A 224,749-nucleotide genomic window follows, 5' to 3' on the forward strand; every position below is an offset into this window, starting at 1 on the left:
TACGTCCAGCCATGTCCTTCAGTGTCCCTTCCAGCCCTGGTCAGGGCCAACAAGGACTCTAGAACGGGGTGGCCTCATTCACCGGGGACAGGCCAGGATCGTTTCGATATGGTGCTCGATGCCATCGAGTCCGAGGGGGAGTGGGTAACCAATCGGGTGCGGCCGGGGAAGCTGATACTCGGACGGCTGGGCGATATCGAAGCAGGTGTTCGGCAGCTGATTCGCGCGCGGCCACTGGAGACGGCCATCGTCGAGCTTCCGTCGGGACGTGAGTTGTGTGTGCCGACAGTCGCGGAGACGCTGCGTATCAAGGCCTTCCTCATAGTGCGGCGCAATCAAACACGTGACTTTCTCGACGTTGCAGCACTCACCGACGCGATGGGAGTCTCCGAGGCGGCTACCGTGCTCGCGGACATCGATGCGTACTACGCCGATCAGCGCATCGCCGGGGTTCCGGTTTCCTCGCAGGTTGCGCGTCAGCTGGCTGATCCGCGACCCGCCGATTCGTCGGTAACCCAGCAGTTGTCGGCGTATCGCAATCTCGATCGCAAGTGGCACGATTGGAGCATGGTCCGGGATCGATGCCGGGAAGTGGCGATCGCGCTCGCAGGAGGTGATGATGACGCTTCAGTTCCGTAACTTGAATATTTCGCCGGAAGCGCCGGTGGCGGAGTGGCCGACCGAAGCGGTGCAGACCGCGTTGGAGCGGGGCGATCTCGACGATTGGCGCCGGATCGGTCAGGAATTGCGCCGTGACCCATGGGGGCGCATCGCACGCAGGCTGGAAGAGGTGCTGTCGCACAGTCGCCCTTACGGCGTGGCCGAGTTGATGGAAGGCCTGCTCGAGCGTGCTCGGGAGCGCGCAGAGGCCGCCGAGCGCAAGGAGGTCGCCGACGAAGTGCGGCAGGCGGTCGCCGACTCCGGTTTGACCAGTGCTGAATTCGCGGCCGCTATCGGCACTTCCGGCTCTCGCCTCTCCACTTATATGACCGGCAAGGTTGTCCCGTCCTCGACATTGATGGTGCGGATTCGTCGCGTTGCCGATCGATATCGATCCGTTGCCTGAGCTCGATGCCGCCCCGTGGTGTCGGGGCGGCACCGAAATCCGGCTATCGGGTGAGCGCCGAATGTAGCGCCACCCACTGCTCAGGGTGGACGTAGGCGACAACGGTGTCGCGGGCGATGCCCGCGTCGGCCAAAGCTGTATCCACTCCCTGGTAGCGGGTGTGCAGCGACGCGCGCACCGTGCCGCCGATCCCCGAGAATCCGGCGCGCACCAGGTCGGTGTAGGAATCCCGGTGTGTGACAAGCGGTTCCGGGCGCCGGTCGATCCGCAGGATGGCGGAGTCGACGGCGGGGACCGGCCGGAAGCTGGTCCGGTGCACCTGTCCGCGCAGGCTCCAGCCGAACCACGGCCAGCTCGTCGTGGTCAGCAGACTCCACCGGCCGTAGTCGCCGGTGCGTTTGCGCGCGTATTCCCGCTGCGTGAGCAGGGTCGCCGAGGTGAGTGCCGGTGCGGCCAGGCACCAGTCGACGATCTCGGCGGTGACCGAGAACGGGATGTTCCCCACCACGGCGAACGGGGTGCGCGGCGCCTTGGCCTTGGTGAAATCGCCACGCACCACGCGGATTCCGTTCTCGGAACGGGTCTGCGCGGAGAGCTTGGCCGCCAGCAGCGGGTCGATCTCGTAGGCGGTGACCTGCGCGCCACGCCCGGCCAGCGCCTGTGTCAGCACGCCCTCGCCCGCGCCCGGTTCGAGCACGGTGCCCGCCGGATCGGCGACCGTCATCATCAGGTCGACGGCAGACCGGTCCACCAGGAAGTTCTGTGAAAGCGTTCGTCTCGCCAGGTCACGCGTGGTCCGGCCGCCGCCGCGCCCGGTGACCTTGCGCTGAGTGTGTGAGTAGTTTCGGTGTGCAAAATCCTGCGCCACGGCAGTTGCCCCTTCGGGTCATCGAGTCGTCTGAATCTCGATGGGCCCTGGGCGCGCCGGTGGACGCCGATGCAGTATCCGCGTCCGCTAGCGGGCCAGAGCCCGGGCGTGGCGGATGCGAATGAACATGTGGCACGACATGCGGCTCACCTTAGGAATCGGGAGATCGGCGGCGCAACCGAATTTCGGCGCCGGGCGGACCTGGCCGGGGCCGATCCGATCGGCGCCGCGCGGAGTCGGCATCGATCGGATCGGGTGAAGGCGTCTAGGCGGGTTCGGTGCTCGGCCGGACGCTGGATCCCTTCCGTACCGCGGCGACCGCCGACGCGGCGGCGGTGAGGGCGCTGTTGATGGAGATCTCGCCACGCATCCCCGGGGCCGCGACCATGTCGCCGGCCAGATACACCCCGTCGCCGCGATCGATGGCGGGCCGGTCCCGCCAGGTGGTGCCCGGCAGGTCGAGCGCGCCGGTGCGGCCCTTCGCGGTCGAGGTCCGGTGGAAGGTGGTACGGGAGCGCCAGTCCGGGACGGTGGCATCGGCGAAACGCTGGAGGCGTCGGTGGGCTTCGTCGCGGGATTCGTTGTCGCGCACCGGCATCTGGAGCTGGAACAGCGATTCGCCTGCGGGGGCGATCGTGTCGTCCTGCGCTGAGTAGCACTCGTGGAAGCCGCCCTCGTCCAGATCGAAGCAGACGAAACGGTCGCGCCGGTCCTTCGTCACGCCGAGGTCGAGCAGCGCGGTGAAACCGCCGGTGCCGTGCAGTGTTTCGTCGCCGAGGAGGCGGCGCGCGGAGTCGAGATCGGTGGCGACGATGACCGGACCGTCGGTCGGTAGCGCGTCCACCCGCGATCCGGTCTCGATGACGACCCCGAGTTCTGTTGCCCGCGCGACCATCCGGTCGATCACCTGTTGCCAGCCGCCACGTATCCACCGGACCCCGGGGATATTCGCGCCGAGCGCGCGCTGGAAGAGGTCCCAGACGAAGGCGGCCGAGAGCCTGCCGGTGTGGGCGTCATAGGTGACCACGCTGATCGCGTTGGCGACCTGGGTGGCGGTGCGCTCGTCCCAGCGGTCCGTGGCCCAGCTGTGGAAGTCGGCGTCGACCGGTGCCTGCAACCACTTGCGTGACTGGGCGCGCAGCATCCCGATCGGCGGCACGTGCCGGATCCGGTCGTCGGCGCGGAAGCCGACCTTCATCGCGTCGGTGATGCCCGGCCAGCCGAGCCCCGCGACGAAGCCACGCTCCTTCAGCCAGGTGTAGTGCGGTCCGTCGGCGTAGAAGACGTGCGCGCCCTCGTGGGCGACGTGCGGTGGCGGGGTTGCCCGCCCGCGCCCGCCCAGCGTCTGGTGCGCCTCGTGCAGCCGCACCGGCACGCCGGTTTCCGCAACGGCGATCGCGGCAGTGAGACCTGCCAGTCCGCCCCCGACCACGGTGATGGGTGTGTTCATCCTCGGTCCTCTCCCTCGGTACCCGCCCGGTCGAGCCGGGCGGCGATCATCTCTGCGGTGGCTCGTAGGTAGCGGTCTTCGTCGACATTCGCCGGATGACCGCCGTCGAAGATGTCGCCCATGATCCAGAAGTGGGCGAGCGCGCCGACGAGTACGGCGGCGGTGGCGTCCCAGTCCTGATCGCGCACCCGGTCACCGGCGAGTTCGGCCAGTCCACGGGTGACCGCCGGCATCACCACCGCGTACTCCCGCTGCCGGAACACGTCGAGCAGGTCGGCGGGGATCGAGTTGTCCCGCAACAGGATCCGGGTCACATCGCGATCGTGGTCGAGGCGGTCCAGGCCGATCCGGCACAGCGCGACGATCATGTCGACGGTGGATCCCCCGCCGGTGACCAAGTCCAGCGCGGCGGCGAGGTCGAACTCGGGCGACAGGAACTGGTCCCACTCGGCTCGATCCTCGAGCCGGCTCGCCACGGACTGCACCAGCAGTTCGTCCTTGGACTTGAAGTGCCGATACAGCGCCCCCGACCCCCCCGACAGCCCGGCCGCCTGCTCGATCTGGGCGACCGAGGTCTTGGCGAAACCCTGTTCCCCGAACAGGCGCAGGGCCTCGGTCATGATCCGGTCGCGCGATGTGGGCGCCACGTCACCTCCATGAAAGTAACCACTTACTTACACGATGACCGAGGCCGCCGCGATGCGCAAGACCCTGTTCCAGCTGGCAGTCCTACGGTCCCATCACACCCGCGCATTCCGCTCGAATTGTGTTGAGCGCAACCATGGTCGAGTGGCGCATCACACTGCTGGACTGACGAGCATGGGCACCGAACGCCGCAAGTTGAAGACCGTCACGGGTGTGAGCGGGTCGCGCGATGTGTACGCCGCCGCACTCGATCCGACCCGCTCCACCCTGGACGAGGCGGTGCGCATCGCCAGGATCGCCGAGGACAACAAGATCGGCGCGCTGTTCGCGGCCGACCTGCTCGCCTTCGGCGCCCAGGGCGCGATCGGCGCGCAGGAACCACTCATCCAGCTGGCCGCGCTGAGTGCGGTGACCACCCATGTCGGGCTCATCGCCACCGTCACCACCACGTTCCACCACCCGTACAACCTGGCCAGGCTGTTCGGCACCCTCGACCACGTCAGCAACGGCCGCGCGGCCTGGAACGCGGTGACCTCCTCGCTCGGCGAGGAGAACTACGGCGACCAAGAGCTGCCGAGTCCGGAGCAGCGCTACGACCGCGCCACCGAGGCGCTCACCGTGGTCAACGCGCTGTTCGACAGCTGGCGTCCGGGTGCGCTGCGGATCGGCGGCGCCGGTGGCGTGGTGCTCGACGAAACGCTCGTGCCGCCTATCGACCATGCGGGACAGCACTTCTCGGTGCGCGGTCCGCTGAACATCCCGCGCCTGCCGCAGGGCAGACCGGTGCAGTTCCAGGCCGGTCAGTCGGCGGGCGGCATCGAACTCGGCGCGCGCTTCGCCGAGGTGGTGTTCACCTCGCTGCCGACCCTCGACGACGCCGTCACCTACACGAAGAAGATCCGGACCCGCGCCGCGGAGCGGGGCAGGGCCGACGGGCTGCCGCTGATCTTCAGCTCCTTCCACGCGACCTACGGCGCGACCGAAGCCGAGGCGCGCAGGCTGGTCCGCGAGGCGGCCGAGTCCACCGACTTCGACGCGGGCCGCCGCCAGCTGGCCGACATGCTCGGCGGCGGAATCGACCTGTCCGAGCTGCCGCTGGACAAGACGATTCCGGAAACGCTGCTCCCACAGCTGGATTCGGTACACCGCAGGCGCGGCCGGGTCGAGATCTTCCGCAAGCTGGCCGCCTCGGGCGCCACCCTGCGCGAACTCGTCGTCGCCGCCAAGGACACCGGCCACTGGGCCGCCGCCGGCACACCCGAACAACTCGCCGACGCCATCGAGGAGCGCTACCGGGCGAACGTGCTCGACGTGATCTCACTCGGTGGCCTTGCCGACGAACGCACCGCCGATTTCGTCGTCAACGGACTGCTGCCCGAACTGCGCGGGCGCGGGCTGGTCGACACCGACTACCTGGGCGGCACCTACCGGGAGAACCTGGAACTGCCGCCGCTCGGGTGAATTCCGGTCAGAACGGCACTTCGGTGCTCAGCAATCCGGTATCGCTCGCCCGGCCGGACAGGATGCGGCAGAACTCGATCGCGTCGAGCTCGATCGGGGGCGCGTCGCCGCTGTTCCACGTGCCGCCCGCCGGACCGTGCAGCGTCAGCCGGTACGGCTTGCCGTGGCGCTGTGCCCATTCGTGGACCACATCGTCGACGATGCGCCCGTCGTGGTCGGCGGTGAGTTCCAGTGGACGCCCGGTCGCCCGGCTCAGATCGATGCGGTGCATCCACGGGTCGCGGGTGAGGATCACTTCGGTCAGGAATCCGACCGTCCACCGCTCGTCGACACCGTTCACCCGCTCGCAGCCCGGCATCGTCAGCTTGCGCAGGAACGCGGGCACCCTGCGCCGGGCGGCCGCGGCCCGGGGACCGAGGCGACCGATCAGGGCACGCAGTTCCTCCGGCGAATGGACGCTGTAGCGGGCGACCTGATAGCCGGTCAGCGCATCGATGCGCTGCTCCTCGCCACCGGGCCGCCGGTCGGCTACCCGGTTCTGCCGGATCATCTCGGTAATCGACGCCGTCATCGCCGCCATCCCGACGACGTGCGAGATCATCTGGTGCACAGTCCACTCCGCGCAATCGGTCGGCCGGCTCCAGTCGGCCGGGTCGAGTGCGGCGAAGGCACTGGTGACGCGTTCGTATTCGGTCGCGGCCAGAGTCATCGACTCGGGGCGCGGGATAGCGCTGCGGCGCGGCTCGGTCGGCGCCGGGGTCGTCGTGGTCATGGGGGGTCCCTCGGTTCCGGGGGCAGGCCGACGCTGTCGGCCCACATGGTCATCGCGCGTTCGATCAGCCTGCGCCTGCTGTCGCCGGCCGGATCGTTGGCGAGTTGCTGGTCGATGAGGCCGCCGATCAGGCTGAACCAGATCTCGATGTCACCCCGATCGGTGACACCTGCCTCGGCGAACATGGTGACGGCGTCGCGCACCACCCGCTTCGATGGCGCGAACGCCGCGGGCGACGGCTCGAATCCGGGCACCGTGCGCTGGTTCATCAGCTGGTAGCGGGCCAGATCCGCCACCGCGAAGTCGAAGAAGCCGTAGGCCAGCGCCAGCAGCCGGGCGCGCGGCGCGGTGGGCAGGATGGCGGCGACACGCGCCGCGTGCTCCTCGTATTCCGCCCACGCCTGCTCGAACATCGCGTCGTAGATCGCGTGCTTGGCCGCGAAATGTGTGTAGAGGGAGGGCGCGCGCATGCCGACCCTGGCGGCGACATCGCGCAGGGTGATCTGGGCCAGGCCGTTCTCCCTGGCGAGTTCCCACGCGACCTGCAGAATCTCCCGCCGTGTTGCCTCACGGCGTTCGGCTTGCCTATCGCGAGTAGTTTCGCCTAACACAGTTAGAATTGTGACGCAGATCACTGTGTGAGTCAAGGGTTAATCGCTGGTCGCGAGGGGCGGCGGAGTTGCGCGAACGGGGCGCCCGGTGGATTCTGGGCGGGCAGGACCGACGTTAGACAACTTTTGGCTAACCAGCACGGCGAGTGAAGGGGCCCGCAGTGGACGTCACCGAACCGGCAATCCGACTAGTCGGAATGAGTCCGGTAATTCCGGCTGTCGCAGGATATTTCGCACGCGAAGGGGTCGGACGTGCGCTGCGGCGGTCGCCGTACGCCCCGCTGCTCGGCAGGCTCGTCGCCGCGATCGTCTGGGGTTGCGGCGGATTGGCCTCCCTGACGGCGCTCGGCATCCCCGCAGCGATCACCGTTCCCATCGCGGCGACGGTCGCGACCGTGGTGGCGCTGACCCTGGCAATCACCTTCGCCTGCGGCCTGATTCGGCCCGCACCCGTTCCCGGTTCCAGGGCAGGTGTGCCGGTCGGCGGCTGAACCGACCGGCGCGCCTCGAACTACCGAAACGCGTTGGCGTCGGTAAGCGCCTTGCCCAGCACCAGCTGATGCACCTCGGCGGTGCCCTCATAGGTGAGCACCGACTCCAGGTTGTTCGCGTGCCGCAGCACCGGGTAGTCGAGGGTGATTCCGTTGGCGCCGAGGATGGTTCGGCACTCGCGGGCGATGGCGATGGCCTCGCGGGTGCTGTTCAGCTTGCCCGCGCTGATCTGCTCGCCGGTGATCTCGTGCCGGTCCTTCAACCGGCCGAGGTGCAGCGCCAGCAACTGCCCCTTGCCCAGTTCCAGCGCCATATCGGCGAGCTTGGCCTGGGTGAGCTGGTAGGCGGCCAGCGGCTTGTCGAACACCTCGCGGGTGCGGGCGTAGTCGATCGCGGCGGCCAGGCAGTCACGCGCCGCGCCGAGCGCGCCGAAGACGATGCCGAAGCGGGCCTCGCTCAGGCAGGCCAGCGGTGAACTCAGGCCGCCCGACTCGGGCAGCACGGCGTCGGCGGGCAGCCGCACGTCGTCGAAATCCAGTGCGGCGGTGAGGGACGCGCGCAGCGAGAGCTTGCGGTGGATCTCCCTGGTGGTGAATCCGGGGGTGCCGGCGGGCACCAGGAAGCCGCGCACCCGCGGCTTGTCCTGGCCGGGTTCCTCGGCATAGGCCCAGACGACGGCGATATCGGCGACCGAGCCGTTGGTGATCCACATCTTGGACCCGTTGAGCACCCAGTCGTCGCCGTCGCGCTTGGCCCTGGTGCGCATCCCGCCGGGGTTGGAGCCGAAATCGGGTTCGGTGAGACCGAAGCAGCCGATCACCTCACCGGCCGCCATCGCGGGCAGGTACTGCTGCTTCTGCTCTTCGGAGCCGAAGAAATGGATCGCCGACATCGCCAGCGAGCCCTGCACCGACACCATGCTGCGCACGCCGGAGTCGACGGCCTCGAGTTCCTGGCACGCCAGCCCGTAGGTGGTGGCCGACGACCCCGCGCAGCCGTAGCCCTCCAGGTGCATGCCGAGCAGGCCGAGCTTGCCCAGTTCGGGGGCGATCTCCCTGGCCGGGAAGGTACCGTCCTCGAACCAGTCGGCGATGTGCGGGCGCAGCCTGCGCTCGCCGAATCGGGCCACGGTGTCGCGGATTTCGCGCTCCTCCTGCGACAGCAACGGATCGATCGCGAACAACTCTTCGACAGTCACCATGGCCTCAGCCTAACTGTGCGGTCCACGGCGAATCCGGCACTTCGTGCACGGCCAATACCCCAGCGCTCCGACCCGAATCCGGTCTACTAGCCTGAGCTCATGAGTGAGCTGGGATTCTCGACCAGGGCCATCCACGCCGGATATGAACCCGATCCTCAGACCGGTGCGGTCAATGTGCCCATCTACGCGAGCTCCACCTTCGCCCAGGACGGCGTCGGCGGCATGCGCGGCGGCTACGAATACGCGCGCACCGGCAACCCGACCCGCACGGCACTGGAAGCCAACCTCGCCGCCCTCGAATCGGGCAGCTTCGCGCGGGCCTTCGCCTCCGGCATGGCGGCCACCGACTGCGCGCTGCGCGCCACCCTGCGCCCCGGCGACCACATCGTCATCCCCGACGACGCGTACGGCGGCACCTTCCGGCTCATCGACAAGGTCTTCAGCCAGTGGGGCATCGAGCACTCGCCCGCCCACATCGCCAACCTCGACGAGGTGCGCGCGGCCATCCGCCCCAACACCAAGCTGGTCTGGGTCGAGACCCCGACGAACCCGCTGCTGAGCATCGGTGACATCCCCGGCCTGGCCGACATCGCGCACGCGGCCGACGCCAAGCTGGTCGTCGACAACACCTTCGCCACCCCGTACCTGCAGCAGCCGTTGCTGCTCGGCGCCGACATCGTCGTGCACTCGACCACCAAGTACCTGGGCGGTCACTCCGATGTCGTCGGCGGCGCGCTGATCACCAACAGCAAGGAACTCGACACCGCGTTCGCGTTCCTGCAGAACGGCGCTGGTGCTGTTCCCGGCCCGTTCGACGCCTTCCTCACCCTGCGCGGCATCAAGACGCTGGCCGTGCGGATGGAGAAGCACTGCGACAACGCCGAGGTGATCGCGGAGTTCCTCACCAACCACCCGGCGATCTCGCAGGTCATCTACCCCGGCCTGCCCACCCACCCCGGGTACGAGATCGCGCAGAAGCAGATGCGCCGCAGCGGCGGCATGATCTCGGTGCGCCTGACCGGTGGCCGGGAGGCGGCGCTGAAGTTCTGCTCGCGCACCCGGATCTTCACCCTGGCCGAGTCGCTGGGCGGGATCGAGTCGCTGATCGAGCACCCGGGCGCGATGACCCACGCCAGCACCGAGGGTTCGGCGCTGGAGGTGCCCGCCGACCTGGTCCGGCTGTCGGTCGGCATCGAAGACATCAGCGATCTCCTCGCCGATGTCGAGCAGGCGCTGAGCTGACAGGGACCCCATAGATGACGAAGCGGCCGCATCCGATGTTCGGATGCGGCCGCTTGCGTTCGGGTTCAGGCTATCTGGGCTCGGCGGGGCCGCGCTCAGCCGTGGTACGGCTCCGCGCTGACCAGGGTCACCTTCATGGTGTTGCCGTTGGGCAGCGTGTACTCGCGGGTCTCGCCCACCTTGGCGTCGATCAGCGCACCGCCGAGCGGGGAGTTCGGCGAGTAGGTCTCGAGGTTGGTGGCGCCGAGGCCCTCTTCGCGGGTCGCGATGAGGAAGGTCTCGGTGTCGTCGGAGTCGCCGTCGTAGTAGACGGTGACGACCGAGCCCGGGAGCGCCACACCGGACTTGGTGGGGGCGACGCCGACCTTCGCGTTGTTCAGCAGCTCCTGCAGCTGGCGGATGCGCGCCTCCTGCTGGCCCTGCTCCTCGCGCGCGGCGTGGTAGCCGCCGTTCTCCTTGAGATCGCCCTCTTCGCGGCGCTCGTTGATCTCGGCGGCAATGACCGGACGGTTGGCAATGAGCGAGTCCAGCTCGCCCTTGAGCCTGTCGTGCGACTCCTGGGTAAGCCAGGTCACATTCTCGGTCATCTCGATCACTCCCTAGTAGTTGTTCCCGGCGGACCGGGATTCCCTGAAACCAGCGCGGTGCCCTCCCGCAGGAGGGCATGCACCAGCCCGACGGCTGGAGCGATCCTGGGGGGTGAACCCTTAACCCGCTAACAGCACCGCTGGCCGCCAATGCAGCAAACACGGCTCCGAGCCCCGGAACCGTGTATCAGGCCATTTTAGCATGTCTCATAAATATGCAGGTCAGGCTAGGCGTACCTCCGCATTCGCTCCGGCCGTGCGCAGGTCTTCGGACCGGCTCCGCCGGGCAGCGCCTGATGGGTAGAGGCCGTTATTCCACGCGCAGATAGCCCGGAACTTCCTCGGTGCACCCGTAGATATCGCCCGCCGACGCGCGCGCCGAGGACTTGACCGTGGTGGTCACCTGGACGCTGGTCGAGTCCGATCCGGGGACCAGAACCTCACGCCTGCCGACCTCGGCGCCGTCGCGGTCCATCGCCCGGACGAAGCAGACGACGGCCTGCTGGGGTGAGTCTCTGGTCACCTTCATCCGCACCGTGAGCGTCGAGTCGTCGTCGACCACGTAGCCGAGCTGCTCGGTCTCGATCGCCTTTGGTCCGTACTTCTGGAACCCGAGAAAGGCGACGGCCAGGCCCGCGACCAGCACACCGACGCCGAGCACGACCAGGAGCCACAGCCGACGCACCGGGGGTTTACGGCCGTATCGATCGGCGTGTCGCGCTGCTGCGGCGGCCGAGGTCGCCGCGGAGTCCGGTGCGGGCTCGGTCATCGGTTTCTCGCTCCCGGGGGTGGTCGGAACAAACGGGGGGTCGGATGGAACTATAGGGAACGAAGTTCTGACACCCGCGAGCGAGAGCGATGGTGAGCGAGACGTGAGTGGCCTTCGCCTCATGGCGGTGCACGCCCACCCCGACGACGAATCGAGCAAGGGCGCCGCGACCACGGCCAGGTACGCGGCCGAGGGCGTCGACGTCCTGGTCGTGACGTTGACCGGTGGTGAACGCGGCAGCATCCTCAACCCGGCCATGGACACCCCCGGTGTCCTGGACCGGATCGAGGAGGTCCGGCGCGAGGAGATGGCCGCGGCCGCCCACGCGCTCGGCGTGCGCCAGCACTGGCTCGGCTACGTCGACTCCGGTCTGCCCGAGGGCGACCCGCTGCCGCCGCTGCCCGAAGGCTGCTTCGCGCTGGTGCCGCTCGAGGAGTCCACCGAGGCGCTGGTACGGCTCGTGCGCGATTTCAGGCCGCACGTCATCACCACCTACGACGAGAACGGCGGCTACCCGCACCCGGATCACATCCGGTGCCATGAGGTATCGATGGCCGCCTACGAGACGGCGGGCGACCCGGAGAAGTTCCCGGACGCGGGCGAGCCGTGGACGCCGCTCAAGCTGTACTACGACCACGGCTTCAGCACGAAGCGCCTGGAGGCCTTCGCCGAGGAGTACGAGCGCATCGGCCAGCCGTTCCCGCTACAGGAGTGGCTGGACCGGATGCATCAGTTCAAGCGTGGGGCCACGTGGAGCCGGGTCACCACCCAGATCCAATGCTCCAAATACTTCCCCCAGCGTGACGACGCCCTGCGCGCGCACGCGACCCAGATCGATCCGAACGGGGCGTTCTTCGCGATCCCGTTGGAGATGCAACAGCGGCTCTGGCCGACCGAGGAGTTCGAATTGGCCAAGACGAGGGTGAGCACCGCCATCCCGGAGACCGACCTGTTCGCCGGCATCGAGGACGCCGACCGGTGATGTTGGTCTACCTCGCTCAGAACACCCCGACCGGACCCGAGTTCGGCAAGGCGTCCCCGCTCGGCCTGCTGGTCATCCTGATCCTGCTGGCAGGCACCGTGCTGCTCGTGCGCTCGATGAACAAGCACCTCAAGGGCCTGCCCGAGACGTTCGAGCCCGAGCACCCGGAACCGGACCAGAAGGCCGACGAGGGCACCGAGCCGGGCGCCATCGAGCCCGAACCCGGCGACGGCACCCCGAAGACCGGTTAGGGCAGCCGGGCGATATCGGTCACCAGCTCGCCGACCAGATCCCTGGCGGCAGCCGCGTGCTCGGCCAGCTGCCGCGGCGCCCCGGCCGCACTCAGCTCGATCATCTTGTTCATCAACCCGAAGATGACAACGAGCCTGCGTAGTGCGGCCCGGCGCTCGGCCACGGATAGCTCGGCACTGTGGTTCGACTCTGTCCCCGTCACATGAGAGTGATCGGCCCACCGCCCCACAACGTTTCGCGGAAACCCGTTGATGTGGGACTACATTACGCACCGAGCTGTCCGCGGGCTGGGTACTTACCAGTCGATGAGGTCGAGTTCGTGGAGGCGGCGGAAGACCATCATGGAGCCGGGGGCCACGTGTTCCATGGCGGCGTATTCGCTGACGGTGAAGTAGCGGAATTCGGCGATTTCGCCGGTGGCGTGGGGTTCGCCGGTGAAGTCGGCGAGGAAACAGGTCATGTGCAGGCCGGTGTTCTTACCGTGGCCGAAGGCCTCGGCCTCGAAGATGCCGAGTTCGGCGACGCCGGACAGCCCGACGCCGAGTTCTTCCTCGATCTCGCGATGTAGTGCCTCTAAGGGTGTTTCGCCCGGATCGATCTTGCCACCCGCCATGTAGAACACGTCCTTGCCTTCCGGGCGCGTCTGAATCAGCCTGCGGTCGCGGACATGGGCGAGGGCGGCGGTGCGGATCATGGGCATCACTCTATGGAGCGATCGGCTCCGGTTCACATCGAACGGGCTCCGCGTCGCCCTGGTGTCTGGGTCAGCTCATGGTGTTGGCGCCTCCTGCGGTGTGATGGTCAGGGTTTCGGAGCTGGTGAGCGCGTCGGTGCGGGAGGTGTCTTTGAGGTCGACGCCTGAGCGGCCGAGTTTGCGCGCGCCCGCGACCAGGCCTGCGACTACGCGGGCGGCGTCGGTGTAGGTGAGGCCGTCGGGTGGGTGGATGTTGGAGATGCAGTTGCGTTCGGCGTCGGCGCGGCCGGGGCGCGGGGCGTGGGTGAGGTAGATGCCGAGGCTGTCGGCGACCGAGAGGCCGGGGCGTTCGCCGATGATCACCAGGACGGTTCGGACGCCCATGGCTTCGGCGATGTGGTCGCCGAGGGCGACGCGTGCCTGGGTGGCGATCACCGGTGGGGCCAGGGTGTAGCGGTCGGTGAGTTCGTCGGCCAGTGCGGCGAGCAGGCCGGCGCCGTGGTCGGTGAGTGCGCGGGGGGACAGTCCGTCGGCGAGCACGAAACCGATATCGGCACTGTGGTTTTCGATGGCGGACAGTTCGGCGGGCTGCCTGCCGAGATCGGGGCGGCGTAGGTATTCCGAGCGGTCGGCGGCCAGGCTGGTCACCGTGATCGGGGCGCCGAGGCCCATGCTCGCGATCTGTTCGGCGAAGGTGTCGACGTCCAGCGGCACGTGCACCGCGTCCCTGGCGGCGGCATGCGCGGCCCGGAGCGCGAGGACTTCGGTGGTCGGCAGGGCGTCCCCGGTGCGCCCGAGCCCGATCCTGGCCTGGGTGTTGCGCCGCAGGTCGCGCCAGAACTCCTGCGCCACAGCCGCTTCCGTATTCGATGCCGCGCGCTCTCCCGATGTCGGCTCGCCCACTGCACTTCCTCCCGGCTCGGTATTCGATCCGACGACGCGCAGAATCGGCTTCGTCGCAGTGGATTTCGTCGGCATACCCGCACTCGTACTCATCGGTCAGCCGCCAGCGCGCGCAGCGGTGACGACAGCGGTTCCACCTGCCGTATCCGGCCGTTGGCGTCGAGCATGCCCAGCCGGGACAGCCACGCCTCGAATTCCGGTGCGGGACGCAGGTTCAGCACCTGCCGCGCGTAGAGCGCGTCATGGAAACTCAGGCTCTGATAGCCCAGCATCACATCGTCGGCGCCGGGCACCGCGATGACGAACGCGCAGCCAGCCGCGCCGAGCAGCGTGAGCAGGGTGTCCATGTCGTCCTGATCGGCCTCGGCGTGGTTGGTGTAGCAGACGTCCACCCCCATCGGCAGGCCGAGCAGCTTGCCGCAGAAATGGTCTTCGAGCCCCGCACGGATGATCTGCTTACCGTCGAAGAGGTACTCGGGCCCGATGAACCCGACGACCGTATTCACCAGCAGCGGTCGCAGATCCCGTGCGACGGCATAGGCGCGCGCTTCGAGCGTCTGCTGGTCAACAGGCCGATCACCGACGCCCAGATGGGCATTCGCGCTCAATGCCGAACCCTGCCCGGTCTCCAGATACATCACGTTGTCGCCGACGGTGCCGCGCCCGAGCGAGCGCCCCGCCTCGTTTCCCTCGCGCAGCAGCGAGATGTTCACGCCGAAGCCGGAATTGGCGCCCTCGGTGCCCGCCACCGACTGGAACACCAGGTCCACCGGCGCGCCCGCCTCGATCAGGCCGATGGTCGTGGTGACGTGGGACAGCACGCACGACTGGGTCGGAATGTCGAAGCGCAGACGCACCTCGTCGAGCAGATGCAGCAGATCGGCGGTGGCGTGGGGCGAATCGGTGGCGGGGTTGATGCCGATCACGGCGTCACCACAGCCGAGCAGGAGTCCGTCGAGGGTGGCGGCCGCGATCCCGCGCGGGTCGTCGGTCGGGTGATTGGGTTGCAGTCGCGTACTCAACCGGCCGGGCAGCCCGATGGTGGTGCGGAAACCCGCCGTCACCACGGTCGCCTTGGCGACGGCGATCAGATCCTGATTGCGCATGATCTTGCTGACCGCGGCCACCATCTCCGGCGTCAGCCCGGGCGAGACCGCGGCCAGCGTCGTCGCGGAATCCTCGGTCGCGGCGACCGCGAGCAGCCAGTCGCGCAACCCGCCGACGGTGAGATGCGCGATCGGGGCGAACGCGGCCCGGTCGTGGCTATCGATGATCAGCCGGGTCACTTCGTCGGTCTCGTACGGCACGACCACTTCGTTGAGGAAGGTGGTCAGCGGCACGTCGGCCAGTGCCCACTGCGCGGCCGCGCGTTCGGCATCGGTCTCGGCGGCGCAGCCGGCCAGCTGGTCGCCGCTGCGTTCTGGCGTCGCCTTGGCCAGCAGATCGATCAGACCGTCGAAAGTGTAGGTCGTGGCGCCGACAGAGCTGCGGTACACGGTCATCGGGTGCCGCCTCCTTTCACGGGTTCGGTGAGCGGGTTACTCGAGCTCTTGTTCGGCCTTGGCCAGCGCCGCGAACTCCTCGTCGGGGGACTTGGCGACCAGGTGTTTCCGACTGTAGAAGCCGAAGTAGGCCATGAAGGCGCAGAACACTCCGAGGGTGAACAGCGCCGCCTTCTGATCGACCAGGAAGGTCGCCGCCACCGAGGCCGCCGCGATGACCAGGGCGAACGAGGTGGTGACGATGCCACCGGGCGTGCGGTACGGTCGCGGCATGTTCGGTTCGCGGACACGAAGCACGATGTGGCTCACCATCATCAGCACGTAGCTCACCGCGGCGCCGAACACGGCCATGTTCAGCAGCATCGCGCCCTCACCGGTGAGCGAGAGGGCGAAGCCGATGAGGCCGGGCACGATCAGCGCCAGCATCGGGGCCTTGCGGGAGTTGGTCACCGACAGACTGGTCGGCAGGTAGCCGGCGCGGGAGAGCGCGAAGGTCTGGCGTGAGTAGGCGTAGACGATGGAGAAGAAACTGGCGATCAGACCGGCCAGGCCGATGTAGTTGACCACCCTGGCCGCCGGGCTGTCGCCGAGCGCCTCCACGAGCGGGTTGCCCGAGGCCGAGGCGTCCTGGGCGCCGAGCGCGCCGGTCACCAGGACCAGTACGACCGCGCCGGTGACCACCAGCAGCAGCATCGCCACGATGATGCCCTTCGGCACGTTCTTCTCCGGCTCGCTGGCCTCCTCGGCGGCCAGCGGCACGCCCTCGACGGCGAGGAAGAACCAGATGGCGAACGGGATCGCGGCCCAGATGCCCATGTACCCGAAGGGCAGGAACGACGACGAGCCGGTCGCGGCCGGGTCCGCGGCGATATTGGTCAGATTCGCGACATCGAACCTGCCCACCGCGGCGATCGCGAAGACGACAAGGCCGACCAGCGCGATCGCGGTGATCACGAACATCGCCTTGAGCGCCTCACCCGCCCCGCCGAGATGGATCCCGATGAACAGCGCGTACACCGCCAGATACACCCACCACCCGTCGGTGATCCCGAACAGGTTCAGCGACTCCACATACGCGCCGATGAAGGTGGCGATGGCGGCGGGCGCGATCGCGTATTCGATGAGAACCGCTGTCCCGGTGGCGAATCCGCCCCACGGGCCGAGCGCGCGCCGGGCGAAGGTGTAGCCGCCGCCTGCCGCGGGCAGCGCCGAGGACAGCTCGGCCATGCCGAGGACCATCGCCAGATACATGCCCGCGATGACGATCGCCGCGATCAGCAGACCACCGAAACCGCCCTCGGCGAGGCCGAAATTCCAGCCGGAGTAGTCACCGGAGATCACATAGCTCACGCCGAGGCCGGCCAGCAGCACCCAGCCGGCCGAGCCGGAACGCAGGGTGCGTTTGGCGAGATAGTCGTCGGCGGGCGTGTCCGCACCCGTGGCGGGAATCGCGTCGGTACTCACAGGGGTAGCTCCTCATCAACAAACAAGCGCGTAGCGACGGCAACGGTGATCGTCGAGGGTTGAAGAATGGTCGACGACTGTTACGGCCGTGGATCCCGCAGGTCAGCGGCGCGTATCGAGCGCCGCCGACCTGCGGGAACAGTGTGATAGTGGGTGTTTCACATCACTGTGGAACGGTGTCACCGGTGGGTGGCGGCGGCTGGGATTCCAGCTCGGCCACCTCGTCGTCGGTGAGCAGGCGTGAGCGGATCAGGAACCGCACGCCCTCGGGGGCTTCCAGCGAGAAGCCGCTGCCCCGGCCGGGCACCACGTCGACGGTGAGATGAGTGTGTTTCCAGTACGCGAACTGGTCGGCACTCATCCAGAACGGGGTGTCGCCCGGCAGCTGACCCAGCAGCACGTCCGAGGCGCCGACGCGGAATTCACCGCGCGGATAGCACATCGGGGAGCTGCCGTCGCAGCAGCCGCCGGACTGATGGAACATGACCGGGCCGTGCTGCCCGGTCAGTTCCCGCAGCAGCGTCGCCGCCTGTTCGGTGAGGTCGACGCGCCGCACCATCAGAAGAAGCCGAGCTTCTGCGGCGAGTAGCTGACCAGCAGGTTCTTGGTCTGCTGGTAGTGCTCGAGCATCATCTTGTGGTTCTCGCGGCCGATGCCGGACTTCTTGTAGCCGCCGAACGCCGCGTGCGCCGGGTAGGCGTGGTAGCAGTTGGTCCACACCCGGCCGGCCTTGATGCCGCGGCCGAGTCGGTACGCGGTGTTCATGTCACGCGTCCACACGCCCGCGCCGAGGCCGTAGAGGGTGTCGTTGGCGATCTTCAGTGCCTCGTCGGTGGAGTCGAAGGTGGTCACCGCGACGACCGGGCCGAAGATCTCCTCCTGGAACACGCGCATGTCGTTGCTGCCCTTGAAGATCGTCGGCTCGATGTAGAAGCCGTCGGCCAGCCCGTCGACGCTGCGGACCGCGCCGCCGGTGAGGACCTCGGCGCCTTCCTTCTTGCCGATGTCGATGTAGGACAGGATCTTCTCGAACTGATCGTTGCTGGCCTGCGCGCCGATCATGGTGGCCTCGTCGAGCGGGTTGCCGCTGATGATCGCCTTGGTGCGCTCGACGCAGCGGGCCATGAACTCGTCGTAGATCGAGGAGGCGATCAGCGCGCGCGAGGGACAGGTGCAGACCTCGCCCTGGTTCAGCGCGAACATCACGAAACCCTCGACGGCCTTGTCCAGGAAGTCGTCGTCGGCGGCCATCACATCGGGCAGGAAGATGTTGGGGCTCTTGCCACCCAACTCCAGGGTGACCGGGATGATGTTCTCGCTGGCGTACTGCATGATCAGCCTGCCGGTGGTGGTCTCACCGGTGAAGGCGACCTTCGCGACTCGGGGACTCGAGGCCAGCGGCTTGCCCGCCTCGACACCGAAACCGTTGACCACGTTGAGCACACCCGGCGGCAGCAGATCCGCGACGAGTTCGACGACCTTCATGATCGAGGCCGGGGTCTGCTCGGCGGGCTTGAGCACCACGGCATTACCGGCCGCGAGCGCGGGCGCCAGCTTCCAGGTCGCCATCAGGATCGGGAAGTTCCACGGGATGATCTGCGCGACAACACCGAGCGGCTCGTGGAAGTGATAGGCGATGGTGTCCTTGTCGACCTCGCTGATCCCGCCTTCCTGCGCGCGCAGGACACCGGCGAAGTAGCGGAAGTGGTCGACCGCCAGCGGCAGGTCGGCGGCCAGGGTCTCGCGGACGGGCTTGCCGTTGTCCCAGGTCTCGGCGACGGCGAGGGCCTCGAGATTGGCCTCGATCCGGTCGGCGATCTTGTTGAGGATGTTGGCGCGCTCGGCCGCGGAGGTCTCGCCCCAGGCGTCGGCGGCGCGGTGGGCGGCGTCCAGCGCCAGCTCGATGTCGGCGGCGGTCGAGCGGGCGATCTCGCAGAACGGCTGGCCGTCCACCGGTGAGGTGTTCTCGAAGTACCGGCCTTCGACGGGCGGAACCCACTTGCCGTCGATGAAATTGTCGTACCGCGGCGCGTAGCTGACGATGCTGCCCTCGGTGCCCGGCTTGGCGTAGATCATGTGCGGAGGCTCCTCGCTGATTCCGGTGAAGCGTGACGCCCATCACTATCCGCTGTCAGGGTTGATGAAACGTTGAAGCCGGACCGATCAGGCGCGAAGAGCGGTGTATTCGGCGGCTGGCGCCGCGTGTTCGGGGCCCCCGCCTGCCTCGATTCTTCCCTCCCGCCGGGCACTCCTTCGTCGCACCCTCTGGTCAGTCCAGAATCGAGGCGGGCCCCGAACGGTGCAGCCGGGCCGCGGCGACCGCCCGGCGCGCGTCGCGCGGGGGGAGCAGGGCAAGGGCGTGTTCGTGGACGGCGATGTCGTCGGGGGCGGATTCGCCGTAGGTCAGCGCGTGGTCGGCCTCGGGGCTCGACAGCACGGCGTTGCGCATGGCGACCTCGAGGTAGTCGCGCCATTCGCTGATGCCCGGCGTGTCCGAATCCGGAAGCAGCGGACCGCGATACAGCCGCACGGCGGTGTCGAGGTCGCCCGCTTCCACAGCGCGCAGGACGTCGACGGCGTCGCAGGACAGGGCGGTGGTGAAGCGGTAGACGCGGCTGGTGATGTCGCCGCCGGTGGCGCGGCGCAGGTACGACATCTCCGATTTCAGGGTGCTCGCGCCGACCGCGCGGTCGCCGTAGACGGCGTAGTGCAGGCGCTCGTGGCTGTAGCCGTCGTCGTCGAGGGCGAGCAGGGTGAGGATCTCGAGCTGGCGCGGGCGTAGGCGGATCGGGGTGCCGTCGCGCGTCAACCGGCCGGTGCCGAGGCAGGTCAGCCGCATGCCCGCCGGCGCGGGCATGGCCGCGTGCAGCTTGGACTCGATGGCGCTGGTCATGGTCCGCACGGTCGCCATGGCCAGCGGGTGCGAGCGCTTCCAGGTGGTCGACAGGTCTAGCACGCCGAGCAGGGTGCCGTCGGCGGCCCGGATCGGCGCGCAGTAACAGACCCAGCCGTGCAGGGCGGCGACCAGATGCTCGGCCGAGAACACAGTGTGCGGCTGATCAGTGCGCAGGGCGAGGGAGAGGGCGTTGGTGCCCATGTGCGCCTCGTCCCAGCGGCCACCCGGCGCGAAGTTCACCTGCTCGGCGCGCCTGCGCATGACCGGTCCGCCGTAGGTCCACAGGATCGTGCCCGAGGCATCGGTGACCGCGGCGACGTAGCCCGCGTCCTCGGCGACACTGTGCAACTGTTCCTCGAGCTCGGTCACCGGCCCACGCAGCGGCGATTCCGCCCATCGCGGCCCGATATCGGTCTCGCTCTCCGGCGCGAAGTCCCGCCCCGGGTCCACCGTCCGCAACGACCGCAACCACGACTGCGCCACCTCGGTCCGCACGGCCGAACTACGCCCGAGCGCCGACTCACCCGCGGGCACCCACTGCGCCCACTCCCGCTCCAGCGCGGCGCGCTGTGCCGAGAGCGTCAGCTGCGGTGCCATGAGCGGATTCGCGTCTTCCTGTTCGATTGCACGACGAGGTTTGCACCCTTCATCATGCCGCACACCCAGCTGCTGAGCGGGGGTTTCGACGGTGGCCAGCGCACTGCACGAGGTTGTAGCACTCGTAGCGCGCATGGCTACAGTTCCGCTATGAGGCAGATCAGTCAGCGCGAGCTACGGAACAACTCGGCGGCGATCATGGACGCAGTCGAGGCGGGCGAAACCATCCGAGTGACATGCAATGGCGTCGAGATCGCGGAGGTTCGCCCGGTCGCCCGTCGACGGCGCCGCAGCGCCGAGGAACTGGTCGCACGCCATCGGGCACTGCCGCGGGTCGCCTACGCGTCGATGCGGCAGGAAGCGGACGACTTCTTCGGCTCCGAGGTCGCCATCGCCGAAGACCCGGTCACGCGCGCGGCCCGCTCCGAACAACTCGGCGCCGCGATCGTCGAATTCGACCCGCTGCCGTTCGACGAGGCCGCGGCGACGCGATACGGAACGCTGGTGGCGCTGACGATCGCCGCGAATCGCGACCCGCGCCCGCGGCGGATGGATCTGCTTATCGCCGCGATCGCCTCCGCCAACGATCTTCCGCTCTATACCCGCAATTCCGCTGACTTCAAGGGCTTGGAGGCGCTGCTCGAGGTTGTCGCGCTCTAAGGCTGTCGGCTGCCAGCCCGGTCGGTGGGGCGGGGCGGCAGAATGATGCCGTCAGACTCAACGACCCGCCGGGGGGCAACCGTATGGAACGGGCATTCCAGGTAGATCTGCGTGGAATCGTCGATCTGCTCAGTCATCACCTCTATTCGAGCCCGCAGGTGTTTCTGCGGGAGGTGCTGCAGAACGGGGTCGACGCGATCGCGGCGCGGCGGGTGCTCGACCCACAATGGGCGGGCCGCATCGAGATCGAGACGATCGAGCGCACCGGTGACGGCACGTTGCGGATCCACGACAACGGCATCGGCCTGACCGAGGACGAGGTGCACACCTTCCTCGCCACCATCGGCAACAGTTCCAAGCGCGATGAGCTCGGGTTCACCCGGCAGGAGTTCCTCGGTCAGTTCGGTATCGGCCTGCTGTCCTGCTTCCTCGTCTCGGATCACGTTCGGGTGCTGACCCGGTCTGCGCGCGGTGGACCCACCCTCGAATGGCTCGGCCGGTCCTCCGGCCAGTACTCCGTCACCCGCGCGGCGGTCGAACGTCCGGAGCCCGGCACCACCGTGGTGCTCTCGCCTCGGCCCGATCACAGCAGTTGGTTCGAGTACGCGACGGCCGTCGAGCTCGCGCGGAAATTCGGTGGGCTGCTGCCCATTCCGGTGTCTGTCGCCGGGACGCCGGTCACGGCGGGGGCGCTGCCGTGGCAGGTGCCGTATCGGACGGCGGCCGAGCGTACGGAGGCGCTGTATGCCTACGCCGAGCGGACATTCGGTTTCCGGCCGTTGGATTGCCTCGACCTCACCGTCGCCGAGGCCGGACTGTCCGGCGTCGCGTTCATTCTGCCGATGCCTGCCAATCCCGCTGTGCGCGGCGGACATCGGGTCTATCTGCGCCGAATGTTGCTCGGTGACGAAGTGTCCGATCTGCTGCCGGAGTGGGCATTCTTCGCGCGCTGCGTCGTCGACACCACCGAACTCCGGCCGACCGCGAGCCGTGAATCGCTCTATTCCGACGACCTGCTGGCCGCGACTCGCGTGGCCATGGGCAGCCGGATCCGCGACTGGCTGGTCACGCTGTCGGTGACCGACCCGCCGAAGCTGCACGGCTTCCTCGCCGTCCACCACCTGGGCGTGAAAGCGCTTGCCCTGCACGATGACGCGATGCTGCGCCTGGTCTTCGACTGGTGGCCGATGGAGACCGGCTGGGGTCCGATGACGCTGGCCGAGTTCTGCCGGCGCGGCCCGGTCGTGCGCTACACCTCCACCGCCGACGAGTTCCGCGAACTGGCCGCCGTCGCCGCCGCCCAGGGGATCGGCCTGATCAACGGCGGCTACACCTACGACGTCGCGATCATGAACAGGCTGAACCACCTCGATCCGGCGCTGGTAGCCCGCGGTCTCGACCCGGCCGAACTCACCACCCGGTTCGACGCGGCGCCCGAGCACGATCCACGGCCCGCGTACGTCCTCGGCCACGCGCGGGCCAGGCTGGCACCGCTGGATTGTGTTCCCGTCGTCAAATCGTTCGATCCGCCGCAGCTGCCCGCGCTGTTCCTGGCTGACCGGGATGTCTACCGGTCCAGGGAGCGCAGCGAGACGAAAGCACGGACCGAGGGTCTGTGGGCCGATGTGCTGGCGGCCGTCGAACCGGCCGGCCAAGCCGACGGCAAACACCAGCTGGTCCTGAATCTGCGCAACCCGATCGTGGCCACGCTGCTCGACCTGACCGACCCGCAGCTCATCGGCCTCGCGGTCGAGTCGCTGTTCGCGCAGGCGCTGCTGCAGGGCAGGCATCCGCTCGGCGCCACCGAGAGCGCGCTGATGAACCGGTCGTTCAGCGGACTGCTGCAGTGGGCGATGCGCGGTCAGGAGGCCGCGCGATGAGCTACACCGAGACGGAACTCCAGGCCCGCTATCGCAGCCTGGATTCGGGCTGGCACGACGCCGCCTTGGACGAACTGGCGGAGATCATCGCCCACGCCGAAGCGGGCGGCTACCACCGGCTGGCGTTTCGCGCGCGCCGCGACCTGGCGGATCGCCATTGTGTCTCGGGCCAGTGGGAGAAGGGTTTTCCGCTGTTCGCGCGGTGCCTGGCCGAGTTCGACAGCCGCCCTGAGGACTTCGGCCCGCACGAGGAGTGGTCGCTGCGTTCGTGGTACGTGCGCACGGTGACGACCATGGCGGAGTATCCCGAGATCAGCGTCGAGCAGATCACCGGGCTGCACGCCGATATGCGCCGCCGGTTCGCCGCGCACGGGCACAGTCTCGCCGGATTGCACACGGCCGAGCGATGGTTGGCGTTCGTGCGCGGCGATTGGGCCGCCGAGGAGAACGCCTATCGGCAATGGCACCTGGCCGGTGGACCACGGCCGAACTACATGTGGGACTACGAGAACGAGATCGAACGCCTGGTCCATCGCGGCGATCCCGCGTCCATCGACCGCGCGCTGGCACTCGCCGAGCCGGTACTCGACGGGCGGGTCACGTTCACCGAGACCACGGCGCCGATCGAAGCGCAGATGCTCCCGCACTGGGCGCGCCGTTTGTCGCCGGAGCGGCTCGCCGAGGTATTCCAGCGGATGGACCGCGGGTTCGATGGCGGCGGCCCGTGGCGCTACGAGTATCCGAGCATGGTCATCGAATTCCTCGCGCTGACCGGGAACGAAGAAGAAGCGTTCCAGCGATACCGGCGGCGCATGTGCCACTTCACGATGTTGAGCCGTCCGTATGGCCGCATGGAATTCGCGACGAGTAGCGCGGTCGCGCTCGGGCGTCTGGTGGTGCTCGGCCGGGGTCAGGAACCGGTGCCATGTCTCGGTTGCGATGGCGAGCACCCCACCAGAACCCTGGCCCAACGGCACGCCGAGCTGCGCGCGGAGGCGCTGGCACTGGCCGCGAGGTTCGACACGCGCAACGGCACCACCTGGCACACCACCCGGGCCACGCGCAGGCTGGCCGCGAGTCCGCTGCTCGAGTTCCTGCCGTTGCAACCGGGCGCGCGACCCAAGGCGCACCGGATTCGGCCGATCGGATGTCCGCCCGATGTCGCCGTGCACGCGGCACGCTGGTTGCTCGACCGCGGATTCACCGTCGAGGCGGACCAGTACCTCGCACTGATCGGCGAGCCGGCCGACCCGGCCGTGGCCGCGGGAGTCCTCGAACTGAAGGCACGCCGCGCCGGTGACGACACCACGGTTCCCCTGCTGCGCGCAGCCGCGGCGGCGCACGCGGCGGCGGGCGAACTCGTGCGTGGCGATCTGTGTCTTGTCGCGGCCGCACGCGTGCTGCGCGGCGAGAAGCGCTATGCCGACGCAGTGGAGGAACTGGCGCGACCGCTGGAAAGGCTACGTGCCGAGGCGGACCCGGAATCGGTCGGGCACGCGGAGGTGCTGCAGGCGGATCTCGAATTCATCCTCGAGCGGGAGGGCGAGGGCTTCGCGTTGATCGCGGAAGTCGTCGAGCGCGCGGAGACGATCGCGGACCCGCGCCTGATCGGGGAAGCCCGCAACCAAGCCGGGTGGATGCGGGAGTGCCGGGGTGATCAGGCGGACCTGATCGCCGCTGACTACATCGCCGCGACCTGCGCGCTGGCCGCCGCCGGGGCGGACTTCCGGGCCAGGCAGGCGTTGAATCGGCTCAGCAATTACTTCGGGAAGACCAGCGATTGGGCGGCGTTGGTCGACAGTGTCACCCGATGCGAGAGCGCGTTGCCGCCGCATACCGGACGTCTGGTGATCGCGGGGTTGCGGCGCCTGCGCGGGCAAACGCTGCAGCGCCTCGATCGCAACGAGGAAGCCCTCGTCGAATTGTCCTTCGCCGCACACGAACACGCCGCACTCGATATTCACGGCACCTCGAACCGGGCGGACTGGGTGAAACTCGCCGAACTGTGCGCCACGCTCGGCCGATGGGAAGAGGCCAACCGGCACAGCGAGTACGCGTGCGCGTGGGCGGACCGCGCTCGCAAACGCGGCGCGATCGATGACGCCGTCACGATGGTCACCGGCCGCTACGTCCTGGCCGATTCGTTGCGCGAACTCGGCCGTCTGGATGCCGCCGTCTCCGAATACCACACCCTCGTCGGCGAGGCACTGGCCGCGGATCGCCGGGACTATGCCCGCTACGCCCACGACAAAGCGGGCGACCTCTTGCTGCGGCTCAACCGGCCTGCCGCGGCCGCGACCGACTTCCGCGCGGCGGGGGACCTGGCCGCCGAAGTGGGCAAGAAGCCACGCGAGCAGCGCAGCATCCGGATGAAGGAGGTCATCGCCCACGTGCGGGCAGGCACCGTGGACGCGGCGGAGACCGCGTTGGCGCAGGCGCGGGAGATCGTGGCGACCGACACCGACGACGCCGCGCGCCTCGATCTCGCTACCGCGCACGTGCTGTTCGCGCGGGGGAAAGCCGTCGAAGCTATGACCCACACCGAGCGAGCGCAAGAGGCACTACACGTCACCGGGTATCACCCTGAGGCGGGGATGGCAGCGCTGTTTCTGGCTCAGCAACACCTGGCTACCGCTCGCCCGGACCTCGCGGCGACGGTGCTGCGATCAGCCATCGCACGCTGTCCACAACCGCGCCCGGTCGTCACCGAGATGTCCACGTTGCTGGCCAGCCTCGCCGCCCCCGTTCGCTGACACCGCGGCCGAGTCACGCGCCTCGGCGGTGCGCTGTCATGTCGGGCCTTCGGGTTCGGGCAGGCGGGGGACCGAGGCGATGAGGCGGCGGGTGTAGTCGTGCTGGGGGTTGCGCAGGACCGTATCCACCTCGCCTGATTCGACTATCTGGCCGTCCTTCATCACCAGGACGCGGTCCGCGACGTGGTGGACCACGCCGAGGTCGTGCGAGATGAGCAGTAGTGCGGTGCCGAATTCGGCTTGGAGGTCGGCGAGGAGGTCGAGGATCTGGGATTGGACGGAGACGTCGAGTGCGGAGACCGGTTCGTCGGCTACGAGCAGGGCGGGGTTGGGGGCGAGGGCGCGGGCGATGGCTACGCGTTGGCGTTGGCCGCCGGAGAGGGTGCGGGGGTGGCGGTCGAGGAGGTCTGTGGTCAGGCCGACGGCGTCGAGGATTTCCCGTACGCGCTGCGAGCGGGCCGCGCCCCGCACATCGACAGTGTCGAGGCTTTCGCCGATGACTTGTTCGACGGTGTAGCGCGGGTCGAAGGAGCTGAGCGGGTCCTGTGCGATCAGCTGTGCTGCGCCGCGCAACGGACGTAGCTCGTGCTCGGAGTATTCGCTCCACGGGTGACCGTCGACGACCACGCGGCCGGATGAAGGCGTGATCAGCCGCAGCGCCAGCCGTGCCGTCGTAGTCTTGCCCGAGCCCGATTCGCCCACTATGCCGAGGGTTTCGCCCGCGAACAGGTCGAAGTCGACGTCGTCGACGACCGCACGCGCGGCATGACCGGAACCGTAGGTCTTGCGCAGATTCCGGACGGAGAGCACCACCCGGGTCGCGTCCACCGTGCGCGCTGGCAGCGGTGGCCGATCGCGCTCTGGCTCCTGTCCGGTCTGGTCGGCGAGTGCCCGCCCGCCTGCCGGTAGCGATAGTCTCGAGCCGCGTGAAGCCGCTGACGGGACGGCCGCGAGCAGCTTCTTCGTGTACGGATGGGCCGGGTGGGTGAGGACGTCGAGCGTGGGGCCCTCCTCGACCACCTCGCCGTCGCGCATCACCAGTACCCGGTCGGCGACCTCGGCTACCACCGCGAGGTCGTGGCTGATCAGCAGGAGCGCGGTGCCCTCGGCCTTGCGGGCGCGCAGGAGCTCCAGGATCTGCTGTTGCACAGTGACATCGAGCGCGGTGGTCGGCTCGTCGGCGATGAGCAGGCGCGGGTCACCGGCGATGGCGGTCGCGATGAGCACGCGTTGCCGCAGGCCGCCCGAGAGCTCGTGCGGATACTGCCGCAGGCGCCGATCCGGCTCGGGGACACCGACATCGGTGAGCAGGCGGGTACTGCGCTCGGTGAGCGCCCTGCCGCGGACCTCGGTCAGCGCGCGCTGCACCTCGGCCAGTTGCCCGCCGACCGAGAACAGCGGATCGAGCGAGACCAGCGCGTCCTGCAGCACGAAGCCGATCTCGCTGCCCCGGATCCGGCGCCACTGCCGCTCCCGGTGACCGCGCGCGTCCTGCCCGAACAGGGTGAGTTCGTCGGCGGTGACCCGGGCGGCGGGCCCGGCGAGACCGGCCAGCGCGCGGGCCGTCACCGACTTACCCGACCCGGACTCACCGACGAGGGCCACCGCCTCACCCGCCTCGATCCGCAGATCGATGCCTCGGACGACCTCGCGCACACCGGATTTCGCCGGGAACCCGACCCGGAGGTTCTTGATCGCGAGCAGACTCACAGCGAAGGCCTTCCGTCGTAGTGCCGTTGCCAATGCCGTCCCAGCGAGCTCACCGCGATCACCGTCGCGGTCACCGCCACGCCGGGCAGGACCCCGATCCACCAGGCATTGCGCAGATAGTTGCGTCCCTCGGCGAGCATGGCGCCCCATTCCGGTTCCGGCGGTTGCGGACCCATGCCGAGGAAACTCAGGCCCGCCGCGCCGAGGATGGCGGTGCCGAGACCGATGGTGGCCAGGATCGGGACCTGGGCCACCGCGTGGGGCAGGACGTGCCGCCACACGAGCGTCGCCCGGGTGAGCCCGAAGGTGCGCGCCTGCTCGACATACCCGGATTCCTGGACGACGAGGGTTTGCGCCCGCACGACCCTGGCGAACCGGGGGATCGAGGCGATGCCGAGCGCGAAGATCAGGTTCGTTGTGCCCGGCCCGGTGAACGAGATCAGGACCAGGGCGAGCAGCAGATCGGGAAACGAGGAGACCACATCGAGGAATCGGGTGATCAGTTCGTCGAGCCGTCCGCGGGCCAGCCCGGACAGCAGGCCGAGCAGCGAGCCGGCGACGACCGCGATCGTGACCGCCGTGACCCCGATGAGCAGCGAGTACCGCGCACCGTGCACGACGCGGGTGAACACATCGCGCCCGAGATGATCTGTGCCGAACCAGTGCTCCACGCTCGGCGGCAGCTGAGCAGCCAGGGGATCGGCGGCCAGCGGATCAGACCCGGCGAGCACGTCCGGCGCGATCACCGCGAGCGCGACGAGCCCGACCGTGAGCGCGGCGACCGCGACGCCAGGTGCGATGCTGAAGCCGCTTGCTTGCCAAGGGAGTCGACGTCGAATCGCAGGTATTCGCCGCGATCTGCCGTGGATGATCATCGGCCCGCACCTCGCTGGGAATCGTGGCGCAGTCGGGGGTCGAGGACGAGGTAGAGCAGGTCGACCGCCGTGCTGATCACCACGTAGACGAACGCGGACAGGATCGCCACCGCGAGGACCACCGGAAGATCCTGGGCCAGTACGGCTTCCACGGTGATCCGGCCGAGCCCCGGTCGGCCGAAGACCTCTTCGATGATCACCGCTCCGCCGAGCAGCCCGCCGACCAGCCAGCCGGTCAAGGTCACCGCGGGCAGGGCGGCATGACGCAGACCGTGCCGCAAGCGCAGGGCGGTCTCGCTCACCGACCAGGAGCGCACCGTCACCGCGAACGGTTCGTCGAGTGCCCGCTCCAGACCGTCGCGCAGCACCTGCGAGATCACCGCGCCGAGCGACAGGCCGAGCGCGAGCGCGGGCAGTACCAGGGCCGCGAGCCCCTTGTTCGCCGCGACGGGAAAGACCTTCAGCTGGAAGCTGAACACCGAAAGCAGGACGATGCCGAGCCAGAACGCGGGTGTCGAAACAAGGGCCAGCTCAACAGCATTGGCAACGGCTCGCGCTCGTCGTCGTCGCGCGGTGGTCGTCGCGACGACCACCGCGAACACCAGCGCCACCAGCAACGCGGCCCCGGTGAGCGCCAGCGTCGGCCCCGCCTGCGAGCCGATGACCTCCGCCACCGGCCGCTGCAACACATACGACCGCCCGAAATCGCCCTGCGCCACATGCCACAGGTAGCGGACGTACTGCACGATGGCGGGGCTGTCCAGGCCCCATTCCGCGCGAATGGCCGCCTCGACCTCCGGTGTGCGTGGCTGCTCGCCGAGCAACACGTCGACCGTGTCGCCCGGCGCCAGCCGCACACCGAGGAACGACAGCGTGGCCGCGCCCCACAGCACCCCGATACCGGTGATCACCCGCAGCACGATCCGTGTGGCTGTGCCGGTGCGACCACCGCGGTCGCCGCTCTCGACCGTTGCCACCACGTCCGGCGCGACAGCTTCCGCCGTCATGACCGCCGCACCGAGCCGGACGCGCGCGCCGGGCAACACGCACACGCGCGTTCGGTAGTCCGGCCCACCCGCCACCGGGCGAATCCGCTATCCACGATCGACCCAGATGTCGTACGCGTTCTCCGGAAGCTGCTTGTACGGGCGGTATCCCGCGCCGTACACATGCGCACCCGCGGCGATCTGGTTCTCGGGAATGTAGAGCGGCAGCCCGTAGGCCTTGTCGACGAGCGCGAACCGCTGCAACTGCGCGTACTGCCTGGCGCGTTCGGCGTTGTCGGTGGTCGAGGCGGCGGCCCGCAACCAGGCGGACAGTTCGGGATCGGTGGCGCGGCTGTAGTTCAGCGTGCCCAGCGGTGTCGGCGGGTACCAGTGGTTTTCGATGTCGATGCCGCCGGTGATGGTGTCGGAGTTGGCGATCGAGCCGAAGGCGTTCTTCTTGCGGAGCTCGCTGTAGGTGCCGAGGTCGACATACGACAGCTTCAGGTCGATGCCCGCGTTCTGCTTGGCCTGCGCCTGCACCGCCTGCAACAGCACCTCGCGCTGGTCACGCACCGTCGACTGCGCCTGCACCAGTTCGATCGTCAGCCGCTGCCCGTCCTTGGTCCGGAACCCGTCGGAATCCTTCGCCGTCCACCCGGCTTCGTCGAGCAGCCGGTTCGCTGCGGCCTTGTCGGCGCCGTAGGTGCCCTCGATGCTCTTGTCGTAGAACAGCGTGTCGACGCTGGAGGCGATACCCCATCCGCGGGTGCGCTGGCCGCGATAGATCGATTGCAGCACCGCGTTCACGTCGACGGAATTGTTGAGCGCCTTGCGGACCTTCTCGTCGGTGGCCGGGCCGAAGGTGGCGTTCCAGTACAGCGTGTAGGGGCTGCCGTTGTTCAGCGCCGTCGAGTACGTGAAGTCGGGGTTGTCGCGGAACAGCGAGGCGTCGTTGCCGGGGACGCCCTCGATGAGGTCGACCTGACCGGAGGTGAGCGCGCCGGTGCGCACCGACGACTCGGGCAGGAACCGGTAGGTCACCTCGTCGAGGTAGGCCGGACCCTGATGCTTGGCGTTCTGCGGTGCCCAGTTGTAGTCCGGGTTCTTCCGCAAGTGCAGTTCCTGCCCCTTCACATAGCGGTCGATGATGAACGGACCGGTGCCCGCGATCTCGGGTCCACCCGCCTTGAGCTGCGGCTTGTCCCACGCGGCTGAGGAGATGATGGGGAATCCGGCGGCGAAGTCGAGGAACGGCGCGTACGGATCCTTCAGGGTGAACACCACGGTGCGTTCGTCGCGCGCGGTCACCGCGGCCAGGTGCGACAGCGGCCCGGCGGACCACCCGCCGGAATAGGACACGTCCTGCATGGTGGTGAAGTTGCGGGCTACGGCGGTCGCGGTCAGCGGGTTGCCGTCGGTGAACTTGACGCCATCGCGCAGGGGGAAGGTGTAGGTGAGCCCGTCGGGCGAGATCTCCTGGCCGGTGGCCAGCCACGAGACGAAGCCGCCGTCGGTGGTGCGCGCCAGCAGCGACTCGAAGACGTTGCGCAACATCAGGTGGGTGTTGCTCTGCCCGTTGAGGTGGGGGTTGAGCGTGGTCGGCTCGGTCTCCACACCCCAGGTCAGCGAGCCACCGCTGCGGGGTTGCGCCGATTCGCGTGCGGCGGTGTCGGTTCCGGCGCACGCGGTCACCAGCACGGCCGTCGCCGCGATCAGAGCTGTCAGTAGTCGGCGTGTCCGCATCACAGCGCGGCGCCCCTCTCCTCGATGAGAAACAATGGTTGATCCGTGGTGACCACCGCGCCTTCCGCGGCGTTCACCGTGACGATTCCGGCGTGCGATGCCGTGAGTTCGTGCTCGAGCTTCATGGCCTCCACCACGCCGAGCAGCTGTCCCTCCTCGACCGGTGCGCCCGATGCGACATGCAGTCGCACGAGCGTTCCCGGCATGGGCGAACGGATTTCGGGATCGGCCGAGGCGCTGCCGAGCGTGCGGTACTCGGCGTAGCGCACCTCCCGGGTGACCCCGGCGACCTGGCACTCCCAGCCCCCGCCCCGCCTGCGGACCACGCTGGGGATCGTGTCGACGGTGACGGTGCCGCCGTCGACGCGGACGCGGTGCGCCGCGACCACGGGCGCGCGGAGCAGAACCGTGTCGCCGTCGTAGCCACGCACCCGCACGGTGAACGGGCGCCCGTCGACCGCCAGGTCGATGCCACCGAGATCACCGTCGACGGGGTCGAGCCAGCCGCGATCGCCGGTGGGCGCACCGGGTGACCAGGGCGTCGCCCGGTCGGGTGCGCTCAGCACCCCGCCCACCGCGAGGGCGGCGACCTCGTCCGGATCGCCGAACTCGGTGACCGGGTCGATGCGGTCCAGGTAGGCCGTGTCGTGCTCGGCCGCCGCGACGATCGGGGCGGCGAGTACCTGGGCGGCGAAGCCGAGGTTGGTCGAGATGCCGGTCCAGCGCAGGTCCAGGCTCGCCTGCCGGGCGGCGGCCAGCGCTTCGGCCCTGGTGGCGCCGGTCGCGACGAGCTTGGCGATCATCGGGTCGAACCCGCCGGTGACACGCAGGCGGCGGGTGAACGCCCGCTCCACCCGCACGTCCGGCCAGTGGGTGACCTCGAGCTCGCCGGGGCACGGCAGGAACGACCGGAACGGGTCCTCGGCGTACATCCTGACCTGGACCGAAGCGCCCGAGTACGTGATGTCGTCCTGCCCGGCGGGCAGCGGTTCGCCCGCGGCGACCCGCAACTGCCACTCCACCAGGTCGACGCCGGTGATCTCCTCGGTGACCGTATGTTCCACTTGCAGACGGGTATTCATCTCGATGAAGAAGAACTCGTCGCCGACGAGCAGGAATTCGAACGTGCCGGCCCCGACGTACTGCAAGGCTTTCGTGCCTTGCACCGCCGCGGCGAACATCGCCGCCCGCACCGCCTCGGGAATCCGCGGCGCGGGCGCTTCCTCGATCACCTTCTGATGCCGTCGTTGCAGCGAGCAGTCGCGATCGAAAAGATGGACGGCCCCGCCGTATTCGTCACCGAACACCTGCACCTCGATGTGGCGAGCGCGCTCGACATAGCGTTCCAGGTGCAGACGGCCGTCGGCGAAAGCCGCTGTCGCCGTGCGGGATGCCGAGGCCAGTGCCTCACGCAACCCGGCGGCCGAGCGCACCACCGACATCCCCTTGCCGCCACCGCCACCGGCGGGTTTGACGATCAACGGGTAGCCGATCTCGGTGGCCGCGGCGACCAACGCGTCGATGTCCTCGCCTGCCTGTGCCGTGCCGGGGAGCACGGGCACCCCCGCCTCGGCCATCACCTGTCGCGCCGACGCCTTGTCGGCCATGGTCTCGACGACCCTCGAACTCGGGCCGACGAACACCAGTCCGGCCGCGCGGACCGCCCGCGCGAACCCGGCGTTCTCGGACAGGAAGCCATAGCCGGGATGCACCGCGTCACAGCCGGTTTCGGCGGCGGCGCGGATCAGCGCCGATGCGTCGAGGTAGCCGCCCGCGGGTAGCTGGACCGTCGCCACCGCACCGGCGTGGCCGGTCAGCTCACGGTCCTCCTCGACCGACACCGTCACGTACTCGATGCCGAGGCGGTCGCAGGTGCGCGCGATCCGGGCGGCGACCTCGCCCCGGTTCGCGATGAGCAGTCGCGTGATCACAGCCGCAACACCCCGAAATTCGTGGGCGCCGGTTCGGCCCGGTCCCAGCGTTCGTGCGCCAGCGACAGGCATTGCGCCAGCCACGACCGCGTGTCCTCCGGCTCGACCACGGCATCGATCCACATGCGCGCGGCGATGTAGGTCGGCAGGGATTGGCGTTCGAAACTGTCGATGATCGGCTGTTTGATGGCGGCCTCGTCCGCGGCGCTGAGCTCCTTGCCCTCGCGGCGCAGCCGGTCGCGCTTGAGGATCGCCATCACCGCGGCGGCCTGCTCGCCGCCGACGCCGGTGGACCGGGCATTGGGCCACATCGCCATGAACTGACCGCCCATCGACCGCCCCGACATCGCGAAGTTGGCGGCGCCGAAACTGCCGCCGATCACCAGCGAGATCTTCGGCACCGTCGCGCAGGAGACGGCGTTGACCATCTTCGCCCCGTGCTTGGCGATCCCGGCCCGCTCGTACTCCTCGCCGACCATGAACCCACTCACGTTGTGCACGAACAACAGTGGGATGCGGCGCTGGTTGCAGATCTGGATGAAGTTGGTGGCCTTGAGCGCGCTGTCGGGGAAGATCACGCCCTGATTGGCGATGATGCCGACCTCGTAACCGGCGATCCGCGCGGTCGCGCAGACGATGGTGATCCCGTAGTCCTTGCGGTACTCCACCCACGAGGTGGCGTCGACGACGCAGCGCAGGATCGCGCGGACGTCCATCTCCTTCTTGGTGGTCGCCGGAATGAGGTCGGGCAGCCGCGCCGGATCGCCGGCGGGCTCGAGTGCCGCGAAGGCGGGCGGACGCACCCGGTCGCCCGGGGTGCGCGCGACGATGTCGCGGACCATCGCCAGCGCCTCTAGCTCGTCGACCGCGAGATGGTCGGCCACCGCCGTTTCGCGCACGTGCAGGTCGGCACCGCCGAGGGTCTGCGCGTCGACGACCACACCGGTGGCGGCCTCGACCAGCTGTGGGCCGCCGAGGAAGACGGTGCTGAGGTCTTTGACCATCACCGTCTCGTCGCTCATCGCCGGGATGTAGGCGCCACCGGCGGTGCAGATGCCGAGCACCGCCGAGATCTGCGGCAGGCCGAGCGCCGACATCTCCGCGATATTGCGGAACATCTTCCCGAGGTGTTCCTCGTCGGGAAAGATCTCCTCCTGCAACGGCAGGTAGATGCCGCCCGAGTCGGCCAGGTAGACGCAGGGCAGCTTGTACTCCCTGGCCAGTTTCTGGCCGCGCAGATGCTTCTTGATGGTCAGCGGATAGAACGTGCCACCTTTGACGTGCGGGTCGTTGGCGAACACCATCACCGGGCGGCCGTGGATGGTGCCGATCCCCACGATCAGGGCGGCGGCGGGCAGGTCGGTGTCATACACCTCGTGCGCGGCCAGGCGGCCGATCTCCAGGAACGGCGTGCCGGGGTCTAGGAGGCGGTTGACCCGCTCACGCACAGGCAGTTTGGCGTCGCCCTGGCGTCGGCGCGGTGCGACGATCTCGGCGGTGTGCTCGCGCAGCAGGGCGCGCTGGGCTTCGAATCCGAGCGTGTTCTCGATGGTGACGGTCATGCGGGAAGCTCCGCTCGCTCGTGATGTGCGGTCAGGCTCGCGCTCAGCGTGTCGGCGAAGCGGCGGATGGTGTCGGGCTCGAGGTCGGCCCGCAGCATCAGCCGCAGGCCCGCGCTGCCGCGCCGGATGATCGGGAAGAACACGGGGGAGGTGTAGAAACCGGCCTCGAGCATGTCCCTGGCGACGGCGACGGTGACGTCCTCGCGGCCGATGCCGACGAACCGGATGGGCAGCCCGTCACCGGCGAGCTCGGTGTCGACGAGCGAATCGAACAGGCTGACCCGCTCACGCAGCGCGCGCTGGCGTTCGTCGACCGTGCCGTCGTCGTGCAGGTCGCAGGCGGCGACGATGGCACCGAGTCCGGCGGTATTGACGCGCTGGGACCACATCAGCGGCCCGCTCGTGCGCAGCAGGGTCGGCTTGCGCGAATCGTCGCCCGCCGCGCCGAAGAAGATCACCCCGCCGCTGGCGCCGAATCCCTTGTTGAGCGAGGCGATCACGAGCGTGCGCTCGCGCCAGCCTTCGTAGGCGCCCAGGACATAGCCGCGCCCGCCGCGCCCGATCGTCGAGATACCGTGCGCCTCGTCGAAGTACAGGAACAATCCGTACCTGTCCTGCAAGCGGTGCAGCTCGGCCAGCGGCGCGCCGCCACCGGTGCTGTAGACGCCGTCGGCGACGTAGGCCACGGTGGAATGCGTCCGGCACAACGCTTCCAGCGCGGCGATGTCGTTGTGCTCGATCGTCACCAGTTCGGTCTCGTCGGCCACCAGCGGTTTCATCGCGTTCAGGCAGAAGTGCGCGTTCTTGTCGAACACCACCAGCGGTGGCCTGCCGTCGGTGAGCTCGCCCGAGGCCAGCAGCGGCAGGGTGGCCCAGGCCGCCGCCGCACACGACGACACGGTCACCGCTTGTGCGCCGAAGGTGTGCGAGAGACGCTGTTCGGCCTCTTCCAGCAGGGACAACCGGATGCGCATCCGGGAGATGGCGGAATTGATCGTCGCGGTCTCGTCGAGTCCGCGATGCGCGCCCGCGACGATGCGCGGGTCGCTGTCGAGGCCGAGATAGGAGTACGAGGAGAAATTGACGATCGTGCGGCCGTCGCGGTCGTGCACCTTCCCGTCCCGCATGTCCGTCGCGATGATGTCGACCAGTCCGTCGGCGGTGCTGTCGTCCCAGAAGGTGTTGCTCAATTGCAGCTGTCGGCGGATATTGGCGAATTGGTGTGTGCCCATTCGGTTATTCCTTCGTTGGCGATGGAGCGGGTGCCACGGCGAGCACGACGTTCGCCGCGGCGAGCAGGGTGAGGACGAGGGACCAGGCGAGCAGCCCGGTGAGTGCGGGACCGGCCAGTGCGGCGATGCCGGCCAGGCCCTGCTGGATCAGCGCGCACCACGAGACGGCGATCGCGGCACCCGTGGCGAGATGGCTGACGGCGTGCGCCGCGCTGTTGGGAAACAGGGTCGACTGACCGAAGGTGGTCGTCACGTAGCCGGCGAGGAAGATCGGCAGCGCGATCGCCCGTGGCAGCTCGACCACCCAGGCGGCGGTGATCAGAACGCAACCGGCCAGCATGATCCACGAGCCCTGGCCCATCATGGCCCGCGCGCCCACCCGGCGCACCGAGTGCCGCACGTAGGTCGCCCCACCCAGGTAGGCAGCGCCGTAGAGCACGCCGAACAGGCCGAAGACCCAGGGTGGCAGCGCGAATCGGTCGACGAAGATGAAGGCGGATTTCTGCTGGATCATCACGATGACGGCGAATCCGATACCGCCCGCGACGGCACTGGCGAGGAAGACCCGGTCGGCGAAGAGGCGCCGAGCCGTGCCCCGCGCGCTCGCCCGCACCGCCGGTCTCGGCAGCGAGATGCGCAGCGCGAAGACGACCGGGATCGCGGCGAGCACCGCCAGCACGACGAATCCGTACCGCCACCCGATCGTGGAGGTGACGATGCCACCGATCACCTGTCCACCGCCGAGGGCGACGACGAACGCCATCGACAGCAGCGCGAGTTGCCGCGCGAGCTCGGCGCCCGCGAAGAGGTCTTTGATCATCATCCGCCCGACGACGGCGATCCCGCCCGCGCCGATCGCCTGCGCCACGCGCAGGCCGAGCAGCTCCGGCGCGCTGGTGATCAGCGCCAGCGCGGCACTGGCCAGCACGAAACACAGTCCCGCCGCGACGAAGGCGGGCACCCGGCCGAACCGTTCCGCCGCCCGGCCCCACGCGACGACGGGCAGCGCCGCGAACACCACGAAAACCGCCACCGACAGCTGCAGGGTGCTGTCGTCGGCGCCGATGTCGGCGCCAAGCGCGGGCATGCCGGGAAGGTAGATGGTGGTAGCCATCTGGGCGACCGCGACGGCGCCGCACGCCGTGGTGACCACGGCTCGCCGGGTCGCCGTCGGCGACGGCGCAGCGCCGGTTTCGTGCGGCACGATCACTGCATTCCCCCGCTCATCCGAACAGCTCCGCGACAGCGCGCGCGGCACGTGATTCCGGGTTACAGATATACGGACTCATGCGGCGCCCCGACATGGTTGGAATCAGCCTGATTTCTCGCGGCTTACGGTTTGCCGCAAGGCCTTTCGTGACTTATGCCCGGATTCCGGGAGTCCGTGGGCGGGCGGTCGTGCGCGGGCGGTCGCGGGTGTTTTGGTCACTTTCCGGCGACACCCGGTAACAAATGGGCACCCTGTTACCCCGTTGTGTTACCCCGCGGCTACCCTCTGTACCGAATCTCGATGCTGTATCCGGTTTTCTCGATGTCAAGGGTTTCCCGAAATCGTAGGAGGATCGAATCGTGAGGAGTCGAGCCCGCAGCTTGACCACAGCGTTGGCCTGCACCCTGGTGGTCGCGGGCGGCGCTTTCTGCGCTCCACAAGCTTGGACCGAACCGGCCGCCGCGGTCGCCGGTGCGGATTTCTATCTGCCACCCGTTCCGCTTCCTGGCGGAGCGCCCGGCACCATCATTCGCACGGAACCGTCGCGCCTCGCGCTGTCGGCGCCGGGACAGACCGGCACCATCCCCGCGGAAGCCACGCGGATGATGTACATCAGCAGCGATACCCACGGCGGTGAGACCGCGGTGACGGGTACGTATCTGGAGCCGTCGCAGCCGTGGACCGGCCCGGGCCCCCGCCCGCTGGTCGCCTACGCGGGCGGCACGAAGGGGCAGGGCGATCAGTGCGCGCCCTCGAAGCTGCTGGCCGAGCTCGTCCAGTACGAGCCGCCGATCAACGTGATGTTCGAATACGACGTCGTCGCGCTGTACTCGTTGCTCGCGCGCGGTATGGCGGTCGTGATGACCGACTATCAGGGCCTCGGCACGCCCGATGTGCACGGCTTCCTGAACCGGAAAGAGCAGGCCCACGCGGTGCTCGATGCCGCCCGCGCTGCCCTTCAGCTGCCTGCTGCAGGCATGAACCCGGACTCGCCCGTCCTCCTCTACGGCTACTCGCAGGGCGGTATGGCCTCCGCGGGCGCCGCCGAGTTGCAGCCCAGCTACGCACCGGATCTGAACGTGCGTGGCGCCTACGTCGGCGGCCCGGTCGTCGATGATCAGTACTTCATCGGCTACAACGACGGTCGCGCCCTCGTGGCACCGGCCTTCGCCTGGATGCTCAACGGCATGGCCGCCCACTACCCCGGGGTCCGCGCGGTCCTCGACGCCGAACTCAACGACACGGGCAAGGCGATCCTGAACGACTCCGCGAGCAGGTGCGCGGTCCCCACCGGGATGGCTCAGAATCACGGGCAGACTTCCCAGTGGACCACCAGTGGCCTGCCGCTCACGCAGGTGATCGACGGGTCTCCCGAGTTGAAGGCGGTGTTCGACGAGCAGCGCGTCGGCACGCTCACCCCGGGGGCTCCGGTGTTCATCTCCTCGGCCCGCAACGACGAGGGCGCACCGTACGTGCCCATTCGTGACATGGCCGCCGGTTGGTGCGGTGGCGGTGTGCAGGTCCAGCTGGACTCCAACGCCGCGATTCCGCCGTTGACCGGTCTCGCCGGCACCCATGTGCTGTCGTTCTTCCCGGCGCTCGAGGCATCGCAGAACTGGATGACCGATCGCCTGGCGAACAAGCCGGCGCCGACCAACTGCGCGGCTCTGCCCTAGTCGCGGTACACCGGCGTGTTCCGGCCCGGGTTCGCCCAGGGTCCGGTCCGCGCCGGTGACCGGCGACCACCACGATCGTGCCTTCGGCGCGGTCGTTTTCCGCGATCACAATTCCGATGGGTGCTGTTTGTTCCGATGGCAGTCTTCGAGCACACAAGAGTCAGCGACCCCAAACGCTATCTCTGGCTACTGGGTCTGATCGCCCCGGCGTGCGCGCTGTTTCCCTCGCAATTGGTGGCATTGTCTGGGCTGCCGGTGTTCTGGTGGATCGGCCCGATCATCGTGTTCGTGGCGATTCCGCTGCTGGACCTGACGATCGGGCGCGATGGGAGCAATCCACTCGACGAGGACTACGAGTCGCTGTCCGACGATCGCTATTACCGCTGGTGCACTTACCTTTTCCTGCCGATCCAATTCATCAGCCTGGTGATCGCGGGATATTTCTGGGCCGGTAGCGAACTGAGCGTCTTCGACAAGCTGGGTCTCGCCGTCACGATGGGGGTTGTCTCCGGTATCGGCATCAATGCCGCCCACGAACTCGGCCACCGGTCCGAGCATCTGGAGCGCAGGCTGGCGAAAATCGCCCTGGCGCAGTCCGGGTACGGGCATTTCTTCGTCGAGCACAATCGCGGCCACCACGTCCGCGTCGCGACTCCGGAAGACCCGGCCAGCGCGCGATTCGGCGAGCCGCTGTGGGAGTTCCTGCCGCGCAGCGCGCTCGGCGGTCTGCGCTCGGCGCTGAGCTTGGAACGAGAAAGGCTGGCGCGCAAGGGGAAACGCTGGTGGTGTCGCGACAATCAGATTCTGCAGGCGTGGTCGATGACCCTGGTGTTGTTCGCGACGATGACCGCGGTCTTCGGGCCTGCGGTCATCCCGTTCCTGGTGCTGCAGGCCGTCATCGGCGCCGGGCTGCTCGAGACGGTGAACTATATCGAGCACTACGGTTTGTTGCGCGCCCGCCGCGCCGACGGCAGCTATGCCCGGTGCTCGCCGCGGGACAGCTGGAACAGCGATCACCTGGTCACCAATGTCTTCCTGTTTCATCTCCAGCGCCACAGCGACCACCACGCCAATCCCAGCCGCCGCTACCAGACCCTGCGGAGCTGCGAGCAGGCACCACAGCTGCCGGCCGGGTACGCCACCATGGTCGTGCTGGCCGCGGTACCCCCGCTGTGGCGTGCGGTCATGGACAAGCGAGTCCTTGCCCACTACGACGGCGATCGGTCACTGGTCAACAGCAAGCACAGGTGACGCGGGTCCGAGGTCGAAGCGGATTCCGGCGCGCAGCATCGTGGTGGCGGACAGGCCGATCATGTCGCGGAAGGACTCGCTGAAATGGGACGGAGTCGCGAAGCCCGCGTCGAGCGCGGAGCGGGTGAGATCGTGGCCGGCCACCGCGCTGCTGACCGCGGAGATCATCCGGTTCCAGCGCTGATAGCCGCGGAAGGTGGTGCCGCAGTGCCGCGCGAACAGGTGCAGGAAATGGCCGGTCGACAACCCCATGTCCGCCGCGATGTGGTCGGCGCGTAGTGCGTTGGCCGGTTCGTCGCGGATCGCGGCGGCGAGCTTCGCGATGCGTGGATCGGTGACGGGGCTCGCGCCAGCGACGGCTCGGGCGTAGACGCGGTCCGGGTCGACGACAGCCGCACGGCACAGCTCGACGAGCTCACCCTCGCGGCGATGACGCAATCCGAAAGCGCCTGCGGCGGCCGTCATCTCGTCCGAAATCAGGGTGGCCGGTGCGCCGGCGGGGTCGACGAACAGCGCCAGGATCCACCCCTCGGTGGCGACGATGCGGTGCGCCGTGCGGGCGGGCGCGAAGGAACTGCTCGTGCGGACGGGTCCGTGCGGGGTGTGCAGGACCAGCGGCCCATCCAGCCCGACGGTGAGCATCGCGACCGACGGGGCATGCGGGTCGACGCCGAGGTCGGGGCCGACATAGCCGATGTGACCAGGGCGGACCCACGCCGTCGGTGTCCGATCCACACTCACCCTTACCAGGGTATCGGCCGGGCCGTCGCACGCGTCGTGTCAGTGCGGACCTGTGGGCCGGATCGGTTCTAGCCGGTCATCGTCGCCGCGCGATTATCTGGCATTGACAAGTGATTCAGGTGAATTGCTGGAATCTAGCTGTTTCAGATTGCTGTCGCCCGGACCTACTGTTCCCGATATCTGACCCCGTGATGATGAGGAATCGGGAATGAAGAAACTAGCCACAGTTCTCTTACTGCTCGGAACCTTCCTGGTTCCGCTGCTGCACGGCAGCCCACCCGCCGAAGCGGAACCGGTCGGCATGAAAGGCCCGCTGAGCACGCGCGGGCGATACATCGTCGACGCCGACGGCAATCGGGTGAAGCTGAAATCCGGCAACTGGCACGGCTCCAGCGGCACCTGGAACGGCAGCGGCGACAAAGAGACCGACGCGAACCACCACGCTGAGGAGAACGGCCACCGCGCCCCACTCGGGCTCGACCGGGTGTCCGTGGCGAAGCTGATCGCGGACTTCAAGGCGTTGGGGCTCAACAGTATTCGCCTGCCCTTCTCGAACGAGATGCTCACCGATCCGGAACCGGTGCTGGGCCTGACCGCCAATCCGGAGCTCAATGGCCTCACGCCGCTCGAGGTGTTCGACCGCGCGGTCACCGTGCTCACGTCCGCCGGATTCGGCGTCATCCTCAACAATCACACCACGACCACCCGCTGGTGCTGCGCGCTCGATGGCAACGAGTTCTGGAACTCCGGCCAATCGTGGGAGAAGTTCATCTCCGACTGGGTGTTCATCACCTCCCGCTACCGTGACAACCCCGGCGTCGTCGGCGCGGATCTGCGCAACGAGGTGCGGCGCACCACCTGGACCAATCCGAACTGGGGTCAGGGCGACAGCAACGACTGGGCCGACGCCGCGCAGGAGGCGGGCGACGCCATCCTCACCCAGGGCAATCCTGATCTGCTGATCGTGGTCGAGGGCATCAACTGGATGGGCATCCCCACCGACATCACCTGGCACGAGCGGCCGATGCTGGAACCGATGAAACGGCTGTCCACCACTCTGGTGCGCTCCAACAAGGTTGTGTACGGGGTGCACTTCTACGGCTATATCGGGCCGAACCACACCGGAGCCACCGGCACGGGCGAGACCCACGACCCACGCTTCCGTGATATGTCGCGCGCGGATCTGTTCAAGTCCATGGACGAGCGCGCGGGATACGTGGCCGGCACACCAGACAAACACTTCACCGCGCCGGTGTGGGTCAGCGAATTCGGTGTCGGCAAGGGTGACAGCGATCTGGACAAGGCCTGGTTCGCGAATATGGTCGACTACCTGGTCGATCGTGACCTCGACTTCGCCTACTGGCCCATCGTCGGCTTCCACGAGAACGACAAGGGCAATCAGTGGGGCCTGCTGCGCTACGACACCTCGGGCGCACTGCGCAATGTCCTCGACGCCGACGACTGGCGGGCGCCGCATGTGCGCCGCCTGTTCGAGGCGAACGGCTTCACCGGCCAGGTCCCCGTTCCGGCCCGCAACTGGTCCATGCTGCAGGGTATTCACGAGGACGACAACCGGTCCCTGCGGGCCGCCGCCGATTGGGACAGCGGTGCGCACAAGATGGTGTGCCCCGACGGTCAGCGCCTGATCGGCGTCAGCGATCGCGGCCAGGGCGGATTGTGCACCGACGCCACTGTGCGCGAGCTGTGGCAGCCCGGCGCCGATGCGGTCAAGGTCGACAGCGAGACTGTTCGCACCGACTGGGCCAACGGGTTCACCAAATACCAGTGCGCCGAAGGCTCGTTCATGATCGGCTACAGCCTCAACGGTGACGCCATGTCCGGCATTCTCTGCGCCCCCGGCAGCAAACCCCTGGCCGGCGCCGGACGCACGCTGTGGTTCGACCGGGGCGACAATCGCCCAGCTTCCGGCGAAGGCGGCGACTGGGCCGAGGGCTACTACAAGGGCCAGTGCAATGCCGACGAGTACGTCGCCGGAATCGCCTTCTCCGGGGCCAACCGTCGCGGCAACCGGCCACAGGCGCTCTACTGCCGCACGCTCTCCTGAGTCCGAGCCGGCGGAGACGCGATCGGTCCGCACCGAATCCGGTGCGGACCGATCGTTTTCCGCACCCTCGCCATCCGCGCTTGTCGATCACAGATGGATCGGCACCGCGCAGTCCTCGAAGTTCGGGTGCTCCAGCTGGTACACCAGATCCGGATTGGCATCGCGGACCCTCCGGGCGATCTCGACGAACGATCGCACCAGCGTGGTGCGGTGATCGGAACGCCAGCCCACGGCGACCTCGTTGGGTTCGGCGTCGATGACCGGGATCAGCCTCACCCGGGGGAAGGAGATCCAGCGGGCGCAGGCGGCCGTGATCACCAGGCCGACGCCGGTCGAGACCTTGTGCAATTCCTCGAGCACGGTGCTGGACCGGGAGACGATGTCGGCCGGTTGCCCGCCGCGATGAACATCCAACTCCCAGAAGGTGTTCCACACCGGATCCGTGCAGGCGGCGCCGAGCAGGCGTTCATGCGCCACGTCGGCGGCCTGCACGGACGCGCGGTTCGCCAACGGGTGGTCGATCGGCAGCATCACCGCCAGGGGTTCGGCGAAGAGGCGCTCGAACTCGAGGCCCTCGTGGACGAAGGGATGCCGCACGATCGCCACGTCCACCGAGCCGGCCCGCAGGCCCGCGGAGGGGTCGTCGTAGCCGAACTGCCGCAGTTCGAGGCTGACCTCGGGATGGCATTCGCGGAAGGCGGTCAGGAGCGGTTCGGTCAGGGTGAGCGCCGCACCCTCCATACACCCCAGCACCAACCGGTCCTGTTCACTGCGATGGACCACACGCGCCCGTTCGGCCGCGGCGTCGAGCCGGGTCAGCCCGTAGCGCACCTCCTTGAAGAACACGGCGCCCGCGGCGGTGAGTTCGACGTTGCGCGTGTTCCGGGAGAACAGCACAACGCCGAGGGTTTGCTCCAGCTGTTTGATCTGTGCGCTCAGCCCCTGCTGCGCCACATGCAACCGGTGCGCGGCGCGGGTGAAGCTCAATTCCTCGGCCACTGCTACGAAGTAGCGCAGTTGTCGTGTGTGCATATCCATGGTGGGCCAGTGTAGGGCGGCGGAGTGCTAACTGAAACGTTTCGGTTTCTTTCTTGTGCCGGCGCGCTGACAGTGCGAATGATGATCCTGCGGATTGTGATCAACAATTGTTTCTTGTCGATTTTCGGGAGTTGGTGTTTTCTGATCCCTTCACCAGTGTCTCCGTGGTGAGCGATAGCTCGAGCGGTTCGGCCGGCTGATCCGAATTTCGCCGCTCCCGCTCGCGCCATCGACACCCTGGTTTCCGGCGTCCTCGTCGGCAGCGTGGATCCCGGCGAGGTGTCCGACCGCGAAATCCCCTCGACACAGATACCGGCCGAAGTGGCGTCATGTGATGGCGTACTACGCTCCATGTGATGGCCCACGAGTCAGCGGTACGGTGGCGGGATACGTGTGCCATCCCGGCAAGTCCGAACCTGCGGGTGGAAGCGAAGCGGCCGAACCGTGTTGTGTGCCGGCTTGACATTGGAGGTTGTTGGGCGTGAACCAATTGGCTACTGCGACATCGCCTTACCTGCGTCAGCATGCCGACAATCCGGTGGATTGGCGGGAGTGGGGTGCCGAGGCGCTGGCCGAGGCGGCGCGGCGGGATGTGCCGATCCTGCTCTCCATCGGGTACGCCTCGTGTCACTGGTGCCATGTGATGGCGCACGAGTCGTTCGAGGACGCGGCGACGGCCGAGCTGATGAACGCGGGGTTCGTCTGCGTGAAGGTCGACCGGGAGGAGCGGCCCGATCTGGACGCGGTGTACATGAACGCCACCGTCGCCATGACCGGGCAGGGCGGGTGGCCGATGACGTGCTTCCTCACCCCCGACGGGGCGCCGTTCTACTGCGGCACCTACTACCCGAAGCAGCCGCGCGGCGGGATGCCGTCGTTCACCCAGCTGCTCAGCGCCATCACCGACACCTGGCGCAACCGGCGGACAGACGTGGACCAGGCGGCCGAGCAGGTCACCGAGGCGCTGCGGGCGCAGGCGACCGGGCTGCCCGATGCCGAATTCGCTGTAGTCCCTGATCTTCTCGACACCGCGGTGCGCGCGATCGCCGCCGACGAGGACCGCGAGCACGGTGGTTTCGGCGGTGCGCCGAAGTTCCCGCCGTCGGCGACGCTGGAAGGTCTGCTGCGGCACTGGGAACGCACCGGTGAGCAGTCGGTGTTCGATCTGGTGGAGCGCACGGCCGAGGCGATGGCCCGCGGCGGCATCTACGACCAGCTGCGCGGCGGTTTCTCCCGCTACTCCGTCGACGCGGGCTGGCTGATCCCGCACTTCGAGAAGATGCTCTACGACAACGCCCTGCTGCTGCGCGCGTACGCCCACCTCGCCCGCCGCTCACCCGCGACGCCCCTGGAATCGTTGCCGCACCGCGTGACTCGCGAGACCGTCGAATTCCTGCTGGCCGACCTCGGCACGGCGGACGGCGCGTTCGCCTCCGCGCTCGACGCCGACACCCAGCTCGAGCCGGGCGGTCCCGGCGTCGAGGGCGCCACCTATGTGTGGACGCCGTCGGAGCTGATCGGCGACCTCGGACCGCTCGACGGCGTCTGGGCGGCAGAGGCTTTCGGCGTCACCACCGGCGGCAACTTCGAACAGGGCACCTCGGTGCTCACTCGCCGCAGCGACCCCGTCGACGCCGAGCAGTCGACCCGCTTCGACCGGCTGCGCAAGAGGATGCTCGAGCTGCGCGCGCAGCGCCCACAGCCCGCCCGCGACGACAAGGTCGTCACCGCGTGGAACGGCATGGCGATCAGCGCGCTCGCCGAAGCCGGTGCGGCACTGGAGGAACCGTCCTGGGTGGCGGCCGCGGTGCGCTGCGCCCGGTTCCTGCTCGACGTCCACCTGGTCGACGGCAGACTGCGCCGCGCCTCGCTCGACGGCGTCGTCGGCACCCCGCCCGGTGTCCTCGAGGACTATGCCTGGCTCACCACCGGTCTGCTCGCCCTCTATCAGGCGACCGGCGAAGCCGACTGGCTCGCGGCCGCACAGGTGTTGCTGGACAGCGCGATCGAGCATTTCGCCGACCCCGAACGTCCCGGTAGCTGGTTCGACACCGCCGACGACGCGGAAACCCTGGTGGCCCGTCCCCGCGACCCGGTCGACGGCGCCACCCCGTCCGGCACCTCGGCCCTCGCCGAAGCCCTGCTGACCGCCGCTGCCGTCGCCGACCCCGAACGCGCCGTCCGCTACCGCGAACTCGCCGACCACACCCTCGGCCGCGGCGCGGTCCTGCTGGCCCGCGCCCCCCGCTCGGCGGGTCACTGGCTGGCGGTCGCCGAGGCCTCGGTCCGCGGACCCATGCAGGTGGCGATCACCGCCACCGAGAAGTCCTCCGCCGCCACCGAACTCCTCGCCGCCGCCCGCACCTGGTCACCCGGCGGCTCGATCGTCCTGGCCGGTCCACCCGACACCGCGCCGCTGCTGGCCGACCGCCCGCTGGTCAACGGTGGCCCCGCCGCCTACGTCTGCCGCGGCTCGGTCTGCGACCTCCCGGTCACCGACCCCACGGCGTTGACCGAAGCGCTGCGCGCCTAGGGCTTTACGGTCGAAGCAGGCTCACCGCCCAGGCGGGACATCGGTCCAGGTTCGGGTGCGCCCGGGGATGCCGCGTAGCCGGAGGTCCTTGTATCGCTTCCAGTGCGCGCGCTCGTGGGGTGTGGCGGCTTGCAGCACCGGATCGCTGACCAGGATTCGCTGGGGCGCTTCCTTGGCCATGGCGGTGAGGCGGGCCGCCTCGTTCACCGCGTCGCCGATGACGGTGAATTCGAGGCGGGTGTCGGCGCCGACGTCGCCGGCGAAGACCTGACCGCGGGCCACGCCGATGCCGACGTCGAGTTCGCCGGTGGCGACCACTTCGTCGCGGATGCGGCGGGCGGCGCGCAGGGCGGGGGTTGCGTTGTCGTGCAGGGCCGAGGGTGCGCCGAAGATGCACAGCGCGGCGTCGCCCGCGAACTTGTTGACCAGGCCGCCGTTGTCCTCGGTGGCGGCGACCACGGTCGCGAGTAGCCGGTTGAGCTTGTGCACGAACTGTTCCGGCGCCATCTCGGCCGACAACTGGACCGACCCGGTCACGTCGACGAACAGCGCCGACACGATCCGCACGTCACCGGTGAGATCGGTGCTGCCCGACAGCGCGCGTTCGGCGACCGTCGAGCCGACATGCCTGCCGAACACGTCCTCGGTGTGCAGCTGGTCCTGCAGTGTCGCGGCCAGCTCGTTGACGGAGTGTTCGAGCCGCCCGATCTCGCTGGCGCTGCCGACGGGCACCCGCACGTCGAGTTCGCCGCGGGTGATCCGGTCCAGCGCCAGGTACATCGTGCGCATCGGGGTGGCGACCGAACGCGCGAGCAGCGCGGTGGCGAGCGCGCCGACGGCGAGGGCGACGAGGGTGAAGATCCAGGCGGCCCGCACCCGGTCCTCGGCCGGGGTGGCCGGGTCGCTGAGCACGACGATGATGATCAGCCCCGGCAGCGCGCTCGACACCGCCCAGGTGACGAGCACGCGCACGAGCACGGTGGAACTCGGATGCACGGTGGGCCCGAGTACGGCCGCGATGATCGGGACGGCGGGACGGATCAGGCGGTCGAGGATCAGGTAGGTCGCGCCCGCCGATTCCAGCGCACCGAGCGCGAATCCGGCGATCACCACCGCGTCGTTGTCGTAGTCGGTGAACCGGTCGACCAGCCAGACCGTCAACGCGATGCCGGGTATCCACAGCACGATCGCGCGCACAGTGATCGCGGCGGGCAGCGCGATCAGGCGGCGCGCTTCCTCCGGTGTCGGTTTGCGTCCGTCATCGAGCCAGCGCAGGTATCGGCGCCGGTCGTAGACGGCCAGCGCGATGCCGATGCCGACGGCGAACGCCGGATAGATGGCCAGCAGCGACGCCGCTTCCCGCCAGTTCGGCCCGACCCGGCTGAACACGCCGTCCGCCCAGGCGATGAGGAAGATGGCGCCGAGACCGACCAGGTTGGCGGTGATGACCACCAGTCCCAGCCCCCAGTAGCTGCGCAGCGCCCAGCGGACCAGTCGATTCATCGCGCACGCCAGAACCCGGAGCGCCGAAACACCCGGGTATCACGAGCTGCGCTGACGGGTGACACGAATATCGAGCATAGAAGGCCGGGTCGCGCCGATCGCGCGCACGCGCCGGTCAACCGAGCAGCACCAGCCAGATCGCGATGTAGTGGAACACCGCCGCGACCACCGTCGCCGCGTGGAAGAACTCGTGATGTCCGAAGTGCTCGGGCCAGGGATTCGGCCATTTCGTCGCATAGAGGATCGCCCCCGCGCTGTAGATCACGCCGCCGATGGCGAGCAGCACCAGTGGCAGCACTCCCACGTTGTGCAGCAGTTCCGGCGCGACCGGCACGATCGCCCAGCCGAGCAGCAGATACAGCGGGACCCCCACCCACCGTGGCGCGGTCGGCCACAGCATCTTCAACGCCACCCCGGCCAGCGCCCCCACCCACACCACGATGAGCAGCACCCGCCCCGTCGAGCCAGGCAGCCCGAGCAACGCGAACGGCGTATAACTCCCCGCGATGAACAGAAAGATCATCGAATGATCCGCCCGCTTCATCCGCACCCTGGCCCGCACGCTCTGCCAGGTCACCCGGTGATACACCGCACTGATCCCGAACAGCGCGCACACCGCCACCCCATAGACCAGCGTCGACCACCCGGCAGTAGCCGAATCCCGAAACCCGAACACGACAAGCACCGCCACCGCGACAGCGGCAACCCCCACCGCCCACGTATGAATCCACCCCCGAAACCGCGGCTTCCCCAAAATCCCCGGCTCCCCGACCCCCACGGCAACAGCCTCCACGAAACCTCCCATGCCGAAAACCTACGGTACCGTAAGTTACCGCCAACGCTACGTCAGCACCACCCCCCACCACCACAAACGTGCCAACAACCACACCACCGATCACCCAACAGCCAGCCCACTGATCTCGCAAGCACATGGGTAACTCCCCAACCACCTCCCACCTACCCCGCCCCTCACCGCATGCCCGATGCATGACGGGTTTCCTCCCAAAGACCGGCCGAAGTCTCGGAGAGGCGGTCCAGGCGTAGGGTGCTGGGGTGGAGTTTCTCGGGCGGGTGCGTGGTCTGCCGTACCGCATCTACGAAGCCAGACTGTCCAAGCAGCTGGCCGACAAGCAGCATCCTCGCCATGTTGCCGTGATGTGCGACGGCAATCGCCGCTGGGCGCGCGAGAACGGTTTCACCGATGTCAGCCACGGTCATCGGGTCGGCGCGCTGAAGATCGCCGAGCTGGTCGGCTGGTGTGCCGACGAGGGCATCGAGATGGTCACCGTCTATCTGTTGTCGACGGAGAATCTGCGCCGCGATCCGGAAGAGCTGGAGACGCTGTTCGAGGTCATCACCGATGTGGTGGAGGAACTGTCGGCGCCGGAGCAGAACTGGAGCGTGCGGATCGTCGGCTCGCTGGCGGGTTTCCCGGAGCTGATCGCGAAGCGGCTGCGGGTCGCCGCGGAGCGTACGAGCGGGCGTGACGGCGTGCATGTGAATGTCGCGGTGGGTTATGGCGGGCGTCAGGAGATCACCGACGCGGTGCGTTCGCTGGTGCGTCAGGAGATCGCCGCGGGTGAGTCGGGCGAGGATCTGGTGCAGTCGATCACCGTCGACGCGATCGGCCAGCACCTTTACACTTCGGGTCAGCCCGACCCGGATCTGGTCATCAGAACCTCTGGTGAGCAGCGGCTTTCGGGTTTCCTGTTGTGGCAGAGCGCCTATTCGGAGATCTGGTTCACCGAGGCGTACTGGCCGGAGTTCCGGCGGGTCGACTTCTTGCGCGCACTACGGGATTACGCCGCGCGGCACCGCCGTTTCGGCGTTTGATGTCAGCGGGGTCGCGTACTCTGCGGGCAGCGGACCCCGAACAGCGGATCCCCGAGGCATTCGGTGAACTCACCGGCGCGGCTTTCGATTTCGGTCCGATCGGGGTCGGGCCGGGTCGCCTCGCCAAGGTGACGGCGCAGGTCGAGCTGGGGCAGCCACGGATCACGATCCCGTTGCATGTCGATCTGGTCGTGGATCTCGCGGTCGACCGGTCCCGGTTCCAGGTCGACGGCACCGTGCACCTGCTCGACGCGGCGTGGAAGTTGTAGGAGAGTCGCCCTGTCCCCGGCGATGTGCGGGCTAGGCGTACCTGCGCATTCGCTCCGGCCATGCGCACGTCTTCGGGCGGCTGCGCCGACAGCGTCGATTAGGCTGCTGCGCGAGACAAAGCCCGACGACACGTGCAGGGGTGTGCTGTGGGAGTTGCGAGGAAGCCAGGACCGAGCCGGATCGCGGCGATCGGGGTGGTGTCGAGTGTCGTCGCGCTGCTCGCGGGGTGCGGTGCCGACAAGACGGCGCAGCCGCGGGTCACACCGACCGAACAGCAGGATGCCGCGGGTTCGGTGTTCGCGTACCGCACCGCCGATGAACTGGTGGTCGTGCGTGGCGCGGGGACGGTGCGCGCGCCCGGTAGTTTCGGGTACTCCTCGGCCGCGGTCGGTTTCACCAGAGACGGGCAGTTCGCGTTCTCGGTGGAGACGAGTTCGAAGACGCTGGTGGCGTTGAGCGTGCGCGACGGTTCGATATCGCGGACCGAGTGTGACTGCACCGACGCGGTGGCCGTGCGTGGCGCGGTGCTGGCCTGGTGGCGGGAACCGGGCCAGATCATGACCCTGGATCTGTCGGGCACCGCACCCGCCGCGCCCGAACAGGATGTGGTGCTGCCGGATTCGCCGAGCCCGCTCTCGGGCGGCAGCTGGGACGGCGCCAGGCTGGTCGCGGCCACCGACGACTACCTGCTGCTGGCGAGGGTCGAGTCGCGCGGACTGTGGTGGGAGAAGAACCACCTCTACGCGATCGGCGCCGACGCCATCCTGCCGCTGGGCCGCGTGCCCGGCATCGACGCCCACCTCTCGGCGGCCGCCGGACCAGACGGCCACACCTTCGTCCTCGCCGGCGCGACCGCCCGCAGCGCCACGTGCGGCACCGGCCACGTCGCGACCATCGACGCCACCACCAATGCCGTCCAGGAACTGCCCGCGCTGCCGGGTGAGTGCTCGGCGGCCTACAGCCCGCGCTGGGGCGGTGACGCCACGATCACCGTGGCCACCCGGAGATGGGCCGACCTGGCGGGCGCGCCCAGCGCGGTCGACCGGCTGCAATCGGCGGCGCAGGGCTGGGCGCCGGTCGGCGAGAACCCGGTGGTCGACATGTTGCCGCGCGCACAGGAGTCCGTCGTCCAGGTGGTCGCCGGTGACCCGACCGACATGCGCGACACCCCGCACGGGGTACTGGTCGTGGAGAAGGGCGGCGCGCGAACCGAGCTCGCCCAGCAGGTCGTTTCCCTCGGTGCGCCCGCGGCCACGAATGGATAGATCGGCGATCGAACCGATACGGCGCGCGCTCCGTATACCTCGGCGCCGGGAAGGTTCCCGGTCGATCGGTGCCGCGCAGGGGCGGCGCTGATGGGGGAGCGCCGGAGGTAGTGATGCGAAGCAGTGGGATACGGATGGTCGTCGCGGCGGCGGTCGGGCTACTCGGGGCGGGCTGCGGTACCGCGCTGCCGCAGGGTCCGCAGATCGTGACGGCGGCGCCGTTGTCGAACCAGATGTTCGCGGTGCGCACGACGATCGGGATGGGCGTTGCCGACGCGACCGGTATGCGCGGCGACCGCGTCGGCGACTACTGGGAAATCGGTTTCAGCCAGGACAATTCGCTCGCCTACGCGATCGACACCGACGGCGTGGTGTCGTCGATGGAGACCGCGGAACTGCTGGTGTCCTCGGGCCGCGTCGACTGCCGCTGCACCCGGGTGTTCCCGCTGTACGACGCGGTGATCGGCTGGTGGCGTGACGGCGCGATCATGCAGGCCGACCTGCGCACTCCCGACCCTGTTGTGCTGCGCTCGATTTCGCTGCCCGCGCCGCGTGATTCAGTGGGCAAAGGCGCCACGCTGACCGGCACCGAGTTGATCGCGCTGGACCGGAATCGGGCCGTGCTCACACGGATCGAAACGTTCCCCGGCGCGAGCTGGGGCATCAACCACCTCTACGTCGTCGACCTGAATTCCGGTGCGGTGCAACAGTTCGGCCGGATCCCGGAGGTGAATACCGTGTTCCGTCAGGTGGTGATCGCACCCGACGGGCGTTCGGTCGCCGTCGCGGGCTACAGCCGTGACAATGTCGCCTGCGGCACCGCGTCGGTGCACCGCCTCGATCTCGTCGCCGGGACGGTCGATTCCGCCGGACCGCCGTTCCCGTCGTGCAGCTCGATCGCCGATATCCGTAGCGACGGTACGGATATCGTGCTGACCAGGCTGGTCTGGGACCGCGCCGAACCGCAGACGCTCGTCTCGTCGACGGTGTGGCGCTACCGCGACGGCTGGACGCAGGTCGGCGCCGACCCGGCACTGCGCGTCATCACCGCACCGATCGCGCTCGAACTGCGTAACACCGGCCGGGCCTCGCCGTTCGGCGACCTCGCCGGCGACCTGTACGTCGACGGTAAACCGGTGTTGCACAACGTGCTCGAAGTGCGCACACCGCACTGATCAGAGCTTGCGCAGCCGCAACCGGTTGATCGTGTGATCGGAGTCCTTGCGCAGCACCAGCGTTGCGCGCGGGCGGGTCGGCAGGATGTTCTCCACCAGATTGGGCCGGTTCGTCGAATTCCAGATGTCGCGCGCGGCCGCGGTGGCCTGCTCGTCGCTGAACCCGGCGTAGTGGTGGAAGTGCGCGTCGGGGTGGGCGAAGCCGGTCTTGCGCAGCGCGAGAAAGCGCTGCACGTACCAGTTCTCGATGTCCTCGATCCTGGCGTCGACATAGATGGAGAAGTCGAACAGGTCCGAGACCATCAGCCGCGGTCCGGTCTGCAGCACGTTCAGGCCCTCGACGATGAGGATGTCGGGCTGACGCACGCAGTGCGCCTCATCGGGCACGATGTCGTAGGAGACGTGCGAATACACCGGCGCGCACGCCTCTTCGGCGCCCGACTTCACCTCGGTGACGAAGCGCAGCAGCTTGCGGCGGTCGTAGCTCTCCGGGAAACCCTTGCGGTGCATGATGCCGCGGCGGGTGAGTTCGGCGGTGGGATAGAGGAATCCGTCGGTGGTCACCAGATCGACCCGCGGATGGTGGTCCCAGCGGGCCAGCAGCGCCTGCAGCACGCGCGCGGTCGTCGACTTGCCGACCGCGACACTGCCTGCGACGCCGATCACGAACGGCACCTGCTTGTCCGGATGCTTCTCGCCGAGGAAGGTCGCGGTGGCGGCGAACAGCCGCTGGCGCGCGGCCACCTGGAGATGGATCAGACGGGCGAGCGGCAGATAGACCTCGGCGACCTCCTCGAGATCGATCTGCTCGCCGAGACCACGCAGGCCGGTCAGTTCCTCCTCGGTCAGGACCAGCGGAGTCGACTTGCGCAGGGTCCGCCACTGCTTCCGGTCGAACTCCACATACGGGCTCGGCTCGCTCATCCGTGCCACCTACCCGACGCTCCGTCCAGGCGTACACGCACAGCTGGGCTGCCCGTCCAGTGAGATCCGGGATAACTCTGACCGCATGCCGCGATTGTGCTCCGTCTCGGTCGCCCACGCGCAACGGGGGGTTTGGCTACTGGCCGGTAACGAGCGACAACCCCGAGGTAGGGCCCGCTTTTCCGATTCACCCCGTAAGGTCGGGCACTATGGGGTCACATCCACTTGTCACTGAATACCTGCGGCTCGGACTGGCTTTCGACCGGCTCGAAGAAGGCTTCGTCGACGCCTACACCGGCGACCCGCAGTTGCGTCGCGACGTCGAGAACGCACCGGTCCCCGATCCGGCCGAGCTGGTGAAGCGGGCCGTCGAGCTGCGTGCCGGCCTGGCCGACGCGGGCCTGTCGGCGCGGCGCACCGAATTCCTCGACGCCCATCTGGTGGCGATGGAGTGCTCCGCCCGCAAGTTCGCCGGTGAGGAGATCGGGTTCGTCGACGAGGTCCGCGCCTATTTCGACGTCGACATCACCCCCGGCGACCCCGACGACTACCGCGAAGCCCACCGCCTGATGGACGAGGTGCTCGGCGGCGACGGTCCGCTGGCCGAGCGCGCGGCCGCGTACCGGCGCGGCGACGAGATCCCGCCGGAGCGGCTCGCGGTGTGCGTCGAGGCGTTCTCCAGCGCGCTGCGCGAGCGGGTCCGCGATCGCTATCCGCTGCCCGACCACGAGACCGTCACCTACGAGGTGGTCGGTGACAAGCCGTGGTCCGGATTCAATTACTACCTGGGCAATTTCCGCTCCACGGTCGCGATCAACTCCGACCTCAAGCAGCACATGGCGCAACTGCCCGCGCTGATCGCGCACGAGGCCTACCCCGGACATCACACCGAGCACTGCCGCAAGGAGGCCGGGCTGGTCGCCGCGGGCGAGGACGAGCAGACGCTGTTCCTGGTCAACACCCCGCAGTGCCTGATGGCCGAAGGCCTGGCCGACCTGGCCTTGCAGTCCATCATCGGGCCCGGCTGGGGTGCGTGGGCGCAGGAGATCTACGCCGACCTCGGCCTGCGTTTCGACGGTGAGCGGGCCGAACGCTTCTCGACCGCGTCGGCGAAACTGCTGAGCGTGCGGCAGGACGCGGCACTGCTGCTGCACGATCAGCATCGCGGCGACGACGAAGTGGCGGCGTTCCTGCAGCGGTGGAGCCTGGCCACGCCGGAGCGGGCGCGCCAGTCGCTGCGGTTCCTGTCCTCGCCGCTGTGGCGGGCCTACATCAGCACCTACGTGGAGGGCTATCGACTGCTCGGCGGCTGGCTCGACAATGCCGTCGACGCGCAGGATCGGGTCGAGCGGTTCGGTCGCCTGCTCGACGAGCCGCTCACCCCGGGCGCGATCCGGCGGATGCCGGTGTGACCGCTGGATGACGGCGCCGCCGCCGGGTGGAACAGCTGTGAGCTGCGTCTCCCCGGTGGCGGCCGCGTCCGTGTTGCGCTATCCCCGTGCTCGGGCGTCCGCGCGCGGCCCATAGACTGAAGGTCGTGACGCAGACGACCGCTTCGGTGAATACCCAGTCTCTCGGTGAGCTCGATCCCGAGTTGGCCGCCGCGATGGCGGGCGAGCTCGCCCGCGAACGCGACACCCTCGAGATGATCGCTTCGGAGAACTTCGTGCCGCGCGCGGTCCTGCAAGCGCAGGGTTCCGTGCTCACCAACAAATACGCCGAGGGCTACCCGGGCCGCCGCTACTACGGTGGCTGCGAAGCCGTCGACGTGGTGGAAACCCTGGCCCGTGACCGCGCCAAGGAACTCTTCGGTGCCGAGTTCGCCAACGTCCAACCCCACTCCGGCGCCCAAGCCAACGCCGCGGTGCTGATGGCGTTGATGAACCCGGGCGAAACCCTGCTCGGCCTGGACCTGGCCCACGGTGGTCACCTCACCCACGGTATGCGCCTGAATTTCTCGGGCAAGCTTTATGACGTGCACTCCTATGGTGTGTCCAAGGAAGATCACCGCATCGACATGGACGAGGTCCGTGACATCGCGGTCAAGGCCAAGCCGAAGGTGATCGTGGCCGGTTGGTCGGCGTATCCGCGTCATCAGGACTTCGCGCGGTTCCGTGAGATCGCCGACGAGGTCGGTGCTTACCTGTGGGTCGACATGGCCCATTTCGCCGGTCTGGTCGCCGCCGGTCTGCATCCGTCGCCGGTGCCCTATGCCGATGTCGTGTCCTCCACCGTGCACAAGACCCTCGGTGGCCCGCGTTCGGGTCTGATCCTGGCCAAGCAGGAATTCGCCAAGAAGCTGAACTCGGCGGTGTTCCCGGGCCAGCAGGGCGGCCCGCTCATGCACGTGATCGCCGCCAAGGCCGCCGCGTTCAAGATCGCCGCGACCGAGGAGTTCGCCGACCGTCAGCAGCGGACGCTGTCGGGCGCCCGGATCCTGGCCGAACGTTTGACCGGTGCCGACGTCAAGGACAAGGGTGTTTCGGTCCTGACCGGCGGCACCGACGTGCACCTGGTCCTGGTCGACCTGCGTAACTCCGAACTCGACGGTCAGCAGGCCGAAGACCTCCTGCATGAGGTCGGTATCACCGTCAACCGCAACGCGGTCCCGTTCGACCCGCGTCCGCCGATGGTGACTTCGGGTCTGCGGATCGGTACTGCTGCGTTGGCTACTCGTGGTTTCGGTGATACCGAGTTCAGCGAGGTCGCCGAGATCATCGCCGCTACCCTCGCGGGCACCTCGGACACCGAATCGCTGCGGGCGCGGGTGTCCAAGCTGGCTCAGAGTGTCCCGCTTTACCAGGGCCTCGAGGACTGGCGCCTGCTCGGCTGAGCCGAATAAGTTTCGAAACGCCCTCGGTAACCGGACTTCCGGCCACCGAGGGCGTTTTGTTGTTGTCAGGACCCGGTCGCGCGATTGTTGATGTCGCCGCGCCGTACGGCGGGGAGCAGGTAGCGCTCGGGGCGTTCCGGAACGGTGCTGTTGCCGAGCACGAGCACCGGCATGATCACGCCGACCAGCCACACCGCGAGGAGCCTGCGCAGGCGGGGATAGCCGCCGGTGTCGCGGTCGATGACGACGAGCCCGAACACGGCCTTGCCCAGGGTGGTGTGGGTGACCGCTTGGATCAGCACCCGATCGACGAACGAGGCGAGCAGGAAGAAGCCGACCACCATCGCCCAGTTGATCCGCAGGTTCCCCCAGTCCTGCTGCTCCACCGTTTGCCTGCTCGCCGGATTCGCCAGCACACCGATCCCAACGCCGATCGCGACGTGCGCGGTGACGTCGAGAATGTAGGCGAGCGTGCGACGGAGCATGCGGGGCGACGGGAACGACTCGTCGTCCTTCCCACCACGCAACGGGGTTGGCGGCGGCTTCGGTTCGTACCGAGGTCGTTCGGCGCGCGGCGGCGGCCCACCGGGATCGCCGTCGCCGGCGAACAACGTCCGCCCGAATCGCGGTGCCGGATACCACGGTGCCCGATAGGCGAACAGGGTCCGCGCGCCACCGGGCAGCGCGACCAGCCCCGCCTTGCGCGGATCACCCGCGAACCACATCTCCGTGCCGTCGCGATATCCCGAGGCCGAGATCCACCGGCGCAACTTCAATGTGCCGATCAGCTGGTCGTGGTGATCGACCAACTGCACCCACTCCCGCACCCCGCCGCGGAAACGCTGCACGGTCACGACCTGCCACCGTCGGCCTCCTGCCCGCAGCCGCCGAATCGCCGTCCAGCTCATGACGATTCCCGTCACGGTGATCGGCAGGACAGCGAAGAAACACAGGAGCGCCATCCGATCGGCGTTCTCCGCCGTCCGCCCCGACTCCGTCTGCGCTACGTCGACGAAGTAGAAGAACGCCACCGCGCACCCCACGCCGAGCCCGAGCACGACCAGCGCGCGCAGGGTGGTCCAGATGAGCGTCCAGCAGGTTCGTGGCGTGCTCAACGCGCGCGCCGCTCGGCCGTCCGTTCCGGTCACAGCGCGAGCGTGAATTGTGGATGGACAACGGTGTCGAAGGCGATCGAGCCGGCCAGCAGCACCATCATCGCCCCGAAATCGGACCCATACGCCACATCGGCGGTCGACAGCACGGCGACGGCGATACGGGCGCCGTCGTCGGCGACGACGATCGCCTCGATCTGATGGACGGCCCGGCCCGGCGGCTCCGCCTGCGATGAATCGTCGACGACGGCATAGGTTGTCGTCGATTCGATGAACAAGACGGTGCGCCCACCGAGTTCGACCGGCTCGATGTGTGCGCCGCGGCCGTCGGTCGCCTTCTCCTCGGCCAGCTCGGCGATGGTCACCCGGGGGTTCTGGGTGCGTCCGCGATCCAGCAGCGAGATGGTCAGCCACGAGGTCACCGGTGTGCCGTCCGCGGAGGCGTGCTGACCGATCGCGCAGTAACAGGCGTTATTGGTGCGCAGGACGGTGAGCAGGTCGGCGATGGCCGATGCCACTTCGGGAAAATCCCCGGCGACCTCGGCGGGCAGGAACTCGACGATGCTCTCGGCCGACTCGACCGCTTCGTGAATCGTGGCCAGCGGCAGTTCGTGATAGCCGCGCGGCAGGACGACCGACAGCGAGGTGGTCGACCCGGCAGGGGTGGTGTGCGCTGTCAATCTCCCACTCCCTGTGACAGGTCGATCGTCTTGTACGAGGCACCGGTCATCCGCTGCAGAACCGCCAGCGCGGTGGCCGGGCTCTCCTGCATGAAGTGCTTACCCTCGGCCCCGGTGAGCTGCAGCAGCGAATGCACACCGGTGGTCGCGCCGGAGGAGGCGAGCTGGTCGGAGACACCGAATACGTTCTTGTCGGTGAAGACCCGGGCGACGAGACCCGGATCGTTCGCCGCTTCACCCCAGGTCTGCGCCATCATTCCGAACCGGCCGAGATCGTCGGCGCCGTTGCCCATGGCGAACACCTTGCCCGCTTTAAACACCCCCGAGGCACCGGGCACCACGCTCAGCAGGTCACCACCGACGGTCGCGGCGGCGCCGAGCTTCTCGGTCCAGCTGCCGTTGACCAGGTCGTCGCGCAATTCGTCGTTGGTGGCGGTCAGGGCCAGCGCCCCCGCGCCCGCGGCCAACGAGATGCCCAACGCGATCGCGCTGATCGGTGGTGGGGTCACCAGGGCCAGGATGCCGGCGATCGCGGACGTGGTGGACAGCACCTCGTGAATCGCGTCGCGGTTCTCATCGATCCAATCGGTGAGACTGTCCCACCAGCTCTTGTCCGGTTCACTGGGCGCGAAGTTCGCGGCGGCCTCCAGCTCGGTCGCCGTGGTGGTGGCTTTGGCGTTGTGCGCGATCTCGAGATCTTTCGCGCGGGCGATGATCGCGTCGATCGCGCCCTGGCAGTTGTCGACCGCGGTCGACGCCGAGGTCACCTTGGCGTTGGCGGCGTTGAGCCGGGCCTGGGCGTCGGCCAGCTCGGACGCGTCGGAGAACGTCTTGTTGGCCAGGCCGAGGTCGGGATCGGCCTTGGCCTGCTGGAGCGCGGTGACCGCTTGGGCGTGGTTGGCCCTGGCGGTGGCGGCTTCGGCCTCCAGACCTTTCGCGGTGTCCTGGAAGGCCACGAGATCGGTATGCCACGCGGCGATCGCGGTGTTGGCCTGCTGCAGCGAGGATTGGGCGAGACCGAGGTCCTGGGCTAGCGTGGCATCGAAGCCGGCGCGGAAGGCATTGCCCGCCTCACCTTTCCATACCTCGTCGTTGCTGTTGCGAATGCTGGTGAGCAGCGCGTTGGTCTCGGTGACGGCGTCGGCCGCGGTCTTGACCTTCGTGCTGAGGGTGGCGACTTCGGCGGCGTCGCCCGGGGTGGGATTGAAACCGAGATTCGGGTAGGGGTTGTCGGTCACTTCGGGGTGACCGCCTGCGGATCGGTTTGTGCGCCCGCCTGGGCGAGTGCCTGCGCGACCGCGGCGTCGAGTTGCTGGTAGGCGGTGTGGCACTGCGCGATTCCGTCGGCGGTGACGGTCGTGGACTCGCAGATTCGTTCGATGCCGTACTTCCACTTGCTCTGGAAGTTGTCGGCGGCGTCGTTCAGCTTGGCGGTACCGATGTCGGAATTCCCGTCCTTGGACAGCGCGTTCATGGCGTCGGTGAGCACCTGCTCCGTTCCGCGCAGCAATTGGACGGTTTTGCCGAGGACATCGATGTCGACCTGGAGAATTCCGGTCATCTACCCTCCTCTTTTCTCGTTCTGTTCTGTTGGACGCACGAACCGCCGTTTCGGTTCCCTCGGATGCCGTGCACGACACGGAGCGCCGAACGCGTCTTCCGGACCGCCAACATAGCCGCCCCGCGGCGCCGCTGTCGGCACCGCGGGGCGGGCTATTGCTCGGAACGAGAAAAGAAGTGGTCAGCCGACCAGGGGCTTGAGCGCGCGGGCAGCGGCCTCGATGACGCCCGGCTCGTGGCCGTTGGCGATCATGTTGACGATGACGCCGTCGATGCCGTGGTCGAGGACGCGTTCCTGGATCTGCTCGGCGACCTCGTCCGGGGTGCCGACGAACTGGCGGTCGGCGGGGGAGTTGCGGATCTCCTCGGGGGACAGGGCGGACAGGTCGATGCCGAAGCGGGCGAGCATGTCGCTCTGCAGTTTTCGGGCGCGGTCGCCGTCCTCGTCGGCGATAACGAAGGCGAGGAAGCTGGTTTCGAGGGTCGCCGGGTCGCGGTCGGCCTCGGCGCAGCGCTGGTGCAGGGCCGCGACCTTCTGGGGCAGCAGCGAGGCGTTGCTGATGATGTTGAGGTGGTCGGCGAAGCGGGCCGCCAGCGCGAAGGTCTTCTTCTCGCCACCGCCGCCGAGCATGATCGGCAGGTCGTCGCGGATGCGCGGCTCGTTCAGCGCGTTCTCGGTGTGGTACCACGTGCCGTCGAAGGTCGGCCGCTGTCCGTGCAGCATCGGCGCGATGATCCGCAGGGCTTCCTCTAGCCGCTGGAACCGCTCGGTGAAGGTGCCGAACTCGAAGCCGTACTGCTGGTGCTCGAGCTCGAACCAGCCTGCGCCGATCCCGAGCACGGCCCGCCCACCGCTGACCACGTCGAGCGTGCTCACGGTTTTGGCGAGCAGCGCCGGATTGCGATACGTATTGCCGGTGACCAAGGCGGACAACTGGATTCGCTCGGTCGCTGTGGCCAGCGCGCCGAGCGCGGTGTAGGCCTCCAGCATCGGCTCGTCCGGACCGCCGATGCCGGGTAGCTGATAGAAGTGGTCCATCACGAACGCGGCATCGAATCCGGCCGCCTCCGCCGCTCTGGCCTGCGCGATCACCGTGGGGAACAGCTCGCGCACCGAGGACGTGTTGCTGAAATTGGGCATCTGATAACCGAGACGAATGCTCATGGGAGCGACCATAGGACTTGGAGTGCACTCCAAGTCAAGGCACGCCGGGGCGGGGCTCAGGACGCGTCGGTGAGTTCGACGCGGGCCGGATAATCGATCAGGTCGATGTCGTTGGCGGCCTTGTCGCCGTACTTCATCATCAGCGTGAAGCCGCGTGAGCCGAGGAACCAGTTGCGGACCCTGATTCCGAGCGCGGTTTTCGGGGCGAGGAACGGGCCCGCGTTGCTGTTGCCCGCGATCTTGGCGTAGTGCTTCATGATTCGGTCGAAGGCGGCGAACGCGGTGACGTGGTCGCCGTCGGCGATGGCCAGTTCGCCCGCGAGGACATAGGCGCCGACGACGGCCAGCCCGCTGCCGAAACCGGCGAGGGTGTTGCCGTAGGCCGAGTCGCCGACCAGCGCCACGCGCCCGCGGGTGTAGGCGCCGTTCATCCTGACCTGGCTGAGCGAGTCCAGGTAGATGTCGTCGTAACCGGCCAGGTCGGCGAGCATGCGCGGGGCCTGCCAGCCCATGTCGGCGTAGGTGGATTCGATGACGCGGCGGGCGGCGGCGGTGTCGTCGCGGGGGAAATCCAGTGCGGGACTGGCGAACAGGTACATCTGCTGCGCCTTCGGGCCGCCGTCGACGGCGAGCTTGCCGGGGGTGTTGTGGGCGAAAGCGCGTACCCGTTCGCGCGGGGTGCTGGGGTCGCTCCACGGGCTCGCACCGGCCACGCAGTAGTAGTGGCCGAGGTGATGCACGTAGTCGGACTCCGGCCCGAACGCGAGTTTTCTTACCCGCGAATGGATTCCGTCCGCACCGAGCACGAGGTCGAAGGTGCGTGGCTGTCCGTGCCCGAACCGCACCCGCACGCCGTCGGCGGTTTCGGTGAGCGCGGTGATCGTGTCGCCGAAGACGTATTCGACGGCGGCCGAGGTCTTCTCGTACAGGATCTCGGCGAGGTCGCCGCGCAGGATCTCGACGTCGCCACCGGTGAAGTCGCCGGACATGACGGCGAGCTCGCGCCCGTCGTCGTCGACGAACACCGTGTCGGTGGTGCCGGTGCGGCGGGCGCGAACCGCGTCGAGGACACCCATCCGTTCCAGCACGGTCAGGTGCGTCCGGCCCTTGAAGTCGACGGCCTGACCGCCGGCGCGCAGCGCGGGAGCGCGCTCGACGACGGTGACGGTGAAGCCGTAGCGATGTAGCCAGTAGGCCAGCGCGGGCCCCGCGATGCCGGCGCCGGAGATGAGGACGGTGTGGTTGCGCATGGTGTGCTCCTCGGGAGAAATCTGTGTCTGATGGAATCTGTATCTGGTGGACACGAATAAGAGTATGGTAGACACAGTTCTGAGGTCAACAGGAAAGGCGGGACCGATGCCGACCACCGTCGAGCTGCTGTGGGGCACCGCCACGCGCCCCAAACGCGGCCCCAAACCCGCGCTCACCCTGGACGGGATCGTCGCCGAGGCGATCGCGCTGGTCGACGCCGAAGGACTGGCCGCGCTGTCGATGCAGCGACTGGCCGAGCGCCTCGGCTTCACCAAGATGTCGCTGTACCGGTACGTGCCGGGCAAGGAACAGCTGACGGCGCTGATGCTCGACGCCGCGATGGGCGAACCGCCGCGGCCCGGCACCGCGAAGGCCGGCTGGCGCGGCGGTCTGCGGCACTGGGTCGAGGCGATCTTCGAGCGCTACTGCGCCCACCCCTGGATCATCGAACTGGCCCTCGGCATCCGCCCGATCGGCCCGAACGAGATGAGCTGGACCGAGGCCGCGCTCACCGCCCTCGACGGCACCGGGCTGACCGGCCCCGAACGGCTCGACACCATCGTGCTGCTCAACGGGCACGCGCGCAGCCTGGCCCAGCAGGTCGAATCGGTCGGCGGCGGCGATTCGGCGATCCAGTTCGCCGAGCAGTTCACCGCGATGATGAGTGCCGCCGGCGACCGGTTCCCCGCGGTCAGCGCGGCCTTCGCGGAGGAATCGGCGACGGTCAGCGCCTCGGCCGCGCCGGGCGCCGCGTTCGACTTCGGCATCGACCGCATCCTCGACGGCCTCGCCGTGCTGATCGCGAAACGGACGAATCGGTAGCGCCGGGGTCTGGTCTGCCGGGCGCGAACGTCCTAGGCTCGCATCATGACCGACCAGCCGGAACTGCCGGAAAACTCCGCCACCCTCGTGCGCGAATTCTTCGCCGCGCTAGAACTCGGCAGCGTCGACGAGGCGCTCGAGCTGCTGGATCCGGCGATCGTCTGGAAGAACACCGGCCTGCCGACCGTGCGTGGCAAGGATCGGGTCGCGGCGTTGCTGCGCGGCCTTGACCGGCCGCAGCTGGGATTCGCGGCGGACATGCACCACATCGCCGAGAACGGCGACATCGTGCTCACCGACCGCACCGACTACCTGCGCGCCGGCCCGGTCCGGATCGGGTTCTGGGTGAGTGGCACCTTCGAACTGCGCGAGGGCCGGATCGTGCTGTGGGACGACCACTTCAGCATGGGCAACATGGCGCGCGGCGCCGTCGTCGGCGCGGCGCGGGCAATCCTGCGTCGCTGAGCGTCCCCGGCTACTTGTGCTTGTTCAAGTAGTCCAGATACGTCGGCCGCAGGACATCGGCCAGTTTGCCGTCGCCCGCGTGCATGTAGTCATCGATCATCGGCAGCACGTACTTGATGTCGGCCTCGCTCTCGCCGAGGTCGCCCGCCTCGGCCTGGGCGGCGGGGATGGACTTGAGCAGTCGCCACAGGAACTTCACGTCGCCGCGTCGCACAGCCGTCCGCACCGCACGATCGTGCAGTTCCTTCGACGACAGTTTCTCCAGATCCTCGTCTTCGGACATGCTTCGACTCTAGCCCTCGGCGACACCCCTGGGGCAGATCCGAAGCGTCGGCGCCGGTTAACGACAAATTCACGGACACGTCCGGCTGTCCGGCAGCGCGGCGGACAGTTGGGCGGTAGCGTCGGTGATGCGGGCCGCGTCGGTGTGGCTCGTACGGGAGGTCCTGACCGTGACTGAGCTACTCAGTGCGAGAGGGCCGGCACCCGGCCCTCGTGGCGGTTGACCAGCGCGTCACCGCCTACCAGGACGGACCGGTCCAGCGAGATCGTTCGCGCGGGTGCCGTGCGAACACATAAGGAGCCCACCGTGACTGCTGCACGCTCCGTTTCCGCCCCCGCGATGCACACGGCCTCGGCCTCGAAGAAGGGGGCCCGCCCCTCGCGTTCCGGTCGCAAGACTTTCGTCGTCGACACCTCGGTTCTGCTCTCGGATCCCTGGGCTGTCACCAGGTTCGGCGAACACAAGGTGGTTCTACCGCTGGTCGTGATCAGTGAATTGGAGGCCAAGCGACACCACCACGAACTCGGCTGGTTCGCCAGGGAAGCCCTGCGGATGCTCGACGACCTGCGGGTCAACCACGGCAGGCTCGACCAGGCGCTGCCGATCGGCACCGACGGCGGCACACTGCAGGTGGAGCTCAACCACACCGACCCCTCGGTGTTGCCCGCCGGATTCCGTTCGGAGACCAACGATTCCCGCATTCTCGCCTGCGCGCTGAACTTCTCGGCCGAGGGCGAGGAGGTGGTGCTGGTGTCCAAGGACATCCCGCTGCGGGTCAAGGCGAGCGCGGTCGGCCTGTCCGCCGACGAGTACCACGCGCAGGACGTGGTGACCTCCGGCTGGAGCGGGATGGTCGAACTCGACGTCGCGGGCTCCCAGATCGACCAGCTCTACTCCGAGTCGGTGATCGACCTGGACGAGGCGCGGGAACTGCCATGCCATACCGGGATCCGGCTGCTGGGCAGCAGCTCCAGCGCACTGGGCCGGATCACCGCCGACAAGCGGGTCCAGCTGGTCAGGGAGCGGGAGGCCTTCGGCCTGCACGGCCGCTCGGCCGAACAGCGCATCGCACTCGATCTGCTGCTCGACGAGAGCATCGGCATCGTGTCGATGGGCGGCCGCGCCGGCACCGGTAAGTCGGCGCTGGCGCTGACCGCCGGACTCGAGGCCGTGCTGGAACGGCGGACCCAGCGCAAGGTGGTCGTGTTCCGGCCGCTGTACGCGGTGGGCGGCCAGGAACTGGGCTACCTGCCCGGTTCGGAGAGCGAGAAGATGGGCCCGTGGGCTCAGGCCGTCTTCGACACGCTCGACGGGCTGGCCAGCCGCGAGGTGATGGAGGAGGTGCTCAGCCGCGACATGCTCGAAGTGCTGCCGCTGACCCACATCCGCGGGCGCTCGCTGCACGATTCGTTCGTGATCGTCGACGAGGCCCAGTCGCTCGAGCGCAATGTGCTGCTGACGGTGCTGAGCCGCCTCGGCACCGGCTCGCGCGTTGTGCTCACCCACGATGTCGCCCAGCGCGACAATCTGCGGGTCGGCAGGCACGACGGCATCGCCGCGGTGATCGAAAAGCTCAAGGGGCACCCGCTTTTCGCGCACATCACGCTCACCCGCTCCGAGCGCTCGCCGATCGCGGCGCTGGTGACCGAGATGCTCGAGGAGTACGGACCGAACGCCTGATCTCTCGGCAATCGGGCCGCGTCACGGCCTGAATCCGTTTGATTACGGCGAACTGTGGGTATTATCCGCGGCGACACCAATCCAGCAACGGCTCGGCGAACAAATGTTCCGCCGGGCCGTTGCGGATGTCGGCCAGGCTCCATCCGGGGGCGTGCCCCCGGGGGGCCACTCGCGAGAGGATGGATATGAACCACTTCGCTCGACGTACTGCCGCTGGAGGCGCCGCGGTCATCGCCGCCGCCGGATTGCTGCTCGCCGCGGGCTGCGGCGACGACGACAAGGACACAGCCGACGACAAGGTCGGCACCGTCACCTCGGTCATCGGCGGCCCTGGCGCGACCACCACCGCCGAAGGCGGCTACGGCGGGATGACCACAACTCCCGACAGCGACGAAACCACCACCCCCGGCGCGGCCACCACCACCGCGACGGCGGCGGGCGAGTCGACCACCATCTCCACTCCGAACGGTGACATCACCGTCTCCGGTGAGGTGTACAAGAAGTACGTCGCCGTCGGTGGGGCGACCAGCCCGCTCGGTATGCCGGAGGAGGCCCAGGAAGCGGGCCCCGACGGCGGCGAGTACCAGGACTTCGAGGGCGGCACCATCTACTGGAGCAAGGACGGCGGCGCGCACATCGTCTGGGGCGAGATCCGCGAGGCCTGGGAGGACGAGGGCGGCGCCAACGGTCCGCTCGGCTACCCGACCAGCGACGAGAAGGACATCACCGGTGGCAAGCAGAGCGACTTCACCGGTGGCACCATCGTCTGGGTCAACGGCGAGACCACGGTGACCAAGAAGTAACTCGTGTGCCCGGCCGGCGTGGGGACCTGAACGCCGCCTCAGGCCCCGCGCCGACGGCCGAACCGCTAGGTTGTCGGGGTGCAGAAAACTTTGACCGACCGTGAGCTGCTGGATTCGCTCGCTGACGTGGTGGAAACCAACCTGACTCGGCACATCGAGGTGGCCGAGGGCTGGCAGCCGCACGAGTTGGTGCCGTGGGCGGACGGCCGCAACTTCGCTTTTCTCGGCGGCACCGACTGGGCCCCGGACCAGTCCGAGCTGAGCGCGACAGCCAAGCTCGCGCTGACGGTGAGCGTCCTGGTCGCCGACAACCTGCCGTCCTACCACCGTGAGCTCGGCAAGCATCTGCGCACCGGCCCGTGGTGGCGCTGGGTCGGCCGGTGGACGGCCGAGGAGAACCGCCACGAGATCATGATCCGCAACTACCTGATGGTGACGCGCGCGGTCGATCCGGTCGCGCTCGAGCGGGCCCGCATGGCGCACATGACCGCGGGCTTCAACCGTCCTCCGCTGCACCTCATCGACGTGCTGGCCACCTGTGCCTTCGAAGAGCTCGCCGCCGCGATCCGGCACCGCAACACCGCCGCCCTCGGTGAGAACCTGGTCGTCACCGCGATGGCCGAGAAGCTGGCCGTCGACGACGAACTGCAGGCCGAGTTCTTCGCCACCCTCGTCGCCGCCGCCCTCGATCTGGTCCCCGACCAGGCCGTGCGCGCCATCGCCGACCAGGTCGCCGCCTTCCGGGTTCCGCACGTCGACCTGCCCGGCGGCGGTTCCAGCGACGAGGCGCTGGCCGCGGCGGGCATCTACGACCCCGCGAACGAAGCCGAACTGGTCTTCAAGCCGCTGCTGCAGCGCTGGAACATCTTCACCCGCACCGACTTCACCGAAGCCGGCGAGAAGGCCCGCGCCGAACTGGCCCACCTGGCCTGATCTTTCGCGCGAACGGCCGTCACCTCACCGAGGTGACGGCCGTTCGGCGTTTCAGGGCTTGCGGTCCACGTTGGCCATCGCCAGCACGTCGAGCTTGCTGTCGAGCTCCTCGACCGAGAGCTTGTCCGGGGTGAGGCCGCGGTCGATCACGGTCTGGCGGATCGTCTTCTTCTCGCGCAGCGCCTGTTTGGCGACGGCGGCGGCTTCTTCGTAGCCGATGGCGGAGTTCAGCGGAGTGACGATCGAGGGGGAGGACTCGGCCAGGGTGCGCAGGTGCTCCTCGTTGGCGACCAGACCGACGACGCACTTGTCGGCGAAGAGGCGGGAGACGTTGGCCAGCAGGCGGATCGACTCGAGCAGGTTGCGGGCCATGACGGGAATGTAGACGTTGAGCTCGAAGGCTCCGCTCGCCCCGCCGAAGGCGATCGCCGCGTCGTTGCCGACCACCTGCACCGCAACCTGCGTGACCGCCTCGGGCAGAACGGGATTCACCTTGCCCGGCATGATCGAGCTACCCGGCTGCAAGTCCGGCAGCTGCAGTTCGCCGAGCCCGGTCAGCGGGCCCGAACCCATCCAGCGGATGTCGTTGGCGATCTTGGTCAGGCTGACCGCGATGGTGCGCAGCGCACCGGATGCCTCGACCAGCCCGTCGCGCGCGGCCTGGGCTTCGAAGTGGTCGTGTGCCTCGCGCAGCGCGTCGATTCCGGTGCTGCGCACCAGTTCCGCGACGACCTTGGTCCCGAACCCGGCGGGCGCGTTGAGTCCGGTGCCGACCGCGGTGCCGCCGATCGGCAGCTCACCCAGGCGCGGCAGGGTGGCCAGCGCCCGCTCGATCCCCGCCTCGATCTGCCGGGTGTATCCGCCGAACTCCTGACCAAGCGTCACCGGCACCGCGTCCATCAGATGCGTGCGCCCCGACTTCACCACGGTGCGCCACTGCTCCGACTTGTCCAGCAGCGCGATCCGCAGATGTTCCAGCGCGGGAACGAGATCGGTGATGAAGGCCTCGGTGGCGGCCAGATGCGTGGCGGTGGGGAAGGTGTCGTTGGACGACTGCGACATGTTCACGTCGTCGTTGGGATGCACGGTCACGCCATTGCGCGCGGCGATCGAGGCGATCACCTCGTTGGCGTTCATATTGGAACTGGTACCCGACCCGGTCTGGAACACATCGATCGGGAACTGATCATCGTGCAGCCCCTCGGCGATCTCGTCGGCAGCGGCGACAATCGCGTCAGCCTTCCCCGGATCCAGCAGCCCCAAATCCTTGTTGACCTGCGCACAAGCAGCCTTCAGCAGCCCCAGCGCCCGAATCTGCGCCCGCTCCAACCCCCGCCCACTGATCGGAAAGTTCTCCACAGCCCGCTGCGTCTGCGCCCGCCACAGGGCGTCCACCGGAACCCGAACCTCACCCATCGTGTCGTGCTCGATGCGGTACTGCACGTCATCATCAGCCATGTCTCGACCCTAGGACGAGATTCCGCCGAATGGTGCTCCCACACCCGCGGAAAATCCCACACCTGGGTCAGGAATAGATCGGGATGGGGCGCCCTGGTGGGTGCTCACCGCGCATCGATCGGCGCCTTCTGGAGCCGCAGGGGCGCCGAACCCTCGAGGACAGCATTGTCATCCATGACGCCCTTCGGTTCTGCAATCGGCTTGGTGGAGAAGGGCAGTTCGACTATTGCTGTGTCGGGTATATGGCGATCTTGCCTGGGTATAAGCGGATCGCCTGCCCGGGAGTCAGGGCTTCGCCATTCAGTGCCTCTAGGAGGACGAGACCGGGGTGGAGATCGAGGCTGATGACGTTCCCTCCCAGGTTGCCGGCCAGTCGCCGCTCTGTGAGCGGAAGATGCCCGACTTGCCCGTGGCGATATCGGACAGGGGCGTTACCAGCATCGCCTCGATGCTTGGTACATCTGGCGTCTTTCGAAACCATTCGGGCAATGGATCGAGCGTAACCACTTCATCTCGGTCGAAGTCCGTCGTCTGGGCGATTTCGACTGCCGCCGAGATCAGTGCCCGCAATCGTTCGATGTAAATCCGACGTGGTACGGCGGGATGCACTAAGAACATCGCCAGGGTTGCAGTGGGAATGGTCACGGGGCATGACCTGATTCGTGCAAGCAAAACGCCGCGATCTCCGAACGCAACCGCTCGGAATCGATCTCGGCTGCAGACATGCCCGTTGCCCCGCCCGCCCCGGATGCTGTGGGAGCCACAGCAGTGAACCGCTGTGTGGTCAGGCCGCGCGCCAAGGGCGCGCGGCCCAACGCATCACGGCAGTGGCGGGTTCGCGCTGTCGTCGCCGTCGAAGTCGACGGAGGAGTACTCGCGGAGCTTGGTGAGGCGGTGGTAGGCGTCGATCATGCGGACGGTGCCGGACTTGGAGCGCATGACGATCGACTGGGTGGAGGCGCCGCCGCCGAAGTAGCGGACGCCGCGCAGGAGGTCGCCGTCGGTGACGCCGGTGGCGCAGAAGAAGACGTTCTCGCCTGCGACCAGGTCGGTGGTGGACAGGACGCGGTCCAGGTCGTGGCCCGCGTCGATGGCCTTCTGGCGCTCTTCGTCGTCCTTGGGGGCGAGCATGCCCTGCAGTTCGCCGCCGAGGCAGCGCAGTGCGGCGGCGGCGATGATGCCCTCGGGGGTGCCGCCGATGCCGACGAGGATGTCGACGCCGGACTCGGGGCGCGCGGCGGCGATGGCGCCTGCGACGTCACCGTCGGAGATCAGGCGGATGCGGGCGCCCGCGTCGCGGGTCTGCTGGATGATCTCGGCGTGGCGCGGGCGGTCCAGGATGCAGACGGTGAGGTCGGAGACCGAGGACTTCTTGGCCTTGGCGACGCGGCGGATGTTCTCGCCGATCGGGGCGGTGATGTCGATCGAGCCCGCGGCGTCGGGGCCGACGGCGATCTTGTGCATGTAGAACACGGCGGACGGGTCGAACATGGCGCCGCGCTCGGCGACCGCGAGCACCGCGATGGCGCCGGGGGAGCCCTTCGACATCAGCGTGGTGCCGTCGATCGGGTCGACGGCGAAGTCGACCTCGGGGCCCGTACCGTCGCCGACCGCTTCGCCGTTGTACAGCATCGGCGCTTCGTCCTTCTCGCCTTCGCCGATGACGACGACGCCGCGCATGGAGACGGAGCTGACCAGCTGGCGCATGGCGTCGACGGCCGCGCCGTCGCCGCCTTCCTTGTCTCCGCGGCCGACCCAGCGGCCCGCTGCCATCGCGCCTGCCTCGGTGACGCGGACCAGCTCGAGTGCGAGGTTGCGGTCGGGTGCCTCGCGGCGGCTGGGGGCGGGCGATGATGCCGTCATTGCGGAGTGCCTCCTTGGCGTTGGTGTACGGGGGCAATTGTCGCATTCAGAACTGGCACGGTCGTGCACCACCTCCTCGGACGCCCGCTGACAGCCCTGGTCGGCGGCGAGTGGATACTGGTAGCCGTGGCCCAGCAGAAGCACCGGATCTTCAACGACTATCGCGACCTGTTCTGGTCGCTGATCCCGTTGGTGCTGATCGCGATCGTGCTGGCGGGCGCCGCGAGCCAGTGCACGGTGGCCACGAACGGCCCGACGCAAGGTCAGGTGCCGCATTTCGACGCCGACTCGGCGCTGCGCTCCGATGCCAAGTCGCTGCCGTTCCCGATCCGCAACCCGGAGCTCCCGCAGGACTGGGTGTCGAACTCGGGCAGCCGTGAAACCATCGTCGTGGCGGGCGGCGGCCCGGTGAGCACCGTCGGCTATCTGACCCCGCAGGGCACCTACATGCGGCTCTCGCAGAGCTCGGCTTCCGAAGAAGCGCTGGCCAGGCACGTGCTCGGCTCGCGCTACGCCACCGGAACGCAGGACGTGGACGGGCAGAAGTGGGTCGTCTACGCCGAGCCGACCGAGGAATCGGCCTGGATCGCCGACCTGGGCGGTGTTCGGGTGCTGATCACCGGCGCGGGCAACGAGGCCGCGTTCACCACGCTGGCACGGGCTGTCACCACCGCGCAGCCGCTGTCGAAGTGAGCTCCGTAGGCTGAATGCCGGTTGCCTCGGCCTAGCCCCAGCTCACCGGCTGGATGTGGTGGGTCCAGCCGACCGATGGACCTACTCGCCCGCGTCGTCGGCGTGTGACGCGATGGCATCCTCCACGCGCTTGCGCGCACCGGCCAGATGCTGCTCGCAGCGGGTGGCCAGTGCCTCGCCGCGTTCCCAGAGGGCGAGCGAGTCGTCGAGGTCGAGGCCGCCCTGCTCGAGCATCTTGACCACGTTGACCAGTTCGTCGCGGGCGCGTTCGTAGCCGAAGGCGGCGATCTCGGCGAGGGTGTCGGCGGGCTCGGTTCCGGCGTCGGGCACGGTCATTTCCCCTTGTCGTCGGTGGCGGGTGTCAGGCGCTGGGTGCCGAGCGCGGCGGCGGTGACGGCGCCGTCGGCGACGCGGATGCGGAGCTGGCTGCCCGCTGGGGCGTCGGAGATCGCGCGGACCACGTGACGTTCCGGTCCGGCGACGCGCTGCACGACAGCGTAGCCACGGGCCAGCGTCGCGGCGGGACCGACGGCGGTGAGCTTCTCGCGTAAGTGCGCGGCCGCGGTGGATTCGGTGCGCAGTGTCTGCTCGACCGTGCGGCGGGCCGCCAGGCGCAGCCGCTCCACCTCGTCGTGGCGGTGTCGCAGTTCGCGCAGCGGATCGGCGAGGACGGGGCGTGAGCGCAACTGGGCGATGATGTGGGTCTCGCGCTGCACCCAGCCGCGCAGCGCGGCGGCCGAGCGGGCCCGCATCTCGCGCACACCGGCGAGTTCGGCGGCGGCGTCGGGGACGATGCGTTTGGCGGCGTCGGTGGGTGTCGCGGCGCGCACGTCGGCGACGAGATCACTCAGCGGCGCGTCGGGTTCGTGGCCGATCGCGCTGACGATCGGGGTGGTCGCGGCGGCGATGGCCCGGCACAGCGCCTCGTCGGAGAACGGCAGCAGGTCTTCGGTACTGCCGCCGCCACGGGCGAGCACGATCACGTCGACGGCGGGGTCGCGATCGAGCACGGCCAGCGCGTCCAGCATCTGCGACACGGCTGTCGGTCCCTGCACCGCGGTGTTCTTCACGACGAAACGGACTGCGGGCCAACGGTTCTGGGCGACGGTCAATACATCGCGTTCGGCGGCGCTGGCCCGTCCGGTGATCAGCCCGACGGTGCCGGGCAGGAACGGCAGTGGCCGCTTGAGTCGCGGATCGAACAGTCCTTCCGCCGCCAGCAGCGCCTTCAACCGCTCGATCCGCGCGAGGAGTTCGCCGATGCCGACGGGCCGGATCTCGGTGACCCGCAGCGACAGCGTGCCGCGCCCGGTGAAGAACTGCAGCTTGCCGTAGACCACGACCCGGCTGCCCTCGGTCAGCGGAACGGGACTGCGCCGCAACAACTCCGGATCACACGTCACCGACAGCGACATATCCGCCGAGGTATCGCGCAGCACCAGGAACGCGGTGCGCGTGCCGGGCCGCAGATTGATCTGGGTGACCTGCCCCTCCACCCACACACTGCCGAGCCGGTCGATCCACTGCGCGACCTTCACCGCGACCGAACGCACCGGCCACGGCTGCTCCGCCGAACTGCCCGGTGCGCCTGCCTGCGCGGGAGTGCCGGAGCTGTCCTCAGTCATAGGTTAGGTATACGCGGCGCTACCGACACAAACAAAAGCGGCCGCAACCGGCGCCGGTGGCGCGGATTGCGGCCGCATCGAAGTCGGAGGGAGAGCCTCTACTGCGCCTGCACCGTCGCGATGCGGTTGGTCAGCATGGTGACGAAGGGAGCGCGGGCGCGGGTCTGCTGCTCGAAGGCCAGCAGCTGCGCGAGCTCCTCGACGGTCAGCATGCGCAGCCGGGCGCGCAGCTGGGCCAGCGTCATCGCCGGGTAGTCGTAGCGGACGGCGACCTCGGGGGCTGCCACCTCCTCGGACTCCGGCCCGGCGGCGGGCTCCTCGGCGGGCTCGACGGCCTCGGCCTCGGTCTCGAGCAGCAGCAGCGACGCGGGCGCGGCCTTGCCGTTGGCCTGCTCGGCCGGGAGCTCCTCGGTGTACAGGTCGAAGCGGCTGGCGTGGCCGTTGGTGGCGACCGCGGGCTCGGGCGCGATGTCCTCGTCGAAGGTGGCCCACTCCGGCTGCTCCTGCGGAGTCGAACCTAGACGTTCGAACACCAGGTCACCCTTGAGCGCGAGGCTGGTGACGAACTGCTGCACGTGCATGGTCGTCTGCAGCACGCGACTGAGCGCGGTGATCGGGAAATTGACCGCGGCGACGGGTAACCGCCGGGTCTCTTCTAAGGCGTACACGGCGGCACCGGCGGCGACCCTGGCCACGAACGGAGGACGGAACATGGTCCCAGCCTGCCGCAAACCGCCTGTGATGCAAAGGTCCAGGCTGCCCGGATGTGACTTTCGCCCCCCGATCCGCCCTGATCCCGCCCGCGCGACGCACGTAAGCTGTGGATCATGACCTCGGCAATTCCCTTGAACGTCGGTATCACGCGCTCCGCGGGCGCGTCCACTGCCGGTGGCAAGCGCGTGCTGCTGGCGGAGCCGCGCGGCTACTGCGCAGGCGTCGACCGCGCCGTCGAGACCGTGGAGAAGGCGCTGGAGAAGCACGGCGCCCCGATCTACGTCCGCAAGGAGATCGTGCACAACCGGCACGTGGTGGAGACGCTACGTGAGCGCGGCGTCATCTTCGTCGACGAGACCGACGAGGTGCCGGAGGGCGCGCTGGTCGTGTTCTCCGCTCACGGTGTCGCGCCGATCGTGCACGAGACCGCCGCCGAACGGAACCTGCGCACCATCGACGCGACCTGCCCGCTGGTCACCAAGGTGCACCAGGAAGCCAAGCGCTTCGCCCGCGACGACTACGACATCCTGCTGATCGGCCACGAAGGCCACGAGGAGGTCGAGGGCACCGCCGGTGAGGCGCCCGAGCACGTGCAGCTCGTCGACGGCCCCGACTCGGTGGACAAGGTCTCCGTGCGCGACCCGTCGAAGGTGATCTGGCTGTCGCAGACCACGCTGTCGGTCGACGAGACCATGGAGACGGTCCAGCGGCTGCGCGAGCGGTTCCCCACGCTGCAGGATCCGCCCAGCGACGACATCTGCTACGCCACCTCCAACCGTCAGACCGCGGTCAAGGCGATGGCGCCCGAATGCGATCTGGTGATCGTGGTCGGCTCGCGCAACTCCTCCAACTCGGTGCGGCTGGTCGAGGTCGCCCTCGGCGCGGGCGCGCGTGCCGCGTACCTGGTCGACTACGCCCGCGAAGTCGACCTCGCCTGGCTCGACGGGGTGCGGACGATCGGCATCACCTCGGGTGCGTCGGTGCCGGAGATCCTGGTGACCGGTGTGCTCGACCTGCTCGCCGAGCACGGCTTCGGCGAGGTGCAGCCGGTGACGACGGCCAACGAGACGCTGGTGTTCTCGCTGCCGCGTGAGCTGCGCGCCGCGCGTCGCGATGCGGCGCCGCGGGACTGACAGAACCCATAAAGAAGGAATCCCCGTCGCGTGATCGCGGCGGGGATTCTTCGTTTTCCTACACGTTGTCGGGTCGGCGCCGTTCGGTGCGGCCGGTGTCGGCGCGGTCGCGGTAGCGCACGGTCGGCTGTGGGTGCGGCTGTGGGTCCCGTCGGCGCGGCGTGCGCGCGGGCTCGGCCTCACGCGGTGCGGCGCCACGGCCCGCTCGCGGTGTCCTGGCGGCGGCGGGGGCGCGCTTGGGGTCGGTCGCGCGCGGGGCGCGGCGGGCCGGGCTGGCCATGTCGACTTCGGTGACCGGGTCGTCCAGGACGGCGGTGGCGCGGCGGGTGCGCCTGCCACGGCTCGCCTCGTCGAGTGTTTCCGGCCTGCGCCGCTTGACCGGCTTGGCTTCGGTTTTGCGTTCGGTCCGGCGTTCGGTGGCGGGCCGCGCGGTGGCGGGGGCACGCTTGGCGATCGCGATCCGGGCGCCGCCGATCGCCAGCACCAGCACGGTGGCCAGCATCATCGTCGGGAAGCGCTCCACCAGCGGGATGATCAGGTTCATCAGCACGTCTTTGATGGAGGTGGTTTCGCGCCCACCCAGCATCTGGCAGGCCAGCGGCACCGCGACGAACAGCAGCAGCGGCGGCATCACCATGGTGGAGAACAGGCCGCGGAACCGCACGGCGCAGACGGCGAGCACGCAGCCGAGCACATACAGCGCCGAGAACGTACCGGTCGGGTAGGTCTCGCCCCCGAGCCCGTCGATCAGGAACCCGAACATCGTCGTGCCCGCGGCAAGCAGAATCGCGGCCCAGGCGGGGATGCCGGGCACCGAGGGCATGATCGAACGTTGCGGCGCGGGCACCCGGGGTCGCGCACGTTGGGAAGCAGCCACCCTATGACACTAACCGCACAATGCGCCCTCAGGCGCTGCGGCACGGGGATCTCAGCGGCGATCCTCGGCGTCGGCGAAGGCGACGACCCGCGGTCTGGTCTCGGTCAGCCGGATTGCCGGGAGCTCCTGATCGGCGATCCCGAGGTCGTGCATCCGGCGCGCCGTGACCATCACCCGGGACTCCACGGACCCGACGGTCGCGTTGAAAGCCGCTACTGCCTTACCGAGATTCACGCCCAGATTGTCCAGATGTTCGGCAACCTTGCCGACCCGCGTGTAGAGCTCCTTGCCCAATTGCTGCACCGTTGCCATATCGCGTGACAGCGCTTCCTGCCGCCAGCTGAACGCGACGGTGCGCAGGAGCGCGATCAGCGTAGTGGGGGTTGCCAGGATCACGTTCCTGCCGAACGCGTACTCCAGGAGTCCGGCATCGGTGGTGAGGGCGGCGTCGAGGAACGGATCGCCGGGCACGAACAGGACGACGAACTCTGGCGCCGGATCGAAGGCCATCCAGTACGCCTTGTCGGCCAGCTGGTCGACATGGGCGCGCAGATGCTTGGCGTGGCGGGCCAGCAACTGGTCGCGCGCGGCGGGGTCGTCGGTGGTCGCGGCGTCGAGATAGGCCGTGAACGGCACCTTCGCGTCGACGACGATGTGCCTGCCGCCTGCCAGCCGCACCACCAGGTCGGGCCGCACTCCGGCGCGATCGTCGCCACCGGCGCGGTGGACCTGGGTGTCGAAATCACAGTGCCTGGTCATACCCGCCAGCTCGACGACCCGTTCCAGCTGGATCTCGCCCCAGCGACCGCGGACCTGCGGCGCGCGCAGCGCCGCGACCAGCTGACCGGTCTGATCGGAGAGCCGATGCGAGGTGCGCTGCATCCCGGCGACCTGCTCCCGCAATCCCGAGTACGCGTCGATCCGGTGATGCTCGACCTGGCGGATCTGCTGCTCCAACGCGCCGACGGCAGCACGCAGCGGATCGACCATCGCCCCGATCGCGGCCGAATGCCTGCGCGCCGCATCCTCGTTCGCCGCGTGCAGCGATTGCTGCAGCAACCGTTGACTGTCCCCGGCGGCGGCGAGCCTGGCCTCCGCCGCGACGGCGCGTTGCCCGCCCCGGGCGGAATGCCCCAACCAGCCGAGACCGAACCCGGCAGCGAATACCAAGACGAGCGCGACGAGCATCGAGGCGGTCATAGCGGCGATAGTGCCCGAGCCCACCGACAAACTCGCAATCGCCGAGCAACCCGGCGTGGTGACTCGCCGCGCGCCACGCCGATGAATTACACGCGTGTAGTGCGCCGATTGAATTCTGTCGGGGGTGTGGCCTAAGTTTCGCGGCATGCGGATCCTGCACACCTCCGACTGGCACATCGGGCGCACCTTCCACGGTGTCGACCTGTTAGCCGACCAGGCGCGGGTGCTGGCATCGATCGCGGAACTGGTCGCGGCCGAGTCCGTCGATGTGGTCGTGGTGCCGGGGGATGTCTACGACCGGTCCATTCCGAATGCCGATGCCATCGCGGTCTGTAACCGCGGTTTCGAGGCGATCAGGGCCGCGGGCGCGCTGATCGTGGCGACCTCGGGTAACCATGATTCCCCCGCCCGGCTCGGTGCGGGCGCCAGCTTCGCGGCGGCGGGCGGGCTGCACCTGTGCACCCGGGTGTCCGACGCCGATCGGCCGGTGCTGCTCGCCGACGCGCACGGCGAGGTCGCCTTCTACGGCATCCCGTATCTGGAGCCGGAGATCACCCGCGCCGAACTGGGTGTGCCGCAGGCGCGGTCGCACGCGGAGATCCTCGATGCGGCGATGGGGCGTATTCGCGGCGATCTGGACGGCAGGCCGGGCACGCGCACGGTGGTGCTCGCGCACGCGTTCGTCGTCGGCGGGGAGGCGACGGGTTCGGAGCGGTCGATCTCGGTGGGCGGTGTCGAGACGGTGTCGATGTCGGCGTTCGACGGGATCGACTATGTGGCGCTGGGCCACCTGCATTCGCCGCAGACCCTCTCGGAATCGGTGCGCTACAGCGGTTCTCCGCTGCCGTACTCGTTCGCCGAGAACTCCCACCGCAAGGCGGTCTGGATCGTCGACCTCGACGCCGACGGTCTGGCGGCGGTGCACCGCCACGATCTACCGCTGGTGCGCGGGCTCAGCAGACTCTCCGGCACGCTCGATGCCTTGCTCGCCGACGCCGAATTCGCCGACGCCGAACAGCATTACGTCTCGGCCACCCTCACCGACAGCGCCAGGCCGGTCGATCCGATGCGTAAGCTGCGCGAGCGTTTCCCACACGCGGTGCACGTGGAATGGGATCGCCCCGAGGGCAATCCGGAGTTGCATTACCGCGAGCGGGTGCACGGCCGCCGCGATGTCGAGGTGGCGGCGAGTTTCCTGACCGACGTGCGTGGGGAACCGAGCAAGGGGGAGATGGTGTGGGTGGAGCGAGCCTTGGCGGCGGCAGTGCGTGAAATCGATTCGGGGCGTGTCGAATCGGAACGGGATATCGATGGCGCGGATGCCATGGACGTGTCCGCGTGAGCCTTCCGCGCTGTGGAGCTGACCTTCGGCGCTTCGATGCCGTGTCCGGTGCGGTAGCCGGTGGTGCGGCATGAGACTGCATCGACTCGAGATGGTCGCCTTCGGTCCGTTCGCCGACAGCACCGTCGTCGACTTCGACGCGCTCGGCGCCGACGGAGTGTTCCTGCTGCACGGGCACACCGGCGCGGGCAAGACCACCGTGCTCGACGCGATCGCTTTCGCGCTGTATGGGCGCGTGCCCGGCGCGAGGGGTGACAGCAAGCGGCTGCATTCCGATCACGCCGACCCGCAGACACCGCCGAAAGTCACGCTCGAAGCCACGCTGGGTGGTCGGCATCTTCGTCTTACCCGTAGTCCCGCCTTCGAACGGCCGAGTCGCAGAGACAGCACGAAACTCACAGAGGTCAAGGCCAAGGGCACCCTGGAATGGCTCGACCGCTCGGGCGAGAACCTGTCCGGGTTCACTGATATCGGTGACGAGGTGCTGCGCCTGCTCGGCATGAGCGCCGACCAGTTCTTCCAGGTCGTGCTCCTCCCTCAGGGCGACTTCGCCCGCTTCCTGCGCGCCGAGAACGAAGATCGCGAGAAGCTGCTCGAAAAGCTCTTCGACACCCAGCGATTCGGCACCGCCGAACAGTGGCTCGCAGATCGCCGCCGTGCGTCCGAGGCCGACCTCGACACCCGCAAGCAGGGCATCGACCGGCTCATCATCAAGGTCGGTATGGCCGCCGGCTACAGCGGTTCGGAGTCGGTCGGCGTCCTCGACGCGGTCAGCTGGTCGCAAGATCTGCTGGCGGCGGCCCGCACCGAGCTGGCCGAGGCCAATACGAATGCCGAACTGCGCCACAAGGAATCGGCCGAAGCGCGCACCGAGGCCGAGGAACAGCGCCGCGTCGCCGGGCTGCACGCCCGGATGGCGACGGCCCGCGAGGAACTGGCGACCTACACCGCGACCGCCCCCCGCCGTGCCGAGCTGGAACGCGAACTGGAACAAGCCCGCCGGGCCGAGCCGGTGGTTCACGCCATCGACGAGGCACGCGCCGCGGTCCGCGCGCTGCGCCGCGCCGAGGCGGCGACCCACACTGTCGCCGGCGAATTGGCCGTCCAGCTGGGAGCCGAGGCGGCCGCCGACATCGCGGGCGTCGACCAGCTGACCGTTGTGCTCGACGATCCGACCGATGCTGATGCGGACCTTGATGTTTCGGCCACTGGGTCGGGCGGGCAGCCGACGCGGGTTCGGGATGTCGAGGGTGATCTCGACGGGGCGGTGAGTCAGTGGAACGGCCTGCTCGGTGTGCTCGGCGAGGTGCGGGCCGATGCCGAGATCGCCGAGCAGCTCACCGCCGACCTCGCCGCGCACGAAGCCGAAGCCGTCCGCCTGGCCCGGCGGGCAGGCGAATTCGCGCAGCGGCGCGTCGAGTTGCCCGCCGTGCTCGCCGGGGCGGGGGAGCAGTTGCGGGAGGCGACCGATGCGGCCGCCGCACTGCCCGGACTGCGCACCGAACTCGGCAAGTGGCAGGAATCCGCAGCCGCTGCCGTCGAATTGGCCAAGCAGCGACCGGCTTTGGATCGGGCGCGGGCCGAGTTCGATACCGCGCGGCGAAACCATCTCGATGCCAGGGAGCGCGTACTCGATCTGCGCTCGCGCCGCCTGGCAGGCATGGCCGCCGAGCTCGCGGGTGCGCTGGCCGTCGGCGCGCCGTGCGCGGTGTGCGGGTCCGCCGAGCACCCCGAACCCGCGCGCCCGACCGACGACGCGGTGTCCAAGGATGCCGAGGATGCCGCCACCGCTGCCGAGCAGGCGGCCGAAGCGGCCCGCGACCGGATCGCCGAGCGCATCGGCGTCATCGAACGCGAGATCGAGGCACTGACCGCGCGCGGCGGCGATGCCGACCCGGTCGCCCTGGCCGACGGCGTCCGCACCGCCACCCACCGCTTCGACGACGCCGCCGACACCGCCGATCGCGTCGCCGCATTCACCACCCGCCTCGACACCCTGCGCGCCGAGGAAACAGCCCTGCACGAGCAGTCCCGCGACCTCGACGCCCGCCTCGGCACGGTCACCGCCACCATCGCGGCCACCCGCACCCGCCTCGACGAACTCACCCTCCGCCTGCGCACCGCCGCGGGCGCCGACGACTCCGTCGACGCCCGCACCACCCGCCTCGAATCCCTCATCACCGCCGCCACCGCGCTGCGCGCCGCCCGCATCGAGGAATCGGCTGCCCGCGACGCCGTCCGGCAGATCGCCACCCGCGTGGAAAACCTCGCCCGCGCAGCCGGTTTCGTGCCCGAAGGATTAGAGGAGCCCCACCTCCCGAAATCTCTCGTCACGCCCCCCGACGGGAAAGCGGATGCTCCCGTATCCGACGAAGGCACCGGAGCACGCGCCGTCTCAGCGCCCGACATGCCCACGCTGTTCGACCTTTTCGACGACGACCCGGACGACGACCAACCGGAGCCGGAGACCGAACCGGCACCACCGCGCGACGACGTCGCACTCCTCACGGCCTACGCCCAGGTCGTCACCGCCGTCGCCCGTACCGCGCAGCAACAGTCGGCCATCGAGGCCGAACTCACCGCCGCCGACCGGGCCAGGGCCCATGCCGACGCGGTGCTGGCCGAACCGCAGATCCAGGCGGTCGCCGAACAGGTCCCCGGTGATCTGACCGCGCTGGAACAGCGCTTCGCCGAAGCCCAGCGCGCGCTGACCGCGGTGGTCGCCACGCAGTCGGCGGCGGCGGAGCGGGTCGCGCAGCTGGAACAGCTCGGTACCCAGCTGTGGGGTGAGGTCGAGCGGATCGCGCCGAGGCAGCGGGAATTCGACGAACTGGCCACGCTGGCCGAGGTGGTCGCGGGGCGTGGTGCGAACAATCGCCGGATGTCGTTGCGCTCCTATGTGCTTGCCGCGCGCCTCGAGGAAGTCGCGGTGGCGGGGTCGCTGCGGCTGCGCCGGATGTCCGGCGGCCGCTACGAATTCGTCCACTCCGACAAGGCGGGACCGCGCGGTAAACGCGGCGGCCTCGGCCTCGACGTCCGCGACGACTACACCGGCGCGATCCGCTCCGCGAAGACCCTCTCCGGCGGCGAAACCTTCATGGCCTCACTGGCTCTCGCCTTGGGTCTGGCCGATGTGGTCGCCGCCGAATCGGGTGGTCTCGTCCTGGACACGCTCTTCATCGATGAGGGATTCGGCAGCCTGGACGCCGACACCCTCGATGCGGTGATGGGCGTGCTCGACGAACTACGCGCGGGCGGTCGCGTCGTCGGCGTCGTCAGCCACGTCGACGAGATGCGGCAGCGGATTCCCAGCAGGCTCCACGTCGTCCGTGGCCGCTCCGGTTCCCGGCTGGAGGCCACCGTCGCCTGAACCGGTGTCCCGCAGCATCGCGACGGCGAGCACCGAGCCCGCCGCCGCCAGTCCGGCCGCGGCGAGGAACGCCATGGCCAGACCCGTGCGGTAGGCGACGCCGGGTGCGGCCGCCGACGATTCGGTCACCTTCTGGGCCAGCAGCAACAGTGCCGTGACACCGATCCCGGACCCGATCCGGCCCGCCGTGTTCACGATCCCGGCCGCGGTGCCCGCCTCCTTCGGCCCGACCGCGGTGACGGCGGGCTGGGTGACCCCCACGAACGCCGCGGGCAGTCCGATGCCGAGCAGAATCGCCCCCGGCAGCACATCGACGACGTAGCCCGCGTGCTCGGGCATTCGGGCGAACAACAGCATGGCCAGCGCCTGCAGCCCGAGCCCCGCCGCCAGCACCCACCGGGCGCCGATCCGGTCGAGCATCGCGGGCAGGACCGTACGCGACACGACGATATTGACCACCGCGACCGGCAGCACCGCGAGCCCGGACAGCGTGGGGCTGTAGTGCTGCGTGTGCTGCAGATACAGGGCGAGCAGCGCGAACACCGGCACATGCGCGGCCCCGACCAGGAAGTTGACCACCGCGGACCCGCTCACCTGCCGCACACCGAACATCGACACCGGCATCAACGGATGCGGGCTCCGCAACTGCATCAGCACGAACACCGCCAGCAGCGCGACGCCGGCGCCGAGCAAGACGATCGGACGCACACCCTGTTCGGGGGCGCCCAGTGCGCCGATCCCGTAGCCGATCAGCAGCAACGACACGGTGCCGGTGACCGCGCCGGGCAGATCGAGCTGCCGTAGGGCCGTTGCCGCACGTTGAGTGTCGCTGGGCAGCAACCGGATTCCGGCGAGCGCGAGTACCCCGACGGGCACGTTGATCAGGAAGATCGACGGCCAGCCGAAGACATCGGTGAGTGGTCCGCCGAGCGCGGTGCCGAGGGCGGCGCCCGCCGCGCCCATGGCACTCCACGTCCCGAACGCCCGGTTGCGGGCGGCCGGTGTGGTGAAAACGGCGGTGAGCAGCGCGAGCTGGGCCGGAATGAGCAGTGCGGCGCCGACCCCCTGCGCGGCGCGGGCGGCGATGAGCACCGCGGCCGACGGCGCCAGCCCGGCCAGTCCCGAGGCCAGCGTGAACAAGCAGAGCCCGAGCGTGAACATGCGCCGCGCGCCGAGCAGATCGGTGGTGCGGCCGCCGAGCAGCAGGCAGCCGCCGAAGGCGAGCAGATAGGCGTTGGTCACCCAGCCGAGCCCGGACTCGGTCAGGCCGAGATCGGTGCCGATGGTCGGTAGCGCCACATTGAGCACCGTCGTGTCGAGGAAGACGACGAGTTCGACGGTGGTGATGAGCAGCAGGATCAACCGCTCGCGCGGCGACAGAAGGGAACCCGGCATGACCGAACCTCTCGCTAGAGCAATACTCTAGCGAGAATTTCACTGTAGTGAAGCTCTAGTCAAGTAGGATCGAAGGCATGACGGAACGCACCGCCGGGGTCCGCGCGGCCAAGACCATCGCCAATCGCGCCCGGATGCTTGCCGCGGCCAAGGAGTTGTTCATCGACCGTGGATACGCGGCAACCACGATGAAAGCCATCGCCGAGCGGGCGGGGATGGCGGTGCAGACGCTGTACTTCACCTTCGCCACCAAGCGCGCGATCCTGCTCGAGTTGCTCGACACCGAGATCGCGGGCGACGCCGAACCGATCGCGACGATGGACCGCCCGTGGTTCGCCGAGGCGCTCGCCGCGCCGCCCGCCGAGCAGATCCGGCTGCAGGTGGCCGCGGCGGCGCGGATCCACGCCAGGGTCGCGGCCATGCTCGAGGTGGTGCGCTCCGCCGCCGCCACCGATCCGGAACTGGCCGAGATCTGGCAGACCAATCTCACCCAGCGGCTGACCGTACAGCAGCGGCTCGTTACCGAGCTGGCGGCGAAAACCGACCTGCGAGAGGGTATTTCGGTGGAACGCGGTGCCGATATCGCACTCGCGCTCACCGCGCCGGAGACCTACCGGCTCCTGGTCGGCGAGCGGGGGTGGTCGGCGCGGGAGTGGCAGGAATGGGTCACCGGCGCACTGACCGACCAGCTCCTCGGCCGTTAGCGGCCGAGGTTACGCGGCGATCGGCTGTGGTTGCGGCTTGGGGGCGAACCCGGGCAACCACCCGTCGACGTACGGAATCATCACCTGGATCAGTGGCCCGATGCCGAAGGCGTAGACCAGGGTGCCGATTCCCACGCTGCCGCCGAGCAGCCAGCCGGTGATCAGCACCGTGGCCTCGATGCCGGTGCGGACGGACCAGACCGGCCAGCCGGTGCGGGCGACCAGTCCAGTCATCAGTCCATCGCGGGGTCCTGGACCCATGCCCGCACCGATGTAGAGGACGGTCGCGGCGGCATTCACGATCACCGCGACGACCATCGCCAGCACCCGGACCCACAGGGCCTCGGCCGCCGGGATCAGCCACAGGCCGGCGTCGACCGCGATCGCGATCACGACCACATTGCTGACCGTGCCGAGCCCCGGTCTCTGCCGCAACGGAATCCACGCGAGCAGCACGGCGAGGCCGGTCACCGCGGTCACCGCGCCGAAACTCAGCGGCACGTGCGCGGCGACACCCTGGTGGAAGACGTCCCACGGATCGAGCCCGAGCCCGGCCCGGATCATCACCGCCATCGACGTCCCGTACAACCACAGACCGGTGTAGAGCGCGAGCAGGCGACGAGTGAGCATGCGTCTCAGCATCCGGTCCCACTGGACCTCATGAAAGAGCCAATCGCCGGATACTGGCCTGATCTATGGCAACCCTCAACCCTCGTGCGCGAGCAACCACCGCTTCGCATCGAGCCCCCACCGGAACCCGCCCAGCTGACCACCGATCCGCAACACCCGGTGGCACGGCACGAACAGCGCCGCCGCATTACGCGCACACGCGTTCGCGGCAGCCCGGGTCGCGGCGGGCCTGCCGGACAGCCCGGCGAACTCGGTATAGGTGACCGGCTCACCCGCGGGCACCTTGCGCAGGATTTCCCAAGCGTGGGTGAGGAATTCACCCGAGTGCTGACGCACCGGGATCGCGTCGATCACGGTCAGATCGCCTGCGTGATAGTCGATCACCGCCCGGGTGACCTCGCCGAGGGAGTCCCGCAGGCGCAGTTCGGTGGGGCGCAACGAGGAGTGGACGACGCGAGTCAGCTCGGTCGGATCGCCGGTCCAGCCCGAGGCGAGCACCGCGCCGTCGATATCGACGATGGCCGTGAACGGCCCGATCGGCGTCGGCACCGTCGCGACATCGGCGCGGCGAGTGATGGTGGCAGTCATGATGTTTCGCTTCCGGTCGAAGGTTCACGCGTGGACGAGCACGGCGCCGCGGTGCGCGAGCGCCCGCTTCCACAGGTGCATGGACAGATAGGAGCGCCACGGCGCCCACCGGGTGGTGTGCCCGAGATCTATACCCGCCAGCGCCGCGCCTTGGCGGACGACAAGATCGGTGCCGAGCAGGACGTCGGGGTCGGCCAGCGATCGCATGGTGACGTAATCGGCCGTCCACGGCCCGACGCCGTCGAGCGCGAGCAGGTCGTGGCGAAGGTCGGCGGCGGTGCGGCCGGAGTGCAAGACCAGCGCGCCGTCCGCGATGGCGCGCGCCGCGGACACGATAGCCGCGACGCGCCGCGCCGGTCCCGTCAGCACCTCGGCACCGCGTTCGGCCACCACGGCAGGAGTGGGGAACAGTCGCGGGACCGGTCCCTCGATGCGCTCGCCGAGCGCGTCGACCAGGCGCGCGGTATGCGTCGCCGCCGCCTGCACCGAGATCTGCTGGCCGATCATGGTGCGCAGCAACAATTCCGGGCCGTCCAGGCAGCCTGGCACGCGGATCCCCGGCGTGAATCCGTGCCCCGCGCTGCTGCCGTCACCGAGAGTCCGCTGCCCGATCCGCAGCGCGTCATCGATCCCGAGGGGATCGGCATCGAGATCGAGCAGATGCCGCACCCGCGCGACGGTCGGCGCGAGATCGCGCATGTCCCGCAGGGCGAGTTCGGCCCGCACATGTCCCGGCTGGAACGACAACCGGATCGTCGCGTGCCCGTGCGGTGTGCGCAGGCTGCGCGTGTAGACGCCGTCTTCCCACATCTCCATGCCAGGCACGGTGTGCGCCGAGAGGAACCAGGCCAGCCAGCCGGTGTCCAGCGGCTCCCGATACGGCAGCCGCAAGGTCAGCAGGCCGGGCGTGGCCGGGGCGACGACATCCGAGCGCGGGGAACGGCGCGATTCGGTCCGCATGGTCGTCGGGCTCACCGCGAAGACCTCGCGCACGGTGTCGTTGAACTGGCGGATACTCGCGAACCCGGCCGCGAAGGCGATATCGGACATCGGCATCTCGGTGGTCTGGATGAGCAGCCGCGCGGTGTGCGCGCGATGCGCCCTGGCCAGCGCGAGCGGACCCGCGCCGAGCTCGGTGGTGAGCACCCGGGTGAGCTGACGCTGCGAATAACCCAACGTGGCCGCCAGCGCAGGCACACCACCCCGCTCGATCACGCCGTCCCCGATCAACCGCATGGCCCGCGCGGCCAGATCGGCCCGCACATTCCACAGCGGCGACCCGGGTGCGGCGTCCGGCAGGCACCGGCGGCAGGCGCGATAGCCTGCCTGCTGCGCCGCCGCCGCGGTCGGTAAGAACGAGACGTTGGCGCGCTTGGGCGTGATCGCCGGGCACGAGGGCCTGCAGTAGATACCGGTTGTGCGCACCGCCGTGAAGAACTGCCCGTCGAAGCGGGAGTCCCGGGTCGACACCGCCCGGTAGCAGCGCTCGAAGTCCATCGCCGTGATCGTCACGGGTTCCACAATGCCCGCATCCACACCTACGTGCTAGCGGGAATCGGCCACTTATCCCCGGTGCGATGCTGCGGAAATTCGTGGCTGATGAGGGCGCCCGGTCGGCATTCCCGCCGGCCTGTTCACGGTGATCGACGTCTGATGCCTGCCACTTCGGCGAGTGACGAGGCCGGTGATCCCGAGCGCTGTGCACAGGGTGTCGATGCGGACCGGCGGTGTCAGCAGCAGCGGGTGGTCGGATTCCGCTCGGCTTCGTCGTAACGGTCGCGCCAGTACTGGCGTTCGCTGGGCACCGGGCAGCCGGGGTGAGTGCGCCGCAGGTGATCCACGTAGCGCTGGTAGTCCTGACCGCCGTTGATCGCGCTGTACCACCGGGCGACCCCGCGCACGCCCGCCCACAGCCGGGACAACAGCACCCGCGGCGCCGAGGCCGCAGGGGAGTGGACGGCCGATCCGATGAACCGGCCGTCCACCTCCCGCGACGCACTCACGACACGTGCGCCGATCCGGGCGCGGTCACCTTGCCCTCGGCGATCAGCATGTCCCACTCCTTCTGCACGTCCTTCTCCGCGGCGGTGGCGAGGAAACCGCTGGGCGCGAAGATCTTCGACGGCTGTTCCTCGGTTTCGGTGCTCGACACCGTGCCCGAGCGGATCGCCCGCGCGCAGACGATCGCGCCGACCGCGGCGACGATCAGCACCAGCACCGCGAACACGATCGAGAGCGTGCCCTGGATGAAGGTGTTGCGGATGGCGATGTCGACCTGTTCGGGTGTCTTCGCCGTCAAACAGCCCTTTCCGGCGTCCTTGGCTGCCTGGCACAGGCTGTGCTGCTTCCAGTATCCGAGCTTGGGATCTTCGGAGAAGATCTTCTGCCACGACGCGGTCATCGTGACGAGCAGATCCCACGCCAGCGGAACACCGGGAATCCAGGCCCACTTCCATTGGCCGCGCTTGACGATGATCGTCAGCACGATCGTCAGCGCGATCGCGGCGAGCAGCTGGTTGGCGATGCCGAACAGCGGGAAGAGCGCGTTGATACCGCCGAACGGGTCGTTGACGCCCATCAGCAGCACGCCGCCCCAGCCCGCGACGACCAGCAGCGAGCACAGCCACGCGCCGACCCGCCACGACGGATCACGGAACTTCGTGAACCCGCCGCCGAAGTTGCCCAGCGCGTCCGAGACCAGGAACCGCGCGACACGGGTGCCCGCGTCGATCGTGGTGAGGATGAACAGCGCCTCGAACATGATCGCGAAGTGGTACCAGAACGCCTTCATCGACTCGCCACCGAGGAACTTGTGGAAGACCTCGGAGATGCCGACCGCCAGGGTCGGCGCGCCACCGGTGCGCGAGATGATCGAGTTCTCACCCACGTCGGAGGCCGCGTCGGCGAACAGTTCCGGCGTCGCGGGCGGGCCGGACAGGCCGAGCGTATTCGTGTAAGCCGCGGCCTTTTCCGGGGTGCCGCCGGTGAGACCGAGCGGCGCGTTCATGCCGAAGTACAGGTGCTGATCGATGATCGAGGCCGTGATGATCGCCATCACCGCGACGAACGACTCCATCAGCATGCCGCCGTAGCCGATCATCCTGGCATTGGATTCCTTGGCCAGCAGCTTGGGCGTGGTCCCGGAGGAGACCAGCGCGTGGAAACCCGACAGCGCGCCACAGGCGATGGTGATGAACAGGAACGGGAACAGACTGCCCGCGAAGGCCGGACCCGTTCCGCTGTAGGCGAATTCGGAGACCGCGGGCGCCTTCAGCACCGGCATGGTGATCAGGATGCCCGCCGCCAGCAGCACGATGGTGCCGACCTTCATGAACGTCGACAGGTAGTCGCGCGGGGCGAGCAGCAGCCACACCGGCAGCACCGAGGCGAAGAAGCCGTAGGCGATCAGGCACCAGGCGATGGTGGTCCGCGAGAGGGTGAACCAGTCGGCGCCCCACTCGGTTTCCGACACCCAGCCACCACCGACGATCGCCGCCAGCAGCAGCACGATGCCGATCGCGGAGACCTCGCCGACCTTGCCTGGGCGCAGGAACCGCAGATAGACGCCCATGAACAGGGCGATCGGGATGGTCATCGCGATGGAGAACACGCCCCACGGGCTCTCGCCCAGCGCGTTGACGACGACCAGCGCGAGCACCGCGAGCAGGATCGTCATGATGGCCAGGATCGCCACGATCGCGGCCACACCGCCGACCGCGCCCAGCTCGTCGCGGGCCATCTGCCCGAGGCTGCGGCCGCGCCTGCGCGTGGATGCCCACAGCACCAGGTAGTCCTGCACCGCGCCGGCGAACACGACGCCGACCACGATCCAGATCGTGCCGGGCAGGTAACCCATCTGCGCGGCGAGCACCGGGCCGACCAGCGGCCCGGCGCCCGCGATGGCGGCGAAGTGGTGACCGTAGAGCACCCGCCGGTCCATCGGCATGAAGTCTTTGCCGTTGTCGTAGATCTCGGCGGGCGTGGCGACGTCGTCGCGCGGCTTGGTGATCTTCCATTCGATGAACCGCGCGTAGAACCGGTACGCGATGATGTAGGTACAGACCGCCGCGATGACGATCCACACCGCGTTGACCGACTCACCGCGGACGAACGCGATGATCGCCCACGCGATGGCGCCGAGCACGGCGATCCCCGCGAACACGGCCTTCTTGGCGGGCGTGATCGGCGTGCGATCGACGACACCGACCGGAGGTAAGTCCGGATCGGTCCGCAGATATTCGATGGTCGCCATCAGTCAACTCTCCTGGTATAACGCGCAGAGCCTCGGGTGAAACATCGACAACGTAGCCGATCGGCCCAGCGCGCCGGACAGGATCACACACGTCCGCGGCCATTATGAAATTTTGTTCAGGCGCTCATTCGCCGCGATAGGTGCCGAAGCTCCAGAGGTTGCCTTCGGGGTCGGCGGCGCTGAAACCGCGGGAGCCGTAGTCCTCGTCGCGCAGGCCACGGATGATGCGAGCGCCCGCCGCGACCGCGCGATCGTGCAGGGCATCGGGTTCGTCGGTGACCAGGTAGAGCGAGGCGACGCCGGCCGGGCGGGAGCCGAAGGGACTGTCGTCGCGGCCGGTGGAGCCGAACATGACGCCCCCGCCCGCGGGCCAGCGCAGTTCGCCGTGTTCGACGACCGACGCGTCGTCCTCTCTGGCGTAGACCGCCCGTACTTCGAAACCGAAGGCGGTGGTGAGGAATTCGATCATGGCGCGAGCGTCGTCGAAGGCGAGGCAGGGCCACACGGTGGTCTGGGTGTTGGTGGAAGTGTCCATGTCTTCAGCCTTCCGCTGCGGGGGCGTTCGGGTCTTGGACGGATGGAATCTCCTCGGCCAGCCAGGTCGTCGGGGCGCAGCCTGCGAGCTCGGCGAAGTCGCGGTTCAGGTGCGCCTGGTCGTAGTAGCCGCAGGCGGCGGCCACCTGGGCGATGGAGACATAGGACGGCGTGTTCGCGAGCATCCGCCGCGCGCGTTCGAAGCGGATGATCCGGGCCGCCAGTTTCGGGCTCGCGCCGAACTCGGCGGTGAACTTGCGGGTCAGGTGCTGGCGGCTCCAGCCGATCCGCTCGGCCAGCGGGGTGATCTCGCAGGTGCCGCCGGTGCCGACCAGCGTGCGCCACGCCCAGGTGAGTTCGGGGCCCGCGAGGGCTTCGGAGCGCGCGGCCGCGGTCAGCGCGCGATCGCAGGCGGCGAAGCGGCCGGGCCAATCCGGTTGCGACTGCACGGCATCGGCGAGCTGGTCGCCCAATGGTCCACTGGCGTCGGTGCATTCGATCGATACATCCCACAGTTCGCTCGCGGGCATCCCGAACAGGACCCGGCTGCCCAGCGGAGTCAGCTCGATCGCGACACCCTCCTGGAAACCGGTGTGCGCGATCATCGCCGGGGTCGCCTGCAAGCCGCTGAGTACGCAGCGGTAGTTGCCGGGGGCCTGGTGCGGGTCGGTCTGCGCGACGACGTCGATGGTGGGGCCGATGGCGACGATGAAGGTCATGTGCCGTGAGGGCAGGCCCCGGTGCAGGCCGGGCTCGAATCCCGCGAGCCGATAGCCGATATAGCGGTCGATGAATGCCGCGAGAATCGGCGAGGGGGCCGCGGTCACCACCTCCGTGGTCGCCTCCATACGGCAACGCTACGCCGGGATCGGGGGCTGCGGCCATGGCTGTGTGCCCGGCGGTGTGGCGTGACGCACGCGTCCGGGGTGCCGACGCGGGGTAATCATCTTGTGAAGGTGCTCTCCGCACCCGTTGTGCGGCGGTGAGATTTAGCACTCACAGGTCCGTGAGCTGTGGCTACGCGCACTCGGCCGGTTACCGTTGCGCCTTCGCCCAATCTCAGGAGGTGTCATGCGGCGAGTTCGGTACGAGCGCAGCGGTGGTCCGGAGGTGCTGGAGGTCGTCGCGGCCGAGGTGCCGGTGGCTGGTCCCGGTGAACTGCTGGTCAAGGTCGAGGCCATCGGGGTCACCCTGTCGGCGATCCGGCGGATGAGCGGTCCGCAGCAGTTGCGGGCCGAGGTGGCCGGTGAGGTCGTCGCGGTCGGTGACGGGGTGGACGGGTACGCCCCCGGCTACCGTGTCGTCGGCCTGTGCGCCGACGCCTACGCCGAATACGTCGTGCTGCCCGCTGATCAGGCGTCCGCGATTCCCGACGGTGCCTCCGCGGTCGACGCGGTCGCGTTGATGCGCAGCGGTCTGGTCGCGCTCGGCGCGCTCGACACCGCCGCGCCGCGCGAGGGCGAGACCGCCCTGATCACCGCTGCCGCCGGTGGCGTCGGCCACCTGGCCGTGCAGCTGGCCCGCGTCCGCGGCGCGGGCTGGGTCGTCGCCGCGGTGTCCGACGAGACCAAGGCCGAATTCGTGCGCGGACTCGGCGCCGACGAGGTCGTCACCTACGACCAGTTGCAGGCCGCCAAGCAGGCCGACTTCGCCCTCGACGGCGTCGGCGGCACCGGTCTCGGCGCCGCGCTCGGCGCGCTCGCCGAGGGCGGCCGGGTCGTCACCTACGGCACCGGCGGCGGTCTCATCGACACCGAGGATCTGCTGGCCGGCGGCAAGACGCTGTCCGGTTTCCGCATCGGCCGCCTCGCCCAGCGCGACCCAGCCCGCTACGAGGACCTGCGCCAGGAGGTGTGGCAGTTCTACGCCTCCGGCCTGCTGCACCCCGTCGTGCACGCCGAGTTCGCCCTCGACGACGCCGCCGCCGCGCATGCGGTTATCGAGCAGCGCGCCAACCTGGGCAAGGTCGTCCTGGTTCCGTGATCGAACCGCGCCGACCCCGCTCCGGCCGAGGAGCGGGGCCGGGTGGTCGTCATCGCCGGGCGAGGGCCGTCAGATGACCTTCGCCGACGATGTGGTTTCGCATGGTGAAGGTGACCAGCGCGGGCGGAGTCGTCGGCGGCAGACCCAGACTGGGTGTATCGAGGGCCAGGACGCTGACCCGGTAGCGGTGGTCCGGATCGCCGATCGGCGGGCAGGGTCCCAGATAGCCGGTGACGCCCGCGGTGTTGGTGCCCGCGACGGCGCCGACCGGTGCCGGGTCGGTCACGCTGGACGTGGTGGCCGGGATATCCCAGGTCAACCAGTGCCAGAAGCCGGAGCCGGTGGGGGCGTCGGGGTCGAACATGGTCAGTGCGAAGCTTTTCGCCGTCGACGGTGCGCCCGACCAGGTGATAGTGGGGGCCTGATCGGCGCCGGTGCAGCCGAGCGTCGCGGCGAAGCCGGCGGCGGGGAAGACCGAGCCGTCAGGCAGGTCGGCACTGGTGACGGTGAACGTGGGGGTCCCTGGCGGAATATAGGACCGGACCTCGGTCGGCGCCGACGCGTCCGCGGTTGGTGCTGCCGGCGGGTTCGCGTTGCCGCAGGCGGTCGTGAACAGCGCGACGGCGGGCAGTGCGATGCTCGCCAGGGTGCGGGCGATGGTCATGATCGGCTCCTTCGATACGTGGTGTTGCCGCGGACCACGTTCGCGCGGGCAGGAGCCGGCGAGGAGATCGTGTCGAGCCTGGTATGCCCGATGCCACGCTGATTCGCGATCGACTCGGTACCAGGTGATGATCGAACCCATGAGTACCGCGCAACGGAGCAGCGAGCTGGGTGCCTTCCTGCGCGCCGCCCGTGAACGCAGGAGTCCGCAAGCGGCAGGCCTGCCCGAGACCAGCCGTCGTCGCACCCCTGGCCTGCGACGCCAGGAGGTCGCGCAGCTGGCGGCGGTCAGCGTCGACTGGTACATCCGGTTGGAGCAGGGCCGGGCGGGGACTCCTGGATCGGGTGTCCTGGACGGGCTCGCGGACGCACTGGGGCTCGCGCAGGCAGAGCGAACACACCTGCACCTGCTCGCGCGTGGCGAGGCGCCGCCCGTCGCCCACACTCCGGGGCCGGTACGGGCGTCGATGCGCCTGATTCTGGACAGCTTGCCGTGGCCCGGCTACCTCCTGGACCACCGCTTCGAGGTGCTCGCGTGCAACGACGCCGCGGCGTCGCTGTTCGGCGACGCCTTCGGTACCGGAGCCGCGGCCAACAGTGCCCGCATGATCTTTCTGGATCCAGAAGCCCGCGCACTGCAATTGAACTGGGAACAGGTCGCGCGCGAGACCGTCGGGCACCTCCGGCGCAATCGCACGCGCTACCCCGACGACCGTGAACTGGACCGCCTCGTCGATGAACTGCGACGCGGCAGTGTCGAATTCGCTGCCTGGTGGGACGACCACACGGTTCGGGAACGCAGCTTCGGCACCAAAGTGCTCCGTCATCGGGAGGTCGGGGACATCCCCGTCGCCTACGACATGCTGGCCGCACCGGACGGTACCGGTCAGGTGCTCGTGGTGGTGACTCCCGTCGGTCCCGCCGCAGCTCGCGCTCTGCACACCCTCGTCATCGCCCGCGCGGATCGTCTGGGCGCCACCAGGCTGCGCGCCGTCACCGCGTAGACTCTGCTCCTCGTGAGCCTCACCCTCGGAATCGTCGGCCTGCCCAACGTCGGAAAGTCGACGCTGTTCAACGCGCTGACCAAGAACGACGTGCTGGCCGCGAACTACCCGTTCGCGACCATCGAGCCCAACGTCGGCGTGGTCCCGCTGCCGGATCCGCGCCTGGACAAGCTGGCCGAGATCTTCGGTTCCGAGAAGATCGTGCCCGCCGTCGTGTCGTTCGTCGACATCGCCGGCATCGTGAAGGGCGCCTCCGAGGGCGCTGGCCTCGGCAACAAGTTCCTGGCCAACATCCGTGAGGCCGACGCCATCTGCCAGGTGGTGCGCGTGTTCGCCGACGACGACGTGGTGCACGTCGACGGTCGCGTCGACGCCGCCGCCGACATCGAGGTCATCGAGACCGAGCTGATCCTGGCCGACCTGCAGACCCTCGAGAAGGCCATCCCGCGCCTCGAGAAGGAAGCCAAGGTCAAGAAGGACCGCAAGCCCCTGCTCGACGCCGCCAAGACCGCCCAGGAATTCCTCGACGCGGGCACCACCCTGTTCGCCGCGGGCAAGAAGATCGACGCCGAACTGCTGCGCGAACTCTCGCTGCTCACCATCAAGCCGTTCCTCTACGTCTTCAACGCCGACGAGTCGATCCTCACCGACGAGGCCAAGGTCGCCGAACTCAAGGCCGCCGTAGCCCCCGCCGACGCCGTCTTCCTCGACGCCAAGGTCGAAGCCGAACTCCTGGAACTCGACGACGAATCCGCCCTCGAACTCCTCGAGTCCATCGGTCAGACCGAGCCCGGCCTGCACGCCCTGGCCCGCGCCGGCTTCCACACCCTCGGCCTGCAGACCTACCTCACCGCAGGCCCCAAGGAAGCCCGAGCCTGGACCATCCACCAGGGCGACACCGCCCCCAAGGCCGCAGGCGTCATCCACACCGACTTCGAACGCGGCTTCATCAAGGCCGAACTCGTCGCTTACAACGACCTGGTCGAAGCCGGTTCCATGGCGGCTGCGAAGGCCGCGGGCAAGGTTCGCATGGAGGGCAAGGACTACGTCATGGCGGATGGCGACGTCGTGGAGTTCCGCTTCAACGTGTAATTCGTTGCGCCTGGGGTGGATTGAAGGAGCCCCAGGCGCATGAATTGCTTCAGAGGCGACACTGGGGCGTTCCTGATCAGGATACGTCGCCGACCACCTTCCACGGGTTCAGTCGTGGAGAAACGCCGTCAGGCTCGCGATCGCTTGGTGGGCCGCCGCTCGGTCGGGACGTGTTCTCGACCGTTGTCGAGCGAAGTACTCGGCGAGTAGCTCGCGATTGGTGCGCAGCCATGCTGCCGACAACTCCGCTACACGGTTGCTACCGAGAACAGCCGACATCTCCTCGCCGAGGAGATACAGCGACGCGACGTCGACGTCGACTTCGGCCCTCAACAGGAGGTCGGTGCGCTGCCCATACAGTGAGGCACGAACGTCGACGTCCTCCTGATACCAGCTGCATGCGGTTGCGATATCGGCGGCGTCCTTGTACTCGCCATTGATCGATCGGTCGCACCAAGCCTTCAGTTTCAGCGCGGTGTAGCCGGCCGGTGTAGGAATCCGCACCTGGTTGCCGCTCGGCAACTGCACCACTTCTGACAGAGAAAAGACTTCGCGGAAGCCGAAGACATCCAGCGAGTCCTTCCGGCCCGGCAGCACCGTCGTTCCGGTCGGGTCTTCGATTTCGCCGAACGGCACGACATCAACCGAAACACCAGCGATCGAGTAGCGGATTTCGGTGGTCCCTGACGGGGGAAATGCCGAAACGATCCGTTGGTATTCGGCATCGCCGGCAACCGCCACACCGACGTCGATGTCGCTGGTGGAGCGAAGTAGATCGGTGCGTCCGAACGATGCGTGGAGCAAGTCCCGACAGTGCGCGCCGATGACCATGAACGATGTGTCGGTTGCTCCCGAGTTCGACACCAACGCTTCGACCACCCTGTCGACCAGACCCAGTGACTGGATGCCGATGCGCTGAGGGTCAAACAAGTTGGTCCCTCCTCAGAGCGGCCGCGACGTCAGACTGCCGTGGCTCTCTCGAGGCGAGAAGGTCCGCATACACCATCAGCGGTGGGGCCGCGGATTCGGTGAAAGCGCCGTATTGTTCGGGGGCGGTTGCCCATGGCGGCGCATCCCAGAACTTTCGGCGGATCTCGATATTGGGATCATCGGACTTGTGCCAGCCGTTCTGAACGGCCTCGATCGGGTCGAAGTTCTTGACATAGATCGTGAGCGTCTGTGGCTGCCGGATCGTTTCTATGGCGGATTCGCCACTCACCTGCCACCCCGGAGGCGGCGACCAGCTCGCAATGTCCCCCGCGAAGGACGTCTCCCGGATCTTCGGGATCACAGTGCCTCTGTATGCGGCAGCCCAGAGATCGATGAGCTCATCGCGGCGATGGAGTGATCTTCCGATTACGTAGTCGGATTTCTTCATGATTTCCAGCGTCGACTGCGTGATCCCCACCGACGTTCCGGCCGTGTCGGCAATCATGCGAACCGGCCGGTTCACGAGATCTGGCCATGCCAGCAACACGAAGAGGACCTGCATCCGCCGGGCACTGAACAGGTTGGCGTCCGCGGGCCGCCGCCCCCTCTGCGGTGTGAGATCGGGGCGGCCACGGATGTCTATCAGAACCGGGCCGAAGTCCAGATGAGCGTTTCCGGCGTTGTCGATGTAGTCGATGCGTGCTGCACGGAGGGCCTCGGCGGTCCGGCTACTGATGTAAGGGCCCGCGACGAGCAGGCGGTGGGCGTCTTCTTGCCGATCGAGCCGCGAGAGAGCTGACAGGGTGACGTGTGGCAACCAAGCCATCTGATACTTCGTGGTGAAGCCCGTACGGGCTATCTCGACGATCGCGGCCGTCTCCGATGTCCAGTGCTGCAACTCGAAGTCGATCGAGATCGCCGACATTGCCTGGGCCACCATGTGCTGTATGTCATGACGGCGTGTTCGGTCATACACAGCGTTCAGTTTAGTTGAACAGGAAGAAATATTGAACGCCCCGCCGACGCGGTCTTTCTCGACGCCAAGGTCGAAGCCGAACTCCTGGAACTCGACGACGAATCCGCCCTCGAACTCCTCGAATCCATCGGCCAGACCGAGCGCCGAGTATCTGGATTGTCGGCATGGTGCTACCAGCTCGCGAAGATCCATACGAAGAACCCTGAAGTCATCAGAGAACTTGTAGCTGCCGAGGCCAGGGCGATCCTCATGTTCGGTCGAGTGGACCAGAGGACGGCGACGAGGCCGAAGGTCACCGCGAGAGGGACAAGCCAGATGTCGATCAGCCAGGGCGGCGACCAACCGGTGGCGATCTCGAGGTCGAGCGTGCCGAGCAGGGTTGCCCAGTTGATCAGATAACCGGCGGCGGACCCGAGCACGACTTGCGCGATACGGGTACCGATCCGGAATCCCCTCGAACGCACTCGCGCCATCGCCGCTGCTTCGCCTCCGGTGGCTACCTGGTGGTCCTTCACTCGTCCCCCTGTGTGTCCCTTGTGATTCCGAGGGTAGCGGCGGTCGGGGCTGCTGCAGGGTTAGGTGACAACCAAGATGGCTTGCCGAGAGGCAGGTCTGAGAGGATGTCGTAGTGCCCAAGCCGTATCCGAAAGAGTTCCGCGACGACGTCGTGCGGGTCGCCCGCAACCGCGACGAAGGAGTGACGTTGGAACAGGTCGCGGCCGACTTCGGGGTCCATCCGATGACATTGTCGAAGTGGATGCGCCAATCCGACGTCGACGACGGGAACAAACCGGGAACCACGCGCAGCGAATCCGCCGAGTTGCGCGATGCTCGCCGCCGGATCCGGTTGCTCGAGCAGGAGAACGAGGTCCTGCGCCGCGCGGCAGCCTATCTGTCCCAGGCTCAGATCCCGGGAAAAAGCTCTACCCGCTCGTGAAAGAGCTTGCCGCCGAAGGGATCCCCGTGGCGGTGACGTGCCGGGTGCTGCAGCTCGCTCGCCAGCCATATTACCGATGGCTGGCCGATCCGGTCTCGGCCGGCGAGGTCGCCGAGGCGTATCGCGCCAACGCGTTGTTCGACGCGCACCGCGACGACCCTGAATTCGGCTACCGTTTTCTCGTCGACGAAGCCCGCCAAGCAGGTGAATCAATGAGCGAGCGGACCGCATGGAGGATCTGTTCGAACAATCGGTGGTGGAGCGCGTTCGGCAAGCCGCGGCGCGGCAAGAACGGCAAACCGGGTCCACCCGTCCATGACGATCTGGTACAGCGAAACTTCCGCAGCGACGCACCAAATCAGTTGTGGCTCAGTGACATCACCGAACACCAGACCAGCGAAGGCAAGCTGTACTTGTGCGCGGTCAAAGATGTCTTCTCCAACCGAATCATCGGGTATTCGATCGATTCGCGGATGAAGTCTCGACTGGCGGTGACCGCGGTGAACAATGCTGTTGCCCGGCGCGGTGACGTGTCCGGTTGCGTTCTGCACACCGACCGCGGATCTCAGTTTCGCTCGAGGAGATTCGTTCACGTGCTCAACCGTCATCGCATGGTCGGATCCATGGGCCGTGTCGGCGCGGCCGGCGACAACGCCGCGATGGAAAGCTTCTTCAGCCTGCTTCAACGCAACGTCTTGGACCGGCAGCGATGGGACACCCGCGAGCAGCTCCGGATCGCGATCGTCTCGTGGATCGAACGCACCTACCACCGGCGGCGTCGACAGGCCAGGCTCGGCCGGTTGACCCCAATCGAATTCGAAACCATCATGTCCCCAGCAGCCCGACAGGCTGCTTGACCGCTGTCACCCGATCCTGCAGCAGCCCCGTCAGGTGCCACAGGCGGTCGGTTGCTTGTTGCTGATCGGACGGTGGTGTCGATCGCAGTTCCGGCTGGTTCACGCGATCTGGCCATGCCGGCAACACGAAGAGGACCAACTGCGTTGTAGCTCTGAGGAATTGGCCGAACCTGCTGCAATACGGCAGCGAGATCCACGAGCAGGTGCTCAGTCTCATAGGCACCGTCCCGTGTACACCATTCGCAAGTCGTAGTCCTCCGCTGTCACCGATCCGATGTCGGCGGGCATCTGCAGCCGCGATTGCTGCAGAGCGCGGCACCGCCGCGGTGTTGGCTGCGCGATTGCAAATCTGCGCGGAAAGCGACATGAGCGTGTACGGCGTCGCGGCGCCGACGAGGGTTGAACAGCGAGCGCACGTGCCGGACAGGGCATTCGATTCCCCCACGGTGGCAGAAGGCAGGTCGCTCGGTTCCGACCGCCGATCAATACTCTGTTCGTGAAGAAGACCCGTGCAACAGCCAACCACAGCGAAACGGTCGGCCGATCTCTGCAATCGGCCGTGGCCAACGCTGCACTTCTGCTCGAGGAAGCGATGTCGGGTGCCGACCATGCCTTCGGTATCGAACTCTGTTCAGTAACCGCGGTGGATGGTGAGCTTCTCCTCCGCCGTGAACCGCTATCGGATCGCATACGCCGCGTCATAGCGGACCCGATTCTCGATATGGCAGTGATCCAGCCGGTTTCGCGCTGGCCAGAGCACTTCTGAAGTGCCGTCCGGCGGATGGACCCACCGCAAGGATCCGCAGCCCATGAAGCCGCGCTGGACGCCCTGATCGACGATTTCACCCAAGATATCGAGAACCTGCTCGGCACAGTCCGATTCGCGGCACAGGTCGAGACTCGGCCGACGGGTTACTACGCGAACATCTGGGACGATTTCGTCTTGATTTCCCACAGCCGCATAGCTCGTTTGTCTGTGACTGTGACCGATTGACGACTTGTGGGCAAGGTCGACTCGGTCCCCGTACGTGCACTCGATTCGGCACTACATGGCGGTCGGGGCCCTGGCGGCCAGGCGAAGAAGCATTCGAGTACCTGTCAGGTGATTTCGAGGGCTGAGGCGGTCAAGCGCCAGAGGCGGTCGGTCGCTTGCTGTTGGTCGGCGGGGGGTGTCGCTCGGAGTTGTTGGGCGATGCCGTGGCGTAGGCCGCCGATGACGTAGGCGCCTGCGCTGGCGGGGTCGAGGGTGGTGGGGAGTTGGCCGAGGGATTGGCCGTGGCGGATGTTGTCGGCGGCCATGGCGCTCATGGTTTCGATGTGGACGGCTTCGAGTTCGGCGAGGTCGGGGTCGAGGGCGGCGCGGGTCAGCAGGATGGGGGCCAGCGGGTCGGCGAAGTGGTAGGCGACGAACAGGCGGGTGCGTTCGCGTTCGCGGGTGCTCCAGTCGGCGTCGGCGGGGAGGTTGGCGTCGGCGATGGCGTGGCGGAGGCCGTCGTAGAAGCCGTCGTAGATCGCGGCGAGGAGTCCGCTCTTCGAGCCGAAGTGGTGGTAGAGCGCGCCGGTGCTCAGTTTGGCTCTGCGGGTGAGCGCGCTCAGTTCCAGGACGCCGTTGCCGCGGACCAGTTCCTCGCGTGCGGCGGTGAGAAGTTGTTGACGTCCGATCGGGGCACGTGCCATATTCGAAACATAACAGAACTCAGTTATGTTCTAGGAGTCGCCGTGAGCAGCGAAGTGTCCTCGTTGACCGATTTGGGTGGCGATCTGGCCGGCACGTACCGGCGGACCGTGAGCAGTGGGACGACGATCGATCCGGCTCTCGCCGAGGCTGACCTGGCCGCGGTGCTGCGCGACGGGTATGTGATCCTGCCGGACCTGCTCACGCCGGAGCAGCTGGACGAGATCCGCGAATCCGTGGGGCCGCTGCTGGATCGGCACGGCCGCAATCACTTCGAGGGTCACACCACCCAGCGGGTGTACAGCGTGCTGAACAAGACGGCCGGCTGTGATCGCATCGCCGACCATCCGCGAGTGCTGGCGCTGCTCGATCGGCTGTTCCTGCCGAACTATCTGCTGTCGATGCTGCAGGTGATCAACATCCTGCCCGGTGAGCAGGCGCAGATGCTGCACACCGACGACGGCTTCTACCCGATCCCGCGACCGCGGGCCCCGCTCGGCGCGGCAACGATCTGGGCGATCGACGACTTCACCGCCGACAACGGCGCCACCGACATCATCGCGGGCAGTCACCGGTGGGGCGATCGGCTGCCCGCGGAATCCGATCGCGCGCCCGTGGTGATGTCGGCGGGTTCGTGCGTGTTCTTCCTCGGCACCTTGTGGCACGGCGGTGGCGCCAACCGCAGCGATCGGCCGCGCTTGGCCGTGACCGCGCAATACTGTGAGCCGTGGCTGCGCCCTCAGGAGGCGTTCACGCTGTCGACCACCCGGGACACCGCGCGCCGGGTGTCCGAAGACCTTCGGCGCATGCTCGGTTACAGCATCCATCCGCCCTTCATCGGTCAGGTCGACGGCATGCATCCGAAGCGGCTGCTGGAACCCGGCGCCCAAGCGCTGTAATCCCGTGCACCGGAGGTGAATCGGCCTAACGCAATTCGAGTTCGATTGCGCCGGTGAGGAGTTGGCGGGCTCGGGCCAGGTCGAGAGAGCCGCTGTGCCAGCGTTCGCTGAGGCCTTCGACCAGGGCGGTCAGGCGTTCCGCGGAGGCCGTGGCGTCGACGGTCGCGGCGACGGCGCCGAGGTCTTGGGCCTCGCGGATCAAGGATTCGACGTCGGTGTTCCAGGCTTCGGTGGTGGTGCGCAACGGATCTCGGAGATCGGGGTTGAAAGCGGCGCTGGCGCGCAACTCACCCCAGGCGATGCTGGTTTCGCGGACTTCGGGAGTGTCCTGGAGTTCGCGCAGGAGCATGTGTTCGAGCTGGGTGCGTGGGTCGGTGGCTGGGGTGTCGGTGTAGGACTGGGCGCGGTGGTTGATGTGTTCGAGGGCGGCGTGCAGGATGCCCGCGCGGTCCTTGAAGTGGTAGTAGATGAGGGCGGGGGAGACCTCGGCCGCGGTGGCGAGTTTTTCGATACGCAGGCCGCGCACGCCGTCCTGGGCGATGACGCGGACGGCGGCTTCCAGGATCTGGGTACGGCGTTCCGACACGGTTCCTCACAGTAGGGTTCGGGTGCCCGGCGGCGAATCCGCCGGGGTGGCTCAGTCGACGGGTTCCTGCTGAGTGGTGCAGTGGATACCGCCGCCACCTGCGGCGATGCCGTCGATGTTGATCTGCACCACTTCGCGGCCGGGGAACAGTCGCGTGAGAGTGGTCGCGGTGGCGCTGTCGGCGACGGGGTCGCCGAACTCGGGGGCGATGACGGCGCCGTTGCAGACGTAGAAGTTGATGTAGCCCGCGGCGAAATCGTCGTTCTCGAACTGTTCGCGCACCGTCGACGGGCCGGTCAGCACCTCCACCTGCAAAGCGCGGCCGTGTACGTCGGTGGCCGAGCGCAGGATGTCGAGGTGGCGGCGGGTGACGTCGTAGTCGAAGGAGTCCGGGTCGTTGTCGAGTCCGGCGACGACCACGCCGGGGCCGGTGAAGCGGGCGTAGAAGTCGGTGTGGCCGTCGGTGATGTCCTGGCCCGCGATGCCGGGCAGCCAGATCACCTTCTTGATGCCGAGCAGGTAGTCGAGTTCCGCCTCGACGTCGCGTTTCTTCCAGCCGGGATTGCGATTGTTGTTGAGCACGCAACTCTCGGTGATGATCGCGGTGCCCTCGCCGTCGACCTCGAGCGCGCCGCCTTCGAGGACAAGATCGGTGTGCCGGGTTTCGACGCCGGCGCGGGCGGTGACGAACTCCGCGACCTTCGCGTCGGCGCGATACTCCTGCTTGTCGCCCCAGCCGTTGAAGTTGAAATCGACTCCGGCCTTGGTGTTTCCGCTGCGCACGAAGACCGGGCCGGTGTCGCGCATCCACAGGTCGTCGAGATCGGTGGGGATCAGCTCCACGTTCGCGGTGCCGATCAGGCGCTGGGCCTGCGCCATCTCCCTGGCGCGGACCAGCATGGTGACCGGTTCGAAGCGGGCGATCGTGGTGGCGATGGTGGCCAGATTGCGCTGCACCTCGGGCACCAGGTCCGCGCCCCAGATCCGTTCATCGGCCGCGAACGCCATCCAGGTGCGCTTGTGCGGCTGCCCTTCCTCGGGCATGAGCCAGGTCCTTCCGTCGTCGACCGGTGCGCTGGTGCCGTCGCAGCCGGCCCACAGCACACTGCTGAGCGCGGCCATCGTGGTCTGGACGAATGTGCGTCGTCGCATCTGTCTGCTCCTTCCGAGCTGTCGACCACGGTAGACACTGACTGAAAATTTAGTCAAGGTTGCACCTTGGTGGCGTTCTGCACACCCTCAGGGGGAGCGGGTCCAGCACTCTGGGCCCTGCCGACGGCGCCCGATCCGGCGCAGAGTTGATCCTGTCACCGCTCGCCAACCGGAGGTTCCGATGTCGGACATCAGCACCATCGCCCACTCGGCGCAGCGTCGTGTCTCGGTGTCGACCGGTGACGGGGTGGAACTCGCGGTTCGCGAATACGGGCGGCGCGACGCGGACCTGACGATCGTCCTCGTGCACGGGCACTGCCTGCGCACCGCGTCGTGGGCCGCCGTGCGCGCAGCCCTGCTGCGCGACTACCCCGGCGCGCGGGTCGTCTGCTACGACCACCGCGGCCACGGCGACTCGGCCACGGCGTCCAGGCAGACCTACAACCTCGAACAACTCGGTCACGACCTGCACGACGTGCTCGACGCCGTCGCGCCCACCGGGCCGGTCGTGCTGGTCGGTCATTCGATGGGCGGCATGACCGTGCTGACCTACGTCAGCCGATACCGGCACGAGATCGGCACCCGCGTCGTCGGTGTCGGACTCGTCGCGACGGCGGCCAGCGGCCTCGCCGACGCCGGCTTCGGGCGGCTGCTGCGCAACCCGTTCATCTCCGTCTTCCAGACGGCCGTCCGGCGCGCACCGCGCCTGATGCAGCACGCGAAGGTGCTGTCCTGCAAGGTTTTCGCCCCCGTCGTGCGCGCCGCCGAGTTCGGTGATCGCAAGGTCAGCCCCCAGGTGCTCGCGCTGGCCGAGGCGATGCACAACGCGACCTCGATCGTGACGATGGCGAGCTTCCTGAGCGCTTTCAAGGACTTCGACCGCACCGACGCGCTGGCGCTGCTGTCGACCATCCCCACCCTGGTCCTGTGCGGTTCCGCCGACCTGATGACACCCCCGTCGCATTCGGTCGCCATGGCCGCCGCGGTCGACTACGCGGACTTCGTGACGATCGACGGCGCGGGCCACTCGGTGATCCTCGAACGGCCGACGCGGGTCGCCGAGGCCATCGCCCGGCTGGTCGGCCGGGCGAGCGGCGAGCAGGTCCAGATCGCGAGCCTGGCACTCGCCGCCTGACTAGGCGGTGACCCCCAGTGGCGGCCGATGCTGGGCACGGACGAGTTGCAGTTCCCGTATTACCCGCGTTCTGCGGCCGCCAGCGCCTTCAGTTCGGCGAATCGGATGATGTTGCCCGCGGCGCCCCACGTGCCCTCGGGCTGTTCGTGGATGAGCACCCATACGCGCAGCGCGTCGGCCTCGGTGAGTCCGGCGGCGGCGAGGACGTCGTCGGTCACCTGTTTGACCAAGCCCGCTTTGCGGCGATCGGATAGTGCTCCTTCGGGCACGGTGGCGTCGACCCGGAAGCGCGGCAGGTCGTCTTCGGCGGTGCCGAACGCGCCCGCGGGTACCTCGTGGATCAGGCACCAGGCCTGGGCGCGGAAGAACGCGGTGTCCGGTGCGCCTTCCCAGGTGAGCAGGGTCGCGGCGAGCGTCTTCTGCAACTGCTGCCGGACGTCGCCGGTCAGGACGCTTTCGGGCAGCGTGAGCTGGATCATCGGCATGGGGAACACCTCCGTTATAACGACTGTTATAGATTGGCGACGGTACGCTATGACGGTCGTTATGGTCAAGGAGGTGCTGGATGGCGCAGTCGGACGCGCGCGATCGATTGGTGGCCGGTGCGGCCGACATGCTGCGGCGCCGTGGCCTGAACGCGACCAGCGTGCGGGAGCTGGCCAAGCACTCCGGTGCGCCACTCGGCTCGACCTACCACTACTTTCCCGGCGGCAAATCGCAGCTGGCCGCCGAGGCCGTTCGCCTCGCGGACGCGCTCACGGTGCGCAGGCTGACCGCCGAGTTGCGCTCAGGTCCGGTCGACGGCCTGCGTGCCTTCGTCGCCATGTGGCGAAAGATCTTGGTGGACAGCGATTTCGAGGCCGGCTGTCCGGTGCTGGCGGTGTCGGTGGAGGACCAGCCCGCCGACGACGACGAACCAAGGCGCGCGGCCGCCGAGGCCTTCGAGCACTGGACCGACCTGCTCGCCGGATCCCTGCGCGAGCACGGCGCGACCGCCGACGCCGCCGACCGGACCGCGACCCTGATCGTCGCCGCGATCGAGGGCACCGTCGCCATGTGCCGGGCCCAGCGCAGCACCCTCCCGCTCGACCGGACCGCCGAGGCTTTGGAAGGCGTCGTTCAGGCTGTCATCGCGCCCGTTGTGGACTGACGGTGGAGTTACTGCCCGCGTGCGGCCGCGAGCATGGCGTGCGGGCGGACCTCGCCGACGCGCGGGCGTTGCTGCCGTTCGAGTTCGGTGAAACCGGCGGCGCGGAGTAGTTCGGACATTTCGTCGACCGGCCAGCGATAGGCCGATGTCACTTTGTGCGGGAACATTTCCACGTGCTCGGCGCTGTCGAAGAAGCCGATCACCAGTCGTGCGCCCGGTGCGAGAATCCGGCTGAATTCCGCCAGGATTTCCGGTAGTTCGGCCGGGGCGAAGTGGATCAGTGAATACCAGGCGAGTATGCCGCCGATCGTCGCGGCCGGGGCGTCGACGGCGCGCAGTGAATCGACGCGGAACGGCACGTCGGGGTAGTGGGATCGGGCGTGGGCGATGAACTCGGGGACGAGATCGATGCCGGTGGCGGTAAGGCCTGCCTCATGCAGGACATGGGTGAAATGGCCGGGGCCGCAGCCCAGATCCAGGACCGGACCTTCGGCGTCCGCGAGGTGGCGCAGGACGAAGGTGGTGTCGTCGGGATCGAGGTCGGTCGGCCTGCTGAACAGGTCGATGTACAGCTCGTTGATCGCGCTGTAGGCGGTTCGGACGGTGGCGTCGGACACGAGGTAGACCGTAGCGCGCACATCGTCGAGTCAGACACTGGACAGGGCATGCTCCATCCGATGGATCGTTTGTGCCCGCGGGTCCCGGGTAGTCGAATGGGGAGGAGCCGTACGCACTCCCCAGTCGTAGACGAAGGGAACCGACGATGCCGATCAAGCCTGTTCGCCGCGTTGCTCGCACGCTGCTGGCGACGACATTCGTAGCCGGGGGCGTCACCGCGTTGATGAATCCGAAACCCCGTGCCGCGGCGGCGACCGCACTGGCCGACAAGGGCAGGGCCGACCTGCCCGACTCGCTCGCCGCGCGGGTGCCCGACGATCCGAGCCGGTTCGTGCAGATCAATGCCGCCGTGCAGATCGCGGGTGGTCTGTTGCTGGCCAGTGGGCGGGCGCCACGACCTGCCGCGCTGGTGCTGGCGGCGACGGTGGTGCCGGGGACGATCACCGAGCAGGACTTCTGGGCCGAGTCGGATCCGGACAAGAAGGCGGCCAAGCGGGCGGGATTCCTCAAGGATCTCGGACTGCTCGGCGGTCTGTTGATCACGGCGTCCGACACCGCGGGCAAGCCGTCGCTCGGCTGGCGGGCCAGGCAGGCGCTGGCGCGCCGGGAACCGGAGGGCGCTGCCTTCGTCGACGCGGCCAAGGTCCGCGGCGCGCACCTGGCCGAAGTGGCGGGCGAGCAGGGTTCCCATCTGGCCGACGTGGCCCGCGAACGTGGCCCGCAGCTCGCCGAAGCGGCGCGGGAACGGGGAGCGCACCTGGCCGAGGTCGCCAAGGAGCGCGGCCCCGAACTCGCCGAGGCGGCGCGGGAACGGAGTTCGCACCTGGCCGAGGTCGCGAAAGAGCGTGGCCCCGAGTTGGCCGAGGTGGCGCGGGAGCGCGGGGCGCACCTGGCCGAGATCGCGAAGGAGCGCGGTCCGGAGCTGGCCGAGGTCGCACGGGAACGGGGAGCGCATCTGGCCGAGGTCGTCAAGGAGCGCGGACCCGAGCTCGCCGTGGCCGCGCGGGAACGCGGTTGGCACCTGCTCGATATCGCCAGGGCGCGTAGCGCGTACGCGGCCGAGCTGGCGCGGGAACGGGCCGAGCGGCTCGAAGCGGCGGCGCGGGAACACCGGCCCGCCGCTCGCTGAGGATTTCCACTGCCCCGATATCCGTGGTCTGCCGAACTCGGTGACCGCGGCGGAGAATAAACACGGGTCGGGCCGTGTCGCCGAAAAATGCCCTCCGAGAACAGCGCAATGAGGTCAATCCGCGCGAATCGGGCTCGGGGGGTAGTTTCGGCATGAATACTGCATATTCGCAGTGCATTTCGGAGAGTGGGATTCATCTGATGTTGTCCGGTCGTGAAACGTCCAAGCCGTATGCCGTTCGAGTCGCCTTGGTCGGCGTCGCGGTGACGATCGGGCTGCTCGGCGCGGCGGCGCCCGCCTCGGCGCTGCCCGGCTCGGGCTCGGCCACCGGGTCGGCCACCGGATCCGCCGATCTGGCCACGGGCTCGGCCAACGGGTCGTCGGGTGCTGCCGCGGCAGGCGCGGCAAGCGTCTACCTGACCTGGCAGTCGGCGCAGTTCATCCAGAAGACGATCCAGATGCTGCTCGCCGTCCCGCGTAATCAGCCGTAGGACAGCTACTTCCAGGCCCGTTCCCAGCGTTCTGCCGCCCAGTCCCGCACATCGGGACTGAGCGCGATCGCGGGCAGCAGCAGCGCGAAGCCGATGACCAGCACGGCCAGCCGCACCCAGACGCTGAGTTCGCCGAGGGCGCGCAGCAGCGCGGGCAGCACGCAGAGCGCCGCGAGGACGACGAGGATGATCGCCGCGAGATTGCGGCCGGGGCCCGCGATCAGCGCGGCGCAGGTGCCGAAGCACAGGCCGAGGACCAATCCGCCGACGCCGACGAAGTAGTTGTCCCAGGCAAGCCAGCTCGGGCGGGTAGACCGTTGAGTGACCACGCGGCGGAGCTTAGCGCGCTCAGCTCTCCGTGCGCGGAGGTCTGGGCCACGGGTTGTCCTCGATCTGCTCGACCGAGCGATTGAACTTCCGCATGAGCCTGCTCAACTCGCTGACATCCTCGGCGTCCCAGTCGGCGACGACGGCGCCGATGCCCGCGGCGCGGTGCTTCTGATCCGAGGCGAGCGCGGCCCTGCCCTCGGCCGTGGCGCGCACCTTGCGGGCGACACCGCCGTCGGGGTCGGGCACCCGTTCCACCAGTTCCTGCTTCAGCATCGCGCCGACCTGGCGGTTGATCGTGGAGATGTCGAGCTGGAACGCCTCCGACAGCTCGCGCAGGCTCAGCGGTTCGCTCAGCTCCAAGCGGGTGAGGATGAGGAACGCCGAGCGGTCGAGCAGGAAGCCGGGTCGGCGTCGCGCCGTGGCGAGGGAGTGGCGCGAAATCAGGTTCAGCTCGAACACCAGGCGGGTGAACGGGGTGTCGTCGACGGGGCCGGAATCGGACATACGCCAACTATGTCGCGTGGATCACCGCGAATCCAAATTGTGTACGATACACATGATGTGTACGGTGCATAATTGTGTCTGTAACCGCAGCCGACGTCACGCCGGCCACCCCTGAAACCCGCGGCGTCTCGCCTGCCGTGCTCATCGCGGTGCTCAGTACCGTCGGCGTCGTCGTCTCGCTCATGCAGACGCTGGTCATCCCGATCATTCCGTCGCTGCCCGGCCTGCTGAACACCTCGGCGTCCAACGCCTCCTGGGTGGTCACCGCGACGCTGCTGGCAGGCGCGGTCTCCACGCCCATCGCGGGCAAACTCGGCGACATGTTCGGCAAGCGGCTGGTGCTCGTCGCCAATCTCGGCTTCATGATCGTCGGCTCGGTGATCTGCGCGAGCTTCTCCTCGCTGCTGCCCGAGATCGTCGGCCGCTCGCTGCAGGGCGCCGCGGTGGGCGCGATCCCGCTGGGCATCAGCATCATGCGCGACGAACTGCCCGCCGAGAAGGTCGGCGGCGCGATGGCCGTGATGAGCGCGACCCTCGGCGTCGGCGGCGCGGTCGGCCTGCCGTTCGCGGCCGTGATCGCGCAGAACGCGAACTGGCACATGCTGTTCTGGACCGCCGCCGGGCTCGGTGCGGTGTGCGCGGTGCTGGTGTTTGTCTTCGTGCCGGAATCACCGGTGCGCACGCCGTCGAAGTTCGACTTCGGTGGTGCGGCCGGGCTGTCCATCGCGCTGCTCACGCTGCTGATCGGCATCACCAAGGGCGCCGACTGGGGTTGGGCCAGCGCCTCGATCCTCGGCCTGTTCGCCGCCTCGCTGGTGAGCTTCCTGCTCTGGGGCTTCTACGAACTGCGGCAGAGCTCGCCGCTGGTCGACCTGCGGGTCTCGGCGCGCCCGCGGGTGCTGTTCACCAACCTGGCCTCGATCGCGGTCGGCTTCGCGCTCTACGGCATGTCGCTGACGTTCCCGCAGCTGCTGATGGCGCCCACCGAGACCGGCTACGGCTTCGGCTTGTCGATGGTGGCCGCGGGTCTGGCGATGGCGCCGGGTGGTGTGGTCATGATGCTGCTCTCGCCGGTGTCGGCGCGGCTGTCGGCGAAGAAGGGGCCCAAGCTGACGCTGGCCCTCGGCTCGGCGGTGATCGGTCTGGGCTACCTTTTCGCGGTGCTGCTGATGGACAGTGTCTGGCAGATCGTTGTCGCCGGGATCATCGTCGCCGGTGGTGTCGGCCTGGCCTACGCCGCCATGCCCGCGCTGATCATGGGTGCGGTGCCGATCACCGAGACCGCCGCGGCGAACGGCCTGAACTCGCTGATGCGTTCGGTGGGCACCTCCACCTCGGCCGCGGTGATGGGTGTGGTCCTTGCGCACATGACGATGCAGCTCGGCCCGCACGTGCTGCCCTCGCGCGAGGGTTTCCACGCCGCGTTCTACATCGCGATCGCCGGCGCGGTCGCCGCGATCGTGCTGACCGCCTGCATCCCGATCCGCAAGACCGACCAGCGCTGAATCGCGGTCAGCCGATCTGCTTCGGGGCGTAGACGACCAGCGACCATTCCCGGCGCGGGATAAGGGAGGCGCCGAGGGAGTGCACCGTCATGGCTGTCGTCGCGCCGGTTCGCGGGTCGCGGCAGTACATCACCGGGTCGTCGAGGCTGTGCGGCGCGGCCGGGTCGCTGGTCCAGAACTTCGTCCACTCGGGCGCGGTGGCGCAGGCTTCGACGATCTCGGTGATCCGCTGCTGAGATGCCAATCCGGGCCCCATGACCCGGAACCCGTAGACGCACATGTGCACCTGCTGTTCCCAGTCGACCAGCGCGGTCTTGGCGCGCGGGTCGAGCAGCATCCACTCGAGCATCGATATGCCCGTCTCCAGCCCGGGGAAGAACTGCCGCCACGCGGCGTTGGTGGCCACGACGTCGAACGTCGGGTGCATCTGCAGGCTGGCCGGGTGCGTGATCCCGTCGAGCAGCACCTGGTCGGCGGGTCGCACCAGCGGCGGCGACACGGGGTCGTAGCGGCTGGTGATCGTCAGGGAGATCAGGTGATCGCGCATCACCTCGGGGACGGTGAGCGCGTCGAACAGCGCGGTCAGCGCCTCGAGCGTCGGCGGACGGGTGCCCTGCTCGATCTTCTGGATGAGCGCGGGGGAGATGCCTGCCGCTGCGCTGAGCGCGGCACGGGTCAGCCCCGCGGATTCCCGGCGTTCGCGCAGGTAGCGCGCAATCGGCGGATACGGGTTCTCCACTTTCGCGATCCTCTTTCATGGCCTGGGGGCAAAGGGTGATAGGCAGGGCCGGGAAAGAGACTAGGCGGTCGTCTTCGGTACCAGCACAACCATGGACCAGTTGCGGCGTGGCAGTGCGAAATCCAGGTTGTGTATCGCCAGCGTTGTCGGCTCGCCGGTGTCGACATCGCGCACCAGGAGTTCGGGGTCGTCGATGCCGTAGGGCGGCTGCGGCTCGGTCGTCCACAGCCGATCCCACTCCGGGGCGCGGGAGCAGGCCGCCACGAGTTCGTCGATCCGTGCCCGCGGCACCAGGCCCGGGCTGGTCATCCGGAAACTGAAGACACTCGCGTGGATCTGTCGTTCCCATTCGATGACCACCGAGCGGGCCGCCGGGTCGAGCAGCATCCATTCGAGCAGCGTCGTTCCCGGCGCCAGCCCGGGGAACTGCCGCGCCCAGGCGGCGTTGATCGCCAGGACGTCGAAGGTGGGGAACACCTGCAGGCTGGCCGGATGGGCGATGCTGTCGAGGAGCGTGCGCTCGGTCGCGGGGACAGCCGAGTCGACCGGTGCCGGTTTGTCGTATCGATGCGACAGTGACAGCGTCACGAGGTGATCGCGGAACGGGTCGGGGATCGCCAACCCGTCGCACAGCGCGGTCAGTGCCTCCAGCGTGGGGGTGCGGGTGCCCTGCTCGATCTTCTGGATGAGCGCGGGCGAGACGCCGGCGATGGCGCCCAGGGCCGTTCTGGTCAGCCCGGCGGATTCGCGGCGTTCGCGAAGAAAGCGCGCGATCGGTGCGTGCGGGTCTTCCACGCTACTTCCTCTTCCGGGTCGCTGGGACAAATTGGGACAGTCGTCTAGCTTGACCGAGAGTAAAGCGTTCGCAAAAATTCTCACAGCCGGGCGGGCAAAACCGCACGGCTACCAGTTCAGCGCAGCACGGTGATCCAGGCCGACGTCTGTGCTGGTCAGGTCGGTGGGTTCCGGAGCGGTACGTGTTCGAAACCACGTCCGCGCCCCGTGCGTGGACGTCGCCGGAGGGGACGGCACGCACGCTGGATGCGCGCCGAGAGCGCGGTTAGCGAGCCGATACCCGGGTGGCGCAGGGGTCCACCCGGTGATCACGCTCCCAGCCGGCCCGCTCCGGAGCCCACTAACCCGTGACCCGATCCGGGAACCACGGGCGCCCCCGGTTCGTCTTAGAGAGCATAAGACAGAACGAAAGTGGGGGCGATGACGCAAGTACAGGCCGGACCGACCGGCCGCACAGCGCGCTGGTTGCTCGGGATCTCCGGGCTGCTCGCGGCGACGGCCGTGGTGGTCGTCGGACTCGTGTGGTGGCAGCACGATTGGGGCGAGTCGTTCCCCACGCTGGACAGTGAAAACCTCGACGAACAGCAACTCGCCCTGGTAGAGGTGCTGCGCCGCGAGTACGAGCACCCCGGCGACGGGCCGAAATACGCCGAGGGAGTCGAGGAGGCCTGGTGCGCCGACTTCGTCAGCTGGACGATGCGCGCCGCGGGCAGACCGCTGGCCAACCCGAACTCCGGCTCGTGGCGCATTCCCGGCGTCTACACGCTGCAGGAGTACTACCAGCGCGTCGGCCGATTCACGCCGGGCGACGTCGGCTACCGGCCCCGCCTTGGTGATGTGGTGCTCTACGGCCCGTCGAGCCCGCTGGGTCAGCACACCAACATCGTGCTGAAGGTCGACGGCGATTCGATCACCACCATCGGCGGCAACGAGATGGGCTCGGTGCGGGTACGGACGATCGAACCCGCCGAAACCGCCGATCTGGTGGGCTACGGGCGTTTCTGAAATCGATTGTCGCTCAAGACAACTGCCCTGATCCGGAACGGCGGCACTTGGTGAGTACCCGTACGATGGAATCGGTGGCGCCCGGCAGCGCCCCGGCCGACCCCTCCGTCCTGCTTCCCCCTCATCGGCAGGACGGGGGAGTTGTGCCACCAACCGGGGGTTTCCCTTCGTCACGTACCGTGTCCGATGTGCGCGAGAAGGTGGCCGGGGAGGCACGGCGAGACCCGATGTGGATCGAGTATGCCGATTTCGGCGAGCGTTTCGTCACCTACGCGGTGACCGAGGAGCGCATCGCGGCGGCCGTCGCGGGCATGGCAGGCCGTGGCGTGACGATCGGACCGTTCTCGCTCGGCCCAGCCGGACTGGCGGGCTTCGTCGCCGAAGGCACGCTCGGGACACCCGTCGTGACCCGCAACCCCGGTGACGCGCTGACCTTCGGCGTGCGGGTGCCGCTGACGCTGGCCGTCAACCTCGTGCTCGGCGGCCGCAAGCTGGGCCTGGCCGCCGTGGTCGAGATCGGGCTGACGCTGCACGCGCGCACCGCCCAACCGCTGCTGGTGGTGATCGACGTCGCCCCGGTGACCGCAAGGGACGTGAGCTTCACGTTGCGCGCCGAGGCCATCGACTCCGCCTGGGAAATGCTGCTCGACCCGATCGCGGGCCTGGTGCAGCGTGAGGTCGCGAACCGGGTCAACGCCATCGTCGGCGATCCGAAGGTCCGCTCGGAGCGGGTCTTCGACATCGAGGCGATCCTCGACGGCTACCGCTCGCCGCATCGCCACGACACCGTCTTCGAGTGGATCGACTTCCGCGAGTTCGGCCTGCGGTTCTTCGCCGACATCGTCACCAGGGACCGGGTACACGACGTGGTCGCGCAGATGGCGGGCAGCGAGATCGCGGTCGGCCCGCTGTCCGAGGGCCCGCGTGGCGCGGCAACGGTGACCGTGCGCGGCGCGATCGAGCAGCCGCGCGTCATCGATCGCGGGGTGGCGGAGCCGGGTGCCGCGCGCGTGTTCGACATGACGCTGCCGGTGGGGCTCGACATCACCGTCGACGTGCTCAAGGCCAACCACTATCGCGCCGACCTGGAGATTCCGCTGGTCCTCACGGCCAGGGCCGCCGAGCCGCTGCAGATCGTCATCGAGGTGCCGCCGCCCGCGCTCGAGGACATCTCGATGGAGTTCACGTCGAAGGGGCTGCGCGCGGCGACCCTGGCCCGGCTGGCCGGGATCAAGCGGCAGGTGGTGGCGCAGGTCGTCGCCGTGGTCAGCACCGAGCTGGCCGACCCGATGGGCCGCACCATCGACGTGGGCGCCGCCATCGACAGCGCCACCTGACCCCTGTGACTGCTGGGACGAAAGTGATCTTTGGTTCTGGCGGTTCCCCTGGGGTTGTGGTGAAATGAGTGAACGTTCGAGGCTCCCGGCGCGCGAGTTACGGGGAAGGCGCGCCGGGCACGCTGCCGGTTGAAGGTCGGGTTGCGCGAAGGAGTCCTGCGATGCGTTCTGTTCCGGTGACCCGGCGGGAATTCTTCGGATTCACCGCCGCCGCGGCCGCTGTCGGTCTCGGTGTGTCCGCCGCGCCCGCCGCGGCCCAATCCTCCGGCACCCTCGTCGACTACGCCGCGGGCGTGCCGTCCGCCGAGGCGATCAGGGCCGCCGGGCACATCGGTGTGATCCGCTATGTCTCCGACCGCAGGCCGGGCGCGGAATGGATGGAAGGCAAGCCCCTGCTCGCCGCCGAGGTCGAGGACCTGCGGGCCGAGGGGCTGTCGATCGTGTCGAACTACCAATTCGGCAAGGGCCCGACGGCCGACTGGCGTGGCGGACTGGAAGCGGGCAAACAGCACGCCGAACGCGGCTGGGCGCTGCACACCGCGGCGGGCGGCCCCGACACCGCGCCGATCTACGCCTCCATCGACGACAACCCGTCCGAAGCGGAATTCGACGAGATGATCGCGCCCTATATCGAAGGGTGGCAGTCGGTGCTCGGCGCCGAACTCGTCGGCATCTACGCCAACACCCCGACCATCGACCGCGCGCTCGACGCCGGCCTGGGTTCCTGGTTCTGGCAGCACAATTGGGGCACGCCGAAGGGGTACGTGCACCCCGCCGCGCAGCTGCATCAGTTCGAGATCGACAAGCGCGCTATCGACGGCGTCGGCGTCGACCTGAATCGGGTGCTGGCCGAGGATTACGGCCAGTGGTGAACTCGCCACCCCCGGCGGTTCGGCCGGAGGCGGCGAGGTGGCGTCAGTCGACGGCGGTTCCCTCGAGCTCGATCAGCTGGCCGGGAATCGCCAGCCGGGTGACCCCGAGCATCGTGGTCGCCGGCGCCACCCCGGCAGCGCCCAACCGTGCGGCCAGCACGCCATAGTGCTGGAACAGCAGGTCGACGTCGGTGGTGTAGACGTTGAGCCGCACGAGGTTCGCCAGCGTCATTCCCGCTTCTTTGAGCACACCTTCCACGTTGTCGATGCTCAGCGTCAGCTGTGCCGCCATGTCACCGTCGTGCTCGGGCTCGCCCTCGCTGCTCATCGCGGTCTGCCCGGAGCAGTACAGGGTCCGGGTGTGACCCGAGACGAGCTCACCCTGGTTGAATCCCCGCTCCACCGACCACGTCACCGGGTTGACTGCCGTTCGTTCCACTGCCAGCTCCATTCGTTCGAAGTACGTGGTGGTAAGCCTCGCAACGAATCACGACATCCTGTGTCGTGTATTCCCGGTAGATTTTTCGCATGCGTGCGGACCGGTTGGTGTCGCTGGTGCTGCTGCTGCGCCAGCGGGGCCGGCTCACGGCGACCGAGCTGGCCGAGGAGCTGGAGGTATCCACCCGCACCGTGCTGCGCGATATCGAGGCGCTGTCCGCGGCGGGTGTCCCGGTCTTCGCCGAACGCGGCAGGCACGGCGGTTTCGCGTTGCTACCCGGTTTTCGGACCGAGCTCACCGGACTGAATCACGACGAGGCGCTGGCCCTGCTGGTCGCCGGATCACGGCGCGGCGCACAGGCATTCGGCCTCGGTTCGGCGCTGGCTTCGGCGATGCTCAAGGTCGTCGACGCGCTGCCCGACAGCTATCGAGACACCGCGGCCGATGTGGCCGAGCGCCTGCTCATCGACCCGGAGACCGATCTGCTCTCGCGTCGGCTGATCGGCGAGGAAGTGCCGGGCACCATCTTGGCCGAGGTCCGGCGCGCGGTGTTCGCCGGGAAAAAGCTACGCATCCACTACGCGGCCGTCGACCAGGACCCGACGTGGCGCACGGTGGACCCGATCGGGCTGGTCGTCGTTCGCGACCAGGGCTACCTGCTGGCCACGAGATCCGGCGCGGATCGCACCTACCGGTTGTCGCGGGTGCTCGCTGCCGAGGAACTCACCGAACCGGCACAGCGGCCGGACCGAGTCGATCTGGATCTGGCCTGGCAGGAGCGCAGCACGCGGTTCCGGACCGGTGGTGACCAGGTCATCGTGCTCGTGCGGATGAACCCGGCGCGGCGGGAGGATTTGGTGAGCACCGCGCTGGCTGTGCGCACCGAGGAACCCGACACAGACGGGTGGCTGCGGCTCGAGGTGAGTTTCCAAGACGCACGTCACGCCGAATGGGCGCTGTGGCAGCTCGGCACGGACGCCGAAGCCCTGGCTCCGCAGTCGTTGCGCACTGCCCTGCGCGATCGTGCCGCCGCGATCGCGACCCGCTACGCCTAGGTCTGACAGTGGCAGGTCGGCGCGAGCCGCAGTTCCGGTTCGTCGTCGGGGACAACGCGCAGCGTCGGCCTGCCCTCGGGCGCGGCATGCACGCCGAGCCACGACAGCAGCGACCAGCGCGACAGGCCCGACAGCGCCGAACCCAGACTCACGAACGAGCCGGAGGAGATGGCCGACCCGAACGAACCGACCGAGCCGATGGACAGCACCGACCCGACGCTGCCGATCGACAGCACCGAGTAGGCCGAGCCGATCGACAAGATCGAGCCCTCGGACCGGTAAGACAGGATGGAACGGCTGGATCGCCTACTCCGGACAGACCGAGCAGCGCGGGGTGAACCTTGCATGGTCGCCATGGTTCTCGGTCTACCACATCGGGATGCCCGCGGGAACCCGTCGACAACGACAGAGCCCGGCCGGTTCCCGAGGGAACGGACCGGGCTCGGTGCGTCGATGACCTAGACGGTGAAGAAGCCCAGGGTCGGCAGGAAATTGCAGGTGCGGGGAGCGGCGCCCTCGGCCTGCGTGGTCAGCGAACCGGAGACGACGGCGACGACACGGCCGTGGCCGGTGCTCGCGATGGCCGACAGGGTGGCCGGGCCGCCCGGGTTGATCTTGGCCTCGTCGGTCAGCGTCTGCACCGCGGACTGACGGGTGTCGAGGTTGAGCCACTGCACCGTCATCGGCGGGTTCTGCTCGGCGGTCGGCGCCTTGGTGCCGAGCGCGGTGAACACGAAACCGGCCTGACCGGCGCCGACGCCGGGCGGGGGCAGCTGAGCGGGACCGGCGACGGCCAGCGCGGTGCCGACCGAGTCAGCGCCGTCACCGATGCAGCCCTTGCCGATCGTCGGGTACAGGAACTGCGCGATGACCGGGCCGTCCTGCGGGATGTCGGGACCGCCGCCGCCGCTGCCGTCGAGGAAGGTGATGATCCGCTCGAGCGTGGCCTTGATGGCGGGCGGCAGGTTCAGGGTGGCCAGCAGGGCGCGCGCCTGGTCGAGCAGGGCGGTCTGCGGGCTGGCGACGTCGGCGGGGCCGGCGATCAGGCCGGCGACGGCGGGGGCGAAGGCCGCGAGCGCGTCGACCGGGACGCCCTCGGGCACCATCGGAACGCTGATCGGCGCGGCCTGCGGGGCAGGCGCGGGAGCGGCGATGGTCGACGCAGGCGCGGCGAGCATGGCGCTGGCCGCAATGGCGAATGCGGTCGTTGCGATCCGCGATCCTCGGCTACGAAGCACTTGTCCAGCCGTCCTTACCTCGGTGTTGCGATGGGGCGAGGGTGTCGAGCCCTTCGATGTCGGGGTCACTCTAAGGACATGGCTGCCGTGTTGTACAGCCGCCTGGCCCATGGCGGCACACCGACCGAAAACGTGTCCATCGACGCTAGCCCCCACTGCCGTTACCACTGGGGATGTTGATGCAAATGTTACCGATGGTGTCGCGCGCCCCCGCGTCAACCCGTGCGCGTGGCCGCCCGCGCCCGCACGGTTAAGGTGATCGAAGCAACGCGACGCGGCGCCGACGCCACCCATACGACCGAAAGCCTGGCATTGAACCGACACCTCCGATGGGCTCTCGCGCTGCTCGGATTGTCCGTGCTCGCCAGGCTGGGCTGGATGTTGTTCGCGAAGAACGGCCTCAATGTCGTCGATCTGCACGTCTATGTCGACGGATCGGCCGCGCTGCTCACCGACCGGCTCTACGACTTCACCTACGCGGAGAAGACACCGGACTTCCCGCTGCCGTTCACCTATCCGCCGTTCGCCGCGCTGGTCTTCTTTCCGCTGCACTACCTGCCGTTCACGGCGGTCGCGGTCGGCTGGATGCTGGCGACGGTCGCCGCGCTCTACGGCGTCATCAGGATCAGCTTCGAACTGCTGCTCGGCGCCGAACGAGCCAGGCAGACGCGCTGGATCACCGCGGCGGTCGGGTGGACGGCGCTGGGCGTCTGGCTGGAGCCGGTGCGGACCACCATCGACTACGGCCAGGTCAACGTGTTCCTGGTGTTCGGCGCGATGCTGGCGGTGCGCAGTGCGCGCTGGTGGATCTCGGGCACGCTGGTCGGCGTGATCGCGGGCATCAAGCTGACGCCCGCCATCACCGGCCTGTACTTCGTCGCCCGCCGCCGCTGGGCGACGGTGCTGTGGTCGGCGGCGGCGTTCGGGCTGACCGTCGCTGTGAGCTTTCTCATCAACGCGCACGAGGCGCGGCGCTACTTCGGCACGCTGCTCGGTGACGCCGACCGGATCGGGCCGGTCGGCTCGGTGTGGAATCAGTCGCTGCGCGGCGCGCTGAGCCGGATCCTCGGCTACGACGTGCAGTCGGGGCCGTGGTGGATCGCGGCGGTGCTGGTCACGGCGGTGCTGGCGTTCCTCGCCTGGCGCACGCTCGGCCCGGACGACCGGCTCGGCACCCTGGTGCTGGTGCAGCTGTTCGGGGTGATGATCTCGCCGATCTCCTGGTCGCACCACTGGGTCTGGCTGATCCCGACCGTGCTGTGGCTGCTGTACGGACCGCTGCGCGCCGAGCGCACCGCGCGGATCATCGCCGGGTTCTGGGTGCTGACGATGCTGATCGGCGTGCCGTGGGTGCTCTCGTTCGCGCAGCCGACCATCTGGACGATCCCGCGGCCGTGGCCGCTGGCCTGGCTCGGCGCGGTCGACGTCATCGGGGTGTTCGTGCTGCTCGGCTGGCTGGTCTGGCACGGTCGCGACACTCTGCGCACGCAGGCGCGGGCCATCGCCCGCCGGCCCGCGGTCGAAGTTCCGGCGGGCTGAGGCTCAGCCGCCGACGATCTCGTCGATGGTGTGCGCGAGCCCGGTGTCGTTCGCGGTCAGGCCACCGACGGAGTGCGTACTCAAGGTGAAACGCAGTGTGCGCCACCTGATATCGATGTCGGGATGATGATCGGCCGCCTCGGCCGCCATCGCGACCCGGCGGACCAGATCGATGCCCGCCGGGAAAGAGGAAGCCTTGAACGTGCGGGTGATCGCGTCGCCGTCGCGCGACCACTCCGGCAGCGTGGCCAGGGCGATGGTGATCTCGGGGTCGGAGAGCAATGCCGGTTTACCCATACCAGCAGTTCTACGCCTCGTTCGGGCAGCACGCATCGCCCGCCGTCGATGCGCCTCAGGCGGCGCGCGCCTGCTTCAAGGCCTTTTTGAGATCTTTACCGCACACTCCGGCGGCCTCGGCCTTCTTCATTCGCATGATGACGACGGGGCATTTGAAGCACCGAGTCTTCTTCCTGCAGCACTTTTTCTTAGGCTTGAGGCTGGAAACCTTCTTCGCCTTCACCTTGCCCATGCGGGTTAGCGTACCCTAAGTACAAAGCCTGACACGTGCGTGCCACTCCCGTACCGGTACGGTGTAACAGGCCGCGATGCCAGATGAATGCGCGCCAATACACCAACAGCAGGAGGATTGAGGCGTGTCGTCTACACGCGATTTTCGCAACGTCGCCATCGTGGCCCACGTCGACCACGGCAAGACGACGCTGGTCGACGCCATGCTTCGTCAGTCGGGCGCGTTCGCTGAGCGAGCCGAACTGGTCGACCGGGTCATGGACTCCGGAGATCTCGAGCGCGAGAAGGGCATCACCATTCTCGCCAAGAACACCGCGGTGCACCGGCACCACCCCGACGGTTCCGTCACCGTCATCAATGTGATCGATACCCCCGGCCACGCCGACTTCGGTGGCGAGGTCGAGCGCGGCCTGTCCATGGTCGACGGTGTCGTGCTGCTCGTCGACGCCTCCGAGGGCCCGCTGCCGCAGACCCGGTTCGTGCTGCGCAAGGCGCTCGCGGCCAAGCTGCCGGTGATCCTGGTCGTCAACAAGACCGACCGCCCCGACGCCCGGATCTCCGAGGTCGTCGAGGAGTCGCACGACCTGCTGCTCGACCTGGCCTCCGACCTCGACGACGAGGCCGCCGAAGCCGCCGAGCTGGCGCTGGACCTGCCGGTCCTCTACGCCTCCGGCCGTGAGGGCAAGGCCTCCAAGGAGCAGCCCGAGAACGGTTCGGCGCCCGACGCCGAGAACCTCGACGCCCTGTTCGACGTGCTCATGGAGAATATCCCGGCGCCCAAGGGCAACGCGGAGGCTCCGCTGCAGGCCCACGTCACCAACCTCGACGCCTCCGCGTTCCTCGGCCGTCTCGCCCTGGTCCGCGTGCACAACGGCGAGCTGCGCAAGGGTCAGAACGTCACCTGGATCAACGCCGACGGCGCCAAGCAGGTCAAGATCACCGAGCTGCTGCAGACCATCGGTGTCGAGCGTCAGCCGGGCGAGGTCGCCGTCGCCGGTGACATCGTCGCGATCGCCGGTATCCCGGACATCATGATCGGCGACACCCTCGCCGACGTCGACAACCCGGTCGCGCTGCCGCGCATCTCCGTCGACGAGCCCGCCATCTCGGTGGTCATCGGCACCAACACCTCGCCGCTGGTCGGCCGGGTGCAGGGCCACAAGCTGACCGCCCGCATGGTGAAGTCGCGCCTGGACCAGGAACTGATCGGCAACGTGTCGCTGCGCGTGCTCGACATCGGCCGTCCCGACGCCTGGGAGGTGCAGGGCCGTGGTGAGCTGGCGCTGGCCATCCTGGTCGAGCAGATGCGCCGCGAGGGCTTCGAGCTGACCGTCGGCAAGCCGCAGGTGGTCACCAAGACCGTCGACGGCAAGGTGCACGAGCCGTTCGAAGAGCTGACCATCGACTGCCCCGACGAGTACCTGGGTGCCATCACCCAGCTGCTGGCCGCCCGCAAGGGCAAGATGGTGCAGATGAGCAACCACGCCGCAGGCTGGGTGCGCATGGAGTTCATCGTCCCGTCGCGTGGCCTGATCGGCTTCCGCACCGTGTTCCTCACCGAGACCCGCGGCACCGGCATCGCCAACGCCGTCTCCCACGGTTACGCGCCGTGGGCCGGTGAGATCCGCGCCCGCCACACCGGTTCGCTGGTGTCGGACCGCGCGGGCACCGTCACCCCGTTCGCGATGATCCAGCTGGCCGACCGCGGTCAGTTCTTCGTGGAGCCGGGCTCGGACACCTACGAGGGCATGGTCGTCGGCATCAACCCGCGTGCCGAGGATCTCGACATCAACGTCACCCGCGAGAAGAAGCTGACGAACATGCGCAGCGCGACCGCGGACACGTTCGAGACCATGGCCAAGCCGCTCCAGCTCGACCTGGAGCTGGCGATGGAGTTCTGCGCGGGCGACGAGTGCGTCGAGGTCACCCCCGAGGTGGTCCGCGTGCGCAAGGTGGTGCTCGGCGCCAACGAGCGTGCTCGCGACCTGTCGCGCCGCACGGCGCGCGACCGCGCGGTGAGCAACTCCTGATCGAGTTCTGACAGTGGGACGGTACTTCGGTACCGTCCCACTGTCGTTTTCGCAGAGACCGGTGCCGTGATCCGGACAGATGGGCGAGGTAGGGTGCCAGAGTGAGTTCGGGGGTCAGACGCGCAAGGTGGCGCGTGGCGGTGATGGTGATGGCGGCCTCGACGGCGGTCGTCGCCGGTTGTACCGCGAATCCACCGCCGCCGATCGAGAGCACCGATTCGCCCAAGACCACCCAGGCCAAGCCGGGGAAGAACACCGTCGTGGTGGCGATCGACGACATCGGCATCGGCTTCAATCCGCATCTGCGCTCGGATCAGTCACCCGCGACGAACGCGGTGAGCTCGATGGTGCTGCCGAGCCCGTTCCGGCCGGTGCCGAATGCGGTGCTGCCGGGCGTGGTCGACCGGGTGCCCGACACCTCGCTCATCGAGTCGGCGGATGTCACCGCGCAGGAGCCGTTCACCATCACCTACACGCTGCGCAATCAGGCCAACTGGTCCGACGGCGCCCCGATCGCGGCCGAGGACTTCCGGTTCCTGTGGCAGCAGATGACCACCCAGCCCGGCGTTGTCGATCCGGCGGGCTACCGGCTGATCTCGGACGTGGCGTCCTCCGGTGGCGGCAAGACGGTCACCGTGACGTTGACCCAGCCGTATCCGGCCTGGCGCGAACTGTTCTCGAACCTGCTGCCCTCACACCTGGTGAAGGATTCGCCGGGTGGGTTCACCAGCGGCCTGGTCGACCGGATTCCGGTCTCCGGCGGCAATTTCACGATCAAGTCGGTCGACCGCGGTCGCGACGAGATCCTGCTCGAACGCAACGACCGCTTCTGGGGAACCCCGGCCGCGCCCGACCAGATCCTGTTCCGCCGCGGTGGAACTCCCTCGCAGCTGGCCGAATCGCTGCGCACCGGTGACGCGCAGATGGCGCTGGTACACGGCGGGGTGGCGACCCAGGCGCAGCTCGCGGCAATCCCCTCGGTGCGGACCAACATCATGCCGCAGGCCCGTGAACTGCAACTGGCGCTCAACGGCCGCTCCGGTGACCTGACCGACGTGCGGGTGCGCAAGGCGGTGCTCGCCCTGCTCGATCCGGCGCTGCTTGCCACCGTCGGCGCGCAGACCGGCGGGTGGGTGGAACCCGCACGCGCACAGGTACTTCCGCCGTCTAGCCCCGGCTACACCCCGACCGCGCCGCCGCGCCCGAGCACCGACGAGGCGTTCGCGCTGCTGGCCGAGGCCGGTTTCGGGCGCGCGCCGGAGACACCGCAGACCGGTTCGCCGACCTCTCCCGCGCCGCGTCCGCGCTCGGTCGCCCGCAACGGCAAGGGGCTGTCGGTGCGGATCGGCGCCGTCATCGAGGACGCGCAGGCACAGGCCGTCGCGAACACCGCGGCCGACCAATTGCGCAGTGCCGGTATCGAAGCCACGGTCCGCGGCCTGCCCGCCGACGAGCTGTACGGCAAGGAACTCACGGAGTCGGGGATCGACGCGATCGTCGGCTGGGAGCTGGCAGGCGACGATCCGGCGACCGTGCTGGCCTCGCGCTACGGCTGTCCGCCGGTGGAGGTGGCCGGCGCCGACAGCAAGTCGCTGGCCGCCGCCGAGGCGTATCGCAAGGCGCCGAGCAATATCGGTGGCGTGTGCGACCCGGCCCTGCAACCCTCGATCGACGAGGCGATGCGCGGTATCGACGTGCCGCGCATCCTGACCGAGGCCGAACCCCGGCTGTGGGAACTGTCGACCGTGCTGCCGATCGTGCAGGACAATGTCGTCGCCGCGGCGGGCCCGCGGGTGGACGGTGTGTCGCTGTCCGGGGCGATCCAGGTCGGCATCTTCGGAGATACAGCGCAATGGCGGAGGCTCCCGTGACGCAATCCCACCGTGGCACCGGCGGTCTGCTGCTGGTGCACGCCCACCCCGACGACGAAACCCTCACCACCGGTGGCACGATCGCGCACTATCGTCGCCGCGGCGTTCCGGTCACCGTGGTGACCTGCACGCTCGGCGAGGAGGGCGAGGTCATCGGCGAGCGCTGGGCGGGCTTGATCGCCGGCGAGGCCGACCAGCTCGGCGGCTACCGCATCGCCGAACTCACCGCCGCGCTGGCCGCGCTGGACGCGGGCGCGCCGTTGTTCCTCGGCGGCGCGGGCCGGTGGCGCGATTCCGGCATGGCGGGCACGCCGTCGGCCGAGCATCCGCGGGCCTTCGTGAATTCCGGTGACGCCGCGGTCGACGCGCTCGTCGCGGTGCTGCTGGAACTGCGCCCGCGCGTGGTGGTCACCTACGACCCGCGCGGCGGCTACGGCCACCCCGACCACATCCGCGCTCACCAGATCACCACCGCCGCTGTCGCCGCGGCCGCCGAGCAGGGCTGGGACGTCCCCAAGTTCTACTGGACGGTCACCGACGGCGACCTGCTGCGCCAGCACACCGCCGCCCTCGCCCGCCGCACCGTCGACGAGCTGCCCGGCGCGCTGCCCGCGGGCTGGCGGTTGCCGATCGAGGCCGAGCTGGCCGCGATGTCGACCAGTGGGGTGACCACCGTGGTCGACGTGTCCGACGCGGTCTCGGCCAAGCGGGCCGCGATGCGCGCCCACGCCACCCAGGTCACCGTCGCGCCCAGTGGCCGGGAGTTCGCCCTGTCCAACAACATCGCGCTGCCGGTCCTGCCGGAGGAACACTTCACCCTGGTGCGCGGCGCGCGTGGCCCGGTCGGGGCGGACGGGTTCGAGCACGATCTGTTCGCCGGTCTCGAGTGAATAGACTCGCCGCCATGGTGACCGACTCCGATCAGCCCGCAGGTACCCCCACCGCCGTGCTGCGGTCCGTGCGCCTGCCCGCCCGACTCGACCCGGTGATCTCGGGTCTGATCGTCGTCCTGCTGCTCGCCGACGCGCTGATCACCCTGGCGCTCGAGGTGCTGTTCCTGCCGCTCTACCTCGGCACCCTCGCGTTTCCGGTGGCCGCGCTGCTGGCGGCGCCGATCAACGTCGCCCTGGTCTACGGCATGGAATCGGTGACCGACCGGCTGGGCTTCACCTTCGCCCCGATCGTGGTGTGGGTCTTCGGATTCCTCGTCGCCTCCTCGCGCGGGCCCGGCGGCGACGTGCTGCTCAGCAGCGACGGACGCACCCTGCTCCTGCTGGCCTGCGGGGTGCTCGCGCCGCTCGCCTACCTCTACTACCGCGCGAATTTCGGCCTGTTCCGGTCGAACTGAGTCAGCCGCGCCGGGTTTCGGCGCCGTCCAGGATCAGGTCGATGGCCTGGGAGAACCTGCTGACCACCCCGGCCGCCGCTTCGGCAACGACCTGCGGACGCTGGTCGACGTAGCGCCGGTGCAGGCGCGGGTACTTCGTCGACGCGGCGGCGCTGGCGGCCATCACCTGGTCGACCCACTGCTGGGTGGGCAGCCCGCTGCGGGCGACGGTCATCACCATGGCCGCTTCGTTGGCGCAGGCGCCGACGATGAACTGGAAGACCGTGTTGGTGGTGACGTCGACGACCTCGTCGTCGAAGCCGCCCGCCTCCACGATGGCGAGCATCGAGTCGGTCAGCCGCATCATGTTGGGGCCCAGGTAGGTCAGGGCCGCGTTGCTCAGCACGATCGTGATCCACGGGTGCGTCAGCAGGGTCGTGCGCAGGGCGTCGGCCTGCTCGTGCATCGGTGCGCGCCAGTCCTGCGGGTCGGGCCGTGGGACCTTGACCTCTCCGATGACCTGGTCGACGACCAGTTCCAGTAGTTCGTCCTTGTTCGCGACGTGGGTGTAGAGCGAGGTCGCGCCTGCGCCGAGCCGCGCGCCGAGCTTGCGCATGCTCAGTGCGTCGAAGCCCTCGGCGTCGAGCAGGCTGATCGCCTCGGCCACGATCTGGTCCCGGCTGAGGGCGGGCTGATCGCGTCGTTCGCGTGTGGGCCTGGTCCAGACCGATGCGATCTCGTTCGAGTTCGTGCTGGCCGCGGCCATCGCTCGCCTCCTCCGGTGGGTGATCACGTGCACTGTACGGACATCGTACAACGTTCCGCTTGCGAACATCGTGCGTATAACCGTACAGTGTTCGACATGCCCGCACGGCGTGCGGAGAACTTCGAGAGGAGAGCATGGTGCTCACAACGACTTCCGCGGACGAGAAGGTCCGCGATCCCCGCCGCTGGCTGATCCTGATCGTGCTGTGTCTGAGCTCGCTGGTGCTGATCGTGGACAACATGGTCCTCACCGTCGCCATCCCGCAGATCGCCACCGATCTCGGCGCGAGTTCCCAGCAGATCCAGTGGATCATCGACGCCTACCTGCTGGTGTTCGCCGGCCTGCTGCTCACCTCGGGCAGCCTGTCGGACCGGTTCGGCCGCAGGCTGGTGATGGTGATCGGCCTGGTGCTCTTCGGCGGCGCGTCACTGCTGGCCGCCTACGCGGGCAGTGCCGAACTGCTGATCGCGGGCCGGGCCCTGATGGGTATCGGCGGCGTGCTGATCATGCCGAGCACGCTGTCGATCCTGATCACCGTGTTCGACGACGACGAGCGGCCCAAGGCCATCGGCGCGTGGAGTGCGGTGGCGACGGTCGGCATGGTCGGTGGTCCGGTCGTCGGCGGTGTGCTGCTCGATCACTTCTGGTGGGGTTCGGTGTTCGTGATGAACGTGCCGATCGCCGCGGTCGCCATCGTGGCCGCGCTGGTGCTGATGCCGGAATCGAAGGGCCCGTGGCGCAAGCCCGACGTCCCCGGCATGCTCACCTCGATCATCGGCATGACCGCGCTGGTGTGGACCATCATCTCGGTGCCGCACGCGGGCTGGACCGACCGCGGTGTGCTGACCGGCTTCGCCGTGACCGTGCTCGCCCTCGGCGCCTTCGTGATTCGTGAACTGCGCACCGAATCGCCGATGGTCCCGCTGCAGCTGTTTCGCAACCGCACCTTCACCGGCTCCAGCTTCTCGCTCGTCCTGGTGACCTTCGCCAACGGCGGCCTGGTGCTCGTGCTCACCCAGTACCTGCAGTTCGTGCTCGGCTACTCGCCGATGGAGACCGCCCTGGCCTTCACGCCGATGGCGATCACCCTGCTCGTCGCCAACGGCATCGGCGCGGTGCTGGTCGGCAAGCTGGGCGCGCGGATCGTCACCATCGCGGGTCTGGTCGTCGTTGCCGCGGGTTTCGCGGTGCTGGCCACCCTCGACGCCGGTGCGAGCTTCACCCTGCCCGCCGTCGCGATGGCGCTGCTCGGTGCCGGTGGTGGTCTGGCGATGCCCGCCGCGATCGGCGCGCTGATGAGCGCGGTGCCCGGGGATCACGCCGGCGTCGGCTCGGCGCTCAACGACACCATCCAGCAGGCGGGCGCCGCCCTCGGTGTCGCGGTGCTCGGTGCCGTGCTGGCCGGTACCTTCGCCGGCGCCATGCCGGATTCGGCGCCCGCCGCGGCCAGGGAATCGATCGCGGGCGCGGTCGGCACCGGCGACGACACCGTCATCGGGCTGGCCCGGGATGCGTTCTGCACCGCCATGCAGGTCACCTTCGGTGTCGGCGCCCTCGCCTCGCTGGCGGCCGCGGTACTCGCTGTCATCCTGATGCGCGACGCGAAAGCTGTTGCGGGTCGAGAAGAACCGTCGAAGGAAGCCGTCGCGGTCTGATTTCCGCGGTACACGCAACGGCCGGGAGTCATGGACTCCCGGCCGTTCGCCTTTGCCGGTCCCCTCACGGGGAGGCGACCGTCGACGAATCGGATTTCGGGTGCTGCCACGGCCACCGCCCGGTCAGTTCGAGCTGCAGCGAATAGCTGAGGAAGGTTCGCACCAGCACGATCATCGCCAGCACGCCGACGCTGGTGAAACTCGGCGAGATGGCGACCGATCGGATGATGTCGGCGGCGACCAGGAATTCCAGCCCGAGCAGGATGGCCCGGCCGAGCCCACGCCGGTAGGTGTTATACGCGCGGTCGAAGTCCCCGCGACCAGCCACCTCGCGGGCGAATCTGATCGTCCCGACCAGCCCGCCGATGACGATGGCGGCGACACCGGCCGCGTCGAGTAGCTTGCCCGCCGATTCGATGACCTCGGTGAACTCCACGAACCGCCCTCCGTTCGCACCACAACACCTCTTAGGAGGCTACGCCGCGCCCACATCGCCAGCGGGCGGACACTCGGTGCGACCGGCGACCGGCGACCGGCGACCGGCGACCGGCGACCGGCGACCGGCGACCGGCGACCGGCGACCGGCATCCGGCATCCGTCGGCCCGTGACTGGCATCCGGCGTCCGCGTCAGAGCGTGCCGCGATGGCGTCGCTCAGCGTGTGCCGCGCAGGCCGGGCGTGACCGCGTCGATCAGCGCGACGGCCTGGTCGATGGGAACGTCGACCACGTGGTACGCCTTCTTGCCCGCGGCGGTGGCGGCGACCACGGTGGCCAGGCCTGCTCTGCGCTGCCAATAGGTGCGGCGGATGGTCCAGCCGATGATGCCTGGCGCTTCCAGGCAGTCGCGGTTGCGGTCGAGGCTGCCGCGGCGGGTGATCAGCCAGGTGGGGCCGGTGCTGCCGGGCAGTACGCGGTGGCCGAGGCTGCGGTAGCGGTCCTCGGCGAGCACGGCATTGATGACGGCGAACATGGCGGGCACCGACCAGATCCAGGTGGGCAGCGGACCGGTGGTCACGGCGAGGACGATCAGCACGGCGGCCAGCACGCCGACCGGCCACGCGGCCTTCGTATAGCGGCGGCGACGCGCGGCCGGACCGTGCTGGACCAGGTCGATCGTGCCGAGTGTCGCGCCGGTGATCGGCTGCGGCGCATCGATATTCGTGTGCTTCGTCAGCGGCGCCGGCGCGCCCGGGTGCACTGGTTCTGGCTGCACCGACAACGCCCCAGCCTGCTCTCCGCTGCTCTGCCCACCCGGCTTGCGGCGGGTGCGGAGCAGTTCGTCGAGGGTGCGTTCGACGGCGGTGCGTGGCGCCTGGGGCAGGATCTTCTGGCGTGGATTCTCGCCGGTCATGATCATTTCCAGCTGGGCGGCCTTGGCGGCGCGCAGCAGCAGGGGATCGTTGAGTGTCGCGCCGCGGAAGCGGGCAAGGTCGAGGGTGATCTGGCGGGTGGTGAACAGTCCGTGGCGCAGGTGCAGGGTGGCGCCGTTGTCGATGACGCGCAGCCCGAACCAGGTGGCGAGGTACTGGGCGCACGCGGCGGCGCTCACCAGGATCACCGAGAGCAGGATCAGTCCGGAGATGACGATCGCCGCGATCGGCGCGCTCTCGTCGTCGATGTGTTGCACGGCAGCCGATCTCGACACCACGTCGATGAGCCCGTACTGGGCGCCGATGCCCGCGATCGGCGCGACCACCGCGAGACCGGTCAGCGACAGCGGCGCGTAGCGCACCCACGCTGCCTGCCAATGGCCGATCTCGATGCCCACCTCGGCGGTCGATTCCGCGGGTGAGACATGGTGCGCCACACTGGCATCAGTCTGGCCGGGCACGTATTGCCCGGTGTGCGCGAGCAATTCGGCGCGCAGGACGGGGATGCGGCTGATATCGAGCGCGTCGAGCTTGAACTCCTCGCCCTTGTCGGTCTGCTTCCCGGTGCCGATGGCCAGCACCGCCAGACCCAGAATCCGGTGCAGCAGATCGGCTTCCACATCCACCGACCGGATTCGCGGCCGCGGCACCGACAGCGTGCGCCGCTGCACGATCCCGGTGCGCAACTGCACGTGATCGGCGTCGATGCGGTACGAGGTGGTGAACCAGCGGGCGACGCCGTACGCGGCGACCAGCGTCACCGGGATCAGCGTCCACAGCGGGTTGCCGCTGGTGGTGCCGACGATGACCGAGCCGAGCAGCACCGGAATGTATTTCATGATCTCGTTGACCGGATACACCAGCAGCATGCGCGGATCGAGCCGCTGCCAGTCGGTGAGCGGCGTCGCCGGTTCGGTCACGTCGCGTCCCCGCGGTGCTGGGCGGCGATGGTGGCCAGCCGGGCCACGGTCTGCTCGGCGTCCGGCAGATCGAGCGCGCTGATCTTCACCGCGCCCGCCGAGGACGCGGTGGTCACGGTGACGGTGGCCAGCCCCAGCATCCGTTCCAGCGGTCCGCGCTCGGTGTCGACGGTCTGCACCCGCGAGATCGGCGCGACCCGCGACTCCTGATCCAGCCACCCGACCCGCGTGTACACGGCCTCGTCGGTGACCTCCCACCGGTGCACCGCGTACCGCCACAGCGGCACGACGACCACCCCGAGCACCGCGAGCGCCACGATCACCAGCCCCGCCGCCACCTGCCACCCGCGCCGGTCCGCGTCGAGCAGCACCCACACCGCGAGCGCAACGCACAGGATCCCGATCGCAATCGCGTTCTCCAGCGCCCACAGCAGCTTGGCCTTGGAACTCGGACGCCAGGCCGGTTCGGCCAGAATGGTGGAGCGCGGCAGCGACATGGTGCCATGGTTTCATGCGCGGCCGACGAGTTCAGCCTCTCGGGAATATGTACGGTCGTGCGGAGGGTTGTCGTGCGACGAGGACGACAGACGTGTGCCCACTCGGGCCCGCGACCAGCCGACCGTACGTACGGGAGAGAAGTAGCGCATGATCGACGGGGTGACCGACCTTCCGAGCCCGAGCGTTCCCCTACCGCCGCCGAGTCCCGCCGCGATGCGCCGGGCGCTGCGCCGGGCACGCGACGGCGTCACCCTGAACGTCGACGAGGCCACCGTCCTGCTGCACGCCACCGGCGACGATCTCGCCGACCTGTGCGCGAGCGCGGTCAGGGTCCGTGACGCCGGCCTGGAATCGGCGGGCCGCCCCCGCACGATCAGCTACTCGCGCAATGTGTTCATCCCGCTGACCAAGCTGTGCCGGGACAAGTGCCACTACTGCACGTTCGTCACCGTGCCGGGCAAGCTGCGCGCCGAGGGCCACGGCATGTTCCTCGAGCCCGACGAGGTGCTCGAGATCGCCAGGCAGGGCGCGGCGCTGGGCTGCAAGGAAGCCCTGTTCACCCTCGGTGACCGGCCGGAGGACCGCTGGCCGGAGGCCGCGCAGTGGCTCGACGAACGCGGCTACGACTCCACCCTGGACTACCTGCGCGCCGTCTCCATCCTGGTGCTGGAGGAGACCGGCCTGCTGCCGCATCTGAACCCCGGTGTGATGAGCTGGGCCGAGATCGCCCGGCTCAAGCCGGTCGCCCAGTCGATGGGCATGATGCTCGAGACCACCTCGACGCGGCTGTTCACCGAGAAGGGCCAGTGCCACTACGGCAGCCCCGACAAGGATCCGGCCGTGCGGCTGCGTTCGATCACCGACGCCGGCAGGCTCTCGGTGCCCTACACCACCGGCATTCTGGTCGGCATCGGCGAGACGCTCACCGAGCGCGCCGAGTCGATCATGGCGATCCGCAAGCAGCACCGCGAGTTCGGGCACATCCAGGAAGTGATCGTGCAGAACTTCCGTGCCAAGGACGACACCGCCATGCGCGATGCCCCCGACGCCGATGTCGCCGAGTTCCTGGCGACCGTCGCGGTGACGAGACTGCTTCTCGGACCGGATGTTCCGGTGCAGGCGCCGCCGAACCTGGTCTCGCACAGCGATTGCCGCGCCCTGATCGACGCGGGCATCGACGACTGGGGCGGTGTGTCACCGGTGACGGTCGACCACGTGAACCCCGAGCGCCCGTGGCCGAACCTGGACACCCTGCGTGAGATCACCGAATCGGCCGGATTCACCCTGGTCGAGCGCACTTCCGCGCATCCGAAGTACGTGCGGGCCGGGCACCCGTGGATCGATCCGCGCATCGGCGCGCACGTCGCCGCGCTCACCGATCCGGCGACCGGCCTGGCCAGGCCCGACGCGCTGCCGGTCGGCCTGCCCTGGCAGGAACCCGACGAATCGTGGGACTCGGCGGGCCGCGTCGACCTCAACACCGCCATCGACACCGAGGGCCGCAATACCGACAGCCGCAGCGATTCCGGGCTCGGCCAGGAGGTCGTCGGCGCGTTCGGCGACTGGGAGACCATCCGCGAACACGCCCGCGACCTGGCCGTCACCGCGCCGGAGCGGCTCGATTCGGACGTGCTCGACGCCCTGCGCGCCGCCGAGAAGGACCCGGCCGGGCTCACCGACGACCAGTATCTCGCGCTGGCCACCGCCGATGGCGTGAACATGGATGCCATTGCGGCACTGGCCGATTCGCTGCGCCGCACCGTCAACGGCGACGACGTCACCTACGTGGTGAACCGGAACATCAACTTCACCAACATCTGCTACACCGGCTGCCGGTTCTGCGCGTTCGCCCAGCGCAAGGGCGACGCCGACGCGTTCACCCTCAGCACCGACGAGGTCGCCGACCGCGCCTGGGAGGCACACGTCGACGGCGCCACCGAGATCTGTATGCAGGGCGGCATCGACCCCGAACTGCCCGTCACCGGGTATGCCGATCTGGTTCGCGCGATCAAGGCCCGCGTCCCGTCGATGCACGTGCACGCGTTCAGCCCGATGGAGATCGTCAACGGTGCCTCCCGCGGCGGCCAGAGCATCCACGACTGGCTCTCTGCGCTGAAAGAGGCCGGGCTGGACTCCATCCCTGGCACCGCGGCCGAGATTCTCGACGATGAGGTCCGCTGGGTCCTCACCAAGGGCAAGCTGCCCACCTCGGCCTGGATCGAGGTGATCACCACCGCGCATCAGCTGGGCATCCCGTCCAGCTCGACGATGATGTACGGCCACGTCGACAACCCCAGGCACTGGGTGGGCCACCTGCGCGTCCTGCGCGGCATCCAGGACGAGACCGGCGGCTTCACCGAGTTCGTCCCACTGCCGTTCGTCCACCAGAGCGCCCCGCTCTACCTGGCGGGCGCGGCCCGCCCCGGCCCGACCAACCGCGACAACCGCGCGGTGCACGCCCTGGCCCGCATCATGCTGCACGGCCGCATCGACAACATCCAGACCAGCTGGGTCAAGCTCGGCACCGTCGGCACCCAGATGATGCTCACCGGTGGCGCCAACGACCTCGGCGGCACCCTCATGGAGGAAACCATCTCCCGCATGGCCGGCTCCCAGCACGGCTCGGCCAAAACGGTCGCCGAACTCACCGAGATCGCCACGGGCATCAACCGCCCCGTCCGCGAACGCACCACCGTCTACGGAACAGTGGAGGCGAAACCCGTCGCCCTCCCGCTGAGCGTCAGCTAGCGGCCAAAGGTCCGCGCCTGAGGTCAGGATTCGAGGCGGGCTCGGATGGTGGTGAGGCGGGCTTGGAGTTCGTGCTCGTCGATGATGCCGCGTGTCACGAGGGAATGTGCCAGGGCGACGAGCTGGTTTTCGGGGTAGGGGAGGCTGGCGTAGAGGGTTGCCGAGAGCGCGTCCTCTTCGTCGCGCCTGCGCTGGAAACCGGGGATGTCGGCGTCGCATCGGGCGTGGTCGAGGGCGTCGCAGATTCCGTCGAGGCTGGTTTTCCATGGTGGTACGGGGTTGTCGACACCGTATGCGGCGGCCATGCGCGGCCATACCTGGTTGCGTTCGACGATGGCTTTCAGTGGTTCGATGTCGCGGGGCGTACTCATTGACCGCTCCCTTGCTCGGTGACCGGGTGGACAGCCGGGCGGGTAGCGGTGATCACGTTCGTGGTGACGCCTGGCTTGGGCAGGGCGACGCCGATCAGGCAATCGCGGGTAAGGATTTCCGTGAGCTGATCTTCGTCCCAGCCGTCGGTGCCGGCGGGGCGCAGGGGCATCACCATGAAGCGGTGCTTCTGGTTCGAGTCCTGCACGCGTACCGCGACGTCCGCGGGCAGGGCGAGCCCGAACTCGGACAGCACCTGACGTGGCCAGCGCACCATGCGCCGCCGGTAGTTGGGCGTGCGATACCACTCGGGTGAATTGCCAAGGATCGGTCGCGGATAGCACGAACACAGGGCACACACGATCACGTTGTGCAGGGTTGGGGTGTCTTCGAGGATCGAGAACGCCGTGAAGTCGCTCGGTGTGCCGAAACCTGTCGGCTCCAGCCAGTCCACGCCGACTTCCTTGCTCGCGGTCATCGGTTCGGCGAGCGCGAGCGCCTTGAAGCCGGGATCGAGCCAGGACTTGGCCACCAGGCGCGCGGCGGGCGTCGGGCCGATCTGCTCGGCGAATTCGGTGAACCGCCGGTGTTCCTCGGCGGTGAAGATCCCCTTTTCGATGCACAGCTCGCGCAGCGCGATCTCGAGCACTTCGAAATCGGTGATCTCGTCGACCATCGGTGCGACGGTACGTTCGTGATCGTGATCGTGGCCGGTCATGGAGTCCTTTCCCGATCAGGTGTCAGTTCGCCGGAGTGAGCCACCGTTCGGGGATCTCGGTGCGCAGTACGTCCGTGCCGATCCCGGTGTAGGCGTCCCACAGTCGCGACAGATTGAACTCGACGACATAGAACCACTCGGGCTTCGCACCGTGCCGGTCCCACGTCTCGTCCTCGGGTGCCGGGCTTTCGTAGGCGAGCGCGGCGATCTCCCCGACCGCGCCGCGCACGTATTCCGGCGTCCGGGTGTAGAACAGCGCGGGCAGTTCCCGCACGAGCACCTGATCGCCGACCCGGAATTTCGCCTCGCCCGCACGACCCGCGAACACCTGCGGGTCGCCCTTGCCGACCGCGTCGAGGTGATGACGGTTGCGCTTGACCCGCGAGCCGTCCCCCGCGAACTTCGGCTCGGCCGTCGGCGTCCTCCCGGCCAGGCCGCCCTCGTAACGCGCCTTGACCTCGAGCATCCGCTCACTCAGTTCGGTCAGCCCGATGTGCTGCTTCTCGGCCAGCACCCGCGCGACGGCGAGCAGCCACCGGCCGTAGTACGGAAGGCCGAGGTACATGGTGCGTCCGAGGTCGACATTGCCGATCCGGCGCCGCTCCTCGGACAGCCAGATTCCCCGCCAGGCCAGCACCTCGCAGATCACATAGGTGTTGTGTTCCCACATCTCGTACTGCTTGTTCTCGTAGGTGATGGGAGAATCGGGCTCACCGCCCACGTCGTGATCGGTCTTGAGGTACGCCCACAGACGTGCGTGGTCGAGGAGGTCGGGAGCCGGCGCGTCGGGAAGCTCGGGATAGGAGGACTTGAGCCGGGCAACCAGATCCAGCGCGGCCGCACGATCTTCCGCCGTACTCATGGCGAGTCCCTTCGTCGCGCGGAGACAACGAGTTTCTTGCACTAAATCTAGGGCCCCATACTGCGAAGGTAAAGAGTGATCGGCTGATCGGGAGCGCGAGTTAGGGCAGGCTGACCTGGGACTGAGGTGCGGTCTCGGGATAGGGTTTCGGGTGGCGGAGTACCACCGCAGGTGAGGACAGACTAGGAGAACGGCAGTGCCGTACATCATCGCTGAACCGTGCGTTGACGTGAAGGACAAGGCGTGCATCGAGGAATGCCCCGTGGATTGCATCTACGAGGGTGGCCGCATGCTGTACATCCAACCTGACGAGTGCGTTGACTGTGGTGCGTGTGAGCCGGTCTGCCCGGTGGAGGCGATCTTCTACGAGGACGACACCCCGGACCAGTGGAACGGTTACATCAACGCCAACGTCGACTTCTTCGACGAGCTGGGTTCGCCCGGCGGCGCGACCAAGGTGGGGGTAGTCGATTTCGACCCGCCCTTCATCAAGGCGCTGCCCCCCATGGCAGAAGGATGAGGGTCAGCAGTCTGCTGCCCGATTTCCCGTGGGACACGATCGCCGCGGTCAAGGAGAAAGCGGCGGCGCATCCCGGCGGGCTTGTCGACCTTTCCGTCGGTACCCCGGTCGACCCGGTCGATCCGCTGATCCAGGCGGCATTGAACTCGGTCGCCGCGGTGCCCGGCTACCCGACCACGCACGGCACCCCTGAGCTGCGCGCCGCCGCCGTCGCGGCGCTGGCCCGCCGGTTCGGTGTCACCGGCGTCGACGAGGCGGCCGTGCTCCCGGTGATCGGCACCAAGGAGCTCATCGCGGGACTGCCGCGCCTGCTCGGCCTCGGCGCGAACGATCTGGTGGTGATCCCCGAGATCGCCTACCCGACCTACGAGGTCGGCGCGCTGCTGGCGGGCGCGAAGCCGTGGCGCGCGGACGGCCTCACTCAGATCGGCCCGCAGAACCCGGCGCTGATCTTCGTGAATTCGCCGTCGAACCCGACCGGCAAGGTGCTCGGCGTCGAGCATCTGCGCAAGGTGGTCGCGTTCGCTCGCGAGCGCGGCGCGATCGTCGCCTCCGACGAGTGCTACCTGGGCCTGACCTGGGAGGGCGAGGCCCTCTCGATCCTCGACCCGCGCGTGTGCGACGGCGACCACACCGGTCTGCTGGCGATCCACTCGCTGTCGAAGACCTCGAATCTGGCCAGCTACCGCGCCGGCTTCGTCGCGGGCGACCCGGAACTGGTCGCCGAACTGCTCGAGGTGCGCAAGCACTCCGGCATGATGCTCCCGTTCCCGATCCAGGCCGCCATGACGGCCGCGCTGAGCGACGACGAGCACGAGGCGAAGCAGCGCGAACGGTACCGCGCGCGCCGCGAAATACTCCGAAAGGCGTTGCAGGAGGCCGGTTTCCGGATCGATCACTCCGATGCCGGGCTCTACCTGTGGGCTACCCGCCGCGAACCGTGCCGGGTCACCCTCGACTGGCTCGCCGAGCGTGGAATCCTCGCCGCCCCCGGCGATTTCTACGGTCCGCGCTCGCCGGAACACGTGCGCATCGCGCTCACCGCGACCGACGAACGGGTGGCCGCCGCGGCCGAACGACTGGTCTGACCCACCGCTTCCGCAAACCCCGGGCACCGATGTGCCCGGGGTTTCGTTTGTTCGAAACGCGCTTGTTTCACTGCAAGTCTCGGTATAACAGGTTCTCATTGCAGTCTCGATGAGGAGCCGCTCAATGCGTGAATTTTTGTATGAAAAGCCAGGTAGTAGCCGATACACCGGCGGTGTTTCTCGCCGTGGTTTCCTAGCTGCAACAGGTTTCACGCTAGGCGCGGCCGCGCTGGCCGGTCGGGCCATCGCCGCCCCCGCGATCGACGGCGACAAAGTGCCCGCCCTGGTGATCGGCAGCGGGTACGGCGGCTCGGTCGCGGCGCTGCGCCTGGCCCAGGCCGGGGTCGACGTGCTGGTCGCCGAGATGGGGATGTCCTGGACCAAGCCGGGGCCCGACGGCGACATCTTCTGTCCCGTACTGAAACCCGACGGCCGGTCCTACTGGCTGCGTGAGACCACCGATCAGCCGGTCGGCTACTTCCTGGGTGGTTCCTACAACAAGGACATCGACCGCTACACCGGTGTCCTCGACTCCGAGAGCTTCGGCGGCATCCGCGTCTACCAGGGACGTGGCGTCGGCGGTGGGTCGCTGGTCAACGGCGGCATGGCGGTGACGCCCAAGCGGGAGAACTTCGCCGCGATCCTGCCCTCGGTGAACGCCGACGAGATGTATGCCACCTACTATCCGAGGGCCAACAGCGCACTCGGGGTGAACACCATCGACAAGAACTGGTTCGAGTCGGCCGAGTGCTACCAGTTCGCGCGGGTGGGCCGCAAACATGCCGAAAGATCCGGTTTCGGCTGGACTTTCGTGCCCAACGTCTACGACTTCGAGTACATGAAGAAGGAGCAGGCGAACACGGTGCGCCGGTCCGCGCTGGCAGGCGAGGTGATCTACGGCAACAACGCGGGCAAGCGCTCGCTGGACAAGACCTACCTGGCGGCGGCCACCAGCACCGGCAAGGTGACGATCGCCGCCCAGCACATGGTCACCTCGGTCACGCCGAGCGGCAGCGGCTACGAGGTCGAGATGGCCCAGATAGACACCCAGGGCCGCACCACCGCCACCAAAAAGGTTGTCGCGGACCGGGTCTTCTTCGCCGCGGGCAGCGTGGGCACCAGCAAGCTGCTCGTCGCCATGAAAGCCAACGGGCAGCTGCGCAATCTGTCCGACGCGGTCGGCCAGAAGTGGGGCAACAACGGCAATGTCATGGTCGGTCGCGCCAACCACATGTGGGACGCCACCGGCAGTCTGCAGTCGGCCATGCCGTGCCTCGGCATCGACAACTGGGCCGACGCGGGCGGCCCGGCGTTCGCCGAGGTCGCGCCGTTCCCGTCCGGCATCGAGACGTATGTGAGCCTGTACCTGGCGATTACGAAGAACCCGAACCGCGGGAAGTTCACCTTCAACTCCGGCACCGGCAAGGTGGATCTGAACTGGCAGACCGCCTGGGCCCAGTCCTCGATCGACGCGGCCAAGCGGATCTTCGACAAGATCAACAAGAAGGAAGGCACGATCTACCGGACCGACCTGTTCGGCGTCTACAAGACCTGGGGTGACGACTTCACCTATCACCCGCTCGGCGGCTGCGTGATCGACGAGGCCACCGACAACTACGGTCGCCTGCACGGATACCAGGGTCTCTACGTCATCGACGGCGCGCTGATCCCCGGCAACACCAGCGTGAACCCGTTCGTCACCATCACCGCGCTGGCCGAACGCAATATCGAACGCATCATCGCCGACGATCTGGGCTGATCTCGCGTTCCGGCTGCCGGATCGGCTATGGTCCGGCAGTCGGAGCGGTTGAGATCGGAAGGCTCGTCACGGATGCACGGGGTGGAATTCGGCGCGGGCACGGTGTTCGCCGGGTATCGGATCGAACGGCTGCTCGGCCGGGGTGGGATGGGCACCGTCTATCTGGCGGCGCATCCGCGGCTGCCGCGGCAGGTGGCGCTGAAACTGCTGAATCGCGAACTGTATTCGGACCCCGAGGTGCGCGGGCGGTTCGAGCGCGAGGCCGATGTGTCGGCGCATCTCGATCATCCCGGCATCGTGTCGGTCCTCGATCGCGGCGTCGAGGACGGGCTGATGTGGATCTCCATGCAGTATGTCGACGGCACCGACGCGTCGGTGTTCCGCGGCACGCCACTGGATCCCGTCCGCGCTGTCGGCATCGTCGCCCAGACCGCCGAAGCACTCGACTACGCCCACGAGCGCGGTGTCCTGCACCGAGACGTGAAGCCCGCCAACATCTTGCTCGCCGCCGCCCGCACCGGTGACCGCGTCCTGCTCACCGACTTCGGCATCGCCCGCCTGCGCGGCGACGCCCGCCAGCTCACCCGCACCGGTGCCTTCCTGGCGACCCTCGCCTACGCCTCCCCGGAACAACTCTCCGGCGCCCCGGTCGACCACCGCTCCGACCAGTACTCCCTCGGCTGCACCCTGTTCACCCTGCTCACAGGCGAAAGCCCGTTCCCCGCAGACAATCCCGGTGCCGTTGTCGCCGCCCACCTGAGCAAGCCGGCGCCGCGCGCGTCCGCCGCCGTTCCCGCTCTGCCCGCGAGCATCGACGCGGTGATCGCCCGCGCCCTGGCGAAAGACCCGGCCGAAAGATTCGGCAGCTGTGCGGAGTTCGCGGAGGCTGCCCTCGGCGTGATGGGGCCTGCCGCGCACAAACCCGCGCCGCACTCAGCGCTGAACGCGCAGCGAACAACTGCGCAGGGAGTGAACGCTCCGGCACCGAACGCATCGCGACCGAACGCGCAGGCGTCGAACCCATCGGTGCCGCATGCCCTGGCACCGCAGGGGCAAGCGCCGCACGGATCCGTGCCGCAGTGGCAGGTCGCACAGCCGGATTCGATGCCGACGATGGCAACGCTTGTCGCGCCGCCGGATTCGGCACCGCAATTGCCGCAAGTCGGCGCACCCGGGCGGGGTGCGGCCGCCGACAGTTCGGCGCAGCGCGGCTACGGCCCGCAGGCCCCTACGCCGCGCAAGGCGGTGTCGTCGCGCTGGCGGGCGCTGGCGGTGACCTTGCTCGTGCTCGCCATGGTGGGAGGCATCGGCATCGTCGGTGTCGGCGCGATCTACTGGAAGTTCGTGCGGCCCACCCGGGTGCCGCCCGCCCCGACCTGGGGTGCGCACGAGTCGGTCGCGTCGGGCTTCACCGACCTGATCCCGCTACGGCCGGACGGCCGCGGCTGGCGCGACGCGAGCTGTTCGGCGACGCCCTCGCTGGTGGTCCTGCCCGGCGACCCGGCACCGCTGCGCCAGATCACCTGCACCGACGCCAACGGCGTGCTGGCCTGGTACACCGAGTACCCGACCGCCGCCGACGCCGAGGCCTACCTCGCCCGCCACACCACCGAGGACACCATCCGCGAGCTGCACCACACCAGCCTGGCGGTCTACCGCCCCCGCGACCCCGCCGCACCGTTCACCCTGGCCGCCAGGGAGCGCGGCAACGTGTTCAGCGCCAACTCGGTGGTGGAGGTGTCCTGGCCCGGCCACACCTTCGAGGAGACCCGCGACGACTGGTGGCGGCAGGCACCCTTCTGACCGGTCACGCGCCGAGCGACACTCTGATCCGGGCGATCATGGCGCAACGGCGATAGCCTCGGGGTATGGACGCTGTCACGGTGGTTCCGGTGCCCGCGAACGAGCCGGCGCAGTCGTATGCGCCGGGGACGGCGGGACGGGAGCGGCTGCGGGCGCGGTTGGGGGAGATCGCGGGAGAGTGTGTGGATGTGCCGCTGGTGATCGGCGGGGTGGAGCGCAGCGGGGAGGGGGAGCGGCACGGGATCGTGGCGCCGCATCGGCGGTCGCTGGTGCTCGGCACCTATACCGATGCCACGCACGAGGAGGCCAGTGACGCGATCGAGGCGGCCATCGCCGCGGGGCCGCAGTGGCGGGAGATGTCGTTCGACGCGCGGGCCGCGGTCTTCCTGCGGGCCGCTGATCTGATGGCGGGGCCGTGGCGGGAGACCGTCGCCGCGGCGACCATGCTCGGGCAGTCGAAGTCGGCGGTGCAGGCCGAGATCGACGCGCCGTGCGAACTGGTCGACTTCTGGCGGTTCAATGTCGCCTACGGCAGGCAGCTGCTCGAGTGGCAGCCGCAGTCGAGTCCCGGCATCTGGAACCGGATGGACCACCGGCCGCTGGAGGGTTTCGTCTACGCGATCACCCCGTTCAACTTCAGCGCCATCGCGGGCAATCTGCCCACCGCCCCCGCGCTGATGGGCAATACGGTGATCTGGAAACCGTCGTCCGCGCAGACACTCGCGGCGTGGGTCACGATGCAGATCCTGCTGGCCGCGGGACTGCCGCCCGGCGTGATCAACCTGGTCACCGGCCACGGCCGGAATCTCTCGGAGGTCGCGCTGGCCGATTCGCGCCTGGCCGGTATCCACTTCACCGGGTCGACCAAGACCTTCCAGCACCTCTGGCACCAGGTCGGCGCGAATATCGGTGGCTACGACGCCTATCCGCGGCTGGTCGGCGAGACCGGCGGGAAGGACTTCATCCTCGCCCATCCCTCGGCCGACCCGGATGCCTTGGCCACCGCCATGATTCGCGGCGCCTTCGAATATCAGGGCCAGAAGTGCTCGGCCGCCTCCCGCGCCTACGTGCCGCGGTCGCTGTGGCGGAAGATGGGTGAGCAGTTCCTGGCCGCGGTCGAGGAGATCAGCTACGGCGATGTCGCCGATCTCGCGAATTTCGGTGGGGCGGTGATTGATCAGCGCGCCTACGACAAAGGGGTCGCCGCCATCGAGCGGGCCAGGGACGCCGGAATCACCATCGCGGCGGGTGGCACCTACGACGACAGCGTCGGCTGGTTCGTCCGCCCGACGGTCCTGATCGCCGACGACCCGCGCGACGAGGCCTTCAGCACCGAGTACTTCGCGCCCGTCCTGCCGGTGTACGTCTACGACGACGACGCGCCCGACGCCTTCGATGTCATTCTCGCCGAAGTGGATTCGACGTCACCGTACGCGCTCACCGGTGCCGTCTTCGCCCAGGATCGCGCCGTGATCGAAAAGGCCAGCGCAGCACTGCGTTTCGCGGCGGGCAATTTCTACATCAACGACAAGCCGACGGGCGCGGTGGTCGGTCAGCAGCCCTTCGGCGGCGCCAGGTCCTCCGGCACCGACGACAAGGCGGGATCCCCGCTGAACCTGCTGCGCTGGGTCGCCCCGCGGGTGATCAAGGAAACCTTCGTCCCGCCGACCGGCCACCGCTACCCGCACATGGGCTAGTGCGGGCCGACCACCAGGCGCACGATCAGCGCGGGCAGTGCGTCGAGCACATCCGCGGACTGGTCGGCCGGGGTGCCGTAGGTGTGCGCGGCCACCGAGAAGCCGGGTCCGAAGGACGCGGAGGCGACCTCGGGGGCGCCCACATCCGACCAGCCCCACTTGCTGCCCTGCACGCCGGGCAGCTGGGCGGTGCCCCAGTTCTGGGGTGTGCCGTCGGCGGCGGTATTGCTCGCGCCCGCCATCCATTCGAAGATCGGCGAGCCGGGGTCGGTGCGCTGCTTGGCGACCAGGAAGTCGGTGATATCGGCGGTGCTGGTGCTCGACCGGCCCCAGTCGGCGGTGCCGTGGGTCTGGCGCAATCCGTATTCGCCCGCGGTCGCCTCGATGGCCTGCGGATACTTGGCCGCCAGCTGGGTGGCGGCGCCGTCGTCGGAGTCGCGGATCATCCGTTCCGACAGCGCCCGGTCTTCCGGCGAGCCGTCGCCGTGGCGCAGCGCGTAGTCGACGATGTAGAGCTTGGACATCGACAGCGCCGAGCGGGACTCGTGCTCATTGGCTGTGCCCCAGCCGAATCCGCCGGGCGTGCGCAGCGAGATGGCGGTGCGCGGCGGCACCGTGGTCGGGTCCTCGTCGGCATTGGCGGCGGGCGCGGCGATCGCGAGACCGACGGCGACCGCCGCCACGCACCCTGTCAGTGTTCGAATACTCACGAGCATTCCTCCGGTTCTGCGGCGACGGCGATCAGATTGTCGGGAATGAAACCCGAAAGTCGCAGGTCAGCGGGGGAGGCGCGCGGGAGCGTCGATCAGATCAGCGGCTTGCCCCCGCGGTTGCGGCGGCGCATGTCGGCCAGGGTCGCGTTGAACGGGAAGTTACGGATCACCCGTGGCATCCGGGCCGATACCTTGCCGCCCGCGCGCATCAGCCGGTTCAGCGTGCGCTCGTCACGCTCGGTCCAGGTGACGCCGAGTTCGTCGCGGATGTGCCGGGGGAGCAGGCCGGTGGTGAACCAGCGGTGGAACCTGGCGAACGGCAGCCGCAACGGCGGGCTGATCATCTTCAGGTCCAGCAGGTCGTCGAAGTAGGCCTTGATGGTGGGGTCGATGCTGGTCAGCGGCAGATTCGCGGCCCAGTAGGCGTCGAACGCGGCGCGGTCGGCGGGCCACATCGCCTTCGGTACCTGCAAGGTGGTGCCGAGGTGGTGGGCGTACTCGTAGAAGGTGTCGGCGATGTCGTCGTCGACGGGGCCGTAGACGCGGTTCATCACGTCGACCGAGCCCCAGTACAGGCAGGCGGCTACCCACAGCTGCAGGTTCTTGTCGAACGCGTTGTACTTCACCGGGCTCGCTGCGGTGGAGTGGACGTGCTTGTGCGCGCCGTTGATCGCGGTGCGGTAGGCGGCGCGATCGGCGTCGGTGCCCATCAGTGCCACCGACAGATAGGTGAGGGTGGTGCGTGTTCGCTTCACCGGATGTTTCATGATGCTGCCGCTGTGTACTCGCGATTCCGCGACACCGTAGCCGACGGGTGCCAGACTGAGCTGCATGATCACATTGGCGGTCGCGCCCCAGAAGGCGGCCGAACCGTCGACGTAGTCCCGGATGTCGAATTCCGCCGGTTCGAGCCGACCCGAACGTGCGCGAGCAAGGATGGTCATCGTTGACCCCTTCATCGGTGAGAGAACTATATGGAGAATGTCTCATCATGTCGTCGGGGAGTCAACGGACGGCGGCGCGTAGCACCGAAACATCGTCGCGTTAGCGTGGACGGATGCCCTACGGTCCGCCGCTGCTGCTCGCCTCGCTGAATCCGAACGCCATCGCCGCCGGGGCCGATATTCCCGACGCCGTCACCATCGATGATGCCACTCTGTCGCGCTCCGACCTGCTGGGTGCGGCGACCTCGGTGGCCGAGCGCATCGCCCGCGCCGACCGGGTCGCGGTGCTGGCCGAGCCGACCGTGCGCACGGTGCTCGCGGTGGTCGGCTGCCTGATCGCCGGGGTGACCGTGGTGCCGGTGCCGCCGGATTCCGGCGCGGCCGAACTCGAGCACATCCTCCGCGATTCCGGTGCGCAGGCCTGGCTCGGCGCCGCGCCGGAGGGGACCGCGCTGCCGGTGGTGCCGGTGCGGCTGCACGCCCGCTCCTGGCACACCTATCCCGAACCGGACCCCGCGTCGACGGCCTTCATCCTCTACACCTCGGGCACCACCGGGTCGCCCAAGGGCGTGATGCTGAGCCGCGGTGCGATCGCCGCCGGGCTCGACGCCCTCGCCGAGGCGTGGGACTGGACCTGGAAAGACACACTGGTGCACGGGCTTCCGCTGTTCCACGTACACGGGCTGATCCTCGGCCTGCTCGGCCCGCTGCGGGTCGGCAGCCCGGTGATCCACACCGGCAAGCCGACACCGGAGGCGTATGCGGCGGCGGGCGGCAGCCTGTACTTCGGGGTACCGACGGTGTGGTCGCGGGTCGTCGAACAGCCCGAGCTGGCACGGCAATTGGGCAAGGCCAGGCTGCTGGTGTCGGGCAGCGCGCCGCTGCCGGTGCCGGTGTTCGAGAAGCTGACCGAGCTCACCGGGCAGCCGCCGGTGGAGCGCTACGGCATGAGCGAAACCATGATCACGCTGTCGACCCGTGCCGATGGCGAGCGCAGGCCCGGCTGGGTCGGCACCCCGGTCAGCGGCGTGCAGACCCGGCTGCGCGACGAGTCCGGCGCGCCCGTCCCGCACGACGGGGAGAGCATCGGCGCCCTCCAGGTGCGCGGGCCGATGCTGTTCGACGGGTATCTCAACCGTCCCGAGGCCACCGCGGCGGACTGGACCGAGGACGGCTGGTTCCGCACCGGCGACGTCGCCGTCATCGATGCCGAAGGCTTCCATCGCATCGTCGGGCGCGAGTCCATCGACCTCATCAAATCCGGCGGCTACCGCATCGGCGCCGGTGAGATCGAGACCGCGCTGCTCGGCCATCCCGCGGTGGCCGAGGTCGCCGTGGCCGGGCTACCCGACGACGACCTGGGCCAGCGCATCGTCGCCTTCGTCGTGCCGCGCGAGGCCGGTACCGCCGAGCTCGGCGCCGAGCTGATCGCCCATGTAGGCGAGCAGGTTTCGGCGCACAAGCGGCCGCGCGAGGTCCGTTTCGTCGACGCGCTGCCCCGCAACGCGATGGGCAAGGTGCAGAAGAAGCTACTGGGCTGACGTCCGCTTCTCGCTGCCCCTGGCGCTCAGCGCGCGGATCGGCCCGATGAGGCGATGGTAGATCGGCCGCACCACCCGGGCGGGCAGGTAGCGGTGCCGTTCCTCCTCCCAGACCCGCGCCCTGCGGTGCGCGGCGAGGGGTGACCATTTGTCGGGGTCGGCGGGCGGCGCGGTGTGGAATTCGATGCGGCACAGGTGCTTCGTATTGACGAAGCCGTACTGGCGAGGGCTCACCAACCGTATCGGGGCGCCGTGGTCGCTGTTCAGCGGCTTTCCGTCGAGCCGGTCGGCGATGAGCACGTCGTCGGCCATGGCGTCCTCGAGCAGGACGACAGACTGGTAACCGTCGAGACCTTCGAAGACGACATGGCTGATCGTCGCGCCCGGCCGCAGCGCCGGTTCGACCCGCAGTCGGTAGAAGGTCTTGAACGGGGTGCCCTCCCACACCAGGTCGGTGGCCGACCAGCCTGCGACACAGTGGAAGTCGGCCTCCAGTCGCTGCCGCGGCAGCCGCGCGAGGTCGGTCTCGGACAGGGTGATCGGCTCTGTCACCGCGCCGTCGATCTCGATCACCGGGTGTTCGGGAACCGGCGGCGGCGGGTGATGGAGGTGGGTGCCGAAGCGGGGAAAGCCTTCGACGGCGCGCTGGCCGGGTGGAAGTGGCATCGTGCCTCCAGTTATACGGTTCCGTATAAGAGTCGAGCGTACTGCGCGCGGCGGGCGGAGTCGAGTATCGGCTGGATCACTCCGGGATGCGCACGGTCCTGAGCTTGTCGGGGTTGCGCACGCAGTACACCGCCGTGACGACGCCCTCGGTGACCTCGATGGAGGTCACCTGGTCGAGCACGCCGTCGAGGGTCGCGGCGACCGTTGGCATCGCGTTGTAGATGCCGAAATGCACGCCCACCTCGCCCATCCGGCTGCCCTTCTGGAACAGGCCGATGACCAGTCGCGCCACCTTGTCCGGCCCGAACACCGGCCTGCGCACCGCGCTGACCACGCCGCCGCCGTCGCCGATGAAGACCACGTCGGGAGCGAGCACGTCCATCAGCGCCTGCACATTGCCGGTGGCCGCCGCGATCGAGAAGCGCTCGGCCACCGACTGCGCCTCGGCCGGTGTCGCGATCGCGGTGTGGCGCTTCTCGTGCACGCGATCCCTGGCGCGCTGATTCAGTTGCCGCACCGCCGCTTCGGACTTACCGACGGCCGTCGCGATCTCGGCATAGCTGAACGCGAAGACCTCGCGGAGCACGAACACCGCCCGTTGCACCGGGGTCAGGGTCTCCAGCACGAGCAGCATCGCGGTGGTCACCGCCTCGCCGGTCAGCACGTGTTCGACCCCGCCCTCGGACTCCGCGGCCAATGGCTCGGGCAGCCACGGACCGATGTACTCCTCGCGCCGGCGCGCGGCCGAGCGCAGCACGCCGAGCGCCTGCCTGGTGACGATCTGGGCCAGGTAGGCGCGCGGGTTCTCGACGGGAGCCAGATCGACGTCGACCCACCGCAGATAGCTGTCGTGCAGCACGTCCTCGGCGTCGACGACCGAACCGAGGATCTCGTAGGCGATGGAGAACAGCAGCCGCCGGTTCTCGGCGAAGGTCCGCTCGTGCTCGGTGGTCACCGCTTCGGGCCGCTCAACCACACGCTGTTGCCGGTGCGCGCGCTCCACGCGGCGTACCGGACGATGCGTTCCTTGGTGAACGCGGCGCCGCGACCCGCGAACGACACCGGCAGCGGGCTGTCGTCGCGGCGCGAGGACTGGATGACGGCGTCGCGCCTGCCGATGCTCAGCGCCTGGCCGCCGTATCCCATCGAATAGGGCCGTGGCTCACGTCCTTCGATCATCCGGACCAGCGTATCCACCGCGTGCGCGCCCTGCGGTGCCGCCGTCGCGCAGGCCATCCGCGCGCCCGGCACGGCGGCGCAATCACCGATGACGAAGACGCGCGGGTCGGTCACGCTGCGCAGATACGGGTCGACCAGTGCCCTGCCGTCGGCGTCAACGGCGAGCCCGCTGCGTGCGGCCAGGTCGGGCACCCCCGACACCACCGCCCACAGCGTCAGGTCCGACTCGAGCGCGCTGCCCGAGCGCAGCCACACCGTTCCGTTCTCGCTCCGCTCGACCGCGCCGGTGACGATCTCCACGCCCAACCTGCCCAATCCACGCCGCACGCGCCGCTGTCCGCCCGCCGACAGGCTCGCGCCGATCTCGGCCCCCACCAACCGAACTCGCAGATCCGGCCTTGCCTCCGCGACCTCCGCCGCGGTCTCGATGCCGGTCAGGCCGCCGCCGATCACGGTGACGGTCCGGTCCGCGGGCAGTGCGGCCAAGGCCGCGCGCGCCTGCTCGGCGCCCTCCCATGTGCCGACCGGAATCGTGCCTGCCGGCGGCGTCGCCGTGCTACCGACCGCGACGAACAGGTGGTCGAAGTCGAGCGCGGTGCCGTCGTCGAGGGTCACGGTGCCGTCGCCGATCTTGTCCGCGCCCGCCACGCGGGTCGCGACGGCGGGGGCGAGCATGTCGGCGAGTGGGGTCGCGGCCGTGCCCGTTCCGGCCAGTTGCTCGTGCAGCCGGACCCGTTCGACGAAATCGGGCCGTGGGTTGAGCACGGTGATCCTGGCCTCCGGTGCCTTCTTCGCCAGCCGGTTCGCCGCCACGGTTCCCGCGTATCCTGCGCCGATCACCACGATGTCCATCGTCTGCCTCCTGCCGGGAAAATCTGGGTCGACCATGGGATGCGGGAGAGCGCGGGTTTGTGATGGTGATCCGGGTCACACGCGAAACGGCAGCGGCCCCGCACTCGGGTGAGTGCGGGGCCGCCGGGAACGAATCTCAGTCGTTGGCGTGCAGTGCGGCGTTGAGCTCGATGCCGGTGCCCTTGCGCGGGACGACCTCGACAGCGCCGGTGGTGGAGTTGCGGCGGAACAGCAGGTTGTTCTTGCCGGCCAGGGTCGCGGCCTTGACCACGGTGCCGTCGGGCCCGGTGACCTTGGTGCCCGCGGTCAGGTACAGCCCGGCCTCGAGGACGCAGTCGTTGCCGAGCGGAATGCCGAGGCCGGCGTTCGCGCCGAGCAGCGAGCGCTCACCGACCGAGATCACGGTGGTGCCGCCGCCGGACAGGGTACCCATGGTGGACGCGCCGCCGCCGATGTCGGAGCCGTCGCCGACGACGACGCCCGCCGAGATGCGGCCCTCGACCATCGAGTTGCCCAGGGTGCCCGCGTTGAAGTTGACGAAGCCCTCGTGCATGACGGTGGTGCCCGAGGCGAGATGCGCGCCGAGGCGGACCCGGTCGGCGTCGCCGATGCGCACGCCCGACGGCACGACGTAGTCGACCATCCGGGGGAACTTGTCGATGCTGAGCACGGTGACCGGGCCGCGGGCGCGCAGCTTCAGCCGGGTCTGCTCGAAGCCCTCCACCGCGCACGGGCCGTGGTTGGTCCACACGACATTGCTGAGCAGGCCGAACTGGCCGTCGAGGTTCACGCCGTGCGGCCGAACAAGACGGTGCGAGAGCAGGTGCAGGCGCAGGTAGACGTCGTGCGCGTCGACCGGGGCGGCCGACAGGTCGGCGATCGTGGTGCGCACCGCGATCACCTCGACGCCGCGCGCCGCGTCGACGCCGAGCAGCTCGGCGAACTCGGGCACCTCCGCCGCGTCCACGCGCTTGGAGCCGGTCTCGGTGAATGCGCCCAGCTCGGGGCTGGGGTACCAGGTGTCGAGGACGGTGCCGTCCGAGGTGACGTTCGCGATGCCGACTGCAGTTGCTCCCTGAATACTCACGGTGCTCATTTTGCCGGGTCCGCGGACAATTGTGTCGGCCACCCCCGACGCGCACGGGTGCGCGGGCAGAACCGCCCGCGCACCCGTGTGGTGTTCTCGCCTCGGATCAGGGCTGGCCGGTGGCGAAAGCGATGACAGCGTCCAGGAATTCCTGGCCACCCATCACGTAACCACCGATCACCATGCCCGCCGGGATGGTGATGAGCCACAGGAACGGGATGAAGGCACCGATGATGCCGCCGATGACGACGCCGGGCAGGTTCTTGTTGACCTGCTCCATCAGCCGGTCATAGGAGCTGATGTCCTTCAGGCCCGCGACGCTCTGCAGCTTCGTGGTGTCCTCCTGCGTCATCGACGCGGCCAGCTTGACGGTGCGGCCGTCCTCGCTGATCTGCGGGGTGACCGCGATCGGCAGCCCGGCGACCTCGGAGCGCAGCGGCGCCTGGTCGACGGTCACGCCGTCCTCGGTGCGCAGCTGCACCGCGGAGCCGTCCGCGGCGAGCACGAACCGGCCGCTGTCGACCGCCCAGGTGATGGTCTTGTCGGCGGGCGACACCGCGGTGGTGTAGTTGATGCCGTGGGTAACCCCAGAAGTCGCGCCCCCCGAAGCCACTACGGCAGGCTGCTCGGTCGCCACGGCGGGCTGACCATTGGCGGTGGCCGCGGTAATCCCCATCGCGGTGATAGCCAGGAATGCAGCGGTAGTGATCTTTCCGAACTTCATTTCGTGTGAATCCCTCCGTTTCCAGCTGCCCGGATAAAGGCAGCGCGAGAACGCTAGCGCGGCGGAATTCCATTGCCGCGCAAGGGGGTTCATCTTCAAACAATCGTAATATTTGCCATTGGTTCGCTCGGTGGGCCCGCGCCCGTACTACTGTCGAGTGGTGACTTTCGATTTGCATGCCGACCCCATTCAGCTGACGGCCGCCCTGGTCGACGTCCCCAGCGTGTCGCTGGACGAGGCCAAGATCGCGGATCTGGTCGAGCAGGCATTACGGGAGCAGACCACCGGGTTCGAGGTGCTGCGGCACGGGAATGTGGTGCTGGCGCGGACCCAGCGCGGGCTGCCGACGCGGGTGATCCTGGCCGGACATCTGGACACCGTGCCGATCGCCGACAACGTCCCGAGCCGCTCGGACACGGTGGCCGGGGAACCGGTGCTGTTCGGTTGCGGCACCGTCGACATGAAGTCAGGCGACGCGGTGTTCCTGCATCTCGCGGCCACGATCGCCGAGCCGGCGCACGACCTGACGCTGATCTTCTACGACGCCGAGGAGATCGCCGCCGAATTCAACGGCCTCGGCCGGATCGAACGGGAACTGCCGGAGTGGCTCGACGGTGATCTGGCGATCCTCGGCGAACCCTCCGGTGGCTGGATCGAGGCCGGGTGCCAGGGCACGCTGCGGGTGCGGCTGAGTACCGCGGGTGTGCGCGCGCATTCGGCGAGGGCTTGGCTGGGCGTCAACGCGATCCATGGGCTCGCGCCGGTGCTGGCCCGGTTGTCGGCCTACGAGGCGCGCGAGGTCGACATCGACGGCTGCGTGTACCGCGAGGGCCTGTCGGCCGTGCGCGTGTCCGGCGGGGTCGCGGGCAATGTGGTGCCCGATGCCGCCGAGGTGGATGTGAACTTCCGCTTCGCCCCCGATCGCACGGTCGAGCAGGCCGTCGCCCATGTGCGCGAGGTGTTCGACGGACTCGACGTCGACTTCGTGGTCACCGACTCCTCGCCCGGGGCGCTGCCCGGCCTCACCGCGCCCGCCGCGCGCACCCTCATCGACTCGGTCAACGCCCACGGTGGCGGTGGCGTCCGCGCCAAGTACGGCTGGACCGATGTCTCGCGCTTCGCCGCCCGGGGCATCCCGGCGGTCAACTTCGGTCCCGGCGACCCCAATCTGGCCCACAAGCGCGACGAACACGTCCCGCTGAGCCAGATCACCGCTGTCACCACGATGCTGCGCACCTACCTGTCAGCCCACTGACGACTGACCGCGGCGCGGACCCAGTAGCGTGGGGGGTATGTCTACCGATTCCGCTGATCAGGCTGGGAGGGTCAAGCCCACGGCGAAGTTCCGTGGGCCGGTGATGTTCCGGCGCGACCGCAAACCCGGGATGCGGACCGCGGACCGGAACCTGCTCGACACCCGGCAGGACAGCGACTGGGTACACACCGATCCGTGGCGGGTGCTGCGGATCCAGGCCGAATTCGTCGAGGGTTTCGGCGCGCTCGCCGAGGTACCGCCCGCGGTCACCGTGTTCGGTTCGGCGCGCACGCCCAGCACCGATCCCGAGTACGCGGCGGGCAGGGCCATCGGCGCCGCGCTCACCAAGGCCGGCTTCGCGGTGATCACCGGTGGCGGACCGGGTGCGATGGAGGCCGCCAACCGCGGGTCGTCGGAGGCGGGCGGCTACTCGATCGGGCTCGGTATCGAGTTGCCGTTCGAGCAGGGCCTCAACGACTGGGTCGATCTCGGCATCAACTTCCGGTACTTCTTCGTGCGCAAGACGATGTTCGTGAAGTACTCGCAGGCCTTCGTCTGCCTGCCCGGCGGCTTCGGCACCCTCGACGAACTGTTCGAGGCGCTGACCCTGGTGCAGACCCGCAAGATCACCCGGTTCCCGATCATCCTGTTCGGCACCGACTTCTGGTCGGGCCTGGTCGACTGGCTGCGCGATTCGCTGGCGGGCTCGGGGAAGATCTCCCCCGAAGACCTGGACCTGATCCAGCTCACCGACAGCGTCGACGAGGTCGTGCGCATCATCCAGGGCGAGACCGGCAACCACGCGAATATCGAGCGTCTCGGGACCGAGGACAAGTGGTGAGCGCGCCCTACTCCGTCTGCGTGTACTGCTCGGCCAGCACCACCGATCCCGATCTGATCAGCCTGGCCGCGCGCGTCGGCACCGAGATCGCCCGGCGCGGTTGGCAGCTGGTCTCCGGCGGTGGTCACGTGTCGATGATGGGCGCGGTCGCCACCGCGGCCCGCGCCGGTGGGGCGCACACCGTGGGGGTGATCCCGAAACATCTGGTGCACTCCGAAGTCGCCGATGTCGACGCGGGCGAACTGCTCGTCACCGACACGATGCGTCAGCGTAAACAGCTGATGGAGGCCCGATCCGACGCGTTCCTGACGCTGCCGGGTGGGATCGGCACACTCGAGGAGTTCTTCGAGACGTGGACCGGCGGCTACCTCGGTGAGCACGCCAAACCCGTTGTCGTGCTGGACGTGAACGGCTTCTACAGCGGGCTGTTCCGCTGGATCGATGAACTGTACGAACGCGGCATGGTGTCGCCGCACGCGCGCGACCGCCTCACCGTGGCCGCCGACCTGCCCGCCGCATTCGCTGCGCTGAAACCGGCTGTGGCCGGCTAGGAGAGACTCGACGTGAGCAACGACGCCCGCTCGACCGTGAGCGTATTCGACCTGGCCAAGGCGCTGCCCGGGATGGCGCTCGACGCGCCCGGCATGCTGCGCAATGCGCGCGGAATGCTGGTGGGGCCCAAGGCCAAAGCCTCCATCGGCCTGTATTTCCAGCGGGTCGCCCACCGCAGGCCCGACCGCGTTTTCCTGCGTTTCGAGGGCCGCTCCTACACCTATCGCGCCGCCAACAGCGAGGTGAACCGGTACGCGGCAGTGCTTTCCGCGCGCGGTGTGCGGCGCGGCGACGTGGTCGGCGTGCTGATGACCAACCGGCCGGAGACCCTGTTCACGGTGCTCGCCGTGCTCAAGCTCGGCGGCAGCGCGGGCCTGCTCAACTACAACCAGCGTGACCAGGTGCTCGCGCACAGCATCGGCCTGCTCGACAGCGTGCTCACCGTGGTCGGCGAGGAATGCGCCGAGGCGCTGGACTCGCTGCCCGAGCCCGCGGCGAACGTGCTCACCGCCGAGGAACTCGCCGAATCCGCCCGCACCGCACCCGATGCCGACCCGGCCGTGTGTACCGAGGTCACCGCGGGCGAGCGGGCGTTCCTGATCTTCACCTCCGGCACCACCGGCCTGCCCAAGGCCAGCGTGATGACCCACTACCGCTGGACCAAGAGCATGGCCGGGCTCGGTGGCCTCGGTGTCCGGCTGCGGGCGGACGACGGCCTGTACTGCTGCCTGCCGCTGTACCACAACAACGCGCTCACGGTCGCGCTGTCGGCGGTGCTGGCGGGCGAGGCGACCTACGTGCTCAGCCGCAAGTTCTCGGCGTCGGGGTTCTGGGACGAGATCGCCCGCGAGCGCGCGACGGCGTTCATCTACATCGGCGAACTGTGCCGGTACCTGCTCAACCAGCCGGTGCGGCCCGCCGAGAAGAACAACCGGGTCCGCCTCGCCGTCGGCAACGGTCTGCGGCCGGAACTGTGGGACGAGTTCCGCAGGCGGTTCGGGATCGGCCGGGTGGTCGAGTTCTACGGGTCCAGCGAGGCGCCGCTGGCGTTCGTCAACGCGTTCGGCCTCGACCGGACCGCCGGCCTGTGCCCGCTGCCGTACGCGGTCGTCGAGTACGACGACGAGACCGGCAAGGCTCGCCGTGGCAGCGACGGGAAGCTGCGCCGCGTGCGCTCGGGCGGGGTCGGCCTGCTGCTGGCCAAGGTGAACGACCGCCAGCCCTTCGACGGCTACACCGACAAGAAGGCGTCGGAGTCCAAGCTGGTCCGCGACGGCTTCAAGAAGGGCGACTGCTGGTTCGACACCGGCGACCTCGTCCGCGATCAGCACTTCTGGCACATCGCCTTCGTCGACCGGCTCGGTGACACGTTCCGCTGGAAGGGCGAGAACGTGGCGACCACGGAGGTCGAGGGCGCGCTCGACCATGACGAGAGCATCGCCCAGGCCGTCGTCTACGGCGTCGACATCCCCGGCACCGACGGCAAGGCCGGCATGGCCGCGGTCACCCTGCATCCCGGCGCCGAGTTCGACGGTAGGGCGCTGGCGGCGACGGTCTACCAGCGGCTGCCGATGTACGCGATCCCGCTGTTCGTGCGGGTGGTGGCGGAGCTGGAGCAGACCTCGACGTTCAAGAGCCGCAAGGTGGAGTTGCGTAAGCAGGGTTATGCGGTGGATGGGGACAGTCAGCTGTACGTGCTGTCGGGTCCGGCTACCGGGTACGTGCCTGCCTACGACGGGTACGCGGCCGACGTCGCGGCCGGTCAGGCGCCGCGGTAGCAAGGTAACGTCTGATTTCGCATGAACATGGGTAACTCGTCGGGCACGCCCGGACCCCGACCAGACGCACAACCGCCTGCCTGGAACACAAGCAGTAGCGGGACCGAGTTGTCGGCAAAAGGCGCGGAGAGGCGGGACAGCGCTGAGTTGTCGGCAAAAGTCGGGGCCCTGCCTACTTTTTGCGGGCGGCAGGTGGCGACGGATCGTGCCCTGGTGATGGCGATCGTGAATCGCACTCCCGACTCCTTCTACGACCGCGGCGCGACTTTCAGCGACGAGGCCGCCATGGAACGGGTGGCGCGCGCGGTCGACGAAGGCGCCGATCTGGTCGATATCGGCGGGGTGAAAGCGGGCCCCGGCGTCACGGTCGACGCCGTCGAGGAAACCCGGCGGGTTGTCCCGTTCGTCGCGGCGATCCGGGCGAAATATCCCGACCTGTTGATCAGTGTGGATACCTGGCGCAGCGATGTCGCGCGGGCGGCTGTCGGCGTCGGCGCCGACCTCGTCAACGACACCTGGGCGGGCGCCGATCCCGATCTGGTGCACGTGGCCGCGGAAACAGGCGCAGGCATCGTCTGCAGCCACACCGGCGGTGCGGTGCCGCGCACGCGCCCGCATCGGGTCCGCTATGCCGATGTGGTGGCCGAGGTGACGGCGACGGTTGTCGCCGCGGCGGAGAATGCGGCGGCGGCGGGCGTGCGCCGGGATGGCATCGTGATCGATCCCACCCATGATTTCGGGAAAAACACCTATCACGGGCTCGAGTTGTTGCGCGGAATCGACGGTCTTGTAAATACCGGATGGCCAGTCCTGATGGCACTGAGCAACAAGGATTTTATCGGGGAGACTTTAGGTGTCGGTCTGACCGAAAGGGTCGAGGGCACATTGGCGGCGACCGCGTGGTCGGCCGCCGCTGGCGCTCGAATCTTCCGGGTTCACGAAGTCGCCGAAACCCGGCGGGTCGTGGACATGATCGCCGCGATCCAGGGCATCCGGCCCCCCGCACGAACTCTGCGAGGTCTGGCATGAAAATCCAACACCGCGAGCCCGCCTGGGCCACCACCCACACCTGGGACACCCCTGATTGGACGGTCGGCGAGCTCGTCGCCGCCAAGGCAGGCCGCACCGTCTCGGTGGTGCTGCCCGCGCTGAACGAGGAAGACACCGTCGCCGAGGTGGTGGCCAGTATCCGGCCGCTGCTCGGCACGCTCGTCGACGAACTGATCGTGCTCGACTCCGGTTCCACCGACGCCACCGCCACCCGTGCCCGCGCGGCGGGCGCCGAGGTGTTCACCCGCGAGGAAGCCGTCCCCGAACTCGAGCCGGTCCCCGGCAAGGGTGAGGCGCTGTGGCGCTCGCTGGCCTGCACGACGGGCGATCTGATCGCCTTCGTCGACTCCGACCTGATCGACCCCGACCCGGCCTTCGTGCCCAAACTGCTCGGCCCCCTGCTGACCATGCCTGGTACCCACCTCGCCAAGGCCTACTACCGCCGCCCGCTGCGCCAGGGGGAGTCCGTCGACGCCACCGGCGGCGGCCGCGTCACCGAACTCGTCGCCCGCCCGCTCCTCGCGGCCCTTCGCCCGGAACTCTCGCAGGTCCTGCAGCCCCTCGGCGGCGAATACGCGGGTACCCGTGAACTCCTCACCGCCGTCCCCTTCGCCCCCGGCTACGGCGTCGAGATCGGCCTGCTCCTCGACACCTACGACCAGCTGGGCATGGACGCCATCACCCAGGTCAACCTGGGCGTGCGCACCCACCGCAACCGCCCCCTCGCTGACCTCGGCGTCATGAGCCGCCAAATCCTCGGCACCGCCCTCGGCCGCAGCGGCGTCACCGATTCCGGCGCCGCCCTCACCCAATTCCCCCTGATCGGCGGCGAATTCATCCCCCACTCCACCGAGGTCTCCCTCGAAGACCGCCCCCCGATGAAAACCCTCCGACCGGAACAAGTCGCCGCGTAATCGACCCCACCGGGCGCCTCGTCACCTCGACGAGGCGCCCGTCTGCTGCCCGCCGAGGTGATTCTCGCGGGTGGTGAGTGCGGCGGCGATGGCCAGGAGGACCAGCAGGATCGCGGCCAGGAGGACCTGGGGGTGGAGGCCGAACAGGGAGGGGTTGTCGAATCCGGGGTCCTGGATGGCGGTGCCGGGGAACAGGAAGGCGGCCAGCAGGCCCAGCCAGGGGGTGGCGAGGACGGCGCAGGAGGTGCGGACTCGGGATGGGGTGGTGCCGTCGCGGCGGAGCAGCAGGATCAGGGCGAGGACGCCGAGCAGGATGGACATGGCGATGTATTGGGCGTCGTGGAATTTCGCGTGTGGCGGCCAGGCGTCGTTGCGCAGATGCTGGGCGGCGCCTGCGGGAATGACGAAATCGGCCAGTAGTGCGCCGAATACGGTCACGACGGCGACCAGGATGGCGAGCAGGCGGGCGGTCATGTCACGAAGATCCTTGCTGGTGTGGGGTTTTCGTCAGGCGGCAGTGGAGGAAGTCGTCGACGACCGCGTGCACGTAGTCCAGATCGAAGGTGCGGTGGGCGACGAGCCTGCGGAAGAACAGGGGTCCGTGCAGCTGGTCGACGGCCAGGTCGACATCGAGATCGGCGGGCAGGTCGCCGCGGGTGACGGCATCGGCCAGGATCGAGCGCACCACCCGGGTACCCGACCGGTACAGCGACTCCTTGACCTCCGCGAATTTCGGGTCGACAGCGGCTCTTTCGATCAGCACGCGCATCGCCTGCTCGCTGGCAGGCTGGTGCAGCATCGCGCGGGTACCCGTCAGTTCGGTCAGGAGGTCGGCGCGCAGATCACCGGTCGGCGGTGACTGCGCGAGGGCGATGTGCCAGGTGATGGTGGCGTGCACCAGATCGGTCGGTTCCGGCCAGAGGCGATACAGCGTGGCCCGGCTGATTCCGCTGCGCAGCGCGACAGCGCCGTGCGTCAGCCCGGCCAGGCCCTGCTCGACCAGTAGCTCCCTGGCCGAGGCGAGCGCGGCATCGCGACTACGCACGGTCCGCGGATCGGGTGGGCGCACCGGTCCTCCTTGTGAGACAAGATGTTTCATAACTATGAAACAAACTGTATCGAAGTTGGCGCGGCGTGTACAGAGATCCGGGCGGTTCGGGCTAGGAGCGGTGGTGGATCGGGCCGTCGAGCGCGGTCAGCGGTCGGGCGGTAGCGCCGCCGCGATCGGCGAGGATTTGCGCCAGGATGGAGATCGCGGTTTCTTCGGGGCTGTGTGCGGCGAGGTCGAGGCCGAGTGGGCTTCGGATGCGGGAGATTTCGGTGCCGTTCAGGCCCAGTTCGTGCAGGCGCTGGGTGCGGTTGGTGTGGGCTCGGCGGGAGCCGAGGGCGCCGAGGAAAGCGATGGCGGGCAGGCTGAGGGCCGTTGTCAGCGTCGGGATGTCGAATTTGGGGTCGTGGGTGAGGACGCAGATGACGGTGCGGGTGTCGATGCGGCCTGCTTCGTGCTCCGCGGTGAGGTAGCGATGGGGCCAGTCGACGACCACCTCGTCGGCGGCGGGGAAACGGGCTGGGTTGGTGAAGGTTTCGCGGGCGTCGACGACCGTGACGTGGTAGCCGAGCTGGGTGGCCGCCACCGTGAGGGCGCGGGTGTAGTCGTTGGCGCCTGCCAGGATCATGCGGGCGGGGGCGCGGAAGACCTGGACGAAGGTGCGTGGGCGGGTCGCGGCGGCGGGGGTGCAGTCCTGGGCGCCGATCAGGCCGCTGTGGCCTGCGGTGAGGAGTGCGGCGGCGTCCTGGTCGAGGTCGCGCCAAGGCTCGATCCGGCCGGGGTGCAGGAGTTTTCGATCGGGGGTCGATTCGAGTGTGGTGGCGTAGGCGACGGGCTGGTGCGCGGTGAGGGCGGCGTGCAGCGCGCGCAGCAAGGGGAGATCGGCGTGGTCGAGGCGTTCGACGAAGACCTCGATCTCGCCGCCGCAGGGCAGGCCGACGGTGAATTCGTCGTCGTCGGCGAAGCGTTCGGTGCTCGCGTTGCCGTCGCGCAGGACCTGGCCCGCGGTGGTGACGACCGCCGCTTCGACGCAGCCGCCGGACAGCGAACCGATGACTCGGCCGTCCGCGGTGACGGCCATCGCCGCGCCGGTGTCCCGGGGGCCCGCACCGGTCCGGTCGACGATTCTGGCCAGCGCCACCGGCTCACCGGGAAGCAGGTCGAGCACCTGCCCGAGCAGATCACGCATCGCGCACCGGCCTTCCCGCGGCCACTATCCACGGGTCGTGACCGTCGTGACCAGCCTAGCTACGGCACAGCGTCCGCGCGCGGATCAGTCGAGGATCTCGCGGTGCTGCAGCCAACCCGGCACGATCCCGTCGTGGAAGAAACCGCGGCAGATCTCGGCGGCGCGCTCGGCGGTGAATACCTCTTCGGGATAGACGTAGGTGTCGTCGTCACCGTGCGGCACGTACACCGTGGGCAGGCCGAGCCTGGTGCCGGGGAAGCCGAGGGTGTAGCGGCGGGTGACGTGGTCGACCGTCATGCGTAACTGCAGGGTCATCGCGTCGGCCGAGCCCGCGCACTGCAGGGCGAGATCGCCGCGCGCCGCGCTCACCGTCGCGGTGACCTCGGTGGCGGGCATCGGCTCGGGGAGCACGGCCAGATCGAGTGCGTAGCGCTGATGACCGTCCATCCGGCGCAACGGGCGTAGAAAGCTGTCCACGTCCTCGTTCGGGCCGATGAAGACCTTCAACCGGTCGCTGTAGGTGACGCGGTGGGTGGCGACGATGACCTCGGCAGCGGCCGGCTCGGCGTCGAACGGGGGGACGGGCCGTGGATCCGGCGTGCCTGCCGCGCGGACGGGCAGAACCCGGCATGCGCTGGCCTCGGGAGACGAGAACATGTGACGCTCACCTACTCACACTCGGTTACTCGCTAGCAATCTAACCATCGCGGACAGTTTGTGAACCATAACAGTAGCGTGATGGAGATCACAAAGCATGGCGAGTTTAGATCTAACTATGGACGAACCCGGGTCGTAGCCAACCTTGGGTCGGTTTCGTGCCGGTAAACCGGGGTGAGTAGGTCGGCGTCGACAGGTTCGCCGGTGGTGCGGTCGTACCGCACCGCGATGAGGACCGAGAACAAATGCGTGCTCGCCCGCTCGTGCAGGGTGGCAAGCCGGGTCGCCAGCAATCGGATCGCGCCCAGCGAGCCCGGCGGATGCAGGCCATCGATCAGCATGATGCTGCCGCGCCGGTCGGGGCGGGGCAGCCGGGCCAGGTAGGCGATGTCGTGCGGTTCGGTGCCACCGGGGCGGTACACGCGGCGCGCCGCCCTGTCCTCGATGCCACGGCGGGTGTCGCCTGCCCGGGTGACGGTCCGGCGCAGCCGGGGATCGGCGACGACCAGCTGACGCAGGCTGGGGGACAGCTCGGGGCCGCCGAGAATCACCAGGCCGTCGCGATTGAGGTCGATCGGCCTGCCGGGCAGGAAGGTCTCCACGTTCGCCACGAAGCCGAGTTGACGCAGCAGCTCGGCCAGTCGCTGGGCGGCCGCGGGGTCGGGTGCGCCGAGTAGCCTGCCCGCGCGGACCTCGGGAGCGAGCACGGTCAGCGAGCCGTGCCCGAAGAACAGGCCCTCGGGGACCGGTCCCTGCGTGCTCACCTGGTGGATGCGCGCACGGGATAGTCCAGCCGCGGCGCCGATCCGGGCGAACGTCCAGCCTTCGGCATGGAGTTCGCGGATCACGGCGCGCCTGATCCTGGTGAGTTCGTTGATGGTCTGCTGGGCAGCCGCCACCCCGTCGGTGGCTGCTTTGAGTCTCTCGACCTTGTCTTCGATCGCGAAGACTCGTGCCACGTCATCGGCCGACATGTGCGAAGTCTAGACAGCTCGACAGCATTCCGTGTCTATATCGGTTGACATCGAACTGTCTTGCCGCACAACGGTAATGATGTTCATCTTGGCGGCAATCACAATATTTCGAGGTAGCCGAGGATGTGCGGGGGCTCTGCGACCCCGTGGCAAATGCCGACCGTGCGGTGTGTTCTGCCCGTTTACGTGGCGTCGAAGTCGATCGGGGGACGCTCGTTGCGGTCCAGCGGCTTCGACAGCGAGGGTGGCCCCGAAGCGCCGGGCATCCCGCTGCTCGCGCCGAACAGTTGCTGCTTGTCGGGCACCGCGCTCTCCAGATCACGCAGCACCGAATCGTCACCGCCCAGCAGGTGCTTGGTGACCGCCGCCCGCGGGCTCATCCCGCGCAGTTCGTTCAGCTCGGCCAGCGGCTTGCGCAACTCGTCGAACTCCGGCCCCAGTTCCTGCTTCAACTGGGTGGTGGCGCCACTGGCGTAGTCGCGCACCTGGCGCAGGGAACGCGTGGTCCAGCGGACAGCGCCGGGCAGGCGCTCCGGGCCGAGGATCACGAGGGCGGCGACGAGCAGGATCATCATCTCGCTCCACCCGATGTTGCTGAACACGAGCCCAGGTTACCTCGAATCGTTGCCGAGACTGTCGTGAGGCGGCGGAGCCGTTCGCCACAGCAATGCCAGGTGGACGGCGCGGAAATGCCAGGTGGACGGTACGAACACGATGTCCGGCCAGCTTTACCTGGCATCTGCGCCTCAGTCGGACTCGAGGGTGACGGGGACGTCGACCTGGCGGCCGTCGCGAATCAGTTTCACCGTGACTTGCTGGCCGATCTGATTTCGCTGTTCGGCGACGGTGAACTCGTCGGCGCTGGTGACTTCGCGATCGCCGATGCCGACGATGACGTCGCCTTCGACGATGCCCGCGCGCGCGGCAGGACTGCCCACCTTCACGTCGGCCACCTGGGCGCCACTGGTGACCTCGTTGGCCACGGTCTTGGTGCGGACGGTGATGCCCATGGTCGGGTGGTGCATCTGCCCGTCGCGGATCAGGGTTTGGGTGACGGCGGTCATCACGTCGACCGGGATGGCGAAGCCGAGGCCGACCGAGCCGCCGGTCTCGCTGCGGATCGCGGTGTTGATGCCGATCACCCGGCCCTCCATGTCGACCAGGGCGCCACCGGAGTTACCGGGGTTGATCGCGGCGTCGGTCTGCACGGCGTCGATCACGGCATTGGTGTCGCTGCCCTCGCCCGCCAGCTTCACGGGGCGGTGCTGGGCGCTGACGATGCCGGAGGTGACGGTCTTGCTCAGGCCGAGCGGGGAGCCGACCGCCAGCACGTCGTCGCCGACCTGCACCTCGGCGGACTTGCCGAGGGTGGCCACGGTCAGGTTCTTGGCCTCGACCTTGAGCACGGCCAGGTCGGTCTTGGGGTCGCGGCCGACGATCTGGGCGGGCACCCTGGTGCCGTCGGAGAACTGCACCTGGATGGCCGCCCGATCGGACTTGTCGGTCGCGGCCATCGAGATGACGTGGTTGTTGGTGACGACGTAGCCTGCGCCGTCGATCACGACGCCGGAACCGGTCGCGCCGTTGTCGCCGACGGTGACCCGGATCGAGACCACCGACGGCAGAACGGCATTGGCGACGGCGGCGATCCGGCTGTGCGGCTCCTCGATGCCCGCGCTCTGGTCGAGGGTGACCTTGCGTGAGGTCAGCGTCGAGGCGGTCTCGGCGCTGATCCGCCCGACCAGCCCACCGACGACGGCGATGCCGAGCGCGAGCGCGGCCAGCAGGGCCAGCGCCTTGGGCGCGACGCGGGAGCCGAACAGCACCTCGCGGGCGGTCAGCTTGGGGGCGACGGGCAGACGTTCGGGTTCGGGCGTCTCGACGGCGGGCGCACCGAGGCGTGCGCCGGCGGCCGGATCACGCCACGGGTCGACCGGACCGGCGATGCCAGGGCGCGGTTCCTCGGAGCCGGGTTCGCGCTGCAGCAGCTCGTCGGAGCCTTCGGGCCGGGCGAACGCCTCGGCAAGCACGCCGTCCGGCGGCCGCTGGGTGACCAGCTGATCGGCGTGCGGGGCAGTGGCCTGCTGCTGCGGGTCGTGCGGTGCGAACGAGCCGTTCTGGCCGTTCGGGCGGCGGAACGCGCGCGCGATATGGCTGTCGATGTGCGGCCGGTACACCGGGCGCGGGCCGAGGTTCGGCGCGTCCGACGGCCGCAGGTTCCCCCGGTCGGCCGCCGAATCCGCGTGTTCGGTCGATCCGGAATTCGTCGATTCGCCTGTCACGTCCGAGACTCTACTTGCGACGCCAGGTTGTCCACCGGGTCGCGGTGAAGGAATCGGTGATGAATCCGAGAATCGCCTCGTTACGGCGCGGCGGTTCGGGCGAGGTCCCGGGCAGTTCGCCCAGCGGGATGCGGGTCAGGCTGTCGTGCAGGCTGCGCGGCACGGCGACTTCGGCGGCCCGGCGCAGCGCGATGCGCGCCTGCTGCTGGGCATCGACCTCGGCCGCGCATTCCGGGCAGACCGAAAGATGCTGGGCGGCGCGCAGATACGCGTTCATGCGCAGTTCGCCGTCGACATAGGCCGCGATCGCCTCGCTGGCCAGGTGCTCGGTGGGCTGAAAGCGCGGGGTACGACCTGAGGAGGCACTGCGATCCACGCTCATGCGGAGTTCTTCCTTCCGACCGACATCAACCGAGAGGCCCGGCGATACCGAGAACGGCATCACCCTGCGTAGGCGTCAGCGGAGTACCGCTGCTCAGTTCCATTATGCGCAAGGTAGTCGCGCAGTGCCTGCCGCCCGCGATGGATCCGGCTGCGCACGGTGCCCAGCTTCACGCCGAGCGTCGCGCCGATCTCCTCGTAGGACAGGCCCTCGATGTCACACAGGACCACCGCGGCACGGAACTCCGGCGCCAGTGAATCCAGCGCTTTCTGCAGGTCGGGGTCCAGACGTGCGTCGTGGTAGGACTCCTCCGGAGTCGGGCCTTCGGCGGGAACCCGGTCGTAGTCCTCGGGCAGCGCTTCCATGCGGATGCGGTTGCGGCGACGGACCATGTCGAGGAAGAGGTTGGTGGTGATGCGGTGCAGCCAGCCCTCGAAGGTGCCTGGCTGGTAGTTCTGCAGCGAGCGGAACACCCGGATGAAGGTCTCCTGGGTGAGGTCGTCGGCATCCTGCGCATCGCCGGAGAGGCGGTAGGCCAGCCGGTATACCCGGTCGGCGTGTTCGCGGACCAGTTCGTCCCAGGACGGCATGACGGTGCGGTCACCGGTGGCGTCGAAAGCCGCGGTGCCGGTGAGTTCGACTTCGAATTCCGCATCGTCGGCGGCAGTGAGATCGGTCGTGAGAGTCTGGTCGGGCAGTGTGGCGTGACGCGCCGTGTCTACCATCGGGATGGGACACCTCCTACTCGGGACCGCTGGCACGAAACCTCGCCGGTCCGGGTCGACGAACCTTGCTATCGGAATCAACCAGCAACTGTGTGAGGTTGTTCCCGCGTCTCGTGCCCGCCGCGATCGGCTGGCCTTGCGTAGGGCAACTATTTCCTGTCCCGATATGGGTCAGATGTGGAGATCCTGAGTGTGTCCTGAGAATCCTCGCCCGTGCCGACCCTAACCCCGCCGGCAAGGGAAAACCAGCAGTTCCAGGCCTTTCGTGACCTTTCCGCAAACTTCTGGCAATTGTTTGATCTGTGTGCGACACATCGTCGAACCGGCGCATTCGCTGAGTACACAGACCCCTTCGGTGGCCTAGCCTCTTAGCTGTGGCATCGAACGTGGAGCGGAACCTGGCCTATGTGGAGGAGTCCGTCGTCGAGGACGACGTCCTCCTCGATGCGCGCGAGCGGGCCACCGAGCTGGGCGCCGTTCCGGTGCCCGCTTCCGTCGGCGCCGTGCTGAGCATGTACGCGCAGATGCTGGGCGCCCGCGCGGTCGTCGAGGTGGGCACCGGCGCCGGGATCAGCGGGTTGTGGCTGCTCGACGGCATGCGCGAGGACGGCACGCTCACCACGATCGACTCCGAACCCGAGCATCAGCGCGCGGCCAAGGAGGCCTTCCGCACCGCCGAGATCCCGCCTGCGCGCACCCGGCTCATCAACGGCCGCGCGCTCGACGTGTTACCCCGGCTCGCCGACGGCGCCTACGACCTCGTCTTCGTCGACGCGGCCCCGATGGAGCACCCGCTCTACGTCGAGCAGGGTGTCCGGCTGCTGCGCGAGGGCGGCGCGATCATCCTGCACAACGCGCTGCTCGGCGGTCGCGTCCCCGATCAGAGCCAGCGCGATCCGGCCACCCAGGCGGTGCGGGCGGCGACCAGGGCGATCGCGGAGAATCCCGAGCTCACCAGTGTGCTGATTCCGATCGGTGACGGTCTGCTCTGCGCCTCGCGCGGTTGATACCGCGGCGCCAGCCGCCGACTGAGGTTACGAGGGCCCGAACCCGCGGCGCCAGCCGCCGACGGCAGAGCTAACCGACCCAGATCCCCTTGCCGACGGTGACCACGCCACCGTTGCTGACGGCGAACCGTTCGCGGTCGCGGTCCAGGTCGACGCCGATGATTTCGCCCTCGGCGACCACCACGTTCTTGTCCAGGATGGCGTGGCGCACCACCGCGCCCTTGCCGATCCGGACACCGGGCATGAGCACGCTGCCCTCGACGGTGGCGCCGTCGTCGATCATCACGTTCGAGCTGAGCACCGAATTGCGGACCGTGGCCGCCGACAGGATCGAGCCCGCGCCGACGATCGATTCCTGGGCGAGGCCGCCGCGGGCGAACTTGGCGGGCGGCAGGTTCTCCGCGGCGCCGCGGATCGGCCAGTGCTTGTTGTAGAGGTTGAACACCGGATGCACCGAGACCAGGTCCATGTGCGCCTCGTAGAAGGCGTCGATGGTGCCGACGTCGCGCCAGTAGCCGCGGTCGCGCTCGGTCGCGCCGGGCACGTCGTTGTCGGCGAAGTCGTAGACGGCGGCCTTGCCCGCCGCGACCAGCGCCGGGATGATGTCGCCGCCCATGTCGTGGTCGGAGTCGGAGTTCGCGGCGTCGGAGCGGATCGCGTCGACCAGCACGCGGGTGGTGAACACGTAGTTGCCCATCGACGCGAACGTCATGTTCGGATCGTCGGGCGTGCCGGGCGGGTGCGCGGGCTTCTCCAGGAACTGGGTGATCCGGCCCGACTCGTCGGAGTCGATGCAGCCGAACGCGCTCGCCTCGCTGCGCGGCACCCTGATGCCCGCGACGGTGACGCCCGCGCCGGAAGCGATGTGGCTGGCGACCATCTGCTCCGGGTCCATCCGGTACACGTGGTCGGCGCCGAAGACGACGATGTAGTCGGGATCCTCGTCGTAGATCAGGTTGAGCGACTGCATGATCGCGTCGGCGCTGCCGGTGTACCAGCGCGGGCCGAGCCGCTGCTGTGCGGGCACCGGAGTGATGTACTCGCCGGTGAAGCCGGACAGCCGCCAGGTCTGCGAGATGTGACGGTCCAGCGAATGCGACTTGTACTGGGTGAGCACGCACAGGCGCAGATACCCCGCGTTGACGAGATTGCTCAGGACGAAGTCGATCAGCCGATACGCCCCACCGAAAGGAACCGCGGGCTTGGCCCGGTCGGCGGTGAGCGGAAATAGGCGCTTGCCCTCGCCACCGGCGAGCACGATCCCGAGTACGTGCGGCTGGCTCCTCACCCTGTCAAAGTACAGGCTGGGCGCCACCACGGTGGCCCATGTCGACCCGAGGGTCTAATTTGGACCAGTGAGTTTTGGCACCGACAGCGAGCAGGCGCCGGCGGGATCGGTGCGAGTCGCCATGCTGACCCGGGAGTATCCGCCGGAGGTGTATGGCGGGGCCGGTGTGCATGTCACCGAGCTCACCGCCAGGCTGGGGAAGCTGTGTGAGGTGACGGTGCATTGCATGGGCGCGCCGCGCCATGGCGCCGTCGTTCATCGGCCTGATCCCGAGCTCTATGCCGCCAATGCCGCGCTGCAGATGATGTCGGCGCAGTTGCGGATGGCCGATGCGGTGGGTGCGGTCGAGGTGGTGCACTCGCACACCTGGTACGCGGGAATGGCTGGTCATCTCGCGGCGGCGCTCTATGGGATTCCGCATGTGCTCACCGCGCATTCGCTGGAACCGCGCAGGCCGTGGAAAGCCGAGCAGCTCGGCGGCGGATACCGGCTGTCGTCGTGGTCGGAACGCAATGCGATGGAGTACGCCGACGCCGTCATCGCGGTGAGCGAGGGCATGCGCCACGACGTGCTCGACGCCTACCCGGCGATCGACCCGGAGCGGGTTCATGTGGTGCACAACGGCATCGACGCGGGCATCTGGCATCCCGGTCCGCCTACGGGCGAGGAGATGCCGGTCCTGGAGCGGCTCGGGGTGCGCGCCGACCGGCCGATCGTGTCGTTCGTCGGGCGGATCACCCGGCAGAAGGGCGTCGGGCATCTGCTCGCCGCCGCCGCGGATTTCGACCCCGATATCCAGCTGGTGCTGTGCGCGGGCGCCGCCGACACGAGGGAACTCGAACTCGAGGTCGCTGCCGCCGTCGACGGGCTGCAACGCAAGCGCGGCAATGTGTTCTGGGTCAAGGAGATGCTGCCGACCGAGCAGGTCCGCCAGATCCTGGCCGCGTCAGCGGTGTTCGTCTGTCCCTCGGTCTACGAGCCGCTCGGCATCGTCAATCTGGAGGCGATGGCCTGCGCGACCGCGGTCGTGGCCTCCGATGTGGGTGGGATCCCCGAGGTCGTCGACGACGGGGTCACCGGACGGCTTGTGCACTACGACGCCACCGAAACGGAAGAGTACGAATACGGCCTGGCCGCGGCGGTGAACGCGGTGGCAGGCGACCCGGCCCTGGCGCTCCGCTACGGCGAGGCAGGACGGGCGCGGGCGATCGCGGAGTTCGACTGGGCGCGGATCGCCGAGCAGACCCTGGCGGTGTACCGGAGCGTGCTGCGGTAGTCGATCAGGTCGGGACGTAGGCCGACACCGTCACCGACGCGGTGACCTCGGTGATGTCCGGCAGATCCGCGATACGGGGATCGTCGGCGGGGGTGCCGTGGAAGGCGGACGGGCCCATCGCGATGACGTTCGTGACGTCGGCGCGGGCGAGTTTCATCGGGAACTCGACGAGGGTGTGGGTGGTGCGGGTGAAGGAGCCCGAGAGGGAATCGGCCAAACGGCGGTCCTTGTCGGGGTCGACGCGGACCATGTCGAGGGGGCCGACCAGCTCGTTCAGGTGACGGGCGGTGGGGGTGACGACAACGAAGCGGCCGCTAGGCGCAAGGACCCGGGCGACCTCGGCCGGGTTGCGCGGGGCGAAGACCGAGAGGACACCGGCGAGAGCGCCGTCGCGAATCGGGAGACCGCGCCACGCGTCGGCAAGTACCGCGGCCATCCGCGGATGCGCGCGAGCGGCTCTGCGGGCGGCCGGTTTGGCCACGTCCAAGGCGATGCCGGCCGACTCCGGCGCGGCGTCCAGCAGAGCGGCGAGGTAGTAGCCGGTGCCCGCGCCGACCTCGAGCACCGCGCTCGTGTCAGACGGGGTGTGAGCCGCGGCCGGGCCGTTGTGGGGCACTACGGCGCGGTCCGAGCTCATGATGTCCGTGGAGCCCGGGGTCGTGGCGCCGAAAGCCTGGGCGATCGCCGCGGCGATGGGCGCGAAGTGCCCGGCGCCCTGGAAGGCGGCGCGGGCGTCCAGCATGGCGGCGGTGTCGCCGGTCATCTTCGTCGACGCGCCGGTCAACAGCCCGACATAGCCCTGTCGGGCGATGTCGAAGCTGTGTCCGGTACCGCAGCGCAGCGCGCGTTCGCGCGGTTGCAGTTCGTCTCCGCACTCCGGGCAGGCCAGGAGTGCGGCCACCTCGGTGAGTGCGGTCAGCTGGTGACGCTCTTCAGCTCGTCACCGAGCGCCGCAGCCTCGTCCGGTGTGAGTTCGACGACCAGACGCCCGCCACCCTCGAGTGGAACCCGCATGACGATTCCACGACCTTCCTTGGTTGCCTCGAGGGGACCGTCCCCGGTACGGGGCTTCATGGCCGCCATCCTCTGCTCCCTCCAGATCTGCGCGGTCGAGTGCGCACCTGTTCTCTGGCTCGCCGGGTGTTCGGCGGGCCACACCGGTCCTATTCTTCCCTATTGCCGTCTCGGGCGGACACCTGAGTACGAAATGTGACTGCCGAGTCGGTTCCGTTCTGGGCCGCGCGCACCCAGCAAACCTCCAGGTGATCGTCCACCATCCCGGTCGCCTGCATGAGGGCATACGCCGTCGTCGGGCCCACAAAAGCGAAGCCCCGGCGCTTCAATTCCTTTGCCAGAGCAATGGATTCGGGTGTGGTGGCGGGCACATCCGCGATCGCCGCCGGGCGCGGGCGTGGCGCGGGCGCGAAGGACCACAGCAGCTCGTTGAGGCTCACCGGCAGGTCCCGGGCAACCTTGGCGTTGGCGATCACCGCGTCGATCTTGGCGCGGTTGCGGACGATGCCCGCGTCGGCCAGCAGCCGGGCGCGGTCGTCGTCACCGAACTCGGCGACCTTCGCGATCTCGAAGCCGGCGAACGCGGCCCGGAACGCCGGGCGCTTGCGCAGGACGGTGATCCAGGCCAGCCCGGACTGGAACGCCTCGAGGCACAGCCGTTCGAACAGGGCGTCGTCACCGTGCAGCGGCTTGCCCCACTCGGTGTCGTGGTAGTCGCGGTAGAGCGGGGAGCCGGTCGACCACGGGCAGCGGATGAGCCCGTCGTCGAGCTCGGTCACGGCCGGTCCTGACCGGACGCCACCTGAGCCTGCCACTGGCGTACCTGTGCCAGCTCCAGCTCGAGTTCGTCGATGCGCTCGGCCAGCCTGCCCAGCGCCCAGTCGACCTCACCGGCCTTGTATCCGCGCACTACCTGCTGGAACCGCAACGCGCGCACATCGGCCCCCGTCACGGCCTGCGCGGGCAGCACCGTGGCCGTCGTGCCCTCGGGTAACGGGCCGAGTTCCTCTGACCGTCCGAACACGGCGCTCGCCAGGAGGAACAGCATGGCCGCCACCAACCCGACGATGAGCACGTATAGAAGCAGCGTAAGCACCCTGCCAGCCTACTGTTCCGCCTCCCCGAGAATTCAGGCCGGACTCAGGTGCGGGGTCGTTTGTGTCGGCGGCCGGTGGCGAGCAGTCGGGTCGTGTCAGCCCGTGCCCGGTGAGTTACCCATGTGCGGGCGAGATCAGGTGCCGGCCCATGGGCACCCGCTACAAGTGCCGCGTGGTATCGATGCCGAGGGACATGCCCGCCAGGCCGCGCTTGCGGACGGCCAGCTTGTCGGCGACCTCGCGCAGGGCCTTGGCGGCCGGGTTGTCCGGGTCGGTGAGCACGATCGGTTTGCCCTCGTCGCCGCCCTCGCGCAGGGCCTGCTCGATCGGGATCTGGCCGAGCAGCGGCACCGTCGCGCCGACCGCGCGGGTCAGGCGATCCGCGACGACCTGGCCGCCGCCGGAGCCGTAGAGCTCCATCCGGGAGCCGTCGGGCAGATCGAGCCAGGACATGTTCTCCACCACGCCCGCGATCCGCTGCCGGGTCTGCAGGGCGATCGCGCCCGCGCGCTCGGCCACCTCCGCGGCGGCGATCTGCGGGGTGGTGACGACCAGGATCTCGGCGCTGGGGATCAGCTGGGCGATGGAGATGGCCACATCGCCGGTGCCGGGCGGGAGGTCCAGCAGCAGCACGTCCAGGTCGCCCCAGAAGACGTCGGCCAGGAACTGCTGCAGCGCGCGGTGCAGCATCGGACCGCGCCACACCACGGGCGTGTTGCCCTGGGTGAACTGCGCGATCGAGATCATCTTCACGTCGTATGCCATCGGCGGCATGATCATCCGCTCGACCTGGGTCGGGCGGGCGTCGGTGCCGAGCATGCGCGGAATCGAGTGGCCGTAGATGTCGGCGTCGAGCACACCGACCGACAGGCCACGCTGCGCCAGCGCGACGGCCAGGTTGGCGGTGACGCTGGACTTGCCGACACCGCCCTTGCCGGAGGCGACGGCGTACACGCGGGTGAGCGAACCGGGCTGGGCGAACGGGATCACCGGCTCGGCCGAATCGCCGCGCAGCGACTTGCGCAGCTCGGTGCGCTGCTCGTCGCTCATCACGTCGAGGTCGACGGTCACCGCACCGGCGCCGGGCACGTCGGCGACGGCCTTGGTGACGCGCTGGACGATCTCGGTCCGCAACGGGCAGCCGGACGTGGTCAGATACACCTCGACGTGCACATCACCGCTGTCGGCGATGGCGATCGACTTGACCATGCCCAACTCGGTGATCGGCTTGCGGATCTCCGGATCGTCGACCTTCGCGAGCGCCGCCCGCACATCCGCTTCCGTCATCACTGGCATATGCCCGATTTTATGCTGCCGGCAATTCGAGCACGGTCCTGGGGCTGATAGGCGCTGTTCACCGCGTCTCGGCCCGGTTCCGCTCGACCGCGGCGGCGAAATCCGGGTGCGCGGAAACGATCAACTGGTCCGCGTCCTGGTTCATCCACACGTCCGCGAAGAACCCGGATCGGCACCATGCCAGCAAAGCCACCATCAAGGCGAGCGGCATACATCCGGGCACAACGGCGAACCCCAACGGTATGTAGAACTGACTCAGCTCGAGCGACACCGCGGTGACAAGTGCCGCGATCGTCAGCGCCACCACGAGCAGAGCTGCCAGCGTGATCCAGCGGGACCGCCTGATCTCCTGTCGGCAGAATTCGCAGACCGGGCAGGAGAATCTGAGCCTCGCCACTACCGGGTCCTGCTGGAAGAACGGCACCGCGGACTTCACCAGCAGCCGCGCGGTCGGCAATTCCGAGAGTGGCCCGGCGGAATTCACCGCGAAGTCACGATGTCCGATGGCAGGCAGTCCGTGCTCGCTACACACCTCGGGCATCCGCTCGGCCAGCACCAGCTCCATGGGCCCCGGCGTGGTGAAGATCGGTAGCCAGTCCGGGTTGACCTCGGTGTCGAAAACGACCTGTTGCCGGGATGTCATGACAGCCAGCCCCGCTGGTTTCGTTCGCGGAAATACTGGTCGTCGTCGTCCTCGTCATCCGGGGTGACAATGCGCTCGCGGTTGGGCCTGCGGGTTCCGGGAACCACAGTGCTCGCAGCCGGTGCGGGCGCCGATGGGGGCGGCTGGTCCGCGACCGGCTCCGACCCGAGCTCGTCCGCGACCGGCTGCGACCTGAGTCGCAGCAAGTCCGCTTCGCCCTGTTCTGCCAGCCGCTGCCGCTGCTCATCCGACATACCGGCGAACTGAGCCATCGCGGCGGGCATCGTCTGATCGGCAACCCGGTTGAAAGCCTCACTGTGCAGCAGGTCGTGGGCGCTGCCCTTCCCCTCGAGGATCCCGCGCAGCTGATTCTTCAACTGCGGATCCGTGGCGTTGTCCATCAGTACCCGCAGCGCTCTCGACAGCTGCCGTGAGACTCCGATGTCACCGCGGGCCAGGTCGTGAATCGGCTCAGGCGCGTTCACTCAGGCTCCCGGGTGGTCGTAGTTCACGGTGGGCAGTACCGGCAAGTCAGCACTCTCGACCACAGCGACCACGCCGAAACCGACACCGGCGATACCTTCGAGGGCTGCGTACCCGGAGTTGAAACCCTGGACCAGGAGGTTCCATTCCTTGATGACCTGGAGCGTGGTCAGGGTGGCAGCGGCGACCAGGGCCGCGGTCGCGACAATGCCGACGCCGGAGGCGGCGGCGACCCTGACCGCGACCCACTCGATGAAGGCGATGGCGCCGTAGTCCAGCACTGCCTGCAGTGCGTTACTCATCGCTGTCGAGATGTGGTACGCGGACTCGGCGAAACGCTTGATTTCGTCGGCCATGTCCTTCAGCGGATCGACCTGGGCGGAGATAGCGGCCGTGAGCTCGGTGAAATAGGACTGGGCGCTCGTCGCCGCGTTTCCGTCCCACGTCGTGTCGACCGCGGCCGCGGCGGACTTGACCGATTCGGAGAAGGACGAACTGTAGGCGGCGAGGTTCTCCACGGCCTTGCCGGCTTTCTGCAGCGCCTCCCAATCACCGGAGATCTTGCTGGTGACCCACTTGAGCGGGTCGGTGCCGACAACGCTTGCACACCACGTGTTCACCCAGTAGCTCGGGGAGACGGCGTTGGAGGTAATGAGGAACTCGATCTTGTCGCTGAGCGGATCCTCGAGCGCGGGCTCGGTCAGGTGCTCGGCCGGGGCAGTCGTCATGACTGACCACCCGCGGGATAGGTCCGGTCCAGCTCATCGGCCAGCGCCTTGTCGGTGGTGCGGTACACCTGCGCCACCTTGGTCAGTTCGGTCGCCGCGGCCTCGGCGAGTGTGCCCAGTGTGGCGTAGTTCGGCGCCAGTTTGCCGTGCGCCTCGGCGACGGCGCTCAGCCCGGTCCGGATCAGCCCGCCGTCGCCCCACACCGTGTTGTCCAGGACCAGCCACTTCTCCAGATAGGTCGCGACATTCGCGTTGGCTTCGGCGAGTGTCTTCAAACTCGCGGCGAACGTGTCCACCGCGGTGGGATCAACCTTGAAAGTCTCCGACATCGAGCCCCCTGTCCCGGCGGCGAACCTGACGCCGCGCGAATGTCAGAGCACTTTCACATAAGTGGCTCGCGCAGTGCAACCACGCCTTGCCGGGGGCCGACCTGGCCGCCACTCGGCAGCGGCCCTACCGGTGCCTCAGATGCGGGGGAGATCCGACGGTTTGGGAGCGAGCCCGCTCGAGTACGAGCCCGACCACGCCATCACGTTGGCGACGTAGGCCATCGAGTTGTTGTAGCGCAGGATCGCCTTGGACTGCTGGGACAGGTCGCGCATGTTCAGTCCGCCGTCGCACAGGTAGCGGCCCGCGGTGAGGGCGGCGTCGAACAGGTTCTGCGGGTCGGCGACGCCGTCACCGTTGCCGTCGGCGGCGTAGCGGTGCCAGGTCTCGGGCAGGAACTGCATGGGGCCGATGGCGCGGTCGTAGCCGCCGAGGCCGTCGAGCTCGCCGCCGTCGCTGTCGTAGATGACGTTGTTGCCGTACAGGCTGCCGTCGAGGACCGGACCGTAGACGGCCTTGATCGGGTTGCCGTCGGCGTCGGCTTTGCCGTAGGCGTGGGTGGATTCGACGCGGCCGATGCCTGCCAGCAGCGACCAGGACATCCCGCAGTGCGGATTCTCCACGGCCAGTTGCTCTTCGGCGGTCTGGTAGGCGGCGACCGCGATACCGGGAATGCCGAGCGGGCCTGCGGGGAGATCGGAGGAAGCCCGATCATCGCGCAGCGCAACGGTTTTCACCACCGGGTCGGCGGAGGGTGACTGACGAGCCTCCGCGTGCGCGACCTCGGCGATGTCGGCCTGGGGTGCCGAGACGAGCTCGGACGCAACCTCCGGTTCGACACCGGGCAGGTCGTGCTCGACGGCCGCCGTGCTTGCGATGGTCGTCGCGTCGGTGGCCGCGGCGGTAACGGCCACGAGTCCGGCGGGGACCAATCCGGTCAATGCGATGAGCGAGCTACGGCGAACCGTCGTAGCAGGCTGTTTCCGATGACGACCCACTGTGTGGTGCCCTCCTCAACCGTGTTGGATGAGAAGAGATTACCGCACCCGAGACCTTTTTGTTACCCCTCTGTGATCTGAATATCGGTTTGATTTCTACGGGGCTGCCGGGGCGGGCGGCAGCGGGATGACGATGTTGAACGGCAGCGTGATCCCGGGCTGCTGGGTCGGCGCCACGGGGGCGGGCTCTGCGGGCGCGGCCTCGGCGGGCGCGGGCTCCTCGGTCGGCGCGATGCCCGGTTCGGGCGTCTTCTCCGGTTCCTCGGGCGCGGGCGCCTCGGCGGGTGCTGGCTCGCCGGTCGCGGCGGGCGTACACACGGGCGCGGTGGCCTGCTGCTCGGGCTGTGCCGGATCCTTCGGCGCCGCGGCACCGTAGGTCTGCTCGACCGGGCGCTTCTCCTCCACGAGCGGGTTCGGCATCTGGGCGGGCACCGGGTCGCTCACGCAGACCTCGGGCGCCGGGGCCACCGGCGCGGGGCAGAAGATGCCGCAGGGGATCGGCGGCAGGCCGGGCAGCGTGATCATCACCTGCGTCGGCGTGGTGACCTTCGGTGTATTCGGCGGCAGCTGATTGGTCGTCGACGGCGGCGCGGCGGTGACCGGCGCGTCGGTGGCGGCGGCCAGCACGTTGGGCGAGACCAGCGGCGCGCTGCCCGGCGGCACGATGTCGGGGGAGATGGTCACCTGGCTCGGCGCGCCACCGGTCCTGTACGCCGCCGACCAGCTCAGCACATTGGCCGCGTAGGACATCGAGTTGTTGTAGCGCAGCACCGCCCGCAGCTCCTGGGACGCCTCGCGCAGGTTCATGCCACCCGAGCACAGGTACTTGCCCGCGGCGAGCGCGGCGTCGAAGACATTGTGCGGATCGGCCGTGCCGTCCCCGTTGCCGTCGGCGGAGTACAGCGCCCAGGTGCTCGGCAGGAACTGCATGGGGCCGACCGCGCGGACGAATCCGCCGTCGGCTTCCTTGATGATCTCGTTGCCCGGCAGTGTGCCGTCGAGCGCCGGGCCGAAGATCGGGGTGGTCGAGGTGCCCGCCGCGTCGGTGCGGCCGCTGCTGGCGTGCCCGGATTCGATGCGGCCGATGCCCGCCAGCAGGTTCCAGGTGAGCCCGCAGCCCGGCTGCGCGGTCTCCATCGCCAGTTCGGCATTGCGGTAGGCGGCGAGCACGATCTCCGGGATGCCCAGCGCGCCGCTGCCGGCTGGTAGCGAAATGCTGTGCAGCGGAACGGTTCCGGCGAAAGGCGCCAGGTTGTTCGCCGACGGTGTGAGCGCGCGCAGCTTGCGCGGCGCCTCCTGCGCGATCGGCAGCAGGCCGACGATCTCGGACGGATCGGTCGCTGGGGTGTCCTCGGTGGTGCTCGCCGTCGCGGCCAGCAGCGCTTCCGGCGCGGTCGGCGCGGTGCTGGGAGTCGCGGTCTGCACGGTCGACCCGGAGGCGACGAGTCCAGCGACGACAAGGGCCGACATCGTTATCGGAGCAGAGATTCGCACGGCCACACCAACCCTTTACGTCGAAGCAGCGGGCCGCAGAGTCCCCCTCCGGCCCGCCCGGAACAACGTGATCCAGGTTACCTACCGGTCAGGTAGTTGTAGAGCATTTCCGGTTACTCGTCTGAATCACCTGGCGAAACCGGGGCAGGAGAGGGCGTTTGACCGGAGGTTTTCTTGCGGATGGCTTTTCGCTTTTTGTCCGTCTTCGGCGCGCCGTCCGGTGTCGTGACCGCGTCGATCCGGTCGAGCACCTCCTTGATCTCCTCGAGCTCGCGGCGCAGGTAGTCGCGGGTGGCGACATCGCCGACGGCGAGGCGCAGCGAGGCCAGCTCGCGGGCCAGGAATTCGGTGTCGGCCTTGGTCTGTGCCGCCCGGCTGCGGTCCTCTTCCAGGGAGACCTTGTCGCGGTTGTCCTGCCGGTTCTGGGCCAGCAGGATCAGCGGCGCCGCGTAGGCGGCCTGGGTGGAGAACGCCAGGTTGAGCAGGATGAACGGGTACGGGTCCCAGCGCAGCGCGACCACGAACACATTGAGGATGATCCACACGATGACGACCACCGTCTGGATCGCCAGATATCGTCCCGTCCCGAGGAACCGGGCGACCTTCTCGCTGCTGCTCGCGAACGCCTCGGAATCCCAGTCGAGGGAAAAGCGCGAGCCGACCGGCGTTTCCAGCCGCTGACGGGCCGGGTTCTTCTCACTCACGACGCGCCTCCCTCCGCACGGAGCATGCTCGCCTCGGCATGGGCGGACGGTGGCTCCTCTTCTTCGCGCCAGTCCTCGGGCAGCAGGTGATCGAGGACATCGTCGACGGTGACCGCGCCGAGTAGATGATTCTCCGCGTCGACGACCGGACCGCACACCAGGTTGTAGGTGGCGAAGTAGCGGGTCACCGCCGACAGCGGCAGATCCGGTGACAGCGGCGACAGGTCGGTGTCGACGATGCCGCCGACCAGGTGCGCCGGCGGTTCTCGCAGCAGCACCTGGATGTGGACACAGCCCAGATACCGTCCCGTCGGGGTCGCTGTCGGCGGCCGGACGACGAACACCATCGAGGCGAGGGCCGGGGTGAGATCGGGGTCGCGGACCCGGGCCAGCGCCTCGGCGACGGTGGTCGACGGGCTGAGCACGATCGGTTTCGGCGTCATCAGACCGCCCGCGGTGTCGGGGGAGTGCGCCAGCAGCCTGCGGACCGGCTCGGATTCCTCCGGATCCATCAGGGCCAGCAGCGATTCCGCTTCGCTCTCGGGCAGTTCGCCGAGCAGGTCGGCGGCGTCGTCGGGGTCCATCGCCTCGAGTACGTCGGCGGCGCGGCGCACCTCGAGATGGCCGAGCAGATCGACCTGGTCGTCGTCGGGCAGCTCCTGGACGACATCGGCGAGGCGTTCGTCGTCGAAGGCGATCGCCACCTCGATGCGGCGCTTCTCCGGCAGCTCGCGCAACCGGTGGGCGACGTCGGCGGCGCGCAGCCCCTCGAACTGTTCGAGCAGGGTGGTGACGTCCTGACCCGGCCTGCCGACCACGGCGGGTGTTATGCCCTCGACCTGCGACCAGTCGACCACGTGCACGGTGCGGCGGCGCCCGATCCGGCGATGCCCGCGCACGGCGACCCGGCCGACCACCCAATCCCTGGTCCTGGTCTGCTCGATGCCGAGATCGGCCACGTAGACATCGATGCCGTTCAGATCAGGCAGGCCGGGATCGTTCACCCGCACCTGGGAGTCCACGATCTGGGCCATGGCCAGCAGCTCGCCGGGGCGCTGCGCGAATCGCCGCAGGCTCACGGTGCCGGTGTTCAGGGTGACGATGCCCGGCTCGATCGCGGTCACCCGCAGCATCGGCACGAAAATCCGCCGCCGGGTGACCAATTCGACGACCATGCCGTGCACCCGCGGCTGCTGGCGCCCGTGCCGCACGGCCACGACGACGTCGCGGACCCGGCCGATAGACTCGCCGTCCGGACCCAGCACCGTCAGACCGGCGAGCCGGGCGACGTACACCCTGGTGGTTGCCATGACCCTCAGGCTAGGCCACACGAGGAGGAGCCCATGAAGCCCCGCCGATCAGTGCTTGCCGTCCCCGGCAGCAACCCCAAGATGATCGCCAAGGCCAAAGGCCTGCCGGTGGACGAGGTCTTTCTCGACCTCGAGGACGCCGTCGCGCCCGGCGCCAAGAGCGCGGCGCGGGCGAATATCGTCGCCGCGCTGAACGAACCGGGCTGGGGATCGCAGCTGCGGGTGGTCCGGGTCAACGACTGGACCACCGAGTGGACCTACGCCGATGTGATCACCGTGGTCGAGGGCGCGGGCGCGGTGCTCGACGCGATCCTGCTGCCCAAGGTGACCGACGCGAGTCAGGTACAGGCGCTGGATCTGCTGCTGACCCAGCTGGAGAAGGCGAGCGGGCTCGAGGTCGGGCGGATCGGGATCGAACCGCAGCTCGAGAACGCCATGGGCCTGCGCAATATCGACGCCATCGCGACCGCGAGCCCGCGCGTGCAGGCGCTGGTGTTCGGCCCTGCCGACTTCATGGCCAGTATCAATATGCGCACGCTGGTGGTCGGCGAGCAGCCGGAGGGCTACGACGTCGGCGACGCCTACCACCACATCCTGATGACCATCCTGCTCGCCGCCCGCGCGCACGGCATCCAGGCGATCGACGGTCCGTACCTGCAGGTCCGCGATGTCGACGGGTTCCGGCGGGCGGCCGGGCGCACCGCCGCACTGGGTTTCGACGGCAAGTGGGTGCTGCACCCCGACCAGATCGACGCGTGCAACGAGATCTTCAGTCCGCGCCACAGCGATTACGACCGCGCCGAGCTGATCCTGGAGGCCTATGCCTTCCACACGTCCGAAGCGGGCGGCGCGCGCGGCGCCGTCATGCTGGGCGATGAAATGATCGATGAGGCCAGCGCGAAGATGGCGCAGGTCATAGCGGAGAAGGGCCGAGCTGCCGGAATGACGCGCACAACGCGTTTCACTCCGCCACAGCCGGTCCAGAACTAGCAGAATGGGACTATGACGAATCCCTTGGGCAACCCGAATCGCGGACGGCAGGCGTTGCCGACGCCGCCGTCGGGCTGGCCGGTCGGCTCGTATCCGACCTACGCCGAGGCGCAGCGCGCGGTCGACTACCTGGCCGACGGGCAGTTCCCGGTGCAGGATGTGACCATCGTCGGCGTCGACCTCATGCAGGTGGAGCGGGTGCTGTACCGGCTCACCTGGGGCAAGGTCATCGGCGGCGGCGTGGTCTCGGGCGCCTGGCTCGGCCTGTTCCTCGGACTGCTGCTGAGCCTGTTCACCACCACCGGCGGTGCGCTCGGCCCGCTGGTCGTCGGCCTGGTCGGTGGCATCGTGTTCGGCGTGATCACCACCTCGATCCCGTACGCGGCCACCAAGGGCCAGCGCGACTTCGCCTCGTCCATGCAACTGGTCGCTGGCCGCTACGACGTCCTGTGCGACCCGAAGACCGCCGAGCGTGCCCGCGACATGCTGGCCCGATTGGCCCTGTGACGCAATGGATGTGGTGAATTCGGTCCGCACCGCGGTGCTGGACCATTACGGCGTCGACCGTGGGCAGGTCGACTCGGCCTCGGTCACCTTCCTCGGGTTGGAGCCGATCGAGATCCTGCGCATCCCGGGCGATGACGCGATCCATTACGCGACACTGGGCGGATCACGCCATCCGATGGGCGATCCGGCCGACCTGCTCGCCGACCCCGTGCGCGGCCCGCGCGCCGAGCTGGTGCTGACGCTGCTGGCGAGCGCGGGTCCGCAGGCCGGTGTCGCGCGCACGCTGGGCGTCCTGGTCGCGACGCCGTCGGTGGAAGGCGTTGTGCTGCAAGCCGACGCGCTGCTTGACCTGGGCGAACCGCTGTGGCACAACGCCACCTTCACCGCGGTCCTGCTCGGCGAGAGCGACATCACCGAGGTGGCGCTGCCCGAACCCGCCGATCCGGTGCGGTATCTCAGCGTCACCCCGATCACCGCGACCGAGGCCGCCTGGGTGCGGGTGCGCGGTGCGCAGGCGCTGCGCGACGCCTGGTCCGAGGCCGGTATCGATGTGCGCGACCCCGCTCGCGGCGCGGTGAATCTCTAGATCCACTTGTTGCGGCGGAAACTGCGGAACAGCGCGGCGCACAACCCGACCATGATCGCCACCACCACCGGGTACGCCCACGGCTGGTGCAGTTCCCACATGTAGTCGAAGTTCATGCCGTAGACGCCGGCGATCATGGTCGGCACCGCGGCCATGGCCGCGTAGGCCGCGATCTTGCGCATGTCGGTGTTCTGCTGGACGCTGATCTTGGCCAGCGCCGCGTTGACCAGGCCGTTCAGCGATTCGTCGAAGTAGGCGATGTGCTCGGTGACATTGGTGTGGTGGTCGGCGACGTCGCGCAGATAGCGGCGAATCTCCTTGGGCACCGGCAATTCCTGGTTGTGCACCAGCGATTGCAGCGGCAGCCCCAGCGGCGCGACCGCGCGGCGCAGTTCGACCACTTCCCGCTTGAGCTGGTAGATCGCGCCGATGCCGACCTTCGAGGTGGGGGTGAACACCGCCTCCTCCATTTCGTCGATGTCGGACTCGACCGACTCCGACACGTCGACATAGGAATCGACCACATGGTCGGCGACGGCGTGCAGCACTGAGAGCGGACCGAGCCGCAGCTGATCCGGCCTGCCCTCCAGTTCGTGGCGGACCCCGGCGAGCCCGGTGTGCTCGCCGTGGCGCACGGTGATCGCGAAATGCGGACCGGTGAAGACCATGATGTCGCCGGTCTCGACGATCTCGCTGATGGCGTGGATGTCGTGCTCGATATAGCTGACGGTGCGCATGACCAGGAAGAGGGTGTTGTCGTAGCGCTCCAGTTTGGGGCGCTGGCGGCCGTGCACCGTGTCCTCGACGGCCAGCGGGTGCAGGTCGAAGATCTGGGCGACATCGGCCATCTGCCCCTCGTCCGGATCGTGCAGGCCGAGCCAGACGAACCCGTCCTCGGTCTCGGCCGCCTCGGTCAGCGCCTGCTGCGGGGTGAAGTGCCCGGGCAGCCGCCTGCCGTCGACGTAGACGCCGCAGTCGACGATGGCGCGCGCCGTCGGAACGGGGATCCGCGGCCGCGGTGACCCCGGCCTGCTCGGCCCGCGAAACGACGGCATCGGCGGTAGGGAGGGCACGACCTGGATGCTACGGCCAACTGCCGAGTCGGCCCAGGACTGCGCACCCGCCGAGACCGCACTGTAAGACTGAGGGTGTGCGCATCGATCTGCATACCCATTCGACCGCCTCCGACGGCACGGACAGCCCGGCCGAGCTGGTGCGTCGCGCCGCGGCGGCCGGCCTCGACGTCGTCGCCATCACCGACCACGACACCACCGCGGGCTGGGCCGAGGCCGAGGCGGCGCGTCCGCCGGGGCTGACGCTGGTGCGCGGCATGGAGATGTCGTGCCAGGGGATGGGGGAGGACGGCAGGCCCGTCCCGGTGCACCTGCTGGCGTACCTGTTCGACCCCACCGACGCGGGTTTCGCCGGGGAACGCGAACGGCTGCGCGCCGAACGGGTGGCCAGGGTGCGCGCGATGGCCGACAAGATGGTGGCCGACGGCCTGCCCATCGATCCCGACGCGGTGCTGGCCGATGCCGGTCCAGCGGCTGGCCGCCCGCATCTGGCGCGGGCGCTGGTCGCGGCGGGCGTGGTCGAGAGCGTCGACGCCGCGTTCCTGGAACTGCTCGCCCCGCACGGGCCGTACTACGCGGAGAAGGCCGACACCCCGCTGACCAGGGCGGTCCAGCTGATCGCCGCCGCGGGTGGCGTCAGCGTGGTGGCCCATGTGCGGGCCCGCAAGCGTGGCAGGCTGCTCGCGCTCGACGAGATCAGGGAGCTGGCCGCGCTCGGGCTGGGCGGACTAGAGATCGACCACCCGGACCACTCCGACGCCGATCGCGCCGTGCTGACCGATCTTTCGGCCGAACTCGGCCTGCTGCGGACCGGCTCCTCGGACTATCACGGCAGCAACAAGACCATCGAGATCGGTGCCTGCCGGACCGATCCCGAACAGTTCGAGGCGCTGATCGGCAAGGCGAGCGGGGTGCCGGTGATCGCCCCGTGACGCTGCTGCGCGGGCTCAGCGGCATCGTCGCGGGCGGGGTGGTCGTGCTGCTCTGCGTGGTGGCCGGTGCCGCGGTGATCGGTTCGCGCAGGGACTTTCCCGGGCCCGGCGCCGAATCGCTGACCTGGCATGTGCTGGCCGCGATCGTCGTCGTCGGCGCGCAGGTCTACGCCGACCGCAGGCGCGGGCCTGCGACGTTCGCCGGCGCGGCGGTAGTCCTGGTCACGGCCGGTGTATTGCTTTGGACACAATGGTGGGGCTGACGGCCACATAGTGGTTGCGCCCGGGTGAACTGTGCCCGAATATTTCTCTTTGTGAGCAACATCGAGACGGATGTTCTGATCCTCGGCGGCGGACCCGCCGGGCTTTGGGCCGCCGTCTCGGCCGCGGGGGCGGGCGCCAGGGTTGTCCTGGTGGACAAGAGTCGTTGCGGTTCCAGTGGTCCTGCGGTCTACGGCACCACCACCCTGTGGGACATCGCGCCCGGTCAGGCCAGGTCGAACGTGGTCGATCGGGCACTCGCGCGCGGCGGTGGTCTCGGTGACACCGCCTGGCTGCACCGGGTGATCGACGAGACCCATCGGCGCTTGCAGGTCTGGTCCGGTATCCGGCACCGGGTACCCGACACCGCGGGCGATGATCCGGTGGTCCACCTGGACGGCGCGAGCTATCTGCGCAGGCTGCGCCGCGGCGCCCTGGAAGCCGGCGTGCGCATTCTCGATCATCATCCGGCGCTGCATCTGCTCGTTGACCCGGCGGGCACGGTGGTCGGCGCCGCGGGCGTCCAGCAGCACAACAAGTTCCGGCCGTGGACCGTTCGCGCGGGCGCGGTGGTCCTCGCGACCGGTGGTTGCGCGTTCCTGTCCGGCGGAGCGGGCACCGACGTCGATACCGGCGAGGGCCTGCTGATGGCGGCCGAGGCCGGGGCCGAGCTGTCCGGCATGGAGTTCTCCGGCGCCTACGGTCTGGCTCCGGTGCTGTCGCGGGTGCATCCGAACCCGGCTGTCGCCCCTGGGCTCTCGGTGCACTTCGCCGTGCTCTACGACGAGTCGGGGATCGAACTCCCCGGCGCGTACCACCCGGCGGCGCTGGGCGCGCTCGCCGACGGCAGGCGGGTCTTCGCCGCGCTGCACGAGGTGCCCGACACGGTCCGGCACTGGCTCGGCAGGCACGGTGCGATCGACTCGGCGGGGCGGGTGCCCGTGCGCGCGGTGCTGGAGGGAACGGTGCTCGGGGCAGGCGGCCTGGCGTTGTCCGGCGCCGACTGCATGACCACCGTCCGCGGGCTCTTCGCCGCGGGCGCCGTCGCGGGCCGGGAAGTCGTCGCGGGCGCGGCGGGTGTGACCGGCGGCCTGCGCGGTGCGTGGGCGCTGGCCTCCGGAACCTGGGCTGGTGTGGGCGCGGCCGCCTTCGCGATGGTCACCGAGCGCGCCTCCAGCGCGCGCCCGGTGCCGGGAGCCGGCCTCGGTCCGCATGCCCACATCGATCCGCGGTCGGTGATCGGCCTGGTGCAGGAGCACACGCTGCCGCTGCGGCGCAGTTATCGGCGCAGTGCGGGCAGCCTGCGCGACAGTATCGCCGAGCTGGATACGATGTGGCCGGGCGCGCGGTTCGAACTGGGCGGCATCGGCGCTGGGCAGCTGCGGGCCAGGCAGGCGGCGGCCCTGCTCGCGGTCGCGCGGTGGGCGGGCTACAGCGCGCTCGTCCGCACCGAGAGCCGCGGCATCCACCGGCGCATCGACCATCCCGACGTGGTCGCGCACTGGCGGGTCCGGCAGCGCTGTGGCGGGCTCGACGACGTCTGGGTCCGCCGGGCCGATTCGCCCGATCCGTGGGACGGCGAGCTCACCGCGAGCCGACCCGCCGCGGTGTGATTGTTCACCGGATGTTCCGCGCCAGCTGCGAGTTTTCTCTAACGCCATGGCAATTCGGCGCCGTTACCCTCGACACATGACGCTCGACCGGATGACACACGGGACCGGTTTGGCAACTGGTGGGCAGGGCTGGCAGAATGTTGCGGATTCCCTACCCTTGCCACCGCCGGGTTCGGGGAACATGGTGACCCTTCGCCTCGCGACGCACCGTCGCGGTCTGGGGTCGACCCGTTTATCTGCCCGGACCACCCGTCCGGCTCCGCTCGGCGGATCAGTGCCGCGCCGCGCGACCGGTTTTCTCCGGTATTCGCCCTGGCTGCGCACCCCATGAGCGTCATGCAATTCCGTAATCCCGATATACCCGGCGGTAACCGTCCCCCGGTTGAGTCCGACTCGAGCAGGAGTGAAATCGTGTCACCTGTGACTGACGCACCGAATGCCACCGCGGCGCCCCAGGCCGATGACGCAGCGAGCCTTGCTGCCATCACCCACGACGAGATCTTCGCGGGTCACCTCGGCGGCAAGCTGTCGGTCGAGCTCAGTGCCCCGCTCGAGACCCAGCGTGATCTGTCCATCGCCTACACCCCCGGTGTCGCCCAGGTCAGCCGTGCGATCGCGGAGGACGCCGCGCTCACCAAGACCTACACCTGGACCGATCGCCTCGTGGTCGTTGTCAGCGACGGCACCGCCGTGCTCGGCCTCGGCGACATCGGCCCGCGGGCCTCGCTGCCCGTGATGGAGGGCAAGGCCGCGCTGTTCAAGAAGTTCGCGGGCCTGAACTCGATCCCGCTGGTGCTCGACACCACCGATCCGGACGAGATCGTCCAGACGCTGATCCACCTGCGCCCGAGCTTCGGCGCGGTCAACCTCGAGGACATCTCGGCGCCGCGCTGCTTCGAGATCGAGCGGCGCGTCATCGAGGCGCTGGACTGCCCCGTCATGCACGACGACCAGCACGGCACCGCCATCGTGGTGCTGGCCGCCCTCAAGGGCGCGGCCGCGCAGCAGGGCCGGGACATGTCGGCGCTGAAGGTCGTGGTGTCCGGTGCCGGTGCGGCCGGTGTGGCCTGCGCCAACATCCTGCTCGCCGCCGGCGTCCCCGATGTGGTCGTGCTCGACTCCAAGGGCATCGTGAGTTCCGGCCGCGGCGACCTCAACGAGGTGAAGGCCGAGCTGGCCGCCCGCAGCAACCCGCGCGGTCTGACCGGTGGCGCCGCCGAGGCCCTCGCCGGTGCCGACGTGTTCCTCGGCCTGTCCGCGGGCACCATTCCCGAGGAGCTCATCGCCTCGATGGCGCCGAAGTCGATCGTGTTCGCCATGTCGAACCCGGACCCGGAGATCCACCCCGAGGTGGCCGCCAAGTACGCCGCGATCGTGGCGACCGGCCGCAGCGACTTCCCGAACCAGATCAACAACGTGCTCGCCTTCCCCGGCGTGTTCAAGGGTGCGCTGGACGCGGGCGCGCGCCGGATCACCGAGGGCATGAAGGTCGCCGCGGCCGACGCCATCTTCGGTGTCGTCGCCGACGAGCTGTCCGTCGACCGGATCATCCCCAGCCCGCTGGACCCGCGCGTCGCTCCGGCGGTCGCCGAGGCCGTGGCCGAGGCCGCCCGCCGCGAGGGCGTCGCCTAGTCAGCAGTCACCCGGAAGCGCCCCGTTCCCCGGAACGGGGCGCTTCCGCGTTGTCTGGGATCATCGAGTGATGACCACGATCACCGTGCAGCTGCCCGACGAGGTGCACGCCCAGCTCGCCGACGCCGCCGATGCCGATGGCCTGTCGATGAACGCGGCCGTCGTGACGGCTGTTCAGGAGTGGATTCAGTCGCGGGCCCAGCGGATACAGGAGCGCGCCCGGATGCAGCAGGTACTGGCGGCAGATCCGCACTTGCGCGCACTGCTCGGCGACGACTGATCACCGCTCGAGCGGCACGTCGGCAACGGCCCGGCGGACCCGCGCTGATCGGCCTGGACTACTCCGTGACAAGTGCCACGTCGGTGCCGGCGACCGTCCCTCGCGCGAGTCGTCCACTGCCCGGCGCGCTGACCCAGACCGCCGCGGCCAGGATCGCGTCGAGCACCAGCGCGAGCACCGCCACCAGCAGCGCGCCGACCAGTACCAGGTCGTAGCGGTAGAGGCCGATGCCGTCGAAGATGTAGCGGCCGAGCCCGCCAAGGTTGACGTAGGCGGCGATGGTCGCGGTGGCGACCACCTGCAGCGTGGCGCCGCGCAACCCGCCCAGTATCACCGGTAGGGCGTTGGGGATCTCGACCCGGAACAGGATCTGCCGCTCGGTCATCCCCATCGCGCGCGAGGCGTCGACGACATCGGCGGCCACGTTGGCAATGCCCGCGTACGCGCCGGCCAGCAGCGGCGGAACGCCGACGGTGATCAGGGCGAGCAGCGGCGGGATCAGCCCGAGCCCGAGCAGCAGCACCAGGAAGGTGAGCAGACCCAGCGTCGGCAGCGCGCGCATGGCATTGGCGAAACCGACCAGCAGCGCGCTGCCCCGCCGGGTGTGCCCGATGACCAGACCCAGCGGCACCGCGATCACCGCCGACAGCGCGACGGCGAGGAAGCTGTACCAGAGGTGCTGCAGCAGACGCTGATCGATACCGGCGGGCCCACCCCAATTCGCGCCATCGGTGAGATAGCTCCACGCATCGACGAACAGATTCATGGCGCGTCCTCCCGCCCAGCTCTGTCGCGCGCCGTGGTCACGTGCGCTGCCGGCTCCCGCGGTCGTGCCACGCGCGCGTCGGCGCGGGTCCACGGTGTGGCGAGCCTGCCGAGCAGGAATACCAGCCGGTCGAAGATGAGCGCGAGCATGAGCGTGACGATGATGCCCGCGACGATCTGGTCCGGGTAGTCGCGCTGATAGCCCTGGGTGAACAGCTTGCCGAGCCCGCCGACGCCGATCAGCGCGCCCACCGACACCATCGCGATATTGGTGACCACCACGACGCGCAGCGTCGAGACGAACACCGGCAGCGCCAGTGGCATGTCGACGGTGAGCGTGCGGCGCAGCCTGCCGAATCCGATCGCATCGGCCGCGTCGACCACACCGGCGGGCACGGTATCCAGCGCGGTCGGCACCGCGATCAGCAGCAGCGCCGTCGAATACACGGTCAGCGCGATGATGACGTTCAGCGGATCGATCGCCGAGATGCCGACCAGCGGCGGGATGATCACGAACAGCGCCAGCGAGGGAATGGTGTAGGCCAGGCTCGACGCCGTCGTGGTGATCCGCCTTGCCCAGTCGCGGGCGTGGATCACCGCGCCGAACGGGATCGCGATCGCCAGTCCGAGCAGTAGCGGCACCAGCGCGAGCACCAGGTGGGTGCGGGTGATCGCCATGATGCCGGCGAAGTTGTCGATCAGGTATCGCACGGGACATCCTGGTCGAAGAACTCCCGGTTCCGCCGCGCGTCCTCGATGCCACGCTGCTCGGCGAGCTGGGTGAGCACGTCGACGGCCAGCAATCCGCCGCGCACGGCACCCGTGTCGTCGACGGCGACGCCGATGCCCGACGGCGAGGAGATCGCCGCGTCCAGCGCCTGCCGCAGGTCACCGTCCGGGGTGAACAGCGAGCCGCCCGCGGACAGGCTCGCCGCCAGGGACTTTCCGGCGCGGACCGCCTCGACCCCGGTGACATCCACCCAGCCGCCCGGCTTGCCGTCGGCGTCGACCACCAGCGCCCATTCGCCCTGTGCCAGCCGCAATCCGGCGACCCCGTCGGCCTCGACGGTCCGGATCGGCGCCAGCGCGACGGCATCGGCGGTGCGGAACGACAGCGCGCGGTAGCCGCGATCCCGGCCGACGAACCCCGCGACGAAATCGGTGGCAGGCTGGGCGAGGACCCGCTCGGGCGCGTCGAACTGCTGCAACACCCCACCGCGCCCGAACACCGCGATCTGGTCGCCGAGGGTGATCGCCTCGTCGATATCGTGGGTCACGAACACGATCGTCTTGTGCAGTTCGGCCTGCAGCCGCCGCATCTCGGACTGCAACTCCGCCCGCACCACCGGATCGACGGCACTGAACGGCTCGTCCATCAGCAGCACCGGCGGATCGGCGGCCAGCGCCCGCGCCACCCCGACACGCTGCTGCTGACCACCCGAGAGCTGCGCCGGATACCGTTCGGCCAGAACACGATCGAGACCGACCCGGTCGAGCACCGCCAGCGCGGCGGCGCGCGCGGACTTGCGGGACGCGCCGAGCAGCATCGGCACCGTGGCCACATTGTCGATCACCTTGCGATGGGGCAGCAGCCCGCCGCTCTGGATCACATAGCCGATGCCGAGGCGCAGCCGCACCGGGTCGACCGTCGCGATATCGCGGCCGTCGATCGTGACGGTGCCCGCGCTGGGATTCACCATCCGGTTGATCATCCGCATCGAGGTGGTCTTGCCGCAGCCGGACGGGCCGACGAACACGGTGAACGAGCCCGATTCGATCCGCAGATTCAGCGCGCGGACCGCCTGGGTGCCGTCCGGATAGGTCTTCTCGATACCGCGGAATTCGATGTCGGACAAGGGTTCTCCTAGCGCCTCGAGAGCGCCTAGGCGATGGGGGCGTTGAGCCCCTGCGCGGTGATCCAGGCGAGTGCGGCGGCCTTCGGTTCGATCTTGCTGTCCCCCGAGACGGCCGTGTTCAGGGAGATCAGCTCGGTGGTGGTGAGTTTTGCCGACACTGCGTCGAGCACCGCCACCGCTTTGTCGGTCTTCTTGGCGGCATTGAACAGCGGCACCACGTTCTGGGCCGCGAAATTGTTCTTCGGATCGGCGAGGACGACGAGGTTGTTCTGTGCGATCGCGGGGGAGGTGGTGAAGATATCGGCCGCGGTGACCTGGCCCTCGACCAGCGCGCGCACCGTCGCGGGCCCGCCGCCGTCGGCGATCGGCACGAAATCGGCGTCGCCGATCTCGAGGCCGTAGGTCTTCTTCAGGCCGGGCAGGCCGCCGGGCCGCTGCGCGAATTCCGCGGGCGCGCCGAATGTCACGTCGGCCGAATGCGGGGCCAGGTCGGCGATGCTGCGCAGGTTCCACCGGTCGGCGGTCTCGCGGGTGACGACCACCGCGTCGGAGTCCTGGCCGGGGGCCGGCGTCGCGATGGCCAGGTCGCTGCCGAGGGCGGCGGTCAGCGCCGCGTTCACCTCCGGCTCCGCGGTGGCGGTGGCGTCGGAGTCCAGGTACTGCAACAGGTTTCCGGTGTACTCCGGGATGAGCGAGATCGCGCACTGGCGTAATGCGGGGATATAGGCCTCGCGACTGCCGATGTTGAACTTCGTGTCGACCTTGAAGCCGTTGATCCGCAGGACCTCGGTGTAGATGTTGGCCACGGTCTCGGACTCGGGGAAATTGGCCGAGCCGATGATCAGGGCGTCGCTGGCGCAATCACCCTTGGCGGCCAGCGGATCGGAGTTGCCGCACGCGGAGACGATCATGGCGGCGGCCAGCGCGACAGCGGCTGCCAGCACCCGGCCCGCCCGTGCCGCGAGGCGGCGTGCCGGGCGGCGTTGTCTATGCGAAGAGGAGGAGAACGCGGTTTTCACTGGTGTCCTTCCGGCAAAGGCGGGCAGTGCGCTGTGCATGCGACCCGGGGGCCGCAGGTACATTCTGGTTGGTAATACTGCCCGCGTCGCGCCGAATTGCGTGGGTTGACCGCAAATACAGGAAGTTGGTGTCGCGGGATGGTGGCGGGTGCGGTGCGCCGGACAGTCGCTGCGCTACTGGTCACTACCTGGTCTTTCGCCGCCGTTTCCTGTGCGGCTGACGAGGCGCGGACGGTGGTCGCGGTTGGCGCTGATTCCTCGGCCGAATCGATTGTGCTCGCGGAGATCTATTCACAGGCACTGGCTCGGACCGGTACCGAGACCACTGTCGTCCGCGGCTCGACCTCTCCGGCCGCTGATCTCGACGCGGGCCGGATCGCGGTGCTGCCCGCCCGCGACGGTGGACTGCTCGATCGCTGGAACCCGTCCGCGCAGGCGCGCACACCCGAGGCCGTGGTGGCCGCCGTCAATGCCTCGCTCCCGCAGGGTCTGTCGGTCTCCGACGCCGCCGACGGGACCGACCTGCGGTCCCGGCTGTTGGTCACCGAGGAGTTCGCGAGCCGCGACGGCGTGCGCACGGTCGCCGCGCTCGTCCCGCGCTGTGCCGAGTTGAAAGCTGGTTACGCCGAGCTACCCGGACTCGCCGGCGCCGCGCCGTCACCGGGCCTGATCTCCGGCTGCGCTTTCGCCACGACCACGCACTACCCCGATCCGCAGGAGCTGCGAAAAGCTGTGCAGGACGGGGAGATCCAGGTGGGAATCGTCAACGGACCACCGGCCGACGCCGATTCGGCGGGGCTCGTAGTCCTCGACGACCCGAAATACGCGCTGCGCGCCCAGAACCTGCTCGCCGTCTACCGCTCGGGCATCTTCGACCGCGCTCAGCTGAAGAAGCTCAACTACGTCGCCGGTGAACTCACCACCGAGGGCCTGGTCGACCTCGTGCGCCAGGTCGACACCGGTACCGACCCGGCCGCCGCCGCGCGCGCCTGGCTCGACGCCCACGGACTCTAGCCACGCCGACGCGGAACACCGAGCGGACTCAGCGCGTCGGTGTGATCCGGATGTCGAGCTTTCCGGCGAACGTCGCATCCTCGATGGCCACGTCGGCATTGGCCGGGATGGAACACAGCATGGTGACGCCACCTCGGGCCACGTCGATGGTCGCGGCGGTGAGTTCTTCGTCGCTGCCCCGGCGTTCCTGGATGAACTTGGTGATGGTCACCCGCTGGGTATCGGCATCCTGATCCAGGTAATCGTGACAAGACGTGTCGCCCCCACGGTTGAGCGCTCGGTCGATATCGGCGCAGCTCGCGGTCGTTGCGGCGAGTGCGAGCAATGCCGTGGCCGCGGACCGGAATCGATGTGCCCCCACAGTGATCCCCCAAGATCGTCGAACACTCCCAGTGTACGGCCGCTCGGGTCGGGCCCGGCGAAAAATATCGGCTGTGCGGTGAACTCGGCAAGCCGAGCGGGGCGTCGATCACATCGCATCGGTGAGCGAGTAGTCCGTGGTTGCCCGCCCATGTTTCGCGCCGTATATTCCTACTGGAATATTTGGTGTGGAACAGTCCCGCGCGGGGCGTGGGAGTGGAGGTGGAGCTGTGGGGCAGCCGGGACGCAATGCGATGACGCCGTTGGCGATCGCGGTGCTCGCGCTACTCGACGAGCGGCCCATGCATCCGTACGAGATGTATCAGCTGCTGATCGCGCGCCGGGAGGATCTGCTGATCAAGGTGCGACCGGGGTCGCTTTATCACGCGGTGGCCCGGCTTGTGGCGGATGAGATGGTGCGGGCCGAAGGGACCGAGCGGGAGGGGAATCGGCCCGAGCGCACCACGTATCGGATCACCGACGCCGGGCGGGCCGCGCTGCGGGGGCGGATAGCCGAGTTGCTGCGCACGCCGGTGCGGGAGTATCCGATTTTCCCGGTGGCGCTGGCCGAGGCGCACAACCTCCCGCTCGAACAGGTCGTCGCGTTGCTCGGTGAGCGTGTCGAACAGCAGGGCCAGGCGCTGGCCGATATCGACGCGATGATCGAGTGGACGCGGGTCAACGAGGTGCCGCGCCGGCACCGCGTCGTCCTGGAATACATGCGCGCGACGATCCAGGCCGATCTCGACTGGATCCAGCGGTTCACCGCCGAACTCGACAGCGGCGCCGTCGAGTGGGAGCGGTTCGATCCGGTCACCGGCGAGCGGCTCACCCCCGACACCGTGACCGCCAACGAATGGCCGACCCCGCACGCACCCGACCCAGATGGACGGCCGGCGCCGCCCGTAGCTGACGTCTCCCGATAGGACCGAATTCGATGACCACCCAACGTAATCCGTGGCTGGCGCTGTTCGCGCTGGTGGTCGGGTTCTTCATGATCCTGCTCGACATGACGATCGTCGCGGTCGCCAACCCGGCGATCATGGAGGACCTGAACAGCGACATCTCCAACGTCATCTGGGTGACCAGCGCGTACCTGCTCACCTACGCGGTGCCGCTGCTGGTCACCGGCCGCCTCGGCGACAAGTACGGCCCCAAGAACATCTATCTGATCGGCCTGGCGATCTTCACCGGCGCCTCGCTGTGGTGTGGCCTGTCCGGCAGCATCGGCATGCTGATCGCCGCCAGGGCCGCCCAGGGCATCGGCGCCGCGCTGATGACGCCACAGACGATGGCCGTCATCACCCGCACCTTCGCGCCGGACAAGCGCGGCGCCGCGATGGGCCTGTGGGGCGGCGTCGCCGGCCTCGCGACGCTGGTCGGCCCGATCCTGGGCGGTGTGCTGGTCGACACCCTCGGCTGGCAGTGGATCTTCTTCGTCAACGTGCCGGTCGGCATCATCGCGTTCGGGCTGGCCATGTGGCTGGTACCCGCGCTGCCGACCAGCGACCACAAGTTCGACCTCGTCGGTGTCGCGCTCAGCGGTATCGGCATGTCGGCGCTGGTGTTCGGTATCCAGGAGGGCAATGCGAACGACTGGTCGCTGCGGATCTGGCTGCTGATCGGGTTCGGCGCGCTCATGCTGGTGGCGTTCGTGGTCAACCAGGCCAGGAACCGGGGCGAGCCGCTGGTGCCGATGAGCCTGTTCCGCGACCGCAACTTCTCGCTGTCGAACACGGCGATCGCCGCGATGGGCGCCGCGGTCACCTCGATGATGGTGCCCTCGTACTTCTATCTGCAGGCCGTGCGGGAGATGTCGCCGACCGCCTCGGCGCTGGTCTTCGCGCCGATGGCGATCGTCACCGGTGTCACCGCGCCGTTCGTCGGCAAGTTCTCGGACCGGCTGCCGCCCCGGCTGGTGCCGACCATCGGTTTCACGCTGTTCGCCGGCTCGGTCTTCGCCTTCGCCGCGCTGATGACACCGGATTCGCCGATCATCCTGTTCCTGACCGCCGCCGCCGTCGCCGGCCTGGCCAACGCGTGCATCTGGGCGCCACTGGCCTCGACGGCCACACACAACCTGCCGATCGCCCAGGCCGGTGCGGGCGCCGGTGTCTACAACACCACCCGCCAGGTGGGTTCGGTGCTCGGCAGCGCCGCGATCAGCGCGTTGATCGCCGCCCGCCTGACCGCCAACGGCCTCGGCGGTGGCGCCCCGGTCGGCGAGGGCACGGCCACCGGCCCTCTCCCACCCCAGATCCTCGACGAGTTCAGCACCTCACTGTCCCAGTCGATGCTGCTCCCCGCCGCCATCCTGCTCATCGGCGTCATCGCCTCGGCCCTGTTCGTCGGGCACGGGAAGTCCGGCGCTGGCCGGGCATCCGAACCGGCGAAAGCCGACGCGAGCGCCTGATATCGCCGCGCCGTCCGCGGTTACGGCCACCGTCGTACCTTGGCGAGTGCCGTGGCTTCCGCCGGATCGGTCAGCAGTCGCGCAGCTTTCTGGTGGGCTCGATTCGGTGGTTCCGCACGCCCGGCGGCAGGCTGTGCCGCTACTGCACCTGGATGGTGAGGGTGGGGTAGCCGGTGGCGCCGTCCGGGATGACGTCCTGCTGGAGCGCCGTCTGTGGGATGCCGGTGGTGTCGGTGGTGCGGGCGCGGAGGGTGTGCTGGCCGGGGGTGGCGTCCCAGTCGTAGACCCATTGGCGCCAGGTGTCGATGGAGACCTCGGTGGACAGGCGGGCTGGTCGCCAGTCGCCGTTGTCGATCTGGACTTCGACGGCGGTGACGCCGCGGTGCTGGGCCCACGCGACACCGGCGATCGTGGTGCGGCCCTGGGGAATCCGGCCGCGGCCGCGCGGGGTATCGATGCGGGTGCCGGTTTTGATCGGGCCCTGCGCCGACCAGCCGCGGCGGGTCCAGTAGGCGGTGGCCTTGTCGAAGCGGGTGACCTCGAGTTCGGTGACCCATTTGGTGGCCGAGACATAGCCGTAGAGGCCGGGCACGATCAGCCGGGCGGGGTAGCCGTGCTGGATCGGGAGCGGTTCGCCGTTCATGCCGATCGCCAGCAGCGCGTCGCGACCGTCGGTGAGTGCCGTGAGTGGTGTGCCGGCGGTCCAGCCGTCCGCGCTGGTCGAGAGCACCATGTCGGCGTCGGGGAGTGGGCCCGCTTCGGCGAGGAGTTCGTCGAGCCGGTAGCCGAGCCAGCGGGCGTTGCCGATCAGGTCGCCGTTGATCGGGTTGGAGACGCAGGCCAGCGTCACCAGCTTTTCGACCGGTACGCGGCGCGCGAGATCGTCCCAGGTGAGGGTGATTTCGCGGTCGACCATGCCGTGGATGCGCAGCGACCACGAGTCTGTGGACACCTGGGGAACGATCAGCGCGGTGTCGATCCGGTAGAACTCGCTGTTCGAGGTGAGAAACGGAGTAAGGCCGGGAACCCGCAGGTCGGCGTCCGGCGGCAGACCGGGCAGCGGGGTCGCGGGGCCGGGCAGTTCGACGGTCGCCCGCTCGGCTGAGATATCGGTGCGCGCCCCGCCCAGCAGTCGTCCCCCCAGCCCGGCGCCGACGGCGAACAGGCCGGTGGCCGCGATCCCGCCGAGCACTCGTCGCCGCCCGGTGCTTGCCTGGCCGGCGTCTGTCTGACCGGAGTCAGCCTGACCGGCGTCTGTTTGACCCGAGCCGGCGCGCCCAGCGTCGATCTGACCGGCATCGATGGTCCCCGTGCCTGCCGGCCCTGCACTGGCCGACCCGGCAGCCCCTGCACCAGCGGTCCCCGTGCCGGCCGATCTGTCGCTGGTAGCTCCATTCCCCAGCGTTTCCGCTGCGGCGGTGTCGATTCGCCGGGTGAGTCCCCGCAACGCGAGTATCCCTGCGGCAGTACCGATCAGCGCGGGCAACGCCCCGCTGATGCCACCGACCCGGCCGGTCCCGACAACGGCGGCGAGCACCCCGAAGACGCCGAAGACGATCGAGCCGACCGGCCGGGTGGTGCGTTCGACGGCACCCGCCAGACCGGCGACGACCACCGCCACGACACCCATGCACCCGAACAACACGGCCTTGTCGTTCGTCCCGAAGGTCTGGATCGCCCATTCCCGGATCCCGTCGGGCGTGTGGTCGACGACGCTCGCCCCGAGCGCGTACGCGGGCGCACTGCCCGCCCCGGTGAACACCGCGACCAGTTCGGCCACACCGAGGACCAGTGCGGCAGCCACGATCCCGGCCAAGACCCGCAAGAACGCCATGGGGCGAGCCTACTTCCGCCCGCGGTGACCGATTCGTGACGGCCGAACGCCTGCGGGAGCACGTTCCCGAAAACTACACTGCGTAGTAGAACTGAACCCTGCGGCAGGAGAACCCATGCCCGAGACGACAGCACCCGAGACCACCCTGCGCACCGCGACGGCGGTCTTCGCCGTCGCCCTGCTCGTCCACGGCGCCGACCACCTACGGCGCGGAATGGATGTCACGTCGGCGTTGGTGAACGCCCTCGGCTCACTGCAACTGCTGTTCGCGCTGTTCACCGTGTTCCTGGTGATCCGCGGGCACCCGGCAGCGCCACGGGCCGCGGTCCTGATCGGCTTCGCGAGCGCGCTCGGCTTCACCGTCGTCCACCTGCTGCCCGACTGGTTCGGCCCGCTGAGCGACAGCTTCATCGCCGCACCCGCCGAGAACCGCGTCACCGGCTTCTCCTGGTTCGCGGCTCTGTTCGAGATCACCGCCGATCTCGCCATCGCGCTCGCCGCGCTCCGTGTCCTCCGCGAGCGCTCGACGGCCATTCCTGCCTGATCCGAGGTGGCGGGTCGTCCGTACTCCGGTGTCTGTGCGGTGACGGTGAAGTATGGTGAACCGCCGACCGGGAGGCGCGGATCACCGCGATCCGTCGGCGGCATCAAAATACCGGCGACCGGCCGGTTTCTTCTGTTCATTCTTTTCTCACCGCTGGTGACGAATCGCGGTGCCGGTATGGAGATCCGGGCGGATCGGTGATTCGGGTCACCACCCGGCTCGCGGCGATACCCGCGGTGAGGTTCGCGCCACGCGGCAGACGGTTCCGGAACACCCGGTATTCACCTGCCTGCGGAACCTTCGCCGCGTATCCGGATCTCCCCGGGCGCTGAGCAGAGGAACCGAAACCGTGACGTCCCAACGTAATCCGTGGTGGGCGCTGGCCGCGCTGATCGTCGGCTATTTCATGATCCTGATGGACATGACCATCGCCGCGGTCGCCAACCCGGCCATCATGAGCGACCTGGACGCCGACGTCACCGAGGTCATCTGGGTCACCAGCGCCTACCTGCTCGGCTTCGCGGTCCCGCTGCTCGCCGCAGGCCGGCTCGGCGACCGGGTGGGACCCAAGTACCTGTATCTCGCCGGCCTGACTGTATTCACGCTGGCCTCGCTGTGGTGTGGCCTGTCCGGCACCGTCGACATGCTGATCGTGGCGCGCGGCGTCCAGGGCATCGGCGCCGCGCTGCTCGTCCCGCAGACGATGGCGGTGATCGCTCGCATCTTCCCGGCCGATCAGCGTGGTGCGGCGATGGGCGTGTGGGGCAGCGCGGCCGGGCTGGCGACCCTGGTCGGCCCGCTGCTCGGCGGTGTCCTGGTGGACAGCCTCGGCTGGCAGTGGATCTTCTTCCTCAACATCCCCGTCGGCATCCTCGCGCTGGCGCTCGGCGCCTGGCTGCTGCCCGTCCTGCCGACCGGCATGCGCCGCTTCGACCTGGTCGGCGTGCTGCTCAGCGGCATCGGCCTGTTCCTGCTGGTGTACGGCATCCAGGAGGGCGAGAATCAGGACTGGTCGGCCCAGGTGTGGCTGCTCATCGGCGGCGGACTGGTGACGATGGTCGTGTTCGTCATCCACCAGGCGCAGGCCGACGGTGAGCCGCTGGTGCCGCTGAGTCTGTTCCGGGACCGCAATTTCGCGCTGTCGAGCCTGGCCGTCGCGGCGATGGGCGTCGGGTTCAACGCGGCGATGGTGCCCGCCTACTTCTACTTTCAGGGGGTCCGCGGGCTCTCGCCCACCGCGGCGGCGCTGGTCCTCGCGCCGATGGCGCTGGGCACCGTGGTCTGCGCGCCGCTGGCAGGCCGCTTCTCCGCGCGGCTGCACCCCGCTGTCCTGCCCGGCGTCGGTTTCGCGCTGCTGGCGAGCGTCATCGGCGGACTAGCGCTGCTGGTGGCCGACCCTGATGCCCCGCTGGTGGTCTTCGCGGTGATCGCGGCCTTCGGCGGAGTGGCCAACGGCTTCATCTGGGCGCTGCTGCCCGCCATCGCCACCAGGAACCTGCCCGCGCATCAGTCCGGTGCCGGGTCCGGGGTCTACAGCACCACCCGCCAGCTGGGCGCGGTACTCGGCAGCGCGGCCATCGCCGCCCTGATCGCGGCGCGACTGTCGGCGCACGGTTTCGACGGCGAGGCGGATGTGCACGGCGCGGTGACCGGCACCGTGCCGCCGGCGCTGCGGGCCGCGTTCAGCGCGGCGATGAGCGAGGCGATGTACCTGCCCGGGCTCGCCCTGCTGGCCGGGGTGATCGCCTCGACACTGTTCGTGCGCAACCGCCCGGAGCCATTGCCCGCCCCGGCCACCGTGCCCGCCCGGGATCCCGAACTCGTCTCGCTGTGACTCAGAAACTCGAAACGGCCGGTCGCCCTGGCAGGCAACCGGCCGTTTCGGCGGTACGAACTACCCGATCACGAGTAGATCTTGTCGACCTCGCCCGCGTACTGCTTCATGACGACGGCGCGCTTGAGCGACATCTTCGGGGTGAGCTCGCCACCCTCCTGGGTCCAGTCGACCGGGAGGATGCGGATCTTCTTGATCGCCTCGGCCTTGGAGACCTTCTTGTTGGTCTCGTCGACCGCGGCCTGCACCTCGGCGACCAGCGCCGGGTTCTCGATCAGCGACTCGATCGCGGTGTCGGCGGCGACGCCGTTGCGGTCCTTCCAGCCCGGCAGCGCCTCCGGGTCGAGGGTGATCAGCGCGCCGATGAACGGCTGCCCGTCACCGACGACCATGACCTGGCTGATCAGCGGGTGCGCGCGCAGGGAGTCCTCGAGCACGGCGGGGGAGACGTTCTTGCCGCCCGCGGTGACCAGGATTTCCTTCTTGCGGCCGGTGATGGTGACGAAGCCGTCGGCGTCGATGGCGCCGAGGTCGCCGGTCTTGAACCAGCCGTCCTCGAACGCTTCCTCGGTGGCCTCGGCGTTGCCCCAGTAGCCGTTGAACACGACCGAACCCTTGAGCAGCAGCTCGCCGTCCTCGGCGATCTTGGCCGCGTGGCCCTGGATCGGGCGACCGACCGAGCCGACCCGGATGAACTGCGGAGTGTTGACGGTGAACGCGGCGGTGGTCTCGGTCAGGCCGTAGCCCTCGTAGATCGTGACGCCCGCGCCACGGAAGAAGTGGCCGAGGCGAGCGCCCAGCGGGCCGCCACCGGAGACCGCGGCCAGGCACTGCCCGCCGAGGGCCGCGCGCAGCTTGCTGTAGACCAGCTTGTCGAAGACGAAGTGCTTGAGCTTGAGCAGCAGGTCGGGGCCGCCCTTGGTCTCGAGCGCGGTGCTGTAGGCGATGGCGGTCTCGGCCGCGGCGTCGAAGATCTTGCCCTTGCCGCCGTCGTGCGCCTTCTGCTTGGCGGAGTTGAACACCTTCTCGAACACGCGCGGCACCGAGAGGATGAAGTCCGGCTTGAACTCACCGAACTGCTCGACCAGCGTCGTCCAGTCCGAGCTGTGGCGGACGGTCACCTTGGAATCGAAGGCGATCAGCGCGACCGCGCGGGCGAAGACGTGCGCCAGCGGCAGGAACAGCAGGGTCTTCTGGCCCTCGGAGACGAAGGCGGACAGCTCGATGCCGCCCGAACGCGACTCCGCCCACAGGTTCGCGTGGGTCAGCTGCACGCCCTTGGGGCGGCCGGTGGTGCCCGAGGTGTAGATCAGGGTGGCCGGGGAGGCCGCGCCGACCTGCTTGCGGCGGGCGTGCACGACCTCGTCGTCGAGATCGGCGCCGCGCTTGGTCAGCTCGTCGACCGCGCCCTTGTCGATCTGCAGGGTCTCGGCCAGCGCGGGCAGCGAACCGGCTTCGATCTCGTCGATCGTGGCGCGGTGCTTGTCGTTCTCGACGACCAGCAGCTTGGTCTCGGAGTCCTGCAGAATCCACTTGGCCTGCTCGGCGGCCGAGCTGTCGTAGATCGCGACGGTCACGCCACCGGCGGCCCAGATCGCGAAGTCCAGCAGCGACCACTCGTAGCGGGTGGCTGCCATGATGGCGACGCGGTCGCCCAGTTCGATGCCCGCGGCGATCAGGCCCTTGGCGACGCCGGTGACGGCCTTCTCGAACTGTGCCGCCGTCACGTCGTTCCAGCCGCCGCTGCCGTTCGGGACGTTGAACAACACCGTGTTCGGCGTCTCCTTGCCGAAGCGGAAGACGTTGTCGGAATTGTTCGCATCGTCCGGGATGGTGTAGGAAGCCGGAACTTCGAACTCTCGCATCTGTGCCCTTCCAGTGGGTTCTACTCGCCAGTAATCTACGACACGTTCGCGCGGGCCGCGATATCGCCGCCCGAATTGCCCGTCACCAGGCTTTATCGTAAATCGTCGATCGATACCGGCTGAATTGCTTCTCGCAGGAATTCTGCGAGTTCGCTGAGTGCCAGCGCTGCCTCGGTGACCAGCGCGGCCTGCAGTTGCGCGACATGCCAGAGGCCGCGGGTTTCGGTGAAGCGGACGTGCACACCCGCCCCACGCAGGGCTGAAACGAGCTGGCAGCACTGATCGTGTAACAGTTCGCTCACATCGGCCTGCACGTAGGTGGGAGGCAGGCCGAGCAGGTTTCCGGTGAGCGGGGCGTAGCCCGCGTCGGTTGCGGCGCCGTCGCCGAGGTAGTAGGCGGCACACGCTTGCGACCACGCCCGGTTGATCACCAGGTCGCGGGCTTTGGCGGGCACCTGGGTCGGGTCGACCCAGGGTGCGATGAGGCCGAGGGCGGCGGGCGTCATCTCGTGCTGTTCGATCAGCCGCTGGGCCAGCGCCAGCGCGAGGCCGCCGCCCGCCGAGTCACCGGCCAGGCAGATCTGGTCGGGCCGGTAACCGACGTTGTGCACCAGATCCAGGAACGCGGCCTCGGCGTCGTCGAGGCCGGCCGGGAGCGGGTGTTCGGGCGCGAGCCGGTAGTCCAGCGCGTAGACCGCGCACGAGGTCTCCTGCGCCAGGTGCGCCACCAGCGAGCGGTGCGTGGTCAGCGAGCCGACCACGTAACCGCCGCCGTGCAGGTACAGGATCGCGCCGGCGGCACGCTCCGGCGGGACCGCCCGGGTACGCGAACCCGGGATCGCTGTCTCCGCGATGACCCGCTCGGCCGGGCGGCCCCCCAGCTGCAGGTGCTGCACGACGGAACCGTCGGGCACCAGCTGCAGCAGGGAGACCGCGTCGAGCAGAGCGCGCTGCACCGCCACCGGCAGCCGCGCGTTGAGCGTGACCCGGAAGACCGGGTCGAGCAACACGCGGGCGATCGGCAGCGGAATCTTGAACTCGCGCATGGCGTTACCTGAATTCCGCTCGGCTCAGTGCGGCATGAAGCGGCCGTTGACCACGGCCGAGATCCGGTTGTAGCCCGAAGCGAGGAAGCGCACGCTCACGTCCAGCATCTTGGCCTCCCAGCCGATCAGCACGCGGGCGTGACCCTTGCGCACGCCCTCGGTGATGGTCTGCGCGGCCATCTCCGGGGTGTGGATCGCCAGGTACTTGTCGAACAGCGAGGCGGCCTCGGCGCCGTCCATGCCCTCGGCGTAGGTGGCGTTGCGCGCGACGGCGGTCTTGATGCCGCCGGGGTGCACACAGGTGACCTTGACCGGCGCCTTGGAGATCCGCATCTCCTGGTACAGCGCCTCGGTGAAGCCGCGGACCGCGAACTTGGCCGAGTTGTAGGCCGCCTGGCCGGGCACGGTGACCAGGCCGAACAGCGAGGACACGTTGATCACGTGGCCGTCGCCGGACTCGATCAGCATCGGCAGGAACGCCTTGGTGCCGTTGACGACGCCCCAGAAGTCGACATCCATGATGCGTTCGATGTCTTTGAACTCGGTCTTGATGACATCACCGTGGTAGGCGATACCGGCGTTGTTGTAGATCTGGTGCACGACGCCGAAGTGCGCCTTCACCGAATCGGCGTAGACCAGGAAGGACTCGCGCTCGGCGACGTTGAGCCGGTCGGACTTGACCTGCGCGCCCAGTCCCTCGACGATGCGCACGGTCTCGGCGAGGCCCTCGGCGTCGATGTCGGACAGCGCCAGCTTGGCGCCGCGCCGGGCCAGGTTCTCGGCCAGCGCGCGGCCGATGCCGGACCCGGCACCCGTGATCACACAGACTTTGTTCGTGAAGTAAGCATCATTGCTCACTGTGCTGCCACCACTTTCAGTTCGGTGTCGGAGTCGGTCGAAGCAGTCGTGTCGTAGGCCGCGACGTCGAAATTCTTGGTCAGCCTACGGAACTGGAAGGTGAAATCGGGCCACAGTGTGGTGTTGTTGCCGTGCTTGTCCAGGTACCAGCTGGCGCAGCCGCCGTTCATCCAGACGCTGTCGGCCATCTTCGCCTGCAGTTCGGTGTTGTACGCGCGCACGGCCTCGGGACGGACCTCGACGGTGCGCAGGTTCTGCCTATCGATGGTAGCCAGCGCGTCGGCGACGTAGTTGATCTGCGATTCGATCATGAACACCATCGAGGTGTGGCCGAGGCCGACGTTCGGGCCGAGCAGGAAGAACATGTTCGGGAAGTTCTCGATGGTCGAGCCCTTGTAACCGCGCTGGCCGACCTCGTCGAACTGCTCGGACAGCGTCTGCCCGGCGCGGCCGGTGATGGTCTCGAAGGCCGGGGAGTCGGTGACGTGGAAGCCGGTGGCCACGATCAGCGCGTCGATCTCGCGCTCGGTGCCGTCCTTGGTGACGATCGAGCCCGCCTTGACCTCGGCGATGCCGTCGGTGACCACCTCGACGTTGTCGCGGTCGATCGCCGGGTAGTACTCGTTGGAGATCAGCATGCGCTTGCAGCCGATCCGGTAGTTCGGGGTGACCTTGGCGCGCTTGACCGGGTCGCGGACCTCGGCCAGCAGCTTGCCGCGCGAGATCGTCTCGAAGATCTTCATCAGCGCGGGGTACTTGGCCAGGCCGACGACCTGGGTCTCGCGGGCGGCGTAGATGGCCGCGCGGGACAGTCGCTGCACGCCCGGAATGTACTTGAACGCCAGGCGTTCCGGCAGCAGGTACGGGCGATCCATGCGCGGCAGCAGCCACGGCGCGGTGCGCTGGTACAGATCGAGGTGGGCGACCTTGCCCGCGATGGCGGGCACGATCTGGATGGCCGAGGCGCCGGTGCCGATCACGGCGACGCGCTTGCCCGCGAGCTCGACGTCGTGGTCCCAGCGGGCCGAGTGGAAGATCTCGCCCTCGAACTCGTTGATGCCCTTGATGTCGGGCAGCGACGGCTCGCACAGGGCGCCGACCGCGGAGACCACGGTCTCGGCGGTGAAGTCGCCCTTGCTGGTGGTGATGTCCCAGCGGGCCGTCTCGGCGTTCCAGCGCATGCCGAGGACGTCACAGTCGAACAGGTGCTTGTCGAGCACGTTGTTCTTCTCCGCGACGCCGCGGATGTAGGCCTGGATCTCGCCCTGCTTGGAGAACGAGCGCGACCAGTCGGGGTTCAGCGCGAACGAGTACGAGTACAGGTGCGATGGCACGTCGCAGGCGGCACCGGGGTAGGTGTTGTCCCGCCAGGTGCCGCCGACATCGCTGCCGCGCTCGAGGACGAGGAAATCATCGCGGCCCTGCTGATGCAGCCGGATGGCCATACCGAGGCCCGCGAACCCGCTGCCGACGATGATCGTCTTGACGTGGCGGGCGGCGCGGTTGGCGACGACTTTGTCTGTAACCTTGCGACTCATGTAAGGCAGACTACGTCCCTATTGAGCCGGAGTCAACAGCTATTGAGCTGAGTTCAGTAGTGGCTAGGATGGTCGATGTGAGTATCAGGAGTTCGGGAGCGACCAAGCGTGTGCGGCTCAGCCCCGAGGAACGTCGGCTACAGCTGATCACCCTCGGCGCCGAGATGCTGGCCGAGCGGTCGCTCGAGGACATCTCGGTCGACGACATCGCCAAGCAGGCGGGCATCTCGCGCGGGCTGCTGTTCCACTACTTCGCCTCCAAGCAGGAGTTCCACGAGGCGATCGCGCGGTATGTGATCGAGGAGTTCTACACCGCGATCGCGCCGAATCGCGAACTGTCCTTGTTCGACATGCTCCGCGACTCCATCGAGCGCTTCGTCGACTACGTCACCGAACGCTCGGCGTCCTACCGCTCCGTCCTGCGCGGACCGGCGAGCGTCACCCCCGAAATGTCGGGCTACGTCGACAGCACCCGCTCCATCATCGCCGACCTCATCGTCAGCGAGCTCCCGCTGCCCCCGGCCGACCCGGACCTGGCCCGCCTCACCCTGGCCATCCGAGGCTGGATCGCCTTCGTCGAGGAAACCATCCTCACGTGGATGATCGAAAAGCCGGTCACCCGAGAACAATTGGTCGACCTGCTGGTGGAATCGCTTCCCGCACTGGCCCTGAGCCCCGCCCTGATCGCGGCACTGCAGAGCTGAGTCCTATTGCCCGCGAAACTCGAGGTGGACGATGCGGAGTTCGGGGGTGCGCTCGTCGACGACGACTGCACGAATCATCGAATCGCCTTCCTTCGATACGAACATATCTTGGGCCTCCTTGACGCGAGGCGAAGTCGACAGTGGCGGCCCTGCAATTGTCTCATCGTTGTAAACCGGGAGGCCTTCGTCGAACGGTGCGGAAAATTTCGACTCGCTCAGCATCCAGACCAAGCCCTCGGGTGAGACCTCCACGGCCAGTTTGTAATTCGGATCGCGGTGATAGTCATCCTTGCTCAGCAGAACGTTCGCATCAGGCGGTAGCTGCCAGTCGCCGAAATCCAGGGCCGCTTGCGTCAAGGCGGGGCCTTGTGGTGCTTCTGTCTCGTCGACCGTGGCTCGCTGTCCGGGCTCAGCACATCCGGATGCGGCGGCAGCCGCTGCGATCATGGCCGCAAAGAACCCGGTACGGATCGTTTTCGCGCGAGGTGTCATCTTCGTCTTTCCGTGAGGCCGGGTGTGTCCTGCGGCATTTACCTGCTGGGCGGAAGGTTCAGATTTCCTTCCTGCGGCAGATCGCCTTCAAACGTATATATCCATGACGAGCCGAATTGGTTGAATTCCTTGGCGAGTCCAGCTGTGTGGAGTGAACCGAGCTGTGCGTCGGTGACCGTAACTCCGTGAACTGTGGTGCTCTTGTCCCCATCCCAATTATATCTATCGAACATATGCACCATATATTCCATTGATATGCGTGGCTGAGTGCCGCTTGATGGTGAGATGGTGGCAACTCCGGTCGCGGATACCTCTACTGCGGCCATGCCGAGGAACCAGTCCAGACTCTCTTCCTGCGGGATCGCATAGCCCACCCACTCCGAGCTGAACTCGACGGGTTTGTTGTGGTTATCTGCGTTTCTGGCAAGTTTTGTGATCGCAATCGTGACCACTTTGTCCACATGTTCTTTCACGCTGGCAACATCCTGCATGACCACAGTAGGGTCGATCCACATGTCATCGCCGGAGTTGCCGAGGTAATGGCGCATCCCCCGAGCTGCATTGTGTAGCCCAGCAAAATCGGCGACTAACTGTGCGTCCCACGCGAACCGGAAGTACATGAGATCGTCGAAGCGACTGAGGATCCGTTGTGAGCCGTGCACTCCGGCTCCAGGATCTGTGGTTGGTGGTGGCGGCATCGGGGGGATCTGTGGTGCCATCGGAGTCCTTTGTCTCGTGAGCTATCGCTTCTTATCGAGGCGTCCGATCGCCACAGTCGGCGATCTCAGGCGCGATTGTCGACACCCTCCTCCCACCACACCGTGTTCCCGATGCCGAACTTCCTCGAACCAGGGTCTGTCTCCACCTTGTCCGGAACTTCGAAGTCGCTGGCGTTGTAGACCGGCGCGGCGCGTCCGGGTGAATAGTCCACGGCTGTAGACACCTTGTCGATGATGGCCGTGATCGCGTTCCTGCGAGTGTCGGCGGCCACCTTCAACTCTTCTGCGCCCGTGGTGATCTGGGTCTTCAGACCAGCAGGCATCGGGTGGTCCACCTGGCCGGCCCAGGCGCCGAGCGGGAACGATGCTTCGTTGTAGGCGATGCTGCTCAGAGTCCTGCTGGTCAGGTCCATCGCCTGGTTGTAGACGAGCCGCTCGAGGCATATGCCTCCGTTCTCGACGATCTTCGACGTGCTTTCCGAGTCGGTGCTTCGACTGTTCATCGTTTGCCCGAGGGTGCTGGATGTGGTGGTGAACGACGTCGCAGCTTCGCCCGACCAGTCCGAGCTCAGCCAGTTGGATCCGTTGATGACGTTCTGCGCGGCGACATAATCGTTGGTGCCCAGCATGGCGATTCGCCTGCCGATGGTCTCGATCGATTCCCAATCGGCGAGCAGCGGGGTGAGGTATTCCTCGGTCGGTTTGATGCCTATCGCGACACTCAGTGGCTCGTCGTAGGGAGACAGTTGCGAGATGGTCGAGGTCACTAGCTGTTTCAAGGTGTACTGGTCATCGGTAACTTCCGGGAGGCAGGGCAGTTGGAGGCCGCCGAATCGGGTGGGTCCGGTCGTGCCGGAATTTCCGCCGGTGGAGTCTGTCGTCGCGGCCAGCTCGGTCGCGGTTCCGGCGTCGGTGGATTGGTATGAGGTCGCCGCTGTCGACAGGTTCGTGCCGAGGGTGTCCATCGTGGTGGTGTCGGACTGCAGAGCCGCTGCGTGTGCGGACCGGAACTTCTCGAGGGGCGTCGCGAGGTTCGCAATGAGTCCCGACGCGCCCACGGGCAAGGTGATCGCGGAGTTGAATCGGGCGGCGTTCGATGATGCGTTCGCAGCTATGTCCTGCAGGTCGAGCTGGAATCCCTGGAGTCGGGATACGTCAACAGCCAACTCGTTCACAGTGCCTCCGAGGCGTCTCGGCCGGTGCCGCGGCACAGGTGGCCGCAGATTTCCGGCCCGCAGAGGCGGGACTGAATTACATTGTATCGCAATGACACCGGTCCACCCCCCCATGGATCTACTCGGGGTGATACTAACCCACAGAGTGGGTCAGTCGGAGTTCTTGGGGCGGGCGCGGAAGTGGGCTCGTTCGCCCTGTTTGCCGAAGAGGCTGAGGAATTCGACGGGGTGGTCGTCGGCGGCACCGAACCAGTGCGGGATGTGGGTGTCGAATTCGGCGGCTTCGCCGGGGGTGAGGACGATGTCGTTGTCGCCGAGGATCAGGCGCAGGCGGCCGTTGAGGACGTAGAGCCATTCGTAGCCCTCGTGGACTTGGGGTTCGTCCGGGCGGTTGCGGGCGTTGGGGGCGATGATCATCTTGAACGCTTGGATGCCGCCCGCGCGCTTGGTCAGCGGTAGCATCGTCATGCCGTGGCGGGTGATCGCGCGCATGTGGATGCGCGGGTCGCCGGTAGGCGGGGCGTCGACGAGTTCGTCGAGGGTGACGCCGTGTGCTTTGGCCAGGGGGAGCAGTAGTTCCAGGGTGGGCTTGCGCTCGCCGGACTCCAGCCGGGACAGCGTGCTCACCGAGATGCCGGTCTCCGCCGACAGGTCGGCCAGCGTGGTTCGGCGCAGTTTGCGCAGCTCGCGCAGTCGGGGGCCGACCGATTCCAGGGTCTTCTCGAGGTCGTCCATGAATCCCAGCTTGCCATATCGGCAAGAAAGGTTGCCGCGGCGTCGAGGGGTGATGCACGGTATTCGCGAAGGAGGTAGAGATGACCGGAAGGCGTAGGGTGCTAACCCGGTCCTTCAGGGCCGGGTTGGCACATCGATTTCGACCTTCCCGGGGCACGAGGGGAGCGTTGCTGCTGCTCGATGTATTGCCGGACGATCGCGATCGGCGCGCCGCCGCCGGATGCGGCGAAATAGCTGGGAGACCACAGATGCCCGTTCATGCTGTGCTGGTTCACCCAGTACCGGCACTGGTCACGCAATCGGCGAGCCGACACTCTTTTGAGGCTGGTCACCAGTCTGGGTACCGCGACCTTGGGCGGGCACTCGATCAGCAGGTGCACGTGGTCGCGTTCGCCGTCGAATCCGACCAGCCTGTAATCGTCACTGGAAACCGTAGACCAATATGGAACACTCTATCTTGTGCAGCTTCGGTACAACTTTCGCGTCTACCCGACGCCCGGCCAGCGGGTTGCGCTGGCGAAGGCGTTCGGGTGCGCGCGGGTGGTGTACAACGACGCGCTGCGAGCGAGGCAGGAAGCGCATGCGGCAGGGCTCCCGTTTATCAAGGACTCGGCTCTGCAAACGATGGTGATCACCCGGGCGAAGGAGACTCCCGAACGGGCGTGGCTGGCCGAGGTGTCGTCGGTGGTTTTGGTGCAGGCCCTCGGCGACCTGCACAGTGCTTACCGCAACTTCTTCGCCTCGGTCACCGGGAAACGCAAGGGCCCGAAGGTCGCCGCGCCCCGGTTTCGGTCCCGCAAGGACAATCGGCAGTCGATCCGGTTGACCCGAAACGGGTTCTCGTTGCGGCCGAATCGGAAGCTGTATGTCGCGAAGATCGGCGAGTTGAAGGTGTCCTGGTCGCGGGAGGTGCCTTCGGACCCGTCGAGCGTGACGGTCGTGAAGGACGCGGCCGGCCGGTACTTCGCGTCATTCGTGGTCGGGATCGAGTCGCAGGCGTTGCCGCGGGTGGATTCCGAGGTCGGCATCGACCTGGGATTGTCGACGTTCGCGGTGCTGTCGAACGGCACAATGATCGACAGTCCGAGGTTTCTGCGTCGCGCCGAACGCAAACTCCGCATGGCGCAACAGTTGTTGTCACGCAAAGAGAAAGGCTCCGCCAACCGGGCGAAGGCCCGGTCGAAGGTCGCGAGGGCTCACGCCCGGGTGGCCGACACTCGCCGGGATTGGGCGCACAAACAGTCCACGACGGTCATCCGCGACAACCAAGCGGTGTACGTCGAGGACCTGTGTGTCAAGGGTTTAGCGCGTACCCGGTTGGCGAAGTCAGTCCACGACGCCGGATGGGGCATGTTCACCCGCATGCTCGAGGAGAAGGCCGCCCGGTACGGGCGCACGTTCAGCAAGGTGGATCGGTGGTTCCCGTCAACCCGTATGTGCTCGGTGTGCGGCGTCATCGGGGAGCGCAAGCCGCTGCACGTCCGGGAATGGATGTGCGGCTGCGGCGCGGTCCACGACCGCGACCTGAACGCTGCTGTCAACATACTCGCGGCGGGACGCGCCGAGAGTCTAAATGCCTGCGGAGGGACCGTAAGTCTTTCCGCCTAGCGGGAAGCGAGTCCCTGTGAAACAGGAACCCACCGAAGAACCGCAAGGTTCAGGAGGAATCCTTGCCGTTCACGGCCGGGAGGAAGTCAAAGAGTTGAACGACACCTACGACGTGGTGGTCCTCGGTGGCGGCGCGGCCGGGCTGAACGGGGCGCTCATGCTGGCCCGCTCACGGCGCTCGGTCGCCGTGATCGACGGCGGATCGCCGCGCAACGCACCGGCAGATGGTGTGCACGGTTTGCTGGCGCGGGAAGGGATGCCGCCGCTGGAACTGCTCGAGCGGGGTCGCGCCGAGGTGCGCGGTTACGGCGGGCATGTGGTGTCCGGGCAGGTGGTCGCGGTCGAGCGGGTCCGGGATGTCACCGAATCCGCTGCGGGCGTTGGTGATTCGGTGCCGTTGGGGGATGCGGCTGCTGGGGCGGGGAGCCCGGCCGGTCCGGAATCCGAGTTCCGGGTGACACTGGCCGACGGACGCGTGGTGGCGGCGCGCCGGATTCTCGTCGCGACCGGCCTCGCCGACGAACTGCCCGAGGTCGCGGGCCTGCGCGAACGCTGGGGCAACGAGGTCCTGCACTGCCCCTACTGCCACGGCTGGGAAGTGCGTGACCAGCGCATCGGCATCCTGGCGACCGGCCCGATGTCGGTGCACCAGGCCCTGCTGTTCACCCAGCTGAGCGACGACATCGTGTTCCTGACCCATACGGCAGCCACACTGAGCGCCGAGGACGCGGAAAAGCTTGCCGCACGCGGCATTCGGATCGTCGACGGCGAGGTCGTCGAAGTACTGGCGACCGACAAGCTCACCGGCGTCTGCCTGGCCGACGGCACGGTGCTCGACCGCGACGCCCTCGTCGTGGCCCCGCGCGTGAACACCCGCGCCACCTTCCTCACCGACCTCGGCCTGACCCCGCAACCGCACCCGTCCGGCACGGGCGACCACATCCCCGCCGACCCGGTCGGCCGCACCGAGGTCCCCGGCGTCTGGATCGCCGGCAACGCCACCGACCCGTCGGCCCAGGTCGGCGCGGCCGCGGCGGCGGGAGCCATGGCAGGCGCGCAGATCAACGCAGAACTCGTCATGGCTGATACCGAGCGCGCGGTCGCCGCACTCCGGACCGTCCAAGGCGTCGGCGTCTCCGCCTGACCATGTCCTCGGCGTCCGTTCGCTGGGCGCCGAGGACACCCGGCATGCGAGGCTGGGGTTCGAAAGGGCGAACTGGCTGAGGAGGGCACTCATGCAGGATGGACGGCCGTTTCGAGAGCTCGCTGTAGTCGCCATGCACCTGAACGGTGGATTCACCAAGGTTTTTCTCGAGCGGACACACGGCGAGTTCGGTACTGCTTGGGACATCCCCACCGAAATCATTCCCGTTCACCTTCGAGCCATCGGAAGCCGGATGCTCCTCGTCGGTCGATTCCAAGTTCCTGAGGCCGGCGATTCCGGCGAAGACATCAGGCGAGCCCTGCGGCATCCAGAGGTCCTGGAAGTCGACGCCAGATCAAGATGATCTGTACATCCGGCGTGCTGTTCGACATCGATCTGGATCTGTCCCGGGCGGCGGATCCGAAGAGTTCTGTGTCGGCCGGTCCGCGCCGGTGAATCCTGGTCCTGCTCAGCGTGTTCGGGCCAGGGCTTCATCAATCGCGGTGGTCAGTAGGGTGTGGGCGGCTTCCGCTGGGATCTGGCCGAGAGTGACGTGCAATGCCAGGCCGTCGAGGAGGGCCAGCAAGGTGTTGGCCGCGGTCGCCGGGTCCGGGTGGTCGGGCAGCATGCCCGCGATGTGGTCGCGGAAGGCTCGGCCGTTGGTGGCCATGGTTTCGGCGATCTGGGGGCGGACGGAGGCGAAGGCCAGGTAGCCGATGAGGGTGCGGGAGTCGGCGGCCGAGTCGGGGTCGGTGGGGAGCAACGCGGTCAGGATGTGGTGCAGGTCGGGATCGGGGCCCGCGGCGGAGATGCGGGTGGCGATCCGGTCGGCGATGGTGCTCGCCGCGAACTCCATCATCGCGTCCTTGCTGGGGAAATAGTGCTGCACCTGGCCGGGGGAGACGCCGGCTTCGGCGGCGACGTGGCGCAGGCTGATCGCCTCGAGGCCGTCGCGCGCGAGTAGTCGCATCACGGCGTCGCTGATCGTCGCCCGGCGTGAGCTGTGGTCCACCCGTTTCGGCATCGGCCCATCTTTTCACGATGCAGTTGTATTGCTATAACTGCGTCCTCCTCTTTACAATGCAGTTGTATTGCAAAGGAGGGCATCATGCGCCCGATCATGCGGCTCGGACGCCGTTTCGTCCGGCTCGAAATCGACATCTGGGTGAGCCTGGCCAGGGCCGTCGCCCGCAGACCCGACACCGCGGACGGCACACCGATTCGCTACGCAGGCGCCGTCTCGGCCATCATCTGGGCATTCATCGTGGTGAGCGCGGTGGAGATCCCCGCGGTGCACCTGCTCATCCCGTGGCCACCGGTGCGGTTCGCCGCGCTGGCACTGGGCATCTGGGGATTGTTCTGGATGCTCGGCATGCTCGCCGCGCACCACATGTACCCGCACGTCCTCACCCCGGACCGGCTCCGCGTCCGCTACCTGCGCCGCACCGCACTGGACATCCCGCTCGCCGCCGTCCGCAACGTGCGCAACGATCTGCGCGCCTACGACGGCTCGAAGTCGTTGCAGCTCAACGGAAATGACACCCTCGCCCTCTCGGTCGGCAGCTCCACGAATGTCCGGGTGGACCTGGCCGAGCCACAAACCTTCACCACCCCGCAGGGCGAGTACACGGTGCGTGCGGTCGCCTTCTGGGCCGACGATCCGCGCGCGGCGGTCGCGGCGATCCGGGCGGCGGCGCCGAATGAACGCACCGGCGCCGCCTGACCCGTCAGATGCCGGGAACCGGTGCGTCGTCCGGGAAGCGGCGCACGACCTCGATCGTGCCGACGATGTGGCGGTTGAACTCGGCGAGATCCGCTGCGGGAATCCAATATTCGAGAATGTCGCGACCACCGGCCTGCTGCACGTCGTAGTAGTCCAAGTAGTCGGTGCGCACGTCGAAACGTGTCACGTAGCCCGCGCCGGATGCGGGGACGTTCCAGTCGCGGGCGATCAGTACCGCGTAGGCCTCGTTCAGTACCGGGTAGAAGATCGGCTGGTCGGGCAGGCGTGGTGGCCAAGCGCGCCATCCTGATTCGGCGACCAGCGCCAGCTCGTTGGGGCCCGTCGGCCGCCACAGGGTCGTGGTGCGCGGTGCGGTGATCATCGGTCCTCCCTTTCGAGGAAGGCACCGTAACCAAGTGGGATGCGTTGGGTCCAGTGGTTATTCCGGTGGCGCCGCGAAGGTTTCGAGGCCGGTGACGCGGAGCAGGTCGAGGGCGGTCGCGGTGGGGGTGTTCGGGGGCGCGGAGTAGATGATGACGGTCTGGTCGGTGTCGGGAACGTGCATGGCGTCGCAGTCGAGGGTGAGAATGCCCAGGTGTGGATGGTTGATGGTTTTGGTGAGGCTGTGCATCACGCTGGAGCGGCCCGCCTGCCAGAGTTGTTCGAATTCGGCGCTGCCGGTGCGTAGTTCGGCGAGCAGCCGGGTCAGGCCGGGGTCGTCGGGGTAGGTGGCTTTGACCGCGCGTAGGCAGCCGACGCAGGCGGCGGCATTGCTGTCGGCCTCCTCGGGTGTCATGACGACGCGACCCATGCCGGTGCCGAGGAAGCGCTGCCACATGATGTTGCGCTGGGCAGGCGGGATCGCGGAGAAATCGCCGAGCAGCGCCGCCGACAGGGGATTCCAGGCGAGGATGTCGGACTTGGCGGAGAGTACGAGCACCGGCAGGTCGGCCAGCCGATCCAGCAGCCGCTGCACGCTCGGCCGGATGACCAGCGGAATCCGCCCGGCCTGCGGCGGTTCTGACCCGGCGAGCCGATAGACCAGATCGCGGTCGACATCGGTGAGCCGCAGCGCCCTTGTCAACGCGCCGAGCACCTGATCGGACGGCTTCGGCCCGCGTCCCTGCTCCAAGCGCACGATGTAGTCGACACTCACTCCGGCCAGGCCCGCCACCTCCTCGCGCCGCAACCCGGGCACCTGCCTGTGCGATCCGGCGGGCAGGCCGGCATCGGCGGGGGTGAGCCGGGATCGCGCGCCGCGCAGGATCGTCGCCAATTCCGCTCTGTCCACGTTTCTCATGGTGCCGCAGATCCTCTGGCGCGGGGTGGTACCGCGAATCCCATCCGTGCGGCCTGTGTCGCAGACCATGCCGCTGGAACTATACGAATCCGTATAAATGGCCGGTATGCTGCGTCGTATACGCTTCCGTATAGATGTGAGGGGTTCGTGATGGAGCGACAGAGCGTGAATCGGATGATCAAGTGGGCGGGGATGGTGCTCGCGATCATCGGCGGCGGACACCTCGCCATCGGACTGCTGCTCAGCTCGTCCTCCTTCGACGAATGGCTGTCCTTCGAGCTGTGGGGCCACTGGTGGGAAGACACCCCGGCGGCCAACAGCTTCTGGGCCAACCCCGCCGGATTCGGCTGGCCGCTGCTGCTCGTCGGCTCGCTCATCGTGTGGATGGACCGGCGCGGCATCGTTCCGCCCGAATTCCTCGCGTGGGCGGTGCTCGGCTGGGGTGTGGTGTGCGCCGTCATCGTCGAACCGACGCCGGGGCCGGTGGTGGTGATCGCCGCGGTTGTGCTGCTGCGCGGCATCCGCGTCGCCGGTGCGCAAGCCGGGACGCAGGTCCTGGTCCCGTAGGCCCTGGTATCGCCTGTCCTATGCCTAGCCTGCCCTGGAACGCGGCCCGCTGGAGCGCGAATCTGGGTGCATGACAAAGACGATCGCCCTGGTCACCGGGGCCAACAAGGGACTGGGCCGGGAAACGGTCCGCAGGCTGGCCGGGTCGGGCTGGCAGGTGTATCTGGCCGCGCGCGACACCGCTCGGGGCGAGGCGGCGGCGGCCGAATTCACCGCGGCCGGGCTCGACGTCCGGTTCGTCGCACTGGACGTGACCTCCGACGAGTCGGTCGCCGCCGCCGCGGACACGGTGAAAGCCGAGTCGGGCCGCCTCGATGTACTGATCAACAATGCGGGCATCGGCGGCCCGCGCACCGCACCGGGCGACACCAGGCCCGACGACCTGCGCGAGGTGTTCGAGACCAATGTCTTCGGCCCGATCCGGGTGACCAACGCGTTCCTGCCGCTGCTGCGCCTGTCCGAGCATCCGCGGATCGTGATGGTCTCCAGCGGAGTCGGCTCGATCGCCACCGTCACCGACCCGAAATGGGCAGGTCTGCTGCCAGCGGCTCTCGGCTACCCGAGCACCAAGGCGGCGCTGAACATGCTGACCGTCATGTACGCGACTGAACTCGACGGCATGTCGGTCAACGCGGTCGATCCCGGCTACACCGCGACGGACCTCAACGAGCACAGTGGGTTCCAGACCGTCACCGAGGGCACCGATGCCATCGTGGCCATGGCGACGGTCGACCGCCACGGCCCGAGCGGCGGCTTCTTCGACCGCGTGGGCGCCACGTCGTGGTGAAAGCGGGCGCCCTGCTCGCAGCGCTGCTCGTGAGTGTGGGCGTCGTCGTGTACCTGATGAGAACGGAGGACACAGTGGCAGAACAGAATCCGAACGCAGTGCTCTCGATAGGCCTGCACCCCAGCGCCGTCGACTATTCTCACTATCCACAGCTCGACGAGACGACCCTGACCGCCCGCATCATCGCAGGCGAAACCGCCTTGCGGGAAGCCGGTTTCGACCTCGTCAGCTGTCAGCTACCCGCCGACCCCGACGCGGCGGAGGCAAAGCTGCGTGAGTGCCTGGCAGGCAAAGAATTCCGCGTCGCCATGATCGGCGCAGGTGTTCGGATGGCACCCGAACATACCGTGCTGTTCGAGCGCCTGATCAACGTCACGGCCGAGCTCGTCCCGGGAATCCGGTTCTGCTTCAACACGTCTCCGGAAACCACGATCGACGCACTACGCCGCTGGGTACAGCCGAGCTGAGTGCGGTCTCCTACGAAGCGCGGAATCAGCTGGGCCGGATGCGTCGCTGGCGGAACTCGGGTATCGCGCGGGCGATGGTGACGAAATCGGTGTCGTTGTGGATGACGGTGGCGTCGTGGCGCAGCGCGACCGCCGCGATCTGGACGTCGGTGGTCTGGGCGCCACGGCCTGCGCCGATCTTCCACAGCGCGGTGCGGATCTGACGGACCTTCGCCTCCACCATGTCGTCGGCGGGCAGCCAATGGAACACCGAACCGTAGAGCTCGATGAGGAAGCCGAGGTCGGCGTTGTTGCGAGCGCTGAACCGGGCTTCGTCCATGGTCACGGTGGACGAGCACAGCGCCCCGGTGATGGCCAGCTCGTCGATGGCGCGTTCGACGGCGGCGTTCGTCCGGTAGTGCGACATCACCGACTGGTCGAGGAGATATCTCGGACGGACGGTCGTCGCGGTCACCGCGAGTCGCCCTGATCGACCGCCAGCTCGTCCTCGGTCAGGAAGGGGTTGTGGTCCAAGCGCTTGAGCCGGGTCAGCGCCTCACGCTGCCGATAGCCCTGAACGAGCTCGGACATCGCGAGATTGATGACAGCTTTCTTGGTCGGCAATCCGGTCAGCCGCAGGGCTTCGGCTAGGAGCTCGTCCGGAATCTCCACTGTCGTCGCCATAGTGCCTCCATATTTCGATTCTCCGATATTCATAATATCAATGATTCGTAATATTACGCGCTGGGGGCTGCCCTGGTCGGTCGCTATTTGTGGCCGCCGCTGTGGTCGTGGGTGCCGCAGGTGTCGGTGCGCCGGCCGTCGGTGGTGCTCGCCTGGCCTGCGCCGTGACCTTCCAGGGCGGCGAACGGGCCGCACTGGTGCGGGGCGATCCAGACGTGCACCATCGGGTTGCCCGATCCTGGGTTGATCGAGTTGGGCGGGCAATTGCCCTGGGCGTCGGTCACGCCCGCGACCTGGGGGCCGATGTCGCCCGCCTTCCAGCACAGGTTGTCGTGGACGTGCCACTGCATCAGCGAACCGGCGTAGTCGGTGAGGGCGGGGTCGTCGATCTTCTTGCCCTTGGCGATGTACATGGCCGAGACCAGGGTGCGGTTCTGCCCGTCGACCCGGTAGACCAGCGACTCCGGGCGGGTGGCGTCGAGGAAACTGTCGTCGCGGATGTAGCCGGTGTTGACGTAGTGCTCGTAGCCGGAGGCAGAGTCCCCGATGGAACGGAAGCCGAGCGCGCCGACGGTCGTGACATCGGCGAAGGCGGGCAGCCCGGCCATGGTGCTGCGGATCAGGTCGGCCGCGCGCTGCTCCTGCTCCGCGGTCACGCCGGGCACACCGGAGACGTCGATCGGCTGGGCCGGGTCGAACGGGCGCGGCCACGCGTCGCCGGTGTCACCGTGCTCGTCGCCCGCCGCGTGCGAATGTCCGTCGCCGCCTTCGCCGTGACTGTGCACGTGCCCGACACCGTTGAGCATCGCCGCCACCGCCAGCACACCCACCGCGGCCGCCGCGATCCCGGACCGCATCGGCGGCAGGGTCGCGGTGGGCCGGAGCAACGCGACGGTCGCACCGATCACGGCGAGCGCGCCCAGCGTGGCGCAGGCGGTATCGGCAACCCCGGGCGGCTCCGCGGTCAGTCCGGTGACCCACGGGATATCGGCGAAACGGGTGAACGCCCAGACCGCCACCGCGAACGCGTTCACCGCGACCAGCGCCGTCACCACGAGCTTGCGCTCGCTCAGCAACACCGCCAATCCGGTGGCGCACTGGATCGCGGCGAGCACGACCATCAGCCGCGCCAGCGTGGCGTGGTCGGTGTGCATTCCGGCGGCCAGGAAATGCACCGCTCCCGCCCCGACCGACGAGATCCCGCCGAACAGCAGGAATCCGTTTCGTCCGCTCACCTGCGTCACCTCTCCCAGTCGTGTCCGCGGACACTACCGGGGAACCGTGAGGGCCGTGTGCCAGGTGGTTAAGAGGACTCTGTGACCCACGTCTCTCTCGCTACCGGCGGTGCTGTTGCCTCATTGAGACCATTACGGTGGTTAACGATCTCCCGGCGGGCGGCGAATTCCACAACATGAGTCTGAAAAGCACACAACGTCAACGGGTTTCGGTTCAGGTCGGGGTGGCCGCCGCGGCGGCCGTTGCCGCGCTCGTCGGGTTCAGCAGTCCAGCGGCGGCCCTGCCGTCCGATCAAGTCGTCCAGTTCAACCCGACCCTCGCCCGGGTACCGGGGAACGGCTGCGCGGCCATCATCAACGCCGAAACAGTGCCACAGCCACAAGCCGGGCAGCTCGGGGTCCGGGTGAAAATCGTCCAGACCGGGCAGAACTGTGAGGGTTACCGTGTCTCGGTGCGGTGGAAGAACCTCGACACCGGCGTCGCGAACGGCCAGTCCCACAAGGTCGACAGCAACGGCGTCATCGAACACGCTCCCGACGGCGTGATCACCGGCATGGGCATGGCGCCCGGCCCCGGCCGCGTCGAGGCGACCATCGTCGCCACCGCCGACATCTACCCGAACCACCCTGAACTGGAACAACTCTCGGGCCAGGCCTGGATCACGCTCAACAAGTAGGAAGCGGACGAGGGGGTGGATCCTGGGCGGACCCAACCCCTTTCGGCTTCGGTGGTTCCTGTGCGGAGTTCGGGTTGTTGTCGAAGATTTTGCGGGAGTGCGGGATTCGTGGTTTTCTATGCGGTTCCGATCTTCGGGACTGGTTGCAAGAGGAGAACTTTCGGATGAGTTTTGTCGGTAGGGCCTGCGTTGCGGTGGCGACGGTGGGCCTTGCGGTCGGGTCGGTGCTTGGTGCCGGGTCGGCCAATGCGGCGGGGGACCTGTGGGGAGCGATCGGGTTCAGCGAGCAGATGTGGGAGAGCTGGAGCGCGGCGAACTGGGACAGTGCGGAGGGGGCGCAGGGCGCGGTGCTCGACGCCTGTGCCGCCAAGGGCGGGGAGGACTGCGGGGTCATGGCCACCTGGGCCAACGGGTGCGGGGCCGTGGTGTGGAACGAGCAGGGGTGGGTCGCCGCGGCGTCCGGGCCGAATCGGAGTGAGGCCATTCGCAAGGCCATCGACCGGCTCTCCGACGGTGTTCCGATCGCGCGGCTGGCCAGCTTCGGCTCGTCCGATCTGAGCGGTACCAAGGTCATCGACGTGGTCTGTACCCGGAACGCGGGCTGATCCGCCCACCGACCGAAGCGGCGAACGCCGGGTGGATCATCACGATCCACCCGGCGTTCGACGTTGTGCGGTAGCCTTCTAACTTTGTTATTCCAATGATTAGAGGGGATTGACTCAGAAGCGATCGCCACTTCGCTGCTATCCTTGTTCTTGCAAAGATAAATGGTGATCCGCAAAGCGCTTCCGGTAATCCCATTGTTAACTCTGGAATAGCAAAGATTGGAGGCTGATGAGTCGCCCGAAGCCCCGCAGGCGTATTGCTACCGACCCGGGCCCGCTCGCGGAGTTCGGTCGACTACTCTCCGATCGCCGGCGTCGGCTCGGGCTCACCCAACTCGACCTTGCCGATCTCGCTGACGTCGGGGTGTCGTCGGTGCACAATCTGGAGTCCGGTCGGCGTTCTCCGACGTTGGACGTCACCCTGAAAGTGCTCGATGCGCTCGGCCTGACACTTGCCTGTCTGTCCCAAGGTGAGGCAGGCACTGCGGCGGCAACGGTGGTGGCACTACGCTCCCAGAGCGGTGCCGACCTGTGAGCGCGCCCATGGATGTGCCTGATCTGCGTGGCATCGACCGCGCAGACGTCTACAAAGCAGGACGCACTGCCGGGCATCTGCTTCGGGAACAGGACGTGGTGACCTTCGCCTATCGGCAGGACTACCTCGACGATCCGAGCGCCCCGGCCGTGGCGTTCACGCTGCCGAAGTCGTCCGAGCGGTACCGGGCTACTGGTGGCTCGGTACCGCCGTTCTTCGCGGGTCTGCTTCCCGAGGGCGCCCGGCTGACTGCGATTACGACCGCGGCGAAGACCAGCGACGACGACCACTTCAGCATTTTGCTCGCGGTGGGAGCCGACACCATCGGTGACGTGCAAGTGCTCCCCGAGGGGCACTTACCGGTGACCCCATCGCCGGTATTCACCGCGGGCGATTCGAACGACGCCGACTTCACAGAGCTCTTCCAGCAGGCGACGACCTCTGATCCGGTCGATCTCGATCGCACCGGCCTGCCCGGGGTGCAGGTCAAGGTCTCGGCCCAGATGATCTCGACTCGGGTCACCACCGAACGTGGTCCGGCCATCCTGAAACTCAACCCGCCCGAGTATCCGCGTCTGGTCGAGAACGAAGACTTCTTTTTGCGGATGGCGGCAGCCTGCGGAATCGACGTGCCGAACCATCGGCTGGCCACTGACCGGTACGGCCGAGCCGCCCTGTTCGTCGAACGATTCGATCGAATCACCACGCCCCGTGGAATCGAGCGACTCGCGCAAGAGGATGCGTGCCAGGTGCTTGGGCGATATCCCGCCGCGAAGTACCGGATCTCACTGCAGGAAGCCATTATCGGACTGTCGGACGCGGTCCGGACCGGCGCGGGCTCGGCGCCTTTGGCCACGCGGCGAACTCTCGCAATCGCCGCTTTCAGCTATCTCATCGGCAACGGCGATCTGCATGGAAAGAACCTGTCCGTCAGAAGATCGCGCGAAGGCGTCTGGGAAGTGACGCCCGCCTACGACCTGCTCACCACACAGCCTTACCTCGGGTGGAACGATCCGATGGCATTGGCTCTGTACGGCAGGGCCGCGAAACTCACCTATCGGTGGTGGGCGGCTGCGGCCGCGCGGCTCGGCGTGCCGAAGAGAGCGCTCGATCGCGATCTCGCTCGGATTGTCGATGCTGCTGAATCGTGGGACGCGAAGGTACCTTCGATCGGGTTCGACGAACCGACGACCGACCGGCTCACGAAGATGCTGGTAGCACGGCGCGAAGAGCTGAGGCCCACCTAGGCAGGTGTGGAAACGGCTGACGCCGGGTGGATCCTGCTGATCCATCCGGCGTCAGCCGTTGTGCGGTAACCGATTACGCGGTCGGCTCGAAGGCCTCGGCGATGATCTCGGCCTGTTCCACGGCGTGGACCTTCGACGAACCCGAGGACGGGGCCGACATGGCGCGGCGGGAGATGCGGCGCAGTTTGCCCAGGCGGTCGGGGAGGACCTCGGGGAGGTTGAGGCCGAAGAACGGCCAGGCGCCCTGGTTGGCGGGCTCCTCCTGGACCCAGGCGATGTCGGTCGCGTTGGGGTACTTGGCCAGTGCCTCGTTGAGGCGGTACGTCGGGATCGGGTAGAGCTGCTCGACCCGGACGATGGCCACGTCCTCGCGCTTCTGCTTGGCCTTCTCCGCGGCCAGCTCGTAGTAGAGCTTGCCCGAGGTCAGCAGGATGCGCTTGACCTTGGTGGTGTCGCCGATGCCCTGCTCGTAGGTGGGCTCGTCGAACACCGAGCGGAACTTCGACTCGGTGAAGTCCTTGATGTCGGAGACAACGGCCTTGTTGCGCAGCATCGACTTCGGGGTGAAGACGATCAGCGGGCGGCGGATGCCGTCCAGAGCGTGGCGGCGCAGCAGGTGGAAGTAGTTCGCCGGCGTCGACGGGACAGCGACGGTCATCGAACCCTCGGCGCACAGCTGCAGGAAGCGCTCGATGCGACCCGAGGTGTGGTCGGGACCCTGGCCCTCGTGGCCGTGCGGCAGCAGCAGCACGACGTCGGAGAGCTGGCCCCACTTGGCCTCACCGGAGGAGATGAACTCGTCGATGATCGACTGCGCGCCGTTGACGAAGTCACCGAACTGCGCCTCCCACAGGACCAGCGCGTTCGGGTTACCCAGCGAGTAGCCGTATTCGAAGCCCACCGCGGCGAACTCGCTCAGCGCCGAGTCGTGCACCGCGAACCAGCCCGGCTTCTCCGAGCCGATGTTGTGCAGCGGGGTGTACTCGTCGGCGTTGAGACGGTCGATGATGACCGCGTGGCGCTGGGTGAAGGTGCCGCGGCGCGAGTCCTGACCGGTCAGGCGCACATCGTGGCCCTGGTCGATCAGCGAGCCGAAGGCGAGCAGCTCGGCGAAGGCCCAGTCGACCTTGCCCTCGTAGGCCATCTCGCGGCGCTTCTCCAGCACCGGCTTGACGCGCGGGTGCACGTTGAAGCCGTCCGGCGGGGTGTTGAACGCGTCGCCGATGCGCTGCAGGACCGACTTGTCGACCGCGGTCTGCACGGTGGCGGGCACCTTCTGGTCGTCCTCGACGGACTCCGACGGCTCCGGAACGTACTTCTCCAGCTCGCGGACCTCGTTGAACACGCGCTCGAGCTGACCCTGGTAGTCGCGCAGCGCGTCCTCGGCCTCCTTCATGGAGATGTCGCCACGGCCGATCAGCGATTCGGTGTAGGCCTTGCGGACCGAACGCTTGGTGTCGATGACGTCGTACATCTCCGGCTGGGTCATCGAGGGGTCGTCGCCCTCGTTGTGCCCGCGGCGGCGGTAGCAGACGAGGTCGATGACGACGTCCTTGCGGAACTTCTGGCGGAAGTCGACCGCCAGGCGCGCGACCCAGTCGCAGGCCTCCGGGTCGTCACCGTTGACGTGGAAGATCGGCGCGCCGATGAACTTCGCGATGTCGGTGGAGTACTCGGTGGAGCGGCTGTTCTCCGGCGCGGTGGTGAAGCCGATCTGGTTGTTCACCACGATGTGGATGGTGCCGCCGACGCGGTAACCACGCAGGCCACCCAGGTTCAGCGTCTCGGCGACAACGCCCTGACCGGCGAACGCGGCGTCACCGTGGAGCATCAGCGGCATGACCGAGAAGCCCTCGGGACCGTCGCCCTTGTTCAGCAGGTCCTGCTTGGCGCGCACGAGGCCCTCGAGGACGGGGTCGACCGCCTCCAGGTGCGAGGGGTTCGCGGTGAGCGAGACCTCGATCTCGTTCTCGCCGAACATCTGCAGGTACTGGCCCTGCGCGCCGAGGTGGTACTTCACGTCGCCGGAGCCGTGGGTGGCCGCCGGGTTCATGTTGCCCTCGAACTCGGTGAAGATCTTCGAGTACGGCTTGCCGACGATGTTGGCCAGCACGTTGAGGCGGCCGCGGTGCGGCATGCCGATGACGACCTCGTCGAGCGCGTGCTCGGCGCACTGGTCGATGGTGGCGTCCATCATCGGGATGACGGCCTCGGCGCCCTCGAGCGAGAACCGCTTCTGGCCGACGTACTTGGTCTGCAGGAAGGTCTCGAACGCCTCGGCGGCGTTGAGCCGGTTCAGGATGTACTTCTGCGCGGCGACCGTCGGCTTGACGTGCTTCTGCTCGACCCGCTCCTGGATCCAGCGCAGCTGATCGGTCTCGAGGATGTGGGTGTACTCCACACCGACGTGGCGGCAGTAGGCGTCGCGCAGGATCGACAGCACATCGCGCAGCTTCATCCGCTCCTGGCCGTGGAAGCCCGCGACGTTGAAGGTGCGGTCGAGGTCCCACAGGGTGAGCCCGTGCTGGGTGACGTCGAGGTCGGGGTGGCTGCGGAACTTGTCCTTGACCAGGCGCAGGGGATCGGTGTCGGCCATCAGGTGACCGCGGTTGCGGTAGGCCGCGATCATCTCGAGCACGCGAGCGCTCTTGTCGACGCCGCGCTCGCTGATGTCCTTGCGCCAGCGCACCGGCTCGTACGGCACGCCGAGGCCGTGGAAGATCTCGTCGTAGAACTCGTCGGAGATCAGCAGGTTGTGGATGGTGCGCAGGAAATCGCCCGACTCGGCACCCTGGATGATGCGGTGGTCGTAGGTCGAGGTCAGCGTCATCAGCTTGCCGACGCCGATGTCGGCGATGCGCTCGTCGCTCATGCCCTGGAACTCGGCCGGGTACTCCATGGCGCCCGCACCGATGATCGCGCCCTGGCCCGGCATGAGGCGCGGCACCGAGTGGACGGTGCCGATGGTGCCCGGGTTGGTCAGCGAGATGGTGACGCCGGAGAAGTCGTCGGCGCCGAGCTTGCCCTCGCGGGCGCGGCGGACGATGTCCTCGTAGGCGGAGTGGAACTGACCGAAGCTCATCTCTTCGGTTTCCTTGATGGCCGCGACCACCAGCGAACGGTTGCCGTCCTTGCCGGCGAGGTCGATCGCCAGGCCCAGGTTGGTGTGCGCCGGGGTGACCGAGTTGGGCTTGCCGTCGATCTCGGCGAAGTGGCGGTTCATGTTCGGGAACGCCTTGATCGCCTGGACGATCGCGTAACCGAGCAGGTGGGTGAACGAGATCTTGCCGCCGCGGGTGCGGGCCAGGTGGTTGTTGATCACCAGGCGGTTGTCGATCATCAGCTTGGCCGGGATCGCGCGCACCGAGGTCGCGGTGGGGATCGTCAGCGAGGCCGACATGTTCTTCGCGATGGCGGCGGCGGGGCCGCGCAGCACCTTGGTCTCGTCGGCAACGGGGACAGCGGCGGCCTTGGGCGCGGCGGCCGGTGCGTTGGATACCGGGGCCGGCGTGGTCTGCGGCGCGCGCACGGTGGCGGGAGCAGGCTTGGGGGCAGGCGCCGGCGCCGGAGCGGGCGGCGCGGGAGCCGGAGTTGGCTTGGGAGCCGCGGCGGTAGGCGCGGGAGCCGGTGCCGGAGCGGCGGCGGGAGCCGGAGCCTGGCTGTTACCGGATTCGGTGGCCTCCGGTGTGTAATCCGCGAGGAACTCGTGCCAACTCGCGTCGACCGAGGATGGGTCCTGTTTGAACTTCTGATACATCTCGTCGACTAGCCACTGGTTCTGTCCGAACTGGGAAGTTGAGCTGCTCACAGCTGGTGTTCGCCTCATTTCGTTCTTCGCGCTGCGACGTTTGTGACGTGCCCGGCAGGGGTATCAGCGGATGGCTGCCGATGCGCCCTCACCGAGCATATGCCCAGCGGCATACCCGTGTTGCTACTGACCCGATCTCCCCGGCTACGACCGGTCACGCGCCGACAGTATCCCCTCGGCTTCGGCGCCCGCCGCCCAGAGTCGCGCGTAACGTCCGCCCCGGGCCAGCAGTTCCTGATGCGACCCGAGTTCGACGACCCTGCCTTGCTCGACCACGCCGATCAGGTCGGCGCGTGCCGCGGTGGCAAGCCGGTGCGCGACCACGACGGTGGTCCGGCCTCGTGCCAGCGATCGGCTCGCTACCAGCACCGATGCCTCGGTGTCCGGGTCGAGGGTCGAGGTGGCCTCGTCGAGCAGGAGTAGATCGGGGTCGACCAGTTCGGCACGGGCCAGCGCGATCAGCTGACGCTGCCCGGCGGACAATCCACGCCCTCTTTCACCGACCGGTTGGTTCATTTTTCGGGGCAATCCGGCGATCATTTCCGCCGCACCGACTTTCCCGGCCGCGGTGCTGATGTCCACCGTTGTGGCGAAAGGTTGCCCGAATGCAATATTGCTCGCGACGTCACCGGTGAACAGGTGAGCTTCCTGGGGCACAATTCCCAGCCGCGTCCGGTAGTCGGTGAGCACAAATTTACGTAAATCGACGCCGTCGACGCGGATCGAGCCGGCGGCGGGGTCGTCAGGGAGGTCGTAGAGCCGTGCCAGCAGCTTCACGATCGTCGATTTGCCGGCGCCGGTCGCGCCGACGAGCGCCAGGGTCGACCCGGCCGGGACGGTGAAGGAGACGCCGTCGAGCGCCGGGGTGCCGGCGCCGGGGTAGCGGAAGTGCACATCGTCGAAGACGATCTCGCCGTCGAGCCGGTCGATGGTCAGCGCGTCCGGTGGATCGGCGGCGATCGAGGACTCGGTGCGCAGCAGGTCACCGATGCGGCGCAGGCCGACCCTGGCCTGCTGGTAGCCGTCGAACACCTGCGAGAGCTCCTGGATCGGGCCGAAAAGCAGGCCGAGATACAGCACGAAGGCGACCAGGGTGCCGGTGGTCGTTCGCCCGTCGGCCACCGCGTTCGCGCCGAGGTAGACGACCACGGCAAGGGCGAGGTCGGCCCAGGCCAGGCCGAAGGAGAAATAGGCCGCGATCGCGCGCTGGGCGCGCATGCGGGCGTCGCGATAGCGGTGGGAGTACTCGGTGAAGCGGCGGGCCGCGGTCGGCTCGTTGCGCGCGGCCTGCACCGCCCGCAGGCCCGCGATGTTCTCCTGGAAATCGGCGTTGACCGCGGACACCCGCTCGCGGGAGACGGTGTAGGCCACCGAGGAGACCCGCCGGAACGCCAGCGTGGCCAGCAGCATCGGCGGCACGGTGGCCAGCACGATCAGCGCGAGCCCGGCATCGATGAAGACCAGGCCGACGGCGACGCCGATCAGGGTGATCAGCCCGACCAGGCCGGTCGCGACGCCGGTCTGCAGGAACGTCGAGAGCGCGTCGACGTCGGTGGTCATCCTGGTCATGATCCGGCCGGACAGTTCGCGCTCGTAGAAATCCAGGCCGAGCCGCTGCAACTGCGCGTAGCTGCGCACCCGCAGCCCGAACAGCACGCGTTCGCCGGTGCGCGCGGTGAGCACGGTGACCGCGACGCCGACCAGCAGCCCCGCCAGCACCAGCCCGATCCCGATCGCGCCGGCGACGGCCAGCGCGGTGCCGTCGCCCGCGGTGACGCCGGTGTCGATGGCGTAGCGGACAAGGGGTGGGAAGGCGACGCCGATCAGCGCGTCGGCGATCAGCAGCAGCATGACCGCGGCCACCAGGCCGCGCACCGGGCGCAGCAGGGCGCGCAGGCCGAAATCGGGCTGGGGAGCGCGCAGGTCACCGGGCAGGCCGGGTTCCTCGGTGGCCGGTGGCAGCGCGTCGACGGCGGCGCGCAGTTCGGGGGTCTCGCTGAGATCGGCGGAGGCGGCCGACATCGAGCGTGGCCTGCCCCCGTCGGGGAGGCTCTTGGTGAGTGAGGTCGCCGCGGGCACCGCCGAACCGGTGGGCGCGGGCAGCCGGATGACGCGATCGGCCTGGGCCAGCGTGGACTCGCGGTGGGCCAGGATCAGCGTGGTCCGCCCGCCCGGATCGGGCAGTCTGCGGAAGATCTCGGCCTCGGTGACGGCGTCCACGGCCGAGGTGGCGTCGTCGAGCACCAGCACGCGCGGCCGGGTGAGCAGCGCTCTGGCCAGGGCGATGCGCTGGCGTTGCCCGCCGGACAGGGTGAGGCCGCGTTCGCCGATGACGGTGTCGTAGCCCTCGGGCAGGGCGGCGATGAACTCGTCCGCGGCGGCGGCGGTCGCGGCGGCCTCGATCTCGGCGTCGGTGGCCTCGGGACGGCCGAGGGCGATATTGGCGGCGATGGTGTCGGAGAACAGGAACGGATCGTCGAAGACGACGCCGAGCGCGCCGCGCAGGTCCTCGGCGCGCAGGTCGGCCAGGTCGGCCTTGGTGCCGTCGGCGCCGACCAGGCTGATCCGGCCCGCGCCGGGCGCGTAGAAGCGGGGCAGCAGCAGCGACAGCGTCGACTTGCCCGAGCCGGCGGGACCGATGATCGCGACCGTCTCCCCGGGCAGCACGGTCAGGTCGAGGTTCTGCAGCACCGGCTGATCGGCCTCGAAACCGAAACTCACCGCGTCGAACTCGATGCCGAGCGGGCCGGGCGGCACCGTGACCGGCTGTTGGGGATCGACCAGCACGGGCGCGGCGTCGATCACCTGGAAGACCCGGTCGACGGCGGCCTTGGTGAGCTGGCCCATGATCACCACCGAGGTGATCGTGCGGGCCGAGGACGTCATCGTGGCCAGGTAGGAGGTGAAGGCGAGGAAGGTGCCGACGCCGATCGCGCCGTGCCTGGCCAGCACACCGCCGACGATGATCACCGCGACCAGCCCGGCCTGCGGCAGCGCCGAGACCACCGGCGCGAATCTGGCATTGATCCTGGCCGCGCGCAGCCGCTCGGCGAACAGTCGGCGGCCGTGGTCCTCGAGCACGTCGACCATCCGGGCTTCCTGCCCGAACCCCTTCACCACCCGCACCCCGGTGACGGTCTGCTCGACGTGTTCGGCGAGGTCGGCGGCGCGCTGCTGGGCCGACCAGGTCGCCGCGTACAGGCGGGGCCGCAACCGCAGCACCACGACCGCCATCGCGGGCGCGACCAGCAGCGCGGCCAGCGCCAGCGGCGGGCTCAGCCACACCATCACCACCGCCGACAGCCCGAACTGCAGCACCGCGAGCCCCGACCACGGCACCATCGCCAGCAGTCCCTGCACCAGTTGCAGATCGGTGATCGAGCGCGAGACCACCTGCCCGGTGCGGATCGCGTCCTGGCCCGCGCCGTCGAGCCGTTGCAGGGCGGCGAGCAGCGAGACCCGCAGGCTGTGCTGCACTTCCAGCGACAGCTTGCCCGCCCAGAGTCTGCGCGCGAAGGTGGCGAAGAACCGGCCGACCGCGAGCAACGCGAGTAGCGCGGCCGCGGTGCCGATGACGGTCGTGTCGCCCGCGACGGCGGCGTCGACGGCGCGTTTGGTCGCCAGCGGCGCGGCGATCGATACCGCCGCACCGGCCAGCACCGAGGCGGTGATGCCCGCGAGCAGGCGGGGGTGCTGCAGGCTCAGGTGCCAGAGTCTGCGGATCCAGCCGGGTGCGGTGGTGGCCACCGGCACTACAGGTCGCGGGTGCGCAGGTCCCACCAGCCCGCGGCGCCGATCGCGGCGGTCCACAGCAGCAGCACCACCAGGGCGGCCGGTGTCGGCGCGAAGACCTCGGCCTCCTGGAACGAACCGGCGCTCACCCCGGCCACGGTCGCGGAGACGGGCAGGATGGCCGCGAAGCCACCGGCCCCGAAGCCCTTGGCCACCACCCAGATCAGCGGCTCGAGCACGAACGCCCAGCCGAGCACCAGCCAGACCGCCCCGCTGACCGTGCGCAGCAGCAACCCGATGCCCGCCCCGATCACCGCCCAGCACAGGGCGACAAGCAGACCGGCGCCGAGCACCTCGATCAGCTGCCAGCCGAGCTCGAACTTGCCGCGCCCGGCGGCCAGCAGCACCAGGAGACTCACCAGTTCGGCGGCCAGCGCGACGGCGAAGGCGAACGCGGCGGTCGTGGCGTATTTCGCGATGGCCAGCCGATCGCGGTCGGGGGCGAACAGCGCCGTCAGCGCCATGGTCTTGCGCCGGTACTCACCGCCGGTCGCGGCGATGCCGAGCACCACGGCCACCACGAACACC

Annotated in this window: 222 protein-coding genes and 3 pseudogenes (1 of these 225 cut by a window edge); 93 read left to right on the forward strand and 132 right to left on the reverse strand. The window is 68.5% G+C overall.

Annotation, left to right across the window (positions count from 1 at the left end; all coding sequences use genetic code 11):
* Positions 1-108 precede the first annotated feature (108 nt).
* Together ACWF82_RS08030 and ACWF82_RS08035 are read left to right on the forward strand one after the other, a co-directional pair.
* Complete coding sequence (locus ACWF82_RS08030) at positions 109-639, forward strand: hypothetical protein (protein ID WP_452499178.1); 531 nt, start codon at positions 109-111, stop codon at positions 637-639.
* Positions 620-1,066 (forward strand): XRE family transcriptional regulator, encoded by a 447-nt coding sequence (locus ACWF82_RS08035; RefSeq protein ID WP_452499180.1) that lies wholly within the window; start codon positions 620-622, stop codon positions 1,064-1,066. The genes ACWF82_RS08030 and ACWF82_RS08035 overlap by 20 nt, the downstream gene beginning before the upstream one ends.
* Positions 1,067-1,109: 43 nt before the next feature.
* Here the strand turns inward: ACWF82_RS08035 and erm are convergent, their stop codons facing one another.
* The 3 genes from erm to ACWF82_RS08050 form a co-directional block, all read right to left on the reverse strand.
* Positions 1,110-1,850: a 23S ribosomal RNA methyltransferase Erm gene (gene erm, locus ACWF82_RS08040; RefSeq protein WP_452499617.1), complete on the reverse strand. Its 741-nt coding sequence runs from the start codon at positions 1,848-1,850 to the stop codon at positions 1,110-1,112.
* Between the two features lie 349 nt (positions 1,851-2,199).
* Positions 2,200-3,384, reverse strand: coding sequence for an NAD(P)-binding protein (locus ACWF82_RS08045; protein ID WP_452499182.1), 1,185 nt, complete (start codon positions 3,382-3,384; stop codon positions 2,200-2,202).
* Positions 3,381-4,031 (reverse strand): TetR/AcrR family transcriptional regulator, encoded by a 651-nt coding sequence (locus tag ACWF82_RS08050; RefSeq protein ID WP_452499184.1) that lies wholly within the window; start codon positions 4,029-4,031, stop codon positions 3,381-3,383. Before ACWF82_RS08050 ends, ACWF82_RS08045 begins: the two co-directional genes overlap by 4 nt.
* Before the next feature lie 172 nt (positions 4,032-4,203).
* Between ACWF82_RS08050 and ACWF82_RS08055 the strand changes: the two genes are divergently transcribed.
* Positions 4,204-5,490 carry an NtaA/DmoA family FMN-dependent monooxygenase gene (locus ACWF82_RS08055; RefSeq protein ID WP_452499186.1) on the forward strand — a complete coding sequence of 429 codons (1,287 nt, stop codon included), beginning with the start codon at positions 4,204-4,206 and terminating at the stop codon, positions 5,488-5,490.
* Between the two features lie 7 nt (positions 5,491-5,497).
* Here the strand turns inward: ACWF82_RS08055 and ACWF82_RS08060 are convergent, their stop codons facing one another.
* Together ACWF82_RS08060 and ACWF82_RS08065 are read right to left on the reverse strand one after the other, a co-directional pair.
* The gene (locus ACWF82_RS08060; protein ID WP_452499188.1) at positions 5,498-6,262 is read right to left on the reverse strand and encodes a maleylpyruvate isomerase family mycothiol-dependent enzyme; all 765 of its coding nucleotides are present in this window, start codon (positions 6,260-6,262) and stop codon (positions 5,498-5,500) included.
* Positions 6,259-6,873, reverse strand: coding sequence for a TetR/AcrR family transcriptional regulator (locus ACWF82_RS08065; RefSeq protein WP_452499190.1), 615 nt, complete (start codon positions 6,871-6,873; stop codon positions 6,259-6,261). The genes ACWF82_RS08060 and ACWF82_RS08065 overlap by 4 nt, the downstream gene beginning before the upstream one ends.
* A 197-nt stretch (positions 6,874-7,070) precedes the next feature.
* On the opposite strand from ACWF82_RS08065, the gene ACWF82_RS08070 reads away from it, so the two are divergent.
* Positions 7,071-7,364, forward strand: coding sequence for a hypothetical protein (locus ACWF82_RS08070; protein ID WP_452499192.1), 294 nt, complete (start codon positions 7,071-7,073; stop codon positions 7,362-7,364).
* Positions 7,365-7,384: 20 nt separating this feature from the next.
* Here ACWF82_RS08070 and ACWF82_RS08075 read toward each other — a convergent pair whose 3' ends face one another.
* Complete coding sequence (locus tag ACWF82_RS08075; RefSeq protein WP_452499194.1) at positions 7,385-8,566, reverse strand: acyl-CoA dehydrogenase family protein; 1,182 nt, start codon at positions 8,564-8,566, stop codon at positions 7,385-7,387.
* A gap of 99 nt (positions 8,567-8,665) precedes the next feature.
* Here ACWF82_RS08075 and ACWF82_RS08080 point away from each other — a divergent pair, with 99 nt between their 5' ends.
* Entirely contained in the window at positions 8,666-9,808 is a 1,143-nt protein-coding gene (locus tag ACWF82_RS08080; RefSeq protein WP_452499196.1) for a cystathionine gamma-synthase, read from the forward strand.
* Positions 9,809-9,903: 95 nt separating this feature from the next.
* Here the strand turns inward: ACWF82_RS08080 and greA are convergent, their stop codons facing one another.
* Both greA and ACWF82_RS08090 read right to left on the reverse strand, forming a co-directional pair.
* Positions 9,904-10,395: a transcription elongation factor GreA gene (greA, locus tag ACWF82_RS08085; protein ID WP_110036717.1), complete on the reverse strand. Its 492-nt coding sequence runs from the start codon at positions 10,393-10,395 to the stop codon at positions 9,904-9,906.
* Positions 10,396-10,705: 310 nt separating this feature from the next.
* On the reverse strand, positions 10,706-11,164 hold the full coding sequence (locus ACWF82_RS08090; protein WP_452499198.1) for a DUF4307 domain-containing protein: 459 nt from the start codon (positions 11,162-11,164) through the stop codon (positions 10,706-10,708).
* Positions 11,165-11,267: 103 nt separating this feature from the next.
* On the opposite strand from ACWF82_RS08090, the gene mca reads away from it, so the two are divergent.
* Both mca and ACWF82_RS08100 read left to right on the forward strand, forming a co-directional pair.
* The gene (mca, locus tag ACWF82_RS08095; protein WP_452499200.1) at positions 11,268-12,146 is read left to right on the forward strand and encodes a mycothiol conjugate amidase Mca; all 879 of its coding nucleotides are present in this window, start codon (positions 11,268-11,270) and stop codon (positions 12,144-12,146) included.
* Entirely contained in the window at positions 12,146-12,397 is a 252-nt protein-coding gene (locus ACWF82_RS08100) for a hypothetical protein (protein ID WP_378857473.1), read from the forward strand. The genes mca and ACWF82_RS08100 overlap by 1 nt, the downstream gene beginning before the upstream one ends.
* On the opposite strand, the gene ACWF82_RS08105 is transcribed toward ACWF82_RS08100, so the two are convergent.
* The 8 genes from ACWF82_RS08105 to ACWF82_RS08140 form a co-directional block, all read right to left on the reverse strand.
* Complete coding sequence (locus tag ACWF82_RS08105; protein WP_189026142.1) at positions 12,394-12,561, reverse strand: hypothetical protein; 168 nt, start codon at positions 12,559-12,561, stop codon at positions 12,394-12,396. The two genes, ACWF82_RS08100 and ACWF82_RS08105, sit on opposite strands and share 4 nt — an antisense overlap.
* A gap of 132 nt (positions 12,562-12,693) precedes the next feature.
* Complete coding sequence (locus ACWF82_RS08110; RefSeq protein ID WP_452499202.1) at positions 12,694-13,098, reverse strand: NUDIX hydrolase; 405 nt, start codon at positions 13,096-13,098, stop codon at positions 12,694-12,696.
* 69 nt (positions 13,099-13,167) lie between these two features.
* Positions 13,168-13,995, reverse strand: a complete 828-nt coding sequence (gene eutC / locus ACWF82_RS08115; protein WP_452499204.1) for an ethanolamine ammonia-lyase subunit EutC — start codon at positions 13,993-13,995, stop codon at positions 13,168-13,170.
* An 89-nt stretch (positions 13,996-14,084) separates the two neighbouring features.
* On the reverse strand, positions 14,085-15,497 hold the full coding sequence (locus ACWF82_RS08120) for an ethanolamine ammonia-lyase subunit EutB (RefSeq protein WP_452499206.1): 1,413 nt from the start codon (positions 15,495-15,497) through the stop codon (positions 14,085-14,087).
* 36 nt (positions 15,498-15,533) lie between these two features.
* Positions 15,534-16,961 (reverse strand): ethanolamine permease, encoded by a 1,428-nt coding sequence (gene eat, locus ACWF82_RS08125; protein ID WP_452499208.1) that lies wholly within the window; start codon positions 16,959-16,961, stop codon positions 15,534-15,536.
* 163 nt (positions 16,962-17,124) lie between these two features.
* On the reverse strand, positions 17,125-17,520 hold the full coding sequence (locus ACWF82_RS08130) for a DUF779 domain-containing protein (protein ID WP_452499210.1): 396 nt from the start codon (positions 17,518-17,520) through the stop codon (positions 17,125-17,127).
* Positions 17,520-19,037, reverse strand: coding sequence for an aldehyde dehydrogenase (gene adh / locus ACWF82_RS08135; protein WP_452499211.1), 1,518 nt, complete (start codon positions 19,035-19,037; stop codon positions 17,520-17,522). Before adh ends, ACWF82_RS08130 begins: the two co-directional genes overlap by 1 nt.
* Positions 19,038-19,230: 193 nt before the next feature.
* Positions 19,231-20,454: a transcriptional regulator gene (locus ACWF82_RS08140; protein WP_452499213.1), complete on the reverse strand. Its 1,224-nt coding sequence runs from the start codon at positions 20,452-20,454 to the stop codon at positions 19,231-19,233.
* Between the two features lie 150 nt (positions 20,455-20,604).
* Between ACWF82_RS08140 and ACWF82_RS08145 the strand changes: the two genes are divergently transcribed.
* The 3 genes from ACWF82_RS08145 (at position 20,605) to ACWF82_RS08155 (ending at position 25,747) form a co-directional block, all read left to right on the forward strand.
* On the forward strand, positions 20,605-21,114 hold the full coding sequence (locus tag ACWF82_RS08145; protein WP_452499215.1) for a type II toxin-antitoxin system prevent-host-death family antitoxin: 510 nt from the start codon (positions 20,605-20,607) through the stop codon (positions 21,112-21,114).
* 83 nt (positions 21,115-21,197) lie between these two features.
* Complete coding sequence (locus ACWF82_RS08150; RefSeq protein ID WP_452499217.1) at positions 21,198-22,994, forward strand: HSP90 family protein; 1,797 nt, start codon at positions 21,198-21,200, stop codon at positions 22,992-22,994.
* A complete protein-coding gene (locus ACWF82_RS08155; RefSeq protein WP_452499219.1) occupies positions 22,991-25,747 on the forward strand; it encodes a hypothetical protein in 2,757 nt (918 codons plus the stop codon). Before ACWF82_RS08150 ends, ACWF82_RS08155 begins: the two co-directional genes overlap by 4 nt.
* 36 nt (positions 25,748-25,783) lie before the next feature.
* Here the strand turns inward: ACWF82_RS08155 and ACWF82_RS08160 are convergent, their stop codons facing one another.
* The 8 genes from ACWF82_RS08160 to ACWF82_RS08195 form a co-directional block, all read right to left on the reverse strand.
* Positions 25,784-27,457, reverse strand: coding sequence for a dipeptide ABC transporter ATP-binding protein (locus tag ACWF82_RS08160; RefSeq protein ID WP_452499221.1), 1,674 nt, complete (start codon positions 27,455-27,457; stop codon positions 25,784-25,786).
* Entirely contained in the window at positions 27,454-28,332 is an 879-nt protein-coding gene (locus ACWF82_RS08165; RefSeq protein WP_452499223.1) for an ABC transporter permease, read from the reverse strand. The genes ACWF82_RS08160 and ACWF82_RS08165 overlap by 4 nt, the downstream gene beginning before the upstream one ends.
* Positions 28,329-29,339: an ABC transporter permease gene (locus ACWF82_RS08170; RefSeq protein ID WP_452499225.1), complete on the reverse strand. Its 1,011-nt coding sequence runs from the start codon at positions 29,337-29,339 to the stop codon at positions 28,329-28,331. Before ACWF82_RS08170 ends, ACWF82_RS08165 begins: the two co-directional genes overlap by 4 nt.
* Before the next feature lie 87 nt (positions 29,340-29,426).
* Positions 29,427-31,061 (reverse strand): ABC transporter substrate-binding protein, encoded by a 1,635-nt coding sequence (locus ACWF82_RS08175; RefSeq protein WP_452499619.1) that lies wholly within the window; start codon positions 31,059-31,061, stop codon positions 29,427-29,429.
* Positions 31,061-32,992 carry an ATP-binding protein gene (locus ACWF82_RS08180; RefSeq protein WP_452499227.1) on the reverse strand — a complete coding sequence of 644 codons (1,932 nt, stop codon included), beginning with the start codon at positions 32,990-32,992 and terminating at the stop codon, positions 31,061-31,063. Before ACWF82_RS08180 ends, ACWF82_RS08175 begins: the two co-directional genes overlap by 1 nt.
* On the reverse strand, positions 32,989-34,554 hold the full coding sequence (locus ACWF82_RS08185) for an acyl-CoA carboxylase subunit beta (RefSeq protein ID WP_452499228.1): 1,566 nt from the start codon (positions 34,552-34,554) through the stop codon (positions 32,989-32,991). The genes ACWF82_RS08180 and ACWF82_RS08185 overlap by 4 nt, the downstream gene beginning before the upstream one ends.
* Positions 34,551-35,786: an aminotransferase class I/II-fold pyridoxal phosphate-dependent enzyme gene (locus tag ACWF82_RS08190; protein WP_452499230.1), complete on the reverse strand. Its 1,236-nt coding sequence runs from the start codon at positions 35,784-35,786 to the stop codon at positions 34,551-34,553. Before ACWF82_RS08190 ends, ACWF82_RS08185 begins: the two co-directional genes overlap by 4 nt.
* A 4-nt stretch (positions 35,787-35,790) precedes the next feature.
* Positions 35,791-36,990, reverse strand: a complete 1,200-nt coding sequence (locus ACWF82_RS08195) for an MFS transporter (RefSeq protein WP_452499232.1) — start codon at positions 36,988-36,990, stop codon at positions 35,791-35,793.
* Positions 36,991-37,376: 386 nt separating this feature from the next.
* On the opposite strand from ACWF82_RS08195, the gene ACWF82_RS08200 reads away from it, so the two are divergent.
* Both ACWF82_RS08200 and ACWF82_RS08205 read left to right on the forward strand, forming a co-directional pair.
* Positions 37,377-38,672, forward strand: coding sequence for a lipase family protein (locus tag ACWF82_RS08200; RefSeq protein ID WP_452499234.1), 1,296 nt, complete (start codon positions 37,377-37,379; stop codon positions 38,670-38,672).
* Between the two features lie 135 nt (positions 38,673-38,807).
* Positions 38,808-39,923, forward strand: coding sequence for an alkane 1-monooxygenase (locus ACWF82_RS08205; RefSeq protein WP_452499620.1), 1,116 nt, complete (start codon positions 38,808-38,810; stop codon positions 39,921-39,923).
* Here ACWF82_RS08205 and ACWF82_RS08210 read toward each other — a convergent pair.
* Positions 39,897-40,664, reverse strand: a complete 768-nt coding sequence (locus ACWF82_RS08210) for a helix-turn-helix domain-containing protein (protein WP_452499236.1) — start codon at positions 40,662-40,664, stop codon at positions 39,897-39,899. The genes ACWF82_RS08205 and ACWF82_RS08210 overlap by 27 nt on opposite strands.
* 208 nt (positions 40,665-40,872) lie before the next feature.
* On the opposite strand from ACWF82_RS08210, the gene ACWF82_RS08215 reads away from it, so the two are divergent.
* Positions 40,873-42,729: a glycoside hydrolase family 5 protein gene (locus ACWF82_RS08215; protein ID WP_452499238.1), complete on the forward strand. Its 1,857-nt coding sequence runs from the start codon at positions 40,873-40,875 to the stop codon at positions 42,727-42,729.
* Between the two features lie 87 nt (positions 42,730-42,816).
* Here the strand turns inward: ACWF82_RS08215 and ACWF82_RS08220 are convergent, their stop codons facing one another.
* Positions 42,817-43,767 carry a LysR family transcriptional regulator gene (locus ACWF82_RS08220; RefSeq protein ID WP_452499240.1) on the reverse strand — a complete coding sequence of 317 codons (951 nt, stop codon included), beginning with the start codon at positions 43,765-43,767 and terminating at the stop codon, positions 42,817-42,819.
* A gap of 481 nt (positions 43,768-44,248) precedes the next feature.
* Here ACWF82_RS08220 and ACWF82_RS08225 point away from each other — a divergent pair, with 481 nt between their 5' ends.
* Complete coding sequence (locus tag ACWF82_RS08225; protein ID WP_452499242.1) at positions 44,249-46,300, forward strand: thioredoxin domain-containing protein; 2,052 nt, start codon at positions 44,249-44,251, stop codon at positions 46,298-46,300.
* A gap of 21 nt (positions 46,301-46,321) precedes the next feature.
* Here ACWF82_RS08225 and ACWF82_RS08230 read toward each other — a convergent pair whose 3' ends face one another.
* The gene (locus ACWF82_RS08230; protein ID WP_452499244.1) at positions 46,322-47,803 is read right to left on the reverse strand and encodes an adenylate/guanylate cyclase domain-containing protein; all 1,482 of its coding nucleotides are present in this window, start codon (positions 47,801-47,803) and stop codon (positions 46,322-46,324) included.
* Between the two features lie 115 nt (positions 47,804-47,918).
* Positions 47,919-48,608, reverse strand: a complete 690-nt coding sequence (gene trhA, locus ACWF82_RS08235) for a PAQR family membrane homeostasis protein TrhA (RefSeq protein WP_452499246.1) — start codon at positions 48,606-48,608, stop codon at positions 47,919-47,921.
* Between the two features lie 248 nt (positions 48,609-48,856).
* On the opposite strand from trhA, the gene ACWF82_RS08240 reads away from it, so the two are divergent.
* The 4 genes from ACWF82_RS08240 to ACWF82_RS08255 all read left to right on the forward strand — a co-directional run bounded on the left by ACWF82_RS08240 (position 48,857) and on the right by ACWF82_RS08255 (position 52,346).
* On the forward strand, positions 48,857-49,636 hold the full coding sequence (locus tag ACWF82_RS08240; RefSeq protein WP_189026173.1) for an isoprenyl transferase: 780 nt from the start codon (positions 48,857-48,859) through the stop codon (positions 49,634-49,636).
* On the forward strand, positions 49,636-49,905 hold the full coding sequence (locus ACWF82_RS08245) for a hypothetical protein (protein ID WP_452499248.1): 270 nt from the start codon (positions 49,636-49,638) through the stop codon (positions 49,903-49,905). The genes ACWF82_RS08240 and ACWF82_RS08245 overlap by 1 nt, the downstream gene beginning before the upstream one ends.
* 147 nt (positions 49,906-50,052) lie before the next feature.
* The gene (locus tag ACWF82_RS08250; protein ID WP_452499250.1) at positions 50,053-51,171 is read left to right on the forward strand and encodes a hypothetical protein; all 1,119 of its coding nucleotides are present in this window, start codon (positions 50,053-50,055) and stop codon (positions 51,169-51,171) included.
* A gap of 113 nt (positions 51,172-51,284) precedes the next feature.
* Positions 51,285-52,346 (forward strand): hypothetical protein, encoded by a 1,062-nt coding sequence (locus tag ACWF82_RS08255; protein WP_452499252.1) that lies wholly within the window; start codon positions 51,285-51,287, stop codon positions 52,344-52,346.
* On the opposite strand, the gene coaA is transcribed toward ACWF82_RS08255, so the two are convergent.
* Positions 52,347-53,279 carry a type I pantothenate kinase gene (coaA, locus tag ACWF82_RS08260; RefSeq protein ID WP_452499254.1) on the reverse strand — a complete coding sequence of 311 codons (933 nt, stop codon included), beginning with the start codon at positions 53,277-53,279 and terminating at the stop codon, positions 52,347-52,349.
* A 200-nt stretch (positions 53,280-53,479) separates the two neighbouring features.
* Here coaA and ACWF82_RS08265 point away from each other — a divergent pair, with 200 nt between their 5' ends.
* Together ACWF82_RS08265 and glyA are read left to right on the forward strand one after the other, a co-directional pair.
* Positions 53,480-54,682, forward strand: a complete 1,203-nt coding sequence (locus ACWF82_RS08265) for a DUF885 domain-containing protein (RefSeq protein ID WP_452499256.1) — start codon at positions 53,480-53,482, stop codon at positions 54,680-54,682.
* A gap of 125 nt (positions 54,683-54,807) precedes the next feature.
* Positions 54,808-56,103 carry a serine hydroxymethyltransferase gene (gene glyA, locus ACWF82_RS08270; protein ID WP_452499258.1) on the forward strand — a complete coding sequence of 432 codons (1,296 nt, stop codon included), beginning with the start codon at positions 54,808-54,810 and terminating at the stop codon, positions 56,101-56,103.
* Positions 56,104-56,168: 65 nt separating this feature from the next.
* Here glyA and ACWF82_RS08275 read toward each other — a convergent pair whose 3' ends face one another.
* The 6 genes from ACWF82_RS08275 to ACWF82_RS08300 form a co-directional block, all read right to left on the reverse strand.
* Positions 56,169-57,251: an RDD family protein gene (locus tag ACWF82_RS08275; RefSeq protein WP_452499260.1), complete on the reverse strand. Its 1,083-nt coding sequence runs from the start codon at positions 57,249-57,251 to the stop codon at positions 56,169-56,171.
* A complete protein-coding gene (locus tag ACWF82_RS08280) occupies positions 57,248-57,895 on the reverse strand; it encodes a hypothetical protein (protein WP_452499262.1) in 648 nt (215 codons plus the stop codon). Before ACWF82_RS08280 ends, ACWF82_RS08275 begins: the two co-directional genes overlap by 4 nt.
* Positions 57,892-59,133, reverse strand: a complete 1,242-nt coding sequence (locus ACWF82_RS08285) for a hypothetical protein (RefSeq protein ID WP_452499264.1) — start codon at positions 59,131-59,133, stop codon at positions 57,892-57,894. Before ACWF82_RS08285 ends, ACWF82_RS08280 begins: the two co-directional genes overlap by 4 nt.
* Positions 59,130-59,456 carry a hypothetical protein gene (locus tag ACWF82_RS08290; RefSeq protein ID WP_452499265.1) on the reverse strand — a complete coding sequence of 109 codons (327 nt, stop codon included), beginning with the start codon at positions 59,454-59,456 and terminating at the stop codon, positions 59,130-59,132. The genes ACWF82_RS08285 and ACWF82_RS08290 overlap by 4 nt, the downstream gene beginning before the upstream one ends.
* 180 nt (positions 59,457-59,636) lie before the next feature.
* Entirely contained in the window at positions 59,637-60,620 is a 984-nt protein-coding gene (locus ACWF82_RS08295) for an LLM class F420-dependent oxidoreductase (protein ID WP_452499267.1), read from the reverse strand.
* Positions 60,621-60,676: 56 nt separating this feature from the next.
* Positions 60,677-61,870, reverse strand: coding sequence for an FAD-dependent monooxygenase (locus tag ACWF82_RS08300; protein WP_452499269.1), 1,194 nt, complete (start codon positions 61,868-61,870; stop codon positions 60,677-60,679).
* A 106-nt stretch (positions 61,871-61,976) separates the two neighbouring features.
* On the opposite strand from ACWF82_RS08300, the gene ACWF82_RS08305 reads away from it, so the two are divergent.
* The gene (locus ACWF82_RS08305) at positions 61,977-62,693 is read left to right on the forward strand and encodes a TetR/AcrR family transcriptional regulator (RefSeq protein WP_452499270.1); all 717 of its coding nucleotides are present in this window, start codon (positions 61,977-61,979) and stop codon (positions 62,691-62,693) included.
* A 45-nt stretch (positions 62,694-62,738) separates the two neighbouring features.
* Positions 62,739-63,158, forward strand: coding sequence for a limonene-1,2-epoxide hydrolase family protein (locus ACWF82_RS08310; RefSeq protein WP_189026202.1), 420 nt, complete (start codon positions 62,739-62,741; stop codon positions 63,156-63,158).
* 10 nt (positions 63,159-63,168) lie between these two features.
* Here ACWF82_RS08310 and ACWF82_RS08315 read toward each other — a convergent pair whose 3' ends face one another.
* Positions 63,169-63,441 (reverse strand): hypothetical protein, encoded by a 273-nt coding sequence (locus tag ACWF82_RS08315; RefSeq protein ID WP_379310800.1) that lies wholly within the window; start codon positions 63,439-63,441, stop codon positions 63,169-63,171.
* A gap of 306 nt (positions 63,442-63,747) precedes the next feature.
* Here ACWF82_RS08315 and ACWF82_RS08320 point away from each other — a divergent pair, with 306 nt between their 5' ends.
* The 3 genes from ACWF82_RS08320 to ACWF82_RS08330 all read left to right on the forward strand — a co-directional run bounded on the left by ACWF82_RS08320 (position 63,748) and on the right by ACWF82_RS08330 (position 66,857).
* Positions 63,748-65,121 carry a PhoH family protein gene (locus ACWF82_RS08320; protein ID WP_452499272.1) on the forward strand — a complete coding sequence of 458 codons (1,374 nt, stop codon included), beginning with the start codon at positions 63,748-63,750 and terminating at the stop codon, positions 65,119-65,121.
* Between the two features lie 185 nt (positions 65,122-65,306).
* Positions 65,307-65,924: an LGFP repeat-containing protein gene (locus tag ACWF82_RS08325; RefSeq protein ID WP_452499274.1), complete on the forward strand. Its 618-nt coding sequence runs from the start codon at positions 65,307-65,309 to the stop codon at positions 65,922-65,924.
* Positions 65,925-66,002: 78 nt separating this feature from the next.
* A complete protein-coding gene (locus ACWF82_RS08330; RefSeq protein WP_452499275.1) occupies positions 66,003-66,857 on the forward strand; it encodes an acyl-ACP desaturase in 855 nt (284 codons plus the stop codon).
* 51 nt (positions 66,858-66,908) lie between these two features.
* On the opposite strand, the gene ACWF82_RS08335 is transcribed toward ACWF82_RS08330, so the two are convergent.
* The 3 genes from ACWF82_RS08335 to glpX all read right to left on the reverse strand — a co-directional run bounded on the left by ACWF82_RS08335 (position 66,909) and on the right by glpX (position 70,178).
* Positions 66,909-68,315 carry a class II fumarate hydratase gene (locus tag ACWF82_RS08335; RefSeq protein WP_452499277.1) on the reverse strand — a complete coding sequence of 469 codons (1,407 nt, stop codon included), beginning with the start codon at positions 68,313-68,315 and terminating at the stop codon, positions 66,909-66,911.
* 309 nt (positions 68,316-68,624) lie between these two features.
* Complete coding sequence (locus tag ACWF82_RS08340; protein ID WP_452499279.1) at positions 68,625-68,960, reverse strand: hypothetical protein; 336 nt, start codon at positions 68,958-68,960, stop codon at positions 68,625-68,627.
* A 174-nt stretch (positions 68,961-69,134) separates the two neighbouring features.
* A complete protein-coding gene (glpX, locus tag ACWF82_RS08345; RefSeq protein ID WP_452499280.1) occupies positions 69,135-70,178 on the reverse strand; it encodes a class II fructose-bisphosphatase in 1,044 nt (347 codons plus the stop codon).
* Positions 70,179-70,304: 126 nt separating this feature from the next.
* Between glpX and ACWF82_RS08350 the strand changes: the two genes are divergently transcribed.
* A complete protein-coding gene (locus ACWF82_RS08350) occupies positions 70,305-70,871 on the forward strand; it encodes a DUF4245 domain-containing protein (protein WP_452499282.1) in 567 nt (188 codons plus the stop codon).
* A gap of 81 nt (positions 70,872-70,952) precedes the next feature.
* Here the strand turns inward: ACWF82_RS08350 and ACWF82_RS08355 are convergent, their stop codons facing one another.
* From ACWF82_RS08355 to ACWF82_RS08365, 3 genes are all read right to left on the reverse strand, one after another.
* Positions 70,953-71,207, reverse strand: a complete 255-nt coding sequence (locus tag ACWF82_RS08355) for an exodeoxyribonuclease VII small subunit (protein ID WP_452499283.1) — start codon at positions 71,205-71,207, stop codon at positions 70,953-70,955.
* The gene (xseA, locus tag ACWF82_RS08360; protein WP_452499284.1) at positions 71,204-72,496 is read right to left on the reverse strand and encodes an exodeoxyribonuclease VII large subunit; all 1,293 of its coding nucleotides are present in this window, start codon (positions 72,494-72,496) and stop codon (positions 71,204-71,206) included. The genes ACWF82_RS08355 and xseA overlap by 4 nt, the downstream gene beginning before the upstream one ends.
* 98 nt (positions 72,497-72,594) lie before the next feature.
* Entirely contained in the window at positions 72,595-73,209 is a 615-nt protein-coding gene (locus ACWF82_RS08365; RefSeq protein WP_452499286.1) for a lipid droplet-associated protein, read from the reverse strand.
* Between the two features lie 114 nt (positions 73,210-73,323).
* Between ACWF82_RS08365 and ACWF82_RS08370 the strand changes: the two genes are divergently transcribed.
* A complete protein-coding gene (locus ACWF82_RS08370) occupies positions 73,324-74,343 on the forward strand; it encodes a 4-hydroxy-3-methylbut-2-enyl diphosphate reductase (RefSeq protein WP_452499288.1) in 1,020 nt (339 codons plus the stop codon).
* 58 nt (positions 74,344-74,401) lie between these two features.
* On the opposite strand, the gene ACWF82_RS08375 is transcribed toward ACWF82_RS08370, so the two are convergent.
* Both ACWF82_RS08375 and ACWF82_RS08380 read right to left on the reverse strand, forming a co-directional pair.
* Positions 74,402-75,220 (reverse strand): DUF6542 domain-containing protein, encoded by an 819-nt coding sequence (locus ACWF82_RS08375; RefSeq protein ID WP_452499290.1) that lies wholly within the window; start codon positions 75,218-75,220, stop codon positions 74,402-74,404.
* A gap of 51 nt (positions 75,221-75,271) precedes the next feature.
* Positions 75,272-76,420 carry a DNA recombination protein RmuC gene (locus tag ACWF82_RS08380; protein ID WP_452499292.1) on the reverse strand — a complete coding sequence of 383 codons (1,149 nt, stop codon included), beginning with the start codon at positions 76,418-76,420 and terminating at the stop codon, positions 75,272-75,274.
* A gap of 145 nt (positions 76,421-76,565) precedes the next feature.
* Here ACWF82_RS08380 and ACWF82_RS08385 point away from each other — a divergent pair, with 145 nt between their 5' ends.
* Together ACWF82_RS08385 and ACWF82_RS08390 are read left to right on the forward strand one after the other, a co-directional pair.
* Entirely contained in the window at positions 76,566-77,762 is a 1,197-nt protein-coding gene (locus ACWF82_RS08385) for an exonuclease SbcCD subunit D (RefSeq protein ID WP_452499294.1), read from the forward strand.
* A gap of 70 nt (positions 77,763-77,832) precedes the next feature.
* Positions 77,833-81,132 carry an AAA family ATPase gene (locus ACWF82_RS08390; RefSeq protein ID WP_452499296.1) on the forward strand — a complete coding sequence of 1,100 codons (3,300 nt, stop codon included), beginning with the start codon at positions 77,833-77,835 and terminating at the stop codon, positions 81,130-81,132.
* A 171-nt stretch (positions 81,133-81,303) separates the two neighbouring features.
* On the opposite strand, the pseudogene ACWF82_RS08395 reads toward ACWF82_RS08390, so the two are convergent.
* Positions 81,304-82,527 (reverse strand): annotated as a pseudogene (locus ACWF82_RS08395) (MFS transporter); the annotation flags it as partial.
* 77 nt (positions 82,528-82,604) lie between these two features.
* Here ACWF82_RS08395 and ACWF82_RS08400 point away from each other — a divergent pair.
* Positions 82,605-83,231: a helix-turn-helix domain-containing protein gene (locus tag ACWF82_RS08400; RefSeq protein ID WP_452499298.1), complete on the forward strand. Its 627-nt coding sequence runs from the start codon at positions 82,605-82,607 to the stop codon at positions 83,229-83,231.
* A 9-nt stretch (positions 83,232-83,240) separates the two neighbouring features.
* Here ACWF82_RS08400 and yczE read toward each other — a convergent pair whose 3' ends face one another.
* From yczE to ACWF82_RS08435, 7 genes are all read right to left on the reverse strand, one after another.
* Complete coding sequence (gene yczE, locus ACWF82_RS08405; RefSeq protein ID WP_452499300.1) at positions 83,241-83,861, reverse strand: membrane protein YczE; 621 nt, start codon at positions 83,859-83,861, stop codon at positions 83,241-83,243.
* 75 nt (positions 83,862-83,936) lie between these two features.
* Complete coding sequence (locus tag ACWF82_RS08410; RefSeq protein ID WP_452499302.1) at positions 83,937-84,449, reverse strand: methylated-DNA--[protein]-cysteine S-methyltransferase; 513 nt, start codon at positions 84,447-84,449, stop codon at positions 83,937-83,939.
* A 24-nt stretch (positions 84,450-84,473) separates the two neighbouring features.
* Positions 84,474-85,946 carry an AlkA N-terminal domain-containing protein gene (locus ACWF82_RS08415; RefSeq protein ID WP_452499622.1) on the reverse strand — a complete coding sequence of 491 codons (1,473 nt, stop codon included), beginning with the start codon at positions 85,944-85,946 and terminating at the stop codon, positions 84,474-84,476.
* 233 nt (positions 85,947-86,179) lie between these two features.
* A complete protein-coding gene (locus ACWF82_RS08420; protein ID WP_189027450.1) occupies positions 86,180-86,350 on the reverse strand; it encodes a YbdD/YjiX family protein in 171 nt (56 codons plus the stop codon).
* Positions 86,351-86,448: 98 nt separating this feature from the next.
* Positions 86,449-88,701 carry a carbon starvation CstA family protein gene (locus ACWF82_RS08425; RefSeq protein ID WP_452499304.1) on the reverse strand — a complete coding sequence of 751 codons (2,253 nt, stop codon included), beginning with the start codon at positions 88,699-88,701 and terminating at the stop codon, positions 86,449-86,451.
* Positions 88,702-88,825: 124 nt separating this feature from the next.
* Entirely contained in the window at positions 88,826-89,236 is a 411-nt protein-coding gene (locus ACWF82_RS08430; protein WP_452499306.1) for a VOC family protein, read from the reverse strand.
* 4 nt (positions 89,237-89,240) lie between these two features.
* The gene (locus ACWF82_RS08435; protein WP_452499308.1) at positions 89,241-90,083 is read right to left on the reverse strand and encodes a helix-turn-helix domain-containing protein; all 843 of its coding nucleotides are present in this window, start codon (positions 90,081-90,083) and stop codon (positions 89,241-89,243) included.
* Between the two features lie 223 nt (positions 90,084-90,306).
* Between ACWF82_RS08435 and ACWF82_RS08440 the strand changes: the two genes are divergently transcribed.
* The gene (locus ACWF82_RS08440) at positions 90,307-91,218 is read left to right on the forward strand and encodes a quinone oxidoreductase family protein (protein WP_452499309.1); all 912 of its coding nucleotides are present in this window, start codon (positions 90,307-90,309) and stop codon (positions 91,216-91,218) included.
* 49 nt (positions 91,219-91,267) lie between these two features.
* On the opposite strand, the gene ACWF82_RS08445 is transcribed toward ACWF82_RS08440, so the two are convergent.
* Positions 91,268-91,882: a YbhB/YbcL family Raf kinase inhibitor-like protein gene (locus ACWF82_RS08445; protein ID WP_452499311.1), complete on the reverse strand. Its 615-nt coding sequence runs from the start codon at positions 91,880-91,882 to the stop codon at positions 91,268-91,270.
* Positions 91,883-92,021: 139 nt separating this feature from the next.
* Between ACWF82_RS08445 and ACWF82_RS08450 the strand changes: the two genes are divergently transcribed.
* Together ACWF82_RS08450 and ychF are read left to right on the forward strand one after the other, a co-directional pair.
* Positions 92,022-92,885 (forward strand): helix-turn-helix transcriptional regulator, encoded by an 864-nt coding sequence (locus ACWF82_RS08450; RefSeq protein WP_452499313.1) that lies wholly within the window; start codon positions 92,022-92,024, stop codon positions 92,883-92,885.
* A 12-nt stretch (positions 92,886-92,897) separates the two neighbouring features.
* The gene (ychF, locus tag ACWF82_RS08455) at positions 92,898-93,977 is read left to right on the forward strand and encodes a redox-regulated ATPase YchF (protein WP_452499315.1); all 1,080 of its coding nucleotides are present in this window, start codon (positions 92,898-92,900) and stop codon (positions 93,975-93,977) included.
* A 108-nt stretch (positions 93,978-94,085) separates the two neighbouring features.
* Here the strand turns inward: ychF and ACWF82_RS08460 are convergent, their stop codons facing one another.
* Both ACWF82_RS08460 and ACWF82_RS08465 read right to left on the reverse strand, forming a co-directional pair.
* Entirely contained in the window at positions 94,086-94,907 is an 822-nt protein-coding gene (locus tag ACWF82_RS08460) for a hypothetical protein (RefSeq protein ID WP_452499317.1), read from the reverse strand.
* Positions 94,900-95,847 (reverse strand): type IV toxin-antitoxin system AbiEi family antitoxin, encoded by a 948-nt coding sequence (locus ACWF82_RS08465; RefSeq protein ID WP_452499624.1) that lies wholly within the window; start codon positions 95,845-95,847, stop codon positions 94,900-94,902. The genes ACWF82_RS08460 and ACWF82_RS08465 overlap by 8 nt, the downstream gene beginning before the upstream one ends.
* A gap of 75 nt (positions 95,848-95,922) precedes the next feature.
* On the opposite strand from ACWF82_RS08465, the pseudogene ACWF82_RS08470 reads away from it, so the two are divergent.
* Positions 95,923-96,078, forward strand: a pseudogene (locus tag ACWF82_RS08470) (redox-regulated ATPase YchF); the annotation flags it as partial.
* Here the strand turns inward: ACWF82_RS08470 and ACWF82_RS08475 are convergent.
* Complete coding sequence (locus tag ACWF82_RS08475; RefSeq protein ID WP_452499319.1) at positions 96,054-96,356, reverse strand: hypothetical protein; 303 nt, start codon at positions 96,354-96,356, stop codon at positions 96,054-96,056. The pseudogene ACWF82_RS08470 and the gene ACWF82_RS08475 sit on opposite strands and share 25 nt — an antisense overlap.
* A gap of 155 nt (positions 96,357-96,511) precedes the next feature.
* Between ACWF82_RS08475 and ACWF82_RS08480 the strand changes: the two genes are divergently transcribed.
* The 3 genes from ACWF82_RS08480 to ACWF82_RS08490 all read left to right on the forward strand — a co-directional run bounded on the left by ACWF82_RS08480 (position 96,512) and on the right by ACWF82_RS08490 (position 98,671).
* Positions 96,512-97,677, forward strand: a protein-coding gene (locus tag ACWF82_RS08480; RefSeq protein ID WP_452499321.1) for an IS3 family transposase whose coding sequence is annotated in 2 segments (ribosomal slippage) — positions 96,512-96,796 and positions 96,799-97,677 — 1,164 coding nt in all. Because the reading frame shifts where the segments join, the coding sequence is not laid out codon by codon here.
* Positions 97,678-98,173: 496 nt separating this feature from the next.
* A complete protein-coding gene (locus tag ACWF82_RS08485) occupies positions 98,174-98,443 on the forward strand; it encodes a hypothetical protein (protein WP_452499322.1) in 270 nt (89 codons plus the stop codon).
* Between the two features lie 15 nt (positions 98,444-98,458).
* Entirely contained in the window at positions 98,459-98,671 is a 213-nt protein-coding gene (locus tag ACWF82_RS08490; RefSeq protein WP_452499324.1) for a hypothetical protein, read from the forward strand.
* 104 nt (positions 98,672-98,775) lie between these two features.
* On the opposite strand, the gene ACWF82_RS08495 is transcribed toward ACWF82_RS08490, so the two are convergent.
* Complete coding sequence (locus tag ACWF82_RS08495; RefSeq protein WP_452499326.1) at positions 98,776-99,354, reverse strand: TetR/AcrR family transcriptional regulator; 579 nt, start codon at positions 99,352-99,354, stop codon at positions 98,776-98,778.
* Between the two features lie 42 nt (positions 99,355-99,396).
* Here ACWF82_RS08495 and ACWF82_RS08500 point away from each other — a divergent pair, with 42 nt between their 5' ends.
* The gene (locus ACWF82_RS08500) at positions 99,397-100,251 is read left to right on the forward strand and encodes a phytanoyl-CoA dioxygenase family protein (RefSeq protein ID WP_452499327.1); all 855 of its coding nucleotides are present in this window, start codon (positions 99,397-99,399) and stop codon (positions 100,249-100,251) included.
* Positions 100,252-100,276: 25 nt separating this feature from the next.
* On the opposite strand, the gene ACWF82_RS08505 is transcribed toward ACWF82_RS08500, so the two are convergent.
* Both ACWF82_RS08505 and ACWF82_RS08510 read right to left on the reverse strand, forming a co-directional pair.
* Positions 100,277-100,837 (reverse strand): TetR/AcrR family transcriptional regulator, encoded by a 561-nt coding sequence (locus ACWF82_RS08505; RefSeq protein ID WP_452499329.1) that lies wholly within the window; start codon positions 100,835-100,837, stop codon positions 100,277-100,279.
* Between the two features lie 51 nt (positions 100,838-100,888).
* Positions 100,889-101,989, reverse strand: a complete 1,101-nt coding sequence (locus tag ACWF82_RS08510) for an agmatine deiminase family protein (RefSeq protein ID WP_452499331.1) — start codon at positions 101,987-101,989, stop codon at positions 100,889-100,891.
* Positions 101,990-102,170: 181 nt separating this feature from the next.
* Here ACWF82_RS08510 and ACWF82_RS08515 point away from each other — a divergent pair, with 181 nt between their 5' ends.
* Entirely contained in the window at positions 102,171-103,124 is a 954-nt protein-coding gene (locus ACWF82_RS08515) for an alpha/beta fold hydrolase (RefSeq protein WP_452499332.1), read from the forward strand.
* Between the two features lie 59 nt (positions 103,125-103,183).
* Here the strand turns inward: ACWF82_RS08515 and ACWF82_RS08520 are convergent, their stop codons facing one another.
* Positions 103,184-103,609 (reverse strand): tautomerase family protein, encoded by a 426-nt coding sequence (locus tag ACWF82_RS08520; protein WP_452499334.1) that lies wholly within the window; start codon positions 103,607-103,609, stop codon positions 103,184-103,186.
* A gap of 80 nt (positions 103,610-103,689) precedes the next feature.
* On the opposite strand from ACWF82_RS08520, the gene ACWF82_RS08525 reads away from it, so the two are divergent.
* A complete protein-coding gene (locus ACWF82_RS08525; protein WP_452499336.1) occupies positions 103,690-104,274 on the forward strand; it encodes a TetR/AcrR family transcriptional regulator in 585 nt (194 codons plus the stop codon).
* 8 nt (positions 104,275-104,282) lie between these two features.
* On the opposite strand, the gene ACWF82_RS08530 is transcribed toward ACWF82_RS08525, so the two are convergent.
* Entirely contained in the window at positions 104,283-104,891 is a 609-nt protein-coding gene (locus tag ACWF82_RS08530) for a class I SAM-dependent methyltransferase (protein ID WP_452499337.1), read from the reverse strand.
* A 146-nt stretch (positions 104,892-105,037) separates the two neighbouring features.
* Here ACWF82_RS08530 and ACWF82_RS08535 point away from each other — a divergent pair, with 146 nt between their 5' ends.
* Both ACWF82_RS08535 and ACWF82_RS08540 read left to right on the forward strand, forming a co-directional pair.
* Entirely contained in the window at positions 105,038-106,021 is a 984-nt protein-coding gene (locus ACWF82_RS08535) for a DoxX family protein (protein WP_452499338.1), read from the forward strand.
* Positions 106,022-106,221: 200 nt separating this feature from the next.
* Positions 106,222-106,512 (forward strand): hypothetical protein, encoded by a 291-nt coding sequence (locus ACWF82_RS08540; RefSeq protein ID WP_452499340.1) that lies wholly within the window; start codon positions 106,222-106,224, stop codon positions 106,510-106,512.
* 5 nt (positions 106,513-106,517) lie between these two features.
* Here the strand turns inward: ACWF82_RS08540 and ACWF82_RS08545 are convergent, their stop codons facing one another.
* Both ACWF82_RS08545 and ACWF82_RS08550 read right to left on the reverse strand, forming a co-directional pair.
* Positions 106,518-106,841, reverse strand: coding sequence for a hypothetical protein (locus ACWF82_RS08545; RefSeq protein ID WP_452499342.1), 324 nt, complete (start codon positions 106,839-106,841; stop codon positions 106,518-106,520).
* Positions 106,842-106,860: 19 nt separating this feature from the next.
* Complete coding sequence (locus ACWF82_RS08550) at positions 106,861-107,346, reverse strand: MarR family winged helix-turn-helix transcriptional regulator (protein WP_452499344.1); 486 nt, start codon at positions 107,344-107,346, stop codon at positions 106,861-106,863.
* Between the two features lie 68 nt (positions 107,347-107,414).
* Here ACWF82_RS08550 and ACWF82_RS08555 point away from each other — a divergent pair, with 68 nt between their 5' ends.
* Positions 107,415-108,851, forward strand: coding sequence for an MFS transporter (locus ACWF82_RS08555; protein ID WP_452499626.1), 1,437 nt, complete (start codon positions 107,415-107,417; stop codon positions 108,849-108,851).
* 7 nt (positions 108,852-108,858) lie between these two features.
* Here ACWF82_RS08555 and ACWF82_RS08560 read toward each other — a convergent pair whose 3' ends face one another.
* Together ACWF82_RS08560 and ACWF82_RS08565 are read right to left on the reverse strand one after the other, a co-directional pair.
* Positions 108,859-109,590: a helix-turn-helix domain-containing protein gene (locus ACWF82_RS08560; RefSeq protein WP_452499346.1), complete on the reverse strand. Its 732-nt coding sequence runs from the start codon at positions 109,588-109,590 to the stop codon at positions 108,859-108,861.
* A gap of 60 nt (positions 109,591-109,650) precedes the next feature.
* A complete protein-coding gene (locus ACWF82_RS08565; protein ID WP_452499347.1) occupies positions 109,651-110,385 on the reverse strand; it encodes a helix-turn-helix domain-containing protein in 735 nt (244 codons plus the stop codon).
* A 420-nt stretch (positions 110,386-110,805) separates the two neighbouring features.
* On the opposite strand from ACWF82_RS08565, the gene ACWF82_RS08570 reads away from it, so the two are divergent.
* The 3 genes from ACWF82_RS08570 to ACWF82_RS08580 all read left to right on the forward strand — a co-directional run bounded on the left by ACWF82_RS08570 (position 110,806) and on the right by ACWF82_RS08580 (position 113,599).
* Complete coding sequence (locus tag ACWF82_RS08570; protein WP_452499349.1) at positions 110,806-111,390, forward strand: CHAP domain-containing protein; 585 nt, start codon at positions 110,806-110,808, stop codon at positions 111,388-111,390.
* A gap of 188 nt (positions 111,391-111,578) precedes the next feature.
* Positions 111,579-112,727, forward strand: coding sequence for a hypothetical protein (locus ACWF82_RS08575; RefSeq protein ID WP_452499351.1), 1,149 nt, complete (start codon positions 111,579-111,581; stop codon positions 112,725-112,727).
* 161 nt (positions 112,728-112,888) lie between these two features.
* Positions 112,889-113,599: a DUF1906 domain-containing protein gene (locus tag ACWF82_RS08580; RefSeq protein ID WP_452499352.1), complete on the forward strand. Its 711-nt coding sequence runs from the start codon at positions 112,889-112,891 to the stop codon at positions 113,597-113,599.
* Positions 113,600-113,642: 43 nt separating this feature from the next.
* On the opposite strand, the gene ACWF82_RS08585 is transcribed toward ACWF82_RS08580, so the two are convergent.
* The gene (locus ACWF82_RS08585; RefSeq protein WP_452499354.1) at positions 113,643-114,038 is read right to left on the reverse strand and encodes a RidA family protein; all 396 of its coding nucleotides are present in this window, start codon (positions 114,036-114,038) and stop codon (positions 113,643-113,645) included.
* An 89-nt stretch (positions 114,039-114,127) separates the two neighbouring features.
* On the opposite strand from ACWF82_RS08585, the gene ACWF82_RS08590 reads away from it, so the two are divergent.
* On the forward strand, positions 114,128-115,093 hold the full coding sequence (locus tag ACWF82_RS08590) for a helix-turn-helix transcriptional regulator (protein WP_452499356.1): 966 nt from the start codon (positions 114,128-114,130) through the stop codon (positions 115,091-115,093).
* On the opposite strand, the gene ACWF82_RS08595 is transcribed toward ACWF82_RS08590, so the two are convergent.
* Entirely contained in the window at positions 115,090-115,449 is a 360-nt protein-coding gene (locus ACWF82_RS08595) for a hypothetical protein (protein WP_452499357.1), read from the reverse strand. The two genes, ACWF82_RS08590 and ACWF82_RS08595, sit on opposite strands and share 4 nt — an antisense overlap.
* Positions 115,450-115,551: 102 nt before the next feature.
* The gene (locus ACWF82_RS08600) at positions 115,552-116,331 is read right to left on the reverse strand and encodes an Rv1157c family protein (RefSeq protein WP_452499358.1); all 780 of its coding nucleotides are present in this window, start codon (positions 116,329-116,331) and stop codon (positions 115,552-115,554) included.
* A 255-nt stretch (positions 116,332-116,586) separates the two neighbouring features.
* On the opposite strand from ACWF82_RS08600, the gene ACWF82_RS08605 reads away from it, so the two are divergent.
* Positions 116,587-117,870: a mannosyltransferase gene (locus tag ACWF82_RS08605; RefSeq protein WP_452499359.1), complete on the forward strand. Its 1,284-nt coding sequence runs from the start codon at positions 116,587-116,589 to the stop codon at positions 117,868-117,870.
* Between the two features lie 3 nt (positions 117,871-117,873).
* Here ACWF82_RS08605 and ACWF82_RS08610 read toward each other — a convergent pair whose 3' ends face one another.
* Complete coding sequence (locus tag ACWF82_RS08610) at positions 117,874-118,167, reverse strand: 4a-hydroxytetrahydrobiopterin dehydratase (protein WP_452499361.1); 294 nt, start codon at positions 118,165-118,167, stop codon at positions 117,874-117,876.
* A gap of 55 nt (positions 118,168-118,222) precedes the next feature.
* Positions 118,223-118,399 carry a hypothetical protein gene (locus ACWF82_RS08615; RefSeq protein ID WP_181696559.1) on the reverse strand — a complete coding sequence of 59 codons (177 nt, stop codon included), beginning with the start codon at positions 118,397-118,399 and terminating at the stop codon, positions 118,223-118,225.
* A gap of 124 nt (positions 118,400-118,523) precedes the next feature.
* Between ACWF82_RS08615 and typA the strand changes: the two genes are divergently transcribed.
* From typA to ACWF82_RS08635, 4 genes are all read left to right on the forward strand, one after another.
* Positions 118,524-120,428 (forward strand): translational GTPase TypA, encoded by a 1,905-nt coding sequence (gene typA, locus ACWF82_RS08620; protein WP_452499363.1) that lies wholly within the window; start codon positions 118,524-118,526, stop codon positions 120,426-120,428.
* A gap of 143 nt (positions 120,429-120,571) precedes the next feature.
* Positions 120,572-122,299 carry an ABC transporter family substrate-binding protein gene (locus ACWF82_RS08625; protein ID WP_452499628.1) on the forward strand — a complete coding sequence of 576 codons (1,728 nt, stop codon included), beginning with the start codon at positions 120,572-120,574 and terminating at the stop codon, positions 122,297-122,299.
* Entirely contained in the window at positions 122,281-123,189 is a 909-nt protein-coding gene (mshB, locus tag ACWF82_RS08630; RefSeq protein WP_452499365.1) for an N-acetyl-1-D-myo-inositol-2-amino-2-deoxy-alpha-D-glucopyranoside deacetylase, read from the forward strand. The genes ACWF82_RS08625 and mshB overlap by 19 nt, the downstream gene beginning before the upstream one ends.
* A 14-nt stretch (positions 123,190-123,203) precedes the next feature.
* Positions 123,204-123,647: a hypothetical protein gene (locus ACWF82_RS08635; RefSeq protein WP_452499366.1), complete on the forward strand. Its 444-nt coding sequence runs from the start codon at positions 123,204-123,206 to the stop codon at positions 123,645-123,647.
* A 1-nt stretch (position 123,648) separates the two neighbouring features.
* On the opposite strand, the gene ACWF82_RS08640 is transcribed toward ACWF82_RS08635, so the two are convergent.
* Positions 123,649-124,392, reverse strand: coding sequence for a TetR/AcrR family transcriptional regulator (locus tag ACWF82_RS08640; RefSeq protein WP_452499368.1), 744 nt, complete (start codon positions 124,390-124,392; stop codon positions 123,649-123,651).
* Positions 124,393-124,526: 134 nt separating this feature from the next.
* Here ACWF82_RS08640 and ACWF82_RS08645 point away from each other — a divergent pair, with 134 nt between their 5' ends.
* Positions 124,527-126,047: an MFS transporter gene (locus ACWF82_RS08645; RefSeq protein WP_452499370.1), complete on the forward strand. Its 1,521-nt coding sequence runs from the start codon at positions 124,527-124,529 to the stop codon at positions 126,045-126,047.
* 64 nt (positions 126,048-126,111) lie between these two features.
* Here ACWF82_RS08645 and ACWF82_RS08650 read toward each other — a convergent pair whose 3' ends face one another.
* From ACWF82_RS08650 to ACWF82_RS08660, 3 genes are all read right to left on the reverse strand, one after another.
* Positions 126,112-126,483 carry a DUF1622 domain-containing protein gene (locus tag ACWF82_RS08650; protein ID WP_452499371.1) on the reverse strand — a complete coding sequence of 124 codons (372 nt, stop codon included), beginning with the start codon at positions 126,481-126,483 and terminating at the stop codon, positions 126,112-126,114.
* A gap of 217 nt (positions 126,484-126,700) precedes the next feature.
* Positions 126,701-128,287, reverse strand: a complete 1,587-nt coding sequence (locus ACWF82_RS08655) for a PH domain-containing protein (RefSeq protein ID WP_452499630.1) — start codon at positions 128,285-128,287, stop codon at positions 126,701-126,703.
* 47 nt (positions 128,288-128,334) lie between these two features.
* Complete coding sequence (locus tag ACWF82_RS08660; protein ID WP_452499373.1) at positions 128,335-128,835, reverse strand: PH domain-containing protein; 501 nt, start codon at positions 128,833-128,835, stop codon at positions 128,335-128,337.
* Between the two features lie 148 nt (positions 128,836-128,983).
* Between ACWF82_RS08660 and ACWF82_RS08665 the strand changes: the two genes are divergently transcribed.
* Positions 128,984-131,584: a bifunctional FO biosynthesis protein CofGH gene (locus ACWF82_RS08665; protein WP_452499375.1), complete on the forward strand. Its 2,601-nt coding sequence runs from the start codon at positions 128,984-128,986 to the stop codon at positions 131,582-131,584.
* Between the two features lie 23 nt (positions 131,585-131,607).
* Here the strand turns inward: ACWF82_RS08665 and ACWF82_RS08670 are convergent, their stop codons facing one another.
* From ACWF82_RS08670 to ACWF82_RS08680, 3 genes are read right to left on the reverse strand one after another with little or no spacing between them, the layout of a single operon-like run.
* Positions 131,608-131,955 carry a thiocyanate hydrolase gene (locus ACWF82_RS08670; protein WP_452499377.1) on the reverse strand — a complete coding sequence of 116 codons (348 nt, stop codon included), beginning with the start codon at positions 131,953-131,955 and terminating at the stop codon, positions 131,608-131,610.
* Positions 131,952-132,671 carry a thiocyanate hydrolase subunit gamma gene (scnC, locus tag ACWF82_RS08675; RefSeq protein WP_452499379.1) on the reverse strand — a complete coding sequence of 240 codons (720 nt, stop codon included), beginning with the start codon at positions 132,669-132,671 and terminating at the stop codon, positions 131,952-131,954. Before scnC ends, ACWF82_RS08670 begins: the two co-directional genes overlap by 4 nt.
* Positions 132,672-132,693: 22 nt before the next feature.
* Positions 132,694-133,533, reverse strand: coding sequence for an SH3-like domain-containing protein (locus ACWF82_RS08680; protein ID WP_452499381.1), 840 nt, complete (start codon positions 133,531-133,533; stop codon positions 132,694-132,696).
* A 196-nt stretch (positions 133,534-133,729) separates the two neighbouring features.
* On the opposite strand from ACWF82_RS08680, the gene fdxA reads away from it, so the two are divergent.
* From fdxA to pruA, 5 genes are all read left to right on the forward strand, one after another.
* A complete protein-coding gene (fdxA, locus tag ACWF82_RS08685) occupies positions 133,730-134,053 on the forward strand; it encodes a ferredoxin (RefSeq protein WP_452499382.1) in 324 nt (107 codons plus the stop codon).
* Positions 134,050-135,141 (forward strand): succinyldiaminopimelate transaminase, encoded by a 1,092-nt coding sequence (dapC, locus tag ACWF82_RS08690; RefSeq protein WP_452499384.1) that lies wholly within the window; start codon positions 134,050-134,052, stop codon positions 135,139-135,141. The genes fdxA and dapC overlap by 4 nt, the downstream gene beginning before the upstream one ends.
* A gap of 124 nt (positions 135,142-135,265) precedes the next feature.
* The gene (locus ACWF82_RS08695) at positions 135,266-136,900 is read left to right on the forward strand and encodes a GMC oxidoreductase (RefSeq protein ID WP_452499386.1); all 1,635 of its coding nucleotides are present in this window, start codon (positions 135,266-135,268) and stop codon (positions 136,898-136,900) included.
* A gap of 72 nt (positions 136,901-136,972) precedes the next feature.
* Positions 136,973-138,703, forward strand: a complete 1,731-nt coding sequence (locus ACWF82_RS08700; protein ID WP_452499387.1) for a protein kinase domain-containing protein — start codon at positions 136,973-136,975, stop codon at positions 138,701-138,703.
* A 65-nt stretch (positions 138,704-138,768) separates the two neighbouring features.
* Positions 138,769-140,400 (forward strand): L-glutamate gamma-semialdehyde dehydrogenase, encoded by a 1,632-nt coding sequence (pruA, locus tag ACWF82_RS08705; protein WP_452499389.1) that lies wholly within the window; start codon positions 138,769-138,771, stop codon positions 140,398-140,400.
* Here pruA and ACWF82_RS08710 read toward each other — a convergent pair.
* Together ACWF82_RS08710 and ACWF82_RS08715 are read right to left on the reverse strand one after the other, a co-directional pair.
* Positions 140,397-141,116 carry a hypothetical protein gene (locus ACWF82_RS08710; RefSeq protein WP_452499391.1) on the reverse strand — a complete coding sequence of 240 codons (720 nt, stop codon included), beginning with the start codon at positions 141,114-141,116 and terminating at the stop codon, positions 140,397-140,399. The two genes, pruA and ACWF82_RS08710, sit on opposite strands and share 4 nt — an antisense overlap.
* Before the next feature lie 89 nt (positions 141,117-141,205).
* A complete protein-coding gene (locus tag ACWF82_RS08715; protein WP_452499393.1) occupies positions 141,206-142,057 on the reverse strand; it encodes an oxygenase MpaB family protein in 852 nt (283 codons plus the stop codon).
* 113 nt (positions 142,058-142,170) lie between these two features.
* On the opposite strand from ACWF82_RS08715, the gene ACWF82_RS08720 reads away from it, so the two are divergent.
* Positions 142,171-143,598: an acyl-CoA synthetase gene (locus tag ACWF82_RS08720; protein ID WP_452499395.1), complete on the forward strand. Its 1,428-nt coding sequence runs from the start codon at positions 142,171-142,173 to the stop codon at positions 143,596-143,598.
* On the opposite strand, the gene ACWF82_RS08725 is transcribed toward ACWF82_RS08720, so the two are convergent.
* The 5 genes from ACWF82_RS08725 to ACWF82_RS08745 all read right to left on the reverse strand — a co-directional run bounded on the left by ACWF82_RS08725 (position 143,587) and on the right by ACWF82_RS08745 (position 148,106).
* Positions 143,587-144,264: a molybdopterin-dependent oxidoreductase gene (locus tag ACWF82_RS08725; RefSeq protein ID WP_452499397.1), complete on the reverse strand. Its 678-nt coding sequence runs from the start codon at positions 144,262-144,264 to the stop codon at positions 143,587-143,589. The two genes, ACWF82_RS08720 and ACWF82_RS08725, sit on opposite strands and share 12 nt — an antisense overlap.
* A 76-nt stretch (positions 144,265-144,340) precedes the next feature.
* Positions 144,341-145,219 (reverse strand): RNA polymerase sigma-70 factor, encoded by an 879-nt coding sequence (locus tag ACWF82_RS08730; protein WP_452499399.1) that lies wholly within the window; start codon positions 145,217-145,219, stop codon positions 144,341-144,343.
* Positions 145,216-146,295 carry an NAD(P)/FAD-dependent oxidoreductase gene (locus ACWF82_RS08735; protein WP_452499400.1) on the reverse strand — a complete coding sequence of 360 codons (1,080 nt, stop codon included), beginning with the start codon at positions 146,293-146,295 and terminating at the stop codon, positions 145,216-145,218. Before ACWF82_RS08735 ends, ACWF82_RS08730 begins: the two co-directional genes overlap by 4 nt.
* Before the next feature lie 136 nt (positions 146,296-146,431).
* Positions 146,432-147,382, reverse strand: a complete 951-nt coding sequence (gene dapD, locus ACWF82_RS08740) for a 2,3,4,5-tetrahydropyridine-2,6-dicarboxylate N-succinyltransferase (RefSeq protein ID WP_452499402.1) — start codon at positions 147,380-147,382, stop codon at positions 146,432-146,434.
* A 106-nt stretch (positions 147,383-147,488) separates the two neighbouring features.
* Complete coding sequence (locus ACWF82_RS08745; protein ID WP_452499404.1) at positions 147,489-148,106, reverse strand: hypothetical protein; 618 nt, start codon at positions 148,104-148,106, stop codon at positions 147,489-147,491.
* Between the two features lie 160 nt (positions 148,107-148,266).
* On the opposite strand from ACWF82_RS08745, the gene dapE reads away from it, so the two are divergent.
* From dapE to ACWF82_RS08775, 6 genes are read left to right on the forward strand one after another with little or no spacing between them, the layout of a single operon-like run.
* On the forward strand, positions 148,267-149,361 hold the full coding sequence (gene dapE, locus ACWF82_RS08750; protein WP_452499406.1) for a succinyl-diaminopimelate desuccinylase: 1,095 nt from the start codon (positions 148,267-148,269) through the stop codon (positions 149,359-149,361).
* Positions 149,362-149,398: 37 nt separating this feature from the next.
* Entirely contained in the window at positions 149,399-150,202 is an 804-nt protein-coding gene (locus ACWF82_RS08755) for an LOG family protein (RefSeq protein WP_452499408.1), read from the forward strand.
* Entirely contained in the window at positions 150,199-150,753 is a 555-nt protein-coding gene (locus ACWF82_RS08760; protein ID WP_452499410.1) for an LOG family protein, read from the forward strand. Before ACWF82_RS08755 ends, ACWF82_RS08760 begins: the two co-directional genes overlap by 4 nt.
* A gap of 12 nt (positions 150,754-150,765) precedes the next feature.
* Positions 150,766-152,532, forward strand: coding sequence for a long-chain-acyl-CoA synthetase (locus tag ACWF82_RS08765; protein WP_452499412.1), 1,767 nt, complete (start codon positions 150,766-150,768; stop codon positions 152,530-152,532).
* 21 nt (positions 152,533-152,553) lie between these two features.
* Positions 152,554-153,561, forward strand: a complete 1,008-nt coding sequence (folP, locus tag ACWF82_RS08770; RefSeq protein WP_452499414.1) for a dihydropteroate synthase — start codon at positions 152,554-152,556, stop codon at positions 153,559-153,561.
* On the forward strand, positions 153,558-154,496 hold the full coding sequence (locus ACWF82_RS08775; protein WP_452499416.1) for a glucosyl-3-phosphoglycerate synthase: 939 nt from the start codon (positions 153,558-153,560) through the stop codon (positions 154,494-154,496). Before folP ends, ACWF82_RS08775 begins: the two co-directional genes overlap by 4 nt.
* 21 nt (positions 154,497-154,517) lie before the next feature.
* Here the strand turns inward: ACWF82_RS08775 and ACWF82_RS08780 are convergent, their stop codons facing one another.
* The 9 genes from ACWF82_RS08780 to sigE all read right to left on the reverse strand — a co-directional run bounded on the left by ACWF82_RS08780 (position 154,518) and on the right by sigE (position 161,753).
* Positions 154,518-154,970 (reverse strand): DUF6640 family protein, encoded by a 453-nt coding sequence (locus tag ACWF82_RS08780; RefSeq protein WP_452499418.1) that lies wholly within the window; start codon positions 154,968-154,970, stop codon positions 154,518-154,520.
* 1 nt (position 154,971) lies between these two features.
* A complete protein-coding gene (locus tag ACWF82_RS08785) occupies positions 154,972-155,565 on the reverse strand; it encodes a TetR/AcrR family transcriptional regulator (protein ID WP_452499420.1) in 594 nt (197 codons plus the stop codon).
* A gap of 91 nt (positions 155,566-155,656) precedes the next feature.
* Positions 155,657-156,733, reverse strand: a complete 1,077-nt coding sequence (locus ACWF82_RS08790) for an XdhC family protein (RefSeq protein ID WP_452499422.1) — start codon at positions 156,731-156,733, stop codon at positions 155,657-155,659.
* An 84-nt stretch (positions 156,734-156,817) separates the two neighbouring features.
* Positions 156,818-157,390, reverse strand: coding sequence for a hypothetical protein (locus tag ACWF82_RS08795; RefSeq protein WP_452499423.1), 573 nt, complete (start codon positions 157,388-157,390; stop codon positions 156,818-156,820).
* 116 nt (positions 157,391-157,506) lie between these two features.
* Positions 157,507-158,364: a hypothetical protein gene (locus ACWF82_RS08800; protein WP_189026372.1), complete on the reverse strand. Its 858-nt coding sequence runs from the start codon at positions 158,362-158,364 to the stop codon at positions 157,507-157,509.
* Between the two features lie 182 nt (positions 158,365-158,546).
* A complete protein-coding gene (gene tatB, locus ACWF82_RS08805; protein ID WP_452499425.1) occupies positions 158,547-158,966 on the reverse strand; it encodes a Sec-independent protein translocase protein TatB in 420 nt (139 codons plus the stop codon).
* Between the two features lie 144 nt (positions 158,967-159,110).
* Entirely contained in the window at positions 159,111-160,646 is a 1,536-nt protein-coding gene (locus tag ACWF82_RS08810) for a trypsin-like peptidase domain-containing protein (RefSeq protein WP_452499427.1), read from the reverse strand.
* Positions 160,647-160,656: 10 nt separating this feature from the next.
* Positions 160,657-161,028 carry a zf-HC2 domain-containing protein gene (locus ACWF82_RS08815; protein WP_452499429.1) on the reverse strand — a complete coding sequence of 124 codons (372 nt, stop codon included), beginning with the start codon at positions 161,026-161,028 and terminating at the stop codon, positions 160,657-160,659.
* Between the two features lie 59 nt (positions 161,029-161,087).
* Entirely contained in the window at positions 161,088-161,753 is a 666-nt protein-coding gene (gene sigE / locus ACWF82_RS08820; RefSeq protein ID WP_452499431.1) for an RNA polymerase sigma factor SigE, read from the reverse strand.
* 374 nt (positions 161,754-162,127) lie between these two features.
* Here sigE and ACWF82_RS08825 point away from each other — a divergent pair, with 374 nt between their 5' ends.
* Positions 162,128-162,760, forward strand: a complete 633-nt coding sequence (locus ACWF82_RS08825; protein WP_189026380.1) for an O-methyltransferase — start codon at positions 162,128-162,130, stop codon at positions 162,758-162,760.
* A gap of 70 nt (positions 162,761-162,830) precedes the next feature.
* On the opposite strand, the gene glgC is transcribed toward ACWF82_RS08825, so the two are convergent.
* Positions 162,831-164,048 carry a glucose-1-phosphate adenylyltransferase gene (gene glgC / locus ACWF82_RS08830; RefSeq protein WP_452499433.1) on the reverse strand — a complete coding sequence of 406 codons (1,218 nt, stop codon included), beginning with the start codon at positions 164,046-164,048 and terminating at the stop codon, positions 162,831-162,833.
* Between the two features lie 109 nt (positions 164,049-164,157).
* On the opposite strand from glgC, the gene glgA reads away from it, so the two are divergent.
* Positions 164,158-165,324, forward strand: coding sequence for a glycogen synthase (glgA, locus tag ACWF82_RS08835; protein WP_452499632.1), 1,167 nt, complete (start codon positions 164,158-164,160; stop codon positions 165,322-165,324).
* A 4-nt stretch (positions 165,325-165,328) separates the two neighbouring features.
* Here glgA and ACWF82_RS08840 read toward each other — a convergent pair whose 3' ends face one another.
* The 13 genes from ACWF82_RS08840 to ACWF82_RS08900 all read right to left on the reverse strand — a co-directional run bounded on the left by ACWF82_RS08840 (position 165,329) and on the right by ACWF82_RS08900 (position 175,418).
* Entirely contained in the window at positions 165,329-166,225 is an 897-nt protein-coding gene (locus ACWF82_RS08840; RefSeq protein WP_452499434.1) for a putative RNA methyltransferase, read from the reverse strand.
* A 14-nt stretch (positions 166,226-166,239) separates the two neighbouring features.
* A complete protein-coding gene (locus ACWF82_RS08845; RefSeq protein ID WP_011211259.1) occupies positions 166,240-166,407 on the reverse strand; it encodes a DUF3117 domain-containing protein in 168 nt (55 codons plus the stop codon).
* Between the two features lie 80 nt (positions 166,408-166,487).
* Entirely contained in the window at positions 166,488-167,117 is a 630-nt protein-coding gene (locus ACWF82_RS08850) for a DNA-3-methyladenine glycosylase I (protein ID WP_452499436.1), read from the reverse strand.
* Entirely contained in the window at positions 167,114-167,434 is a 321-nt protein-coding gene (locus ACWF82_RS08855; protein WP_452499438.1) for a DivIVA domain-containing protein, read from the reverse strand. The genes ACWF82_RS08850 and ACWF82_RS08855 overlap by 4 nt, the downstream gene beginning before the upstream one ends.
* Positions 167,435-167,594: 160 nt before the next feature.
* A complete protein-coding gene (locus tag ACWF82_RS08860; protein ID WP_452499439.1) occupies positions 167,595-168,731 on the reverse strand; it encodes an Mrp/NBP35 family ATP-binding protein in 1,137 nt (378 codons plus the stop codon).
* Between the two features lie 58 nt (positions 168,732-168,789).
* Positions 168,790-169,374, reverse strand: a complete 585-nt coding sequence (locus tag ACWF82_RS08865) for a hypothetical protein (protein ID WP_452499441.1) — start codon at positions 169,372-169,374, stop codon at positions 168,790-168,792.
* Complete coding sequence (locus tag ACWF82_RS08870) at positions 169,371-169,859, reverse strand: hypothetical protein (RefSeq protein ID WP_452499443.1); 489 nt, start codon at positions 169,857-169,859, stop codon at positions 169,371-169,373. Before ACWF82_RS08870 ends, ACWF82_RS08865 begins: the two co-directional genes overlap by 4 nt.
* A complete protein-coding gene (locus ACWF82_RS08875; RefSeq protein WP_452499445.1) occupies positions 169,860-170,585 on the reverse strand; it encodes a WXG100 family type VII secretion target in 726 nt (241 codons plus the stop codon).
* Entirely contained in the window at positions 170,582-170,914 is a 333-nt protein-coding gene (locus ACWF82_RS08880) for a type VII secretion target (RefSeq protein WP_452499446.1), read from the reverse strand. Before ACWF82_RS08880 ends, ACWF82_RS08875 begins: the two co-directional genes overlap by 4 nt.
* Before the next feature lie 135 nt (positions 170,915-171,049).
* On the reverse strand, positions 171,050-171,910 hold the full coding sequence (locus ACWF82_RS08885; protein WP_452499448.1) for a lytic transglycosylase domain-containing protein: 861 nt from the start codon (positions 171,908-171,910) through the stop codon (positions 171,050-171,052).
* Positions 171,911-172,006: 96 nt separating this feature from the next.
* On the reverse strand, positions 172,007-173,404 hold the full coding sequence (locus ACWF82_RS08890; RefSeq protein WP_452499450.1) for a lytic murein transglycosylase: 1,398 nt from the start codon (positions 173,402-173,404) through the stop codon (positions 172,007-172,009).
* A gap of 113 nt (positions 173,405-173,517) precedes the next feature.
* A complete protein-coding gene (locus ACWF82_RS08895; RefSeq protein ID WP_452499452.1) occupies positions 173,518-174,108 on the reverse strand; it encodes a DUF1003 domain-containing protein in 591 nt (196 codons plus the stop codon).
* Positions 174,105-175,418, reverse strand: a complete 1,314-nt coding sequence (locus ACWF82_RS08900; protein WP_452499454.1) for a magnesium transporter MgtE N-terminal domain-containing protein — start codon at positions 175,416-175,418, stop codon at positions 174,105-174,107. Before ACWF82_RS08900 ends, ACWF82_RS08895 begins: the two co-directional genes overlap by 4 nt.
* A 33-nt stretch (positions 175,419-175,451) precedes the next feature.
* Here ACWF82_RS08900 and ACWF82_RS08905 point away from each other — a divergent pair, with 33 nt between their 5' ends.
* The 3 genes from ACWF82_RS08905 to ACWF82_RS08915 are packed head-to-tail and all read left to right on the forward strand — an operon-like array spanning position 175,452 to position 177,501.
* On the forward strand, positions 175,452-176,408 hold the full coding sequence (locus ACWF82_RS08905; RefSeq protein WP_452499456.1) for an HpcH/HpaI aldolase/citrate lyase family protein: 957 nt from the start codon (positions 175,452-175,454) through the stop codon (positions 176,406-176,408).
* Between the two features lie 12 nt (positions 176,409-176,420).
* Positions 176,421-176,915 carry a general stress protein gene (locus ACWF82_RS08910; RefSeq protein WP_189026409.1) on the forward strand — a complete coding sequence of 165 codons (495 nt, stop codon included), beginning with the start codon at positions 176,421-176,423 and terminating at the stop codon, positions 176,913-176,915.
* 4 nt (positions 176,916-176,919) lie between these two features.
* Positions 176,920-177,501, forward strand: a complete 582-nt coding sequence (locus ACWF82_RS08915) for a suppressor of fused domain protein (RefSeq protein ID WP_452499458.1) — start codon at positions 176,920-176,922, stop codon at positions 177,499-177,501.
* Here ACWF82_RS08915 and ACWF82_RS08920 read toward each other — a convergent pair.
* The gene (locus tag ACWF82_RS08920; protein WP_452499460.1) at positions 177,498-178,574 is read right to left on the reverse strand and encodes a magnesium and cobalt transport protein CorA; all 1,077 of its coding nucleotides are present in this window, start codon (positions 178,572-178,574) and stop codon (positions 177,498-177,500) included. The genes ACWF82_RS08915 and ACWF82_RS08920 overlap by 4 nt on opposite strands.
* 77 nt (positions 178,575-178,651) lie before the next feature.
* On the opposite strand from ACWF82_RS08920, the gene ACWF82_RS08925 reads away from it, so the two are divergent.
* The 5 genes from ACWF82_RS08925 (at position 178,652) to ACWF82_RS08945 (ending at position 183,292) form a co-directional block, all read left to right on the forward strand.
* Complete coding sequence (locus tag ACWF82_RS08925) at positions 178,652-179,506, forward strand: PHP domain-containing protein (protein WP_452499462.1); 855 nt, start codon at positions 178,652-178,654, stop codon at positions 179,504-179,506.
* On the forward strand, positions 179,503-179,769 hold the full coding sequence (locus ACWF82_RS08930) for a hypothetical protein (protein WP_452499464.1): 267 nt from the start codon (positions 179,503-179,505) through the stop codon (positions 179,767-179,769). Before ACWF82_RS08925 ends, ACWF82_RS08930 begins: the two co-directional genes overlap by 4 nt.
* Positions 179,770-179,820: 51 nt before the next feature.
* Positions 179,821-181,380, forward strand: coding sequence for an FAD-binding protein (locus ACWF82_RS08935; protein WP_452499466.1), 1,560 nt, complete (start codon positions 179,821-179,823; stop codon positions 181,378-181,380).
* A 411-nt stretch (positions 181,381-181,791) separates the two neighbouring features.
* Positions 181,792-183,012: an NAD(P)-dependent malic enzyme gene (locus ACWF82_RS08940; RefSeq protein ID WP_452499468.1), complete on the forward strand. Its 1,221-nt coding sequence runs from the start codon at positions 181,792-181,794 to the stop codon at positions 183,010-183,012.
* Between the two features lie 70 nt (positions 183,013-183,082).
* The gene (locus tag ACWF82_RS08945; RefSeq protein WP_452499470.1) at positions 183,083-183,292 is read left to right on the forward strand and encodes a hypothetical protein; all 210 of its coding nucleotides are present in this window, start codon (positions 183,083-183,085) and stop codon (positions 183,290-183,292) included.
* 58 nt (positions 183,293-183,350) lie between these two features.
* Here ACWF82_RS08945 and ACWF82_RS08950 read toward each other — a convergent pair whose 3' ends face one another.
* Genes ACWF82_RS08950 through ACWF82_RS08965 form a run of 4 tightly spaced genes read right to left on the reverse strand, consistent with a single transcriptional unit; the run spans position 183,351 to position 186,824 of the window.
* The gene (locus ACWF82_RS08950) at positions 183,351-184,058 is read right to left on the reverse strand and encodes an ABC transporter permease (RefSeq protein ID WP_452499472.1); all 708 of its coding nucleotides are present in this window, start codon (positions 184,056-184,058) and stop codon (positions 183,351-183,353) included.
* Positions 184,055-184,768, reverse strand: coding sequence for an ABC transporter permease (locus ACWF82_RS08955; RefSeq protein WP_452499474.1), 714 nt, complete (start codon positions 184,766-184,768; stop codon positions 184,055-184,057). The genes ACWF82_RS08950 and ACWF82_RS08955 overlap by 4 nt, the downstream gene beginning before the upstream one ends.
* Entirely contained in the window at positions 184,756-185,913 is a 1,158-nt protein-coding gene (locus ACWF82_RS08960) for an ABC transporter ATP-binding protein (RefSeq protein WP_452499476.1), read from the reverse strand. Before ACWF82_RS08960 ends, ACWF82_RS08955 begins: the two co-directional genes overlap by 13 nt.
* 26 nt (positions 185,914-185,939) lie before the next feature.
* Entirely contained in the window at positions 185,940-186,824 is an 885-nt protein-coding gene (locus ACWF82_RS08965; protein ID WP_452499634.1) for an ABC transporter substrate-binding protein, read from the reverse strand.
* Between the two features lie 342 nt (positions 186,825-187,166).
* Here ACWF82_RS08965 and ACWF82_RS08970 point away from each other — a divergent pair, with 342 nt between their 5' ends.
* The gene (locus ACWF82_RS08970; protein WP_452499478.1) at positions 187,167-187,946 is read left to right on the forward strand and encodes a glycine betaine ABC transporter substrate-binding protein; all 780 of its coding nucleotides are present in this window, start codon (positions 187,167-187,169) and stop codon (positions 187,944-187,946) included.
* Positions 187,947-187,974: 28 nt separating this feature from the next.
* Here ACWF82_RS08970 and ACWF82_RS08975 read toward each other — a convergent pair whose 3' ends face one another.
* Complete coding sequence (locus tag ACWF82_RS08975) at positions 187,975-188,307, reverse strand: hypothetical protein (protein WP_452499480.1); 333 nt, start codon at positions 188,305-188,307, stop codon at positions 187,975-187,977.
* A 229-nt stretch (positions 188,308-188,536) separates the two neighbouring features.
* On the opposite strand from ACWF82_RS08975, the gene ACWF82_RS08980 reads away from it, so the two are divergent.
* Both ACWF82_RS08980 and ACWF82_RS08985 read left to right on the forward strand, forming a co-directional pair.
* Positions 188,537-189,232, forward strand: a complete 696-nt coding sequence (locus ACWF82_RS08980) for a PadR family transcriptional regulator (protein ID WP_452499482.1) — start codon at positions 188,537-188,539, stop codon at positions 189,230-189,232.
* Positions 189,233-189,243: 11 nt separating this feature from the next.
* A complete protein-coding gene (locus ACWF82_RS08985) occupies positions 189,244-190,719 on the forward strand; it encodes a DHA2 family efflux MFS transporter permease subunit (protein WP_452499484.1) in 1,476 nt (491 codons plus the stop codon).
* Positions 190,720-190,858: 139 nt separating this feature from the next.
* Here ACWF82_RS08985 and ACWF82_RS08990 read toward each other — a convergent pair whose 3' ends face one another.
* On the reverse strand, positions 190,859-192,553 hold the full coding sequence (locus ACWF82_RS08990; protein WP_452499486.1) for a molybdopterin-dependent oxidoreductase: 1,695 nt from the start codon (positions 192,551-192,553) through the stop codon (positions 190,859-190,861).
* A 115-nt stretch (positions 192,554-192,668) separates the two neighbouring features.
* Here ACWF82_RS08990 and ACWF82_RS08995 point away from each other — a divergent pair, with 115 nt between their 5' ends.
* Together ACWF82_RS08995 and ACWF82_RS09000 are read left to right on the forward strand one after the other, a co-directional pair.
* Positions 192,669-193,097, forward strand: a complete 429-nt coding sequence (locus tag ACWF82_RS08995) for a hypothetical protein (RefSeq protein WP_452499488.1) — start codon at positions 192,669-192,671, stop codon at positions 193,095-193,097.
* 349 nt (positions 193,098-193,446) lie between these two features.
* Complete coding sequence (locus tag ACWF82_RS09000) at positions 193,447-194,931, forward strand: DHA2 family efflux MFS transporter permease subunit (RefSeq protein WP_452499490.1); 1,485 nt, start codon at positions 193,447-193,449, stop codon at positions 194,929-194,931.
* Between the two features lie 68 nt (positions 194,932-194,999).
* Here the strand turns inward: ACWF82_RS09000 and ACWF82_RS09005 are convergent, their stop codons facing one another.
* The 4 genes from ACWF82_RS09005 to ACWF82_RS09020 form a co-directional block, all read right to left on the reverse strand.
* Positions 195,000-196,796 carry an AMP-dependent synthetase/ligase gene (locus ACWF82_RS09005; RefSeq protein ID WP_452499492.1) on the reverse strand — a complete coding sequence of 599 codons (1,797 nt, stop codon included), beginning with the start codon at positions 196,794-196,796 and terminating at the stop codon, positions 195,000-195,002.
* A 92-nt stretch (positions 196,797-196,888) separates the two neighbouring features.
* Entirely contained in the window at positions 196,889-197,842 is a 954-nt protein-coding gene (locus ACWF82_RS09010; RefSeq protein ID WP_452499494.1) for an alpha/beta hydrolase fold domain-containing protein, read from the reverse strand.
* Positions 197,843-197,866: 24 nt separating this feature from the next.
* On the reverse strand, positions 197,867-198,700 hold the full coding sequence (locus ACWF82_RS09015; protein WP_189026441.1) for an SDR family NAD(P)-dependent oxidoreductase: 834 nt from the start codon (positions 198,698-198,700) through the stop codon (positions 197,867-197,869).
* The gene (locus tag ACWF82_RS09020) at positions 198,697-200,238 is read right to left on the reverse strand and encodes a flavin-containing monooxygenase (protein ID WP_452499496.1); all 1,542 of its coding nucleotides are present in this window, start codon (positions 200,236-200,238) and stop codon (positions 198,697-198,699) included. The genes ACWF82_RS09015 and ACWF82_RS09020 overlap by 4 nt, the downstream gene beginning before the upstream one ends.
* 68 nt (positions 200,239-200,306) lie before the next feature.
* On the opposite strand from ACWF82_RS09020, the gene ACWF82_RS09025 reads away from it, so the two are divergent.
* Entirely contained in the window at positions 200,307-200,942 is a 636-nt protein-coding gene (locus ACWF82_RS09025) for a TetR/AcrR family transcriptional regulator (RefSeq protein WP_379303843.1), read from the forward strand.
* A 3-nt stretch (positions 200,943-200,945) separates the two neighbouring features.
* Here ACWF82_RS09025 and ACWF82_RS09030 read toward each other — a convergent pair whose 3' ends face one another.
* The 5 genes and pseudogenes from ACWF82_RS09030 to tnpA form a co-directional block, all read right to left on the reverse strand.
* Positions 200,946-201,434: a hypothetical protein gene (locus ACWF82_RS09030; RefSeq protein ID WP_452499499.1), complete on the reverse strand. Its 489-nt coding sequence runs from the start codon at positions 201,432-201,434 to the stop codon at positions 200,946-200,948.
* A gap of 38 nt (positions 201,435-201,472) precedes the next feature.
* Positions 201,473-202,153 carry a hypothetical protein gene (locus ACWF82_RS09035; RefSeq protein ID WP_452499501.1) on the reverse strand — a complete coding sequence of 227 codons (681 nt, stop codon included), beginning with the start codon at positions 202,151-202,153 and terminating at the stop codon, positions 201,473-201,475.
* Positions 202,154-202,218: 65 nt separating this feature from the next.
* The gene (locus ACWF82_RS09040) at positions 202,219-203,328 is read right to left on the reverse strand and encodes a hypothetical protein (RefSeq protein ID WP_452499503.1); all 1,110 of its coding nucleotides are present in this window, start codon (positions 203,326-203,328) and stop codon (positions 202,219-202,221) included.
* Between the two features lie 150 nt (positions 203,329-203,478).
* Positions 203,479-204,063 carry a helix-turn-helix domain-containing protein gene (locus ACWF82_RS09045; RefSeq protein ID WP_452499505.1) on the reverse strand — a complete coding sequence of 195 codons (585 nt, stop codon included), beginning with the start codon at positions 204,061-204,063 and terminating at the stop codon, positions 203,479-203,481.
* A gap of 101 nt (positions 204,064-204,164) precedes the next feature.
* A pseudogene (tnpA, locus tag ACWF82_RS09050) lies at positions 204,165-204,479 on the reverse strand (IS200/IS605 family transposase); the annotation flags it as partial.
* 43 nt (positions 204,480-204,522) lie between these two features.
* Here tnpA and ACWF82_RS09055 point away from each other — a divergent pair.
* From ACWF82_RS09055 to ACWF82_RS09065, 3 genes are all read left to right on the forward strand, one after another.
* Positions 204,523-205,671 (forward strand): RNA-guided endonuclease InsQ/TnpB family protein, encoded by a 1,149-nt coding sequence (locus ACWF82_RS09055; protein ID WP_452499507.1) that lies wholly within the window; start codon positions 204,523-204,525, stop codon positions 205,669-205,671.
* A gap of 94 nt (positions 205,672-205,765) precedes the next feature.
* Entirely contained in the window at positions 205,766-206,815 is a 1,050-nt protein-coding gene (locus ACWF82_RS09060) for an NAD(P)/FAD-dependent oxidoreductase (RefSeq protein ID WP_452499509.1), read from the forward strand.
* A gap of 91 nt (positions 206,816-206,906) precedes the next feature.
* Positions 206,907-207,179, forward strand: a complete 273-nt coding sequence (locus ACWF82_RS09065; RefSeq protein WP_452499511.1) for a hypothetical protein — start codon at positions 206,907-206,909, stop codon at positions 207,177-207,179.
* A 105-nt stretch (positions 207,180-207,284) separates the two neighbouring features.
* On the opposite strand, the gene ACWF82_RS09070 is transcribed toward ACWF82_RS09065, so the two are convergent.
* Positions 207,285-207,839, reverse strand: a complete 555-nt coding sequence (locus tag ACWF82_RS09070; RefSeq protein WP_452499513.1) for a TetR/AcrR family transcriptional regulator — start codon at positions 207,837-207,839, stop codon at positions 207,285-207,287.
* An 84-nt stretch (positions 207,840-207,923) separates the two neighbouring features.
* Here ACWF82_RS09070 and ACWF82_RS09075 point away from each other — a divergent pair, with 84 nt between their 5' ends.
* Positions 207,924-208,538 carry a hypothetical protein gene (locus ACWF82_RS09075; RefSeq protein ID WP_452499515.1) on the forward strand — a complete coding sequence of 205 codons (615 nt, stop codon included), beginning with the start codon at positions 207,924-207,926 and terminating at the stop codon, positions 208,536-208,538.
* A gap of 4 nt (positions 208,539-208,542) precedes the next feature.
* On the opposite strand, the gene ACWF82_RS09080 is transcribed toward ACWF82_RS09075, so the two are convergent.
* Entirely contained in the window at positions 208,543-208,920 is a 378-nt protein-coding gene (locus ACWF82_RS09080; RefSeq protein WP_452499517.1) for an ADP-ribosylation/crystallin J1, read from the reverse strand.
* Positions 208,921-208,977: 57 nt separating this feature from the next.
* Positions 208,978-209,838: a helix-turn-helix transcriptional regulator gene (locus tag ACWF82_RS09085; protein WP_452499519.1), complete on the reverse strand. Its 861-nt coding sequence runs from the start codon at positions 209,836-209,838 to the stop codon at positions 208,978-208,980.
* A gap of 150 nt (positions 209,839-209,988) precedes the next feature.
* Between ACWF82_RS09085 and ACWF82_RS09090 the strand changes: the two genes are divergently transcribed.
* The 3 genes from ACWF82_RS09090 (at position 209,989) to ACWF82_RS09100 (ending at position 211,659) form a co-directional block, all read left to right on the forward strand.
* A complete protein-coding gene (locus tag ACWF82_RS09090; RefSeq protein ID WP_452499520.1) occupies positions 209,989-210,405 on the forward strand; it encodes a DUF6463 family protein in 417 nt (138 codons plus the stop codon).
* 70 nt (positions 210,406-210,475) lie between these two features.
* Complete coding sequence (locus ACWF82_RS09095; protein WP_452499522.1) at positions 210,476-211,192, forward strand: SDR family oxidoreductase; 717 nt, start codon at positions 210,476-210,478, stop codon at positions 211,190-211,192.
* 35 nt (positions 211,193-211,227) lie between these two features.
* Entirely contained in the window at positions 211,228-211,659 is a 432-nt protein-coding gene (locus ACWF82_RS09100; RefSeq protein WP_452499525.1) for a hypothetical protein, read from the forward strand.
* A 25-nt stretch (positions 211,660-211,684) separates the two neighbouring features.
* On the opposite strand, the gene ACWF82_RS09105 is transcribed toward ACWF82_RS09100, so the two are convergent.
* The 3 genes from ACWF82_RS09105 to ACWF82_RS09115 all read right to left on the reverse strand — a co-directional run bounded on the left by ACWF82_RS09105 (position 211,685) and on the right by ACWF82_RS09115 (position 213,557).
* Positions 211,685-212,113, reverse strand: coding sequence for a PIN domain-containing protein (locus tag ACWF82_RS09105; protein ID WP_452499527.1), 429 nt, complete (start codon positions 212,111-212,113; stop codon positions 211,685-211,687).
* Positions 212,110-212,322 carry a type II toxin-antitoxin system VapB family antitoxin gene (locus ACWF82_RS09110; protein WP_452499529.1) on the reverse strand — a complete coding sequence of 71 codons (213 nt, stop codon included), beginning with the start codon at positions 212,320-212,322 and terminating at the stop codon, positions 212,110-212,112. The genes ACWF82_RS09105 and ACWF82_RS09110 overlap by 4 nt, the downstream gene beginning before the upstream one ends.
* An 83-nt stretch (positions 212,323-212,405) precedes the next feature.
* Positions 212,406-213,557: a hypothetical protein gene (locus tag ACWF82_RS09115; RefSeq protein WP_452499531.1), complete on the reverse strand. Its 1,152-nt coding sequence runs from the start codon at positions 213,555-213,557 to the stop codon at positions 212,406-212,408.
* A 176-nt stretch (positions 213,558-213,733) separates the two neighbouring features.
* Here ACWF82_RS09115 and ACWF82_RS09120 point away from each other — a divergent pair, with 176 nt between their 5' ends.
* The 4 genes from ACWF82_RS09120 to ACWF82_RS09135 all read left to right on the forward strand — a co-directional run bounded on the left by ACWF82_RS09120 (position 213,734) and on the right by ACWF82_RS09135 (position 216,621).
* Positions 213,734-214,234 carry a hypothetical protein gene (locus ACWF82_RS09120; RefSeq protein WP_452499533.1) on the forward strand — a complete coding sequence of 167 codons (501 nt, stop codon included), beginning with the start codon at positions 213,734-213,736 and terminating at the stop codon, positions 214,232-214,234.
* 164 nt (positions 214,235-214,398) lie between these two features.
* Complete coding sequence (locus ACWF82_RS09125) at positions 214,399-214,839, forward strand: DUF4189 domain-containing protein (protein WP_452499534.1); 441 nt, start codon at positions 214,399-214,401, stop codon at positions 214,837-214,839.
* Positions 214,840-215,068: 229 nt separating this feature from the next.
* A complete protein-coding gene (locus ACWF82_RS09130) occupies positions 215,069-215,374 on the forward strand; it encodes a helix-turn-helix domain-containing protein (RefSeq protein ID WP_452499536.1) in 306 nt (101 codons plus the stop codon).
* 8 nt (positions 215,375-215,382) lie between these two features.
* Entirely contained in the window at positions 215,383-216,621 is a 1,239-nt protein-coding gene (locus ACWF82_RS09135) for a type II toxin-antitoxin system HipA family toxin (RefSeq protein ID WP_452499538.1), read from the forward strand.
* Positions 216,622-216,694: 73 nt separating this feature from the next.
* Here the strand turns inward: ACWF82_RS09135 and ACWF82_RS09140 are convergent, their stop codons facing one another.
* From ACWF82_RS09140 to ACWF82_RS09150, 3 genes are all read right to left on the reverse strand, one after another.
* Entirely contained in the window at positions 216,695-220,447 is a 3,753-nt protein-coding gene (locus ACWF82_RS09140) for a multifunctional oxoglutarate decarboxylase/oxoglutarate dehydrogenase thiamine pyrophosphate-binding subunit/dihydrolipoyllysine-residue succinyltransferase subunit (protein ID WP_452499540.1), read from the reverse strand.
* Positions 220,448-220,573: 126 nt separating this feature from the next.
* Entirely contained in the window at positions 220,574-224,176 is a 3,603-nt protein-coding gene (locus ACWF82_RS09145) for an ABC transporter ATP-binding protein (RefSeq protein WP_452499542.1), read from the reverse strand.
* A gap of 5 nt (positions 224,177-224,181) precedes the next feature.
* Positions 224,182-224,749, reverse strand: the 3' portion of a protein-coding gene (locus tag ACWF82_RS09150; RefSeq protein ID WP_452499544.1) for an ABC transporter permease. 215 nt of this gene lie beyond the right edge of the window; 568 of the gene's 783 nt are visible here — the last part of the coding sequence; the start codon falls outside the window, past its right edge; its stop codon occupies positions 224,182-224,184.

It is taken from the genome of Nocardia sp. NPDC055053 (genome assembly GCF_053608285.1).

What these genes read in the sequence shown, in the direction of transcription:
- ACWF82_RS08680 (WP_452499381.1), bottom strand. Translation starts at nt 133,533, where the DNA reads ATGAGTACGGCGGAAGATCGTGCGGCCGCGCTGGATCTGGTTGCCCGG.
- ACWF82_RS08190 (WP_452499230.1), bottom strand. Translation starts at nt 35,786, where the DNA reads ATGGGCACACACCAATTCGCCAATATCCGCCGACAGCTGCAATTGAGC.
- ACWF82_RS08655 (WP_452499630.1), bottom strand. Translation starts at nt 128,287, where the DNA reads ATGCTGCTGGTGTATCCGGTCAACGAGATCATGAAATACATTCCGGTG.
- ACWF82_RS08910 (WP_189026409.1), top strand. Translation starts at nt 176,421, where the DNA reads ATGACGAATCCCTTGGGCAACCCGAATCGCGGACGGCAGGCGTTGCCG.
- ACWF82_RS08900 (WP_452499454.1), bottom strand. Translation starts at nt 175,418, where the DNA reads ATGGCAACCACCAGGGTGTACGTCGCCCGGCTCGCCGGTCTGACGGTG.
- ACWF82_RS08390 (WP_452499296.1), top strand. Translation starts at nt 77,833, where the DNA reads ATGAGACTGCATCGACTCGAGATGGTCGCCTTCGGTCCGTTCGCCGAC.
- ACWF82_RS08145 (WP_452499215.1), top strand. Translation starts at nt 20,605, where the DNA reads ATGAGGCAGATCAGTCAGCGCGAGCTACGGAACAACTCGGCGGCGATC.
- ACWF82_RS09035 (WP_452499501.1), bottom strand. Translation starts at nt 202,153, where the DNA reads ATGGCACCACAGATCCCCCCGATGCCGCCACCACCAACCACAGATCCT.
- ACWF82_RS08435 (WP_452499308.1), bottom strand. Translation starts at nt 90,083, where the DNA reads ATGGAGGCGACCACGGAGGTGGTGACCGCGGCCCCCTCGCCGATTCTC.
- ACWF82_RS08440 (WP_452499309.1), top strand. Translation starts at nt 90,307, where the DNA reads ATGCGGCGAGTTCGGTACGAGCGCAGCGGTGGTCCGGAGGTGCTGGAG.
- ACWF82_RS09095 (WP_452499522.1), top strand. Translation starts at nt 210,476, where the DNA reads ATGACAAAGACGATCGCCCTGGTCACCGGGGCCAACAAGGGACTGGGC.
- ACWF82_RS08875 (WP_452499445.1), bottom strand. Translation starts at nt 170,585, where the DNA reads ATGACGACTGCCCCGGCCGAGCACCTGACCGAGCCCGCGCTCGAGGAT.
- ACWF82_RS08335 (WP_452499277.1), bottom strand. Translation starts at nt 68,315, where the DNA reads ATGGCTGATGATGACGTGCAGTACCGCATCGAGCACGACACGATGGGT.
- ACWF82_RS08060 (WP_452499188.1), bottom strand. Translation starts at nt 6,262, where the DNA reads ATGACCACGACGACCCCGGCGCCGACCGAGCCGCGCCGCAGCGCTATC.
- ACWF82_RS08170 (WP_452499225.1), bottom strand. Translation starts at nt 29,339, where the DNA reads ATGACGGCGGAAGCTGTCGCGCCGGACGTGGTGGCAACGGTCGAGAGC.
- ACWF82_RS08325 (WP_452499274.1), top strand. Translation starts at nt 65,307, where the DNA reads ATGAACCACTTCGCTCGACGTACTGCCGCTGGAGGCGCCGCGGTCATC.
- ACWF82_RS08625 (WP_452499628.1), top strand. Translation starts at nt 120,572, where the DNA reads ATGGTGATGGCGGCCTCGACGGCGGTCGTCGCCGGTTGTACCGCGAAT.
- ACWF82_RS09110 (WP_452499529.1), bottom strand. Translation starts at nt 212,322, where the DNA reads ATGGCGACGACAGTGGAGATTCCGGACGAGCTCCTAGCCGAAGCCCTG.
- ACWF82_RS08445 (WP_452499311.1), bottom strand. Translation starts at nt 91,882, where the DNA reads ATGACCATCGCCCGCACCCTGGCGAGCATCGCACTGCCCGCCGTCGCG.
- ACWF82_RS08490 (WP_452499324.1), top strand. Translation starts at nt 98,459, where the DNA reads ATGGACCCACCGCAAGGATCCGCAGCCCATGAAGCCGCGCTGGACGCC.
- ACWF82_RS09120 (WP_452499533.1), top strand. Translation starts at nt 213,734, where the DNA reads ATGAGTCTGAAAAGCACACAACGTCAACGGGTTTCGGTTCAGGTCGGG.
- ACWF82_RS08175 (WP_452499619.1), bottom strand. Translation starts at nt 31,061, where the DNA reads ATGCGGACACGCCGACTACTGACAGCTCTGATCGCGGCGACGGCCGTG.
- ACWF82_RS09020 (WP_452499496.1), bottom strand. Translation starts at nt 200,238, where the DNA reads ATGAGTCGCAAGGTTACAGACAAAGTCGTCGCCAACCGCGCCGCCCGC.
- ACWF82_RS08205 (WP_452499620.1), top strand. Translation starts at nt 38,808, where the DNA reads ATGGCAGTCTTCGAGCACACAAGAGTCAGCGACCCCAAACGCTATCTC.
- ACWF82_RS08525 (WP_452499336.1), top strand. Translation starts at nt 103,690, where the DNA reads ATGGCGCAGTCGGACGCGCGCGATCGATTGGTGGCCGGTGCGGCCGAC.
- scnC (WP_452499379.1), bottom strand. Translation starts at nt 132,671, where the DNA reads ATGACCGGCCACGATCACGATCACGAACGTACCGTCGCACCGATGGTC.
- ACWF82_RS08950 (WP_452499472.1), bottom strand. Translation starts at nt 184,058, where the DNA reads ATGAATCTGTTCGTCGATGCGTGGAGCTATCTCACCGATGGCGCGAAT.
- ACWF82_RS09090 (WP_452499520.1), top strand. Translation starts at nt 209,989, where the DNA reads ATGGAGCGACAGAGCGTGAATCGGATGATCAAGTGGGCGGGGATGGTG.
- ACWF82_RS08305 (WP_452499270.1), top strand. Translation starts at nt 61,977, where the DNA reads ATGCCGACCACCGTCGAGCTGCTGTGGGGCACCGCCACGCGCCCCAAA.
- ACWF82_RS08155 (WP_452499219.1), top strand. Translation starts at nt 22,991, where the DNA reads ATGAGCTACACCGAGACGGAACTCCAGGCCCGCTATCGCAGCCTGGAT.
- ACWF82_RS08355 (WP_452499283.1), bottom strand. Translation starts at nt 71,207, where the DNA reads ATGACCGTGCCCGACGCCGGAACCGAGCCCGCCGACACCCTCGCCGAG.
- ACWF82_RS08580 (WP_452499352.1), top strand. Translation starts at nt 112,889, where the DNA reads ATGCGTTCTGTTCCGGTGACCCGGCGGGAATTCTTCGGATTCACCGCC.
- ACWF82_RS08965 (WP_452499634.1), bottom strand. Translation starts at nt 186,824, where the DNA reads ATGATCGTCTCCGCGTGCGGCAACTCCGATCCGCTGGCCGCCAAGGGT.
- ACWF82_RS08245 (WP_452499248.1), top strand. Translation starts at nt 49,636, where the DNA reads ATGTCAGCGGGGTCGCGTACTCTGCGGGCAGCGGACCCCGAACAGCGG.
- ACWF82_RS09045 (WP_452499505.1), bottom strand. Translation starts at nt 204,063, where the DNA reads ATGGACGACCTCGAGAAGACCCTGGAATCGGTCGGCCCCCGACTGCGC.
- ACWF82_RS08380 (WP_452499292.1), bottom strand. Translation starts at nt 76,420, where the DNA reads ATGACCGCCTCGATGCTCGTCGCGCTCGTCTTGGTATTCGCTGCCGGG.
- ACWF82_RS08365 (WP_452499286.1), bottom strand. Translation starts at nt 73,209, where the DNA reads ATGTTCCGTCCTCCGTTCGTGGCCAGGGTCGCCGCCGGTGCCGCCGTG.
- ACWF82_RS09070 (WP_452499513.1), bottom strand. Translation starts at nt 207,839, where the DNA reads ATGCCGAAACGGGTGGACCACAGCTCACGCCGGGCGACGATCAGCGAC.
- ACWF82_RS08140 (WP_452499213.1), bottom strand. Translation starts at nt 20,454, where the DNA reads ATGGCACCGCAGCTGACGCTCTCGGCACAGCGCGCCGCGCTGGAGCGG.
- ACWF82_RS08905 (WP_452499456.1), top strand. Translation starts at nt 175,452, where the DNA reads ATGAAGCCCCGCCGATCAGTGCTTGCCGTCCCCGGCAGCAACCCCAAG.
- ACWF82_RS08595 (WP_452499357.1), bottom strand. Translation starts at nt 115,449, where the DNA reads ATGGCGACCATGCAAGGTTCACCCCGCGCTGCTCGGTCTGTCCGGAGT.
- ACWF82_RS08700 (WP_452499387.1), top strand. Translation starts at nt 136,973, where the DNA reads ATGCACGGGGTGGAATTCGGCGCGGGCACGGTGTTCGCCGGGTATCGG.
- ACWF82_RS08615 (WP_181696559.1), bottom strand. Translation starts at nt 118,399, where the DNA reads ATGGGCAAGGTGAAGGCGAAGAAGGTTTCCAGCCTCAAGCCTAAGAAA.
- pruA (WP_452499389.1), top strand. Translation starts at nt 138,769, where the DNA reads ATGGACGCTGTCACGGTGGTTCCGGTGCCCGCGAACGAGCCGGCGCAG.
- mshB (WP_452499365.1), top strand. Translation starts at nt 122,281, where the DNA reads ATGGCGGAGGCTCCCGTGACGCAATCCCACCGTGGCACCGGCGGTCTG.
- ACWF82_RS08415 (WP_452499622.1), bottom strand. Translation starts at nt 85,946, where the DNA reads ATGGACTTCGAGCGCTGCTACCGGGCGGTGTCGACCCGGGACTCCCGC.
- ACWF82_RS08045 (WP_452499182.1), bottom strand. Translation starts at nt 3,384, where the DNA reads ATGAACACACCCATCACCGTGGTCGGGGGCGGACTGGCAGGTCTCACT.
- ACWF82_RS08430 (WP_452499306.1), bottom strand. Translation starts at nt 89,236, where the DNA reads ATGGACACTTCCACCAACACCCAGACCACCGTGTGGCCCTGCCTCGCC.
- ACWF82_RS08995 (WP_452499488.1), top strand. Translation starts at nt 192,669, where the DNA reads ATGCCCGAGACGACAGCACCCGAGACCACCCTGCGCACCGCGACGGCG.
- ACWF82_RS08800 (WP_189026372.1), bottom strand. Translation starts at nt 158,364, where the DNA reads ATGTCGGCCGATGACGTGGCACGAGTCTTCGCGATCGAAGACAAGGTC.
- ACWF82_RS09030 (WP_452499499.1), bottom strand. Translation starts at nt 201,434, where the DNA reads ATGACACCTCGCGCGAAAACGATCCGTACCGGGTTCTTTGCGGCCATG.
- ACWF82_RS08780 (WP_452499418.1), bottom strand. Translation starts at nt 154,970, where the DNA reads ATGACCGCCCGCCTGCTCGCCATCCTGGTCGCCGTCGTGACCGTATTC.
- ACWF82_RS08510 (WP_452499331.1), bottom strand. Translation starts at nt 101,989, where the DNA reads ATGCGACGACGCACATTCGTCCAGACCACGATGGCCGCGCTCAGCAGT.
- ACWF82_RS08075 (WP_452499194.1), bottom strand. Translation starts at nt 8,566, where the DNA reads ATGGTGACTGTCGAAGAGTTGTTCGCGATCGATCCGTTGCTGTCGCAG.
- ACWF82_RS09135 (WP_452499538.1), top strand. Translation starts at nt 215,383, where the DNA reads ATGGATGTGCCTGATCTGCGTGGCATCGACCGCGCAGACGTCTACAAA.
- ACWF82_RS08715 (WP_452499393.1), bottom strand. Translation starts at nt 142,057, where the DNA reads ATGACCATCCTTGCTCGCGCACGTTCGGGTCGGCTCGAACCGGCGGAA.
- ACWF82_RS08710 (WP_452499391.1), bottom strand. Translation starts at nt 141,116, where the DNA reads ATGCTCGTGAGTATTCGAACACTGACAGGGTGCGTGGCGGCGGTCGCC.
- ACWF82_RS08400 (WP_452499298.1), top strand. Translation starts at nt 82,605, where the DNA reads ATGACGGAACGCACCGCCGGGGTCCGCGCGGCCAAGACCATCGCCAAT.
- ACWF82_RS08540 (WP_452499340.1), top strand. Translation starts at nt 106,222, where the DNA reads ATGTTGTCCGGTCGTGAAACGTCCAAGCCGTATGCCGTTCGAGTCGCC.
- ACWF82_RS09010 (WP_452499494.1), bottom strand. Translation starts at nt 197,842, where the DNA reads ATGCGCGAGTTCAAGATTCCGCTGCCGATCGCCCGCGTGTTGCTCGAC.
- ACWF82_RS08110 (WP_452499202.1), bottom strand. Translation starts at nt 13,098, where the DNA reads ATGCCCATGATCCGCACCGCCGCCCTCGCCCATGTCCGCGACCGCAGG.
- ACWF82_RS08300 (WP_452499269.1), bottom strand. Translation starts at nt 61,870, where the DNA reads ATGCGCAACCACACCGTCCTCATCTCCGGCGCCGGCATCGCGGGGCCC.
- ACWF82_RS08670 (WP_452499377.1), bottom strand. Translation starts at nt 131,955, where the DNA reads ATGAGTACGCCCCGCGACATCGAACCACTGAAAGCCATCGTCGAACGC.
- ACWF82_RS09130 (WP_452499536.1), top strand. Translation starts at nt 215,069, where the DNA reads ATGAGTCGCCCGAAGCCCCGCAGGCGTATTGCTACCGACCCGGGCCCG.
- ACWF82_RS08590 (WP_452499356.1), top strand. Translation starts at nt 114,128, where the DNA reads ATGCGTGCGGACCGGTTGGTGTCGCTGGTGCTGCTGCTGCGCCAGCGG.
- ACWF82_RS08120 (WP_452499206.1), bottom strand. Translation starts at nt 15,497, where the DNA reads ATGACCGTGTACCGCAGCTCTGTCGGCGCCACGACCTACACTTTCGAC.
- ACWF82_RS08645 (WP_452499370.1), top strand. Translation starts at nt 124,527, where the DNA reads ATGGTGCTCACAACGACTTCCGCGGACGAGAAGGTCCGCGATCCCCGC.
- ACWF82_RS08265 (WP_452499256.1), top strand. Translation starts at nt 53,480, where the DNA reads ATGGGGTCACATCCACTTGTCACTGAATACCTGCGGCTCGGACTGGCT.
- ACWF82_RS08295 (WP_452499267.1), bottom strand. Translation starts at nt 60,620, where the DNA reads ATGAGCATTCGTCTCGGTTATCAGATGCCCAATTTCAGCAACACGTCC.
- ACWF82_RS09080 (WP_452499517.1), bottom strand. Translation starts at nt 208,920, where the DNA reads ATGATCACCGCACCGCGCACCACGACCCTGTGGCGGCCGACGGGCCCC.
- sigE (WP_452499431.1), bottom strand. Translation starts at nt 161,753, where the DNA reads ATGGTAGACACGGCGCGTCACGCCACACTGCCCGACCAGACTCTCACG.
- ACWF82_RS08070 (WP_452499192.1), top strand. Translation starts at nt 7,071, where the DNA reads ATGAGTCCGGTAATTCCGGCTGTCGCAGGATATTTCGCACGCGAAGGG.
- ACWF82_RS08725 (WP_452499397.1), bottom strand. Translation starts at nt 144,264, where the DNA reads ATGCCACTTCCACCCGGCCAGCGCGCCGTCGAAGGCTTTCCCCGCTTC.
- ACWF82_RS08515 (WP_452499332.1), top strand. Translation starts at nt 102,171, where the DNA reads ATGTCGGACATCAGCACCATCGCCCACTCGGCGCAGCGTCGTGTCTCG.
- ACWF82_RS08990 (WP_452499486.1), bottom strand. Translation starts at nt 192,553, where the DNA reads ATGGCGTTCTTGCGGGTCTTGGCCGGGATCGTGGCTGCCGCACTGGTC.
- xseA (WP_452499284.1), bottom strand. Translation starts at nt 72,496, where the DNA reads ATGACTGAGGACAGCTCCGGCACTCCCGCGCAGGCAGGCGCACCGGGC.
- ACWF82_RS08610 (WP_452499361.1), bottom strand. Translation starts at nt 118,167, where the DNA reads ATGGGTAAACCGGCATTGCTCTCCGACCCCGAGATCACCATCGCCCTG.
- ACWF82_RS08865 (WP_452499441.1), bottom strand. Translation starts at nt 169,374, where the DNA reads ATGACATCCCGGCAACAGGTCGTTTTCGACACCGAGGTCAACCCGGAC.
- ACWF82_RS08570 (WP_452499349.1), top strand. Translation starts at nt 110,806, where the DNA reads ATGACGCAAGTACAGGCCGGACCGACCGGCCGCACAGCGCGCTGGTTG.
- ACWF82_RS09085 (WP_452499519.1), bottom strand. Translation starts at nt 209,838, where the DNA reads ATGAGAAACGTGGACAGAGCGGAATTGGCGACGATCCTGCGCGGCGCG.
- dapC (WP_452499384.1), top strand. Translation starts at nt 134,050, where the DNA reads ATGAGGGTCAGCAGTCTGCTGCCCGATTTCCCGTGGGACACGATCGCC.
- ACWF82_RS09140 (WP_452499540.1), bottom strand. Translation starts at nt 220,447, where the DNA reads ATGAGGCGAACACCAGCTGTGAGCAGCTCAACTTCCCAGTTCGGACAG.
- ACWF82_RS08230 (WP_452499244.1), bottom strand. Translation starts at nt 47,803, where the DNA reads ATGAATCGACTGGTCCGCTGGGCGCTGCGCAGCTACTGGGGGCTGGGA.
- yczE (WP_452499300.1), bottom strand. Translation starts at nt 83,861, where the DNA reads ATGCTCACTCGTCGCCTGCTCGCGCTCTACACCGGTCTGTGGTTGTAC.
- ACWF82_RS08795 (WP_452499423.1), bottom strand. Translation starts at nt 157,390, where the DNA reads ATGTTCTCGTCTCCCGAGGCCAGCGCATGCCGGGTTCTGCCCGTCCGC.
- ACWF82_RS08315 (WP_379310800.1), bottom strand. Translation starts at nt 63,441, where the DNA reads ATGTCCGAAGACGAGGATCTGGAGAAACTGTCGTCGAAGGAACTGCAC.
- ACWF82_RS08035 (WP_452499180.1), top strand. Translation starts at nt 620, where the DNA reads ATGACGCTTCAGTTCCGTAACTTGAATATTTCGCCGGAAGCGCCGGTG.
- ACWF82_RS08880 (WP_452499446.1), bottom strand. Translation starts at nt 170,914, where the DNA reads ATGTCGGAGACTTTCAAGGTTGATCCCACCGCGGTGGACACGTTCGCC.
- ACWF82_RS08215 (WP_452499238.1), top strand. Translation starts at nt 40,873, where the DNA reads ATGAAGAAACTAGCCACAGTTCTCTTACTGCTCGGAACCTTCCTGGTT.
- ACWF82_RS08055 (WP_452499186.1), top strand. Translation starts at nt 4,204, where the DNA reads ATGGGCACCGAACGCCGCAAGTTGAAGACCGTCACGGGTGTGAGCGGG.
- ACWF82_RS08735 (WP_452499400.1), bottom strand. Translation starts at nt 146,295, where the DNA reads ATGGACATCGTGGTGATCGGCGCAGGATACGCGGGAACCGTGGCGGCG.
- ACWF82_RS08860 (WP_452499439.1), bottom strand. Translation starts at nt 168,731, where the DNA reads ATGCCAGTGATGACGGAAGCGGATGTGCGGGCGGCGCTCGCGAAGGTC.
- ACWF82_RS08465 (WP_452499624.1), bottom strand. Translation starts at nt 95,847, where the DNA reads ATGGTGGCCCAGGCAATGTCGGCGATCTCGATCGACTTCGAGTTGCAG.
- ACWF82_RS08755 (WP_452499408.1), top strand. Translation starts at nt 149,399, where the DNA reads ATGTCTACCGATTCCGCTGATCAGGCTGGGAGGGTCAAGCCCACGGCG.
- ACWF82_RS09125 (WP_452499534.1), top strand. Translation starts at nt 214,399, where the DNA reads ATGAGTTTTGTCGGTAGGGCCTGCGTTGCGGTGGCGACGGTGGGCCTT.
- ACWF82_RS08090 (WP_452499198.1), bottom strand. Translation starts at nt 11,164, where the DNA reads ATGACCGAGCCCGCACCGGACTCCGCGGCGACCTCGGCCGCCGCAGCA.
- ACWF82_RS08385 (WP_452499294.1), top strand. Translation starts at nt 76,566, where the DNA reads ATGCGGATCCTGCACACCTCCGACTGGCACATCGGGCGCACCTTCCAC.
- ACWF82_RS08535 (WP_452499338.1), top strand. Translation starts at nt 105,038, where the DNA reads ATGCCGATCAAGCCTGTTCGCCGCGTTGCTCGCACGCTGCTGGCGACG.
- ACWF82_RS08945 (WP_452499470.1), top strand. Translation starts at nt 183,083, where the DNA reads ATGACCACGATCACCGTGCAGCTGCCCGACGAGGTGCACGCCCAGCTC.
- ACWF82_RS09065 (WP_452499511.1), top strand. Translation starts at nt 206,907, where the DNA reads ATGCAGGATGGACGGCCGTTTCGAGAGCTCGCTGTAGTCGCCATGCAC.
- ACWF82_RS08310 (WP_189026202.1), top strand. Translation starts at nt 62,739, where the DNA reads ATGACCGACCAGCCGGAACTGCCGGAAAACTCCGCCACCCTCGTGCGC.
- ACWF82_RS08775 (WP_452499416.1), top strand. Translation starts at nt 153,558, where the DNA reads ATGAAAATCCAACACCGCGAGCCCGCCTGGGCCACCACCCACACCTGG.
- ACWF82_RS08640 (WP_452499368.1), bottom strand. Translation starts at nt 124,392, where the DNA reads ATGGCCGCGGCCAGCACGAACTCGAACGAGATCGCATCGGTCTGGACC.
- ACWF82_RS09005 (WP_452499492.1), bottom strand. Translation starts at nt 196,796, where the DNA reads ATGCGAGAGTTCGAAGTTCCGGCTTCCTACACCATCCCGGACGATGCG.
- adh (WP_452499211.1), bottom strand. Translation starts at nt 19,037, where the DNA reads ATGATCTACGCCAAGCCGGGCACCGAGGGCAGCATCGTCAGCTACGCG.
- ACWF82_RS08290 (WP_452499265.1), bottom strand. Translation starts at nt 59,456, where the DNA reads ATGACCGGAATTCTCCAGGTCGACATCGATGTCCTCGGCAAAACCGTC.
- ACWF82_RS09075 (WP_452499515.1), top strand. Translation starts at nt 207,924, where the DNA reads ATGCGCCCGATCATGCGGCTCGGACGCCGTTTCGTCCGGCTCGAAATC.
- ACWF82_RS08745 (WP_452499404.1), bottom strand. Translation starts at nt 148,106, where the DNA reads ATGAAGTTCGGAAAGATCACTACCGCTGCATTCCTGGCTATCACCGCG.
- ACWF82_RS08185 (WP_452499228.1), bottom strand. Translation starts at nt 34,554, where the DNA reads ATGACCGTCACCATCGAGAACACGCTCGGATTCGAAGCCCAGCGCGCC.
- ACWF82_RS08450 (WP_452499313.1), top strand. Translation starts at nt 92,022, where the DNA reads ATGAGTACCGCGCAACGGAGCAGCGAGCTGGGTGCCTTCCTGCGCGCC.
- ACWF82_RS08495 (WP_452499326.1), bottom strand. Translation starts at nt 99,354, where the DNA reads ATGGCACGTGCCCCGATCGGACGTCAACAACTTCTCACCGCCGCACGC.
- ACWF82_RS08550 (WP_452499344.1), bottom strand. Translation starts at nt 107,346, where the DNA reads ATGTCCGATTCCGGCCCCGTCGACGACACCCCGTTCACCCGCCTGGTG.
- ACWF82_RS08665 (WP_452499375.1), top strand. Translation starts at nt 128,984, where the DNA reads ATGATCGACGGGGTGACCGACCTTCCGAGCCCGAGCGTTCCCCTACCG.
- ACWF82_RS08165 (WP_452499223.1), bottom strand. Translation starts at nt 28,332, where the DNA reads ATGATCATCCACGGCAGATCGCGGCGAATACCTGCGATTCGACGTCGA.
- ACWF82_RS08100 (WP_378857473.1), top strand. Translation starts at nt 12,146, where the DNA reads ATGTTGGTCTACCTCGCTCAGAACACCCCGACCGGACCCGAGTTCGGC.
- ACWF82_RS08030 (WP_452499178.1), top strand. Translation starts at nt 109, where the DNA reads ATGGTGCTCGATGCCATCGAGTCCGAGGGGGAGTGGGTAACCAATCGG.
- trhA (WP_452499246.1), bottom strand. Translation starts at nt 48,608, where the DNA reads ATGGGAGGTTTCGTGGAGGCTGTTGCCGTGGGGGTCGGGGAGCCGGGG.
- ACWF82_RS08130 (WP_452499210.1), bottom strand. Translation starts at nt 17,520, where the DNA reads ATGGTGCGGCGCGTCGACCTCACCGAACAGGCGGCGACGCTGCTGCGG.
- folP (WP_452499414.1), top strand. Translation starts at nt 152,554, where the DNA reads ATGAACATGGGTAACTCGTCGGGCACGCCCGGACCCCGACCAGACGCA.
- ACWF82_RS08635 (WP_452499366.1), top strand. Translation starts at nt 123,204, where the DNA reads ATGGTGACCGACTCCGATCAGCCCGCAGGTACCCCCACCGCCGTGCTG.
- ACWF82_RS08815 (WP_452499429.1), bottom strand. Translation starts at nt 161,028, where the DNA reads ATGAGCGTGGATCGCAGTGCCTCCTCAGGTCGTACCCCGCGCTTTCAG.
- ACWF82_RS08845 (WP_011211259.1), bottom strand. Translation starts at nt 166,407, where the DNA reads ATGGCGGCCATGAAGCCCCGTACCGGGGACGGTCCCCTCGAGGCAACC.
- ACWF82_RS08220 (WP_452499240.1), bottom strand. Translation starts at nt 43,767, where the DNA reads ATGGATATGCACACACGACAACTGCGCTACTTCGTAGCAGTGGCCGAG.
- ACWF82_RS08255 (WP_452499252.1), top strand. Translation starts at nt 51,285, where the DNA reads ATGCGAAGCAGTGGGATACGGATGGTCGTCGCGGCGGCGGTCGGGCTA.
- ACWF82_RS08985 (WP_452499484.1), top strand. Translation starts at nt 189,244, where the DNA reads ATGACCACCCAACGTAATCCGTGGCTGGCGCTGTTCGCGCTGGTGGTC.
- greA (WP_110036717.1), bottom strand. Translation starts at nt 10,395, where the DNA reads ATGACCGAGAATGTGACCTGGCTTACCCAGGAGTCGCACGACAGGCTC.
- ACWF82_RS08475 (WP_452499319.1), bottom strand. Translation starts at nt 96,356, where the DNA reads ATGGCGCGAGTGCGTTCGAGGGGATTCCGGATCGGTACCCGTATCGCG.
- ACWF82_RS08410 (WP_452499302.1), bottom strand. Translation starts at nt 84,449, where the DNA reads ATGACTGCCACCATCACTCGCCGCGCCGATGTCGCGACGGTGCCGACG.
- ACWF82_RS08150 (WP_452499217.1), top strand. Translation starts at nt 21,198, where the DNA reads ATGGAACGGGCATTCCAGGTAGATCTGCGTGGAATCGTCGATCTGCTC.
- glpX (WP_452499280.1), bottom strand. Translation starts at nt 70,178, where the DNA reads ATGACGGCATCATCGCCCGCCCCCAGCCGCCGCGAGGCACCCGACCGC.
- ACWF82_RS08790 (WP_452499422.1), bottom strand. Translation starts at nt 156,733, where the DNA reads ATGCGTGATCTGCTCGGGCAGGTGCTCGACCTGCTTCCCGGTGAGCCG.
- ACWF82_RS08660 (WP_452499373.1), bottom strand. Translation starts at nt 128,835, where the DNA reads ATGTCGCTGCCGCGCTCCACCATTCTGGCCGAACCGGCCTGGCGTCCG.
- ACWF82_RS08915 (WP_452499458.1), top strand. Translation starts at nt 176,920, where the DNA reads ATGGATGTGGTGAATTCGGTCCGCACCGCGGTGCTGGACCATTACGGC.
- ACWF82_RS08695 (WP_452499386.1), top strand. Translation starts at nt 135,266, where the DNA reads ATGCGTGAATTTTTGTATGAAAAGCCAGGTAGTAGCCGATACACCGGC.
- ACWF82_RS08520 (WP_452499334.1), bottom strand. Translation starts at nt 103,609, where the DNA reads ATGCCGATGATCCAGCTCACGCTGCCCGAAAGCGTCCTGACCGGCGAC.
- ACWF82_RS08080 (WP_452499196.1), top strand. Translation starts at nt 8,666, where the DNA reads ATGAGTGAGCTGGGATTCTCGACCAGGGCCATCCACGCCGGATATGAA.
- ACWF82_RS08370 (WP_452499288.1), top strand. Translation starts at nt 73,324, where the DNA reads ATGACCTCGGCAATTCCCTTGAACGTCGGTATCACGCGCTCCGCGGGC.
- ACWF82_RS09025 (WP_379303843.1), top strand. Translation starts at nt 200,307, where the DNA reads ATGGTCGATGTGAGTATCAGGAGTTCGGGAGCGACCAAGCGTGTGCGG.
- ACWF82_RS08720 (WP_452499395.1), top strand. Translation starts at nt 142,171, where the DNA reads ATGCCCTACGGTCCGCCGCTGCTGCTCGCCTCGCTGAATCCGAACGCC.
- ACWF82_RS08425 (WP_452499304.1), bottom strand. Translation starts at nt 88,701, where the DNA reads ATGGCGACCATCGAATATCTGCGGACCGATCCGGACTTACCTCCGGTC.